Genomic DNA, 230,686 nt, shown 5'->3' with positions numbered 1-230,686 from the left:
CGCAAGTGGAGCTGACCGGCGGTTCCGCCGCCGGGGAGTCCGTGACCACCGACCTGCCCACCGGCCCCGGCCCGCACGGCTACGACCCGGGCGACCGGGTGGTGCTGATGAGCATGCCCGCCGCCCCGGGCGGTCCGGAGGCGGCCGCCGCACCGGCCTACCAGATCGTCGACCACGACCGGTCCACGCCACTGGCGGTGTGGGGGGTCGCCTTCGCGCTGGCAGTGATCGCGTTCGGGCGGTGGCGCGGGGTGATGTCCCTGATCGGCCTGGCCGTCACCTTCGTGCTGCTGCTGATGTTCATCATCCCGGCGATCCTCGCCGGGCAGCCGCCGCTGCTGGTGGCCGTGGTCGGCTCGACCGCGATCATGCTGGTGGTGCTCTACCTGACGCACGGCTTCGCGCTGTCGACGTCCATGGCCGTCATCGGCACCCTGTCCAGCCTCTGCCTGACCGGCCTGCTGTCACTGGCGGCGATCGGGATGACCGAGCTGAACGGCATCACCGACGAGAGCTCGTTCTACCTGGACATGAGCCATCAGATCAACACCCAGGGGCTGCTGCTGGCCAGCATCATCATCGGCTCCCTCGGCGTGCTCGACGACGTCACGGTCACCCAGGCCGCCACCGTCACCGAACTCGCCAGGGCCAATCCGTCCTACGGCTTCCGCCGCCTCTACCAGGCGGCGAGCCGGGTGGGACGCGCCCACATCGCCTCGGTGATCAACACGATCATCCTCGCCTACGCGGGCGCCTCGCTGCCGCTGCTGCTGCTCATCAACGTCAGCGCCCAGCCGCTCGGCGAGGTGCTGGCCAACCCCGTCTTCGGCCAGGAGATCGTGCGCGCCGTCGCGGGCACCCTGGGCCTGATCGCGGCGGTCCCCATCACCACCGCGCTGACCGCACTGGCCGTCACCCGCAGCGCGGCCGCCGCCTCCGGACGCGACCGTGCCGCCGAGGCCCCCGCCGTCGCGGCGGCCGACGCCGGGACGCCCTGAGGGCGGCGGGCCGCGCGTCAGTCCGGCAGCGGGATGAGGCCGCGCTGGTAGGCGCGGACGAGGGAGCGCGGGACGAGGGTGCGGCGGCCGGCGATCTCGATGGGGACGAGGTCGGGGCGCTGGGCTTTCCACTGGGCGCGGCGGTGGCGGGTGTTGGCGCGTGAGGTCTTGCGCTTGGGGACGGCCATCAGTGCGGTCCTTTCCGGTTCAGTCCTGGTTCGTGCGGCCGTAGCGGCGCTGGAAGCGCTCGACGCGGCCCTGGGTGTCGAGCACGCGCGAGCGGCCCGTGTAGAAGGGGTGGCTGGCCGAGGAGACGTCGACGTCGACCACCGGGTAGCTGCGGCCGTCCTCCCACTCGATCAGCCGGTCGCTGGTGGCGGTGGAGCGGGTGAGGAAGGCGAAGCCGGCGCCGCGGTCGCGGAAGACCACCGGGTGGTAGTCGGGGTGGATGTCCTTCTTCATGCTGCTCGCTTTCCTAAAGGCGGGTGCGGTGGAGGGCCGGCCGCGCCCCGGGAGCCGCGCGGCCGGGGGCCCGGGAGGATCCCCCGGCCGTGCGGCCGACGCCGGGGCGCGGCCGGTCCGGCGGGTCAGGACAGGGCGCCGACGGTGAAGCTGTAGTCGATCGGGCCGGTGGAGACCTCGGTGCCGTCGAGGAGGACGCCGCTGACCTCCAGGGTGACGGTGTAGTCGCCCTCGGCCTCGAAGGCCCAGTTGGTGTGCTCGTGGGTGCCGACGGGCACGGTCGTCACATCGCCGGTGCCGTCGCCGCTGTCGAAGCGGATGTCGGGGGTGCCGGCCGCGGTGGTGTCGAAGACGCTGAAGTCGCCCGGGCCGCTGACGTCGAGCAGTTCGAACCGGAGTTCTTCGTCCTGGAAGACGCCGGGCTCGACCGGTTCGGTGCTCCAGCCGGCGAACAGGACGCCGGGCTGCTGCGACTGGGGCAGGATCCACACCGGATCGCCGGGCTCGCCCAGGAAGGCGTAGGCCGGGTCGGCGGGGACGGCGGTCTCGGCCGCGGGGACGACGTGCAGCAGCACCTCGGACGGGTCCAGCTCTCCACTGGCGTCGTCGTGGACGTGGACGTGGAAGTGGTCGACGTGGAACTCGACCTCGACCACGTCGACGTGGCCTTCGGAGAGCACCACCTGGGCGGTGGCGGGCGCGGCGCCCAGCAGCAGGGCGGTGGCGGCGGCGCCGGTGGTGAGCAGGGCGCTTCTTCGCGGGTTCATGGTCCTCCTCAGGACGGTCGTGTCGGGCCCGGCCGGTCGAGGGCCACCGGGCAGCACGAGCCTAGCAAGAATGATTATCATTCTCAGTAGTGCGATGCCCGGGTCGGTAGGACTTGTCGCATATTGAGAACGATAATCGTTCTTGTTATGGTTCTCGCGTCCACGTCCGGGAGCGGAGGAAGCCCATGCCTGTCGGCGTTCACCGGATCTGCGCGGCCGGACTCGCCGTGCTGCTGGCGTCCGGCTGCGGCGCGGCGGCGGGCTCCGACGGCGGCAGCCTGCGCGTGGTCGCCTCCACCGAACTGGTGGCCGACCTGGTGCGCCAGGTGGGCGGCGAGCGCGTCGAGGTGACCTCGGTGGTCCCGCCGGGCGGCGACCCGCACTCCTACGAGCCCGCGCCCGACGACGCCCTGTCGGTGGTCGAGGCCGACGTCGGCTTCGGCAACGGCATGCTGCTGGAGGAGCAGTCGATCACCCGGCTGCTGGTCAACAACCTCGGCGAGGGCGTGCCCTACGTGCCGCTGGCCGAGGAGTCCGAGGCCCACGGCGCCCGCCTCATCCCGATGGAGGAGAACCTCGGGCTCGACGTGCTCTGGCTCGGCCTGGCGGTGCGCGGGGAGGTCGACGACGTCAACGCCCAGGTCCACCTGCGCGCCACCGGCCTCGACGGACCGGGCGAGCTGTTCGTCTACCTCACCGACGCCCTGGGGAACCCCGAGGTCTACATCGACTCCGCCGACGGCTTCGACGGCGACGGCACCACCCTGCCGCCCGCCGCGCACACGCACGTCAGCTGGGTGTTCACCGAACCGGGCACCTACGAGCTGACCCTGACGGCCGAACTCGACCCCGGCGACGGCGAGCGCGTCCCGGCGGGCGAGGCGGTCTTCACCTTCGCCGTGGCCGAGGAGCCGGGCGCGGGCACGGCCGTGGACTTCGGCCACGCCGACCTCGCCGTCGACCTCGACACCGGAGAGATCGTGGTCCGCCACGACGACCTGGGCGACATCGCCGCCGAGGACGCGGTCCTGGTCGCGCCGGACGACGGCGCCCGGCTGGAGGTCCCCGACGACGAGCGCTTCGCCTTCCTCGGCGAGCCCGGCACCCCCGTCTGGGAGCTGCCGCAGGCCGTGCTGGGCCGGCACGTGCACGGCGAGATCGACCCCCACCTGTGGCAGAACGTGCTCAACACGAAGTCCTACGTCAACGTCATCCGCGACACCCTGGCCGAGGTCGACCCGGACGGCGCGGACCTCTACCGCGAGAACGCGGCCGCTTACCTCGCCGAACTCGACGAGCTGCACGCCTACGTCGGCGAGCGGCTGGCCGGCATCCCCGAGGAGAACCGGCAGCTGATCACCACCCACGACGCCTTCGGCTACCTCGCCGACGCCTACGGCATGAGCGTCGCCGGCTTCGTGGTGCCGGTGCCCGGCCAGGAGCCCAGCGCCGCCCAGGTCGCCGAGCTGGCCGAGACCATCGCCGAACTCGGCGTGCCCGCGGTGTTCGTGGAGCCCAACCTGGCCGCCCGCGCCGACGTGCTGCGGCGGGTGGCCGACGACCAGGGCGTGGACGTGTGCCTGGTGTACGGCGACGCCTTCTACGGCGAGGTCGCCGACTACCAGGACATGATGCGCGCCAACGCCGATTCGCTGGCCGAGTGCCTGCGGTAGGAGAAGTGATGGAACAGATCAGGCACCGCGGCCGGCGGGTCCGCCGCGCCGCGCTCGGCGCGGCGGCCGTGCTGGCCGGCCTCGCCCTCGCCGCCGCGCCGGCCCTGGGCGTGCCCGAACCGGCCGGTCCCGCGCCCGCGGCGAGCGCGCCGCCCGCGGCGGCCGTCGACATCGCGCTGCGGCTGGACGGCGGCGACCTCGCCATCGAGGCGCACGGCTCCGCACCGGACGGCGGCGGCGCGCCGCTGACCGGCGCCGCGGCGCCCGCCGCCGTACCCGAGGACCCGGCGTACGCCTTCCTCGGCCGCGCGGGCGACCCGGTCTGGCTGCTGCCCGCGGGCGGCGGCACCGGGGCGCTGGCCTGGGACACCACCGCGATCCCGCCCGGAACCCTGGACGGCGACGCCGTCGAGCTGCGGCTGGTCGACGTGCGGGGGCCGGGCGCGTTCACCGCCTTCAGCCCGGAGCGGACGGTGGCCGAACCCGGGCCTTCGCCGGAGCCGGACGCGGCTCCGGCGGCCGAGGACGCCTCCGGCGGGCCCGCCGTGGTGCTGAGCAGCACGGCGGACGCCCACCGCGCGCACCGGCTGCCGGTCGCCGAACGCGCCCCGACCGTCTGGGCCTTCGACCGTCCCGGCGACTACCAGGTGACCCTCGCCGCCACCGGCGCCCTGGCCGACGGCGGCACCGCCGCGGCCGAGGCGACCTACGACGTGCGCATCGGCGCCCAGGCGGCGCCGGAGGACGAACCGGGACCCGGCGGAGCGGCGCCGGACCCCGGTGACGCACCCGCTCCGAGCGCGGGCGCCGATCCGCAGGCCGCGCCGGTGCGCTCGGCGCCCCGGCCCGCCGCCGCGCAGACCGAAGCCGCTACCGGCGGCACCGCGCAGACGACCAGCGAGGACACCGTCGTACTGGACCGCGGCCACGTCGACGTGGCCGCCCTGGTCGAGGGCGGCGCGCTGAGCATCCAGGTCAAGGACGGCACCCAGGGCGGCGAGATCTGGCGGCCGCTCTCGGACGTCGTCTTCCACGTCCGGCCCGAGGCCCAGATCGAGGTCCCCGACGGCGCGGACTTCGCCTTCCTCGGCGAGCCCGGGGCCGCGTCCTGGATGCTGCCGCAGACCCAGGACAGCGCGCTGCTGTGGCCCGGCTGGAACACCGAGGAGATCGGCGCCGACGCCCTGGACGGCGGCGTGAACTGGACCCTCACCGGAGTCGAGGGGCCCGGCGACTTCGCGCTGTTCATCAACGGCTCCTTCGGCGCCCCCGAAGTGCTGTTCGACAGCTCCGACGGGCTGCCCGACGCCTTCGACATCCCGCTGGGCACCCACGCCCACGGCAACTGGGCCTTCAGCGAGCAGGGCGTCTACCGGCTCAGCTTCACCATGAGCGGCACCCTCCCGTCAGGACAGCCGACCCAGAGCGAGGGGACCCTCTCCCTCGCGGTGGGCGACGTCGACCCCGGTACGGTCGACCCCGGCGCGGGCGGCGGCGCCGGTGACGGCGGTGGCGGCGACGGCGGGCAGCAGGGCGACCAGTCCGCCGGCGGCGCGGCTGACGACGGCGCGGGCGGCTCCCTGCCGCTGACCGGCACCGGCATCGCGGTGGGTCTGACCGCGCTCGGGCTCGTCCTGGCGGTGGGCGGCGCGGTCCTGCTGCTGGTGGTCCGGCGCCGCCGTTCGACCGCCGCGCACGCGGCCGGCTCCGCGCCCGCGTCCCCGAACGGACCGGCGGAATGAGCGCCGGCGCCCCGGCCGCCCTCGGCCGGCGGCTCGGCGCGGCCCTGGCCCTCGGCGGGCTCGCCCTCGCCGCCACCGCGCTCGCCCCGATGGCCGGAGCCGACGCCCAGCCGGTCCCCGACGACACCGTCGTCCTGGCCGACGGGCATGTCGACGTGGCCGCCCGCTTCGTCGACGGCGCGTTGCGGATGCAGGTCGGGGACGGCACCCGGCCCGGTGGCACCGTGTGGCGCGAGCTGGACACCGTGGTCTTCCACGCGGCGCCGGAGTCGCAGATCACCGTGCCGAACCGCGCCGACTGGAGCTTCATCGGCGAGCCGGGCGCGACGGTGTGGAACCTGCCGATGACCCAGCTCGACGGCGTGCTGTGGCCGGGCTGGAACTCCGAGGAGCTGCGCTCGGCCGAGGTGACCGGACCGGTGCGGTGGACCCTCGGCCAGGTGAGCGGACCCGGCGACTTCGCGCTGTTCACCACCAGCCCCTTCGGCGCGCCGAACATCCTGTTCTCCACCCACGACGGCGTCCCCGACACGATGTCCTTCCCGACCGGCACCCACGCGCACGGCAACTGGGTGTTCACCGAGCCCGGCGTCTACCGCCTCGGTTTCGAGATGGCCGTCACCCTCTCCAGCGGAGCCACCGCCTCCGACAGCGGCACCCTCGCCGTCGCGGTGGGCGATGTCGACCCCGGCACGGTGGTGCCCGGCGACGGCGGGCCCACCGAGGACCCGAGCCCGTCGCCGACGCCGGACCCCGGCCCGGACCCCAGCGAGCCCGGACCCGACCCTTCGGACGATCCGACCGGACCGCCAGGAGAGCCCACCGGACCGATCGTGCTGGACCAGGGGCACATCGACCTCGCCGCGGTCCCGGACGGGAACGGGATCGACATCCGGATCAAGGACGGCACCCGGTCCATCACCGACCCGGAGTGGCACCGGCCCGACGAGGTGGTCTGGCACGCGCGGCCGCGGTCGCGCACCGAGGTGCCCGACAACCCGGCCTTCGCCTTCCTCGGCTCGCCCGGTGACCCCGTCTGGCTGCTGCCGCAGATCCAGGACGCGGAGCTGCTGTGGCCGGGGTGGAACAGCGAGGAGTTCGCCCCGGGGGACCTCGCCGGCGACCTGGAGTGGGAGCTGACGGCGGCCCGCGGCCCCGGCGCCTTCGCGCTGTACCAGGACGGAGCGCTGGGCGACACCGACGTCGTCTTCGACAGCGACGACGCCCTGCCGCAGGCGCGCGCCGTCCCGCCGGGCACCCACGCGCACGGCAACTGGGCCTTCGGCGCCGAGGGCGTCTACCGGCTCACCTTCACCATGAGCGGCCGCACGCCGTCCGGCGTCGAGGTCTCCGACACCGACACCATCGCGATCGCCGTCGGCGATGTGGACCCCGGCACGGTCGTGCCCGGCGACGGCGGCGACCCACCGCCCACCCCCGACCCCACCGGCGATCCGGACCCCAGCCCCGATCCGAGCCCGTCGCAGCCCCCGGGCGGCACGCCGCCGCCGGGCGCCGCGCCGCCACCCGGCGGCGGCCCCGGCCCGCAGCCCGCGGGCGGCGGCAGCACGCTGCCGGTGACCGGCGCCGCCCTGGTCGGTGTCGCGCTGGCGGGCGCGGCGCTGGCCGCGGGCGGGGCGGGGCTGCTCGCCGCCTCCCGGCGCCGCCGCGCGTCGCCGGCGCACGGCGCGGACGACCCGCCGTCCGAGGGCGGCGCGAGCCGGGCGGCCGGCTGACCGGCCGGGTCGCGGTGGGAGCGAGGACCGGCGGTCGACGGATGGAGAGGAACGGTGGAGGACGGATGAGCGCGGTGGAGCCGAGCGCTTCGGCAGCGGCCGGCGATCGAGCCGGCGATGACGGCGTCCAGGGCGGTGCCGTCGAGCCCGGCCGCGTCGGCGCGGCCGGGTCCACCGGTCCTGGACCGGACACGTCCGAAGCCGCGGGAGGCGTCATCGCAGCCGCCCGCGGCGGCGCTCCCGTGCTGGCGGCCGAGGGCGTCCGGGTGCACCTGGGCGAGCGGCTGGCCGTGGACGACGCCACGCTGAGCGTGCGTGCCGGGGAGTTCATCGGCCTGATCGGACCCAACGGCGCCGGCAAGACCACTCTGCTGCGCGCCGTCCTCGGCCTGGTCCCGCTGAGTGCCGGCCGCGTGCTCGTGAACGGCCGTCCGCTGGACCGGGCGGCGCGCGGCGGCGCGGCGGGCGGGGTCGGCTACGTGCCGCAGCGCCACGAGTTCGCCTGGGAGTTCCCCATCTCCATCGCGGACGCCGTCATGGCCGCGCGGACCGCGCGCCTGGGCTGGCTGCGCCGTCCGCGCGCCGCGGACCGCGCCGCCGTCGACCGCGCGCTGCTGCGCGCCGGCCTGGCCGAGCTGCGGGACCGGCCGGTGGGGGAGCTGTCAGGCGGTCAGCGGCAGCGGGTGCTGGTGGCCCGGGCGCTGGCCACCGACCCGAGCGTGCTGCTGCTGGACGAACCCTTCACCGGGGTCGACCTCCCGACCCAGGAACTGCTCTCCGTGCTCTTCCAACGGCTGGTGGGCGAAGGGCTCGCCCTGGTCATGACCACGCACGACCTCGCGCATGCCCGCGCCGTGTGCACCCGGCTGTGCCTGCTGAACACCTCGGTCGTCGCACAGGGCACCCCCGAGGAGCTGCGCGACCCGGCCCTGCTGCTGCGGGCCTTCGGCGTGGCCGGCGCGGACGGCTCCGCCCGGCTGGTCGCGGCCCTGGGCGGTGCGGAGTGAGCGAGCTGCTGTCGCTGGTCACCGAGCCCTGGCTGCTGCCGTTCATGCGCCGCGCCTTCCTGGTCGCGGCGGTGTCCGGCGCCGTCTGCGGGGTGATCGGCACCTATGTGGTGCTGCGCGGGATGGCCTTCATCGGCGAGGCCGTCGCGCACTCGGTGTTCCCCGGGGTGGCGGTCGCCTACGCGCTGGCCGGGAACATGCTGCTCGGCGGCGCGGTCGCCGGCGTGGTGACCGCCACGGCCATCGCCGTCGTCTCGCAGAACCGCCGGCTGCGTGAGGACACGGTGATCGGCGTCTTCTTCGCCTTCGCCTTCGGACTGGGCATCGTGCTCGTCAGCACGCGGTCCAACTACAGCACCGACCTGGCGTCCTTCCTGTTCGGCCAGGTCCTGGCCGTCTCCGACGCCGACGTGCGCACGGTCGCGGTGACCGGCGCGGTGCTGGTGGCCGTCGCGCTGCTGCTGCGCCGCCGCCTGGTCGCCGTCAGCCTGGACCGCGAGACCGCCAGGGCCGCCGGCCTGCCGGTCTTCTGGCTGGACCTCGCCCTCTACGTGATGGTGACGATCGCGATCGTCAACTCCCTCCAGGCGGTGGGCAACATCCTGGTACTGGCCCTGCTCATCACCCCGGCCGCCACCGCCCGGATGCTCACCGACCGCCTCGGCACGATGATGGCGCTGTCCGCGCTGATCGGCTGCACCGGCGCGGTCGTCGGCCTGTACGCGTCGCTGTACGCGAACCTGGCGGCAGGCGGGCTGATGGTGTGCGTGCTGACGGCGATCTTCGCGGCGGCCTGGCTGCTCGCCCCCCGCCACGGCCTGCTCGCCCGGCTCGGCCGCTCGCTGCGCCGCCGTCCGGGCGGGGCGCCGCCCGCCGGCCGTCCGCTCGCGTCGACGCGCTGAGCCGGAGCGGCCCGCCCGCGGCACGGCGGCCGCGCGAGAGGATCGGGACCATGAAAACGCATGTGCTGCCCAACACCGGACTGACCGCCTCCGCCGTCGTGCTGGGGATGATGCGGATCGCCTCGCTGAGCGACGCCCGGATCCGGGACCTGGTCGCCGCGGCCAGGGACGCCGGGGTGAACGTCTTCGACCACGCCGACATCTACGGCGGCGAGCGCCACGCCTGCGAGCGGCGCTTCGGCGAGGCCGTCAGGCTCAGCCCGGCCGAGCGCGAGTCGGTGGTGATCCAGAGCAAGTGCGGCATCCGGCCGGGCTACTACGACTTCTCCACCGAGCACATCGTGCGCTCGGCGGAGGAGTCGCTGGCCGCGCTGCGCACCGACCACCTCGACCTGCTGCTACTGCACCGCCCCGACACCCTGGTGCGCCCGGAGGAGGTGGCCGAGGCCTTCGACCGCCTGCACCGCGCCGGCAAGGTCGCCCACTTCGGCGTCTCCAACCACACCCCCGGCCAGATCGAACTGCTCAGGCGCGTGGTGGACCGGCCGCTGGTGGTGAACCAGGTGCAGCTCAGCATCACCCACGCCCCGCTCGTCGCGGCCGGCCTCGCCGCCAACATGGCCGGCGTCGAGCAGTCCGCCGACCGCGACAACGGCCTGCTGGAGTACAGCAGGCTCAACGGGATCACCCTCCAGGCCTGGTCGCCCTTCCAGCGCGACTTCTTCCACGGCGGCTTCCTCGGCGACCGGGAGGACCACGCCGAACTGAACACCGCCATCGACGAACTCGCCGAGCACTACGGCGTCACCCCGGCGGCCATCGCCATCGCCTGGATCACCCGCCACCCCGCCGACATCCAGACCGTCATCGGCACCACCCGCCCCGAACGCGTGACCGAGGCCGCGGCCGGCGCCGACATCGTCCTCACCCGCCAGGAGTGGTACCGCCTCTTCACCGCGGCGGGCCATCTGCTGCCTTGAGCCGGGGAGCGGCGGTGTCCGGACCGACGCCCGCACGCCGCCGTTCACAGTAGACCTGGGAGGCGGGTTCGTTGGCGGAACGGGCCGGCGAGGGCGATCGGAGCGTGGTGTATGACGGCGTGGGTGCGGCATGGGATCTGGTGGCAGGTCTATCCGCTGGGCTTTCTCGGCGCGGAGCCGAGGTGTCCGGCTGACGGGGCCGGAGCGGCGCACCGGCTGGAGGGCTTGGAGCCGTGGCTCGACTACCTGGTCGAGCTGGGGTGCAACGGCCTGGCGCTCGGGCCGGTGTTCGCGTCGGAGACCCACGGCTACGACACCGTCGACCACTTCAGGATCGACCCCAGGCTCGGGACGGACGCGGACTTCGACAAGCTGGTCGGCCGGTGCCGCGAGCGCGGGGTACGGCTGCTGCTGGACGGAGTGTTCAACCATGTCGGGCGGGGTTTCCCCGCCTTCCGCGATGTGCTGGCCCACGGCCGCGACTCGCGGTTCGCCGACTGGTTCCGGCTGGACTTCTCCGCTGACGGGCCCGACGGCTTCGGGTACGCCGACTTCGAGGGGCACCGGCACCTGGTGGCGCTCAACCACGAGGAGCCGGCCGTGGCCGAGCACGTGGTGGCGGTGATGCGGCACTGGCTCGACCGGGGCGCCGACGGCTGGCGCTTGGACGCCGCCTATGCCGTTCCGCTGCCCTTCTGGCGCACGGTCTCCGACCGGGTCCGCGCCGCGCATCCCGATGTGTGGCTGGTCGGCGAGGTGATCCACGGGGACTACCCGGCCTGGACCGACCAGGGCGGGCTGGACGCGACGACCCAGTACGAACTGTGGAAGGCCGTGTGGAGCAGCCTCAACGACCGGAACTTCTTCGAACTCGCCTGGGCGCTGGAGCGGCACGCCGCCTTCTCGGCCCGGTTCGTCCCGCTCACCTTCGTGGGCAACCACGACGTCACCAGGCTGGCCAGCGTCCTGGACGAGCCGAGGCATCTGGAGCTCGCCGTGGTGGTGCTGTGCACAGTGCCCGGCGTGCCCAGCGTCTACTACGGCGACGAGCAGGGCTTCCACGGGATCAAGGAGGACCGCGAGGGCGGTGACGACGCCGTGCGCCCCGCCTTCCCCGCCGACCCGGGCGGCCTCGCCCCTTACGGATGGGGCGTCCACCGCCACCACAAGCGGCTGCTCGGCCTGCGCCGCCGGCACCCCTGGCTGGTCGACGCCCGGATCGAGGTGGTGCACCTGGCCAATGAGCAGATCGCCTACCGGGCCACCGCGCTCGACGGGTCGGACTCCTTGATCGTGCTGCTGAACACCGCCGGCGAACCGCGGCGGATGCCGGTGCCCGAGGGCACCGTCGTGCTGGCCGCCGACGGGCACGGCGGCGACCCGGCCGAGGCCCCTGGACACGGCTGGACCGTCATCCGCCCGCACTGAGCCGCGACGGCCGTACGCCTCCGGCCCGGGGCACGGGCGGCGGGCCGGACGCGCGAGGCGTCCCGCCGGCCGGAGGGTGGGATCGGCGATCCGTGGTAGCCGTCGCCGGTGACCGGTAGAAACGGAGGCGGTACCACGAGAAGAGGGAATGCCGTGATCGATCGCACCGGGCTGGCGGAGTTCCTCCGGAACCGCCGGGCAGCGCTGCAACCCGAGGACGTGGGCCTCCCGCGCGGCCTCCGCCGGAGGACCAGCGGGCTGCGCCGCGAGGAGGTCGCGGCGCTGTGCCACATGTCGACGGACTACTACTCCCGCCTGGAGCGGGAGCGCGGACCGCAGCCGTCGAGCCAGATGCTCGCCTCGATCGCGCAGGGGCTGCACCTCTCGCTGGACGAGCGCGACCACCTGTTCCGCCTCGCGGGGCACAACCCGCCCGCCCGTGGCGGCGTCGGCGACCACATCAGCCCGGGCCTGCTGCGCGTCCTCGACCGGCTGGACGACACGCCCGCCGAGATCGTCACCGAACTCGGCGAGACCCTGCGGCAGACCCCGATGGGCGTGGCGCTCACCGGCGACACGACCCACTTCACCGGCCCGGTCCGCAGCGCGGGATACCGCTGGTTCACCGACCCGGCGGCCCGCCGGATCTACGCGCCGGAGGAGCACCCGTTCCTGACCCGGATGTACGCCTCGGGCCTGCGCGAGATCGTCACCCTGCGCGGCCCCGGCTCCCGCGCCGCGCGGCTCGCCGAACTGCTCCTGGCCGAGAGCGAGGAGTTCCGGCGGGTCTGGGACGAGCACGAGATCGGGATCCGCCCCCACGAGGTCAAGCACTTCGTGCACCCGGAGGTCGGCCCGCTGGAGCTGACCTGCCAGCGGCTGGTCGACCCCGGCCAGGCCCACTCCCTGCTCGTCTACACCGCCATCCCGGGCAGCGAGAGCCACGACAAGCTGCACCTGCTGTCCGTCATCGGGGCGCAGAGCCTCGCCTGAGGGCCGACGGCTCGGGGAGCGAGTCCGTCCGGCGGCCGCCTCGGGTACCCGAGGGCCGGGCCGGTGACGACCGCGGGCCCGCGCCCTGGTGCCGCGCTCAGGCCGTGTCGCCCCGCCACAGCCACACCCCGGGCCGCTCGGGGTCGGGGGTGTAGACGCTGTGGCCGCCCGGGATGCCGCACCGGGGGTGCTTGAAGGCGATGCCTTCCGCGAGGTGCCGCTCGCTCAGCCTGCGGGTCTCCATGATCGCGCCGTCCATCGGACCGGCGATCAGCTCGATGTGCTCCATGCCACCAGGATGCCGCCGCGCGGATGGGCTACCAAGCCCGCCGCGGGCGCGGGCCGGGCAGTCGGACGTCGATGCGGAGTCCGCCCGCGGGGCGCGGGGTGATGGTGAGGTGTCCGTCGTGCGCCTGGGTGATGCTCTTGACGATCGCCAGGCCGAGGCCGACGCCCGCGTGGTCGCCGCGGATCCGCTCGGTGCCGCGCTGGAACGGTTCGGTGAGCGCCCAGACCAGGTGCGGGGGGAGTCTGTCGCCGGTGTTCTCGACGGTGAGCACCGCTGCCCCGGCGTGCACGCCGGTGGTGACCCACACGGTGCCCCGCCCGGGCAGGTTGTGCACGATGGCGTTGTGGACGAGGTTCGTCGTCACCTGAAGCAGCAGCGCCTGCGAGCCGATGGCCGGGGTGATGTCGCCGGAGGTCTCGACGGTGACGCCGCGCTTCTCGGCGAGCGGGAGCAGGGTCTCGGTCGCCTCCTCCACGAGTAGCGACAGGTCGACGACCTCCCGGGCGAAGGACCGCTGGTCGGCGCGGCTGAGCATGAGCAGCGCCTCGGTGAGGTCGATCGCCCGCGCGTTGACGGCGTGCAGGCGCTCGACGAGTTCGCCGGGGTTCTTGGCCGGATCGCTGCGAGCCACGTCGAGGAGGGTCTGCGAGATCGCGAGCGGGGTGCGCAGCTCGTGCGAGGCGTTGGCCGCGAACCTGCGCTGTTCGGCGACGTGCGCTTCGAGCCGCGCCAGCATGGTGTCGAAGGCGTCGGCGAGCTCGCGGAACTCGTCCTGGTCGCCTTCCAGGCGGATCCGGTGGGAGAGCGAGCCGTTCGTGGCCATGCGGGTGGCCTCGGTGATGCGGGTCAGCGGGGCGAGCATGCGGCCGGCGAGCACCCATCCGCCCAGGAGGCCGAAGAGCAGCAGGAACACCAGGGCCGCGGCCGCCCGCGGCGCGAAGGCGCGCAGCAGGTCGGAGCGGTTGGGCACGAAGCCGCGCGCCATGATCGCGCCGTCGGGCACGTAGCGCAGCAGGAACACCCACACCACCGCGAGCAGCAGCACGCCGGCGAGCATGAGGAAGCCGGCGTAGCTGAGGGTGAGCTTGATGCGGACGCTCAAGCCGGGCGCTCTATGCACGGTCGCCCTCCTCACCTCCGGTGTCCGGCGGAGTGTCGATGCGGTAGCCGGCGCCGGGCACCGTGGTGATGAGCCAGGGTTCGCCGAGCCGTTTGCGCAGCGCCGACACCGTGATGCGCACGGCGTTGGTGAACGGGTCGGCGCTCTCGTCCCATGCCCGCTCCAGGAGTTCCTCCGCGCTGATCACGCCGCCTTCGGCGTCGACGAGGACTTCGAGCACGGCGAACTGCTTCCTGGTCAGCGCGACGTAGCGGCCGTCGCGGTAGACCTCCCGGCGGAACGGGTCCAGCCGCAGCCCCGCGATCTCCCGCACCGGCGGCCGGTTCCGCGCCCGCCTGCGGTCGAGCGCCCTGAGCCTGAGCACGAGTTCGCGGAGCTCGAAGGGCTTGGTGAGGTAGTCGTCGGCGCCGAGCCCGAAGCCCGACGCCTTGTCGTCGAGGCGGTCGGCGGCGGTGAGCATCAGGATCGGCATGCCGCTGCCGGAGGCGACGATGTGTTCGGCGATCTCGTCACCACTGGGCCCGGGGATGTCCCGGTCGAGGACGGCGATGTCGTAGGCATTGACGCTCAGCAGCTCCAGCGCGGTGCCGCCGTCACCCGCGATGTCGGCCGCGATCGCTTCCAGGCGCAGGCCGTCGCGGATGGCCTCGGCCAGATAGGGCTCGTCTTCGACGATCAACACACGCACGCTCGCGATGCTACGAGCCCGCGCATACCGTCGGCGTATCCAAAACCGCATACGCGACGGCAACGGCGCGATGTCTTGACTGGGGGCATGCCGTACAGCGGACCAGCACGAACATCAGCCCGCCGCATCCGGCCGGTCATCCTCGCGGCCGTCGGTGCGGCGCTCCTCGGCGTCCTCGGCTGCCAGGCGCCGGCGTCCTCGGCATCCCCGGGCGCGTCACCCGTGTCGATCACGTCACCCTCGCGGACGGCACCGCTCAGCTCGGCCACGTCGCCCAGCGAGATCCATCCGCGCAGCCGGCCCCAGGTGCTCGGCGAGGCGGACGGCGCCGTCCCTGACGGCGTGACGGTCTTCGACGACGAGTTCCCGGCCGTGGCCGGGCTCGACCCCGATCTCCTCAACGCCCTGCGCCGGGCCGCGGCCGACGCCGCGGGCGACGGGGTCGGGTTCGTCGTCAACAGCGGCTGGCGCTCCCCGGAGTACCAGGAGCACCTGCTCCGTGAGGCGATCGCCGAGTACGGCTCGGCGGCGGAGGCCGCCCGGTGGGTGGCCACTCCGGAGACGTCCGTGCACGTGTCGGGGGACGCGGTCGACATCGGGCTCGCCGACGCCACGGCCTGGCTCTCGGCGCACGGCGCCGACTACGGGCTCTGCCAGATCTACCGCAACGAGCCCTGGCACTACGAACTGCGCCCCGAGGCGATCGGCCGCGGCTGCCCGGCCATGTACGCCGATCCCACCCATGACCCCAGGATGCAGCGGTGACCGGCGCGCTCGGCATGACCCGTCCCGGACCCGTCGGCCTGCTGCCGCCCGCGCTGCGGACGATCCCCGCGGCGGTGGCGGCGAACGTCGCGATCGCCCGGACACGCACCCGCGCACGGATCATGGCGGTGGTCAAGGCGGACGGATACGGGCACGGAGCCGTCACGGTCGCGCGGACCGCGGTGGCCGCCGGAGCGGAGTGGCTCGGCACGACGGACCCGGCCGAGGCCGCCCGGCTGCGCGCGGCCGGGCTCACCGTGCCGATCCTGACCTGGCTGAACCCGTCCGGAGTCGACGCCGGGGCCGCCGCGGCCGGCGGGATCGACATCGCGGTCGGATCGCCGGACGAACTGGCGGCCCTCCTGGAGCAGAGCCCGTCCACCGCCGTGCGGATCCATCTGCACATGGACACCGGCATGGCCCGGGAGGGCTGCCCGGCAGCCGAGTGGGACGCGCTGATCGCGCTCGCGCGGCAGGGGCAGGAGCGGGGGCAGGTCCGCGTCGTGGGCCTGATGGGGCATCTGCCGCTGGCCGACCAGGCCGATCCCGAGGCGAACGCTCCGGCGGTGTCCCGCCTGCGCCAGGCCGCGCGAGCGGTCGCGGCGGCCGGCTTCGACCCCCCGCTCACCCACCTGGCCGCCAGCTCGGGCACGCTGACCGACCCGGCCACCCACTTCGGGATGGTCCGCTTCGGGGCCGGGCTCGTCGGCATCGACCCGTCCGGGACCACCGAGCTGCACGGCGCGTCCCGGCTGACCGCGCCGGTCACGCACAGCGCGGCCGTCGAGGCGGGCACGCCGGTCGGCTACGGCGGCGCCTACCTGACCCCGCGGGCGACGAACCTCAGCGTCGTCCCCCTCGGGTACGCCGACGGGATCCCGCGCGAGATCTCGCCGGACGCGTCCGTGCAGATCCACGGCCGCCGCCACCGGGTGGTCGGGCGCGTCTCGATGGACCAGATCGTCATCGACACCGGCGCCGAACACATCCCGCCCGGCACGACCGCGACCGTGTTCGGGCCGCGGGACGGGGTCACCCCGACCATCCACGACTGGGCGCGCTGGGCCGGGACCATCCCGCACACGATCGTCACCGGAATCGGATCACGAGTGAAGAGGACAACCGCATGACGCAACACGTCCTGGTCATCGGCGGCGGCCGGAACGCCGAGCACGGCGTCTCGCTGAAGTCCGCCGCGGCCATCGGCGAGGCCCTGCGCTCCGGCGGGTTCGGGGTCAGCGCGGTCACCATCGGCCTCGACGGAGTATGGACGGACGGACGCGGGCCGCTCGGGAGCAGCGCCGCCGCCTCACTGGCCGCGGCCCTGCCGCTGCTCGAACAGGCGGATGCGGTCTTCCCCGCGGTGCACGGCCCCTGCGGAGAGGACGGGACCCTCGCCGCGCTGTGCGCTCTCGCGCGAAGACCCGTGGTCGGCTCCGGGCTGCGGGCCGGGGCGATCGGCATGGACAAGTGGGCGACCAAGCTCGTCGCCGAGGCCATCGGGATACGCACCGCCCCGGGGCGCCTGGTACACGCGGCCGACGTGGCAGGCGTCGATTTCAAGGCGGAGGCCGTCGTCAAACCCGTCTCCGCCGGGTCCAGCTACGGGGTCTCCCTGGCCCGGGACCCTGGCCAGTTGGGCGAAGCGCTGCGCACCGCCGCGCGCTACGACGAGCGGATCCTGGTCGAGGACGTCGTCCACGGCCGGGAGATCGACGTCGCCGTGCTGCGCGAGGCCGACGGCGGCCGCTGGGCGCCGCCGCCCCTGGAGATCCACGCCGCCGGCCTGTTCGACACGGCGACGAAGTACAACGGGACCGCCCGCTTCACCGTGCCCGCCGAGCTCGGCGGCGCGGACCTCACCCGGCTCACCGAAGCGGCGCTGGCGCTGTTCGACGCGCTCGGCTGCGCCGGAGTCGCCCGCATGGACTTCTTCCTGACCGATGACGGTCCGGTCCTCAACGAGGTCAACACGATGCCCGGCATGACGGCCGAGTCCCAGGTGCCGAGGGTGTTCGCGGCCGCCGGAGTGCCCTACGGGGAACTGGTCGCCCGCCTGGTCGCCGCCGCGTCGGTCCCGGAGACCGCGCCCCTCGTGGAGGGGCGGCCGCAGGTCTGAGGCGCGGGCAGGGCGGCGGACCTCACGAAGGGGGTCGGTCCGGCCTCGGCGGCCGGGGGTCCAGGACCCGGCCGAACCGCTGACCGCGTCCTGGACCGGCGGTGGCCTGCGCCGGTCTCTTCTCCCTGGCCCCGCAGGGCGGCCGTCATCGCTGATCAGCCACCGCAACAGCCATGCCTTCCCGATGAAGGCATGGACCGCAACGCACCCGTACGCAGGTGGCGTACGGGTCGGTTCGTCGAAAGGACCGTGAACGAACATGGACTCCAACGCCGTAGGTGGTATCGGCCGGCGGCGGCTGCTCGGTTGGGGCGGGCTGGCGGCCGCCGGGGTGGCGGCGGCCGGCGCGCAGCTGGTGGGCGCCCCGCCCGCCGCTGCGGCGGCCGAGCGGTCCGGGACCGACCGGATCCCGCCCGACGCCCGGCCCGGCGGCGCCTACGACCGGTACGTGGCGGGGCTGGCCGCCGAGGACAGGTTCTCCGGTGTGGTGCTGCTGTCGTACCAGGGCCGGACGGTGCTGTCCCGCAGCTACGGCATGGCGGACAGGGAGCGGGGCATCCGCAACCACGAGGACGTCGCGGTCAACCTCAGCTCGGCGAGCCAGCCCTTCCTGGCGGTCGCCGTCCTGCGGCTGATGCAGGAGGGCGAGCTGGCGCTGTCGGACACGGTGGGCACCCACCTCACCGGCTTCGCCGCGGACATCGCCGAGCGGGTGACCGTCCACCACCTCCTCACCAGCACCTCCGGGCTGGACGCCCCGATGCCGGACTGGGAGCGCGTCTTCCACAGCAGGGAGGAGGTGCGCGAGTACCACGAGCAGTGGACCCGGCAGGCGACGCTGGTGGTTGCGCCGGGCTCCGACGACCAGGGCCACACCGCCGGCGGCGGCGCCGGCCTGGCCATCGCCGCGCAGATCGTCGAGGCGGTCACCGGCACGACGTACTGGGACTACGTGCACGAGCACGTCTTCGGCCGCGCGGGCATGACCGGCTCGGCGTACTACACCCGGACCCAGTGGCTCACCGACGAGCACATCGCGCACTCCTACATGCGGCAGGCCGACGGCAGTCGGGTGGACGCCGTCCGCAATCTGGACAAGGGCAGCGTGAACCCGCCGATAGCGGGCCGGAACCCGGCCCGCGCCTTCATCGGCAACGCCTCGGGCGACGGCTTCGCCACCGCCCCCGACCTGGTCCGCTTCGCGCACGCGCTGCGCGACGGCACGCTGCTGGACCGGCCCTTCGCCGAACTGCTGACCGGGGCCAAGCTCCCCGGCTCCACCCGCACGTCCTTCCGCGCGTACACGGGCCCGCTGCACCTGGTCAACGGCCGCCAGTGGGAGTTCGGGCGCGGCGGCTCCACCGCCGGCAGCGCCGCCAACTGGAGCGTCTACCCGGACACCGGCTGGGTCGGTGTCGTCCTCAGCAACTACGACGACATCCCGCTGCCCGAGATCCTCCAGCAGCAGGAGCAGGCCATCACCGGGCAGGCGGTCGAACCGCCGGTCGGCGGCTGACGCGCGGACACAGTCGGCGGTACCCGGTGCCGTGCGGATCCACGGCACCGGGTACCGCCGGGGAGGTCGGCGGACGCTTAGAGATACTGACCGTTCTATCTGCTAAACTCGCGCCGATGGCGCACAACACTTCAGGCCGGGTCTCCGAAGCACGATCGAGGCTGCTCGCGACGGCCACGCGGATCTTCTACGCGGAGGGCCTGCACGCCGTGGGGATCGACCGGATCATCGCGGAGGCGAAGGTCACCCGCGCCACGCTGTACCGGCACTTCCCCAGCAAGGACGAGCTGGTCGTCGCCTACCTGCGCGGCGTCAGCCAAGCCGACCGCGACGGGGTCGGGAGGGCTCTCGCCGCCGACCTCCCGGCGGCCGAGACCCTGCGCTCCATCGCCGAGTCGATCGCCGGGGGCATCCTGTCGGACCGCTTCCGCGGCTGCGCCTTCCTCAACGCCGTCGCGGAGTACCCGGACCCCGGGCATCCCGTGCACCAGGCCGTCCTCGCCCACCGCGAATGGTTCCTGCGCACCGTCACAGACCTGTTCGCGCAGGTCGGCGCGGCGCCGCCGGAACCCGCGGGCCGGCACTTCGTGATGCTGCGCGACGGCGCGATGACCGCGGGCTGCCTGGCCGACCCGGTGCAGGTCTGCGACACCTTCCTCAAGGGCGTCGACGGGATCCTGCGGTTCCGCCTCGACGCCGCGCCGAAGTAGCGCCCACCGCCGCCCCGGCCGCCGCGCGTCCCGAAGCGGCCGGTGTCCACGTTGGTCACCTTAAGAGATAGAACGTTCTGTCTTGACAAGGTGCGGCCGGATCGCCATGCTGGCTTGAGGTAGAACGTTCGGTCTTGTCGCCGAACCGCGCACTCTCTTCTCGAAAAGGATCATCGTGACCACCGTTCACTCACCCGCCCCCGGCGGAATCGCATCGGCGCTGCGCCGGCTGTACTTCGCGCGGTTCGCGTTCGCCCTCGTCTGGGCGGCCGTGCTGTTCCTGTTCTTCACCGGCTCGCCGCTCGGGCCCCTCGGCATCGCGCTGCTCGTCCTGTACCCCCTGTTCGACGTCGCGGCGGCCGTCGTGGACGCCCGTGCGTCCCGCGCCACCGGTCCGGCCCGCGGCCTGTACGCCAACATCGCGATCAGCCTGCTGGCCGCCGTCGGCCTGGCGATCGCCGGCGCCTCCGGTGTGCCGGCGGTCCTGCTCGTGTGGGGCGCCTGGGCGATCGTCGCCGGGCTGGTCCAGCTGCTCGTGGCCGTGGGCCGCCGCAGGATGGGCGGCCAGTGGCCGATGATCCTCAGCGGCGGCATCTCCGTGCTGGCCGGCGCCTCGTTCATCGCGGCGGCCTCCGCGCCGGAGCCGGTGCTGACCAATGTGGTCGGCTACGCCGTCCTCGGCGGCGTCTTCTTCCTCGTCTCGGCGATCCGCCTCGGCCGCGCCGCCAAGGGGAACTGACCATGGACACCACCACGTACGACGTCGTCGTCATCGGCGCGGGCCCGGTGGGGGAGAACGTCGCCGACCGGGCCGTCCAGGGCGGCCTGACCGCCGCCGTCGTCGAGCGGGAACTGGTCGGCGGCGAGTGCTCCTACTGGGCGTGCATGCCGACCAAGGCCCTGCTGCGCAGCGGCGCCGCGCTGCGCGCGGCCCGGGCGGTGCCCGGGGCGCGCGAAGCGGTGACGGGCGGCCTGGACGCGGCGGCCGTGCTCCGCCGCCGCGACTCCTTCGCCGCGAACTGGCGGGACGACGGGCAGGTGTCCTGGCTCGAACGGGCGGGCATCGCGCTGTACCGCGGCCACGGCCGGATCGCCGCCGCCCGGACCGTCGAGGTGGCCGGAGAGGACGGCACCGCGACGACGCTGACCGCCCGGCACGCGGTCGTCGTCGCGACCGGGAGCGGCGCGCTGCTCCCGGACATCGAAGGACTCCGCGAGGCCGCGCCGTGGACCAGCCGGGACGCGGCCGCGGCGAGCGGGGCCCCGGGGCGGCTCGCCATCATCGGCGGCGGGGTGGTGGCCGTGGAGATGGCGACCGCGTTCACCGATCTGGGCTCGTCGGTGACGATGCTGGCCCGTGACGGCCTGCTGAGCCGCGCCGAGCCCTTCGTCGGCGAGCGCGTCGCGGCGTCCCTGCGGGACCGGGGCGTCTCGGTGCGCACCGGGACCGAGGCCGGATCGGTGAAGCGCAACGGCGACGGAACGGTCTCCATCACGCTAACCGGCGGTGAGCAGCTCGACGCCGACGAGCTCCTCGTCGCGATCGGCCGCACCCCCAACACCCAGGACATCGGCCTGGACGCCCTCGGCCTCACACCGGGCGGCTGGCTCGCGGTCGACGGCACGATGCGGGTCGTCGGAGCGGACGGCGCGCCGGTCGGCGACGGGTGGCTCTACGCCGCCGGAGACGTGAACCGGCGCGCCCTGCTGACCCACCAGGGCAAGTACCAGGCCCGCGCCGCCGGCGACGTCATCGTGGCCCGCGCGAAGGGCGAAGCGGTCGAAGCCGGGCCCTGGGGGCGGCACGCGGCGACCGCCGACGAGCGCGCGGTGCCGCAGGTGGTGTTCGCCGATCCGGAAATCGCGTCCGTGGGCCTGACCGCGGCCGCCGCCCAGGCCGCCGGGCTGCGGATCCGGGTGGTCGACTACGACCTGGCCGCCACCGCCGGATCCGCCCTCCAGGCCGAGGGCTACCAGGGCCGCGCCCGGATGGTCGTCGACGAGGACCGCAAGGTGATCGTCGGCTTCACCCTCGTCGGCCCCGACGTCGCGGAACTGCTGCACGCCGCGACGATCGCCGTGGTCGGCGAGGTCCCACTGGACCGCCTCTGGCACGCCGTCCCGGCATACCCGACCGTCAGCGAGGTGTGGCTCCGCCTGCTGGAGACCTACGGCCGCTGACCCGCCCGGCCGGTGCCCCGTCCCGCGCGACCGCGACGGAACGGGGCACCGGCACGCCGTCCCGGCTACGCGCCGTTGACCGGGGCGCGGTCCAGGATCCGCACGCCGATGGCCTCCAGGCGCTCCGGGTGGTCGAAGTCCTCGCGCTCGTCGGCCTCGCCGACCGACAGGAAGTAGTCCTGGCTGTCGGCGGGGCTCCACAGGACGGTGACGTCCCCGGCGCCGTCGAGGCTCTGGAAGGTGTGCGGCACGTCGCGCGGTCCGTAGACGACGCCCCCCGGTCCGACGTCGTGGACGGCGGCGGTCGCCAGGGACTCGCCGCCGATCCAGAACCGGAAGGTCCCGCTGTTGACGATCCAGATCTCGTCCTCGCGGGTGTGCACGTGGAAGGGCGGCGCGGCCTCCGGCGGGATCTCCCGCTGCCGGATCATGAAGTACTGGTTCCCGGTCAGCTCCGCCCGGAGGATCACGTCGAACTCGGTGTTGTAGTAGCCGTGGCGCGCCACGCCGTCGGGCAGCGACACGACGGGGCTCCCGAAGGGGCCTTCCTCGCGGATCTCGACCGCCATGCGGATCACTCCTCGCTCCGAATTATTTGTCTGCGCAGACAGATACTATTCAGGAAGAGGCTTTCCGCAAGTGCGGCCTGGAGAGCGCGATGTTGGTCGCCGAGGCGCGCCCCCGGTACCGTGCCGCCATGGCGACCGACGAGCTGGACGACCTTGAGCAGGAGGCCTGGCGGGGCTTCCTGCTCACCCACGACCGACTCTGGCGCGCACTGGAGGCCGGGCTCGCCCCGCTCAACGTGAGCATGGCCGAGTACAGCGTTCTCGCCCTGCTCCACGAGGCCGGCCCGGACGGCATGCGCATGTCGGACCTCGCCCAGCGCCGCCTGATGTCCAGCGGCGGCTTCACCCGCCTCGCCGACCGCCTGGAGCGCCGCGGGCTGATCGAGCGGCGGCGGTCGGCCGTCGACCGCCGCGGCTTCGACGCCACCCTGACTCCGGGCGGTCGGGCACTGACCCGCCGGGCGCGCCGGCAGCACCACGAGGACCTGCGCGCGCTGTTCTTCAGCCGGCTCGACGACGACCGACTCCGCGGGCTCGCCGAGGTCTGGGCCCTGCTCGACCCCGACGCCGGCCGCGGCGGCGACGCGCCGACCGGAAGCGGAACGGCGCTCTCCTGCTAGCCGGTCGACGCGCTTTGTCACCGGGCCGGGGCGGTGGGCCGGCCCGGCCGGACGCCGTCAGGCCTCGGGAATGTCGATCCAGAAGTTCCGCCGGGTGATGTCGTGGGGCTCGGGCCCGCCGCGTACGCCGGTGTCGAGGGCGTCGATGGCGGTGAGCTGCTCGGCGGTCAGCTCGAAGTCGAAGACCTCGAAGTTCTCCGCGATCCGCGAGGGTGTCACCGACTTGGGGATCACCTGCCGCCCCTGCTGGAGGTGCCAGCGCAGCATCACCTGGGCGGGCGTCCTGCCATGCGCCCGGGCGATCTCGCCGATGACGGGATCCTCCAGGGTGGAGCCCTTGCTCCCGTCGCGGTAGAAGGTGACGCCGCCGATGGGCGACCACGCCTGGTTGAGGATGCCGTGTTCGCTGTCGAAGGCGAGCAGTTCGGACTGGCGGAAGTAGGGGTGCACCTCGATCTGGTTCACCGCGGGCACGGTCCCGGTCTCGGCCAGCAGCCGGGTGAGGTGGTCGGGCATGAAGTTGCTGACCCCGATCGCCCGCACCCTGCCGTCGGCCAGCAGCGCCTCCAGCGCCCGGTAGGCGTCGAGGGTGCGCTCGAACTCGCTCGGCAGGGCCTGGTGGAGGATCAGCAGGTCGATCCGGTCGAGCCCGAGCTTGCCCGCGCTCTTGTCGAAGGCGTGCAGCGTCTCGTCGTACCCGTAGTCGCTGATCCAGACCTTCGTCTCGACGAAGACCTCCGAGCGGTCCAGGCCGGAGCGGCGGATCGCCGCCCCGACCTCTCGCTCGTTGCCGTACGCGGCCGCGGTGTCGATGTGCCGGTAGCCGGTCGACAGCGCCGTTTCGACGGCGGCGACGGTCTGCTCGGGCGGTGTCTGGTACACCCCGAAACCCAGGGCCGGCATCCGCACACCGTTGTTCAGGTTCACGTTCGGAACGGTCATGGCGTCCACGCTAGGCCGACCCGCCCTGACCAGGGAGGGAAGGCCGTTCCCCTGTTCGCCAAGACCTCCCAAAGCCCTCGCGAAGGGTCTGCGTCCGGGCGTCGGCCGCGCTCAGCGCCGCCGGGCCGAGACGGCGGGTTCGGCGGCACCGCAGCTGCTGTCGGCCGGGCCCGTTCGTCACGGCCGGATGAGCACCTTGAGCGCGCTGCGCTCGTCCATGGCCCGGTAGCCCGCCGGGGTCTCCTCCAGGGAGACGGTCCGGTCGAAGACCTTCCCCGGATCGGCGGTGCCGTCCAGGACGGCGGGCATCAGGGTATCGATGTAGGCGCGGGCCGGTGCGGGGCCGCCGGTGAGGGTGATGTTGTGCCGGAAGAGGCTGCCGAAGCCGATCGGCGCCTCCTCGTACTGCGGCACCCCGACCCTGCTGATCACGCCGCCCGGCCGCACGACCCCGAAGGCCTGCTCGTAGGCGGGCATATGGCCGACCGCCTCGAGCACGATCGGGCTGCCGTGCCCGCCGGTCAGCTCGCGCACCGCGGCGATGCCCTCCTCGCCGCGCTCGGCGACCACGTCGGTGGCGCCGAACTCCCGGCCCAGGTCGGTGCGCGTCTTGTGCCGGCCCATCAGCACGATCCGCTCGGCGCCCAGCTGCCGGGAGGCCAGCACGGCCAGCAGTCCGACCGCGCCGTCGCCGATGACGGTCACCGTGCTGCCCGCCGCCACACCGCCCTTGACCGCGGCGTGGTAGCCGGTGCCGTAGACGTCGGAGAGGGTCAGCAGCGACGGCAGCAGGCCGGAGTCCTCGGCGACCGGCGCCTTCACCAGGGTGCCCTCGGCGAAGGGCACCCGGACCGCCTCGGCCTGGCCCCCGCCGATCCCGCCGGCCGCCCAGAAGCCGCCGTGCAGGCAGGACGTCTGGAGTCCCTCCCGGCAGAACGGGCAGCTGCCGTCCGACCAGGCGAAGGGCGCGATCACCACATCGCCGGGGGCGACCGCCGACACCTCGGCGCCCACCTCCTCGACCACGCCGACGAACTCGTGGCCCATCGGGGTGCCCTCCGGCGTGGCCGGCAGGGAGCGGAACGGATGCAGGTCGCTGCCGCACACACAGGCACGCAGCACGCGGACCAGCGCGTCGGTGGGCAGCTGGATCTTCGGATCGGGGACGTCGACGACGCGCACGTCGCCGGCCCCGTACATGTAGGTGGCTCGCATGGCGCCCAGTCAACCCAGGGGCCGCGGGCCCGGGGAGAGCCTGGCGTTACAGGTACTGGCATAGCCTCCCTCGTGCCCCGGACGCGACCTACCCTGGGGATATGAGCCAGGTCGACCACCGCGCGGAGGTCCGTGAGTTCCTCAGCTCGCGGCGGGCGCGCATCACACCCCAGCAAGCCGGGCTGCCCGCCTACGGGGGCAACCGCCGCGTCAAGGGCCTGCGCCGCGAGGAGGTCGCGCTGCTGGCCGGCGTCTCCATCGACTACTACGTGCGGATGGAGCGGGGCAATCTCGCCGGTGCCTCCGAGAGCGTGCTGAACGGGCTGGCCGGCGCGCTCCAGCTGAACGAGGCCGAGCGCGCCCACCTCTTCGCCCTCGCCCGCGCCGCGGGTCCCGGCCGCACGCCGGGCCGCCGGATGCCGACGAGCGTGCGGCGGCGCCCCGCCGTCCAGCAGATGCTCGACGCCATCACCGGCGCGCCGGCGTGGGTGCGCAACGGCCGCCACGACATCGTCGCCCTGAACGACCTGGGCCGCGCCCTGTACGCGCCCGTCCTGGCCGACCCCCGCCGCCCGGCCAACTCCACCCGCTTCGTCTACCTCGACCCGGCGGCACGCGAGTTCTTCGTCGACTGGGAGCTCACCGCCAACGACGCCGCCACGATGCTCCGCCTGCAGGCGGGCCGCAACCCGCACGACCCGGCCCTGTTCGAGCTGATCGGCGAGCTGTCCACGCGCAGCGAGCTCTTCCGGCGGCGCTGGGCCTCCCACGACGTCCAGTTCCACCGCAGCGGGCACAAGCGGCTGCGCCACCCGGTGGTGGGCCGGCTCGACCTGGCCTTCGAGTCGATGGACCTCACCTCCGAGCCGGGCCTGACCCTCAACGTCTACACCGCCCCTGCCGACAGCCCGACCGCCGACGCGCTCAAACTGCTCGCCAGCTGGGCCGCCACCCAGGACCTGACCGAAGAGGCCCTGACCCGCACCGACGAGGGCTGAGCGCGCCGGTCACCCGGCCGCTTCGCGGGTGAGGAGCCGGGAGCGCAGGAGGGCGGCGGCCCTGCCCGGACCGGAGTACACCGGCACGCCGAGGGCGCGGGCCAGCGCGTCGGCGGCGGGCGCGAGGGAGTACTGCGCGAGCAGTACCGCATCAGTGCCGCCGGGCCGTGCGGCGCAGGCCCGTTCCAGTGCCGAGGCGAGTGCTTCCGCGTCCTCGTCGAGCGCGGCGCGGTAGGCGTCGGGTGCCAGTGCGCCGTCGATCTCGATCGACGCCGCGGCGGCGTGCGCGTGGGCGGTGAAGCGCCTTTGGGCGTCGTCCAGTGCGCCGGGGATCGAGGCGAGGACGAGGATCCGCCGGTGGCCGGCCGCGACGGCCGCGTCGAGCGCGGCGGTGTCGGGGGCGTGGATGGGGACGGCGCTGCGCTCGGCGCGCTCGCGGGCGACGAAGCCGTACAGCGAGCAGGTCAGCAGCACCGCGTCGGCTCCCCCGGCCGTCGCGTGGTCGATGAGGCGGTGCATCCGGTCGACGAGCGCGGGGGTCACCTCGCCGGCGTCCTGCGCGTCGTCGAGGAGGCGGTCGTCCAGCAGGTTCCACAGCCGGGCCTCGGGGAAGGCCGCGGCGAAGGCGCTGCGGGCCGGCGGTATCGAAGCGGGGGTGGCGCTGATCAGGGCGATCGTGGGCGTTGCGGCCATGCCGTGCCTTTGCTCTCGTGGCGGGCGGCGTTCGCGCGGGTCGCCGGTCGGGGCGATCGCGGTTCCGTCGGTGTGCGGGCCCGGACCGCCGGCAGAGCCCGCACGTGTGCGTCGGCCACCTCGGCCGCGGCTCCGGCCGCCCCGGCGGCCCGGCCCGCGATCCGCCGCAGGCGCGAACAGCGGATGGCGGACCCGCTCGGCCGGCATGGTCCTCCTCACCATGCCACAGGGAGTTCGGCCAGTCCGCCGGTCAGGGTGTCGGCGCGCACCCGCGTCTGCTCCAGTTCGCCGACCGGCTTCATGGCGGGGAAGCGCGCGGGCAGGCGGGAGAACACGGCCTGCAGCTCGAGGCGGGCCAGCGGCGCGCCGATGCAGTACCGGGCGCCGTGGCCGAAGCTCAGGTGTGCGGGACCCCGGCGGTCGGGGTCGAAGCGGTCGGGGTCCTCGAAGACGGACGGGTCGTGGTTGGCGGCGCCGTTGTCGCACATCACCAGGTCCCCGGCGGCGATGGTCTCACCGGCCAGCTCGATGTCGGTGCGGGCGTAGCGCGGGATGCCGCCGCCGCCCTTGCCGGCCGCGCGCAGCATCTCCTCCACCGCCGCGCCCGCGTCCTCCGGGTGCTCGGCCAGCCGCCGCCACCGGTCCGGCCGGGTGAGCAGGAGCAGGGCGCCCATGCCGATCTGGACGACGGTGGTCTCGTGCCCGGCGAACAGCAGCGCCATGGACAGCCCGGCGATCTCGCCGTCGCCGACCCCGTCGACGGCCGCCAGGGCGGAGATGACGTCCTCGCCGGGTCTGCGGCGCTTGGCGGCCACCAGGCGCATGCCGTAGTCGAAGAGCTCGGCCAGCCCCTGCTCGGAGCGCGCCTGGTCGGTGACGTCGGCGGCAGCCTCCGACCAGGCCCGGAATCGGGTCCGGTCCTCGTAGGGCACCCCCAGGAGTTCGCAGATGACCAGGATCGGCAGCGGCACCGCGAGCGCGGTGACGAGGTCGGCCGGCGGGCCGAGCCGGGCCAGCTCGTCCAGCAGGCCCTCGGTGAGCTGCGCGACGCGGGGCGCCAGGGCGCGGATGCGCCCGGGGGTGAAGTGCGGACGCAGCAGGGAGCGCATCCGGGCGTGGTCGGCGTGCTCGGTGGCGAAATCGCCCTGCGGCCCGCCGAACAGGGCGGAGGCGCCCGAACGTGCGGCGTGCGCGGGGTCGGGGTGGGCGCGGCCGAGGCGCGGGTCGGCCAGCAGCGCGCGGACCTCGGCGTATCCGGTGACCAGCCAGGCGTCGTCGCCGGTACGGGTGCGGACGCGGTGCAGCGGTCCGGCCTCCCGTAGGGTGCGCAGCGCCGGGGGAAACTGCAGAGGATGGTCCTGGGGAAACGGCAGGCCAGGGGTCATGGCGATCTCCAGCGGCAACTTGTTTACTTCAGCATAAACAAACCTAGATGTATACCCTCAAGTATACAAGTGGAGGTGGCCATGTCCGCCGCAGAATCGGGAGCCGAGCCGGGCGCGCCCGTCCGCCGGATGCCCCGCGCCCAGCGGCGCGAGCAGATCCTGGACGCCGCCACCCGCGCCTTCGCGCGCTCTGGCTTCGCTGACACGAGTCTGGACGCCATCGCCGTCGAAGCCGCCGTCAGCCGGGTTGTCCTGTACCGCCACTTCGATTCCAAGGCCGCCCTGTACCGCGCGGTCCTCGACCGCGCCTGCGCACGCCTGACCGAGCGGGTGGGCATCGACGACTTCACCGACCGCAGCATCCCCGCCATGCTGGACGCCGCCTCCGACGACCCTGACGGCTTCCGCCTGCTGTTCCGCTACGCCGCCCGCGAACCGGAGTTCCGCGAGCTGACCGACAGCCTCGCCGCGGACTCCGCGGAGATCACCTACCGCAGCCTCGCCGCGCTCATCGGCGACGAGGGCTGGACCCGCTGGGCCACCCAGGTCGTGCTGACACTGGCCACCGAAGGCGTCATCGCCTGGCTGGACGCCGGCCGCCCCGACCCCGACCAGGCCGCCCGCCGCATCAGCGCCGCCATCGACGGCGTCATCGACGCGGCCCGCCGGCGCCTCGACTGAACCGACACCCACACCGACGACCGGAGGCCGCATCCACCGGACGGCCGCCCCCAACCCCGACCGGCCCAAGCCGCAGCTCCACAAGACCTCGGTCTACGCCGCACCTACCCGCGCAAACAAAATCGTGGAGACCCGGATCGAACCGAGACTCCACGACATGTGCGAAAGGTTGGTGTCCGAGGGGCAATTCGACCTTTTCGTACATACCACTCATCCTGACCGCAGATCTTGCCCTGGGCAGGCGGTGATCTGCGGTGGGTTCTTCCCGTTTGTCCCGGTGGGTCACCATCACGGCGGTGCTGCTGCTGGCGTCGATCGCCGCGGTGGTCAGCTACAGCCACATGTACGAGTTGGCTCTGGGCCACGGCGAGCCGCCCTGGCAGGCGGCGCTGTTCCCGCTGTCGGTGGACGGGATGATCGTCGCTTCCTCGATGACCCTGCTGGACGCCGCCCGCTCGGGTCGGCGCGGCGGCTGGCTGCCGTGGACGCTGCTGATCGTCGGCAGTATCGCTTCGCTTGCCGCCAACGTCGCCGTCGCCGACCCGAACGTGTGGAGCCAGGTGATTCACGCCTGGCCGAGCTTCGCACTGGCGTGTGCGTACGAGCTGCTGATGCAGCAGTTCCGCGTGCATGCGCGTGACGTACGCAATGCGTACGCAGACTCTACGGAAACCGCGACCGCGATCATGTCGGAGAACAGCGATGAGGTCGGCTGGCCTCCGATTGAGGACGTAGGTGCCCTTCCAACAGCGCCATCCGGAACATCACAGCCAGAAATGCACGTCCTCCAAGCGTCGCCTGACAACGCCGAGACGACTGAGAGCGACCGGGAAGGCGCGGTCGACGTTCCACAAGTCCAGTTGGCAGCATGGCGCTGGGCGCTCGACAACCGTCGCCCTGACGGAACACTCCCCACGGGCAAGGAAATCGCCGCTCACTTCGACCACCAGCCGAGATGGGGCCGGTTGATCAAGCAATGGGGGCATCAAGGACGATTCGATCTGTTCATCTCGTCAGGATGAACAGGGCGACTCGGACGAGGGCGCTGGTGAATGCGGGAACGTACTGCTGTCCAAGTTGGCCATGGCGTCCCCGGAGACGTCGATCCTGCGGCGATGATCGAACGCTTGGAGATTCGGGTCTCAGTGAGGCTGGCGCAGTGACTAAAGGCGGTTCGCCGCTCACCGGCCGAGCACCACTCGCGTCGTGCTCGTCCGGTCTTCTTTGGCAGGCGTTGCGAACCCTCCAGGGATGATCAGCGACCCGAGCTGGCCAGCCAGCTGCAGGGCGCCGTGCGGTTGCGATCCCTCCAGGGATGATCAGCGACAACCCATAGTCCCCGGACGCGCTCCGGCCGGGCGGTTGCGATCCCTCCAGGGATGATCAGCGACCGGCCCATAGCGGGGGTTGCGGCGGTGGATCTGCAGTTGCGATCCCTCCAGGGATGATCAGCGACCCGGGGGAGCCCCGAGACGAGACGCAGCATCAGCCCTGTTGCGATCCCTCCAGGGATGATCAGCGACGCGGACACCGCGTCGGCGCGGGTCCAGGGCCGCCAGGGTTGCGATCCCTCCAGGGATGATCAGCGACCCGACCCGACCCACAGGAAGGCTGCCTGACCATGTCGTTGCGATCCCTCCAGGGATGATCAGCGACAAGGGTGCCACTGGCCGCATCGCCGTGCTGGAGCAGTTGCGATCCCTCCAGGGATGATCAGCGACCGGCCGGATGCGCAGCCTCCTGAGCGCCCTGCTCGGGTTGCGATCCCTCCAGGGATGATCAGCGACCCGGCGCTGACATGGACATGGCCAAGGTCACCGTCATGTTGCGATCCCTCCAGGGATGATCAGCGACCAGATCTGCTGGTACTGGCTCGCGGCGTGAGCCGGTTGCGATCCCTCCAGGGATGATCAGCGACTCTGGTTGAGTTCCTCCGCGCCCGGCTGGCCGAGGAGTTGCGATCCCTCCAGGGATGATCAGCGACCCGAACCCCCGCTTGCCGCTCGGCGCCGACAAGACGTTGCGATCCCTCCAGGTGATCAGCGACCAGGGAGCGGGCCTGAAGCAGGCGGGGATGAGATCGTTGCGATCCCTCCAGGGATGATCAGCGACCGTCGACGTCGCTGACGACCTCCGGTCGCTGTTTGAGTTGCGATCCCTCCAGGGATGATCAGCGACAGGCGTCGGACGCCCTTGCGGCGTCCGAAAGAACGTTGCGATCCCTCCAGGGATGATCAGCGACAGACCGGCCGTGGCTGAGCCGCACCACCCCACCGAGTTGCGATCCCTCCAGGGATGATCAGCGACTCCGTTGACCAATCCGAAGGATTGGTTGATGGAGCGTTGCGATCCCTCCAGGGATGATCAGCGACGGCGGCGCCGGGGTGTACCTCAACCCGCACTACACCCGTTGCGATCCCTCCAGGGATGATCAGCGACCCGAGGGTAAAGCCGCAGGTCGGAGTGCCTGTTCGGCGCTGTCGTCGGTGCAATTTTGCAGCGGTCCGCCGGTAGTGCATCAGTGCAGGTCAGCGTGTGTGGCGATCAAGGGCACTGTCGTGGTGGTCGTGTAGGTCGATGTGCTCGTGGTCGGTTGCGGTTCGTGGGTGTGCAGCGTACCGGACCGGGGATGCGCGTGGGTGTTCGTCAGTCGGGGGGTACGTCCACCATATGAATTGGTCGAGTGAATTGTCGAGTTTGGGAGAGTCGGCAATCTATGGCGTGCGCGGGGTGAATGAGTGCTTGCTGTCGGAGTGGGTGATTGCCAGTGGAAGCATCCTTGGTGCCTGTTCTGTGATCAATTGCTCGCTACCTTGATCGGCTCCTGTGGGCGGATGGGTCGCGACGCTCAGTGAGTAGTTCGTGATCAAGTAATTTGCGCGCCGGTTCGCTTCTTCGCGGTTGCTTGTTTCTGATTTTCCGGTCTAGTTTGAGTTTTCGTTAGACGTATCCGCTGTTCGGCGATGGCGTGTCGGAGCCGGTTGCTATTAATTGCCTCCTGAGATGTGAGGAGGTGTGATGCGTTTCCGGGTTGATGTCGAATCGTCGGTTGCGTGTATGGAGTGGCGGGATGTGCATGGGCCTGCGCGTTCGGTGGTTTATGACCTGATCAGGGGTCAGGATGCGCATTTGGCGGCGGAGCTGCACGATTCGGGGTGGCGGGGGTCGGTGTTGCGGCCGGTGGGGGTGGCGCCGCCGGTGTTTCCCACGGCGGCGCGTCGTAAGGGGGCGTACGCGACCACGGGTCCGGGGATGGTGCGGCTGGGCTCGCCGGTGCCGAAGATCGCGGCGTGTCTGCTGGCCGGGCTGGCCGGGCGCGGCGAGCTGCGGTGGGGCGGGGTGTCGCTGCCGGTGCGCGGGGTGCAGTTGGAGCCCACCCCCGACCACAGCGCCGGGTCGGCGGTGTTCGAGACGGTGTCGCCGGTGGTGGTCAAGCACGAGGACCGTTTCCTGGTGCCCGATGACGCCCACTTCGTGCAGCGGCTGACGCATAACCTGCGTCACAAGGCCGACCTGCTGGATCTGCCCAACGAGGTGGAGGTCACGGTCCTGAAGTCGGGGCGGCGGCGCCGCTTCGACACCGCGAAGGGGTTCCGGATCGGCGCCCCGATCACAGCACGGGTCTCGGCCGCTCCGGCGCTGCTGGACGCCCTGTACGAGTGGGGGATCGGGCTCGCCACCATTCAGGGGTTCGGGTGGGTGAAGTGACCGCCCCGGCCACCGATCTCCCGGTCGCGCGGTTGACGGAGCATCCGCTGCAGCGCAGCGGGACCCGTTCCCTCCTCTGCCTGGCCGGGCGGGACGAGGTGGGCGCGTTGACGACGGCGGACCTGGACCGGGTCGCGGCGCGGATCGTCGCCGACGTCGTGCGGGCCGCGACGGCCTCCCCGGGGTCTGGCGGCTATGACTGGTGGAAGGTGCTGTTCGCGCTCTACCCCAACGCCAAACCCACGCACGCCAAGCGGGACCGCGACCCCGATCGGCTCCACGAGCAGGTGTCTGCGCTGTTCGTCGCCGACGGCGACGCCGCGGATCTGCTGCCGTGCGCTTTCTGCGGAGCGCCGAGCGGAGCGGTGTGGGCGAAGTCGACGCTGCCGATGTTCGATTCGCCGCGGGCGCTGAACACCCTGCCGCCCGACTTGGGCGGGTGGCCGGTGTGCCGCGCGTGCCGGCTCGCGATGTGGGCGCTGCCCTACGGGGCGTGGGTGACGGCGGGTTCTGCGACGGTGCTCACCTGCGATGACGGGGAGGTGGAGCGCGCCTTCGTGGCCCGTAACGTGCTGCGGTCCGCACGCGCCCGGCAGGCGGGCTTCCAGGACCTGCCCGCCGGAGCCGGACCGGAAGCCGTCGCCGTACGGATGCTGCGGGAGCACGCGCAGGACCACCTGGCCGCCACCACCTTGTGGATGTTCAAGAACGACAACCAGGAGCCCTGGTTACGGGTGATGAGCACCCGTACCGGGGTGGCCCGGTTCCTGCAGCGGATGTCGGCCGACCGGGCCTGTGCCGACGGGTGGAACGACCTGCGCAGGGTGCTGGTGCGCCGGGACGCCTCCGGCGCGGTCACGACGAGCGGCACCACGGCGGCCGCGCGCACGCTGTTCGATTTCGAACTCGTTCCCGGCGACCGCCTGCTACGGGAGCTGCGGAACCGCTCGACCGACCCGGACAAGGTGCCCACCCGCACGCTGTGGCGGTGGCGGGCCCTGTTCTCCCTGTATATGGAGGTGATGTACGAGGTGACGACCAAGCCCCTCGAACCGGCCGCCCACCTGCTGGCGCGGTGGATCGCCGCGGAGTCCAGCCGCGGCCGCTTCAACGAGTACCGGCAGGCGGCCGGCAGCGCCTACCCGCTGCACAAACTGCTGATGACGGCCCATGCCCGTCTGCTGCTGGACGGCGCGGAGACCCCGGAGATGTCGCCGGGGGTGGCCGCCGTCCTGCCTGAACTGATCGCCGACGGCCCCAAGGGGTGGCGGCTGCGCGCTCAGCTCTACTTCGAGGTGGCGACCCAGCTGAACCGGCTCGGCGTCGCCATCGGCAAGGAATCAGCGGATGACGATCCCGCTGATGACGCCCCCACCCGGTTCGACGACCCCCTGTCCGACGACAGCGATGAGGACGCCTGATGAGCTACCTGGCCGGAAAGATCGTGCTCGCCGTGAGCGCGGGCGCCCCCAACAACGGCAAGGGCGAGACCACCACCACCCCGGTGAAGCAGGCGCGGGTGCGCGGACGCGTCTACCCCTATGTGTCGGCGCAGGCGTTCCGGCGCTGGCTGCGCGACACGATGACCGCGCGGGGCTCGGCGCCGTCGCCGACGGTGCGGGTCGGCAAGGCGCAGGGCAAGGCCCAGAAGGCCACCACGTCGGCCGACCCGGTGCGCTACGCCGATGACGACCTGTTCGGCTACATGAAGGCCGGCGCCAAGTCCAGCGACGACGCCACCACGCTGCGCGACACCCCGTTCATGGTGGGCACGTTCATGTCGGTGGAGCCGGCGCGTCCCACCGAGGACTTCGGCGTGATGTCGCGCGGGGTGGAGGAACCGGTGCTGCACTCCCACCAGTTCTACACCGCCGACCTCGCCGCGCCCTTCCTGCTCGACGTCCCCCGGGTCGGCACGTTCACCCTCCCCGGCAACAACGGCGGCAAGGCCAACTACCTCAGCGAGGACGCGGCGCGGCGGGCGGCGGCCGCCGTCGAGCTCGGCGCCGCCATGGTGACCTTCCGCGGCTCGCCGGCGTTGCGGCTGCCGCTGGAGATGCGCCGCGAGCGGGTGGCCTCGCTGCTGGAGGCGCTGGCCGACCTGGTGGGCGGGGCGAAGAAGGCCCTGCACTACGGGGACCGCACCCCGGCGCTGGTGGCGGCGGTGCCGATGGCCGGCGGGGTCAACCCGCTCGGGTTCGTCATCGACGGCGCCGAAGACGGCTCGGGCCTCCAGGTCCGGGGCGAGGTCCTGAGGCAGGAACTCGACGCCTGGGCGGGCCAGTGGGAGGCACCAGTGCGCATCGGGTGGCGGCCGGGCTTCCGCGAACAGGTCCGCAAGGAGTTCGAGGCCGAGGTCGCCGAGCTGCTGGACGGCGGCCAGGTGCGCGTCGACCACCCCCGGTCGATGCTGCGCGACCTGGCCGCGGAGATCCGCGGCGGCCGGTGCGACGGCTGGTTCGACGACCCGGCCCGGTGAACGCCATGACGCGACCGTCCGCCCCGATCGAGGCGGTCCGGATCGAGCTGTACGCTCCGGCCGCCTCGTTCCGCGATCCGATGTTCCCCGGAGTCACCCGCTGCCTGCCGGTGCCGCCGCCCTCCACCGTGCGCGGAATGCTGGCCGCCGCGACCGGCCGGGCCGGCGAGCCGGTCCCGGTCGGCATGTGCGCGCACGCCGACGGACGCGGCACGGACGCCGAGACCTACCACCCGATCGCCGCCGACGGTTCCAACCCGGCGGTGGCCGGCCGGGTCCGGGAGGGCAAGGGCGGTATGACCATCCGCGACCGGCCCTTCCTGGTCGGCGTGCACGTCACCCTGTGGATACCCGCCCCGCACGCCGACCGGGTCGCGGCCGCGCTGCGGTGCCCGGTATGGGGGCTCCGGCTGGGCCGCTCCCAAGACCTCGTCCACCTCCGGTCGGTTACGCCGGTGACCTTGTACCCGGCGGATGAGGCGGTGGTCGGGCACGCGCTGGCGCCGTTGGGCGGGCACGTCGCCGTGCAGGCAACCAGCGTGCGGCTGGCCGACACCATCAGTACCGACCGGCTGCGCACCTCCTTCACCGACTACCTGTGGTGCGCCGAGCCGGCCGGCCGCCAGCCGGTGAGCGGCGCCTACCGCGACCCCACCGACGACCAGGCCGTCTGGCTGCACACCGCCGGTACCACCGACGCTGGCGACCCGGAGTTGGCGCAGGTGTGGGCCAAGTCCGCCGAACGCTCCCCGACAGGGCGGCCGGAGCTGTTGACCGAGCACAGCACCCTGGTGCACGACGCCGCCGGTACGGTCGCCGACCGGATCGGCTCGCCCGGGCTGCTGGCCCACCGGCCGTGGTTCTGGTCGTGCGTGAAGACCGCCGCACTGCTGCACGACACCGGAAAGGTCGGCGAAGGCTTCCAGTTGCAGGTCCGGCCGGGCGGGGAGTACTGGGGCGAGCGCCACGAGGTGCTGTCGCTGGCCTACGTCGACCTACTCACCCGTGACCTGCCCGAACAGGACCGGGCGATGATCAAGGCCGGAGTGGTCTTCCACCACCGGCCGCTGGTGTCGACATCGGGTAAGGAGCTGCGTTTGGATTACCCGCCGGACGCCGACTGGCAGCGCAAGTTCGGCCGCGACCCCGACCCACCGCCGGGCCGACCCCGCATCCAGGTCCCGGCGAAGCGGCACCGGGCGCTGCTGCGCTGGCTGACAGCCCACTCCGGCCTGGTCGCCGCCGAGGAGACCCGCAAGCTGTGGGAACTCGCCCGCGACGCCTTCGCGCAGGTTAGCGCCGACTGGTTCCACCCCGTCCCCGACGAGGACGGACTGGTCGCGGTTCTGCTGCAGGGTGCCGTCACCCTCGCCGACCACGCCGGATCGGCGCACGTCCCCTTGCAGACGCACATGCCGCTGCCGCGCTCGTATCTGTCCACCCTCGCCGCGCCCTACCCCCACCAGAAGGCGGCGGCCGACACCGCCGGGCACCTGGTGCTGTGCTCGCCCACCGGCAGCGGCAAGACCGAGGCCGCGCTGGCCTGGGCGTCCAGCCAGCTGGAGACGATGCCCGGCCGGCCCCGGCTGGTGTGGGTGCTGCCCTACCGCGCCTCCATCGACGCCGCCCGCGAACGGTTCCGCGACAACCTCACACCACCCCCAGGAGCAAAGAAGCCCGACATCGGCGTGCTGCACGCGACCGCCGCCCAGACCTTGCTCAGCGACGCGGTCCAGGACGACTGCGCCTCGGAGAAGACACCCGACGGCGCCGCCGCCGACCAGGCGCGCAGCCGGGCACACGCCATGCGGACCCTGTTCGTCCAACGCGTGCGGGTCGCCACCCCGCACCAGCTGCTGCGGGCGGCGATCGCCGGGCCGCGCTACTCCAGCGTGCTACTCGAACAGGCCAACGCGCTGATGGTCCTGGACGAACTGCACGCCTACGACCCCGTCACCTTCGGCCGCATCTGCGCGGCCATGCGGCTGTGGGAACGGCTGGGCAGCCGCATCGCCGTCCTGTCGGCCACCCTGGCCCCGCCGATGCTCGACCTGGTCGCTGAGACGCTGGAACAGGACGTCACGGTGCACCGGGCTCCGCCGGGCACCGCACCCGACCGGCACCGCCTCGCCTTGGACGAGCTGCCGCTCACCCACCCCGACAGCCTGGCCCGCGTCCGCTGCTGGCTGGCCGACGGGCACAGCGTGCTGCTGGTCGCCAACACCGTGGCCACCGCCCAGCAGCTCTACACCGACCTGGCCCCCCACGCCCGGACCGTCCGCCCCGAAGACCCCGACGCGGCGGTGCTGCTGCACTCCCGGTTCCGCGGCCGGGACCGCGCCGCCATCGAACGCCGCATCAAGCGCCGCCACCCCGAACGCAAGCCCGGGGAGAGCGGGCGCCGGGGCGGACTGGTCGTGGCCACCCAGGCGCTGGAGGTCTCCCTCTGCCTGGACTTCGACCGGGGGGCCAGCGAACTGGCCCCCGTCGAAGCGCTGGCCCAGCGCGCCGGCCGGGTCAACCGGCGCGGACACCACCCCGAAGGCCCCGTGGAGTTCCGCGTCCACCGCACCGACGAGCACCGCCCGTATGACCCCGGAGCCATCACCGCCGCCTGGGAGGCACTGCAGACCGCGCCCGGCCCCGTCATCTCCGAGCAGACCATCGAGGACTGGCTGCGGCTGGCCTACGACACCGACTGGGGCCGGACCTGGCATGCCGAGGCCCGCCGCGCACGCGACGAGTTCACCGACACGTTCCTCACCTTCACCGACCCCTTCCACGACCGCAGCGAATTCGCCGAAGGGCTGGACAAGTCCTTCGACACCGTGGAGGTCCTGCACCACGACGACATCGCCGATTACCGCCGGCAGCGGGCCGAACACCCGCTCCTGGCCTCCGGCCTGCTCATCCCCGTCCGCTACACCCAGCTCAAGGTCCTGGAATCTGCAGGCCATGCCGACTTCGACTCGAAACTGCGGCTGTGGACCACCAAAGCGCCCTACAACACCGAGACCGGACTGGACCTGACTGCGGGCCGCGCCCCGGCCGCCCCCAAGGACACCATCCTGTGACCGGCGACGACGGACTCGGCGGCGTGCACATCAAGTACCTGCTGCACTGCCCCCGCCAACTGTGGCTGTACGCCCGCGGCTACCGCCCCGAACACCGCAGCGACGCCGTCGCCTTCGGTGAGACCGTCGACGCCACCACCTACACCCGTCGCCGCGACATCGACCTCGGCGAAGCCCGCATCGACTGGGTCACCACCGGCGCCGTCGTCCACGAGACCAAGTCCTCCCGCGCCCCCTCACTCCAGCACGACGCCCAGGTACGGCACTACTGCCTGCTGCTGTCGCGCCTGGGCGTGAACGTGGCGCGCGGCGTCGTGCACTACCCGCTGATCCGCCGCACCGTCGACGTTCCCTGGGACGCCTCGGCCCGCCGCCAGGCCGAAGACACCGAGCAGCAGGCCCGCGACGTCATCGGCGCCGACCGACCCGCACCCCGCCTTCCCCGCACCCAGTGCCGGGGCTGCTCCTACCGCGACTACTGCTGGGGAGACTGAGTGACCGCCGCCACCCGCACCTACTGGCTCACCGAGCCCTGCCGCATCCGCCGCGAGGACAACAGCATCCGGATCGAACGCGTCGACGAGGTCTCTCATCACCCCTGAAGGGTTCGTAACACCACGCCGACATCAACGCCTCGGCCATGTCGCTGCTGAGCCGGCACAACGTGACCGTTCACGTGCCCGACCACTACGGCAACCACGCCGGCGCGTTCACCCCCGCCGAAGACATGTCCTCGGCCCGCGCCGTACGCCGCCAGGACGCCCTGGCCAGCGACCACGAACAGCGGTCGCTGATCATCCCTGGAGGGTTCACAACCAACCTGATGACCGCCACCGCCGCCAACGTCCGCTGGGCTCTGGACACCGACCTGCTCGACAAACCCCTGCGCCGAGCCACCGAAGACGCCGCCATCGCCGACGAACTGATGGGCGTCGAAGGCAACTTCCGCCGCACCGCCTGGGGCGTCCTGGACACCCTGCTCCCGCCCTGGCTCCGCCTGGACGGACGCACCCGCCGCCTTGGTGTACAGGTCGGTGACCCGGCGTTCGGTCGCGTCGAACTGCGTCTCTGCGGCGACCTTCTCCTGATGGCGGTGCGCGACCTCCTGGTGCCACTGCCTTCGTACCGCCAGCAGCAGCGCGACGGCGCCCCCGGTGCCGGCGCCAACGGTGAGGCCGGCACGGATGGCCTCCAGTCGCTGCTCGGGGGTGGCGACGTCCAACAGCCAGGCGGTGGAGTACCAGGTGGCGATCACGACGAAGCCTGCCCCGGCGAGTACCCACCACCAGGAGATCGGCTGCGGCGACGGCGGCGCCTCCTCGGAGTCGCTGGAGGGTTTGCGGGTGAGGGTCATGCCGATGGCGGCCGCGATCAGCAGGGCGCCGGCCAGTGCGATGATGCCGGGCCACGGCAGCCCGGCCAGCCACGGCACCAGACGGTCGGCGACCAGCACGAGGGCGGCTGCCAGGCCGACCGCCCCCAGGCTGAAGGTGATCAGTGCGGGGCGGCCGGGGGCACGCCACCAGGGGGCAGGAGCGCTCATGGCGTCATCCCACCCGGTCTCGGCCACTCTTGGTGGCGAAGGCCGTAACCGGTCAGCCGAAGGCGACGCGCCTAAGCACGAGACCGGGGCGGTGTCAGGGGCTTGGACCGGTGGCATCGTGAGCAGCGGCGGGGCGGGGCGGCCCTGTGTTGCCGGTTGCTTGTGATCGTCAACATCTGCGGCAAATCCCCGTATTGGTGTCGTAGATCTTGAGAAGCGGTATGCCGGGTGGGGAGGTGGGCGCGGAAGGGGTGATCCCACAGACCGATCAGTCCGATTTCGGGGGTGTGGAGGACATGGTTGAGCGACAGACGCAGGGCCGCGCGGGAGAGGAGACGGTGCGCGAGGAGGCCGTGCCGCATGTGCCGGCGCAGCCTCGGAGTGATTGGCGGCAGTGGGGTGCTCCCTACCGGTTTACGCCGCTGCTGCAGCAAAGCGGGCGTTCGCCGATGGGTGAGGACTACTCGGACACCTCGGTGGTGCTGTACAACGACACCGGCGGTTCGCTGTACCTCGCGTCCCAGCGGGTGGACGGCGGGGAGTTCTCCTCTGGCGACGGCACACGGGGCAACAACCTCTACGGGGTTCCTCCGCTGGAGATCGGTGCGGGCGGCAGTGCCAGCGTATGGAACGTCGACACCGGGATGAGCGGCGTCGGCGGATGCCTCACCTACGCCACCCCGCCAGGGGAAAGCGACCGCTACTGCGTCGATATCCAGTGGGACAACTGGAACTTCCAGAAGAACCACTACAGCATCAAGTTCTTCCGCTTCGCCACCGCAGACGATCAGGAAACCGAGTATCGCGGTTGCCAGGGCAACATCCTCGCGGCCAAGGGGACCCCGTACCGCCTGCAGGTCAGCGGCGTCGACGTGGACGGCAGGCGGTTCTCCACCGTCGATGATGCGAACTACGACTCCGACACCTTCGGCAAACACGCGCACGCCATCGTGGGCTTCGCCATCGGCTACAACGGAGGCGACGACAGCTACATCGAGGTGGGGGAATTCACGCCCAAGTCCGACGACCAACGACCAGACTACTTCCGGAGCTACGCCCGCCAGTACAAGATCACGCGATCGGAACTGAAGCGGATGTGGGTCGACAACCGGGCCATTCAGCCCCGACCGGGTGCCTGGCTGGGCATGGTCTACGGGCTCATCGAGGATTAGCTCGTCTGTCCGGCTTCGTCGTTTCACCCCGAGGGCGGTGCTTGTCCGGTTACTGTCCGGGCATGGTCGGTTCCCGCCGTCTGCGAACCGGGCGGCCACCACGGCGGCCGCCCCGCTCGGCCTCGCGGCGCCTGATCGCCTCGGCGCGGCGGCATTCCCCCGTGCGCGCCCTCACGCTCCTCAGACGTTCGCACCACGTGCGCGGTCGGGGGTGGAACTGGAACGAGTTCATCATGTCGGTGGCCACGGTGGTGGCCGCCGTGGCCGCGTTCGCGAGCCTGCGATACGTCGATGCCACGTTCCGCATGCAGCAGGAGCAGTTCTGGATGCAGCAGGAGCAGCACGAGGAATACCGGCACGATCGCGAGCGCCGCTTCATCAACATGGTGTCGACCTCCTTCGACCTAAGGGCGTCGCCGTTTGATGACGAGGCGGTCCGTATCGACAACACCGGCTCGGTGCCGCTGACGGTCCAACTCGCCTACACCGTGTCCGACGCAGAAGTCGAAGACCGGCCGACCCACTACGGGAGATTCTGGGAAGAGTTCGAGGCCGGACGGTTGCTCAGCCCTATGAGATTCGATCTGGAAACGTCGATGGCCGGCTGTATGTCCGTCACGATGCCCTTTCCGGAGTATCCCGACCTCAACAGGATGTTCGACGTCGCCGGACGTGAGATCGAACTCGACTTCGTCGGCATCTTCGTCACCGACCCGGCTGGAATCATCTGGTTCCGCGACAACTCAGGACAGTCGTTCCAGGTCATCGGCCCCTCACCCGATCTGACCATTGTCGAGCCCGTCGACCTGTCCCATGCGGGGCGCGCGGTGGAGCAGGCCGGGATTATTCCGTCCGGCGGTGCAACAGTCACCAACCAGGACAATCGCGACAGCGTTGGCTGCTCCCCTCCATCCTGACGGGTATTGCGGACCGCTGGATTTTTGATCACCTCTTGCCTTCGAGTAGGCGAATCTCCGGGCAGCCGACGGCGTGTGAACCACCCCTGTCTGCACCGCGCCGGCGAGTACTACTTCGGGGTTGCCCCGGATGGACTCACAGGCATGCGAACGATCAATCCGGTGGTCGAGCTAGTGGAAATCTCGCTGGACCGCATAACGCCAGCGCTGTCCAGCCCGGTACGCAGCCGCCCGCAGTCGCCCCCACACCACGGGTTCGTCCAGGTCGATTACCTGTATCTCGGCGAGGAATCCCGTCAGTAGTTCGGCCTCCAGATCGGCCGCACCACCCGCGGGGGCGCCCGTGCGAAGCCGGGCGCGTGCTGAACGCAAGCCAGGCAACGCCAAGCCAGCAGCGGCCACCACCCACACGCCTTCGCCGTCGCGCACTCTGCGCACCAGCGCCCGCCACACCTCATCACGCGCCGCCGGTCCTAGTGCAGGAAGCGCCGCCAACAACTCCTCCAACGGCATACGCCGGCTACTCGGTCCTTGCATTGTGACCTCAAGACACGGCTGGCCCGGTCCACCGGCGAGCAGGTGAAATGACTGATTCCATCTCAGTGGAGACAGAAGGTCGTCTTGTGGCTGGGCTCTCTGTGCGGCGTGCTGGCCGTTGTCGCGGTGCTGCGGGCGGTGGTGGTGTGGGGGACGGCCTGGGGTCCCCCTGGTGTGCAGCCTGCTCTGCGTCGACGGTAGGCACCGTGCGCGGCTTGGTCTGGGTTGCTAGCATCGATTTTTAGGCCTAAGATCGAAGCCTAAAAAGGAGGCTTAGATGCTTGCTGGTCTGTCGGCAGGAGACAAGCTGCAGCGACGTGACGTCCATGCCCGCTTCGGGGGGCGGCAGCAAGGAGGGATCGGGCCGTCGAGCAAGGCGCCTGTGGTGCTCTTCTTCACCGACCCCGTCTCCGGGCAGCAACACGGTTACTACGACGGATGGGACACCGAAGGGCTGTTCAACTACGTCGGCGAGGGACAGCGTGGCGACCAGCAGCTGACGCAAGGCAACAAGACGATCTTGAACCACCGAGCCGACGGCCGAACCCTCGAAGGGTTCCGCGCTCAGGGATCAACCGTCACCTACCTCGGCGAGTTCGAACTGGTCGACTACTACTTCACCGACGCTCACGAGACCGGTGACCCAGACACGTTGCGTCAGGTCGTGGTCTTCAGGTTGCGTCCACTGGACACGGTCCCGGTGGAACTCCCCAACCTGCCGATCAGCCCAGAATCCAAACCGCGGGTGGACATGGTTCCCGTTGAGGCGTTGCATACCGAGCGCGCGCACGTGAGTCCCGATCGTGATGACTACGAGTTCGAGCGACGCGAGGCTTCCCTGGTGCACCGCTATCACCAGTATCTGCAACGCCAAGGCCACACGGTTGGCCGACTGCGATTGGTACCACCAAACGAGTCCCGGCCGCTTTACAGCGACCTGTGGGATGAGACGACCGGCGAACTCATCGAGGCTAAGGCCACGGTCGTGCGTGACAGCATTCGCATGGCGGTGGGACAACTACTTGACTATGGCCGGTTCGCCGACGCACGCAGCCTGGCGGTCTTGCTGCCGTCACGACCGCGCCCCGATCTCGTCACCTACCTTCACCACACCGGCATCAACGTTGTGTTCCCCCGGGGCGACGAATGGATTCGTCTCACTCCCAACGGCGACAATGCGGCCTGAGCATTGGACCTTCCTTTCTAGGCTGACCAGGCGGCATCTGTCCTCGATCCGCTGTAGGCGTCGGCAAGCGCCTGACGGCGGCGCAAGGGCAGGTTCAGGCGCCTCCCGTTAACGTCAACGCGAGGCTGTGGGCGCTGTGGTGGTCCCGATTGTTGATCTCGTTCGCTATACATAGGTGAGGCGCCCTCGATAGCCGTTGCCGACACCACTGCATGGGTCAGCTCTCTACCCGTCGTACCCATCCCCCGACTCTCAGCTTGCTCTCTCTCGGCGCAGGAGTGCAGTCGACCACGCTGCTGCTGCTTGCCTGCCAAGGCGTGATTCCACGGTTCGACTACGCGATCTTCGCCGATACCGGCTGGGAACCGCCGTCGGTGTATCGGCACCTGCAGCGGTTGGAGGCCATTGCTGCTGATGCGAGCATCCCCGTCGTCCGAGTTAGCGCCGGCAACATTCGTCGCGACGCCTTAGATGAGAACCATCGGTTCGCATCCATGCCTTTGCATGTTCGCAAATCAGACGGCAGCGCCGGCATGGCACGGAGGCAGTGCACCAACGAATACAAAGTGAGGCTGATCAAGAAGGAAGTCCGCCAACTTCTCGGCTTCCCGCATCCTCAGCGTGTCCCCGAAGATGTGCACGCCGAACAAGCCATCGGGATCTCGGTCGATGAGTTCCAAGCGGCTGCTGGCGGTTAAGGGCCGGCGAGCCGTGGTCCGGCGCCCGCGCAGCACCGGGCGCGTATACCCGCTGCGGAGTCTGCTGCACTGCTCACTGTGCGGACGGCGGATGCAGGGCAGTTGGAACAACGACCAGGCGTACTACCGCTGCACCTTCCCCAACGAGTACGCCACCGCCAACCACATCGCGCACCCGCGAACGCTCTACCTGCGGGAGAAGGACGTACTGCCACCCCTGGACGACTGGTTGGCCCGCCTGTTCGACCCCATCCACCTGGACGCGACCGTGCGCATGCTGGCCGCCAGCCAGCCTGAGAGCACGATCGACCAGCTCACCCGGCATGCAGCCGAGGAAAAGCTCGCGGAGTGCGACGCCAAGCTCGAAAAGTATCGTGCGGCACTGGAAACCGGAGCCGATCCCAGGACCGTGACCGAGTGGATCGACGAAGTCAACGCCGACCGGGCGCTGGCCGCCTCCCAACTCGACCAGCAGCAGCCCGATTCTCCCGCCAGCCTCACGGCCGAGGAGATCACCGCCCACCTCGAAGCCCTGGGAGACCTGACCACCGTGATCCGCAACGCCGACCGGGCCGACAAGGCGCAGCTCTACAAGCATCTGGACCTGCGGCTGACCTACCACCCGGCACAACGAACCGTGCGGGCCGAGGCGAACCTCAACCCGCACGAGCAGCCCATGTACAAAGGGACGTGTCCGAGGGGGAAGCCGAACCATTCCCCCATATGTCGTAGAACCTCTGATCCTCACCGCGGACCTAGCCCTGGTCAGGCGGTGACTTACGGTGAAGCCTTCCCGCTGGTCCCGCTGGGTGACCGTCACTTCGGTGCTACTGCTGGCGTCGATCGCCACGGTGGTGTCCTACGCCCACATGTACGAACTGGCGCTTCGCCACGGCGAACCGAGTTGGCGGGCTGCGCTGTTCCCGCTGTCGGTGGACGGCATGATCGTGGCGTCGTCGATGGTCCTATTGGACTCGGCCCGCTCGGGCCGGCGCGGCGGCTGGTTGCCGTGGACATTGCTGATCGTCGGCAGTATCGCTTCGCTTGCCGTCAACGTCGCGGTGGCCGAGCCGGATCTGTGGTCGCAGGTGATCCACGCCTGGCCGAGCTTCGCGTTGGCGTGTGCGTACGAGTTGCTGATGCAGCAGTTCCGCGTGCATGCGCGTGACGTACGCAGTGCGTATGCAGACCCCACAGAACTCGCGGCCACGATGAAATCGGAGAAGGGTGATGAGGCCAGTTGGCCTCCGATTGAGGACGTGGGTGCCCTTCCAACGGCGCCGCCCGGAACATCACGGCCAGAACTGCATGTCCTCCAAGCATCGAGTGACAACGCCGAGTCGACTGAGAGCGACCGGGTAGGCGCGGTCGAGGTTCCACGAGTCCAGTTGGAAGCATGGCGCTGGGCCCTCGACAACCGTCGCCCTGACGGAACACTGCCCACCGGCAAGGAAATCGCCGCTCACTTCGACCACCAGCCGAGGTGGGGCCGGTTGATCAAGCAATGGGGCCATCAAGGACGATTCGATCTGTTCATCTCGTCAGGATGAACAAGGCGACTCGGACGAGGGCGCTGGTGAATGCGGGAGCGTGCTGCTGTCCAAGTTGGCCATGGCGTCCCCGGAGACGTCGATCCTGTGGCGGTGAACGCGTGGAGAATCGGGTCTCAGTGAGCCTGGCGCGGTTACCGAAGGCCGTTTGCCTTTAGGTCTCGGGAGCGGTATCCGGCGTCAGCGCGGAGGCCGCGCTGGTGGAAGGGCTCCGCGCTTAGCGGCACCTCACCCGACATCTGCCAACGGCAGCACCTCGACACCTGGCTCGCCGAGGGCACGTCGACCCGCTACACCGACCGGGGCGTCGTCCTGTGGGCGCGGGTTCGGGGCGCCATAGTTTGCGAACCCAGCAGGGATGATCAGCGACGCTTCCGCCGTCTCGTCACCTACACGCAGGAGGGTTGCGAACCCTCCAGGGAGGATGAGCGACATGGTTACCACGTCCAGTGCGACAGCGTCCTCATCTACCGTCTCCAAACCCCCTACCTCGTACAGATCGAAACCATCGGCCAACAGCTATGAAAGCCTCATCGAACCCCTCCGCGTCTCGAATGAGGCGATCGAGCAGATGAGCGAAGACGAGGCCAAGAGGTTTGACGCAGTACGTGGCGACGGAATGTCATGGCATTCGATTGTCCATAGAACGCCTCGCCGACGGTTGGGGGACGCATCAGGGAATTAAGAGTGTCGCTGACTGGTGAAAGCAATGACCAAATCGGCCAAGAGGCATTGAGTGGAGCCTGTCTATCCTGCCAGGGCAACGTATCGCCCTAGACGACGACGTGTGTGCTCTCTGCCCGTAGGCTCCGGTTCACAGAGTCTGCTGTCCACACTCTGGGGTTGGTTCGGTGATCGCCCGACTAACCTTGAACCGCGATGACACGCGGAGCGTCCGAAGCATCGTGCCTTAGCCGGGCCGCCGCCCGAGCCGGCTTACCGATCGAAGCCCGGCTCGGTGCCCTTTGGCTCCCTGAGCACTGGACAGGGGAGGAACAAGGCTGCCCGCAGGGGTTGAGTTCCCCGGTCTTGGTGATCCTTGCTGCCGTTGGTCTCGATGTTGGTTAGGATCTCAGTGCACTCCTGGTGGAGAGGACCGCAGTAGCGACGAGACCGTCCAGGAGTGGCCCGGAGGACATATCGGTACATGGAGCAGATCATGGCGCTTGACGCAGACGGTCCGAACGCGGCGTACCTCGACTACAACGCCACTGCGCCGCTGCGTCCGGAGGCGCTCGAAGCCACTCTGAGCGCTCTGAGGAGCGTCGGCAACGCCTCCAGCGTCCACCCGGCCGGCAGGGACGCGGCCTCCCGGGTCGGCCTAGCCCGCTCGCAACTGGCTCATCTGATCAACTGCTCGCCGGGTGAGATCATCTTCACGTCTGGAGCCACGGAGGCGAACAACCTGGCTCTCCACGCGGCCTATGCGAGCGGCGGGGTGCTGGTCACCACTGCCGTTGAACATCCCGCAGTGCTGGAGGCTGCCCGCGCGATCACAGCAGACCGGCCCAACACGCTTGTCGTGCTGCCAGTCGACGGTGACGGCGTCCTCGACCTGGAGCCTTTGGTCGCAGCGTGCCACGAGCGCCGAGTCGCGATTGTTTCGGCCATGCTGGCCAACAACGAGACTGGGGTCCTGACCGATCTGGCACCCATCATCAAGATTGTCCGGGATGTCGGTGCGCTGATCCATACCGACGCGGCGCAGTTTGTCGGCCGACTCCCGCTCGACCTCACCGCGTTGGACGTCGACCTGTTGTCTCTCTCGGCCCACAAGTTCGGTGGCCCGCAAGGGATCGGTGCGCTGTTCGTGCGCCGCGGTACGGCCCTTCCGAAGCGGCCGCTGCTTGTGGGTGGGGGGCAGGAACGTGGATGGCGAGCGGGCACCCTGAACGTGGCGGGTATTGCCGGGCTCGGTGCCGCTGCCGAGGCTGCGCGACTCGGACTCGATGACGAGGCGGCCCGTTCTGCCGAGCTACGCGACAAATTGGAGGCTGGGCTGCGATCGCGTCTGCCCGAATGCCGTATCAATGGCGCCCGAGTCCCTCGACTTCCCGGCGTCGCCAGTGTCACCTTCCCTGATGTACCGGCGGATGCCGTGCTGGCCGCCATGCCAGAGGTGGCCGCTTCTGATGGCAGCGCCTGCGCCGCTGGCGCTCCAAGCCCAAGCCATGTGCTCTTGGCCATGGGTCACAACCGGGAGGAGGCAGATTCCACCGTTCGCTTCTCTCTCGGTTATGCCACTACCGAACGTGACGTCGAGTATGCGGTCGATGCCGCCGTCCGCGCGGTGAGTGAAGTCCGGTCGATCATGGCAGCCACCGCGGAGGCGTGATCGACAACCATCATCGCGTAGAAGCGTCCTCTGTCACCCCACAGCTCCACCGAAAGGGTCCGCCGTATGTCCGATGGTCGCCTCGCCGCCGCAGCCGAACCGAAGTTCGGGCGTCATGAAACTTTCGCCCCGCGCTTCGGTTGGCTTCACAAGGCGTATTCGCAGATCAAGGAAGACGGTGAAATCTTCCACCGTGCGGACGCTCCAGTCCTTCTCGGTGTCGGTAAGAACATGGTCAACGCCATGCGGTACTGGTCGCAGGCCTTCAAGCTCACTCGCGAGCATCCACATAAGGATCCGTCCTATCGGGCCTACGTTGCCTCGCCTACCTGGAGGGCGCGGTGGCTGCTCGATGAAGAGGGAGCTGATCCCTATTTGGAGGACACCGGGAGTTTGTGGTTGCTCCACTGGTGGCTGCTCTCATCCGAGCCCACGAAGTGCTTGGCGCCGAGCTGGTACGTCATGTTCCACCTCGCTCCCTTCTCGAAGGTCACTGCGGCAGGTATGGCCACTATGATCACTCGTCACGTTCACGAGAACTACGACGCAGAGGCCTTCCCGTCGCCAGAGTCGATCAACCGTGACGTGGACTGCCTGGTGAAGATGTACGCGCTCGACCAGGAATACAACCCGCTCTCGCCGGGCAGCTTCGAGGACTTGCTGATGAGTCCCTTCCGCGAGCTCGGCCTGTTGGAGGGCCAAGGGCGAGGCAAGGGACGAACTTGGCGTTTCACCAGCGGATCGCGCGCCAACCTCCCCGCACCGGTCCTGGTGTATGCGTGTCTGGACTACGCCTCGCGTACTTCGGCCGGCTCTGGCTCCATGTCGCTGGCGCGGCTCGCCAACGAGCCCGGTGCTCCCGGCCGGGCTTTCCGGATGAGAGAGCCAGAGCTGACCAAGGCCATTCAGGCCCTGGTCAGCGATCACCCTGGCCTGGATATCACCGAGAACCTCGGCCAGCGTAGTCTGCACTTCGCCAAAGCTCCGAAATCCCTCGCCTGGGACATCCTCGACCAGCACTACGGCCGGGTCCAAGAACGAGCCGGGTTCCCTTCCGAGGATGAGTGGCGTCAGCGGTATCCCGGTCTTGATGAAGACACTCACCGGCGTCCACGCAAGAAGGCGCCGCAGCAAGCGGACGCTCTAGACCTCATCAAGGAGAACGCGTGACCACGGTGACCAAACGTCCTCAAAACTCAGACGAGGACCGGGCCGTCACTCAGCTTCCTACGGGCATCAAGCTGGTCGGTTCTGAACTCCGCTCCACGAATTTGGAGCGCGACGTCCGTAACAAGCATCTGAACTCTCCGTATGTGGGCGCGCGTGCTCTGGACGTCCTCGACCGTGTCACCAACGCGGTCACCGACCTCAAACGTACGCGCGCGTGGTCCTTCACCGGCCCCTATGGCTCGGGTAAGTCCACCCTGTCCAACCTGCTGGACGCCTTCCTCGGACACGACCTGACTCGCCAGGCCGAGGCCCAGGCAGCCGTGGAGGCCACCAGCCCGGGCCTTGCCGCACGGCTGGCTCAAGCACGAGACGCTCGCACGTCCAAAGGGTTTCTGGGGGCGGTGGCCACCGCTCACCGTGAGCCTTTGGCGGCCACGGTGCACCGAGCCCTGCAGACCGCGGTGGACCGCAAGTGGAAGAACCGTGCCCCCAAAGTCATCGCCCAGGCCCTCGCCGCATGCGCCGAGCGCGCGGTACCCACGACCGAGAGCCTCCTCGATGCTGTCACCGCCCTGTGCGCGACGGGGCATCCAGTCCTGTTGATCATCGACGAATTCGGCAAATCGCTGGAGTACCTTGCCGCCGACGGCGATTCCGGTAGCGCCGAGAGCGATGTGTTCCTGCTGCAGATGCTCGCTGAGAGAGGTGCCGGGCGTTCGGGGCTGCCGCTGTTCATCTTCACCCTGCAGCACCTGGCCTTCAGCGACTACGCCGCCCGTTCCAGCGCGATCCAGACCCAGGAGTGGGCCAAGGTCCAGGGCCGGTTCGAGGACATCACCTTCGCGCCCAACCTCGGCGATGCCGTGCACCTGCTGCGACGACGCCTGGATCAGTCGGCTATGGAAGAACCCGGCCGCAGGCTCGTTGACCAGCAGGCGAAAGCCGCGGCACAAGCATGGACCCAGCACGCACTGAACGCTGTCGTGGACATCTCTCCCGAGATGTTCGCTGACCTGTACCCGCTCCATCCGCTCACAGCGATCGCGGCCCCGCTGCTGGCGGCACAGATTGGCCAGCACGACCGCAGCCTCACCGGCTTTTTGGCCAGCGACGAGCCGAACACAGTCCGGCGCACCATCGAGGCGACCTCGGTCGCAGCGCCCGAACGTGTCTCCACGATCCGCCTGCCGCAGCTATATGACTACTTCTTCGCCTCCGGCCGCACCACCATCCTGGCCTCGACCAATGCCAGCCGCTGGCTGGAGGTCGACAACCGCCTGAACGAAGCACATGGGCTGCCCGCAGAAGACCAGGACATCCTCAAAGCTATCGGCATCCTGAACCTGATCGACGCCGACGGCGTCCTGCGCGCCACACCGGCAATGATCCAGTTCGCGCTGCACGACCCGGTCGACGCCCCCGATCCGAAGCGTTTCGCTGCGTTGCAGGAGCGTCTGCAGCGACTCGTCGAGGACAGCCTTGTCGTTCATCGTGACTACAGCGACGAATACCGAGTCTGGCAAGGCAGCGACGTCGACATCGACGCCCGGTTGAAGGAGATCGCCGTCCGCATCGCCCCCAGCGATGTCGTGAGCTTCTTCAGCCAGCACCTGGGCACGGTACTTCCAGCCGCCGTGGTCGCCGGAGCCCACAGTCAACGCACCGGCATGCTGCGCTACTTCTGCACCGCCGTCAGCCACCAGACCGAAAAGCTCGACGGTCCCGAGGTCGTCCGCGACGCTGCCGACGGCATGATCGTCTACCACCTCGGGACGCTGGACACTCGACCCTTGGTCAACTCTCCGCTCCCGGTGCTGATCGGAACCACCAGCGATCCTCCAGCCATTCTGGACGCCGGCATCACCCTCGTCGCTCTCAAGGAACTCCTACAAGACGACACCCTCGACCATGTGGCCACGCGCGAGATCGAGGAACGCGTCGCCGACCTCTCCTACGACATCGGTAGCAAGCTGGACGAGGCTTTCAACCCCCGTAGTCCACAAGCCACTTGGCACCTGTGGGAGAAAGGCGCCGACACCCAAACCGCCCCGCGCACGTCCATTGAGGCGCGCAGCTACGCCAGCCTGGTCTCCAAAGCCTGCGACGAGGTGTACCCGCACACCCCTCACATCCGTAATGAGATGCTCGGGCGCCACGAGCTGACCAGCAACGGGGCTCGCGCCCGCCGCGAACTGCTCACCGCCCTGCTTACGCGCACCGGCCTACCTCTCCTCGACTTCGACAAAGACAAGTACACCCCCGAACGCGCGATGTACCACGGCGTTGTGGAATACCTCGGACTTCACCGCGCCAACGGCCAAGCCAACGGAGACATCCAGGGCGACGGCTTCACCACGCACGGCGTCTCTCACCCAGACCCGCTCAAGAACCCCAGCGTCATAGCGGTCTGGAAAGCCCTCGACGAGGCGCTTACCAACGCGACCCGCCCGACGCCGATCGGCGAGATATACCACCAGCTCATGGCCCCTCCATACGGGGTCAAGGCCGGTGTCATCCCGATCTTGCTGGTTACCGCACTCATCTTGCGTGCCGGGGACGTCGCCGTGTTCGAGGAGGGAAACTACTGCCCCAGGCTCGCCCCAGAGACTGTGGAACGGCTTCTTGCCGACACCGGCCCGGATCGCTTCACGGTCAAGGCCGCGCCCCTCGGGAAGGGGCAGCGTCGCTTGGTGGCCAGCAGGCTTGCCTCCTCCCTCGCCGTCGATGCCCCCCGCTCCCGCACCGCGCGCAACCCCCAACTGCTCGCCGTCACGCGCGCCATTCTGGAGCGGGTCATGGTCCTTCAGCCCTACGCAGCCCAGACTCAGCGTCTCAGCACCGAGGCGCTAAAGATTCGCGAAGTGATCTCCGCCGCCACCGATCCAGACGAGCTGGTCTTCAGTGCCTTGCCCAAGTCCCTCGATCTCAAGCCCATCCTGGTCAGCACCCCGAAAGACGATCAGGCGGCCAACGCCTACGTCTCTCGCTTGACCACCGCTCTGGATGAGCTCTCCAACGCCAGTGCGGCATTGCGGCAGGAGGCCGTCGCGGTGATCGGCCAGGAGTTCCGACTGTCGGCCAACCTCGAAGAACTCCGAGCTGACCTGACCGAGCGGCTTAGCGGCTTCGCCAACGCCTCGCTCGAACCTGCCTTGCAGGGCTTCGTCTCTCGCGTCCTCAACCAAAGCCTTCCCGACGAGGACTGGCTCGACCCGATCATCATTCGCTTGACCAACAAGGCCCTCGGTGACTGGACCGACCGGGACGTCGAGAGCTTCCCCCGGCAGGTAAAACAGATGGCCCGCGCGCTCGACCGCGTCAGTCACCTCTACGACACGCAAGAAAGCCCCCCCGTCGCCAAGGCACAGGCAGACGTGGAGGCAGCCAAGCCCAGGCAGATCGAGACCCGTCTACTGACGCTCACCACTCCCCAGGGAACAGAAGAACGCACGCTGATCCACGTGCCGAAGCAAACACGCACGGCCGCCGATGCTCTGGTTGTCAGAGTCATGAGGCAGGCTGAAGACGAGCTTGGCCCCGACGGCGCCCGCATTCTGCTCGCCGCCCTGGCCGAGCGGCTCGCCGCAACAGATTCCGATTACACCCCCCAGGGGAAGGAGACGCTGTGACCGACGCCAGCAGTTCCAGCGGCAGCCCACGCCACGTCCTCGGGATCTCGGGAGGTAAGGACTCCTCTGCCCTCGCCATCTACATGCGCGACCGCATCCCCGACATGGAGTACTTTTTCTGCGACACTGGCGCTGAGCTCCCTGAGACGTACGAATACCTCAACCGGCTCGAAGCCGCGCTCGGCAAGCCGATCGAACGACTCAACTCCAGTCGTGACTTCGACCACTGGCTAGAGGTCTACCAGGGCACCTTGCCCAGCCCTCAGATGCGCTGGTGCACCAAGAACCTCAAGATCAAGCCACTGGAAGCCTGGGTCGGCGACGACGAGGTAATCTCCTACGTCGCCATCAGATCTGATGAGAACCGCCTCGGGTACGTCAGCACCAAACCCAACATCACCGCCGTCTTTCCCTTCCGCGAGGACGGCATCGACCGTGCCGGTGTGGACCGCATCCTCGACGAAGCTGGCATCGGCCTGCCTGCCTACTACGAGTGGCGCACTCGCTCAGGCTGTTACTTCTGCTTCTTCCAGCGCAAACACGAATGGGTCGGCCTCAAGGACCGTCATCCAGAACTGTTCGAGAAGGCCATCGCCTACGAGGAGAAGGTCAACTACCAGCAGACCGCCATGAAAGACCGCAAGTACACCTGGTCCCAGGGCGAGTCGCTGCATGAACTGATCGAGCGACGAGGAGAGATCGAGGCCAAGCACCAGGCTGCTCTCGAACGGGCCGCCAAACGCCTCAAGCCCAACCGCCCTCTGCTGGAGATCCTCTCCGATGCACACGACGAGGACGACGATCAGGTCGGCTGCGCTGTGTGTCACCTCTGATGGCCCGCTGGGCAGCCGCGGTGACAGACCCGGCGCCCAGCTGCTCTCAGGCAGTCAGTTGACATTGGTGATCATAAGGCAGTCCTCTAGCTTGCCCTTGGTGAGACACGGCATGCTCTTGGGTTCGCGCTATCGTGGAGCTCCCAACGGGCACGTGCGCTGGGTGGTCACAGGATGGCTTGGGGAGAACGTGGGGCATGGGAACCGAGCGGATCCCCTACCTCCTCGGCCATGCCGAGATTGCTCGTCTATTCGGCGTTGCCGCTGACACACCGCAGCTTTGGCGCAAGAGATCTCTCCTTGGAGAGCCGGATCTGGTGATCTCTGGCAAGCCCTACTGGCTGCTCCCCACTGTGCTGGCCTTGGCCAGGCCCGGTGGCAGGGAAGTGGACCCGGATCGACTTGCCGAGTACAAAGCTGACATTCCCAACGGCTACCTTGTTCAGGCCTTGGACGGCCCGCCTTCCTTGATCGGCATCAAGGAAGTCTCGTGGATCTTCGGCAAGAAACCCTCCGACATCGGGCAGTGGCGAAACCGAGGCACTCTGGCCAGGCAGGACCTCCTCCTGTCAGGATCTCCTCTCTGGTTCCTGCACACAATCATCGAGGATGCTGAGCGTCGAGGCCGCGCTGTCTCTGCAGAGGCAGTTGAGCGGATTCAGGCCGGGGAGAGAGAGCAGCCGCTGCCTCGGCGCCAGCGCGGAGTTCCTCCTGCAAGCATGGGGCGGGCATTCCCTGCTGCGCAGGTCTTCACCAGCGGTGAGAGCGTTGCTGCGGTCGCCTTCCTCCGCCGCATCCTGAACGCCGGTTATGCGGTGGAGGTGCGACCGCGTCCTGCTGGTGAACGCTCCAAGCATGATCGCTCCACCAACACGGACCCTCCAAGCGGACCGCGGGCGTAGATCGCTGCGTCCTACTCGGCAGCGCTCACTCTGTCACTCTCGAACGTTTGGCCGCTTGGTGCCCACGCCGCCTTGACAATGTGACCATAAAATCTTATGGTCACTCGAAAAGGAGAAAATCCATGTCCAGAGACAAGGGTGACAGACGGGAGACCGCCGCTGCCGAGGCCAACGGCCTGAGGGTGATCTCGTACGGCGGCGGTGTCCAGTCCACTGCGCTCCTAGTGCTGGCCGCGCAGCGCAAGATCGACTTTCCAGTGTTCCTGTTCGCCAACGTCGGGGATGACAGTGAGCATCCAGCGACACTCCATCATGTGCGCGATATTGCTGCCCGGTACGCAAACCGGAACGGCATCGATCTACATGAGATACAGCGCCTCCGCCGCGACGGGAGCACCGAAACGCTCTGGGAGCGCCTCCACAGGCCTGGCGTACGGTCGATCCCGATTCCCATCCGGATGGCTAACGGTGCCCCGGGGCGCAGATCGTGCACGTCCGACTTCAAGATCAAGGTCGTGGGTCGGTGGCTGCGGGAGCACGGGGCGACAGCGGATCGACCTGCCATTGTTGGCATAGGGATCTCTGTCGATGAGATCCACAGAGCCAACAAGCGCCGAGGGGAGCCATACGAGCGCATCGAGTATCCGCTCCTCGATCTTGGACTCCGTCGCGACGACTGTGTCCGGATCATCACTGAGGCTGGCCTTCCGGTGCCGCCCAAGAGCGCGTGCTTCTTCTGTCCATTCCATACGTTGGGAGCATGGCGGCAGCAGCGGCGCGATGAGCCTGAACTGTTCGCGAAATCGGTGCAGCTCGAAGCCGTGGTGAACGAGCGGCGCGCAATGTTGGGCAGGGACACTGCCTATCTCACGCGCTACGGGCTTCCGCTGGCTGACGCAATTCACCAAACCTCCCCAGTAGCCGACCACCACGACCAAGAGCCCGGTTGTGACTCAGGATGGTGTATGACCTGAACTCGGGCCATCGGCATCAGGCCGAGCAGCAGGCCAACGTTCAGCGAGGCAGCCGTACCGAGCGTCACGGTTGGTCGTTGCGCCCCGTATGAGAAGGCGGTGGCTTGCTGTGTCGGCTTGTTCGGTGCTGGTGGAAGGTGTGGCGGGCCTAGATTGGTCGGTAGTCGTCCTTGGTGGTGTGGGTGAGGAGCGGTTGTGGCTCAGCGTCCGTCCCCGGTGCGGGGTATGCGTGATGTGCTGCCGGATGCCGCGGAGCGGCGTTTGTGGCTGGAGTCGGCCATTCATCAGGTGTTCGCCCGGTTCGGTTACCGTCCGATCGAGACGCCCGCGCTTGAGGATCTGCGGTTCTTGGAGTCGGGGCAGGGCGGGGACAACGAGAAACTGATCTTCAAGACGTTGCGGCGCGGGTTGGACCTGGCGCAGGTGCGTGAGGTCGGTGAGTTGGCGGATGCGGGGCTGCGGTTCGATCTGACGGTGCCGCTGGCGCGGTTTTATGCGACGAACGCGCCGGAGTCGCCGGCGCCGTTTCGGGCGGTGCAGATCGGTGCGGTGTGGCGGGCCGAGCGGCCGCAGCGGGGGCGGTGGCGGCAGTTCACCCAGTGCGATATCGACATCCTGGGGGAGCCGTCGCTGCTGGCCGAGGTGGAGTTGCTGACGGCGGGTGGTCAGGCGTTGGCGGCGGTGGGGTTGGAGGAGTTCACGATCCGGCTCAACCACCGTGGGCTGCTGACCGCGCTGCTGGGGGTGTGCGGGTTCGCGGCGCAGGCGTCTCCGCAGGTGCTGATCGTGGTGGACAAGCTCGACAAGATCGGCGCTGAGGGGGTGGAACGCGAGCTGCGCGAGGCCGGCCACCCGGAACAGGCGGTGGGGGCGCTGGCGCAGGTGCTGGCGAAGGCGGATGCGGCGACCACGCCCGATGAGCTGGCGAGGCTGCTGCCGTCGGGCATCGATGAGCGGCTGCTGGAGGAGCTGCGCACGATCACCGACGCCGTGGCCCTCCCAGTGGGTGCGCCGAAGGCTCGGGTGGTGCTGGATGTGTCGCTGGTGCGGGGGATGGGCTATTACACCGGTCCGATCTTCGAGGTGGCTGCCCCGGGCTTGGGTTCTTCGATCGCGGGCGGTGGCCGCTATGACGAGATGATCGGCCGGATCGGCGGGCAGCCGGCGGCGTGCGGGTTCAGCATCGGCTTCGAGCGCCTCGCCGAAGTCCTCACCCCCGCCGCGGCCGACCAGAGCGGTCGGGTGGCGCTGCTGTGGCGTGAGGACCAGGACTGGCCGCGGTGAGCGCGCACGCCGCCCAGTTGCGCGACCAAGGCCACACCGTGGAGACCATCCGGATCTCGGGCAAGGGCAAGGGCCCGGGAGCTGGCGCCCTGACCGAACGACCGCAGTGGGGCGACGAGCCATGGTTCGACCCGCGCATGACGCCGCCCATCCTTAACTCACCACCGATAACTACTTTGTCTGGGACGAACCCCTACAAAAACTACCTCTATACCGATGTCTGGGTGAGCAATTCGTCGCTATCTACCCACGTCCGAGATTTCGAGCGCGTTACTGGTAGCGTCCGTTCACCTTTGTCCGAGCAGAACGTCACCGCAGCCGGCATCGGAGCCAGGGCATCGCGTTCGTGATCTGACCGAAGGCCCGTTAGCCCTTCGGGTATCAAAACTGGTGCAACGATCAATCCGAAAGGCGACCGCGAAATGACGCTTCCGGTGCACTACTTGCACAGGGTAAGAGCGATATCTGGACTGAATGTAGTGGCCAGCTCGAGCTGTGCCGGAATTAGGGCTGCACTAGGACCAGGTGTGATGAGGGGCCAGCGCGCAGGCTACGACGGTCAACTAGCATAAGATTACTTGGGTCGACTGCTTATAGCCAACTGCTCCACCACCTCAGTATACCTACTTCAATTCCCGACCCTGGCGGAGCTCCCAGCGATCATAAGCACGATAAAATCGTTCGAAGTGTGCAAGCCAGGCTGCGAGTGTATCGGTCATGACTCGTACTTCTTCGTCGCTTTTACCGCGCCCAGCAATAACTTGTCTCAGGTCTTCGGGGGACAAGCGCGGCTGACCTAGAAGCTCTAGAAGGCCGGGAATATCTCGCAGTCTCGTCTGAACTGCATCATTGAATCTCTCCTCTGAGAGGCCTGCGGGTAGATCAAGGTATGCGAGGTCGGACAAAACGCCCTTGCGGATTGAAGCAGGCATCCCCCGGCTCCCTCGATAAAACTGATACAAGCGAGCCGGTTCGCGAGTGCTCGGCGTCCATAGATCAGCCGTGACTTGGACACCGAGTATGCTGCTAGCTGTAGTCGGTAGGACCATTTCTGCCTGCTCACGCATAAATTCCGCCAAGCTGGCTGTGGCGGGGCTTGTCATGCCTTCGAGTGTCGACAGCAGGCGCTGTACCCCAGGATGTGATGTGCTTGCTTCTATCAGTATTTCGAGATTCGAGTCTGATGTCTTTCCGAGCGCCTTGGCTGTGAGGTTGGCCGACCCAACAAGACACAATTCGTCTGCAATGTACAGCTTTGCGTGCAGAGCATGGCAGAGGTGGATTTGGATACGAGGGTCATTCGCTGCCAGTTGAATAATCTCCGGGTCTGACACGCCCGCGGCAATCTCCGATGGAACCCATCGCGTGATGCATCGAATCTCCGCGACATCCGTTGACACGCAGTGGAGGGCGGCTTCGAAGATGCTGCGTTTGATGAAGGGGGCTACAAGGACGACGCGTCCTTTTGCGTGACTGAGAAGTATCTCAAGTTGTTCCCATACGTGCGCCCTATCCTGCATACTTAAAAGTCCCCATCCTCGATGAAGTCGCGAGCATAGCTGCCCCAGTCGCGACGAGCGTCCTTGACTATCTTGAGACGCTCGGGATCTGACGTCTCCTTCTCCATACGCGCCCAGGAGAAGAGGAGGAGCTGGAAGGTGGTGGCGACTTGGGCGAGGCGTTCTCGCAGGTCCTCGGAAGAGGAATCGCTTGGGACCTCCTCCATGACGGCCATCAGCCGGCCATGAAGAACATGATCCGAATTGAATGCGACCTGAAGGATACTGGTCATTGGGTCGATCGTGAAGAACGCTTCGGTGTCCTGAGATGAAGTAATCCAGTTCGCCAACAGACCCAACTTGAGCGAATGGTCAACTATCTTCGTGGCGGCCGCTGGGTCAACGTGGTGGCGCGCTACCAGGTTGTCGACCTGTTCCTTTCGCTTCTCGTCTTCGCTCTGGCCGCGACTGGCGAGGTCCTCCTTGGTGGTGTGTCCGTCTTCCTGTCGCTTCCTGATAGCGTTGGTGGCTTGGCGTGCTGCTCTGTCTGGGTGACGTTCCCCAGAATCTCCACGGATTCCTTTTGTCTGCGCCTTTATCTTTGCGCGCATCGGACGCAGCAATGAAGTTCTGATGTGATTGGCGAGGTCGATGAGTGGCAGCCTCGGGTCTCCCAGCTCCTTCAGGCGGTCTTTGTACGCCTTGTATGTTTCACCTTCATCAAGCTCCGCTTCCCAGTTGAGACGTGCAAGCGACTCGAAAACGGTAGCGCTCTGCTTGTTGTTGGTCACGCCGAAGATGTCATCCAGCGCTTTAGGGAAGGATACCTCTACCCCCCACCAGCGTTCCCTGACATCGCTTTCTGCCCAGGCGCTGTCGAGGAGAAGTTCCCGGTCCTCACGTATAAGGGAGATTCCGACGTTCCGTTCTGCGTGCTTGCCCCATTTCTGGTGGCCTGCGTCCTTGTTAGACTTGGCATCTTGGGGCCACGGGTGGCCCGGAATATCGCGTATGCGTGCTTCGGGGCGCGCCATTGCCGCTCGGACCGTAACCGTGTGCCGAATACCGTCCTTGTCCGCAATCTGGAAGGACTGGAACCCTGGCCGTTCCGGGTCACCGAGTTCAAAAGCCTGGAACATCGGCTTGCTGTTGAAGGGGGGCGGTGTGCAGGTTTCCTTCATCAGGTACAGCGGGTCATTGGGGGCCGCGTAGTACTCGCCGCCTTCGATGACCTGCCCGTCCCGGACAGGTGCCATGCGGATCTGGACCCGTCCCGTGTCGAGAAACTTTCGGTAGATGCGGCCGATCAGTTCCTCAGTGTGACGAAGGGTGGCGGCAGCCCCGTACCAGTTCACTCGATCTAGGTCGGTCCACAACACGAGCGTCCCGGACCTGTCGAGTCCGTTGCTGAGCCTGCGCCAATACTCTGGAACAGGCTTGTGTTCCGGGTCGGGTACGTTCTCTTGGCCCTTCCTGATCTGGTCGAGGTTCAGGAAGGTGTATAGGGCGTTGCCGGGGCCGTTGGTCCAGGACCAGACCTCGACCTGTGTGCATTGCGACAGACTAGAGTTCGGCAAACCCATGCCGAACTTGCCGATGCGGGGTTCTCCGTCATTACCGTTGCCACTCCCGTCACCATACTTGAGTGACCTTCGAAGCGTCTCGGCGTTCATCCCGTGGCCGTTGTCGAGGACCGCGATTTCTTCAACGCGATAGGACACTCGAGTTTTTAGTTGGACAGGAGCTTCGCACGCGAACACTTCCACCAGGTCGGCCTTGGCATCGATGCTGTTGTCGATGAGCTCGGCGAGCGCGTGGGCGGTGTCTTTGTAACCACTATCGCGCATCGCTTTGACCGTCAGCTCAGGGCTGACGATCCTGTATTTGTCAGAATGCACGCTCATGCGGTCTCCCATACATCTTCCCAGTTAGTGAATGCAGCAGCGAGATCCCCGAAGCCAGGAAGGCTCGGATCGATGACGGTGACGATTTCGCAGTTCGGGGTGCCACCAGCTCTTGGACCTCTGATCACCCGGCCGACCATCTGGCTGTAGAGCACCAGGGACTTCGTCGGGCGGGCAATGACTGCCGCGCTTGTCTCTGGCGCGTCGAAACCAGTCGTGAGGACGCCATAATTGCAGAGGACCATGGTGCGGCGGGACTTACTTTTGAACCGTGTTATCGCCCTGCTGCGATGTGCTGCTGTGGATTCGCTGGTCACGTAGTCGGCGTCCATGCCCATAGATTTCAATACTGCTGCCAGGAGACGGCAGTGTTCGACTGAGGCGGCGAAAACCAGGATTCTCAGGTGCCGTTCGGCGAGATCTTGAATCGTGTGCACGACCTGAAGGCTCCACTGCTCTGAGGCGGTGAGCCGCTGCACAACATCGCCTGGGATATCGAAAGATCGCGCGATGCGATTGAGATCTTCTTCGGACAGCTCAAGACCTGCGTCTGCGCCAACGGTGTGCATGGTCGGCTTGGAAAGGAATCCGTCGTCGATAAGTGCGGTTACTGGATTGGAGTACCCTTCGATCTTTAGCATCACCTTCTGCCGGTGAAAGAAGTCTGACAGCTCCTCGTCTTTGGCGATGTTCGACCAGGTTCGGCCCGGGGTTGCGGTTAGCCCGAGCAGTGAGCATTCGGGCCGCACTGTCAGGGCGTAGACCACGTGTTGGTAAGTGGGAGCGATGATTTGATGGGCCTCGTCGAAGACCACCAGGCTGCTGCGCGAGGCGAGCTTGTCCAGGTACTGCGGGTCCTGCTTGACAGCCGCGACCGCCTTTTCCAGACCGAGGATAACGACCCCGTCGCTGACATCGCTGACATCGGCCAAGGCGGAGCTCCAGGCGTGGGCCACAGTCACAGGCCGGTCGCCGAGCCGGCTCCAGGCTCGTTCGAACTCTGCGGCGGCCTGTTCGAGGAGTTCTTGGCCGTGTGCGAGCCACACGACGACCGTGGGGCCGTGCTGCCGAAGATGGTCAGCGATGATGTTCATCGCCGAGCGCGTCTTGCCGACTCCGGTCGGCAGATGCAGCACGACGCGGCGGTAGCCGTCGTAGAGTAGGACTTTCGTGCGTTCGATCGCGTCGCGTTGATGCGCGAACAATCCGTATTCGGGTTCCACCGTGGTCCGACTCTGCGGACCCGGAGCCGGGACACTCTCCATGGTCCGGCCAAGGAACTCCAGCAGTTCTGCCCGTTTGTCGGCTGTCCAACGCAGAGAGTTCAACACCGCAAGGGGCGGGGCTCCGTCGATGTCCTGTTGCAGGCGTTGCAGCAGCTCGACCTGCTTAAATTTGGGAATGAGGCGGAGAAGTTCTTCCCGCTCGGTAGCGTCAGTGATGAGGTGGTCGAGGTCGATGGCGTCGCCCGCGACGGTACGGACCCATGCCTCATTTGCCTCACCGCCTTCGAGTAGATCAAGGAGCCGGCAGAAGTCGTCACCGAGGAGGCGCCGAACGTAGGTGTAAGGGGCGTCTTCGAGGACGGTTTCGAAGGCGATACCCGGCGTCCATGTCGTCACGCGGGCTCCGCGCTATCTCGCGTGCGTGCCTGCGATGAACGTGCTGTTCGTGGTCTTTGCACAGAGCTCGCGGAGCGGATGAGTTGGTCGGTGGTGTGTGATGCAGTCGTGCCGGTGCGTAGCTCCACGTGCCTATAAGCTCCTTGTACTAAGCCATTCTTAGTCGCCTGTGCAACGTGCGTTGGGGTGTTGTGGACCACAGTGCGACCCACCATAGACCGCGGTACCGACAGGGTGTGCGGACTTGTGTCAGCCTCCGCTGCTCCGGCCGTTCATGGCCGCCGTTGCGGTTCGTCCCGGCGAGAGGGGAAGGGGAGAGTACCGTTGTTGAGCCGCGCGCACCATCCCAGACTTGTGGTCCACAGGGGCGGCGAGCTCACGTGTGTTGCCTATGAGGTCAGCCAGGATGGTCTTGCACTCCTGGAGTTGGGCCAGTCTGGACGGATGGATGCGAGCCCGGAGGGGCTCGTTGTGAGTATCACGCCAGCATACCGAACGGCTATCTTGCTCGCGCGTTGGAACGGACGAACCGTTCGGCGAGCTTTTCTCCTGTTGGTCGACCTTGACACCGACGCTGGTCCCGTCAGAAGGACCTCACCCCATTCTCCAGTAGACGTCTGGAGGCTCGCATGGCCAATTCCGTACCAGCAGTCTGGTTGGTTCGAGGAGGGCGCACCGGTAAGGGAAAAACCTGGCGCTGAAGGAAGGCTTGGCGATCATCTGTTGGGAGGAGCTCGATGATATCGGTGACGTCCAGTCAAGGGAAGAGTTTTTGGTGCGGACTGTGGTGGACTTCCTCGCCCACAACATCGCCCAGCTCGGATTGCACGTGTTCCGGTGGGTGTCGGATACTGCCATGGGTCGAGAACACCTGGCCGATTGCCAACCCCGCCCTGGGTGACTTCCTCGGCCTGGAGAAGTTCCGCCAAGTCGCCAACGACGCCCGCAACGCACCCGAGAAGGAGAATGCGTTCCGCCAGTTCCACCTCAACCAGTGGGTGCGCCAAGCCACCCGGTGGATGCCCATGCACCTTTACGACGCGTCCGCCGGCACGGTGTGGCAGCACCCGGACCAGGAGCGAGGCTGACTGGTCGGCCGGGAGGCGTGGGGCGGGATGGACCTGTCGGCGAAGTTCGACCTCACCGCCTGGTGCGTCCTGCTGCCACCCGAGGAGCTGAGCGGACCGGTTGAGGTGCTGTGGCGGTTCTGGCTCCCCGAAGACGCCCTACCTCGGTTGGACCTCCAACCGCCATAAGACATGGAGGTCCTCTAGAACCCTCGACCTTCGAAGCGCTCCACTCCCGTTGAGTGCTGGCCACGCTTTGTTCGAGCCGATGCACGATCCAAAGTCGAGATCGCTCGCATGTTCGGTGTTTACCGTCAAGTCGTCCAACAATGGCACAACGTCTCCAGGTCGTTCGGCGCTGTCAACTGTGGCGGCCTGAGACCTGACCACACTAAAATTGTGCTACCAAAGTACCGATATGGCAACAGCAGGCCGAGCAAGCCTGTGCTGGAATAGATTCAACAGATGCCTTTCGTGCTGGTGGCCGCCTGAACGGCATGCGGTGACGTTGTCGACATTACGACGATGCAAGGTTGCCCGAGCAGACCCGCTAGATAGCCTTGGGCTTGATAAACGCGTCTCACCGCCGGAGCTAACTTCTCTCCGAATTTGTTACCGCCGTGGGGCCAGCGCCATCGCGTCGTAAATGGGGGATTCGGGGGCATGTTTGATCTGCCCCATGATCCGGTAGCCCCACCGTAGGTAGGCGCTGTGGGCGGGCTCGTTGTCCACCATGCACGTCAGCGTTGTCCACGGCTCGGTCCGTCCGTCGATCGTGGTGTCGTGCAGCATTCGGCCGATGCCCTGGCTCTGCACCTCGGGTAGCACCATCAGCTCCCGTAGCCAGAACACGTTCCCCTGCTCAGCGGCGGCCACCAACTCCTTCGGGCGGGCGTCAGCCAGGGAGGTGAACCAGAGTTTGTCCGCGGGCAGAGTGGCGCCGTGGACGTAGCCGATGATCCGGCCGTCGAGGCGGCCGACGACCGTCTCGAAGCCGGCTGAGGGGAAGGCGGCGGTGAGCCGGTCGGTGAAGGCGGCGGTGGAGAAGAACGGGTCGCCGATGTACGGAGGGGTGTCGTAGACCTTCGTGTACACGTCGATCAGTTCGTCCGCGATGGCTTTGGCGTGGTCGGCGTTGTACCGCGTGATCTCGATGTCCGCCACAAAGCGGCTCCTTTCGCGGTGGTGGGGTTAGTGGTTCATGCCGGGACGGTGATGTAACCGCTCAACTTCTCCGAAAGTCGCTTGGCGGCCGGATCGGGGAGGCGGGTGAGCCCGTCGCGGACGGTGCCGAGCTGCTTGAGGTTGCGGGTGGAGGTCATGCCGCCGTCGATGAGGCGGAAGGACTCCTCGGCGGCGTACGCGGTGTGGTCGAAGTCCCTGCTTTTCAGCGCGGCGCCGGCCAGGCGGGCCAGGCACATGCCGCGGTTGCGGGAGTGCTCGATGTCCTGCATCCGGGCCGAAGTGGTCAGCAGCTTCACGGCCCGTCGGTGCTGGCCCAGATCGGAGCGGCACATGCCCTCCAGGCAGGTCAGCTCGGCCTCGTTGAGAAATCCGGTCCAGTCCGGGTCGCGGTCGGTGGTGCCCTTGTTGAACAGCGTCCAAGAGCGCTTGATGGCGTTCTCGAAGCCGAGTTCATCTCCGCCGCGGGCATGCCCTTGCGCCTCGCGGATCGCCAACAGGGCCCGCACCCGAGGTGGGGCCTCCCATTCAAAGGCGTGGGCCTCGGCGATGCGGCAGAAGCGCACTGCCTCACGGGGCTTGCCCAGGTCGACGGACTGGCGGGCCATGTTCGACAGGGTGCGCGTTGCCAGCGGGTCGTCACCGCTGAGCATCGCGGTGTTCAGCGCTTCGGAGAAGTACACGCGTGCTTCGGCCTGCTCCTCGGCGTCGTAGCAGAACCAGCCCAGGGAGGTGGTCAGCTGTCCGGAGATGCCGTGCAGCTCGCGGCCGACCTGCTCGGTGTAGGTGCCGTGCTCGATGAGGTGGTGCACCCAGTACAGGTGGGCGCGGGCGGATCTCCACAACCGGCCGCCGCCGAAGCGTTGGTCGATGGCATCGAGATCGTAGGCGGCCTGCCGCAGCAGGCTGACCTCGTCCCCGCCGATCTTCAGTTCGGCGTGTCCCGAGGCGGATGCGGTGGGGGTGAGCCAGGGCAAGTTGTGTCCGGCGGCAGCAAGTCCCAGGGCGGAGGCGCCGCCAAGGGCATGACGGCGTTTCGCGGGGTCTTGGTGCTCGGCTTCCTCGTCAGGTCCGGGTTCGAGGAGAACGGCCCCAGTGGGCACAAGGTCCTCGGTCCAGGGCGGGGTGAATCCCAGTTGGGCGATCTTCCGGTGGAAGAACGTCTCCAGCAGGACGCGGTGGTCCGCATGCGGCCACGGCGGAACTGCGCTCTCCCACCGGCGGTACTGGCGCACGCTCACCGAGGTGCGGCGCGTGAGCCTTCCGGCGCTGGTGAGTTCGTCCGCCAGTTTGGTCAGCTTCTCTGCGCACCGCTCCTGGGTGAGGTTGGCGCTCTCGCGCGCCTGTCGCAGTAGCTGGTTGCGTGGTCTGGTTCCGGCCATGGGCCTGCCCTCGGATGGTCTGAGCGCCTGCCCACTCACCGTAGCGGCGCCTCCGGCCACTGTGAGGTCAGCGCCGAATGGGTGTGCACTTCGCACCTTAAAACGTCCGGTAAAAGGCCGATGCACGGCCGCTCCAGGATCGAGCCGCGCAGCGTGGGACCGGAAGAGGTCCGGTGCGCGGACGGATGGCGGCCTGGGATTCGATCCGGCTTGGCGGTGTCCTGGATACGGCCCCGGCCACCCGCTCACTCAGTGATGCCGACACCAAGCACGACCGACCAGTAGGAGGAACCGCCATGCACATCACCACCATCGAGCAAACGCAGGCCGCCGACACCGTCGACCTGGACCTGAACGTCAGCATCGTCACCGCCGGCCCGGTGGCGGCGGCCCTGCTGTCATCCACCGACGACGGCTGCGACACCGTCCGCGGCAGCGACTGCTGACCCGGGTCTGACGTCCAGGGTGCCCGCGCGGCGAGACGCCCTCGCCGCGCGGGCACCCCCGGGCCCACATCCGAACGTCACAGGCCGCAGCGGTGGAAGGCATGAAGAGATGACAGCGATCGACTCCGCGCCGTACTACCGACCGTTAACGGCGGCGACGTGGCGGGCGAGTGTTGCCGGAGATGGCCGAGGGCTGCCGCCGTGGCCCGGGGAGGCGGCCGAAGCCGCTTCGTGGCGGGCCTGGCTCGCCCAGATGTGGGCGACGCGGCGCCTCGCCGAAGCAGTCACGCAGGCGAGCCCGCCCTTGGCCCAGAAAATCGAACAGGTTTTTGGCGGACGCGAATACCCGGTGCCTCGGCTGCGGCGCATGGGAACCTCCCTGGCCAGATACCTGATTCGCGCACGCGGCCGTGCCACGCCGTTCGGCACCTTCGCCGGAGTCGGCCCGGTCCACTTCGGCGCCCGCGCCCAATTGTCGTGGAGCGGGGACCACCGGCTACGTACGAGGGTTGACGCGGTCTGGCTCGCTGATGTAATCGCTCGGCTGGAAGCGTGTCGGCCTCTGCGCGAGCGGCTGCCGGTCGTCCTCAACGACCTCCTCGCCGAGCGCGGTGAAACGCTCGTGGTGCCCTGGCAACCGCATCTCGCCTCCGCCATCCGTAGCGGGGGCGAGGTCGTGGCAGAGGTGACCGTCCGTTCGATCCCTGTCCTGCGGACCATCCGCCAGGCGGCCCGCACTCCCGTTCCAGTCCACGCCTTGGTCGACAAGATCATGGCCGGGTATCCCGGTGCCGCTCGCGATGCCCTGGCGGACGTGGTGGGTCGGCTGGTGACCTCCGGCGTGCTGATCAGCAGCCTGCGGGCTCCGGGAACCTGCGCTGATCCTCTTGGGCACCTGCTGTGTGAACTGGACGAGATGGGCGCAGACGCCGTGGCGGAGGTCAAGACGCTGCACGCCGAACTGCGCGCCCTCCACCACCAGCTGAGCGGTCTCGGTCGAGCCGGAGCACGGGCCGGCGAGGAGGGTCGGCGCCTGGTCTCCAGCCGGATGCGGGCCCTCTCTCCGGTCACCGACCAGCCCGTGGCCGTGGACCTCCACCTTGGCGCCACGCTCGTGCTGCCCCGTGTGGTGGCCGTTGAGGCCGCCGCTGCGGCGAAGGCCCTCATCCGCCTCACCCCGCAGCCGTCGGCGAGCGCGTCCTGGCGCGAGTTTCACCAGGACTTCCTCGCCCGGTACGGGCCTGGCACCCTCGTACCAGTCGCTGAACTGACCGATCCGGCCCGTGGCCTCGGCTACCCCCGCCACTTCATCCAACCTGCCGGACGGGAGGTGACACGGCGGGACGACGCCCTGCTCGCGCTCGCCCACCAGGCCGCCCTCGACCGCAGACACGAGATCGTCCTGGACGACGCCGACCTCGACGGGATCGCCCTCACCGGTGACGGCGCTCGACCGGTGTCGGCTGCGGACCTTTCGGCCGACCTTCGTGCAGCGTCCCAAGCCGCTCTCGACGAAGGCGAGTTCGCCTTGGCCGTGAGCGGGTTCGGTCGCTTCGGCGCCACCACCGGCCGGTTCCTCGATCTCCTGGAGACCAGCGACCGGAACAAGACCACCGCCGTGTACGCGGCCTTCCCGACCGGCGTACATGGGGCGCTCGCCGCCCAGTTGTCCTTCCCACCCCGGCACCTTGGCAGCGAGAACGTCCTGCGGGTGATGCCGGTGCTGCCGCACGTGATCTCGCTGGCCGAGCACCGCCACGGCGGCGCCGGACACATCCCGGTGACGGATCTGGCCGTGGCGGCGGACTCGACGCGTCTGTACCTCGTCTCGCGCTCACAGCGGCGGGTGATCGAGCCGATGCTGCCGCACGCCGGGGCCCGGCACACCATGCCGGACTTGGCCCGGTTGCTGTTCGAGATCCCCCGCTCGACCCAGCCGGCGGTCACCACGTTCGACTGGGGCATCGCTGCCTGCCTTCCCGACCTGCCTCGTGTGCGCTACGGCCGAAGCATCCTCACCCCCGCCCAGTGGCGCATCGACCCGGCCGGCCTGCCGGGCCTGAAGGCGTCGGAAGGCCAATGGGTGGCGGCTTGGGAGAAGCTCCGTGAGGTTCGGCGCCTACCCGCCACCGTGTCGGTCGGCGACGGCGACCGTCGCCTGCGGCTCGACTTGGACCAGGCCATGGACCTGGCGGTGCTGCGCTCCCACCTTGACGTCGCCGACGGGCCGGTCACCGTGGCCGAGGCGTCCACCGGTGCTGATCACGGCTGGTGCGGTGGCCGGGTCCACGAGATCGTCATCCCGCTGGTCCCGACAGCGCCGCCGTGGCCGGCGCCGTCCTTCCTCACCACCAACCCGCTGCCGGTGGCCGACCGGCAGGACGGAGCCGGGGTGGTGTTCGCGAAACTGTACGGCCCAGGCCAAGCGGTGAACGCCATCCTTGCCCGGCACCTGCCGTCCCTGCTGGAGCAGTGGGAGAAACTGCCGCGGTGGTGGTTCGTCCGTTACGGCCATCCGCGACCTCATCTGCGGCTCAGGTTGCGCGACGCCGACATCCAGCGGGCCGCCGGGCGGGTGGCGGCCTGGGCGGAACGGCTGCGGCAGGCGGGCCTGGCCGGTGAGGTCACTTTCGACGCCTACCATCCTGAGACCGGCCGCTACGGGACCGGTGCGGCCCTCGATGCCGCGGAGGCGTTGTTCGCGGCCGACTCGACGGCCGTGCTCGCCCAACTCGCCTTCCTGGCCACCCACCAGGAGATCCCGCCGCAAGCTCTGACGGCCGTAAGCATGATCGACCTGACGGGCGCCGCCTTGGGCAGCCGTCCGGCGGGACTTGGCTGGCTGCTCGACCACCCTCGGTACGCCGACGGCGCCCCGTCCCAGGACCGCCGGATGCGCAGCCACACACTTAACCTCGCCCGACAAAGCGCGCTTCAGGCCCTGGCGGGTGGGTCGGACCTCGCCGCCGCCTGGGCGGCACGGGCCGAGGCGGCGGCCGACTACACCAACCGCCTCGCCACCTCCGGCCAGGCTCCCGAGAAGGTGCTCGGCTCACTACTGCACCTGCACCACGTCCGCGCCCACGCCCCCGACGAGGCCGACGAGGCGACGACGTACAAACTGGCCCGGGCTGTCGCTCTGGCCGATGCCGCACGCCGCGCCGATCGACGACACCAGGTAGGCGACTGGTGAACGGCCTGGGGACCACGATGAACAAGGCGGCCCTGCGAGGGCACGCCGCGGCCGTCGCCACCGAACTCACCGACGCGCTGGCCGTCCCGCCGCCGACCGACTACGGCGACGACGTCCGACCCGACAGCCCGCGCTGGCGCGACCAGTCGCTGTCCAAAGGAGCCGCAGGCGTCGCCGTCCTGCACGGTCTACGCGCCCAGCAGGGGCTCGGTAGCGCGGCAACGACGCACGCCTGGCTCGCCCGCGCCACCCGCGACGCTCTGACCGCTGGCGACGGGGCCGGACTGTGGTTCGGCGCCCCCGCCCTCGCCTTCGCCGTCCACATCGGAGCCCCCGGCCGGTACCAGGGCGTTCTGGCTCGGCTGGACGCTGCTGTCGACCAACTGGTGCACACCCGGCTGAAGGCGGCCACCGAGCGAATGGACGCGGCCCGACGGCCCTCGCAGTACGAGTTCGACCTCACCCGCGGACTCACCGGACTCGGCGCCTACCTCCTCAGGCGTGACCCTGGCGGCGACCGGCTCCGCCGCATCCTCGCCTACCTGGTCCGGCTCGCCCAGCCCATCCCGGCCGACGATCCGGCCGGCGACAACGCCCCCGGCTGGTGGACGTCCGACATACCCGCGCGGCAGCACGAGGCGGCCTACGCCGACGGACACGCCAACTTGGGCATGGCCCACGGCATCACCGGCCCGCTGGCGCTACTCGCCCTCGCGATGCGCGAAGCCATTACCGTCGACGGCCACCACGAGGCCATCGAGACCATCTGCCGCCACCTGGACGCCTGGCGGCAGCCCTCCTCCGCCGGACCCTGGTGGCCCGAGCACATCACCTTGGGCGAACTGCTCGACCAACGGCTCCACCGGGACGGACCTGCCCGCCCTTCATGGTGCTACGGCACTCCTGGTATCGCCCGTGCCCAGCAGCTTGCCGCCATCGCCCTGGGGGACACCGGCCGCCAGCAGTCCGCCGAGGACGCCCTCGCCCGCTGCCTCGCCGACCCCGTCCAACTCGCCCGCATCAGCGACCCCGCCCTGTGCCACGGCTGGGCCGGAGTCCTGGCCACCGCCTGGCACGCCGCCGTCGACGCCACCACGCCGAATATCGCCCACCGCCTGGACCGCCTGCTGATCCGCCTACTCGACCACGCCCGCGACACCGCCCCCGGTCAGGCACCCGGCCTGATCGAGGGCAGCGCGGGCGTCGCCCTGACCCTGCACAGTATCGCCACCGGCACCACCGGCGGCTGGCCCACCTGCCTCCTGATCGACTGATGACGAACGGACGCCCCCGGATGAGCGACGAGCCCAGCACCTGGCAACAGATCAATCTGTGGAGCGACACCTGGCGCACAGCCGAACTCACAGCCGCCTACCACTTGCTTCCGCTGCTGGCCCAGGCCGAGGACAGCGGAGCGATCACCGCATGGTGGTTCGTCCGCAAGCGCGAATCCTGGCGCCTGCGGATCAAGCCCACACGCGGACACACCGAGAACGTCGCCGACCTGGTCACTCAGATCACCAGGATTCCGGAACTGCGCGCCCACGCCGACAGCGTGGTGTACGAACCGGAGATACACCGCTTCGGCGGCACCGACGCCATCCAGATCGCCCACCACCTCTTCCACGCCGACAGCCGCCACATCCTTACCCACCTCGCCCGCACCCAAGTCACTCCCGACCACCGGCGCGAGATCGGCATCCGGCTGGCAACCCGTTTGATGCACGCTGCCGGCCAGGACTTCTACGAACAGGGCGACATCTGGACCCGCGTCGCCGAGCACCGCACCGCCGCCGACACCCCACAGCCGTCCGCATCGACCCTGGCCGCGGTACAGATGCTGATCACGGCCGCCGACGACAGCCTCGACAGCCCCCTCAGCCGGTCTCCCACGTGGCCCGCGGCCTATGAGGACGCCGGACGAGGGCTCGCCGGCCTCGCCCAGCGCGGCCGGCTCACCCGTGGCGTACGTGCCATCCTCACCGACCACCTGCTGTTCGGCTTCAACCGCCTCGGCATCCCCGCCGAACACCAGGCCGCACTCGCCTCCGCCGCGAACCGGATCATCTTCCACCGCCCGAACGGGGTCGATACGGCTCCGCGCACCAGCCCTACCCAACTCACTACAGTCAGGCCAGTGACCATGGACACCACCGCCTCTGAGAGCACCGACCCGCAGACCCTGCGCGACGCACTCGTCGCCAAGATCGGGAGCCTCGGCACCTTCCGCTCCGAAGCGGTCGCCAACGCTTTCCGCGCCGTACCGAGGCACCTGTTCCTGCCCGGGGTGGACCTCGCCACGGCGTATGCGCCCAGGCAGGTGGTCACCAAGCGCGCGGCCGACGGGACCGCGCTGTCCTCGGCCTCCAGCCCCAACATCGTCGCCACGATGCTCGAACAACTCGACGTCGACCCCGGGCACAGGGTCCTGGAGATCGGTGCGGCCACCGGCATCAACGCCGCTCTGCTGGCCGAACTCGTCGGAAGCGGCGGCAGCGTGGTGACCATCGAACTCGACGAGGACCTTGCCGAGGGCGCCCGCGCCCACCTCGCCGACGCCGGGTACGAGCAGGTCACGGTGGTGTGCGGGGACGGCGCCCTGGGGGATCCCGACCGCGCTCCGTTCGACAGGATCATCGTCACCGCCGGAGCCTGGGACATCCCCGCTGCTTGGTGGACGCAGCTCGACCTTGCGGGGCGCCTCGTCGTCCCCCTGCGGCTGCACGGCAGTGGCCTGACCCGCTCCATCGCCTTCACCCGAACCCAAGCAGACCGCATGGTCAGCACCGACGCGGCCGTGTGCGGATTCGTCCCCCTGCGCGGTGCCGCCGAAATGGGCGAGATCCACGTCCGCCTCGCTGATGACGCCATCCTCAAGATCGACGCTGATGACCACCCGGACCAAGGCGCTCTGGCCAAGGTCCTCACTCACCACGCCCACCAGCGGTGGACCGGCATCCGAGTACGCCACGATGAGCAGGCGGCCCACCTCGACCTCTGGCTCGCCACCATCGACTCCGGTCTGAGCTTCGGCAAGCTGTCCATCGGCTCCGCCGCCCGGAGCCTCGGCCTGGCCGACCCCGCCCTGCGCTGGTCCGGCGCCGCCCTGTACGACGGCGGTACCTTCGCCTATCTCACCGCCCGGCCCGTCGGCGACGACGCCGACGAACTGGGCATCACCGCCCACGGCCCGGACGCCGACAGGATCGCCGAGCAGATCAACGACCTCCTGCACCGCTGGGGCCAGGAACGACCCGCCCAGCCGGTCATCACCGCCTATCCGGCCGCCACCCAAGACGGCCGGCTCGAAGCCGGTGCCCGGGTCGACCGACCCGACACCCGCCTGACCATCAACTGGTGACCGTGAAGCGCCGCGGACGACCGCAGCGGCGCTGAAAACCCAGAGTCCTGGAGACCGACCTCACCGTCTGATCTCCGGGGCTCCGGCCTTCAGTCCGACACCTCACCCGATCAGAAGAAGCACTGCCTGGCGGAAGCCAGTGGTTCATTCGAGTGTCTCGGTTTGACAACAGGGTTCCTGTACGCCGACGCAAGGAGACCAGCCCGGCGGATTCTGGGAGGTGATTACAGCATTCTCCCAGGTCAGAGGGGATTATGGTTCGGTTTGCGTTCGTAGGCCGCGTGTCGACGGAGGATCTACAGGATCCGGCTTCATCCCGGCAGTGGCAGCTGGCCAGAGCCGGGGATCTGGTGGAGAAGGCCGGCGGGGAGATCGTCGCGGAGTTCTTCGACGTGGGGCAGTCGCGGGCGGTGGCGTGGCCGCAGCGGTTGGAGGGCGGGCGGTTGCTTGCGGCGCTGGAGGATCCCCGGCGGGGATTCGAAGCGGTGGTGGTCGGTGAGCCGCAGCGGGTGTTCTATGACAACCAGTACGCGTTGACGTTCCCGTTGTTCGTTCACTTCGGGGTTCAGCTGTGGGTCCCCGAGATCGGTGGAGCGGTCGATCCGGATTCCGAGGCGCACAACCTGATCATGTCGATGTACGCCGGGATGTCGAAGGCCGAGCGGCGCCGGATCCAACTGCGCGTGCGTACGGCCATGGCGGCGCAGGCGGAGCTGGAGGGGCGGTTCCTGGGCGGGCGCCCGCCGTACGGATACCGCCTGGTGGATGCCGGACCGCATCCGCGGCCGGACCTCGCCGCACTGGGGGCGCGGCTGCATCGACTGGACCTCGATTCCGAGACGGCCCCGGTGGTGCGGCGCATATTCGCACTGCGCCTGGCCGGCTATGGCGCGCGGCGGATCGTCAACAAGCTCAACAGCGAGGGTGTGCTGTGCCCTTCCGCCTATGACCGGGCCCGCAACCGGCACCGGTCGGCCGACGGGTGGAGCGTGGGAACGGTCCTGGCGATCCTGGCGAACCCGCGCTACACCGGCCATCAGGTGTGGAACAAGCAGTCCAAGGCCGAGACGCTGCTCGACGTGCGCAACGTGGGTCTCGGCACGCGCACGGTGTCGCGGTGGAACCCCGGCGAGAAGTGGGTCTACTCCCGGGAGGCGGTCCATCCGGCGATCGTGAGCACCGCGGACTTCCGCCGCGCGCAGACGACTCCCGCCACGCGCGGGCCGCAGCGCACCTATCTGCTGCGCGGACTGCTGCGCTGCGGACTGTGCGGGCGCGGGTTGGAGGGGGCGTGGAACAACGGGCGGGCGAACTACCGCTGCCAGGCCGTACGCGCCGCCGAGCATGTCGTGGCGGACAAGAGGCGCAACGTCTTCGTCCGGGAGGACACGGTGCTCGCACGCCTCGGCGGGCTGCTGATCCGTGCTCTGACCCCACCAGGTGACCGATTCGAGGAGATCACGATTCCGCGCGACCTCCCCGAACAGGCGGACCTGTGCCGCGAACTCGCCCTGACGCTTATCTACGATCCGGTCGCTCAGACCCTGAGGGCCGATAGGGGAGACAACGAGAGGATCATCGCCTACTTGCGTTAGCCGGTCCGCTCCACGCCCACGACCTCTTGTGCGCAGTGTCGCTGTATGAACACGGGTGCATAAAGATGCAGAGTTGGGTGGTGAGGGGATCGAGTGGAACGAGAAAACCCCAGGCCGTGAGTGACGCTGGGGTTCTCAATGCTGCATAAATTTTCAGTTCTATGTATAATAATGTGTCCGAGGGGGGACTTGAACCCCCATGCCCTTAACGGGCACTAGCACCTCAAGCTAGCGCGTCTGCCTATTCCGCCACCCGGACGTGAGTGGGACGCGGTGTGGCCGCGTCGGCGTGCCAACGATACCAAACCGCGGGTGGTGCACGTTACCGAGATTCGGGGGTGCGGGGGAGTGGGGGTGGGGGCGAGGATGGGGCGGTGGGTGTCGTCTAGTGGGGAGTCCGTGCCGTGGCTGAGGTGAGTGGGGAAGGTGTCGAGGGCGGGCGGGCCGAGGTGGAGGTCGTGGACCTGTGCCGGGAGCTGATCCGGATCGATACGTCCAATCCGGGGGATCATTCGGGGCCCGGGGAGCGGGTGGCGGCGGAGTACGTGGCGGCGAAGCTGGACGAGGTGGGGCTGGCCACGCAGATCTTCGAGTCGCATCCGAGGCGGACCAGTGTGGTGGCGCGGATGGAGGGGGAGGATCCGAGCCGGCCGCCGCTGCTGCTGCACGGGCATCTGGACGTGGTGCCGGCGGACGCGGCGGACTGGTCGCGCGATCCCTTCGGCGGGGAGATCGCCGACGGGTGCGTGTGGGGGCGCGGCGCCGTCGACATGAAGGACATGGACGCCATGATCCTGGCGATGGTGCGCGAGCGGATGCGCACCGGGCGGCGGCCGCCGCGCGACATCGTGCTGGCCTTCCTGGCCGACGAGGAGGCGGGCGGGTACTTCGGGGCGAAGTGGCTGGTGGACCACCATCCCGAGCTGTTCGCCGACTGCACCGAGGCGGTCGGCGAGGTGGGCGGCTTCAGCTTCACGGTCCGCGACGACCTGCGGCTGTACCTGATCGAGACGGCCGAGAAGGGCATCGCCTGGATGCGGCTGACGGCCACGGGCACCGCCGGGCACGGGTCGATGGTGAACGACGACAACGCGGTCACCGAGCTGGCCGAGGCGGTTGCGCGGCTGGGGCGGCACCGCTTCCCGCTGCGGCTCACCAAGACGGTGCGCGCCTTCCTGGAGGAGGTGTGCGACGCCTTCGGCATCGAGTTCGACCCCGACGACGAGGAGGCGGTGGCCGAGACGGTCGCCCGGCTCGGGCCGATCGCGACGATGATCGGCGCCACTCTGCGCAATTCCGTCAATCCGACCATGCTGCGCGCCGGGTACAAGACGAACGTCATTCCGCAGACCGCCACCGCCGAGGTCGACGGGCGCTTCCTGCCGGGCTTGGAAGACGAATACTTTGCCACGATCGACGAATTGCTCGGCCCCAAGGTGACCCGCGACTCCGAACGGCAGCTGCCCGCGGTGGAAACGGACTTTTCCGGTGCGTTGGTGGCAGCCATGGCCGATGCGCTGAAAGCGGAGGATCCCGCCGCACGTGCGGTTCCGTACTGCTTGTCGGGCGGAACGGACGCCAAGGCCTTCGCCGAACTGGGGATCAAGGGCTACGGCTTCGCGCCGCTGAAACTGCCGCCGGAGCTGAACTTCGCGGGCATGTTCCACGGGATCGACGAGCGGGTCCCGGTGGACGGCCTGCAGTTCGGCGTGCGCGTACTAAACCGTTTCGTAGACAACTGCTGAGGCGTCGGCGGCCCGTTCCGGCATCGCGCGGAAAACTTTTCGCGGGAACCCGCGGAATTGGCCGCCGTCCCCGCCGGGCGCTGCTAACGTAACTTCCCGTACGGAGACCACTGCTCTCCGTAGTCGAAGTGGCATCGTCCTGTGAGGGGTCCCGGCATGGCACGCAGCGAACGGCAGACGCGGGTGGGTCCCGCGCCGCGTTCGCGCCGCGCGCTGCCCGGGCTCCTCGCCCGCCGTCTGCTCACCCTGGGCGGGCTCGCGCTCGCCGGCTGGGTGCTCGGCACCGGCGCGGCCGCGGCCGACTCCGCTCCCGCCGACCTCGCCCAGCGCGATTCTGGCGTGGTGTCGTCGATCGCGAGCGGCCTCGACGCGGCCACCACCGGAGGGGACGGGACGCGGCAGCGGCCCGCCACCCTGCCGGAGACCGTCGAGCGGATCGGCGACTCCGCCGGCACCGTGGTCGGCGGGATCACCACGCCCCCCGGGCAGCAGCCCGAGGCGTCGGCGGGCGGCCTCGACGTCGAGGGCGCGGTCGGCCATGTCACCGAGACGGTGGCCACCCTTCCGGGCGCCGAGCAGGCCGGCCAGGGCATCGGCACCTCGCCCGGCCAGGACGGCGGGCTGCTGCCCGCACTCGGCGCCACCGCCGACACACCGGAGAACGACGGCGAAGCCGCCGAGCACGACGAGCGCGACCGCGACCGGTCCGAAGGCGACGCCTCGGACCCCGCTGACCGCACCGGCGCCCACTCCGCCGCCACCGCCCCCGCCCCGGCCTACGCCGCCGGCGCGGACACCGGCACGGACGGCACCGTCTCCACCGCCAAGTCCGAACGGACCGCGTCGCCCGACGAGCGCTCCTTCGGCTCCTCCGCCCAGAGCTCCGACTCCGGCGGACTCGTCCCCACCTCGTCCTGGGCGCCCAGCCCCATGGTGGCGGGCTACCTCGCGCACCCCGCCGACGCCCGGCGGCAGCCGACGCTGTCCGCCGCGCTGTCCCGCGCGCTCCTGCCGGTCGTCCGCAATGTCGTGGACGAGCCGTCGACCTCTCCTGACTAGCCCGAGCGCACGCATCCGGCCCGCCGCCGCGCGCTGATTCCCAGCTGACGCCGCGCCGGAGCCGGAAAGGCCTGGTCGTCACGTGCCGGCACCGGTCCGCGGCGTGGCCCCGCCAGTCCGATGCGGAAACCGCGCGTTCAGCGGCCGCACTCCCCGAAACCGCGCCCGTCCCGTCTGAAATGAGGCATCACCATGCGTAGGAAGCTGTACACCGCAGCCTCTGCGGCCGTCCTCGCGGCCGGCCTGGCCGGCGCCCTGGCGCCCGGCGCCCACGCCGACGAGCTGGAGACCGACGGGCGGGGCGGCGTGATCAGCGGCAACCAGGTGAGCGTGCCCGTGGACGTCGACGGGACCGTGTGCAGCGCCTCCGTCGCCGTGGGCGGCTCCGCCGCCGCCACCTGCGAGGCGGCCGACGACGACGCCGGACGCGGCGGCGGGACGGACGGCGCCGGGGACCCCGAGCTGGAGACCGACGGGCGGGGCGGCGTCGGCAGCGGCAACCAGATCTACGTTCCCGTCGACATCGAGGCGCTGATCTGCGGGAACTCCCTGGCGGCGATCGGCATCTCCGCCGCGGAGTGCCAGGCGGTCACCGAGGTCCTGGTCGCCGAGCAGCGGGAGATGGTGACCGACGGCCAGGGCGGAATCGCCAGCGGCAACCAGATCAGCATCCCGATCGAGGCGGCCGCCACCGTCTGCGGCAACGCCGTCGCGGTCCTCGGCATCTCCGCGGCGGCCTGCGAGGACGCGCTGTCCTCCTCGGCGCCCCCGGCCTACCCGGAAGAGAACCCCGACCCGTCCCCCTCGCCGACGCCGTACCCGTCGACGCCCGAGGAGGAGCCGGAGCCCGAATCCCCGTCCCCGACCCCGTCGAACGGCCCCGGCGAGCCCCCGCCGGCGGACGGCCCGCAGCGGCCCGCCGAACCCGGCACCCTGCCGGTGACCGGCGCCCAGGTGGGCCTGCTGGCCGCCGCGGCGGCGGCCGCGACCGCCGCGGGCGGCGCGCTGCTGCTGCTCGCACGCCGGCGCCGACGCGCCGCCCAGGACTGAAGCACCATCCGAAACCCCGTCCGCTTCCCGGCCGCTCGGCCGGTCGGGAGGCTGACGTGAGCCACGCTGCGCGGTAGCGGGGTTCACGTCAGCCGGGTCACGCCATGACCGCGGCTGCATTCGCGGGCCACCGCGCACCCACCAGGTGCGCACCACGCGCCCGCACCCCCGGCCAGCCCCCGCGTCGTCCAGACGCGCCGCGGCCGGTCGGGATCCATCGACGCGGTGCGACCGCGCCGCTCCAACCGGGAGCGGCGCGGGGCCGCCGCAGCTCGCCTGCACCCATCCATGCAGGTCAACCCATCCGAATGTCCGAAAGGAACACCCACATGAACAAGTGGGCCAAGAGCTCCGCCAAGTTGGCGCTGCTCACCGCCGGATTCGTCGCCCTGGGCGCCGGGATCTCCAGCGCCGACCTGGAGGCGGAGACCGACGGCCGCGGCTCGATCCTGGGCGGCAACCAGGTCGTCGCGCCGATCGACGCGGCCGCCAACATCAGCGGCAACGCCGTCGGCCTGGTCGGCGGCTCGGCGGGCGCGACCGCCGACGAGACCGGCGCGGCCGTGTTCGACGACGACGAGGTCGACCTGGAGACCGATGGCCGCGGCTCGATCCTCGGCGGCAACCAGGTGGCCGCGCCGATCGACGTCGCCGCCAATGTGACGGGCAACGCCGTGTCCGGTGTGCTGTCCAACGCGGCGGCCACCGCCGACGAGTCCGGCGCGGCCGTCGTGCACGACAGCGGCGACCGGTACGAGGACGACGCGGACCTGGAGCTCGACACCGACGGCCGCGGCTCCATCATCGGCGGCAACCAGATCGCGGCTCCCGTCAACGCCGCCGCCAACATCGCCGGCAACGCCGTGGCGCTCGTCGGCGGCTCGGCGGCGGCCACCGCCGACGACACCGGCGCGGCCGTGCTGCACGACAGCGGCGGCTGGGGCGGCGAGGAGGACGTCGACCTGGACACCGACGGCAGCGGCTCGATCATCGGCGGCAACCAGATCGCGGCGCCGATCGACGTCGCCGCCAACATCAGCGGCAACGCGGTCTCGGCCGTGCTGTCCAACGCCGCCGCCACCGCCGACGAGACCGCCGCCGTCGTGGTCGACGAGTCCGGCACCTGGCACCGGGTGGCCGCTCCCGTCCACGACTCGGCCGGCGTGCTGCCGGAGCCCGCGCAGGGCGCGGTCGGCACCGTGAGCGGCCTGGTGTCGGGCACCGGCCTGTCGGAGACCCTGCCGATGAGCTCGCCGGTGGACCTGCACCCCGGCCAGAACGCCGTGCAGACCCCGCTGGGCGGCCTGGACGACCTGACGACCGGGCTCGGCCAGGTGGCGGAGACGGCGGAGGTCAGCGACGTCGCCGTGACGCCGCAGCTCCAGCAGGAGGAGCCCGTCACCCAGCTGCCCACCACGGACGACCTGCTGGGCCTGCTGTCGCTGTTCGGCCTGGGCGGCGTGTAGCGGCGACCGGGCTCCGCCGCTGACGGCTCACCGTTCCGCCGCCCGCCGCTGAGAGCGCGGCTCGACGGCGCGCACGGGGCACGGAGCCGTGGCGGCCGGCGCCCGGCCGTACCACCGAATCAAGGAATCACATCCAAGTCAGACCACCAGGTCCGCGGGTCCCGGGCCGCCACAGGCCCGGACCCCCGCCACGCCGCACTCCTCCGGCACCGTGACCCCGTGTCGGCGGGAGGGCGCACCGACCGGACCGGGGCCGACGCGGGCCCCGCGACACCTCGCGCGGCCGGCGCCGGCCGCCGGTCCCCGAATCCCCGTCCCGATCTTCCGGCGCGTGCGCGGCGCGCCGCGAATCACAACCCGTCTACACCGTCCACGCAAGTCAGTGAAGGGAAGAATCCGATGAACAACTGGGTGAAGAAGTCCGCGGTGGCCACCGTGGTGGCCGCCGGCCTGCTGGTGTTCGGCGCCGGAGCGGCCGGCGCCGACACGCTGAGCGCCGCCGACACCGTCGAGGGCGTCGCGGGCAACGCGCTCGTCGCCGACGTGGTCCGCGTCCTGCCCGCCCCGGCGCACATGGTGCTCGGCGAGACCGCGTCAGCGGTGTACGAGAACGCCGTGGTGCTGGACGAGCAGCTCCAGGGAGCGACCGGGACCACCGGGTCGAGCCCGGACCGGAGCCTGGGCGACGCCGTCGGCGTCGAGCTGCCCGAGGTGGAGGGGCTGAACCTGCGCGAGGGCCTCCAGGCCGACCACGTGCGCTTCGACGGGGTCACCACCGACCTCTCGGAGCTGCCAGCCGGCGAGTCCGTGTCCCGCGCCGTCGGGGCGCTGGGCGGACTCGGCGCGGTCCTGGGCGGGCGCTAGCCGCAGACCGCGCCGCCGGCCCGGAGCGCGGCCAGGCCGGCGGACAGGGAAGAAGCGCACACCGTTCCGGAGCGCGGCCGGAGCGGCGCACTGGGAGAACACACCGCCGGCCCGGAGCGCGGCCGGACCGGCGGACCGAGACAGAGACAGAGACGACCCTCCGTCGGCCCGGAGCGCGGCCGGACCGGCGGACCGAGAGAACACACCGCCGATTCCGGAGCGCGGCCGGAGCGGCGGACCGAGACAAGGCACCGTCGGCCCGGAGCGCGGCCGGGCCGGCGGGGCGGCAGGGCCCACCGGCACGCCGGTGGGCCCGTTCGCGTGCCGCGACGCGCCGAGGAACACGCGGTGCGCGGTTTCACATGGTGCGGACCTGTCTGATGATCCTGCGACGGAGTGTCACCCGGCGGCTTCCATCGGGATACAGTCGGAGCCGGTCCAACTCCCAGTCGCCGATCTCGGCATGACGGGTCAGGACCTGCCGCGCCAGATCGCGCGACATGCCGCGCGGCAGATGGAGTGACTGGTACTCATATTCCAGCATTGCGCTTATTCTGCGTCTGCTCGAGGTGTGAGTTGGACCGCAGGTGCATCCGGCGGTCGCGGGGCGGGTTAACGTCAAAGGGGCGCCGGGGCGCCGGGGAATCCGGAACGGCCGCGGATGGCTGTAGCGGATGACGACATAGCCGGACGTTAGTAGAGGGTGGAACAGCGTGCCAGCCAGGACAGGCAGCGCAGGGGACGCGGGCGGGGGGACACGCCTGGTCATCGTGGAGTCGTCGACCAAGGCGAAGACCATCGCCGGATATCTCGGCCGTGGTTACGTTGTCGAGTCCAGTATCGGCCATATCCGTGACCTGCCCACCAAGGCCGCCGAGATCCCGGTGAAGTACAAGAAAGAGCCCTGGTCGCGGCTGGGTGTGAACGTCGAGCACGAGTTCGAGCCGCTCTACGTCGTCAACGCCGACAAGAAGAGTCAGGTCAAGAAGCTCAAGGATCTGCTGGCCGACGCCTCCGAGCTGTACCTGGCCACGGACGAGGACCGCGAGGGCGAGGCCATCGCCTGGCACCTGCTCGAAGTGCTCAAGCCCAAGGTGCCGGTGCGCCGCATGGTCTTCAACGAGATCACCAAGGACGCCATCCGCCGCGCCGCCGACAACACCCGCGAGCTGAACCTCCGGCTGGTCGACGCCCAGGAGACCCGCCGTATCCTCGACCGCCTCTACGGCTACGAGGTCTCGCCGGTGCTGTGGAAGAAGGTCATGCCGAGGCTGTCGGCGGGCCGCGTGCAGTCGGTGGCCACCCGGCTGGTGGTGGAGCGCGAGCGCGAGCGGATCGCCTTCCGCTCGGCCGACTACTGGGACATCAAGGGCCAGTTCGACACCGGCGTGGCCGAGCACGACCCCTCGGTCTTCGGCGCCGCGCTGGTCTCCGTCGACGGCCGCCGCGTCGCGCAGGGGCGCGACTTCAGCTCCGTCGGGCAGCTGCGCGACCAGGCCGTGCTGCACCTGGACGAGGAGGCGGCGCGCGCGCTGGCCGGGCGGCTGGAGGGCGCGAACTACACGGTGCGCTCGGTGGAGCGCAAGCCGTACCGCCGCTCGCCGTACCCGCCGTTCCGCACCACCACCCTCCAGCAGGAGGCGTCGCGCAAGCTCGGCTTCTCGGCCAAGTACACGATGCAGGTGGCGCAGCGGCTGTACGAGAACGGCCACATCACCTATATGCGTACCGACAGCATCACCCTGTCGGAGGGCGCCATCGCCGCCGCCCGCGGGCAGGCCGTGCAGCTGTACGGCTCCAGCTACGTGCCGGACAAGCCGCGGGCCTACCAGAGCAAGGTGAAGAACGCCCAGGAGGCGCACGAGGCGATCCGCCCGGCGGGCGACACCTTCCGCACCCCGGCCGAGGCGGGGCTGCGCAGCGACGAGTTCCGGCTGTACGAGCTGATCTGGAAGCGCACCGTCGCCTCGCAGATGAAGGACGCCGTCGGCGAGTCGGTGTCGGTGCGGATGGTCGGGGCCTCCAACGCGGGCGAGCAGGCCGAGTTCAGCGCCACCGGCAAGGTCATCAGCTTCCACGGCTTCCTCAAGGCCTACGTGGAGGGCTCCGACGACCCCGACGCCGAGCTGGACGACCGCGAGCGCAGGCTGCCGCCGCTGGCCGAGGGCGACGCCGTCACCGCCGTGGAGCTGGCGGCCGAGGGCCACAGCACCCGCCCGCCGGCCCGCTACACCGAGGCGTCGCTGGTCAAGGAGCTGGAGGAGCGCGGGATCGGGCGGCCGTCGACCTACGCGTCGATCATCGGCACCATCCTGGACCGCGGCTACGTGTTCAAGAAGGGCTCCGCGCTGGTGCCCTCCTTCCTGGCCTTCGCCGTCGTCACCCTGCTGGAGAAGCACTTCGACAACCTGGTCGACTACGACTTCACCGCCCGGATGGAGGACATCCTCGACGACATCGCCCGCGGCGACGCGCAGCGGGTGCCGTGGCTGCGGCGGTTCTACTACGGCGAGGACGGCGACGAGGGGCTCAAGGAGCTGGTCACCGACCTCGGCGACATCGACGCCAAGGAGGTCAGCTCCTTCCCGCTGGCCGACAGCGACATCATCATCCGGGTGGGGCGCTACGGCCCCTACCTGGAGCGCGACGAGCAGCGGGTGAACGTCCCCGAGGACCTCGCGCCCGACGAGCTGACGGTGGAGCGCGCCGAGGAGCTGTTCGCGCAGCCCAGCGGCGAGCGCGAACTGGGCGTCGACCCCGACACCGGCCGGATGCTGGTGGCGAAGAGCGGCCGCTTCGGCCCGTACGTCACCGAGGTGCTGGAGGAGGACGCGCCGAAGTCGGCCAAGCCGCGCACCGGCTCGCTGCTGAAGTCGATGACCCTCGACACGGTCACCTTCGACGACGCCAAGAAGCTGCTCTCGCTGCCCCGGGTGGTCGGCGAGATCGACGGCGAGCAGGTCACCGCGCAGAACGGCCGCTACGGCCCGTACCTGCGCAAGGGCGCCGAGGGCAAGGGCTCCGACAGTCGCTCGCTGGAGACCGAGGAGCAGCTGTTCACGGTCACCATCGAGCAGGCCAAGGAGCTGTTCGCGCAGCCCAAGGCCCGCGGCCGCGCCCGCGCCGCCGCGGCGCCGCCCCTGCGCGAGCTGGGCAAGGACCCCGAGAGCGGCCAGGACGTCGTGGTCAAGGAGGGGCGCTTCGGCCCCTACGTCACCGACGGCGCCACCAACGCCTCGCTGCGCAAGGGCGACGACGTGGCGACGGTGACGATCGAGCGCGCCGCCGAACTGCTGGCCGAGCGCCGCGCCAAGGCTCCGGCCAAGCCGAAGGCCAAGTCCAAGAACGGCACCACCACCCGCAAGCGGGCGTCGGCGAAGTCGAAGTAGCCGGACGGAGTCGGGCGGCGGTCAGCCGCCCGTTTCGTCGTCCGGGGGGTTCGGGGCTTCGCCGGCGGTGTCGTGCGCTGCGGCGACAGGCCGTAGAGGGCCCGCCGGGCAGTGTTATGACATCGTGCCCCGGGCGCGTACGGGCCCAGTAGGCTGCGCTTCGTGTGTGCGCGCCGATATTCGCGGGGTACTACATCATCGAACCCCGCTAAACACGCCGTTCTACTCGATACGCTGACGCAATGACCAGATCTGGACGATCCGAGGCGCGTGGCGAGCCTCGCACCGTACTGGCGATCAAGCCCTTCCGCCGGTTCTGGCTGGTGCTGTCGCTGTCGAGCCTCGGCGACTGGCTGAGCCTCCTCGCCCTGATGTCGATGGCGGCCATGCTCACCGCCGACCAGGCGGCCTGGCTGCAGGGCACCGCGGTCAGCGCCGTGGTCGTCGTCCAGCTGCTGCCCACCCTGGTCCTCGGCCCGATCGCCGGCGCGCTCGCCGACCGCTTCGACCGGCGGCTGAACATGGTCGTCGGCGACATCCTCCGAGCCCTCCTCTACATCTCGATGCCGCTCGTCGGCGAGCTGTGGTGGCTGCTGATCGCCAACTTCCTGGCGCAGACCGTCTCCCTCTTCTGGGCCCCCGCCAAGGAGGCGACGGTCCCCAACCTGGTGCCCCGCCAGCGCCTGGAGGAGGCCAACCGGCTCTTCCTGGTCACCACCTACGGCAGCATGCCGATCGCGGCCGGCCTCTACACGCTGCTGGCCACCGTCGGCACGGTCTCCGTCCGGCTCTTCCCCGACTTCGCGCTGAACCAGAACGACATCGCGCTGTTCCTCAACGGGGCCACGTACCTGGTCGCCGCCCTGGTCGTCTTCCGACTGCCGATCCCGCCGATGCAGCCCACCGAGGGCGAGCGGCAGCCATCGGTGTGGCGGCAGATCGTCGACGGCTGGCGCTTCGCCGCCAGCACCCCCGTGGTGCGCGGCCTGCTGGTGGGCATGCTCGGCGCCTTCGCGGCGGGCGGCCTGGTGGTGGGCGTCGCCCGCCTCTACGTCACCCTGCTGCAGGCCGGCGACGCCGGCTTCGGCATCCTGGTCGGCTCCGTCTTCACCGGCATGGCGCTGGGCATGTTCGTGGCGCCCCGGGTGGTGCGCGACTTCAGCCGCTACCGCCTGTTCGGCCTCGCCATCGCCGCCTCGGGCGTCGCGCTGCTGCTGATGGCGCTGATCCCCAACATGGTCATCGCCGCCTTCCTCACCGGCACCGTCGGCGCGGGCGCCGGCATCGCGTGGATGATCGGGCTCACCCTGCTCGGCACCGAGGTCTCCGACGAGATCCGCGGCCGCACCTTCGCCTTCCTGCAGGCCATGGCGAAGGTCGTGCTGATGGTCGCCGTCGCCGCCGGGCCGATCCTGGGCGGCCTGATCCCCAACCGCACCCAGCGCCTCGGCGCCGACATCGCGCTCACCTTCGGCGGCTCCAACGTGGTGCTGCTGGTCGGCGCCGCGATCGCCCTGCTGGTCGGCTGGTACTCCTACACCCAGATGGACGACCGCCGCGGCACCTCCCTGATCGCCGACGTCGTCACCGCCGTGCGCGGCGCGCCGCCCGACGTCGCCGCCAAGCGCACCTCGGGAACCCTCATCGCACTGGAGGGCGGCGAGGGCGCGGGCAAGTCCACCCAGGCCCGGCTGCTCGCCATCTGGCTGCGCGAGCAGGGCTACGACGTCGTCGCCACCCACGAGCCCGGCGCCACCAAGGTCGGCATGCGGCTGCGGGCCATCCTGCTCGACCGCAACCACGTGGGCCTGTCGCCGCGCGCCGAAGCGCTGCTGTACTGCGCCGACCGCGCCGAGCACGTCGAGTCCGTCATCCGGCCCGCGCTGGAGCGCGGCGCCGTGGTCGTCACCGACCGCTACATCGACTCGATGGTCGCCTACCAGGGCGCCGGCCGCCAGCTGCCTGAGGACGAGATCGTCTGGCTGAACCGCTGGGCCACCGACAACCTGCTGCCCGACCTCACGATCGTGCTCGACCTGCCCCCGTCGGAGGGCTCCGCCCGGCGCGGCGCGCCCGCCGACCGGCTGGAGGCGGAGTCCGAGGACTTCCACGAGCGCGTCCGCTCCGGCTTCCAGGCCCGCGCCCGCAGCGAGCCCGACCGCTACTTCGTGGTCGACGCGAGCGAGCCGGCCGAGGCGGTCTCCCGCGCCATCCAGGACGAGGTGCGCCGCATCCTGCCCGACCCGGTGCCCGACAGCTCCGAGGAGGCGACGACCACCTTCCCGGCGATCAAGATCGAATAGTCGGGAGACGGGGCGCGGAGGGGCGGGCGCGTGGCGTCCGCTCCGGCCGGGGGTGCGCCTCGGCGTCGTGTTTCGTCTGGTGTGGGGTTGTTCGCTGGTCGAATTCTGATGGGGCGGCCGGTGGTTCCGCTGCTGGCGGCGGTCAGGTGCTCGTTGCCTGTTTGAGGCAAGGGACTCGCCGTGCACCCTGGCCGGTCCGCGCGGTTCGCTCGCCGTCCGGCGTCGTCGGCCGTCCCGGACAAGGCGGGCGCGTCCCCTCGGCTCGCTGCGTACGATCGAGGGCATGACCGCAGCCGGAGTGTTCGCCGACCTGGTCGACCAGGACGCCGTCGTCGCCGACCTGCGCGCCGCCGCACTGGCCGCGGCCGACCAGCTGCGCGGCGGCCCCGGCACCGGCATGACGCACGCGTGGCTGTTCACCGGCCCGCCCGGCTCGGGCCGGTCCAGTGCCGCCCGCGCCTTCGCCGCCGCGCTCCAGTGCCCGGACGCCGGGTGCGGCCACTGCGACGCCTGCCACCAGGTGCTGGCCGGCACCCACGCCGACGTGCGGGTGGTGCGTCCGGCCGGACTCTCCTACGGTGTGAAGGAGACGCGCTCGCTGGTGCTGCGCGCGTCGTCGTCGCCGACGAGTGGGCGCTTCCAGGTGGTGCTGTTCGAGGACGCCGACCGCGCCACGGAGGCGGCGGCGAACGCGCTGCTCAAGGCGGTCGAGGAGCCGCCGCCCCGGACCGTGTGGCTGCTGTGCACCCCGGCGCCCGAGGACCTGCTGGTGACGATCCGTTCACGCTGCCGACTGGTGCGGATGCGCACGCCGTCGAACCGCGCTGTAGCCGAACTGTTGGTGCGGCGCGAGGGGGTGGACCAGCGGACCGCCGCCGAGGCCGCGCGTGCCGCCCAAGGGCACATCGGCCGCGCCCGGCGCCTGGCCGTCGACGACGAGGCGCGCACCCGCCGCCTGGCCGTCCTGGACATCCCCGGGCAGGTCGACACGCTCGGCTCGGCCATGCTGGCCGCGGCCGACCTGGTGCAGGCGGCCGAGCGCGACGCGGCGTCCACCAGCGGCGAACTGGACGAGGCCGAACGCACCGCCCTGCGGCAGGCCTTCGGCGAGGGCGCCACCGGCAAAGGCGTGCAGAAGGCGGTGCGCGGCGCGGCCGGAGCCCTCAAGGAACTGGAGGACCGCCAGAAGTCGCGCGCCACCCGCATCAAGCGCGACTCCCTCGACCTGGCCCTGCTCGACCTCGCCGCCTTTTACCGCGACGTGCTCGCCGTGCAGTTCGGCGCCGACGTGGAGCTGTCGGCCGACCCCGCCCGGGTCCGCGCCGTCGCCGGCGCATCATCCCCGGAGACGACCCTGCGCCGCCTGGACGCCGTCATGCGCTGCCGCCGCCGCATCGCCGCCAACGTCCACCCCCAGATCGCCGCCGAGGCGATGACGACGGCGCTGTTCACGGGGTAGGTCGGGGCGTGGGGGGGCGCCGTTTCGGGCTTGGGCGGGATTCGGGTCCGCGTTGTCCCTCCCCCGGCGGACGCGATGCGTCGGCCATTGGCGTGCGGCCTGCGCCGCTGTCGCCCAGGGGGCGGTATCGACCGCTGTTATGGGGGTGTGGTTCCGCACTGTCGCACGGAGACGCCGTCGCGCTGTCGGCCCCCGGGGCGCAGCCCCCTCCCGCCCTGGGGAGGCACCCCTGTAACCATTCTCGCGCGACACCGTGCGCACCGTCAGCGGTTACCCGTGGGTTGTGGACAAGTGGGCACGCGGTCCCCAACCTGTGGACGGCTGCCGGAGGTGGTGGGGCGGAATGGTGTAGAAGGCGCGATCGGCGGTGCCGTGCTGTGGGCTTGCGTCCCATCAGCGCGCTCGGAGTCGCGCTTCTCGGCACGAAGGTGACGGCGTCGATGCCGCTGAACCGGGCCGCCCGGTGCCCCCTGCCCTGACGGCCGCCGGGTGAGGCGGTCGGCGCGCAGGGTGAGCGGCGAAGCTCCGACCGCGTCGTTCCGCGAGGCTGTTTTGTCCCGGTTTTCCGGCCAATGACCGTTCCTGGCCGTCCTCGCGTTCGTGTCTGGCGGCTGTCGGTGGGCCGACCTAATCTTGGGCGGCCAACTGAATGTGGAGGTTAGGTATGCCGTCCTCTCACTCCAGATCCGCCGCCCGACGGGCTCTCGCCGCAGTCGCGGCCGCGATCTTCGGGCTGAGCCTGCTTCTCGCCCCGTCCACCGCCCACGCCGCCCCCGCGGGGCTGCCCGATCCCGAGGTCGAGCGCGAGGTCGCCCGCGACCTGCGCATCCCCTGGGGCGTCGCCTTCCTGCCCTCGGGAGACGCGCTGGTCAGCGAGCGCGACACCGCGCAGGTGCTGCGCGTCTCGCCGTCCGGCACCGTCGACGTGGTCGGCACGGTGCCCGGAGTGGCGCCGGGCGGCCAGGGCGGGCTCATGGGCCTCGCGCTCTCGCCCGACTTCGCCACCGACCGCTACGTCTACGCCTTCCTGACCTCCGCCACCGACAACCGGATCGTCCGGATGGAGTACCGCTTCGGTAGGCTCGGCCCGCCTGAGGTGATCTTCTTCGGAATCGAGCGCGGCCCCGGCCACAACGGCGGCGGAATCGCCTTCGGCCCCGACGGCATGCTCTACGCGGGCACCGGCGACGCCGGGCAGCCGGCCATCGCCCAGGACCCGGACAACCCGGCCGGCAAGATCCTGCGCATGACGCCCGACGGGGAGCCCGCCCCGGGCAACCCCGACCCCTCGTCCGTCATCTACACCATCGGCCACCGCAATGTGCAGGGCCTCGGCTGGGACTCCAGGAACCGCTTCTGGGTGTCGGAGTTCGGCCAGGACACCTGGGACGAGCTGAACCTGGTGCGGGCCGGCGGCAACTACGGCTGGCCCGAGGTCGAGGGCGCGGCCGGCGACCCCCGCTTCATCGACCCGCTCTGGCAGCGCTCCCCGGCCGAGGCCACCCCCAGCGGCCTGGCCATCGTGGACGACGTCATCTACATCGCCGGCCTGCGCGGCCAGCGGCTGTGGCGCATCCCCATCAACCGCCACGGCGTGGGCGCCGGCGAGGACTTCTTCGTCGGTGAGTACGGCCGGCTGCGCACCGTCGTCCCGGCCCCTGGCGGCGGCCTGTGGCTCACCACCAGCAACCACGACCAGCTCGGCACCCCCAGGCCGGGCGACGACCGCATCCTCCACATCGGCCTGTAGCGCCGTGGCCGGGCCGCTCCCCGCGCGGGAGCGGCCCGCGCCCGCGGCGGCCGACGCACGGATCAGCCATCCCACGCCACCGGTCGCGAGGACCCGTCCGCCGCGGAAGCGCTGGAAGGCCCCGCGCAGCTCCGCGACGGCCTTCGCGACTCCGGGCGGGACAAGGACCGCGATGCCACCTGGCCCTCTCATCTGCTCGTCCCTTTCGGTACGGCATATCGCGCCACTACTATCCTAATAGCGTGAGAAATATCGTGAAGGCGGTGCTGATCGTCGTCCTGGGGCTGGCCTTCGGCGCGGTGTCGTCGCTGAGCAACGCGGTGTCCAGCCCGTACAACGACCTCGGCGCGCCGCTGACGGGCACCCTGTGGGCGTCGGCCGCGCTGGTCGTGAGCCTGGTGCTGAACGCCGGCTGGGCGTGGGCCGGGCTGGCGGTCGTCGCCGGGCGCCTGACCGGAGCGCTCGGACGCGGAGCGGCCGCCGGAATGTCGGCCCTGCTGGCCGCGTCGGTGGCCTACTACGCCTCGGACGCCGTCCTGCGGCCGGAGCCCTTCGGCCTGTTCGATCAGGGCCGGCCCTGGCTGGCCGTGAGCCTGGTCCTCGGCCCTGGCCTCGGTGCCGTGGGCGCCCTCGCCGCACGTTCCGGCTGGGTGGGCCTGCTCGCCGGGCTGACGGTTCCGGTCGGCGCGGTGACGGAGACCGTCCTCCTCCCGCGCGGCAACGGTGTCCTGGCCGCCGCCCCGCTCATGGCGGGGATCCAGATCTGTGTCGTGGCGGCGGCCGTGGCCGCCGCCGCGCTGCTGTCGGCGCGCTTCGCCGCCACCCGTCGGCGCACGGCCTGACCCGGCTACGAAGGCCGACACCACCAGCCTGCTCGCCATCCGCCACTGCCAGCCGTGATTCGCGAACCGGTCGGTCCGTTCCGGTGCTCCTCACCCGCCACCAGCCCGGTCACCGGTGTTCAAGGAACTCCGCACAGCCATGACCAGGGCCGATACCCGCCGGTCCGGTATCGGGTCACCGCTCGAAGCCGTGAACCCGCCGGACGCGCCGCACCGTAACGACCGGCACCGGCAGCCGACGCGGCTCGGCTCTGACGCGGCGTCCGACGTCGGAGTCCGGGCGCGGCCGCCGTACCCGAAGTGCCCGGCACTACACGATCGGTGGCCGCCAGTGGCCGTGGTCGATGCGGTGGCGGGGCAGGCGGCCGTAGGGTCGGCTCGACGCCCGATCGCGCCCGTGGGGCGCCCGAATCCGCGAGGTGTCCGATGACGATGGTCCGTGTGCTGGGCGGCGCGATCGCGGTCACCGCCCTTTCGGCGGCGGTCGCGTGCGGCGGAGCGCAGCCGGACGCGGCCGGGCCCTCCCCGACGCCGCAGTCGCCGTCGCCATCGATGTCCTCGGTCCCGCCGTCGCCCAGCCCGTCGGCGTCGCCCTCGGAGAGCCCGGCAGAGGTCGACCCGGACTCGGCGGAGAACATCTGCACCCGCGCCCGCGAGGCGGAGGGGGCGCCGGAGGGCGGCGGCATCGCCGGTGCCGACTCCATGATGCTGCAGATGGAGGTCATGTCCGCCGCGCTGGCCGAGGACGCCGAGCCCGCCCTGCGCGAGATCGCCGAAGAGCACTTCCGTGCCGACTCCGGCGGCGACGCCGAGGAGGGCTTCCGCCTGCTGCACGAGTGGTGCGACGAGAACGTGCCCGAGTAGCCGCCGCGGGGCGACGGCGGCGCGGAGAAACGGCGCCCGGCACTGTCAGGGCGGGCGGCCCCGTGGCGCGCCACCCGCCCGGACCCGTGCCCCTCACAGCACGCTCGCGCGCTCCCGGTCGACCACGTGCAGCGGCACCTGTTCGGCGACGCGCGCCAGCACCTCCAGGGCCTTGCCGCCACGGGCGGCGGCGTACTCGGCCTCGGTCAGCGCCGCGACCTGGAGGAAGGCGACGGCGCCGTTGGGCGTGTCCACCACGCCCAGCTCGGGGTCGATGTCGAAGGCCAGCGCGGCGAGCAGGGTGGGCGCCGGGCCCTCCTGCCCGGGTCCCTGGCCGAAGGTGCCGCGGGCCACGTGGATGGTGTGCCCGGGGGCGAAGGGGCGCTCGGCGAAGACGTACTTGGCCAGCTGCTGCAGCAGTATGACCGGCCACCCGGGCGGGGCGGACTCGTCCGGGCCGCGTGCGACCCGGATGCTGAACTCGATCCCGAAGCCCGACAACTCCGGGTCGGAGCCGGTCTTCTCGTACAGCTCCGACAGCCCGAAGCCGACCAGGTGCCAGTGCGGCACGGGGTCGCTCGTGGCGTAGACGCGTACCGCGTCCAGCGGCTCCTTGCCGCCCAGCATGTAGGGCACCTCCGGGGCGAAGTCGCCCAAGGGCTCGGCGCCGCCGTACAACTCGCTGAGCGCGGCGCCGAGCGCGTCCCATCCGGGCGCTGCGGCGTCCTGCTCGTGATCATCCTGAGGCATCCGGCGACGCTAGCAGCGCCCCCGCACGGACCACCGGACATGGCCGCAAGGGGTCAACGGGAACCGTGAACAGGAGTGGACTTCAGTACTCTGTGCTACTTTATAGCGGTACTCGGTGTTACAAAGTACTGAGGAGGGGGCGCGATGGACGACCTGACGGAGATGCTGAAGGGCACACTCGAGGGCTGCGTGCTGGAGATCATCGGCGGCGAGGAGACCTACGGCTACGCCATCACGCGCCGGCTGAACGACCTCGGCTTCGCCGATGTCGTCGAGGGGACGGTCTACACCATCCTGCTGAGGCTGGAGAGGAACGGTCTCGTCCGGGTGACGAAACGACCGTCCGGGATGGGGCCGCCGCGCAAGTTCTACGCGCTCAACGACGCGGGACGCGCGGAACTCGCGCGGTTCTGGACGAAATGGGAGTACCTCTCATCACGAATCGACAAGCTCAGGGAGGGCGGAGGATGAATCTCTGGGAGACCATGTCGGGCGGCGACATCACCCGGGAATGGACGGCCTTCGAATCCCGGGCCGAGGCACTGCCGGCCGGCCACCGGGCGGCGTGGGAAGAGATCAAGAGCCACCTTTCCCCCTACTCCGACTTCACCGGCCGCAAGCTGATCCCCGCTCTCGACGGCGCCCTCGGGCTGCTCGAAGAGACGGCGGCCGACGGCCAGAGCGTCAACGAAGTGCTGGACGACGACATCGCCGACTTCTGCGCCGCCCTGGCCGGCAGGGAAGGCGTCCGGACCCATCGCGACCGGTGGCGCGAACAACTGAACCGCAAGGTCGCGAGAAAACTGGGCCGGCTAGGAGGCTGACGTGGGCGTCCAGGACATCATCCAGGGCAAGAAGCAGTGGCGTGCGCACCTGGCGCGGGTTAAGGCGCTCCCGCCCGACTACCAGATCGTCTACCAGGAGATCCAGCGGTACCTCTTCAAGGTCGGACCGGTCGACCTGGCCGACGGAAACCTGCTCTCAGGACTCGTCGACTTCTTCGAGGAAGGCGCCGCGACCGACAGAGGAGTCCTCGACCTCATCGGCACCGACGTCGCCGCCTTCGCCGACGAGCTGATCAAGGACTCACCCACCTACGCGGACCTCTACCAGGCGTCCATCCGCGCGGAACACGGCACAGCCGAGAAGTGACCCGTCGCCGAGCCGGCGGACGCGCGCCCGGGCCGCTCCTGGGCGACGGCATAGCACCGCACCCCGGAAACACACCAGGGCGCTCCCCACGAGGGAAGCGCCTGGTCACGTGTGTGTCCGCTGGAGCCGCCTAAGGGAATCGAACCCTTGACCTACGCATTACGAGTGCGTCGCTCTGGCCGACTGAGCTAAGGCGGCGGGTGCTCGGCTCCTCACCCCGTTCACGCGGACCGGCTGATCAGCGACGCGCTGGAACTCACCGCCCAGGCAGGCGGTGGCCTGGCCAAGCGATCTTCAAGGACGACCACAAGATCGGTGTACCACCGCTCCTCGTCCAGCCCCGCGAGCAAGGCGAAGAACTCCTCGCGGTTCATCCGGTCTGCACGCACGGCCGACGACGTATAGCACCGTCTCGGTGGGCGGCGGAGCCGGCAGGCCGTGGGCCGGCGCCAGCGAAACGCTTGGCGTCAGCGCACTCCCGGCCGGTAGGCTCGATGCTCCCTCCACCGCACCCGGAACAACCCAGGCACGTCACTTCGTACAGCACCCCAGGAAGAGCGGTACCCCTCCAATGAGCGCAGGTGACGCGGCACAGACACCGGCCCCCAGACTCGTCGAGCTCGCCCGGACGTCACGCAACTTCGGTTTCCTGTACGACCATCTGCCGCTGCTCGTCGCTTACGGCTCGGGCGCCGAGGCCAACGTCTTCACCGATCCGAACACCTCGCTCATCAAGTCCCGGCAGTTCGGTGAGGCCCTCGCCTCCGATCTGGTGCGCAGGGGGCGTGTCCACTTCACCGGGACCAAGCAGGTCGAGCGCCTGGCAGCCCTTGACAGGGAAGGTTACCTGCACGGCAACGTGGGGCCCGCCTTCCATGAGGTCCGCGTCCTCGGCAACAAGGCCAACCACGACGGCTACGACGACGCGGACGACGCCTTCCGTGCCCTGCGGACCTGTCACCGGCTCGGTGTCTGGTACCACCGCCTGATCACCGGCTCCCGCGAACAGCGCACGTTCGTGCCACCGGACCCGGCACGCACGCCGGCCGCGCAGAACGCGGCCCTGCGCGCACAGGTGGAGGAGACTCGGCGTGCGCTGGAGGAGGCCCGGCTCACCTACGAGGGCCAGGCGTCCCAGGCACAGGCCGAGCAGGCCGCACGCCTCGCGGCGGAGAAGGAACTCGCCGACGCTGCGGCGGAGCGCGAGGAGCTGGCCCGTCAAGTGGCCGCCATGCATTATCAGCTCGCGGCGCTCCAGCAGGCCCAGTCCGCGGCCGACGCCAGACTGCTGCGCGAGCAGTTGACGAGCTCCGCCGCCGCGTCTGCGGCGGTGGCCGAGCGTGCCCGTCTCCTGGAGAACGCCGAGCAGGCAGCTCGTGAGCCTCTCACCGAGGCGCAGGTGCGCACCCGTATCGACGAGATGCTCACCGAGGCGGGCTGGAGCGTCCAGGACGCGGGCGGCAGCCTCAACCTGTATGTGCAGGGCGACCGCCGTGGCAGTGGTGTCGCCGTCCGCGAGATGACCACCGCCGCGGGCCGCGCCGACTACGCCCTGTACGTGGAGCGCAAACTCGTCGGCGTGATCGAGGCCAAGCGAGAGGGCGCCGACCTGACGGCCGCTGAAGCCCAGGCCGACCGGTACGCCGACAATCCCACCGAGGCGCAGCAGCGCCTGATCGCCTGGCGCACCCCACTCCCGTTCCGCTATGTGTCGGACGGCGGCGAGACCCGCTTCCGCAACACCCTCGATCCCGACTCGCGGAGTCGGCGGATTTTCTCCTTCCACCAGCCCCGCACCCTGTCCCGCTGGATCCGCCAGGCCGAACAGGACCCTCAGGCGCCCTCCTATCGCGCCAGGCTACGCCTGCGCATGCCCGATCTGGATGAGCGTCCCCTGCGCCCGGCTCAGATCAAGGCCGTGCGCGGCGTGGAGCGGTCCGTGGCCCTGAGCCAGGGCCAGCAGGGCACGGGCCAGTCCCGCTCGCTCGTCCAGATGGCGACCGGCGCCGGCAAGACGTACACAGCGGTCACGTTCTCGTACCGGATGCTCAAGTACGCGCAGGCCGAGCGGGTTCTGTTCCTGGTGGACCGGAACAACCTGGGCGCCCAGGCGCAGAACGAGTTCGAGAACTTCACGACGCCCGACACCAACCGCACCTTCGCCGACCTGTTCAATGTGCAGCGCCTGGGCGCCGAGGGCATGAACCCGTCCGCGAAGGTCGTCGTCTCCACGGTGCAGCGCCTGTACATGGAGCTGACGGGGGCGACCGTCCCCGCCACGCAGGGCGAGGACGGCGAGGAGGAGTACGCGTACGACGTGGCGGGTGACATCCGCGTCGGCTACAACCCCGGCATCCCACCCGAGTCCTTCGACTTGATCGTCGTCGACGAGTGCCACCGCTCCATCTACGGCAAGTGGCGCTCGGTACTGGAGTACTTCGACGCACCCGTGGTCGGCCTCACCGCGACCCCCGTCGCGCAGACCTTCGGCTACTTCAACGGCAATCTGGTCAGCGAGTACACCTACCCGGAGGCGGTCGCCGACGGCGTCAACGTCGACTTCCAGGTGTACGAGATCCTGACGCGGATCACGGGCGAAGGCGGCGTCATCGCACGCGGCACCATCCCCGTCCGCGACCGCCGGACCCGCCGCCAGCGCTACGAGGACTTCGACGAGGACGTCTCCTACGGCGCGACGGAAGTCGGCGCTGGCGTGATCAGCAAGGACCAGCTGCGCACGGTCATCCATACCTTCCGCGAGCGCTTGTTCACCGAGATCTTCCCCGATCGCGCCAAGCGCGACAAAGAGACCGGCGAGCTGCTGTGGGACGAGATGTACGTCCCCAAGACCCTCGTGTTCGCCAAGAACGACAACCACGCCGAGGAGATCGTCGAGGTAATCCGGGATGTCTTCGGCAAGGGCAACGACTTCTGCGCGAAGATCACACACGCGGCGAGGAACCCGGCGGAACTGCTCTCCGACTTCCGCAACCTCCCGCAATTGCGCATCGCCGTCACCGTGGACATGATCGCCACCGGCACCGACGTCAAGCCGCTCGAATGCCTGCTCTTCCTGCGGGACGTCAAGAGCTGGGCCTACTTCGAGCAGATGAAGGGCCGCGGCGCCCGTACCCTCTCGCTGACCGAGTTCGAGCGTGTCACGCCGGGTGTCGGGCCCAAGACGCGCTTTGTGATCGTCGACGCGGTGGGCGTGACCCGGAAGCCGAAGGTGGACGCCGGTCCGCTGGAGCAGCACACGGAGAAGGACCTCAATCTTGAGAGGCTCCTCCGCCTCACCGCCCGGGGTGTCGCGGAGGACAGCCATATCTCCACCCTGGCATCTCGTCTGGCCAAGCTGGACATCCAGATGACCGATGAGGAGCGCGCCGAGATCGAAGGGCTCACCGGCGGCGTACCGCTGAAGCACATCGTGCACAATATGGTCGACGCCGTCTCAATCGACGAGCAGGCCAAGACCCGCGAGGCCGCCGAACTCGTCGGCCTCGATCCCGACCAGGCCGTACGGGACGCGACGGAACGAGCGCTGCGCCCGCTGGCCTCCAACCCTGAACTGCGCAGCCGACTGCTGGAGATGCGCCGCGCGAAGGACATCCTGTACGACGAGACGAGCCGTGACGCCCTCGTGTCGGCCGGTGCTGTCCCGGAGGACGAGTCGACGGCGCGCGAGACCCTCCGCGATTGGCAGGCGTACGTCAAGGAGCACCGCGAAGAGATAGCGGAACTCGCCGCCGCCTTTTCGCCCGACTCGCCGGTACCGCCCCGCGAGGCCCTGCAGCGCCTCAAGGACCTGGAGCGGGCCGTGGCGCGTCCGCCGCGTGCCTGGACAGCAGAGAGGCTGTGGCGCTGCTATGAGCAGGTGGGCGAGGCCGTGACGGCTGACCGTTCCGCCGCCCGCACCGTGGCCGATCTGCTGGTCCTGGTGCGCTACGAGCTGGCAGGCGGCGCAAACGAGGGCGCCACACCGCCGCGCCCGCACGAGGAGGCGGTACGGGAGCGGTACGCTGCCTGGCGCACCAGGCAGGTACAAGCGGGCGTGACCTTCACCGACACCGAACTCTGGTGGCTCGACCACATCGTCGGCGCCACGATCGAGCGTGTACGCTTCGACACCGCCGACCTCGACTACGCTCCGTTCACGAAGAGGAACGGCACGGACGGGTTCCTCGCCGATTTCGGCGAGACGCGGGCGGAAAAGATCCTCGACGAACTTGACAGGGAGCTGGGGGCGTGACGCTGGGGCTGGGTGCGGAGTCCGGTGACGGCCAGGAGGAACTTCCTGGCGGTGGCACTGGGGAGCTGCCTCGCGGGTGGGCTCGGGTGACGCTGGCGGAACTGTGCGATATCAACCCGCGCTACTTCGATGAAGAGCCCGGAGACGATGATTTCATCTCACAAGTTCCCATGGCCGCAGTCGAGGCCGAGACAGGACGTATGGACGCGTCCAGTCAAGTGCGGTACGGCGACTTCAAACAGAAGTCGCTGACTCGCTTCCAGGAGAACGATGTTCTCTTTGCCAAGATTACACCCTGCATGGAGAACGGAAAGATTGCGGTAGCCCGAGGGCTACTAGACGGACGCGCTCTCGGTAGCACCGAATTCCATGTGCTACGCAGCTTCGGTGCAATTCTCCCCGAGTATCTGATGCACTATTTGTTGCAGCGTGATGTGCGCGCCAATGCAGAGCAGAACATGTCCGGCGCAGTCGGCCAACGTCGCGTGCCGCGACCTTATTTGGAATCCATTGAAATTCCGGTGCCGCCGCTTGCGGAGCAACACCGCATCGTTACCGAGATCGAGCGGCAGATCAGCCATATCGAGGCGGGTGAAGATGCGGTAAACATAGCAAGCAAGCGGATGGCAAATTTGGTTCAGGCGATCCGAACCGATGCGCTTTGGCCGGTAGGTACCGTGCTGCCAACAGATTGGTCGTGGGGTACTGTTGGCGATGTTCTAGACGACATTGAAGCGGGAAAGTCATTCACCTGTCTCCCGCGCCCCGCAAATCGCGACGAGTGGGGCATTATAAAGGTCAGCGCAATGACTTGGGGCGAGTTTCGACCGGAGGAGAACAAGGCGATTCCCCCGGAAAGAGAGCCGAATCCTGCTCATGAAATTCGCAGCGGCGACATATTGGTCAGTCGAGCAAACACTGTTGACTACGTGGGTGCTCCTGTGCTGGTCGGGGCGACGCGTGGAAGGCTGCTGTTGAGTGATAAAAGTCTACGTCTCGTTCCTAAGCGAGATGTAGATGTCAACTGGCTTGTTCATATGCTCGCTTCGCCAGCCGTTCGGGCACAGTATTCAGAAGCTGCCACCGGCACAAGCGACTCAATGCGTAACATCTCGCAGAAGGTCGTCCGTGAAGCCAGGATTCCCATTCCAGAATGCGATTCGACGCGCAAAGAGATCGCCGAGACGATAAATTCCCGTATCGAACTGGTTGAAGAGTTCCGAACGCCACTAATGGAACAGGTCGGCCATGCTCGGGACCTTCGTGCCGCCCTCCTGAACGCCGCCTTCACCGGCATCCTCGTCCCTCAGGATCCCGCCAACGAGCACGCCTCCGTCCTGCTCGACCGCATCCGCGCCGAGCGCGCGACCGCCCGGAAGGTGCCTCGCAAGCGTGCGGCCCGTAAGCCGCGCTCCACCCCGCCCGGTCAGGAAGAACTGCCTCAGTGAGCACCACCGCCGCCCTCATGAACAGCGCCACCGCCCCAGGCTTCCGCCGCTCCGCCGGGGAGACGACATCGACGCTCGTCAACCGGCTCTGGTCGTACTGCGAGTTGCTGCGCCACTCGGGCGTCTCCACCCTCGACTACGTCGAGCAGTTGACGTACCTCCTCTTCCTGAAAATGGCGGACGAGCGTGCCAACCGGCCGGCCAGGTTCCGCCGGAATATGCCGGAGGAGCCGCTGGTACCGCCGGGCCTGGACTGGCCGAGTCTCACCAGTCGGTCGGCCGAGGAGCTTGTGGTCCACTACGAGCACGTCCTGCGCCAGTTGGGCCGCAAGGGCGGGACGATGCTCGGCGAGGTGTTCACCAAGGCGCAGAACAAGATCCACGAGCCCGCCGTCCTGGAACGCCTCATCAAGGATCTGATCGACCCCTACACCTGGACCCGCGAGAACCTGGACCTCAAGGGCGACGCCTATGAAGGCCTGCTCCAGCGTGGTGCCGAGGATCGCAAGACAGGCGCCGGCCAGTACTTCACACCGCGCCCGCTCATCGACGCCATGGTCGACTGCGTGCAGCCGCGTCCCGGCGAATCGATCACCGACCCCGCCTGCGGCACCGGCGGCTTCCTCATCGCCGCGTATGCCCACATCGTCGAGCGCTACGAAGAGCAACTCTACGGCGACGAGGCACGCAAGCTCCAGACAGGTGCCATCACCGGCTACGAACTGGTCCGGGAGACAGCCCGGCTGGCGCTGATGAACATGCTGTTGCACGGCATCGGCACATCCGAGGCCCGCCCGCTGATCACCATCCAAGATTCTCTCGCGAAGTCGCCGCACAAGTTCTACGACATCGTGCTCGCCAATCCGCCCTTCGGCGTGGGCTCGGTCACCGGCGAGGCGTACACCTCCCGCAAGGACTTCTGGACGCAGACTACGAATAAACAGCTCAACTTCGTCCAGCACATCTACACCCTGCTGAAGACGAACGGCCGCGCCGCCCTGGTCCTGCCCGACAATGTGCTGTTCGAGGGCGGTGCGGGTGCGGAGATCCGCCGTCGCCTGCTGGACCTCACCGACGTCCATACCCTGCTGCGTCTGCCCACCGGCATCTTCTACGCCAATGGCGTCAAGGCGAACGTTCTTTTCTTCGACAAGCGTCCGCCCCGCCCCGGCGGCAAGCCCGCGACCAAACGGCTCTGGGTCTACGACTTCCGCACCGATCAGCGCTTCACGCTCAAGCAGCGCGCCCTGCGCCGCGAGCACCTCGACGAGTTCGTCGCCGCGTTCCACTCCGGCGGCACGGACTACTCGGCCCGAAAGCCAAGTGAGCGTTTCCGATCGTACGAGTACGATGAACTGATCGCCCGTGACAAGGTCAACCTCGACCTGACCGTGCTTCAGTCGGCCTCCGCCTCCTCCGCGACGCTCGCGCCCCCAGACGTGATCGCGCAGCAGATCGTGGAGGATTTGGAGACGGCCCTGGCGGAGTTCACCGCAGTGGCACAGGCCTTGAAGAAGGCCGCGAGCAGCAGGACGACCGACGGCTTCACTGCTACCACCAGCACTTCCCACGACGGTACAACGGACGACGGCACAACTCAGGAGCAATAGCCCTCCGGTCCCTCTCGCTCCCCGCCAAGCCACGCACGGGCTTCCCGGTGGCGTGAGGGCTTACCGGGGTCCGCTCCCTGGAACGGAAAGGCATGGTCCCCTTGCGTTCGTACCGGCAGCACGGACGCGGGCGGCCCGCCAGGGACTGAACACAAGGATGAGTGGCACATGGCCAACGGGTTCGGCCGAGGCGACAGCGCGGCAGCGGCAAGCGTAAGACCAGAGGCGTCCTGGACCGGTGACGTGATAGCGGACCGCTTCTGGAAGTTCTACCGCGAGGAAACGAGCACTCGAGCCATCACCCGCCTCCAGTTCGTGGAGCACGTCGGCTATCTGCTGTTCCTCAAGCTGGACCACGAGCGCGCTCAGAGAGCAGGCCGCTTCGCGCAGCAGCCCGTAGCGCCCGTTGGCGCCTGGCCGGATCTGGCTCTGCTCAGCGGTGACGCCCTGCACACCGGGTTCACCAAGCTCTTGAACGATCTTGGTGACCAGCAACTCTCCGGCCATCCCGACCGCGAGACCGCGAGCGTCGTCTTCCGTGACGCCCAGCCCTGGGACCTCGACCGCATGGCCGAGCTCAACAAACTGATCGTCGAGCGGATCGACCCCTACCGATGGCTGGCCGTTCCCCAGACCGAGTTGGGCCGTGCCTTCTCACGGATGCTCCGGGACTGCCGCGACGACATCGACCTCAAGATCGAGACCGGTCAGACCCTCACACCCCTCCCGGTCCTGAACGCCATCACCAAGGTGCTCGGCGTGGGCCCCGAGGACATCGTGATCGATCCTGCGTGCGGTACGGGCACGACGCTCATCGCCGCGTACTATGCAATGCTCGCCGCGAACCGTCAGCTGCCGCCGACCGCCCTCGCGGGCGCCGACCTCGACGCGCAGATGTGCCGGCTCGCCATGCTGAACATCCTCCTGCACACCGGCCGTCCGTTCGCCGATCCTGCCCCCGTTCGGCTCGCGGACACCCTCAAGCGCAAGACCCCGGTGGCCCGCGCCGAGTCTTCTGCGCCCACCGTGGCGATCTGCAACCCGCCGTTCAAGAGCAACGGCGTCCAGCCCGACGCCACCATGCGCGATGACTTCTGGGCGTACGGGGACTTTCCCACCAACTTCCTCCAGCACCTGGCTATCACCCTGCCGCAGGGTGCGCGGGCGGCGGTGTTCGTGCCGGACGGAGTCCTCTTCGGCGGCGGTGCGGCGGTCACCGTACGTCAGAACCTGCTGAGGAACTGCGATGTCCACACCCTTCTTCGACTTCCGACCGGGCTGTTCCACCGCAAGGGCGTGAAGTCGAACATCCTCTTCTTCACGAAGTCCGCGCCCAAGCCGAGCGGTGAACCCGCAACCCAGCACCTGTGGGTGTACGACGCCCGGACGGGCAACCACCACACCGACACCGGCAATCCGGTCGCCGAGGCCGACTTCGACGACTTCGTCGCCTCTTGCCTTCCGGAGAAGGGCTTCACCGCACGGACCGAGTCGAGACGTTTCCGCCGCTACCCGGTGGCGGAACTCCTCGCTCGCCCGAAGACGAGCCTCGACCTCAAGGCCCATCTGGCTCCGGAACTGGACGACTTCGGCTCCCCCAAGGAAATCGCCTTGGAAGTGGCGGATCGGCTCGAGGAGGCAGCCGCCCACTTCCGCCAGGTCGCAGAGGCGCTGCCCGAACAGTGAACGCAACGATCGGGCGCTTCCGGTACAAGTCCGGCGGCCCCGGTCGTCGCCACCCCTTCCTGCGTCATTACCGGTCTGCCCCGTTCCACCTGAGCGTCGTGGCGCCGGGGGTGCGATTCGAAGCGGAGCAGCCGGATCTCTCGGCGCTCAGAGCCGTGCCCGCTTACTACGCCGAGTTCTCTTCCCCCGCCTCTCCTTCGTCCGTGATTCGCTGCCAGACCCCCTCAGCGATCTCCACCAAGGTGCCCTCGCCCGGAACTTTCCACTGCTTGGGGCCCTGAACCGCGCTCCACTGCTCCTTCCAGTCGGCCGCGTTCCACATCTGGGCGACCAGTCCCGTCGGCGAGTACCGCTTGCCGTCGGCCTCCCAGAGGATGGGGGTCCTTCGGTCGTTCACCCAACTCGCCCGGCGACGGCGGGGGTCCTCGTCGAGCCATGCGCCGATGGCCAGCTCCTCCACGGTGGTGGGGGCGTATACGAGGGGCGTGCCGTCGCTGATGGCCTCGTGGTCGACGAGTATGCGGACCGTCTGGGGCCGCCGTTGCCGCCTCCGCTTCGTGCCCGCCATGAGGGCCTTGAGGTTCATGGGGGAATCCGGACCGGTGCCGCGTTCGAGAACCCCCAGAACCGCGGCGACCAGTCGCGCGCAGCGCTCCTCGTTGGCGAAGGTGCTCGTGACGTAACTCTTGTTCGTGAAAAGGGTGTCCACCATGGTGATGAGGCAGGGAAGCACGGCGCGTACCTGATCGGGTACGTCGGCGAGCACTGCGGCCCACTCGTCATCCGGCTCGTCGAACCGCTCTCTGCCGATCCGCTGGAAAACCAAATGGGCCACCAGCAGTGCTCCACTGTCCACGATGGCGGCCGGGCGTCCGCTGAATTTTGCTCGTAGTTCTGTCAGTCGGTCTCGCACCAGCCTGAAGACCTGCACCGCACGCCAAATCTGCTGGGCGGCTGGCTGCTGGCCGAAGAGCATGGTGTAGGCGCCTCCCGGGCCTTCCGCCCACAGCGCGTTCGTGGAGCCCTTGACCCGCACGGCGAGCGACGGGTCCCGGTGCATGCACGCCAGGGCCGTGGCCGCCTCTGTTACCGAGCAGCCCGACTCGGGGGCAGGGTCCAGTTCGCCCCGCCGGAAGACGTACTCCTTGTCGAGGGAGAGACGGAAGTCCTTCTGGATCTCACTCTGGACGGCGTCGATGGCGATGAAGTCCCGGCGCTCCATGTGGTTCTGCGTGTTGGTGGCATTAGTGATGGAGTTTCCGAAGCCCTCCGGTGCTCCCTCCAGGGAGATGATTCGTACCAGGACATACGCCTCCACGACGGCGTCGGGGTTTCTCTCGTACGCCCGGAAGGCGGAGGTCACCGTCTGAGCACCGTTGACCACGCTGGCGTTGTGCAGGGTGAGGGTGGTGGGATGGCCGACCGCTCTCTTGGCGTAATACCCCTGCTCGATCTTGTCGCACTGTACCGTGATGCCATTGTGGCGGTAGAGGAATCCTTCCGGGTCCTCCAGCATCGACTCCACCATGGTCTGGTTGACCCCGGTGAGCCCCAGTGACTTTCGGACATTGCGGTGGTAGAGGCGTTCGCCGTGTCCCTCGTTATTGCCCTTGCCGCCGTACCAGCGCGCGAGCTGATCAGCGCTGATCTCACCAATCACTGCCTTGTACGGATTTTCGCGGCTGTACCATTCGCGGTCCATGGTCGCCTCGAGAGTGATCGGCTGCGGCTCCAGGTCCTCCCGGATCGCTCGGTGGAAGTCACTCTGGTCCAGCACCCGGTACTCCACGGTGCGTCCGCGTCCGCCGAACTCCTCGGCCGCCTCGTTCAGGATCTTGCGGGTCTCCCGGGAGAGATGACCGTCCCCCATGAGTGCGACGACCAGGTTCACCTTGCACGTAGGCAGCCTGAGGACGCCGTGCACGCGATCCGCGAGCAACTGCAAGCGCTCGTTGAAGTGGTCGAGATCACGGTTGTCGAGCTTCTTCAGCCCATGGACCAACTTGAGCGCCGCTCCCGTGTCGAATCCGGCCGTACCCTTGTCCTTCCACTTGGCCTGGATCAGCCAGAGTTCGGACCCTGAGGCGGAGAACGCGACGCAGTCGATACCGAAGTCGTCCCGGCCGTCGATCACCCACGCCGCCGCTTCGTCTGAGGTGCAGTCAGCGAGGATTCGGGCGGCCTTCGCGGACATGGCCCTTGACAGCAATGCCGTCTCGCGCTCCTTGGGATCCTTCTTTTCGAAATCGTCCATGGAGATCCGGCCTTCGAACTCGCGCAGCAGAGCCCTCCTGATGTGCTGCACCTCGAGGGGCATCCCTGGCGCGCCGTTACCCATCCGCTCTCCCAACGACCGCTCCCGACAGAACTGCTCAGACTATCGAAACAGAGCGTGCCAGCCTCGTATGAGGATTGCAGCCCTATAAAGCCTTCCGCTACATGGTTTTGGCGATAGGTGCTGGAAGACGCTTCACGAAGACGAGCGCACGATCAAGTGCACCTCCGCTCACGCCTCGCTCCCACACGTGGCTTCACAAGGTCGCACCTGCTGAGCCTGCAAGGCGTAGGTACATCAAAGCCCCGGGTCAGATGCCATCTGACCCGGGGCTTTGCGGAGCCGCCTAAGGGAATCGAACCCTTGACCTACGCATTACGAGTGCGTCGCTCTGGCCGACTGAGCTAAGGCGGCGGGTGCTCGCGGACGGGCCGCGAGGCTCTATGAGTCTAGCGCAGCGGGCATACGCTCGGACCCTAGTGGATCGGGGGTTCGGGCGCATCCGGATTGCGGGGCGGGCGGGTCGGCCGCCCTGGTGGCCGGCGGGTCAGCCGCCCCAGCAGACGGTGCTCTCGGAGGGGACCTCCAGGTCGATGAGGTAGGTGTCGACGACCTGGTCGATGCAGCTGTCGCCCATCATGTAGCCGGTGTGGCCGTCGCCGTCGCGGGTGAGGAGGACGCCGGACTCCAGCTGCTCGGCGAGGGCCTCGGCCCAGACGTAGGGGGTGGCGGAGTCGCGGGTGGTGCCGACGACGAGGATGGGGGCGGCGCCCGCGCCGGTGAGGACGGGGGGCTCGGCCGGGCCCTCGACGGGCCAGTAGGCGCAGGGCAGCGAGCCCCACACCACGTCGGCGCCGAACAGGGGGGCCGCCTCCTCGGCCTCCTCGGCGGCCTCCTCGAAGGCGTCGGTCTCGCGCGGGGTGGGGTAGTCCAGGCAGTTCACGGCGTAGAGCATCGAGGTGGAGTTGGTGTACGCCTCCTCGTCCTCGCGCTCGTACAGGGCGTCGACCAGGGCCTGCATGCGGGTGCCGTTGCCCTCCTCGGCGACGTCGGTCAGGCCCTGGTTGAGCTGGGTCCAGCTGTCGGGGCTGTAGAGGGCGGCGAGCACGCCCTCCAGGACGACCTCGGAGTCGATGGGCTCGCCGCCGGCCTTGTTGTTCTCCAGGTCCTCGCCCTCGACGCTCTCGACCAGCTCGGTGAGGTTGGCGCGCGCCTCCTCCACCGTGACGCCGGTGCCCAGCGGGCAGTCGTCCTTGACGACGCAGGTGGCGGCGTAGGCGTCGAAGGCCGTCTCGAAGCCCTCGGCCTGCTCGATGGCGACCTCCAGCGCGTCCAGCTGGGGGTCGACGGCGCCGTCCAGCACCAGCGCGCGGGCGCGGTCGGGGAAGAGTTCGGCGTAGTAGGCGCCGATGTAGGTGCCGTAGGAGGCGCCCATGTAGCTCAGCTGCTCGTCGCCGAGCAGGGCGCGCAGCACGTCGAGGTCGCGGGCGACGTCGTCGGTGCCGACGTGGCCGAGCAGCGGGCCGGCGTTGGCCTCGCAGGCCTCGGCGAAGGCGCGGCTGTCGGCCTCCAGCTCCGCCATCTCGTCGCCGCCGTCGGACTCGAAGAAGACCTCGTCCATCTCATCGGCGGACATGCACGACAGCGGGGTGCTCTGGCCGACGCCGCGGGGGTCGAAGCCGACGATGTCGAAGCGCTGCTGCAGCCCGGCCGAGGTGACCAGCCGGGCGGCCGCGGCGTACTCGATGCCGGAGCCACCGGGGCCGCCGGGGTTGAGGACCAGCGAGCCGATGCGCTCTGAGGGCTCCGCGGCCGGCAGCCGGTTCACCGCGATCTCGACGCGGTCGCCGTCGGGCGCCTCGTAGTCCATCGGCACCTCGAAGGTGGCGCACTGGAAGCCGTCGCCGCAGTCCTCCCAGGCCAGCTCCTGGCCGTAGAACTCGGCCAGCTCGGGGGTGCCGCCCAGCAGGTCGGAGGCCGACGCCTCCGGCTCGGAGCCGTTGGCGGAGCTGCAGGCCGCGAGCATGGCAAGCGCGAGCAGAGCGGCGGCGGGAGCGGCTGGGCGCATCGGAATCCTTCGTACGACGTGCGGACGACCTCGGCCATCATCCCGCATCATCGCATTAGCGCAGGAAGCGACACGAAGCAGCGGGACGGGACGGGGCCGGCCGGAGCGGGACGGCCGAAGATTGGACGCGGCGGAGCGTCATTCCGTGCCGCCGTCACCGCCCGGATCCCGGTGGGCCTTCTCATAGGACTGCCGGGGGCCGCACACCTCGGCCCTGGAGCACACGCAGCGGCGCCCTCCGTCGTTGAGGCGCACCACCAGCGAGTCGGACGGGACCTTGTGGCCGACCACGGTGCCCTCGCCCTCGGGGGTCGAGACCCGGCTGCCGGTGCGCGGCGCCGTGGCCTTGAACTCCTGGTAGAGCGGGTGCTCGTACTTCAGGCAGCACATCAGCCGCCCGCACGCGCCCGCGATGCGCATGGGGTTGACGGGAAGGTCCTGGTCCTTGGCCATCCGCACCGAGACGGGCTCGAAGTCGCGCAGGAAGGTGGCGCAGCACAGGTCGCGGCCGCACGGCCCGATGCCGCCCTGCAGCCGCGCCTCGTCGCGCGGGCCCACCTGGCGCAGTTCGACGCGGGCGTGCAGCGCGCGGGCCAGTTCGCGGACCAGGGCGCGGAAGTCGACCCGGTCGGGCGCGGAGAAGAAGACGGTGAAGCTGCCGGCGCGGTCGAGGTAGTCGACGCCGACCACCTTCATGGGCAGGCCGTGGCGCCGGATGAGCCGCTTGGACACGGACCTGGCCTCGGCCCGGCGGGCGCGGTTGCGTTCGTCGCGGGCGAGGTCGCCGTCGCCGGCGAGCCCGGCGCAGACGGGTAAGCCGTCGACGTCGTCGCTCACCCACTGCGGCGCCCAGACGCACTCGGCCACCTCGGGCCCGGACTCGGTGGGCACCAGCACCTTGTCGCCGACGCGGGGGGCGGTCGAGCCGGGGTCGAGGTAGTACAGCCGGCCGTAGCGTTCGAAGCTGACCGCCATCATCATGCCCATCGGGACAGCGTAACCGCCGGCGCCGTGAGAAACGGGACAGGACGGACGCGCCCTTCCTCCTTCAGGGCACGACCGGCCTGACATCGTTGTCAAGGCGACGCGCGGAGCGCGACGGCTACGGTTTCACAACGGTCCGTCACGCCCATGGTCGAAGCCGACACCCTCTGTGCACGATGCCAGCGGGAGCCCGCGCGCCAGCGGCTCCCGCCACAGAAAGGGGCTTGCGGTGATCCTTCGACCCCGTTCCTACTTCGGCTGGGGCCCGTCCGGCGCCGACTACGCGAACCCGCGCTCCGGCCTCGTCGTCCACTACAACGGACCCGCCACCGACCTCGACGGCCACGACGAGTGCGTCGCCTACTGGAAGCGCATCCGCTCCGACCACATCAACGGCAACGGGTGGGCGGACGTGGGGTACTGCGTCGACGAGGAGACCGAGATCCTCACCGCCGCCGGGTGGCGTACGTTCCGGCAGATCGAGCCGGGGGACCCCGTCCTCACCCTCGACCACGAGACGGGCATGTCGGAGTGGCAGCCCCTGCTGGCGGTGAACGTCTTCCCCGCGATGCCGCGCGAACTGGTCCTGATGGAGGGCTCCGGCCACTCCTCCCTGACGACCCCGAACCACCGCTGGCCGGTGGAGCGCTTCTACCGGAAGACCGGAACCGAACGCCGGCACGAGGCGGACGGCACCGGGGCGGCCACCGGAGCCGCACCGCTCAGCGTCCAGGGCAGGGAACGCCGATGGGCCACCACCGGGACCCTCACGTACCGGGACAGGGTGCCGCTGGCCGCCCCCCGCGCCGATCTCCCGACCGAGCAGAAGTGGTCGGACGCGCTGGTCGAACTGGTGGCCTGGTTCTGGACCGAGGGGCACATCGAGCCGCAGAGCGGGAGCCGCGAGGCGAGCACAGGGGTGACGATCTACCAGCCCCTCGTGCGGAACCCGGCCGACACCGACCGCATCCGGGCCGCCCTGCACGTCCTCTTCGGCCCGCCATCCGACCGCTTCCCCCGTACGGGTTCCGGCACGGACGGCGCGCCGCGGTGGCGTGAGGCGCACAACCGCCACTCGGCCGAGTTCCACCTGTCCGTCGACGCCGGCCGGGTCCTGCTGGAACACGCGCCGGGCCGGGTGCCGAGCCATGCGTTCCTGTTGTCCCTCACGAAGGCGCAGCTCGAACTGTTCATCGCGGTCTCACTGCTGGGCGGCGGGCACAACCACCGCACGAACGACTCCCGGGCGCTCAGCCGGAAGGACCGGTCGGCCGCGGAGGCGTTCCAGTTCGCCGCCACGGTCGCCGGCTACGCGACATCACTGCGCCGCAGGCCGCCCACCGCGTCGACCGCCTACGACATGTGGAAGGTGGAGCTGAGGCGCAAGTCCTACTTCGCTCCGAAGCCGGCGGCCGCCGCCCCGAGGTCGGCGTTCTCCATCGGTACGCGGACCTACGCCGGGCACATCTGGTGCCCGACCACCCCGAACGCCACTTGGCTGGCCCGGCGCAAGGGGACGGTCTACTTCACCGGCAACAGCTTCTCCGCCTGCCGCCACGGCGAGGTCTTCACCGGCCGCGGACTCAACCGGTACCAGGCGGCGCAGGGGACGACCTCGGGGAACGCGAACTGGTACTCCGTCACGCTGATGCTCGGCGGCAGCGAGCGGCCGACGGACGAGCAGGTGCGGGGGGTGCGCGACCTGCGGGCCTATCTGATGGACCGCGGGGTGGCGGGGGCGGTGCGCGGGCACCGCGACTTCATCGCCACCGAGTGCCCGGGCGACGTGCTGTACGCGCTGGTCGAGAACGGCGGCTTCCGAGGCGAGGGGGACGGCTCGGTGGGCGGCGGGGAGGACCCGGGTGAGCCGGGCGGTGACGGCATCCCCGCCTGGCCCGGTGTGTACCTGTCGCAGCCGCCGGTGCGCGAGTCCGACGCGGCCCGCACCTGGCAGCGGCGGATGCGCGACCGGGGTTGGACCATCGTCGCCGACGGGCGGTACGGGCCCGATTCCGAGCGGGTCTGCCGCGCGTTCCAGGCGGAGAAGGGGCTCGCGGTCGACGGGGTGGTCGGACCGGAGACCTGGCGGGCCGCCTGGACGGCGCCCGTCACCTGAGCGGTCCGGCCCGGGCGCCGCGGCTACCGGCCGTTGCGGCGGGCGATGGCGGGCTGGACGAACCAGGCCCAGGCGGCGAACAGGGCGATGACTCCGGCGGTGGCGACGGCCAGCCAGTTGTGGAACAGGAAGTCGGTGACCAGCAGGGTGGCGGCGGTCATCGAGACGGCGAGGGCGGCCCCTCCGGCGATGGCGTAGTGGTTGGAGCGGCGGACCAGCTGGTCCTTGAGGCCCTGGCGGAACAGGATGCGGTGCTGGGCGGCGGGGGTGATGTAGCAGACCGAGGCGATGGCGGCGCCGACGAGCGAGACGTAGAACAGCCAGTGGCTGGTGCTGGTGACGTCCTCGAAGCGCTCGGAGAAGGGCACGGTGAGCAGGAAGGCGAACAGGACCTGGACGCCGGTGACGGCCACCCTCGCGGCCTGGAGGAGTTCGGCGAAGTTGCGGTCGACGCGCTGCTTCTCGCTCTCCTCGCCGTTCGTGCCGGACTGCGACGGCGTCTCGGCCATCTGTCTCCTCCTGGGTCGGGTACTCCACGGGTTACCGAACCTGGACGGGACGAAACGCCGATACCGGGCGCTGCCGGCGGCGGAAGCGGCCGGACGCGGGTCCGCCCGGGCCCACCGGGCCCGGGCGGACGGCCGCGGCTCAGGGCCGCTCGGGCCCGGGCGGCGGAGAGTCCGCGCCGCCGTCGGCGGGCGGCGGCCCGTCGGGCAGCGAGCCGGCGCCCGAACCGGGGTCGGCGTCGTCCGCGACGGGGGAGACCTCCAGCTGGAAGTCGGTGCCGTAGGTGGTGGCGCCGCTGATCACCGCCGCCTCGACCACCTCCGAGCCCTTCGCGCCGCGCAGCACCACGGGGTCGCTGCGCAGGTCGCGGTAGAGTGCGACGCACAGCAGCACCATCACCACGGTGAACGGCGCCGCGACGATGATCGTGATCTGCTGGAGGCCGCTGAGCGCGGTATCGCCGCCGACCAGCAGCATGACCGCGGCGACCGCGCCGATCAGCACACCCCAGGTGATGACGAAGGGGCGCTGCGGCGAGATGCTGCCGCGCTGCGAGAGGGTGCCCATCACGATCGAGGCGGAGTCGGCGCCGGTGACGAAGAAGATGGCGACCAGCACGATGACCAGCACGCTCACCGCGACGTCCCACGGGAAGGCCTGGAGCATGGTGAACAGCTGCGCCTCGGGGCTGTCGGCCAGGGCGCCCAGGTTCGCCCCGCCCTGCTCCAGCCTGATGCCGGTGCCGCCGAAGATGACGAACCAGATCAGGCTGACCAGGCTGGGCACCAGCAGCAAACCCGCGACGAACTGCCGGATGGTGCGGCCGCGGCTGATGCGGGCGATGAACATGCCGACGAAGGGCGTCCAGGAGATCCACCAGGCCCAGTAGAAGACGGTCCAGGTGGCGAGCCATTCGGCCGTCTCCTGCCCGCCGAAGGCCTCGGTGCGCCCCGCCATCGGCACCAGCTCGTTGAGGTAGCTGGCGATCGTGGTTGGCACCAGGTTCAGCAGGAAGATCGAGGGGCCGACCACGAAGATGAAGATCAGGAAGACCACCATCAGCACCATGTTGATGTTGGACAGCCACTGGATGCCGCGGGCGATCCCCGACACCGCCGAGGCGACGAAGGCGAGCGTGAGCACGGCGATGACGGTCACCAGCACGGGGATGCTCACCTCGGGCACCCAGCCCAGCTGCTCGAAGCCGCCGACGATCTGCAGCGCGCCCAGGCCGAGCGAGGTGGCCGAGCCGAACAGGGTGGCGAAGATCGCCATCACGTCGATGGCCTTCCCGGCCGTGCCGCGCACGTTCTTCGCGCCGAACAGCGGCGCGAAGGCCGAGCTGATCAGCTGGCGCCGGCCGCGCCGGAAGGTGCCGTAGGCGATGGCCAGGCCCACCACCGCGTAGATCGCCCAGGGGTGCAGCGCCCAGTGGAACAGGGTGGTGCCCAGCGCCGTCTCCACGCGCAGCGCCTCGGTGGAGACGTCGGAGCCGGGCGGCGGGGAGGTGTAGTGCGCGATCGGCTCGTTGACGCCGTAGAACATCAGGCCGATGCCCATGCCGGTGGCGAACATCATCGCGATCCACGAGAAGGTGCGGAACTCCGGCTCCTCGTCGTCGCGGCCCAACCGGATCTTGCCGAAGCGGCTGAAGGCGATCCACAGCGCGAAGACCACGAAGCCCGACGCGGCCAGCACGAAGGCCCAGCCGCCGTTGTGCACCAGCCAGCCGAGGATGGCCGAGGAGACGGCCGCCAGGCTTTCGGCGCTGGACATGCCCCAGACCACGAAGGCGAGGGCCGCGGCGGCCGCGGTGCCGAAGACGGCCCAGTCCGTGCGCGGCCTGCGCTCGGCCGTCTGCGCCGGCGGCTCGTAGAGCATGTCGGCCACGTCGTCGTCGGCGGCGGGCGGGGGAGCGGCCGACGCGGGCAGCCGGCCTTCGTCGTCGGGGAGCGAGCCGTTGGCGGGCGTCAGGTGGACGGGACCGGGGTCTTTGTCTGGCACGGGTCGTCGACGCCGTCGGCGTCTTCCCCCTTTCGTCGGCGCGCACCGGCCGCGCGGCCGGTGCCGGGGATGATCGAATTGCAGCGGCTTACCCGGCTTCGGGTACTTGGAACGTCCCGCCCGCGGCTGTTATCGAATCAATACTGACAGTCATCCGCTGTGCCGTCCGGCAGCGCCGCGTCGCCAGGGGCCGGCGCGGCCGGCTCCGCGCGTCCGCCCCGGTGGTTAGCCCGCAGACAGTGGGTATCTGAGTCAGGTGAAAAGTAACGATCTTGAGGGCCGACGCGCCCTGCGAAGGAGTCGCCGGACATGAGCCTGAACCTGGACGAGGCGGCACGCCAGCTGGAGCTCGCCATCCACGACGCGCGGGTGTCGTTCGACTGCATCGCGCTGGACGAGCTGGAGCGCGCGCACACCAACGCGATCACGGCGCGCGCCGCGGTGGACGCCGCGGAGAACGCCATCAGGGTGGCGCTTGAGGAGCAGCAGGCCGAGAGCGGCGCGGGCGCGTCGGGGAGGCCCGCCGCGGAGTGAGGCGCGCCGCCGGGCGCCGGGCGCGACGAGGCCGGGAACAGAATCGAACATCCGTTCGATTCTGTTCTATTCTTGGGGCATGCCCGAGCAGCTTCCGCCCGAATGGCCCGAAGGGGTGCATCCCCCCGGTTCCGAGACCTTCGAACGCAGCGCCGTGCAGTGGCTGCTCGACCGGCTCCCGGCCGACTACCGCGTGCACGGCCTGCTGCGGCGCCATCCCGTCATCCTGGCCCGGATCGCCCGCGACCACACCGCGGCCGCGCTCGAAGCGGCCCGCGCGGGATACCGCACCGCCCGGGTCGACCTGCGCGACGCCGTCCCGGTGCACGCCGTGGAGCAGCTGATGCGGCTCTACGCCGAGGAGGGCGAGCGGATGGCGGCGGTGCTGCGCGGCATCGAGCTGATCCGGCGGGGGCTGGCCGGGCGGCCCCTGGCCCCGTCGGGTCAGCGCGAGCGGGCGTAGACCGCCACCGCCGGCTCGGCGCCGGCGTTCAGCAGTTCGTGCCGCCGCCCGGAGCCGAGCACCCGGGTGCGGCCGCGCGCCGCCGCCCTGATGTCCAGCAGGCGCCCGTCCAGGGAGCTCGCGATCAGGTGGCCGCGCCCCGACACGATGCGCAGCGCCCCGGGCGGCACCGCGACCACCTGGTCGGAGGGCACCACCAGCGCGCGCACCTCCCAGCCGTCGCCGCGCAGCACGACCGGATGGCCGGTTCCGAGCTCGCCGGCGCCGGACAGGGCGGCGGCCGCCCGCTCGGCGGCCTCGGCGAGCAGCCCGTAGGTCGGCCGGGCGGCGGCCGGGCACGGGCAGAGCCGTTCGTAGCCGCTGGGCCGGCCGGCCAGCACGATGTCGCCGATGGTGGCGAGGTCGTCGGAGCGGACGGCTGCGGTGGTCACGTCGGTGGCCAAGGTGGGGTCCTTCACTGGGCGGCGCCCGCCGGGCCGGAGCGTGCGGCGCGGCGGTGGGCCGGAAGATGGCGGAGCGGCGGCCGGCGCAGGGCCGGCCGGAGAGCGTCCGGGAACGCGGGAACGACCGGCGCGAAGGCGCCGGAGCGAAGACGGGAGGGCGGCGGCTCCGCCGTGGAGAAGGGGCGGGCCGGCTCAGCGGTGCGTCAGCGCACGCGACAACAACACAGGGCGCCGGCCACGGGGCGGCTGCCGAAGTGTGCCTTCCAGGTGGGGAAGGGGTGCGCGTGCATGGCAGCAAGCACACCAACCCCGGTCGGCCGTGTCAAGCCGAACGCCGACTCCGGTGCCCCGCGTGTCCGCGGGACCCGCCCGCGGCGGCCCCGTCGCGACCGGCTCGGCCGGAATCCGGTGTTCGGCCGTTATCCGGTATAGCGTCTGCTTCATGGCGACGCGTGCTCCCCTGACCGTGGTGCTGGTCCACGGCAACTTCCTCGGCCCCTGGTCCTGGGAGCCGGTGGCCGCGATCCTGGCCGGCCGAGGCATGCGCGCGGTGAGCGTCCCGCTGCCCAGCTCCACCGCCTCGGCGGCCGGACCCGGCGGCGACCTCCACGACGACGCCGCGGCGGTGCGCGCGGCGGTCGCCGGGCAGGACGGCCCCGTGGTGCTGTGCGGCCACTCCTACGGCGGAGCCGTCGTCACCGAGGCCGCCGCGGAGGCGGACGGCGCGGTGGCGCACCTGGTCTACTTGGCCGGCGCGGTGCCCGACGCCGGCGAGAGCATGGCCGACCTGGCCCGCGCCGCCTCCCCGCCGGCGGCCGGCGGCGGGGAGGCGGGCGAGTCCGTGCGCGTCCGCGGCGACGGCATGATCGAGCTGCTGCCCGACTCCGCCCGGCACAGGCTCTTCCACGACTGCGACGAGGAGCGGACGCGGGCCGCGCTGGACCGGCTGGTCCCGTCCAATCCGGTCGTCGGCACCCAGCCGCTGCGCGGCGCCGGCTGACGGAGCGTGCCGGCCACCTTCGTGCGCGGCACCCGCGACCGGATGCCGGAGCTGGTCTCGGCCGCATTCCCGATGGCCGAGGCGCGCGTGCTCGAACTGCCCACCGGGCACTGCCCGAATCTGAGCCGTCCCGAGTGGGTGGCCGAGCTGCTGGCCGTACGGGCCGACGAGGCCGCCACGCCGCCGCGCTGACGGCCGCTTCGGCGCCTCGGCAGCGCATACGCGCGATGATCAGCGCCAAAGGCGTTGCGGAGGTTCCGATTCGGTGATGGCATGGCAGGCGGTGGCGCCCGGGTGCGATGTGCGGGCCGCCCGCGCCGCCGCACGGCCTCCGGCCCCCGCCGACGCTCTCGCCGGGGGGCCCGGACGAGCTGACGGGGGTGAGATGAGCGGGCCTACCGGCGCCGACAGCCGGCCCGCCGACGCAGGGGGAGATCCGGTGCGCCCGGGTCCGCGAGGCGAGTGGGGGGCCCGCACGGCGCGGGCGGTGGTGCGGCTGCTGGTGGCGGCCGCCGTCGGCGTGATGGCGGCCGGCTTCCTGGACTGGCGCGCGGGGCTGCTGGTGGGCGGCCTGACCGCGCTCGGATACCTGCTGGTGGCGGTGCTCGGGCCGCGGCTGCCCGCCTCGCCGGGCCAGGCGCGGCTGGTGCGCGCGCTGCGCGCCGCCGGGTACCGCGAGCTGCCGGAGGGGGCCGCGCACCTGCTGCTGGTGGGCCCGGGCGGGGTGTACCACCTGGATCCGCGCTCGTGGCTGCACCAGGTGTCGCGGCGCGGCGGCGAGCTGTGGATCGGCAGCCGGCCCGCCTCGGCCGCGATCGAGCGCGCCGAGCGGCGCGCGGCGCGGCTCACCGCGGCGCTGCGGGCCCGGCTGCCGGAGCTGTGGGAGGCCGGCGTGCCGGAGCGCGGGGCGGACGGGGAGCCGGTGGCCGGCGGGGAGCCCGTGGACGGCGGCGGGCCGGCGGCCGCGGTGGTCGCGGTCATCACGGTCAGCGGGCGGCTGAGCGAGCCGGTGACGCGGGCCGGCGGCGCGGTGGTGGCGAGCCCGCGCGGGGCGGTGCGGTATCTGGCGGAGCGCCCTGAAACGCTCAGCGCCGCTCAGGCCGATCTGATAGCCCGCACCCTGCGGCGGATCGTGCGCCGCCGGCGCTGACGTTCTCCGGCCGTATTCCGGCGACGCCCCCTACTAAACCGAATAGTAATAGGCGCATGTCCGCGCATGTGTCCGCAGAAATGACGGAGAATGCCGTCAATGTCGATTCGGACATTCGTCGAAGTGGCGGTTGAGAAGGCTCTGAACTGCGAAGATGCTTCGTAGTGACCCGCGTTGACCCCGGCGAAATATGGTGCACGGGACGACAAAGCACACGGGTCGCACATCCATTCGGCGGAATGGGTAGTGGCTCGACCCTTAAAAGCTTTAATGTCGTCCGTCATGGACGACCGACTCGTGGTGGGGGCGCTGCGCGGCCAGGATCCCGACGCGTTCACCGTGCTCTATGACGACTATGCCGAGCGCGTGTTCCAGTACTGCTGGTTCCACCTGCGCGACCAGGACGCCGCCCAGGTCGCGGTGCGCGACACCTTCATCGTGGCCCAGGCCCACATCGGCAAGCTGCGCGATCCCAGCCTGTTCCGGCCCTGGCTGTACGCGATCGCCCGCGCCGAGAGCCTGCGCCACCGCGCCCCCGTCGGGGAGCCCGGCGACATCCCCGTCGCCTCCCCCGACCAGGACGACGTCGACCTGCGCGTACTGGCCTGGAACACCGCCGACACGCTCACCGCGCCGGAGCGCGAGGCGATCGAGCTGACCACCCGGCACGCGCTGGAGCCGATCGGGGTCGCCGCCGTGCTCGGGATCCCCGCCCGCGAGGCGCAGGCCCTGCTCCGCCGGGCCAGGGAGAACCTGGAGCGCGCGCTGACCGCGGAGATCCTGGCGCGCAAGGGCGACGACGGCTGCGCCGAACGCGCCGGCCTGCTCGCCGACTGGGACGGCCGGATGGACCGCGCGCTGCGGGAGCGGCTGGCCAGGCACGCCGCCGAATGCGAACCCTGCCGCCGGCACCGCCCGCGCAATGTCTCCGCCACCAAGGTCTTCAGCCTGCTGCCGGTCGCGAGCCGACCCACCGGGCTGCGGGTGCGGGTGATCGGCTGCCTCACCGACCGGCAGCTGAAGGGCTACCGGGGGCACGTCGCCGCGCGGGCGCACTTCGGCCCCGACGGCTTCCCCGCCCAGCGCGCCGCCGAGCGCGGCGTCACCCCGGTGTGGGCGGGACTGCTCGCCGCCGTCAGCGCGGTGGCCGCCGTCGCCCTGGTCTTCCACCAGTTCGGCGGCGGCATCGCCGAGACGGCGACCAGCATCGCGGCCGGCACCTGGTCGGGAGCCCAGCGCACCGACTGGTTCGACGGCGGCGGGCAGGAGGCGGCGGGGAGCGCCGTCCCCGGCTCGGCGGGGGCGTCGGAACGCGGCGCGGACGGACGGCTGTCCGCCGATCCGAGCGCGTCGACGTCCGCACGCGGCCCGGGCGAGCCCTCGGCGCCGCCGCGCGGCGACGGCGCGGGGCCGCCGACGCGCGACCACCAGAGCGACCCGGCGCCGACGAGCGCGTCCGCCACCGGCCCGGGTCCGACCGCGCCCGCTCCCGGACAACTCCGGCTCTCGACCGCTACTCTCTCCCTCGGTACCTCCCAGTCGAGCGGGCGGCTCATCCTCACCGCCGTCGGCGGCCCGGTCGAGTGGACGGTGGGCGGCGCCGGGCCGGCCGTCACGGTGGCCCCGGCCGGCGGCAGCCTCGCCGAGGACCAGCAGGTGACCCTGACCGTCGACGTGGACCGGAACGTGCAGCCGGAGGGCGAAGCCACCCTGAGCTTCGGCCCGGGCGAACACACGGTGCGCCTGACCTGGAGTAGTGAACCGAGCCCTGACCCCACCCACAGCTCCTCCGCAGGCTGAGCCCGAACCCGCCTACACGGTGCTCGGCAACGGCCGGCTGCGGCCCAAGCCGGTCGGCGCGGGGCTGGCCGCCGTGGTGGCGCGCTCGCAGCGGGTGCCGTGGCCGCTGTGGTCGGAGCCGTACCGGCTGGTGGCGCGAGACCTCGGGGAGCTGTGCCGCCTGCAGACCGCACGCGGGCTGACCGCTCTGTCGTGGCTGGCCGCGGGCGCGGCGCCCGACGACACCGAGTGGCTGTACCCCAACCAGCGGCTGAGCGGCGCCCGGCAGGAGTACATGTACGGTGCCGCGGCCGGGCTGGCCGAGCCCGTGCACGGGCTGGTCGCCGCCAACTGGAGGTGGGCGGTGAGCGCCGGCCACGGCGGCCGCGTGGTCGCCCCGTACCTGGCCGGGCAGGCCTACCCCGATGACGGCTACGCCGCCGCTCACGCCGCGATCGCCCTGGCGCAGCTGTGGGAGCGCAACGTCGAACTGCGCCCCGCCCTGGCCGCCGCCTGGGCGGCCACCTGGACCTCCGCCGCCTGGTGCACCGCGGCCGAACCCCACGGCGCCCAGGGCACTCCGATCTCGGTCTTCGCCTACCCGTCGGTGCCCGACCCCCGCCCGCCCGGCCTGCGCCCGTGGATCGCCCGGCTGCTGCGGCTGCGGGCGCGCGACGCCCCGGCCGGCTGAACCGGACGATCAGTGACGAACAGTGACGACGAGGTCGATGGCGGCCCTCGGGGTCCGGAAGGTGGCGGCAGGGTGAAAGCCCAGGTCCCGCAGGGTGTCTTCCCGGTAAGACTCCTATAGCGGGCCTGTCCCGATCCGGCCATCGCATGGCGTGATCGTGACAGTGCGTGCCTATTGTGTGCCCACCCACCCCCTCACCTCGGGAGGACTCATGGCAGGGAAGCACGCGGGCCCCTCGCGCGACACGGAGCCGGCGCCGCCGCCGAAGAAGGAGGGCGGCGGAAAGCACGAGAAGAAGTAGTGACCCTGGAGAGACCGGGCGACGAGCCCGCCGCGATGGCGCCACCGGAGTGGCGGGCGCCGTCGCGGGGGCCGAGCCCTCAGGCGGCGGAGGCGAGGACGCGGTCGAGCGCGCTTCGCCCGGCAGGGCCCCAGCTGGGCTTGCCGCCGGGCAGGCCCTTGTCGCCGGCCTCGCCGATGGCGATGAGGGCGAGGGCGCAGCGCACGGCCCAGCCCCGTGCGCGGCGGATCATCGCCTCGTCGGCCGCGGCGTAGGAGTCGAAGAAGCGCCGGTCCGCGCCCGCCGGCAGCAGCAGCCAGGCGGCGGCGAGATCGGTCGCCGGGTCGCCGGCGCACAGCTCACCGAAGTCGATCACGCCGGACAGCGTGCCGTCGGTGACGACGGCGTTCGCGGGGTGCAGGTCGCCGTGCAGCCACACCGGCGGGCCCGTCCAGGCGGGCGCGGCCAGGGCGTCCTCCCAGACATCGCGGACCCGCGCGGGGAGCGGCCTGCCGGCGAATTCGGGCGCGATGGCGCTGAGCGGGACGCCGCGATCCGAACCGGCGGGCGCGTCGGCGGGCGCGCTGATGTGCAGCGCGCGGAGGAAGGCGGCCAGTGCGTCGGCCGCGTGGGCGCCGCGTGCGACCGGGGCCAGGTCCGCCGGTTCGCCGGGCACCCAGCGCACGACCGTCCAGTTCCGCGGGAAGCGCGCCGAGGGCTCCCCGAGCCGCAGCGGCACCGGGACCGGCAGCGGCAGGCGCCGCGCCAGCGGCGGCAGCCGATGGAACTCCTTGCGCAGCAGCGCCGGGCCGCGCTCCGTGCACGGCATCCGCACCGCCAGGTCGTCGCCGAGCCGCCACAGCAGGTTGTCCCAGCCGCCCGCCACCGGCCGCAGGTCCCGGCCGGCCAGGTCGGGGTGCTGCTCGCGCAGCAGGGCACGCACCAGCTCGGCGTCGATCCCGTCGCGCATGTCGACGACGTCCTGCATGTCCGGGGCTCCGTTCCCGTCCCGCGGCCGATGGGCCGGCCCGCGACGCCCTTAGGGTTCTCGGCATGAGCCTGCCAGTCTGCTACCTCGTCGTTTCGGCGGCCTCCGCTCCGGAGCCGATCACCGATCTGGTGCGGCTGCTCCAGGCCGACGGGTGGCGGGTGGCGGCGCTGTCGACCCCCTTGGGCACCCGCTTCCACGACCCCGGCGAGCTGGAGTCGCTGACCGGGGAGCCGGTGCGGGTCCGGTTCAGGCTGCCGGGCACCGGCGAGAGCCTGCCGCCGCCCGACGCCGTCCTGGCCTGCCCGCTGAGCTTCAACAGCGTCAACAAGTTCGCGCTCGGCCTCGCCGACAACTTCGCCGTCGGTGTGCTGTGCGAGATGGCCGGCTACGGCGTGCCCACGGTCGTCGTGCCGCAGTGCAAGCCGCAGCTCGCCGCCCACCCCGCCTTCCGGCGCAGCCTGGAGACCCTGCGCGCCATGCCGCCGGTCACCGTCCTGCACGACCCCGGGGCCTCCGGCGAACACCGGGCGCCGTCCTGGCGCGAGGTCGTGGCGGCGGTGCGGGCCGCACACGGCGATCGGCCCGCGGGCGGGAGCTGAGTACGCCGCCGCGACGGGTGACAGTGCCGTCGCGGGCGGCGTCGCTGCTGGCCAGAAGCCCGGTGTCAGGAGCGCGGTGGCGCGCCGGTCAGTGCGGCAGCTCGCCGCCGCGGTCGGCCAGGCGCTTGCGGGAGCGGGCGATCTCGGCCTCGGCCTCGGTGCGGCCGACCCAGGTGGCGCCCTCGACCGACTTGCCGGGCTCCAGGTCCTTGTAGACGGTGAAGAAGTGCTGGATCTCCAGCCGGTCGAACTCGGAGATGTGATGAATGTCTCGCATGTGCTCCATGCGGGGGTCGGTCGCCGGTACGCAGAGCACCTTGTCGTCGCCGCCGGCCTCGTCCTTCATCCGGAACATCCCCACGGCCCGGCAGGTGATCAGGCAGCCGGGGAAGGTGGGCTCGTCCAGGATCACCAGCGCGTCGAGCGGGTCGCCGTCGTCACCCAGAGTGTGATCGATGAACCCGTAGTCGTGCGGGTAGCGGGTCGACGTGAACAGCATCCGATCGAGCTTGATCCGACCGGTCTCATGGTCCATCTCGTACTTGTTGCGCTGCCCCTTGGGGATCTCGATGATCACGTCGAATTCCATGGCTTCCTCCACTGGCCCTGCGGCTAGGCTCCTGTAATCAACGGCGCGTCCGACGGCGGTGCAACCGCGCGACGGCGCCAATCCTCCGCAGACACACCGCGCGCGGCGCGGCGGGCAACGCACCTGTCGGCACCACAAGGGTGCCGCACGGCGACACGGAAGGCTGGTGCCGGGTGAGACGAGAACGGGCGCTGGCCCTGGCGGCACTCGCGCTCCTGAACGTGTTCACGATCACCGTCGCGCTGGCGGTGGTGGTCTTCACGCTCACCGACGACACCGCGCCGGTGTGGGAACCGAGTCTGGTCCAGGCCGAACCCGCGCCGGTGTCGGCCGGCTCGGTGTCCGAAGTCGACGCCGGTAGCGTGGCCGACCGCCTCGCCGGGCCGCTCCAGGCCGACGCGCTGGGAACGAGCGTAGCGGCCGTCGTCACCGACACCGCAACCGGATCGGAGCTGTTCGACCACAACGGCGACGCCCAGACGGTGCCCGCGTCCACCACCAAGATCGCCACGGGCGTCGCCGCGCTGAACGCCGTCGGCACCGAGTTCCGGCTGACGACCCGGGTGGTGCAGGGCGCCGGTCCCGAGGAGGTCGTCCTCGTCGGCGGCGGCGACCCCACCCTGAGCCGGTCCACCCACGACGACGGCTACCCGCAGGCCGCCACCCTGGACGACCTCGCCACCGCCACGGCGGCGGCGCTGGAGGCGGCCGGGGTCGGCGCGGTGCGGGTGCGCTACGACACCTCGCTGTACGAGGGGCCCGAGACGGCGCCGGGCTGGCGCGAGGGCTACGTCACCGAGGGCAGCGTGGCGCCCGTCACCGCGCTGATGGTCGACGGCGGCCGCACCGACCCGGCGATCATGTACTCCCCGCGCTACGACGACCCCGCGTCGTCGGCGGCGGAGACCTTCGCCGAACTGCTGCGCGAGGCCGGCCTGGAGGTGGAGGGCGGGGTGGACTCCACCACCGCCCCGGCCGGGGCGCCCGAGCTGGCGGCGGTGCAGTCCGCGCCGGTGGCCAGCCTGGTCGAGGACATGATGACCTCCAGCGACAACAACATCGCCGAGGCGCTGGCCCGCCAGGTGGCGATCGCGCTGGGCGAGCCCGCCTCCTTCGAGGGCGGTGCCGCCGCCATGACGCGGACGCTGGCCGAACTGGGCGTCGGCGAGATGCGGCTGGAGGACGCCAGCGGCCTGTCCAGGAACAACGCGATCAGCGCCCAGACCATGGTGAACACCCTGATGGTCGCCGCCGACCCCGAGCGGCCCGAGCTGAGCTACGCGCTCAGCGGCCTGCCCATCGGTGGCTTCACCGGCACGCTGGACCAGCGGTACGTGGAGGCGCTGGGCGGCCCGGCCGAGGGCGCCGGGGTGGTGCGCGCCAAGACCGGCACCCTGTCGGGCGTGTCGACCCTGGCCGGGCTGGTGCAGACCGACGACGGCCAGTTGCTCGCCTTCGCGTTCATGGCCGACGACACCGCCGGATACGCCCCGCTCGCCCTGGACCAGCTCGCCGCGGCGCTCGCGGAGTGCGGCTGCTCGGCCGGGGGGCCGGCGCCCGAGGGCGGCGCTGAGGAGGAGACGGGGGAGGACCCCAGCTAGGCGTCCGGGGGCGTCTTCCGGAGGGGCGCTCGGCACGGGGCGCCGGAGCGGTTAGCGGAGTTCGGCGGCGGGTGTTGCTCGGTCCGACTTCTGCTGCTCATTCCCCCGCCCACCCAGGGGGCCACCCTCCCCACCATTCTCCCGCGCCGGACGTGCGCCGCGTGAGGGGGCGGGCGGGATCTGTGGACGGAGGCGGCCGGGGCCGCTGCCTGTGGACGGGGGTTTTGACGCGGGGCGTGCCGGTCCGCTGAGCGCGGCTCCGCCCGTTCGGGCCCGTCCGTCCAGGTGGGGCTCCGTCCGTTCGGCCCGTCCGTCGACGGTGGCCCGGCGTTCGGAGCGCACCGTCGCGCGGGCGAGAACTATCCGCAGGGCCCGCGCGTTAGCCATAACGCACGGGGTAAGGAATCCCCGGATCAGCTCCGGCGCGGCCGGGTCACCGAGGGGGCGCCGGCGCGCGGGCCCGGCCCGTCCTTGCGGGCGGTGCCGCCGGAGCGGGCCGTGGCGGCGTCCGGTCCCTTAGGGGCGGAGCCAGGGACGGCCACGCGGGCAGTCGGACCCAGAAGGGCATACGGTGAGGGCGTGAGTGACATGCAGACCATCGACTGGGATCTCGCCGTTGCCACCGGAGTGCGGCTGGCGCGGCCCGGACCCCAGGTCAGTCTCGCCGACGCACGCCAGGCAGTGCGCGAGCTGCGCGAACTGTCCGTCACCGCCCAGCGCCACGTCCGGGAGTTCACCCGGATGGAGAGCCTGGAGGAGGCCGGCTCCGCCGAGATCGTCGACCGGCCGGGCTGGATCAGGGCCAATGTCGAGGGCTTCCGCGTCGTGCTCGAACCGCTGCTCAAGCGGATGCAGGGAAACCGCGGCGACTCCGCGCCCAACGCGCTGACCTCCTTCGCCGCCTCCGTCGGCTCGCGCGTCACCGGCGTGCAGCTGGGCGGGGTGCTCGCCTACCTGTCGGGCCGCGTGCTCGGCCAGTACGAGCTGTTCCTGCCGCCCGACCCCGACGGCAAGGCGCCGACCGGCCGCCTCACCCTGGTGGCGCCCAACATCGTCATGGTGGAGCGCGACCTCAAGGTCGACCCGCACGACTTCCGGCTCTGGGTCTGCCTGCACGAGGAGACCCACCGCACCCAGTTCACCGCCGTCCCGTGGCTGCGCCCCTACGTCCAGGAGCAGATGGGCGAGTTCATCCTCGCCTCCGACCTGGACCCGGCCGCCTTCATGGACCGCCTCCGCGACATCACCGACACGGTCGCCGACGCCGTCCGCGGCGAGGGCGACTCCGGCTCCAACCTGATCACGGCCATCCAGTCGCCGGCCCAGCGCGAGATCCTCGACCGGCTCACCGCGGTGATGTCCCTGGTCGAGGGGCACGGCGACTACGTCATGGACGCCGTCGGCCCCGGCGTGGTCCCCACCGTCGCCACCATCAGGGCCCGCTTCCAGCAGCGCCGCCAGGCCACCACCCGCTTCGACCGGGCCATCCGCCAGCTGCTCGGCGTCGACCTCAAGATGAAGCAGTACGCCGAGGGCGCCGCCTTCGTCCGCCACGTCGTCGCGGCCGCGGGCATGGACGGCTTCAACCAGGTCTGGTCGTCGCCCGCCACCCTGCCCAGCCGCGAGGAGATCCAGCAGCCGCACCGGTGGGTGGCCCGCGTCATCGGCCCGGCCGGAGAGCTGCCCGCCGCCAACGCCTGAGGGCGCGGGCACCCGCGTGGGACCGCCCGTCGACGTCGCCATGGTGCGCCGAGAGCTGCGGCGGTGGCTGCAGGAGCCGCCCCTCGGCCCGCCGGGCACCCTCGTGCTGGCCGCGTGCAGCGGCGGCGCCGACTCGCTGGCCCTGGCCGGGGCGCTCGCCTTCACGGCGCCCCGGCTCGGCCTGCGCGCCGGAGGCGTCACCGTCGACCACGGCCTGCAGGCCGGCTCGGCCGAGCGGGCCGCGACCGTCGCCGACACGCTCCGCGCGCTCGGCCTGGCGCCGGTGGAGGTGCTGACGGTCGCCGTCGGCACCGAGGGCGGCCCTGAGGCGGCCGCCCGCACCGCCCGCTACGCCGCCCTGGACGCCGCCGCCCAGCGGCACGGCGCCGCCGCCGTCCTGCTCGGGCACACCCGCGACGACCAGGCCGAGACGGTGCTGCTCGGGCTGGCCAGGGGGTCGGGAGCGCGCTCCCTGGCCGGGATGGCGCCGGTGGCGGGCCGCTACCGCAGGCCGCTGCTGGACCTGGAGCGCGCCGCCGTGCGCCGGGCCTGCGCCCAGATGGGCCTCACCCCCTGGGAGGACCCCCACAACACCGACCCCGGCTATACCAGGGTCCGGGTCCGGCACGAACTGCTGCCCGCGATGGAGCGCGCCCTGGGCCCCGGGATCGCGGCCGCGCTGGCCCGCACCGCCCGCCGGCTGCGCGACGACGCCGACGCGCTGGACGCCCTCGCCCGCGACGCCCTGGCCGAGGCGTCGGCCGGCGGCCCCGGCCTGGACACCGCCCGCCTCGCCGCGCTGCCGCGTGCGGTGCGCACCCGCGTGCTGCGGGCCGCCGCGATCCAGGCGGGCAGCCCGGCCGGCACGCTGGCCGCCGTGCACGTCGACGCGCTCGACGCCCTGGTCACCGCCTGGCGCGGCCAGGCCGGCGCCGACCTGCCCGGCGGGCTGTCCGGCCGCCGGACCGGCGGACGCCTGGTGTTCGGCCCCACCACCGCGCCGCCGGGCCGGTGATCGCGGCGCCCGACCCACCGACACGCCCCGGCCGGGCTTGTGCCAAGCTGATGTATCGGCTGGTTGATCCGCTACCGACGGTGCCGTCAGAGAACCGGTGCCGGCAGAGAACAGAGCAAGGGGACCCGTGGACGCAGGCGATCTCGGTCGTGATCTGGACCGTGTACTGATCTCAGAAGAGCAGTTGCGGGAGAAGACCAAGGAGCTGGCCAAGGCCGTCGACGCCGACTACGCGGGCAAGGAGCTGCTGCTGGTCGGCGTGCTCAAGGGCGCGATCATGGTGATGGCCGACCTCGCCCGGGCCCTGCACACCCCCGCCGAGATGGACTGGATGGCCATCTCCTCCTACGGCTCCGGCACGAAGTCCTCGGGCGTGGTGCGCATCCTCAAGGACCTCGACACCGACCTCGAGGGCCGCCACGTCCTGGTGGTCGAGGACATCGTCGACTCCGGGCTGACCCTGTCGTGGCTGCTGGGCAACCTGAAGTCCCGCGGCCCGGCCAGCGTGGAGGTCTGCGCGATGCTGCGCAAGCCCGCGGCGCAGCGCATCGAGCTGGACGTGCGCTACGTCGGCTTCGACATCCCCAACGAGTTCGTCGTCGGCTACGGCCTGGACTACGCCGAGAAGTACCGGAACCTGCCCTTCGTCGGCACCCTCGCCCCGCACGTCTACAGCAGCTAGCGCCCGGAGGGTGAGACCCCTCACAGGCGCGGCAGGTACGATCGGAGCGCGGCGCCGCTCCGGCTGAGCGGCGGCGGCGCCCCGGCCCGCCACGAGCGGCGGACCGGCGCCTTCCAGCGGCGGCGACACGCCGTGCGGGCGGCCGCGCCGCCCGCCGGGAACAAGGCCCCGGGCGCCGACCGTTGACGCTACGGCGGGCTTCGCGCCCGGCCGTCGGGCTCCCAGTGGGGAAAACGGCTGCCGCGGTGTACCGTCGATTATCCCGGCACCCGTGCCGGCAAGACGTATCCGATAGGTCCCGCTCCGCAGCTCCGTCAGGATCGCGGCGGGCGGACCGCTGGTCAGGAGGGGACGGGCCCTACCGGGGTTCCGCATCGATGGACTTCAAGCGCATTTATCGTGGTCCGTTTCTATGGATCGTCGCGATCGGTCTGCTGATCATCGTCGCGATGAACCTCGTCGGCGGCCAGGATTCCCACCAGCCGGCGGACATCTCCGAGATCAACGCGATGATCGCCGACGGCGAGGTCCGCGACGCCCGGATCACGGACAGGGACCAGCGGATCGAGATCACCACCGACGACGGCGAGAGCTACCAGGCGTCGTGGGTGTCCGGGCAGGGCCTGCAGCTGGCCGACCAGCTCCAGGAGCAGGTCGACGCCGGCACCGTCGACAACTACACCGTCGAGGTGCCGCAGGAGAGCGTCTTCCTGCAGTTCCTGTTCGGCCTGCTGCCGATCGTCATCCTCGTGCTGATCTTCCTGTTCATCCTGAACCAGATGCAGGGTGGCGGCTCCCGGGTGATGAACTTCGGCAAGTCCAAGGCCAAGCTCATCAGCAAGGACACCCCGAAGACCACCTTCGCCGACGTGGCCGGCTCCCAGGAGGCCATCGAGGAGCTGCACGAGATCAAGGAGTTCCTGGAGACCCCCGCCAAGTTCCAGGCCATCGGCGCCAAGATCCCCAAGGGCGTGCTGCTGTACGGCCCGCCGGGAACCGGCAAGACCCTGCTGGCCCGTGCGGTGGCCGGTGAGGCGGGCGTGCCCTTCTACTCCATCTCCGGCTCCGACTTCGTGGAGATGTTCGTCGGCGTCGGCGCCTCCCGGGTGCGCGACCTCTTCGAGCAGGCCAAGGCGAACGCGCCCGCGATCATCTTCGTCGACGAGATCGACGCCGTCGGCCGGCACCGCGGCGCGGGCCTCGGCGGCGGCCACGACGAGCGCGAGCAGACGCTGAACCAGCTGCTGGTCGAGATGGACGGCTTCGACGTCAAGGGCGGCGTCATCCTGATCGCGGCCACCAACCGGCCCGACATCCTCGACCCCGCGCTGCTGCGTCCGGGCCGCTTCGACCGCCAGATCGTGGTCGACCGCCCCGACCTGGAGGGCCGCAAGGGCATCCTCGGGGTGCACGCGCGCGGCAAGCCGATGGAGGAGGGCGTCGACCTCGACGTCATCGCCCGCCGCACCCCCGGCTTCACCGGCGCCGACCTCGCCAACGTCATCAACGAGGCGGCCCTGCTCACCGCACGCGGCGACCGCAAGCTGATCGACATGGCCACCCTGGAGGAGGCCATCGACCGGGTGATGGCCGGACCCGAGCGCAAGACCCGCGCCATGTCGGAGCGGGAAAAGAAGCGGATCGCCTACCACGAGGGCGGCCACGCCCTCGTCGCGCACGCGCTGCCCAATTCCGACCCCGTGCACAAGGTCACCATCCTGCCGCGCGGCCGGGCGCTGGGGTACACGATGACCCTCCCGATGGAGGACAAGTTCCTCACCACCCGCTCGGAGATGACCGACCAGCTGGCCATGCTGCTGGGCGGCCGGGCCGCCGAGGAACTGGTCTTCCACGAGCCGACCACCGGCGCCGCCAACGACATCGAGAAGGCGACCGCGCTCGCCCGCAGCATGATCACCGAGCACGGCATGAGCGAGCGGCTGGGCGCGCGCAAGTTCGGCGACGGCGGCGGCGAGCCCTTCCTCGGCCGGGAGATGTCGCACAGCCGCGACTACTCCGAGGAGATCGCCTCCGTCATCGACGGCGAGGTCCGCCGGCTGATCGAGGCCGCGCACGACCAGGCGTGGGAGGTGCTGGTCGAGTACCGCGACGTGCTGGACGACCTGGTGCTGCGGCTGCTCGACAAGGAGACCCTCTCCAAGGACGAGGTCCTGGAGGTCTTCGCCCCCGTGCGCAAGCGCACCTCCCTGGGCGGCTACACCGGCTACGGCAAGCGGATCCCGTCCGACCGCCCGCCGGTGCTCTCCCCCAAGGAGTTGGCGCTGATGGGCCCGAAGGACGTCGAGGAGCTGACCCGCGGCTCCACCAACGGCAGCGGCCCGTCCACCCCGCCGCCGAGTGAGGCCCGCCGCGACGCGGCCGACCCCGACCCCGAGGACGGTGCGTGACGGAGTTCTCGCGGCCGCTCGACGTCGACCACCCGCGAATCGAGCGCGCGATCCGGGAGATCCTGCTCGCCATCGGCGAGGACCCGGATCGCGACGGTCTGCGCGACACCCCGGCCCGGGTCGCCCGCGCCTACGCCGAGCAGTTCGCCGGCCTCGGCCAGGACCCCGCCGAAGTGCTCAGCACCGTCTTCGACATCGACCACCAGGAGATGGTGCTCGTCAAGGACATCGAAATGGTGTCCAGCTGCGAGCACCACCTGGTGCCCTTCTACGGCTCCGCCCACGTCGGCTACATCCCCAACGAGAAGGGCCAGGTCACCGGCCTGTCCAAGCTCGCCCGCCTGGTCGACGTCTTCGCCCGCCGCCCCCAGGTCCAAGAACGCCTCACCAGCCAGATCGCCGACGCCCTGATGGCCCACATCCAGCCCGCCGGCGTCATCGTCGTCATCGAGGCCGAACACCTCTGCATGACCATGCGCGGCGTCCGCAAGCCGGGCGCCAAGACCGTCACCTCGGCCGTCCGCGGCAGCTTCCGCGACCACGAACCCACCCGCCACGAGGCGATGAGCCTCATCCTGGGACCGCGGTAGCCTCCCCCTCCCGCCCGGAGGCCGCCCATGGGTGCGTACGACCGGCCGCCGTCGGACGGCGGTGAGCGGCCTCACCCGCTGTCACGCGGTCCGGGTGACTCGGTCGAGAACGATTGGGCGTAGGTTCCGCACAGGTCTTCCGCTGTTCATGGGAGGTGGAGAGGATCTGAGTCTCACCTGACGTGGGAGGAACGTGTGAGGCTCTTGTCCCGGTGCCGGCGGTGGGTCGGCGCGTGTGCGGCGGTGGCGGTCTCGGCCGGGCTGGTCGCGGTGCCGGCGGTGCCGGCGCAGGCGGTGTCGGAGACCGTGGTGGTGTCCGAGGTGTACGGCGGGGGCGGCAACGCCGGGGCCGAGCTGACGCAGGACTTCGTCGAGCTGGCCAATCTCGGTGACGCGCCGGTTGAGTTGGACGGGTGGTCGGTGCAGTACGCGTCGGCGGGCGGGGCGGCCTGGTCGGGGCGTACGCAGCTGACCGGGACGATCGAGCCGGGCGGCTTCTACCTGGTGGCGCAGGCGCGGGGGAGCGGCGGCACCACGGCGCTGCCGGAGCCGGACGCGTCGGGGACCGTCGCGATGTCGGCGAGCCAGGGCTCGGTGGCGCTGGTGAACAGCGCCGAGGCGCTGACCTGCGGTGATCCGACGAGCTGTGCGGCCGACGGCCGGGTGGTCGACCTGGTCGGCTACGGGGCGGCGCGCCGCTACGAGGGGACGCCGGCGCCGGAGCTGAGCAATACGCGTTCGGCGGCGCGCGGTGCCGACCTGGCGTCCGTCGCCGATACCGACGACAACGCGGCCGACTTCGCCGCCGGGGCGCCGACGCCGGTGAACGCGGCGGGCGAGGGACCCGGGGGCGGGGAGCCGGGCGGTCCTGAGGAGCCCGGCGAGCACCGCGTGCACGACGTGACCGGCACCACCAGGGTGTCGCCGCTGCTCGGGGAGCGCGTCGAGGGCGTGCCCGGGGTGGTCACGGCGGTGAACAGGTTCGGGTCCGGGCGCGGCTTCTGGTTCCAGGACGTCCGGGGCGATGGCGACGAGCGGACCAGCGAGGGGCTGTTCGTGTTCACCGGCGAGTCGACGCCGCAGGTGGCGGTGGGTGACGAGGTGCTGGTGTCCGGGCAGGTCAGCGCGTACCGGCCGGGTGCGGCCAACGGGCCGAACCAGGCGATCACGCAGCTGGGCGGTGCGGTGTGGACGGTGCTGTCGTCGGGCAACGCGCTGCCGGAGGCCGAGGCGATCGGGCCGGACGAGGTGCCCGCCGAGTTGGCCCCCGAGGCGGGCGGCGACATCTCGGCGCTGCCGCTGGAGCCCGACCGCTACGCGCTGGACTACTGGGCGTCCCGGCTGGGCATGCGGGTGAGCGTCGCCGACGTGCCACTGGTCGGGCCGAGCACCGAGTTCAACGAGCTGTGGGTCACCACCCGTCCCGAGGAGGTGGCCACCCCGGCGGGCGGGGTGCACTACGGCTCCTACGACCGGCCCAACACCGGGCGCTTGAAGATCGAATCGCTGATCCCGTTCGGGGAGCGGCCGTTCCCGCAGGCCGACACGGGCGACCGGCTGACCGGCACCACGGCGGGGCCGCTGTACTACGACAGCTTCGGCGGCTACACCCTGATGGCCACCGAGCTGGGCCAGGTCGCCGACGGCGGGCTGACCCGCGACGTGGCTTCCGCGCAGCCGGAATGGGCCCTCTCGGTGGCCACGTACAACGTCGAGAACCTGTCCGTGAACGACGACGCGGCGAAGTTCGAGCGGCTGGCCGAGGGCCTGGTCACCCATCTGGCCGCGCCCGACATCGTGGCGCTGGAGGAGATCCAGGACGACACCGGGCCCACCGACGACGGCGTGGTCGGCTCCGAGCGCACCGTGGCGCGGTTCCTCGACGCGATCGAGGCGGCCGGAGGGCCGCGCTACGCATCGGCGTGGATCGACCCGCAGGACGGCCAGGACGGCGGCCAGCCGGGCGGCAACATCCGCAACGTCTTCCTGTACGACCCCGCGCAGGTCGACCTGGTGTCGGCGCCCGGGGGCGACGCGACCACGCCCGTGGAGGTGGTGGCCGGGCGGCGCGGGGCGGCGCTCAGCGTCTCGCCGGGCCGGATCGCACCGGCCGACGCGGCCTGGGACTCCAGCCGCAAGCCGCTGGTGGCGCAGTTCCGCTATCGGGGGCGGGACGTGTTCGTGGTGGCCAACCACTTCGCGTCCAAGGGCGGCGACGAGCCGCTGCACGGCCGCTTCCAGCCGCCGGAGCGCTCCTCGGAGGTGCAGCGGCTCGCCCAGGCGGAGCTGGTGCGCGGCTTCGTGGACGAGCTGCTGGCCGCCGACCCGGACGCGAACGTGCTGGTGGTCGGCGATCTGAACGACTTCCCGTTCTCGCCGGTGCTCCAGACCTTCACCGGTGACGGCGCCATGGTGAACTCGGCGGACACGCTGCCGGTCGAAGAGCGCTACAACTACGTTTTCGACGGCAACTCGCAGCAGCTCGACCACATCCTGGTGGGCGGCGCGCTCGCGCACCGGGTCGACTTCGACGTGGTGCACCTCAACGCCGACTTCCACGACCAGGTCAGCGACCACGATCCGCTGCTGCTGCGCTTCCGCCCGCTCAGCGGGCACCCCGGGCTCGACCGCACCGAGGACCGGCGCTACTACGGCTGCGAGGGCGGCGCCGCCGCGGCGCCCTGCCCGGCCGGGTAGCGGGCGGCGCGGAGTCGAGGCGGACGGCGTCGGACTGCCGGTCCGGCTAGCGTCGTGGCATGAACGACGATCCGGACCGCCTGCTCGCCGACGCCGTCCGCGAGGGGGTCGAGACCTTCGCCGTCGGTGCCGTCGTGCATGACGGGGACCGGGTGCTGCTGCTGCGCCGCCGTGCGGACGACAGCTCCTATCCCGGGTTCGAGGAGTTCCCCTCCGGCGGGGTGGAGCCGGGTGAGACGCTGCCGGCCGCGCTGGCGCGGGAGCTGGCGGAGGAGGTCGGCTGGCACCGGCCGCTGGTCCGCGACGCCGGCTTCGCCACCTGGTTCGACTACCTGTCCAGGCGCGGGCGGCGGAGGTCGCGCCAGTTCACCTTCTCCGTCGGCTACGACGGGGAGCCGATCGTGCTGTCCGACGAGCACACCGGGTACCGGTGGCTGCCCTTCGGCGAGCTGGCGGCGGCGCGGCTGACGCCGGAGGTGCGCGGGAGCGTCCAGCGCTGGGCGGAGGCCATCGGGCCGCTGAGCGGGCGGGGCGGCGGACCGGCGTCCGCCCGTCGGTGACGGCGGCGGGAGAACATAAGCTGACGGGCATGATCGAGAGCACCACACCGCGCGGGTCCGTGCCCGGGCTGCCCGACCCGGGGCGCTGCCTGGTGATGGGCGTGGTGAACGTAACGCCCGACTCCTTCTCCGACGGGGGTGCGTGGTTCGACGCCACGGCGGCGATCCGGCACGGCGTGCGGATGGCCGAGGAGGGCGCCGACATCATCGACGTCGGCGGCGAGTCCACCCGGCCGGGCGCGCAGCGGGTGCCGCTGGAGGAGGAGCTGCGCCGGGTCAAGCCCGTCGTGCACGCGCTGGTCGCCGAGGGGCTGGTGGTGAGCGTCGACACGATGCGCGCCGAGGTGGCCCAGTTCGCGATCGACGCCGGTGCGCGGCTGGTGAACGACGTCAGCGGCGGCCTGTCCGACCCGGCCATGCCACGGCTGGTGGCGAGGGCGCGCGTCCCGTACGTGCTGATGCACTGGCGCGGGCACAGCCACGACATGCAGTCGCGGGCGGTGTACGGCGATGTGGTCGGGGAGGTCCGCGACGAGCTGGCGCAGCGGATGGCGGCCGCCGTCGACGAAGGGCTGGACCCCGAGCTGATCGTGCTGGACCCCGGCCTCGGCTTCGCGAAGCGGCCCGACGTGCCCGAGCACAACTGGACCCTGCTCGCCCACCTCGCCGAGCTCCGTTCGCTGGGCCGACCGCTGCTGATCGGCGGCTCCCGCAAGCGCTTCCTCGGCCGCCTGCTGGCCGACGCCGCCGGGGAGCCGCGCCCCTTCGCCGAGTCCGACGACGCCACCGTCGCCGTCACCGCGCTGGCCGCGGCCGCGGGTGCCTGGTGCGTACGCGTGCACGAGGTGCGGCCCAATGCCGACGCGGTCCGAGTGGCCGAAGCCTGGCGCGCGGGCATTGAGGGACGCGGCGGCGCCCGCTGAGAGGCGACGGCCGGTGCGGCCGGTGTCGCGCAGGCGTCCGCCTTGGACCCGGTACGCGGGTCGGCGGAGCACGTCCGGAACGCGGCGGGGCCACGCACGCCCGAGCACGTGTGGCCGTGGCGGAGCCGCCACGGGGCCGTTGTGCGGATCGGCGGTGCGGGTGGCGGCCGGGTCAGGTGAACAGCCCGATCAGGTTCAGTGAATACACGGCGACGAACGCGATCGCGACGAGGGCGGTCACGCCTGTGGCCGCGGTCGCGGAGCGGAGGTCGGGGAAGCGCCGGGCGATCGCCCACACGAGCAGGGCGGTGCCCGCGGCGATGGAGCACCACCAGTACGCGGGCGGTGTGGTGGCGGCGATGAAGCTGAGGCCGTAGCCGCCCTCGCCGATGAGCACGCCGCTCATCGCGCCGACCGCCGCGGGGGTGAGTCTGGACCTGGTGCGCAGGGCATGTCCGCCGAGGCCCAGAGGCGGGCCGGCCACTACTGCGGCGGCCAGCCAGAAGAGCGTCATGCCCATGGCGGGCTGGTAACCGCGCAGGATGGAGCCGATGTCGTAGCCGACGACCATGGCCGCCAGCGACAGCACGCCGATCAGCGCGCAGACCCACGCGTGCCGGGAGAGGGTCCCGAGCAGGAAGGCGATCGCGCTCCACGACCCGGCGGAGTTGGCCAGCGGGGCGAGGCCGTCGGGCAGCAGACCCTGGGCGTAGGAGGTCAGGCAGCCGATCGCGGCACCGGCGCCGAGGGCGATGGCCAGCGGTGCAGGCCAGGTGCGGTGCGAGCCGGGTGGTCGGGAATCTGCGCGCATGGCGGTCCGATCGGTCGCGGTGGCGGGGAAAGGGCTGCTCTTCGGGCGCCGCTTCAGCGGCATGGAACATGATCGGTCATGAGACCCAGGATGCCGCCGCCGTGCGCACCGGAGTCGGCGGTGGCCGGTCGCGCGGTCAGGCGTGGAAGGCGGGGCCGGGGGCTGTGCGCATGGCGGTCCGATCCGTCACGGGACGGGCGCATGCCGTCCGTCAGGTACCGCCTCAGCGCCATCGGACCCGCTCCGCCCAGGTCACGGCTTGCCGCCGCCCGGTGGGCGGTGCGGCGGTGAAGCGGGCCGGGCCGTTGGGGTGGAAGGGTGGGCCGCCGGGTACCAGAGTGGGATCCCGCGATGGCCGCGAAGGGGGCGGCGGTCGCGGCGGCTTCGTTGGCCCGGTGTGATGCGCCGGGGCGGATGAGTGGAGGATGGATGCCGGTACTGCCGGAGTCGGGCGCGCCGGGCGCGCCGAGCGTGCGTCAGGCCGAGGGGGCGCCGCTCGCGGGCGCCCGAGCGCGGGGGGAGGCGGCATGAACGACCGAGCCGAGCCGGGCGGCTGGACGCCCGGCGGCGACAAGGGGCAGGGCAGAGCGCTGGGCGACCCCGACGACGTGGCGGCGGTGCGGCGGGCCAATGCCGACCTGTACGAGGCGATCGAGCGCGGCGACCTGGACCTGATGGAGCGGGTGTGGGCGCAGCCCGACGAGGCGGCCGACATCATCTGCGTGCACCCGGGCTGGATGCCGCTGCGCGGCCGCGCCGACGTCCTGCGCTCGTGGGCGCTGATCATGGCGAACACCACCTACATCCAGTTCGTGCTGACCGAGGACAACATCGGTGTGCGGGGCGATGTCGCCGTGCTCAGCTGCGAGGAGAACATCCTCACCGGAGCCGAGGACTCCAACGCATTCGTGGCGACGGGAAGGATCGCCGCCACCAATGCGTTCGTGCGCACAGAGAGCGGCTGGCGGCTGTGGCTGCACCACTCCTCACCGATCATTTCCGACGACGAAGACGAGGACGTAGAGGAACCGTGAGCGAAGACCGGCCATCGGGCCACGGCACCGGTTCCGACCGGATCGCCCTGCGCGGCCTGCGCTGCCGCGGACGCCACGGGGTGTACGAGTTCGAACGCCGGGACGGCCAGGACTTCGTGGTGGACGTGGTGCTCAGCGTCGACACCCGCCCGGCGGCCGAGAAGGACGACCTCGGCCGCACGGTGCACTACGGCGAGCTGGCCGACCGGCTGGTGGCGGTGGTCGGCGGCGAGCCGGTCCGGCTCATCGAGACGCTCGCGCAGCGGCTGGCGGATGTCTGCCTGATAGAGCCGCTGGTCAGCGAGGTAGAGGTCACGGTGCACAAACCGCAGGCGCCCATCTCGTACCCGTTCGACGACGTGACCGTCACGATCCAACGGAGGCGCCCATGACCACCCCGACCCCTTCGGGATCGCACCGCAGCACACGGCGCGCCGTGCTCTCGCTGGGCAGCAACCTCGGCGACCGCTTCGACAACATCCAGGGCGCGCTGGACGCGCTGGTCGACGCCCCGGAGATCGACGTGGTGGCCATCTCGCCGATCTACGAGACGGAACCGGTGGGCGGCCCGCGGCAGCAGAACTTCCTGAACGTCGTCGTGCTCGCCGACACGGGGCTGTCCTCGCTGACACTGCTCGAACGGGTGCAGGGGGTGGAGGACGCCTTCCACCGCACCCGCGAGGTGCGCTGGGGGCCGCGCACGCTGGACATCGACGTGATCGCCGTCGGCACCGAGCGGCGCGACGACGAGGTGCTGACCCTCCCGCATCCCCGCGCGCACGAGCGCGCCTTCGTGCTGCGGCCGTGGCTGGACGTCGAGCCCGACGCCGAGCTGCCCGGTCGCGGCGCCGTCACCGAGTTGCTGGCCGGGCTGGGCGACCAGTGGATGCAGCTCCGGGTCGACCTGGCGCTGCAGCCGCCCGATTAGGCTGTACCGCGCCCGGCGCCTGGTACGCACGGGTCTTCGAGCCGGGCCGGGGAGCGGCCGCGGCGAGGTGACGAAAGGGACGGCTCCTGTGGTGAAGCCCCAGCCCACCCGCTGGCGGGTCCTGCTGCTGGCCGCCCTGGTGGCGGCGGTCGCGGGCTGGGCGGTGTCGGTGTCGTACTCCTCCGTGCTGCCGGTGCTGCCGTGGACGATGGTGCCGACGCTGCTGCTGCTCGGGGCCGCGGAGCTGGCCGGGGCGCGCAATCTGCGCGCACGCATCCAGCGCAAGCCGGGCGCGGAGCCCGTCGACCCGATCAGCGCCGCCCGCTACCTGGCGCTGGCCAAGGCGAGCGCGCTGCTGGGCGCCGTGCTGGCCGGAGGTTTCGCGGGCTACACCCTGCCGATGCTGGAACGGCTGCACGCCGAGAGCATGCGCAATGACGCCGTCGTGGGCGGCGCCACCGCCCTGTCGGCGGCGGCGCTGGTGGTCTGCGCCATCGTGCTGGAGTACGCGTGCCGGGTGCCCGAGGACCCCGACGAGAAGAACGGGCCCGGCCGCAGCCGCGCCTGAGGGACGTCGAGGGGCTGCTGGTGCGTGTCCGGGCCGGCGTTCTCGCGAGGGCCAATCTGGTCAAGCGGCCGGACGCCGGAGCCGCGGCGTGCTGGGCGGCAGCGGCGACAACCGCTGAGACAGCGGCGGTTCGGTGTGCGGAGTTCGCGGCGACGCCCCCGTGGCGCATGCCCGCGACGGCGTTCGGCGCGCGTGCACCCGGGCGACGGCGCGGCCGGACATGCCGTGCTGACGGCACGCTGCGTGGGCGGCACGGCACATGGTTGACTGGGCACGTGGGGAACATGGACATTTCGGCGGGTAACGAGCGGGAGCCGGAGAGCGGCGCCACGCAGGGCGGCCCCTCCGGTCCGGCGCGTCCGAACTTCGTCCCCGACGACCGCCCCCTGGCCCAGCGCGAGGCCGAACGGGCCGCCCAGGAGGCGGCCGCCCGGCGGCGGTCGGAGCCCGAGAGCGCCGGATCCGTGCGGCAGCACCCCTTCGACGTCGCCTTCGGCCCGCCCGAGGGCCTGCCATGGCGGCGGCCGGTGCCCGAGCTGGTCACCTACCGTCGGGTGGTGCTGCTGGTGATCGCGGCAGTGGCCGGGCTGGCGGCCGGGGCGGGTGCCGTGCTGCTCACCGGCAGCTGGCCGCTGGGGGCGGTACCGCCGCTGCTGGCCGTCGCCGCCTGCGCCTACGGCTGGTTCGCCGTACGGCGCGACTACCTGACCTGGGGCTTCGCCGAGGGCGAAGGCGACCTCTACATCACCCACGGCCTGTACGTCCGCCAGCTGGTCGCCATCCCGTACGGGCGCGTCCAGTTCGTCGACGTCATCACCAACCCGCTCGAACAGGCGATGGGCCTGGCCACCGTCCGGCTGTTCACCGCCGCCGCCACCACCGACGCCGGCATCCCCGGCCTGCCGCTCGACGAGGCCGTGCTGCTGCGCGACCGGCTGACCGCCCGCAGCGAGACCTTCTCGACGGGCCTGTGACCATGTCCGACGCCCACCGCCCGCACGACGGCGAGCCTGAGCCGGACGGTCCCGACACAGGGCCGGGGCACGGCCCGGACTCCGGCGGGCGGGCCCCGGCGGAGGGCGGCCCGTCGCGTCCGGACGACGTGGACGTGCCGCGACCGGAGCAGCGCGGTCCAGGGTGGTTCGGCGAGAGCGCGCGTCCGGCCATCGTGCCGCCGACCGGAGTGCCGGTGATCGCGGACGGAACCGGTCCGCCGCAGGGCGCGGCACCGGGACCCCTCGCGGGCGCGTCCGAACCGGGCGGCAGCGGGCGGCCGGTCTTCGTGCCGCCCGCCGGAGCGCCGCCGATCGGGCCGGACGCGTCCGGTGGCGACCCGCGCACACCGTACGGCGGCGGAGCGCCGCCGCGCGGCCCCGACGACACCGCACCGTACCCGTCGAGCCGCGGCGAGCGTCCGTGGCGCGGCCCCGACATGCTGCCGCCCGAAGGCGTGCCGCTCGCCACCGCGACCGGACGGGCCCGCCGCCCGGACCCGTGGCAGGGGCGGTATCCCGCCCCCTACGCGGGCGGTCCGCCGCCCGGCCCGTACCCGCAGCCCGGCCCGTACGGCCGGGACCCGCGCTTCGCGCCGACCCCGGGCGCCGAGGGCGCCCCACCGGCCGCGCCCGGGCCGTGGCACCCGGCGCAGCCGCCCGGTTCTGGGCCGTACGACGCTCACCAGGCGCCGCCCCCTGGGCCCAACGGCGCGGGAGAGCACTGGAGCGGGCCGTACGCCGCGCCGGGACCGCAGGCTCCGGTGCCGGGCCGGGACGTGCCTTCCGAGGGGGCACCGGTCGGAGGCGCGGACGGCCGCCCGGTCGGGCCGGGCGACGCCTCGGGCGCCGCGGAACGTGCGGATGAACGGCGGGATGCGGCCGGGCCGGATGGGACGGCCGCTGGTCGGGGCGGCGCGTCCGGTCCGCAGGGGCCGGTTCCGGGTGGCTCTGCGGGGCCGCGCCAGGACGGCGCCGGACCGGAAGAAAGCGGATCCGGACGAGGGCTGCCTGCTGTACGCGAGCTCTCTGGTGCGGGCGACCGTCCGGACGACACATCCGGCGCGGGGGCGGGCGCCGCCCGGAGCGCCGTGTCCGGTCCGCGAGGGGCGGTGGGCGGCGAGCGCGATCCGTCGACGCCGGAGTCGGAGCCGGGCGCCGCGACACCGGGCGGAGCGTCGGACGGTGGCCCGGCCGCGGATTCAGACCCGGTCCGGTCGTGGGCCGAGGCGTCGGCGCCTGGGCTGGGGGACGCGGGCTCTGGCGAGTCGGACGGGGGCGCGTCGGCCGGTCCGGCGGAGTCCGCGGCGGGCGGATCCGTGCGCGCGGACGGTGATCCGGGCGGGCCGTCGGACGCCGGCGATGTGCCCTGGCGCGGCCCGTCAGCTCTGAGCGGTCATGGCGGGCCGCTCGACACCGGGTACGCCGACGGGATGACGCCGGGCGCGTCGGCCGACGTGGCCCGCGCGGGGGCGATGCGTCCAGGGCGGCCGCCTGATGTCTCCGGCGGCGGGGCGCGTCCGGTCGGCGGGACGCCTGCCGGGGGGCCGCCGGGCGGGCCCGGGTACCCCGGGATGGGCGCGGCGCCCTACGGGCCGGGGGCGACGGCGCGGTATCCCGCGCCGGGGCGGCCGGTGCACGGGGCGCCGTACGGGTACGCCTATCCGCCCTTCGCGCGGCCGGGGTACGCGCCCGTGGTTCCGGCGCCGCAGCCCGTGGTCGACTTCTCCACCGGGGTGCACCGGCTGCACTGGGCGACCATGCCGCTGAGGGTGCTGGTGGTCGTCGGGGTGTTCCTGGCGGTGGCCGGGGTGACGCTGCTGGACTTCGGGCTGCCCTTCGTCGCGCTGCTGACGATGGCGGTGACCGGGGTCGCGGTGCTGGGCGCGTTCGGCGGCTGGTGGGGGCTGCGCTTCCGCGTCTTCAACGACGCGCTGGTGCTGGAGCGCGGCGTGCTGCGGCGGCACGCGCAGCAGGTGCCGCTGAGTCGGTTGCAGGCCGTGGACATCGTCAGGCCGCCGCTGATGTACCTGCTCGACCTGTCGGAGCTGCGGCTCCAGCTGGCCGGGGGCGACGACAGCGAGATCCGCTTCCGCTACCTCAACCGGAAGGCCGCCGAGCAGCTGCGCGCGTCGCTGCTGGCCAGCGCCGCCGGGCTGTCGGGGCGCACCCCGGCCGCGCCCGAGCGCGACTACTACCAGATGCCCTTCGGCCTGCTCATCGGCGCGATGGCGCTGCGGGTGCCGGTGCTGGCCGCGTTCGCGCTGCTCATCGCGCTCGGCGTGGCCGGGATCTGGGTGGGTGAGCCCGGCGTCCTCGGCGGCATGCTGCCGCTGCTGCTCGGGCTGATCCGCGGCTTCCTGTCGCCGCTGCTGCTGTACATGACCTTCCGCGCCGCGATCTCCCCCGACGGCCTGCGGCTGCGGTACGGGCTGGTGCGCAGCCGGATGCAGACGGTGCCGCCCGGCCGAGTGCAGGCCGTCCGCATCGTGGAGCCGCTGCTGTGGCGGGCCATGGGGGTCGCGCGGGTGGAGGCGAACGTGGCCGGGTACGTCGGCGACCGGCAGATGGAGTCGTCGGTGCTGCTCCCGGTGGCGCCCCGCTGGCTCGCGCTCAGCCTGGTGAACCAGCTCTTCCCCGGCACCGAGGTGTCGCAGGTGCGGCTGCACCGCGCGGCGCGCCCGTCCGGCGCGGTGGACGCCGCGGGCATCGACGACACGGTGTTCGTCACCCGGCGCGGCGTGTTCTGCCACACCACCGAGGTCATCGCGCACGCCCGCGCCCAGTTGGTGCGGCTCAGCGTCGGCCCGTGGCAGCGGCTGCGCGGCACTGCGACGGTGTACGTCGACAGCCCGCCGGGCCCCGTGCAGGTCCGAGCGTCCGGCCGTGACCCGGTGGAGGCGCGCGGCATCGTCAACGCGGTCGTCACCCGCGCCGGACGCGCCCGCCGTGAGACCGTCGGCCCCGAACGCTGGGCGACCCGCATCCGGGGTTAGCCGGCGGACGGTGGGGGGCGGATGGCCCCTGTTCCGTCAGGACCACGGCGGTTCCGCGGCCCGGACGCCGCTGCGGACCCGGTTCTCGGCCCGCGCGTGCGACCGCGGGCCGAGGCGAGGCGGCGGGGCCGTTCGGTCCGCTGCCGCCGCGGTGGGCGGCTACGACCCTGCGCGTACGCGGGTTCAGCCCGCGGGCTGACCCGCGGGCGGGGTGGCGAACCTAGGCTGACTTCGTGTTCGGCAGACTGCGGCGGTGGGGGCGGCGGCACGGGGTCGTGCTCGACGTGGTGTGGGTGCTGCCGCTGTGGTTCGGCCTGGCCGCGGCGACCGGCGTGCTGGTGCTGGCGGGGGAGTCGCGGGCGCCGGCGGTGGCGCTGGTGGGGCTGGCGCTGGCGTGCCTGCCGCTGGTGTGGCGCCGGCGGTATCCGGTGTGGACCTTTGTGCTGATCACGATGGCGACCGGTCTGGTGTTCGTGGACGTCGCCGCGTTCAGCCCGCTGGTCAGCCAGTTCGTGGCGCTGTTCGCGGTGGCGAAGTACCGCCGCTGGCCGTGGGCGGTGGGGGCGACGGCGGTCGCGGTGGGCAGGGCCGTGCCGCAGCTGTTCCTGCTGGGCGCCCCGTGGCTGGCGGAGATGCTGCTCAACACGGCGGTGTGCCTGCTCGTGCTGCTCGGCGGGCTCTACGCGAATATGCGCCGGGCGTACTACGACAGCCTGGAGGAGCGTGCCGAGCGCCTGGAGTCGGAGCGCGACCAGCAGGCGCGGATCGCGGTGGCCGAGGAGCGGTCCAGGATCGCGCGGGAGCTGCACGACGTGGTCGCGCACAACGTGAGCGTGATGGTGGTGCAGGCCGACGGCGCCGGCTACATGATCGACTCGGCGCCTGAACGCGCCAAGCAGGCGGTGGAGACCATCGCGGCCACCGGGCGGCAGGCGCTGGTGGAGATGCGGCGGCTGCTCGGCGTGCTGCGCGACTCCGACGCGGCCGTCGTACTGGCCCCGCAGCCGGGACTGGACCAGCTCGACGAGCTGCTCGAGCAGTTCCGCGCGGCCGGGCTGCCGGTGGAGTCCGGGAGCACCGGCCGGCCGGTGCCGATCCCGCAGGGCCGCCAGATCGTGGTGTACCGGGTGGTGCAGGAGGCGCTGACCAACACGCTCAAGCACGGCGGCCCGGGCGCGCACGCGCTGGTCCGGCTGGAGTACGGCGACGGCGCGGTCCGCGTCCGGGTGGTCGACGACGGCATGGGCGCGGCGGCCGCGGCCGACGGGCGCGGCCACGGCCTGATCGGGATGCGCGAGCGCGTCGCGGTGTACGGCGGCGAGCTGCGCACGGGCCCGCTGCCCGGCGGCGGCTTCGAGGTGTGCGCGACCCTGCCCCTCGCCGAGGCGCCGGGGTGAGCCCCGGCGGGCAGGAGAGGGCGCCGGGCGGCGCGGCAGCGCCGGAGTGCGCCCGGGCGGGAGCGCGATGCGCGGCGCGGGCCGTCCGCCCGGGCCGGGATGCGAAAGCATGGCCGTGGGGCCAAGGTGCCGGGTCGCGGATGGTGTGGACGTCGATCGGTGAGGGAGCGGGAGCATGGCGGAGGCGGGGGCGCGGGGTGCCGAGCGGCCGATCAGGGTGGTGCTCGTGGACGACCAGGAGTTGGTCAGGACCGGGTTCACCATGGTGCTGGACGCGCAGCCCGATATCGATGTGGTGGGGGAGGCCGGTGACGGTGGGGCGGCCTTGGCGCTGCTGGATGTGACGCGGGCCGATGTGGTGCTGATGGATGTGCGGATGCCGCGGATGGACGGGGTGGCGGCGACGCGGCGGATCTGCCAGGGCGGTGACTCCGGGCGCCCGGTTCCGAAGGTGATCATCTTGACCACCTTCGATCTGGACGAGTACGCCTTCGCGGCGCTGCGGGCCGGGGCGAGCGGTTTCCTGCTGAAGGACGTGCCGCCGGCCGAGCTGGTCACCGCGATCCACGCGGTGCACTCGGGCGACGCCGTTGTCGCGCCGAGCACGACCAAGCGGCTGCTGGACCGCTTCGTACCGCACCTCGACGCGCCGGAGCCGGAGGGGGCGGAACGGCTGGCCGAGTTGACGGCGCGCGAGCGCGAGGTGCTGGTACTGGTGGCGCGGGGGCTGTCCAATGGCGAGATCGCGGCGGAGCTGGTGGTGTCGGAGGCGACGGTCAAGACCCACGTGGGCCGGATCCTGGCCAAACTGGGGCTGCGCGACCGGGTGCAGGCGGTGGTGCTGGCCTATGAGACAGGTCTGGTGAAGTCCGGACATCGATAGTTACGTTCCGTGTCACTTTACTATCTCTTTGTAATTATCGCTGGTGGGGCGGGTTCGCCGTAGATTTCGCAGGGGTATCCAGCTTGTCGGGTGCACCCGGTGCACCCGAACTGTTCCGAGAAGCAGCAGAGATCCACTTCTGCCACACCGCCGCCGGCCCCCCAGCCGGCGGTGCGAAAGGGGAACCAGTGCTCAAGAAGGCCCTCGCCACCAGTGCTGTCGTGTTCGCCACCCTCGGATTCACCGTCGTCGGCGCCGGTGCCGCCAGCGCCGACCTTGAGACCACCGGACACGGTGGCATCCTCAGCGGCAACAACATCTCCATCCCGACCAACACCGCCGTGAACGTCTCCTGCAACTCCCTCGGCCTGTTCGGCGCGGCCGGCGCCTACTGCTCGGACTCCGACAGCAGCGCCACCGCCGTCCAGGTCATCGACTGACGCCGGTAGCCGGCGGCATATTCGCGCGGCGCCGGTCCCCTCGGGGGCCGGCGCCGCCCGCGTGTGCGGCCGGAGCCGCCGATGGCAGGATCCGAGGGGTGGCCGTCATTGCCGCCATCGCCGGCGCACCCGGATACTTGCGGCATGGAGGCGAAGGCCGCACCGCGCGACGTGGTCATCGTGGTGTACGACGGCATGCAGCTGCTCGACCTGGCCGGGCCGGTCGAGGTGCTGGACGGGGCCACGAACATGACCGGCGGCTACCGCGTCCGGATCGTCTCCCTCGGCGGACGCGAGGTCACCTCATCGTCGGGGGTCCGGGTCGGCGTGGACGGGGACCTCGCCGCGGTCGCCGAGCCGCCGCACACCCTGCTGGTGGTCGGCGGCCGGCGCTACACCGACGGCATCGGCGACGAGGAGCTGCTGGCGCAGCTGCGGCGGCTGGCCGCCGGGGCGCGTCGGGTGGCGTCGGTGTGCACCGGGGCCTTCCTGCTCGCCGCCGCCGGGCTGCTCGACGGGCGGCGCGCCACAACCCACTGGGCGTCCTGCGCGGACCTGGCCGCGCGCTATCCGAAGGTGACCGTGGAACCCGACGCGATCTTCGTCCGCGACGGTCCGACCGTCACCGCCGCCGGGGTCACCTCGGGCACCGACCTGGCCCTCGCCCTGGTCGAGGAGGACCACGGCGCCGAGGTGGCGCGCACGATCGGCCGCTGGCTGGTCGTCTACCTGCGCCGTCCCGGCGGCCAGTCCCAGTTCAGCGCGTGGACCCAGGTGCGCAGGACCGATGACGCCACCCTCGGCGCGCTGCTCGACCACATCGCCGCCAACCCCTCGGCCGACCTCTCGGTGCCCGCCATGGCGCGGCGCACCGCGCTCAGCGAGCGGCACTTCGCCCGCAAGTTCACCCGCGCGGTCGGCACCACGCCCGGCCGCTACGTCGAGCGCGCCCGGGTGGAGGCGGCCCGCGCGCTGCTGGAGTCCGGCGCGGACAGCGTCGAGGCGGTGGCGCGGCACTGCGGTTTCGGCGCCGCCGAGACGATGCGCCGCGCCTTCCTGCGCGAACTCGGCATCCCGCCCGGCGCCTACCGCGAACGCTTCCGCTCTGCGGAACAGCAGCACAGCCGCTCCGCGGAACAGCAGCACGGCCGCTCCGCGGAACAGCAGCCCCGCACCGCGGTGCCGTCGCACTGACGCCCCATCCCGCACGCCCCCGCAGCAGCGGCGGCCCGGCACCGCGCCGGCCCGCCGGCCATCCGACGCACGAGAGGACCACCGGCATGGACATCGCCTTCGCGCTCTACCGCGGAATGACCACCCTGGACTTCGCCGGGCCGCACGAGATGCTGGCCCACCACCCCGAGGTCACCGCGCACTACCTCGCGGCCGCCGCCGGACCGGTGCGCACGGACACCGGCCTGGAGGTCACCGCCACCGCCGCCTTCGGCGAGCTGCCCAGGCCGGACGTGATCGTGGTGCCCGGCTCCGGGGAGTACGAGCGGGTGCTGGACGACGAGAAGGAGCTGGTGGACTGGCTGGCCGCCGCGTACCCCTCGGCGACCTGGACCACCTCGGTGTGCACCGGCTCGACGCTGCTGGCCAAGGCGGGGATCCTGGCCGGCCGCCCGGCCACCACGCACTGGGCGGCCCGCGGCCTGCTCGAAGGGCTCGGCGCGCGGGTCAGCACCGAGCGGGTGGTGATCGACGGGGACGTCATCACGGCGGCCGGGGTGTCGGCCGGGCTGGACATGGGGCTCACCCTGGCGGCGCGGCTGTGGGGCGAGCGCACCGCCCGCGCCGTCCAGCTGCTGGTGGAGTACGCGCCGGAACCGCCGTACGACTCCGGCAGCCTGGAGGGCGTCGACCCGGAGGTGCTGGCGGAGCTGGGCCGGCTGACCGCGCGCTCCTGACCGCACCGCCGGCGGGCCGCCCTTAGTCGGTACCGGACTGCGACCACAGGCGGAGGCGGGCTCCCGCCGCCTCCGCCCATCGCCGCGCCGAGGACCGGCTCGCAGGGCGACGCCCCCGGCCGCCCCGCTCCCTAGCGTTTCCGGGTACCGGCGCAGATCCGGGCCGACCGGCCCGCCGCGCCCACGCACCGAGACCCTGGGAGAACCGTGGTGGACCTGCCGACCCGCACCGGACCGGACCCTGCCCCCGTCCGGCCGGCGCCCGACCCCGGGCCGAGCGCGGCGCCCGCCGTGTCGGCCCGCCGCCTGGTCAAGACCTACGGCAGCGGCGAAGCCGCCGTCCGGGCCCTGGACGGGGTGGACGTCGACTTCGCCGCCGGCGCCTTCACCGCCATCATGGGCCCGTCCGGCTCGGGCAAGAGCACGCTGATGCACTGCCTGGCCGGCCTGGACACCGTGACCTCCGGCTCGGTGCTGCTGGGCGGCACCGAACTGACCGGGCTGAGCGACAAGCGGCTGACCCGGCTGCGCCGCGACCGCGTCGGCTTCGTGTTCCAGTCCTTCAACCTGCTGCCGACCCTCACCGCCGAGCAGAACATCCTGCTGCCGCTGGACATCGCCGGGCGCCGGGTGGACCGCGCCCGCTTCGAGGGGGTCGTGGCGACCGTCGGTCTCGCCGACCGGCTGAGCCACCGGCCCGCGCAGCTGTCCGGCGGCCAGCAGCAGCGGGTGGCGGTGGCCCGGGCGCTGGTCGCCCGGCCCGAGGTGGTCTTCGCCGACGAGCCGACCGGCAACCTGGACTCGCGGTCGGGCGCCGAGGTGCTCGGCTTCCTGCGCGAGTCGGTGCGCACGCTCGGCCAGACCATCGTGATGGTGACGCACGATCCGGTGGCCGCCTCCTACGCCGACCGGGTGGTGTTCCTGCGCGACGGCGCCTTCGTGGACGAGCTGAGCGGCCCGACGGCGGAGTCCGTGCTGGACCGGCTGAAGCGGCTGGAGTCCTGACGATGCTGCGCACCACACTGGCCGGGCTGCGCGCGCACCGGCTGCGCCTGCTGCTGACCGGCCTGGCCATCACCCTCGGCGTCGCGTTCGTGTCCGGCACCTTCGTGCTGACCGACATGATGGGCGCCTCCGTCAGCCGGCAGCTGGCCGGCTCCGCCGACCGCTTCGACGTGATCGTGCTGCCCGGGGAGAGCGAGGAGGGCGCCGAGCGGACCGAGGACCCGGCCATCCCCGCCGATGTGCTGGCCGAGGTCGGCGCGGTGCCCGGGGTGGCGGCCGCCGCCGGGGAGATCGTCGCCCAGACGCCGCTGCTCGACGCCGACGGGCGCGCCATCGGCTTCATGCCGACCTACGGGGTCTCGCTGCCCGCCGACCCGGAGCTGCTGCGCTACCCGGTCGTGGAGGGCACGGTGCCCACCGCGGACGACGAGGTCGCCCTGGACACCGGCACCGCCGAGGACACCGGCTTCGCCGTCGGCGACCGGGTCGAGGTGCTGGACGCCGACCAGGAGCGGCACGGCTTCACCGTCACCGGCCTGATCGACCTCGGCGCCAACGCCATGGCCGCCATCGGCGGCGGCGTCGGCTTCGCGCCCGCGACCGCCGAGCGGATGGCGGGCGGCGGCGACTTCGCCGAGATCCACGTGCTGGGCGCCGGCGGCGACCCGGCCGAGCTGCGCGACGCCGTCGCGGCCGCGCTGGGCGGCGGCTACGAGGTGGTCACCGGGGCCGAGCGCGCCGCGGCGCTGGTGGAGGCGAGCGGCGGCGACAACCAGGTGCTCGCCATCGGGCTGCTGCTGTTCGCGCTGGTCGCGCTCTTCGTGGCCGGGCTGGTCATCTACAACACCTTCACCATCCTGGTCGCGCAGCGCACCCGCGAGCTGGCGCTGCTGCGCTGCGTCGGCGCGGAACGCGCCCAGGTCTTCGGCGCGGTGCTGCTGGAGGCGGCGGTGGTCGGCCTGCTCGCCTCGGCCGTGGGCGTGGCGGCCGGGATCGGGCTGGGTGCGGGCGGCTACGCCGCCCTGTCGGCCGTCCAGGGCGACACCCCGATCGCGCCGGTGATCGGCTGGCACACCGTGCTGGTCGGGCTGGTCGCGGGCACCGTCGTCACAGTGGTCGCCGCGCTGCTGCCCGCGCGCCGGGCCACCACGATCGCGCCGGTGGCGGCGCTGCGCTCGCAGCCGGAGACCGACGAGGGCCGCCGGGCCGGGGCGGTCCGGATCGGCCTGGCGGCGCTGTTCGCGGCGGGCGGCACCGCCCTCACCTGGTACGGGATCGTGCTGGGCACCGGCGGGACGCTGGAGCCGGGCATGCTGCTGGTGGCGGCGGGCGGGATCGTGTCCTTCCTCGGCGTGCTGGCCATCGGTCCGAACCTGGTGGCCGGACTGGTCCGGCTGCTCGGCTGGGCGCCCGCCCGGCTGCTGGGCGTGCCGACCCGGCTGGCGGTGGCCAACACCCGCCGCAACCCGCGCCGGGCCGCGACCACGACGGTGGCGCTGACCGTGGGCGTCACCCTGATCACCCTGTTCGCGGTGGTGACCGCTTCGCTGCGCGCCAGCTACGACCAGGCGCTGGAGGACCGGTACCCCGTCGACGTGCTGGCCCAGCCGCAGATGTCGGCCGAGGGGGCCATCCCGCGCGAGGTGGCGGCCGGGCTGCGCGCCGATCCTGCGGTGCGCTCGGTGGTCGAGGTGCGCAGCGCCGAGGCGCGGCTGGACGGCACCGAGCAGCGGGTCGCGGCGCTCGACGGGGCGGAGCTGGCCGATATCGCCACCGGGGCGGTCGCCGGCGATCCGGCCGGCCTGGGCCCCGGCACGGTGGCCGTGGCCGAGGACGTCGCGGCCGCCGAAGGGCTGTCCGTGGGCGACACCGTCGCCCTGGACGGCGGCGGCGGCACGGGCGAGCTGACCGTGGTGGCCGTGCTGGAGCCGATGGACCTGCCGGTGCCCGGCGTGGTGCTGGCCGGCACCGACTTCGACCGGTACTTCGGCGCCGACCACCCCGCCGAGAGGCTGCTGGTGTCGTCGGCCGACCGCGAGGACAGCTCCGCCGCCGAGGCGGCGGTGAGCGGCGCCCTGGCCGAGCTGCCCGCCATCCAGGTGCAGACCGTCGACGTGATGCGGCAGGAGATGACGGCCGCGCTCGACCAGCTGCTGCTGGTGATGGCGGGGCTGGTCGGGCTGGCGGTGGTGATCGCGCTGTTCGGTATCGCCAACACGCTGACCCTGTCGGTGGTGGAGCGCACCCGCGAGTCGGCCATGCTGCGGGCGCTCGGCCTCACCCGGGGGCAGCTGCGCCGGATGCTGCTGGTCGAGGCGGTGCTGATCTCGGTGATCGGCGCGCTGATCGGCGTGGTGCTGGGGGTCGTCTTCGGCTGGGCCGCCGTGGTGACCGCCTTCACCTCGACCATGAGCGGCGAGGTGCTGACGACGGTGCCCGCCGGGCAGATCGGCGTCTTCCTGGCGGTGGCGGCGCTGGCCGGGGTGCTCGCCTCGGTGCTGCCGGCCCGGCGGGCGGCCCGCGACTCGGTGGTGGCGGCGCTCGCCGGAGAGTGAGCACCGGTCGCGGCCCGGGCGGTCCCCGTCGTCATGCGGGGGCCGCCCGGGCCGAGCGACCTTTGGTGACAAATGGTGGCCTAACGGTGACTGTGTGTTTCTGTCGCCGGTGAACGGGGGATCCTCGTTGCGGCGCACTGGTCACAGCGCGCTCCCCGAGCGGCGGGACGGGTCCCCGCCGCGTCCACCACGAGCAGCTGGGGATCGCCTGATGGACACCCTGTCGACCGGCGGCGCCGGCGCCGTGCGGCGGCCGGCCGCCGCCGTGCGCACGGCCTTCGCGGTGACGGTGCGGCACAACTTCGAGACCGCGCACCGGCTGCCGCACCTGGCGGGCAAGTGCGTCAACCTGCACGGCCATTCCTGGTGGGCGGAGGTGACGGTCACCGCGCCCGGCCTGCTGGACGGCACGGTGGTGCGCTTCAGCGCCTTCAAGGCCGAACTGCGCGAGTGGATCGACCGCCACCTCGACCACGGCGCCATGCTCGGCGCGGCCGACCCGCTGGCCAAGCTGCTGCCCGACTGCGGCAGCAGGGTGTTCCGCTTCGGCGCCGCCGACCCCCTCCCGCACGAGCGGCCCGCCGCCGACCTGCCGTACCCCACCGTCGAGGCGGTGGCCGAGCTGCTGGCCCGCGTCTCCACCGGCCTGGTCGCCCGCCTCGACCGGGCGCCCGGCGCCCGGGTGACCCGGGTGCACATCACCGAGACGCACGTCAACGCGGCGGAGTGGCGCGAGGCGGGCGCGTGACCCTCGCGCACGAGGCCGCGCCCGCGGCGGTGCGGGCCCTGGCGCCGGGCGGCGGTGCCGAGCCGCCGGCCGAGGCGGTCGCGCACGCCGAGGCGATGCTCTCCCTGCTGGGGATCGCCTGCGACACCGAGTCGACCCGGGACACGCCGCGGCGCTTCGTGCGGGCGCTGGCCGAGCTGACCCGGGGGACGCGGCTGGACCCCGGCCGGCACCTGCGGGTGCGCTTCCCGCCGGAGTCGGCCTGCCAGGGCGTCATCGCCGCCGTCGACGTGCCCTTCGTGGCGGTCTGCGAACACCACCTGCTGCCCTTCCCCGGCCGCGCCGCCGTCGCCTACCTGCCCGCGCCGGGGGCGCGGATCGTGGGCCTGTCCAAGCTGGCGCGGCTGCTCCAGGAGTACGCGGCCAGGCCGCAGGTGCAGGAGCGGCTGGGCGAGCAGGTCGTGGCGGCGCTCACCGCGGAGCTGGACACCCGGGGCGCCGCCTGCCTGATCCGGGCCGAGCACGCCTGCATGACGCTGCGCGGCGCGCAGGCGCACGGTGCGGCGATGGTCACCACGCACCTGGCGGGGGAGTTCGGCACCGACGCCGCGCTGCGCGCACAGGTGCTGGCGCTCGCCCCGAGGCCCCCGGCGCGCTGACCCCCGTCCGCCGTCCGGGCGGGGGAAAGGCGGTTGGCGAATAAAGTACGGCCATTCTCCAGGCGATCAAGAGAGTCCGGCCGGCGCACGCCTCGGCGGGCGTTTTCCTGTTCCGTGCGGATCGTGCGCTAAACGTGTGCCGCATACCATTTTGGATTCCGCCGCTAATGGACCGGGGTCGTCGTGGTCCGCTCAGTGGATCCGCAGGTGGGAAGCTGTTTCGCGGTGTGCGTCCGGGGTGTCTGCGATGTCCGGCTCCGGACACCCGGCATAAAGTGCCATGGCGTATAATAAGGACGTATTGACCCCCTGGCGCGCCGTTGAACGAACCGATCGCCGTCCGTGAAATTCGGCTGGCACGCCGCACATTTTTTGGAGGGTCCGCTATGGCCATTCCGAGGTGCGCCGCGGGCCCGTCCGGCCATCGCGGAACCGGCCGCCGCCGTGGACCGGGCCGCGGCGCGTTCGCGTATCCGGCGGCCGCGCCCCGCCCGTGCCCACCACCCGCGTCCGCGCAGGAAGGACCGCATATGGCCGCTGCCCGCACCGAGACGACGAGCGTCCACCCCGATCTGCCCGACCTCTCGCGCCACTCGCTGCGCGAGCTCGCCGAACTGCCCGACGAGACCCTGCTCGGCTCGCTGGTCCGGCTGCTCGACCCCGACGGCGGCACCGCAAACCGGCGCTGGGCGGCCGACCGGGAGCCGGCGTGCCGATGAACGGCCTCCCCGGCCCGGCCCGGCCGGTCACCCTGGTCCGCAACGACCTCCTCGCCCTCGGCCGGGGCGTCCCCGCGCGCCGCACGCTGCGTGTGCTGCGCACCGGCGCGCTCAGCAGGCAGCTGGCAATGCTCGAACTGCTGCGCCGCGGCGCGGCCGACCCGGAGGCGGCCGCCGCCTGGCGCGCCGTCGCCGACGCCCAGGAGCGCGAGCCGGTCCGGCTGGCCCAACTGCTCGCCTCGGCCCGCACCGGCGCCTGGGCCGCCGACACCATCGCCGCCCTGCGCGCCGGCGGCGACCGCGTCGACCTCTCCCACCTGCACGACCTCGGCCGAGGCCGCGAGCACGGCACCGTCCTGCGGCTCGCCGCCGCAGGGCTGCGCTGGGAGCCCGCCCTGGACCCCGGCGAGCCGCTGCGCCGCCACCTCGGCGCCCACCACCGCCCCGACGACGGCGAGCCCTCCCGCTGGGAGCGGCCGCTGGCCGCGGCCTGGCGGCTGCTGGCCGCCCGCCACCGCGACGCCGCCCGCACCCTGGCCGGGCTGCCGATCGTGCTGGTCCCCGTCGCCGCCCCCGCGCACGGCCCGGAGCCGACCGCCACGTCGAGCTGGGCCTTCGGCGCCGTCGCGCTCTCGCCCCCCGACCCCGACCGCCCGGCCGCGGCCGCCCTCGCCCTGGTCCGCGCCGTCCAGCACGTCCTGCTCGGCGCCGCCGAGGACGTCACCGCGCTCGTGTCGCCCGGCGCCCCGCCCGCGCCCGCCGCCGACGCGCTGCGCCACGGCTACGCCGACGCCGCCGTCGCCGGCTTCTGGCGCATCGAGCGCCTGTACGGCCCGCCCGACCAGCGCGCGGCCGCCGCCGACGCCTTCGCCCGGCACCGCGCCTCGGCGGCGGCCGCCCTGTCCGCCGCCCTGTCCGGCGACGCCCTCACCCCCGCGGGCCGCCTCGTCGCCGAGACGGCCCGCGCCCGGATCGCCCCGTGGCTGGCCGAAGCGCCGGGGCCGCCCGGCCCCCGGGCCTCCGGCCGCTGCGACGCGCAGGCCCGGTAAGGCGGCGCCGCCGCCGACCCTGGCCGCCGGTTCCGTCAGGCGTGCAGGGTGCCCTCGGTGACGGTGACCGCGGTACCGCCGATCAGGACGCGGCCGGGGGAGTCGGCCGGCAGGCGCAGGGCAAGGTGGCCGCCGCGCCGTGAGCACTGGTGGGCGGCGAAGGCGTCGGCGCCCAGGCGCGGCGCCCAGTACGGGGCGAGCGCCGTCTGGGCGCTCCCGGTGACGGGATCCTCGGGGATGCCGACATTGGGTGCGAAGACGCGGCACACGTAGGCGTAGGGGCGGCCGGGGTCGGCGGCGGCGGTGACGATCACGCCCCGGTCCGGCAGCGCCGCGAGCCGCGCCATGTCGGGGGCGAGGGCGCGCACTTCCGCCTCGGTGCGGTACTCGACCAGGAAGTCGCCGACGGCGCTGTGGCCGGTCCAGACGGGGGCGCCGCCCAGCGCCGCGGCCAGCGCGGGCTCCTCGACCGGCCTGGGCGGGTTGGCCGGGAAGTCCAGCCACAGCCGCCCGTCCTCGGCCGCGACGGTCAGCACGCCGCTGCGGGTGCGGAAGCGCACCGGGCCCGGCACGCCGTCCTCGGCCAGGGCGTGCGCGGTGGCGAGGGTGGCGTGGCCGCACAGGTCGACCTCGGCGGCCGGGGTGAACCAGCGCAGGCTGTAGTCGGCGCCGGGATCGCCGTCCAGCGGCACCGCGAAGGCGGTCTCGGAGAGGTTGAACTCCGCGGCGACCCGCTGCGCCCAGCCGTCGTCGCAGGGCTCGGCCAGGACGAGCACGGCGGCGGGGTTGCCCTGGAAGGGGCGGTCGGTGAAGGCGTCGATCACACGGAAGCGCGGCATGGCGGCCAGCCTAGCCACGGGCTCCGCACCGGCCGCCACCGGCCGCCGCGGCCCGGCCGGGCCCGCGTCCACCGGTACGGATTGGCCGGATCCGGCCGCGCCGCGGTCCGCTGCGCACCTCGGGCAGGTCGTCGCGCACCAGGCGGTGGCCGTTGTCCGGCCGAGTGCCGAGATGTCCGGAGAGGCCGTGGAGAACTTCCGTCACTCTGGTTCACTTGTGCCGTGAATTCGCGCGCCGACATGCCGATCTGACGAGGGCTTCGCATGCACAAGATCATTTTCCCTGCCGCCGGGAATGCGGCCCGCCCGACCGGCGGAAAGGGCGGAGCGTCCGATGAGCGATAACGCCGCATGCCCGTTCCCGCACGGCGGCGAGGCGGTCCGCCCGGTGCCCTTCAAGGAGCCGCTGCCGCTGCACGACCCCTTCTTCCAGTTCGCCACCCCGGAGCTGTGGCAGCGGCTGCGCGATGAGTTCGGCAATGTGGTGCGGGTGGAGCTCGAACCCGCCGCCGAGCCGGGCCAGGAGCCCATCACCGCCTGGCTGCTGCTGGGCTACCAGGAGAATCTCCGAGCCCTGTCCGATCCGGTGAACTACACCAAGGACTCGCGGCTGTGGCCGGTTCTCAGCTCCGGACGGCTGAAGCCGGACTCGCCGCTCTACCCCTTCGCACAATGGCAGTCGAACGCATTCTTCGTCGACGGTGCGGAACACGAGCGTTTCCGGGCGCCGATCGTGGAGGCCATCGCCCGATTCCGTTCTGATCAGCTGGCGCGAGATGTGCGTTCGGTCGCCGACCGCCTGATCGACGAATTCATCGAACAGGGAAGCGCGGACCTGGTCACCGAATACGCGCAATGGGTACCGTTGGTCTCGCTGGCGCGCATGTTCGGACTGGACGACGCCGATACCGTCGAGCTCTGCGAGGCGATGAACGACCTGTGGCAGATGAACGAGAAGTCGGTCCCCGCGCAGCGGTGGCTGTTCGAACGCCTGCTCGCGCTCGCCCGGCTCAAGCGGGTGAACCCGGGCCCCGACTTCCCGTCGTGGATGTGCGCCCATCCCGCCGGGCTGACCGACGAAGAGGTGCGCGACCAGCTGATGCTGCTGATCGCCGCGGGCCACGAGTCCTCCAAGAACGTCATCGCCAACACCGTGCACATGCTGCTCACCCGGGCCGAGTTCCGGCACGCGCTCGCCTCCTCGGCCACCCTGGTCGCCGACACCCTCGACCGCAGCCTGTGGGTGAGCCCGCCGCTGAACGTGCTGCTGTCGCGGTACGCCACCGGTGACGTCCTGCTCGGCGGCCGCCAGGTCAGGAGGGGCGACGCCATCCTGATCGGCTTCACCCCGGCCCACTCCGACCCCGTCCTCTTCGACGGCGAGGGCGGCAGCCCCTACACCGCCACCGAGGTCAGCCGGGCGCACCTGCTGTTCGGCGTCGGCCCGCACAAGTGCCCGGCCGTCGACATCGCCAGGCACATGGCCACCACCGCCGTCTCCCGGCTGGTGGAGCGGGTGCACGACCTGCGGCTGGCCGTCCCCGACGACGAACTGCCGCGCCAGACCTCGCCGTGGCTGGCCGGGTTCACCGCGCTGCCGGTCGAGTTCACCCCGATGAGCCGCCTCGGCGAGCCCGAGCCCCGCGCCGCCGTCCCCGACGACACGCCCCCGCCCACCTCCACCGGGTCCTTCCGCCGCCCGACCGCGTCCGAACTCGACCCGTCCCAGGCCCTGCTTCCCACGTCCCTGTCCCCTGCACCGAACGGAGCTCCATGGAGCCGATCGTCATCGACCCCACCGCCCGCAGCATCCACGCCCAAGCAGCCCGGCTCCGCGAGGCCGGGCCTGTGGTCCCGGTTGAGCTCCCTGGGTCGCTGGTTGTCACGGCGGTGACCCGCGACGCGGAGCTGCGCCGGATCCTGACCGACCCCCGCTTCTCCCACGACGCGCACAACTGGCCCGGGCTGGAGGAGCTGCCCGCCGACCACCCGGTCCGCGGCTTCGTCGACTACTACGAGAACATGCTGTACAAGGACGGCCTGGACCACCGCAGGCTGCGCGGCCTCGTCTCCCAGGCGTTCACCCCGCGCCGGGTCGAGCGGCTGCGCCCCCGGGTCCAGCAGGTCACCGCCGAACTGCTCGACGGCCTCGACGCCCTGGGCGGCCGGGCCGACCTCAAGGAGCACTACGCCTTCGCGCTCACCATCCGGGTGATCTGCGACCTGCTCGGTGTGCCCGAGGCGGCCCAGCCCGGTGTGCAGCACCTCGTCCACCAGGCGTTCTCGGCGCAGCCCGAGGACGTCGACACGCTGCGCGAGCGCACCATGCAGGCCTTCTCCGACCTGGTCACCGCCAAGCGCGCCCAGCCGGGCGACGACCTCACCACCGCGCTGATCGAGGCGAGCGACCACGGCGACCGCCTCAGCCAGGCCGAGCTGACCGACACCGTGGCGCTGTTCGTCTCCGCCGGCTTCGAGACGACGATGGGCGCCATCCTCAACGGCGTCCGCGCCCTGCTGGACCATCCCGACCAGCTGGCGCTGGCCGTCTCCGGCGAGGTCGCCTGGGAGGCCGTCACCGAGGAGGTGCTGCGGTACGACACCTCCGTGCCGTACTTCGGCTTCCGCTGGCCGACGGAGCCGGTGGAGCTGGCCGGGCACACCATCCCGGCCGGGGAGCCGGTGCTGCTCGCCTTCGCCGCCGCCAACCACGACCCCGCGCAGCACGGCGAGCGCGCCGACGTCTTCGACATCACCCGCACCCAGTCCCGGCACATGGCCTTCGGCCACGGCCCGCACATGTGCCTGGGCGCCCCGCTGGCGCGGCTGGAGCTGAACACGGCGCTGCCCGCGCTGTTCGAGCGCTTCCCCGACATCGCGCTCAGCGGTGAGCCGATCGTGCCCACCCCGTCCATCATCACCAGCAACCCGCAGCGGCTGACCGTCACCTACACCCCACGCGCGGGCGCCGAGCCCGCCGCGGAGACCGCCCCGGCGGGCTGACGCGCACCTCCGACGGCGGCCGGCCCCCGCCCCGCACGGGGAAGGGGCCGGCCGCCGCCGCGCGTCCGCCGGCTACCCGGCGGCGGTCGCGTTGGCGGCCGCGCGACGGGCCGGGCCGCGCCGGCCGCGGCTCCGCTGGATCCACAGCTCGACCACGATCAGGACGGTCACCCAGCTCAGCCAGGAGCTGGCGGAGGCGGCCTGCTGGATCATCAGCGCCTCCTGGCCGCCGAAGGTGGTCTCCAGCTGCGGCATCAGCACCATGACGCAGACGAAGGCCCACGGCCGGTTCAGCACGATCGCCCACAGCAGCGCGAAGCTGCGCAGCATCCACTCGCGGTGGTCGGCGTAGCGGCGCGCCCGCGCCATCCGGTAGCCGGCGACGGTGGTGCCCAGCCAGAGCAGCGCCCACAGCGTGTTGCTGACCTGCGTGCTGAAGCCGGTGTGGCTGAGCGGCGCGATGACCAGGCCGGGCAGGCCCATCAACGGCACCCCGGCGAACACGTAGACCCGCCCGCTCCAGCGGTGCACCGCCGGGTGGTGCCGCCGCACCCACGGCGAGACCTGCGCGCAGGTGATCAGCAGCATGACGGCGCCCGCCATGATGTGGGCGACCATGAGCGGATAGTGCGGCGGGAAGTCCTCCCGGATCGGGAAACGCGCCTGCTCGGGGTCGAAGGTGGCGTACGGCGGCAGCGTGAACGCCAGGAACGCGACGCAGACCATGGCCAGCGGGACCAGCCACACCAGCTGCCTGCGCGCCTGCCGCCTGGCGCGGTCCGCGCGGCCGCCGCCCGGCCGCTCCGCCGGCGCCCCCGCGTCCGGCGGTGCCGCGGACCCGGGCTCGGGTCCTCCGATGGTCGTGGTCACGGTGCTCCCCCGTCTGTTCCGTACTCGCGACGCCGTCGCAGCGGGAGGCCCCGTGCTTCCCGCGCCGCCAGTCTCCGGCGCGGCCGCGGTGCCGCGCTTAGGTAGAACCGACTGCATCCGCGGCGGCGTGCGCCGTAATGTCGGGCCTGTGATGTTCGGGCGCGCCGCCGAGACGCGGGCCGTGGGCGAGCTGCTGGCCGCCGCGTGCGAGGGCGCCGGCGGTGTGCTGGTGCTGCGCGGCGAGGCCGGCATCGGCAAGAGCGCGCTGCTGCGCCACGCGGCCGGACTCGCCGCCGAGCCGGGCCGCGACGGCGCGCCGATGCGGGTGCTGTCGTGCGCCGGAGTGGAGTCGGAGGTCGAGTACGCCTTCAGCGGCCTGCTCCAGCTGCTGCGCCCGGTGCTCGGCCACCTCGGCGAGCTGCCCGCTGTGCAGGCCGAGGCGCTGCGCGGCGCGCTGGGGCTCGGCCCCGGCACCGCCTCGGACTTCCTGGTGGCCGCCGCGGTGCTCGGCCTGCTCGGCGCGGCCGCCGCCGAGCGGCCGCTGCTGGTGCTGGTCGACGACCTCCAGTGGCTGGACCGGGCGTCGGCCGCCGCGCTGCTCTTCGCGGCCCGGCGGCTGCCCACCGAGCCCGTCGCGGTGCTGCTGGCCGTGCGCGAGCCGGCCGCGGCGGCCGTGGACACCTCCGACCTGCCCGCCCGCCGCCTGGAGGGGCTGGACGCCGCGGACGCGGCGCGGCTCCTCGCCGAGGCGGGCTGGACCGCGGCGCCGCCGCTGCGCGAGGCCGTGCTGGCCGCGAGCGGCGGCAACCCGCTCGCCCTGATCGAGCTGGCCGGGCTCGGCGGCTCCGGCGGCCTCGCCGAACTGCCGCTCACCGGCACCCTGCCGGTCGGCGACCGGGTGCGCACCGCCTTCGCCCGGCGGGCCCGCGCCCTGCCGCCCGACAGCCGCGAGCTGCTGCTGGTGGCGGCGGCCGAGGAGACCGGCCGCACCGCCACCGTGACCGGCGCGGCCGCGCGGCTCGGGCTGCCGCCCGGCGCCCTGGAACCGGCCGAGCGGTCCGGGCTGGTGGAGCTGGCAGGCCCGGAGCTGCGCTTCCGGCACCCGCTGGTGCGCTCCGCCGTCTACGCCGACGCGCCCGCCGACCGGCGCAGGGCCGCGCACCTGGCGGTGGCCGGGCAGCTGGCCGCGGACGGAGCGGGCGACCGCGCCGCCTGGCACCGGGCGCTCGCCGCCACCGCCCCGGACGAGGCGCTGGCCGAGGAGCTGGAGCGCGGCGCGGAGACGGCCAGGCGCCGGGGCGGGGAGGCGGCCGCCGCCTCGGTGCTGCGGCGGGCCGCCGCGCTGAGCACCACCGCCGAGGGGCGGCGGCGCCGCACCGTGGCGGCCGCCTTCGTCGCGCTGGAATCCGGCCAGCCCGACCTGGCCAGGACCCTGGTCGGGGAGGTGATGGCCGAGCCGGTCCCGGCCGTGACGCTGGCGCAGCTCACCGGCACGGTCGAGATGTACAGCGGCGATCCTGCGGTCGCGGCCGCCTCCCTGATCCGCTGCGGCGAGCTGATGGCCGACGACGACCCCGAAGAGGCGGCGTGGACCTTCATGCTGGCGGCGGGCGCGGCCTTCCAATCCGGCGACCTGCGGCGCACCGACTGGGCGGTGCGCCGCATCGCCGGACTCGACTGCTCGCCGGCCACCCGCACGGCCGGCCTGGGCATGGCGGGAGCGCTCGAAGGGCGGGTGAGCGGCGCCGAGCTGTGGGAGCTGCCCGCGGCGCTGGCAGCCAGCCAGACCGAGACCGGCGGGCGCCCGTGGATGTGGGCGGCGATCATCGGCTGGCTCGGCCCGGACCAGCGGCTGGCGGCGCGGCTGGCCGAGGCGGCCGGGCAGGTGCTGCGCGCCACCGGGGCGCGGGCCTCCCTCACCGAGCTGCTGTACTACCAGGCCGACATCGAGTTCCGGCTCGGCCGCTGGCCCGAGGGGCTCAGGCACGCCGAGGAGGGGCTGCACTTCTCCCGGGAGACCGGCCAGCGGGGCTGGACCGCGTCACTGCTGGCCCTGCTGGCCAGGTACGCCGCCGTGCGCGGCGCGGCAGCGCAGTGCAGGGCGTGCGCCGACGACGCCCTGGCGCTGGCCGTGCCGATGCGGCACCGGCTCGCCGCCGCGGTCGCCGCCTCGTCCCTGGGCCTGCTCGCGCTCGGCGAGGGCGACCCGGAGGCGGCCTTCGCCGCGCTGACCGGTCCGCACTTCGGCGGCGCCCCGCTCGGCCTGGCGCACGTCCCCACCGGGATGGTGCCCGACCTGGTCGAGGCGGCCATGCGCACCGGGCGCGCCGACACCGCCCGCGAGGTGGTGGACGACTACGCCGCCTGGGTCGAGGCGGGCACGGGGCCGCTGCAGCGCGCCCTGCTCGACCAGTGCCGCGCGCTGGCGGCCGACGACGGCAGCGCGGAGGAGTTCCACCGGGCCGCCGTGGCCGGGGCCGATGCCCAGCAGCGCCCGTTCGCCGCGGCGCGGGCGGCGCTGCGCTACGGGGAGTGGCTGCGCCGCGCCCGGCGCCCCGCCGAGGCGCGCGAGCCGCTGCGCAGCGCCTTCACGGTCCTCGACCGGCTCGGCGCCGAGCCCTGGGCCCGCCGGGCCCGGCTCGAACTGGCGGCGGCGGGCGGCACGGCGCACCGGCTCGACCCGGCCGCGCGGCTCAGCCCGCAGGAGCGGGCGGTGGCCCGGCTGGCCGCCGCCGGATACAGCAATCGCGAGATCGCCGAACGGCTCTACCTGAGCCCGAGGACGGTCGGCTCGCACCTGTACCGGATGTTTCCGAAGCTCGGCATCGGCACCCGCTCGCAGCTGCGCGAGCTTGATCTGGACTGACGCGCCCGGGGCGGGTCCGGCCGTCGATTCGGTGGGCGCGGGCGACGCAGGGGAAACAATGAATGCAATTCGCTCGGGAAGTTCAATTCCGCCTCACCCGCATCTTCCGCCCCGATAGTATTCCGGGGATATGTGCGTTTCCTCCGGGAATACGTCGGGAATTAAACGGGTGGGTAACCGCAGAGAAGTTGCTGGTGCTCAAGCAGTTGGTGAACATTTTCAACCTACTGCTGAGACTACCAGTAAATAACGTCGCCGGCGCGCCCAAAAAAACTGAACCGATATCCCGTCATTTCAGCATGCCCGCGGACAGGTCCCTCCCGAAGCGGTGCGTGACGACCGCGAAGGGGGACATATGGACGAAAGCGGGCTCAGTGGCAGGATCGCCCTGGTCACCGGCGCCGCCCAGGGCATCGGCCGTGCCGTCGCCCTGGCGCTGGCGGCCGAGGGCGCCGCGGTGGCGGCGCTCGACCGGGACCACCGAGGGCTGGCCTCGACCGTCGCCCAGCTGCGCGCCTCGGGCCGCGACGCCCGCGCCTTCCCCGCCGACGTGACCGACCGGGCCGCGGTCGACGCGGCCGTCGACCGGATCGAGGACGAGCTGGGCCCGGTCCGGCTGGCCGTCAACGTCGCCGGAGTGTTACGCACCGGGCCGGTGGTGGACTGCTCCGACGACGACTGGGCCGCCGTCTTCGGCGTCAACGCGACCGGGGTCTTCCACGTGAGCCGCGCGGTGGCGCGGCGGATGGTGGGCCGGCGCAGCGGCTCGATCATCACGGTCGCCTCCAACGCCGCCGGCATCCCGCGCGCCGGCATGGCCGCCTACAGCGCCTCCAAGGCGGCGGCGGTGCTGTTCACCAAGTCCCTCGGTCTGGAGCTCGCCGGGTACGGCATCCGCTGCAACGTCGTCTCGCCCGGTTCCACCGACACCCCGATGCAGCGCGCCATGTGGGCCACCTCCGGCGGCGGTGCCGCCGCCGCGGTGGCCGGCGACCCCCGGCGGTTCCGCACCGGGATCCCGCTCGGGCGGCTCGCCGGTCCCGGCGATGTCGCCGCCGCCGTCGTCTTCCTCGCCTCCGACGCCGCCCGGCACATCACCATGCACGACCTGTACGTGGACGGGGGCGCCACCATGCGCTGACCCCGGCGCCGGCGCCTCCGCCCGGCAGTACCCAGGCAAGGACCGTCCATCTGTTCCGGCCGCCCGACCACGGGCGGCGCCATGGCAACGCAGCACCAGAAAGGCCGATCGGTGTCATATCAGCGTGTCGCAGCCGCCGCGCGGACGGCTGTCGAGCTTCTCGACGCCTACCGCCCCGGCGACGCCCTCCTCGCCACCGCCGCCGGCACCCTGCACACCAGAGGCGCCCTCACCGTCCTGGACCGTGCCGAGGACCTGCCCGGCGCCCTGCGCGCCACGACCGCCGACGGCGGTGCCCCCGCCCTCGCCGTCGGGGCGCTGCCCTTCGACCCCGACCGCCCGGCGCACCTCGTCGTCCCCGAGACGGTGCGGCGCGGACCCGGACCGGTCGCCGCCGCGGGCCCGGCGGCCCGCCCGGCCGCCCCGCCGGGCGGCTGGCGGATCGAGCCGGTGCCCGACACCGCGGCCTACGTCCGCGGCGTGGAGCGGGCGCTGAAGCTGATGGCCGATGCCGAACCCGATCCGGCGACGGGCCTGCGCAAGGTGGTGCTGGCCCGCTCGGTCCGGCTCACCGGGCCGGGCCCGGTGGACCTGCCCGCGCTGCTGCGCGTCCTGGCCGGGCGCGACCCCTCCGGCCACACCTTCGCGGTGGGCCTGCCGGAGCGCGACGGGCGGCCGCGGACACTGGTGGGCGCCAGCCCGGAGCTGCTGGTGTCCAGGCGCGGCCGCGAGGCGGTGTCGTACCCGCTGGCCGGCTCGGCGCCGCGCGGCCGCGACGCCGCCGAGGACCGGCGCAACTCCGCCGCGCTGCTGGCCTCGGCCAAGGACCGCTACGAGCACGCGCTGGTGGTGGACGCGGTCGCCGAGACGCTGCGCCCCTACTGCGCCCGGCTGGACGTGCCGGCCGAGCCGCACCTGGTGCGCACCGCCGCCATGTGGCACCTGGGCACCCTGGTGCGTGGGGAGCTGGCCGACCCGGGCGTCTCGGCGCTCGACCTGGCCCGCGCCCTGCACCCCACCCCGGCCGTGTGCGGCTGGCCGGTGGGCCCGGCCAGGACCGCGATCGGCGCCATCGAGCCCTTCGACCGGCGCTTCTACACCGGAGCGGTCGGCCACGTCGACGCGGCGGGGGACGGCGCGTGGGTGGTGTCCATCCGCTGCGCGGAGGTGTCCGGGGCGAGCCTGGACCTGTTCGCGGGCGGCGGCATCGTCCCCGAGTCCGATCCCGACGCCGAACTGGCCGAGACCTCGGCGAAGATGCGCACGCTCCAGGCGGCGCTCGGCGTCGACCAGCCGCTGTAACCCCCTCCCGCCCCCGGGCCCGCCAGCACCGGCGGCGCGCACCCGTCGCGCCGCCGGCCGTTCCCGACCGCTCCGAGCAGACAGGAAGCCCCATGCTCCGCACGTCCGCCCTGCCCTCGATCGCCCCGTACGCCGTCCCCGCCTTCACCGAACCGACGACCGGCCCCTCCGGTTGGCGGCCCGAACCCGGCCGCGCCGCCCTGCTCATCCACGACATGCAGCGGTACTTCCTGCGCCCGTACCCGCCGGCGGCCGAGCCGCTGGCCACAGCGCTGGCCAATATCGCCGCGCTGCGCGCCGCCTGCCGCGCGGCGGGCGTGCCGGTGCTCTACACCGCGAAGCCGGGCGGGATGCCGCCCGAGCAGCGCGGGCTCGAACGCGACTTCTGGGGCGCCGGGATGCGCGAGGTGGACGAGCACACCGCCATCACCCCCGAGCTGGCGCCCGCGGGGACCGATGTGGTGATCATCAAGCGCCGCTACAGCGCCTTCGTCGGCACCGGCCTTGAGCAGCTGCTGCGGTCCCGCGGCCGCGACCAGCTGATCGTCACCGGCGTGTACACCCACATCGGCTGCCTGCTCACGGCGGCCGACGCCTTCATGCGCGACATCCAGCCCTTCCTGGTCGCCGACGCCACCGCCGACTTCACCGCCGAGGACCACCGCTCGGCGCTGCGCTACGCCGCCGGGCGCTGCGCCAAGGTGCTGCCGACGGCCGGTGTGCTCGGCGCGCTGGCCTCGGGCGCGGTGCCACCGCCCGTCCCGGCGCCGCCCGGGGCGGTGGGCACGCCGGGAGCGATGCGGGCGGCGCCGGCCTGATCCGCGTCCCGCCCGTCCGACGCTCCGTCCCCGCCTGACCGCCCCGCCGCCTGACGGCTCCGCCCCCGCGCCCGCCCGCGCGGGGACGGAGCCGTGTTTAGCCGGGCCCCGCGCAGGCCAGTGGAGGGCCGGGGTCAGGATCGAAGGGGTCGCTATGAGGTGGACGGGCAGGCTCGTCATGGCCGGTGCGCTGGTGGCGGGGGCGGTGGTGGGCGCCCGGATGCGCGCCGCCCGCGATCTGACCGGGAAGACGGCCCTGGTCACCGGCGGCTCGCGCGGCCTGGGCCTGCTGCTGGCCCGTGAGTTCGGCCGGGCCGGCTGCCGGGTGCTGATCTGCGCCCGCGACGGCGAGGAGCTGGACCGGGCGGTGTCGCTGCTGCGCGAGCAGGGCGTCGACGCGCACGCCCGCGCCTGCGACCTGCGCGACCCGGACCAGACCGCCGGGCTGGTGCGGCGGGTGCGCGCCGAGGGCGGACTGGACCTGCTGGTCAACAATGCCGGGATCATCCAGGTCGGCCCGGTGGAGGCCATGACCGACGACGACTTCGCCGACGCGATGGACACCATGTTCTGGGCGCCCTACCGGCTGACCCGCGCCCTGCTGCCCGAACTGGCCCTGCGCCGCGGCCACCTGGTCACCATCTCCTCCGTCGGCGGCCGGATCAGCGTCCCGCACCTGCTGCCGTACTCCTGCGCCAAGTTCGCCGAGGCCGCCCTCTCCCAGGGGCTGGACGCCGAGTCGGCCGGGACCGGGGTGAAGGTGACCACCGTGGTGCCGGGCCTGATGCGCACCGGCTCGCACCAGAGGGTCGAGCTGTCCGGGCGGCCGCGGGCCGAGTACGGCTGGTTCTCCCTCGGCGCCTCGCTGCCGCTGGTCTCGATGGACGCCGAGCGCGCCGCCGCGCAGATCGTGCAGGCGGTGCGGAAGGGCCGCCGCCATGTGGTGCTGACCCCGCTGGCCCGGCTGGCCGTGCTCGCCGACGGCGCCAGCCCGGGCCTGACCCAGTGGGCGCTGCGCGCCACCGGCCGGCTGATGCCCGCCGCGCCGGCCCGGCGCCCCGGCCGCCAGGGCGGCGCCGCCGCCCGGGAGCGCACCGGCAAGGTGATGCGCGCGCTGACCGGGCTGAACGACGCGGCGGCCCGCCGCTTCAACCAGCGGCGCGAGGCGGCCGAGGGCGCCGGTCGCGCGGAGCGCGCCGAGCGGGTGCCCGGCCGCTGACCGGGGGCGCGGCCGCGTCCGTCCGGCTCAGCGGCCCGGCTCGGGCGGCCGGTACTCCTGCCCCAGCGCGGCGGCCAGCTCGCGCAGGCACTCCTCGTAGACCGGCTCCAGGTCGGTGAAGGCGAAGTCGAGCTGGTGCAGCACCTCCATGCACAGCAGGCCGTAGAGCCGGATCCAGCAGGTCAGGAAGGTGTGCGCCGCCTCGGGCGGCAGCCGTCCGCCCAGTCCGGCGGAGTAGGCGCGCAGCTGCTCGCGCAGCGAGGGGTCGAGCGCGTCCAGTTCGGGCACCGGGAACGGGCTGGTCTCCCACAGCTCCACGAAGGGCTCCAGGACGACCTGCTCGAACTCCAGCCCGGCCTGGTGGCGCGGGGAGTCGGCGGAGCGCTCGGCGCGGGGCGGGCCGGGGCTGGCGAAGATCCAGCCGAACTCGGCGGGGTGGCCGACCGCCCAGGCGCGCATCGCGCGGCAGGCGGCGAGCAGCCGGACGGCGGGCGGCTCGCCGGCGCGGGCGTCGCGCGCCGCCGCCATGGCCTGGGCCAGCTCGCGGTAGAAGTCGGCGACCAGCGCTCCGACCAGCTCCTCGTGGCCGGCGTAGTAGTGGTACAGCGCCGGGCCGCTCAGCCCCATCTCCCTGGCCACCGCGTTGACGGTGACCGCCGCGGACCCGTGCTCGACCAGCAGCCGCCGCGCCGTCGCGCGGATCTCGGCCAGGGTGGCCTGCCGCATCCGCTCCTTGCGCTGGGTGGTCCGCGCGGCCATGGCCCCTCCGGTGCTCGGCGACGTTGACAGCATAGAGGGTCTATGTTTGTTTAGAGGCTATAAATAGATCTAGAACTTCAAGAAAAAGACGGTCGGACGGGCGCGCTGACGCGTCCGCTCCCGTGCCGTCCGGAGGACTCCCGTGAACGACGACCGCACCCCCGTCCGGCGCTCCCGCAACCCGCTGGCCCGCGCCTTCGCCGAGCACTACGCGCACGGCACCGTCACCGAGGTGGAGCCGGTGACGCCCACCCTGGTCCGGATCCGGATCCACTCCCCGGCCGCGGCCGGCCCGCCGTGGACGCCGGGCCGGCACGTGCGGGTGCAGATCAACGACCCGCTGTCGCTGTCCGGCCTGCTGCGGCCGGGCGAGACCCTGCGCACGTACACGGTCTGGGAGCACCGGCCCGCCGAGAGCTGCTTCGACATCCGGGCGCACCTGTACGGCGGCGAGGGCATCGGGCTGCGGTGGGTGCGTGGCGTACGGGCCGGCGACCCCGTCACCTACTGGGGGCCGCAGGGCGACCTCGCCCTGCGCGAGGCCACGTACCACCTGTTCGCCGGCGAGGAGACGGCCGCCTGCGCCTTCGGCCCGATGCTGCGGGCACTGGGCCCCGGCGCCCGGGTGTTCGGCGTAGTGGAGAGCGAGACGCCCGAGGACGCGCCGCCGCTGCCCGGCCCGCCGCTGCGCCGCGTCTACCGGCACGGCGCCCCGGCGGTCTCCTCGGCCGTCCTGCCGGCGGCCGTCGCCGGACTGGAGCTGCCGGAGCCCGGCGGCGGCGCGGCGTACGTGGCGGGGGAGGCGCAGACCTGCCGGCAGATCCGCGACCACCTGGTCCGCGAGCGCGGCTGGCCGCGCCGGGACATCGTGGTCAAGCCCTTCTGGACGCCGGGGAAGCGCGGGCTGCACCACTGAGCGGGGCGGGCCGCGTCGGCCGGGACTTCACGGCCCTGCCATCCGGCCGCCACCTCTGCGATACTGCGACCGCCCACCATCGGTCTGGCCCGCCGCGGCGGGCCGCGACCCGTTGACCGCACCCCCCGGGAGACGACCATGAGCGGCGATCGGCAGCCGGCCAGACCCCAGCGCTCCGAGCTCGACCGGCGCGGATTCCTCCGCGCCGCAAGCATCACCGCCGCCGTGGGCGGCTCCGTCATGCTCGACCCCGTCGGCTTCGCCTTCGCCGACGACGCCGACGAGCAGACCCGGGTGGTCGAGGGCCGGATCGAAGCGGCCGCGCCCGACTGGGTGTACGTGCCGGTGCAGGTGCCGACGGGCACCACCGAGATCGAGGTGCACTACTCCTACGACCGGCCGACCCCGCCGCAGGGCCTGCCGGGCAACGCCCTCGACATCGGGATCTTCGACGTCGACGGCCACGAACTGGGCGACTCCCGCGGCTTCCGCGGCTGGTCCGGCGGCGCGCGCACCAGTTTCACCATCAGCCGCAGCCAGGCGACGCCCGGCTACGTGCCCGGCCCGATCGTCCGCGGCACCTGGCACATCATCCTCGGCCCCTACACCGTCGCGCCGCAGGGCCTGAACTACCGGCTGGAGATCACCCTGCGCCGCGGCCGGCCCGGACGCGACTTCGTGCCCTCGCCCGCCCCCGAGCGCGCCGCCGGGCGCGGCCGCGCCTGGTACCGGGGCGACATCCACCTGCACACCGTCCACTCCGACGGGCGCTGGGAGCCGGCCGCCCTGGCGGCGGCGGTCCGCGCCGCCGGGCTCGACTTCATGTTCTCCACCGAGCACAACACCCACACCGCCAGCGGCGTGTGGGGCCATCACGCCGGCGACGACCTGCTGATCGTGGACGGCGAGGAGATCACCACCCGCAACGGCCACTACCTGGCCGCCGGGCTGCCGGCCGGCACCTGGATCGACTGGCGCTACCGGGCCGCCGACGCCGTGTTCCCCCGCTTCCTGGACGAGATCCACGGCCACGGCGGGCTGGCCATCGCGGCGCACCCCTTCTGCCCCTACGTCGGCTGCTCGTGGAAGTTCGGCTTCGCCGGGATCGACGCGGTCGAGGTGTGGAACGGACCCTGGACGCCCGACGACGAGATCTCGCTCAGCCAGTGGGACGCCACCCTGGTCGAGCGGGTGGCCGACGGCGGCCGCTGGCTGCCGGCCGTCGGCAGCAGCGACTCCCACAACGACACCCAGACCGTCGGCAACGGCCAGACCGTGGTGCTCGCCGACGACCTCACCCGTGCCGCCGTCCTGGACGCGATCCGGGCGGGCCGCGCCTATATCGCCGAGTCCGCGCAGGTCGGGCTGGAGTTCGGCGCCACCGCCGGCTCCGCCACCGCCGGGATCGGCGAGCGCCTGGACGCCGCCCCCGGTGCCGAGGTCACCGTCGACCTGCGCGTCACCGGCGCCCCCGGCACCACCGCCGCCTTCGTCACCGACCAGGGCACCATCGCCACCCTCCCCGTCCCGGAGTCCGGCGAGCTGAGCTGGACCACCCGGCCCCAGGTCTCCGGCTACGTCCGCGCCGAGGTGCGCCGCCCCGCCACCACCCCCGGCCTGCCCGGCCGGATGGTCGCCTTCACCAACCCCGTCTTCCTCGGCTCCCTGGACTGACCCGGACGCCGGAGGGCGCTGGCCCTAGGGGCGGGCGGCAACCGGAATCAGGGTCGGGTGCGGGCTTCGCCCGATGCGGCGTGAGCGCGCGGCTTCCTAGAGTTGCCGGGCCCGCAGGGCGCGGGCCTGGTGACGGAAGGAAGCCTTGATGACGCAGGTCGGCTTGCGGCGCGGTGCCGTGGGGGCGGTGGTGCTCGCGGCGGCGGTGCTGGCGGCGGGCGCCGGGACGGCGGGTGCCGAGGTGGCGCCGGGCGGCGGCGACAGCGGCGAGGTCTCGGTGCGGCTGCCGGAGCCGACCGGGGCGCACCCGGTCGGCAGCACGGGCCTGCACCTGGTGGACGAGGGGCGCGCCGACATCTGGAACCCCGACGCCGAAGCGCGCGAGCTGCTGGTCACCCTCTGGTACCCGGCGCGGGCCGCGGTCGGCGAGCGGGCGCCGTACGTGACGGAGGCCGAGTCGGCGGCGACCATCGCCGCAGTCGGCCTCGACCTGCCCGCCGACACCCTCGCCCGGGTCGGCACCCACTCCTACACCGACGCGCCGGTGCGCCGCACGCCGGGCGGCAGCCCGCTGGTGGTGCTCTCGCCCGGCGCCGGCTTCAGCCGCACCACCCTCACCGTGCTCGCCGAGGACCTGGCGTCGCGGGGCTTCGTCGTCGCCGGAGTGGACCACGCCTACGAGGCGGGGCCGGTGGAGTTCCCGGGCGGCCGGATGCTGGACTGCGCGGCCTGCGCGCAAGACCGCTGGGCCGAGGGGACCCTGAACCGCGCCGCCGACATCGGCTTCGTCATCGACGAGCTGACCGGCCCCGGCTCGGCCTGGCACGGCTCCCGCGCGATCGACGCCGACCGGATCGGGGTGGCCGGCCACTCCGCGGGCGGCTCGGCCGCCGCGGAGCTGCTCCGCTCCGACGAGCGGGTGGACGCGGCCGTCAACCTGGACGGCCCGTACTACTCACCGGCGCTGGACGAGGGGACGGACCGGCCGCTCGCGCTGCTCAGCAGCGACCTGGCGCCGCCGCCCTTCCACGATTCGCAGGCCGGCATGTGGCCCCGGCTGACCGGCTGGCGGGAGTGGCTGCGCCCGGCGGGATCGGGCCACTCCAACGCCATCGACCGCGGCGTGCTGATCGACCGCCTCGGCGTGCGCGAGCAGGTGGACCCGGCCTATATGCGCAACCAGTTCGGCAGCCTGCCCACCGAGTACGGCCAGGCCATGGTCCGCGACTACGTGACCGGATTCTTCACTCAGCACCTGCGGGGTGTGCCGCAGCCGATCATCGAGGACCCGGCGTCGGTCTACCCGGAACTCGTCCGGGTCGAGCAGCCGTAGCGGGCGGACCGCAAGCACCTCGGGCGGCCGGGAGGGGGTCCCGGCCGCCCGAGGGCGGTGGCCGCGGCCGGGGTCAGCCGGCGCGCTGGCCGATGTGCAGGGCGAGAGCGGTGTCGGTGGGCACCGTCGCGGTAAAACCGCCGTCGGCTCCCACGGTGTACGCGGCGCCGGTGCAGCCGCCGCTGCCGTCGACACGTGAGCCCGACGCCACGTCGCAGTAGGTGCCGGCCGGCAGCGAGCTGTCGAAGGTGCGGGTCAGCGCGGCGCCGGTGTTGAAGACCGCGTAGCCGGCCCCGCCCCGCCCGAAGGCGATCTGCCCGTGGGCGCCGCTCCACCAGTCGGTGACGCCGGTGCCGGCCGTCGCGTTGCGGAAGCCGACCAGTCCGGCCACGGTCGTCCTGCGGTGCTCGCAGACCCAGGTGGCGCCGCAGTCGACCGGGGTGGTGGTGCCGTCGGCCTGGGCGGGCGGGCCCTGGTCGGTGTCGCTGAAGTCGTAGCTGGACATGACGGTCGGGGTGCCGAAGGGATAGGCCAGCATGAAACCGGTGGCCAGGTCGTAGCGGGCGCCGTCGCGGAAGGTGAGGGTGGGGGAGCTGCGCTGGGTGTCGTGGTTGTCCACGAAGACCTGCGCCTGCTCGCTGGAGACGGCCATGCCGCCGGGCAGGTCGCGCAGCCGCGCGATGTCGCCGTCGCGGAAGGCGTCGCTGACGGTGTGGTGGAAGCGGAAGTCGGAGACGTCGCCGCTGCCGGTGTACTCGCGCGGGCTGATGGCGGCGTCCTCGATCACCTCCTGGTAGACGTAGGGCGCACCGCCGAAGCCCGGCACCTGGCCGAGGCCGCCCAGGATGGCGGCGAGGTCGGCGGGGTGCATGTGCTTGGCCGCGTCGACCCGGAAGCCCGCGACGCCCATGCCGACCAGCCCGCTGAGGTACTGGTTGAGCCGCCCGCGCACGTAGCCGCTCCCGGTGGCCAAGTCGGAGAGGCCGACCAGCTCGCAGGTGCGCACCTCGTTCGGGTCGTTCCAGTTGGAGATGTCCCGGCGGCAGTAGTGGAAGTCCTGGTCGCCGTAGATCCCGGGATAGGTGTACTTGGTGAAGCTCGACCCGCCGCTGCCCGGCCCGCTGTTGACGGACCCGCTGCCGGTCATGTGGTTGACCACCGCGTCGACGTAGATCCGCACCCCGGACTCGCGGCAGCTCGCGATCATGTCGGCGAAGTCCTGCGCGTCGCCGCGCCGCGACTCCAGCCCGTAGCTCACCGGCTGGTAGTCCTGCCACCAGGGGTGCCCCTCGCCCGGCAGCACGACGTGCTCCTGCGGCGGCGACACCTGCACCGCGCCGTAGCCCTGCGGCCCGAGCACGTTCTCGCACTCGGCCGCGACGGAGTCCCACGGCCACTGGAACAGGTGCACGATGACCTCGCCATTGGCCGTGGCGGCGGGCGCGACCGCGTCGGCCGCGGCAGGAGCCGGCGCGGCCGCCGCCGGAACGGCGGCCACCGCCCCGATCAGCAGCGCCGAGACGGCGGCGCCGAGACGTGAGGGTCTGGCGCGAAGACGGGCTCGTAGTGACATGGGGTCCTCCTGATCGCGGGGGGTGGGCGGGACGCCCACGCGGGGAGACACCGTGCGACCGAGCCGAACCGACCGGCCCTTCTTGCAAGAAGTTGCACGGTGAGAAAAAGCTAACAGCGCTTTGCGAGCTTGTGAAGGGGGTGTTTCGGGCGTGCCCAGAACGCGCGTGGAAATGTGGAAAGCCCTGGTAGGAGCCGATTCCTGGCCTCAGGGCATCCAGATCTCATTCGATCTTGTCGGTCGACGGCACCCGCTGACCTGTAAGAATCGTGGTCGGATCGCCGAACGCGTGATCGACTCGCTGAAAGAAATTTCAACCGTGGTTCAGTGCTGCCGCCGCACCGCCCCCTACTGCTCCCGTGGCCGCCCCGAGCTGGAGCGGACGACGAGTTCGGGGCGGAACAGGAACTCGCCGTGGGGGGTCTCGAAGCCGTTCATCTCGTCCAGGAGGGCGGTGACGGCGGCCATGCTGAGTTCGCGGACGGGTTGGCGGATGGTGGTGAGGGGCGGGTCGATGTAGGCCATCAGGGAGGAGTCGTCGGAGCCGATGACGGAGACGTCGTCGGGGACGGACAGGCCGCGTTCGCGGACGGCGCGGATGGCGCCGATGGCCATGGGGTCGCCGCCGCAGCAGATGGCGGTGCAGCCGCGGTCCAGCAGGCGGGCGGCGGCGGTGCGGCCGCCCTCGACGGTGTACATGGTGTGCTCGACGGCGGCGCGGCCGCCCTCGACGCCGTCCATCGCGCGCAGGAAGCCGCGCTTCTTGCGGATGGAGGTGACGAAGCGCTCCTGGCCGAGGGCGAGGCCGATCCGGCGGTGGCCGAGGGCCGACAGGTGCGCGACGGCGAGTTCCAGGCCGAGTTCGTCGTCGGCGGAGAAGAAGGAGGCGTCGACCTCGCGGGCCGGGCCGTTGATCATCACGATCGGCAGGCCCTGGGCCACCAGCTTCTGGTAGCGGGCGGGGTCGGAGCGGCTGTCGGCGTGCAGGCCGTTGACGAAGATGATGCCCGAGACGGCGCGCTCCAGCAGCAGCTCGGTGTACTCGTCCTCGGTGGTGCCGCCCGGCTCCTGGGTGCACAGCACGCTGACGTAGCCGCGGGTGACCAGCGCCGTCTCGATGACCTGCGCGTAGGTGGGGAAGATGGGGTTGGACAGCTCGGGCACGATCAGCCCGATCAGCCCCGCGCGTCTGCTGCGCAGCAGCTTGGGCCGTTCGTACCCGAGCACGTCCAGGGCCGTGAGCACCGCCTGCTTGGTGGCCGGCGACACGCCGGGCCTGCCGTTGAGCACCCGGCTGACGGTGGCGGCGCTGACCTTTGCCTGCGCCGCGATCTCGGCGAGATTAGCGGCCATGGAACGAATCTACCGATCGGGGCGGCGCCGACGTGCGGCCCCGCGCGGTGCGGCACCTCACGCCTTGTTCGCTCCCGCCGTCAGCCCGGTGACCAGATTGCGCTGCACGACCAGGAAGACCAGCGCCGCGGGCACCGCGATCAGCACCGACGCCGCCGTGAGCAGGCCCCACTCCGCCATGTGCTGGCCGACGAAGAGCTGCAGGCCCCTGGCCAGCGTGTAGTTGTCATTGGAGATCATGAAGGCGCTGGCGTAGGCGACCTCGCCCCAGGCGGTGACGAAGGAGTAGAAGGCGGTCACCGCCAGTCCGGGCCGGGCCAGCGGCACGATCAGCCGCCAGAAGGTGCCGAAGGGGCTCAGCCCGTCGACCCGGCCCGCCTCGTCGATCTCCACCGGGATGGTGTTGAAGTAGCCGCGCATCATCCAGGCGCAGAACGGCACCGCGACGGTCAGGTAGGCCAGCATCAGCCCGCCGTGGTTGTTGATCAGCCCGAGCGAGGCGAGCACGTTGTACAGCGGCACGATCAGGATGGCCACCGGGAACATCTGGGTGACCAGCAGCGACCACAGCAGCGGCCGCATGCCGGGGAAGCGGAAGCGGCTGAGCGCGTAGCCCGTGGTGGCCGAGACGAACACCCCGAAGACCATGGTGCCGGTGGCGACGATGACGGAGTTGGCGAACCAGCGCAGGAAGTCGGTGGTGGTCAGCAGCTGCACGTAGTTGTCGAGGCTCGGGTCGCTGAACAGCTGGACGGTGCTGGTCCGCCAGGCGTCGCGCGGCTTGAGCGAGGTGAGCACGATCCACATGATCGGGAAGAGCGCGATGGCGGTGGCGCTCAGCAGCAGCGCGTGCAGGCCGATGGACGCGGCGCGGCTGCGCTCGCGCCGTACGGCCGGCGGCCCGGCCGTCCGGGTCGTCGTCACCATGCCTCTCCTCCCCGCCGCAGCGCCCGCTGGTAGACGACGGCCAGCACGATCAGCAGCACCAGGATCAGCAGGCCGTAGGCCGAGGAGGCGCTGTAGTTGCGGATGCCCTCGAAGGCGAGCCGGAAGGCGTAGGTGACCAGCAGTTCGCTGGAGTCGCCCGGCCCGCCCTCGGTGACCAGGTAGATCACCGGGAACATGTTGAAGCTCCAGATGGTGCCGAGCAGCACGATGGTGCTGCTGATCTGGCGCAGCCCCGGGATGGTGATGTACCGAAACTGCTGCCAGGGCGAGGCGCCGTCCACCCGGGACGCCTCGTACAGCTCCTTCGGTATCGCCTGGAGGCCGCCGAGCAGCGCGAGCATCATGAAGGGCACGCCCAGCCAGACGTTGACCGCGATCACCGCGATCTTGGCGGTGAGCGCGTCGTTGAGCCAGCCGACCGTGGGCAGCCCGGCCGTGCGCAGCATCGCGTTGAAGACGCCGAAGTCGTTGTTGTACAGGTAGCGCCAGATGAAGATCGAGACGAAGGGCGGCACCGCCCAGGGCAGCACCAGCAGCATCCGGTACACGGCGCGAAAGCGCAGCCGCCGGTTCAGCGCCACGGCCAGCCCGAGCCCGATCCCGTAGTGCAGCGCGGTGCAGGCGACCGTCCACACCAGCGTCCAGGTGAGCCGGGGCCAGAAGCTGCCCAGCTCGCCGGAGAGGATCGCCAGGAAGTTGTCGGCGCCGACGAACTCGTAGGTGGCCGGGATCTCGTTCATCCCGATCGTGCGGCCGACGTTGGACTCGTTGGCGTTGGTGAAGGACAGGTACAGGCCGCGCGACAGCGGGATGCCGATCAGCACGGCCAGCACGATCACGACCGGCGCGATCATCGCCCACGCGTACCAGTGCGTCCGCCACAGCCGGGCCAGCGGCCCGTTCCTCTCGCGGCGCGGCGCCCGGCCGCCGGACACGCGTCCGGCGGCCGGGGTACGGCGTCGGGCGGCCGCCGGGGAGGCGGCGGCCATCACTCCCAGTCCTGGAGGAAGGTCCGGTACTCGTCGGCGACGGCGTCCAGCGCCTCCTGCGGGCTCGCCTGCCCGGCGACGGCCTCGGCGTACTGGAGGTCGAGCGGGGTGAACAGCTGGCCGCCCTCGGGGATCCAGGCGCGGGGCCGCGCGCCCTCCACCACGGGCAGGAAGTCGGCCACCACCGGGTTCTCGGCCACCTCGGGCAGCTCGTAGGCCGAGGCGCGGGTGGGCAGCAGGCCCAGCTCAGCGGCGATGCGCGCCTGGCTCTCGGCACTCGCCATGTACTGCACGAACAGGTAGGACGCGTCCAGGTTCTGCGATCCGGCGTAGACGGCGTAGTTGTGGCCGCCGACGGGACTGCCCTGGCCTGCGGGCCCGGCGGGCACCGGCGCGACGCCCAGGTTCTCGGGGTCCTCGAACTCCGGCCCGGTGAAGTTGTCGGCCATCGCCCACGGCCCGTTGATGACCATGGCGACCAGGCCCTCCTTGAAGGCCGTCTGCATGTTGTCGTAGGTGTCGGGGCCCAGCTCGGGCTCTGCCGCGGCGCCCGACTCGATGAGGTCGAGCACCTCCTCAAGGCCGGCCACGGCCTCGGGGGAGTTGACGGTGATGCGCTGCCCCTCCACGTCCAGCAGGTCGCCGCCCTGGCCGTAGATGTGCGGCAGCAGGTAGTACCCGGCGCCGACGTTGAGGTACAGGCCCTCGGCGTCGGTCTCCTCGCTGACGGCGAGGGCGACCTCGCGCAGCTGCTCCATCGTCTGCGGCGGCTCGTCGTAGCCGGCCTCGGCCAGCAGCTCGCGGTTGTACAGCAGGGCGAGCCCGTCGGTGACCTGCGGTACCGCGTAGGTGGCGCCCTCGTACCGAGTGCTGCTGAACGGGGTCTCCAGGAAGTCGTCGGGGTCCTGGAGCGCGGGGGTGCCGTCCAGCGGCGCCAGGTAGCCCAGCGAGGCGAACTCCGGCACCCACGCCACCTCGGCGCGCAGCACGTCGGGGGCGTCCCCGGCCTGGGCGGCGGTGCGGTAGGTGTCCTGGGCGCCGTCGAAGGGGACGGTCTCGTAGTTCACGGTGATGTTGGGGTACTCGGCCTGGAAGTCCTCGACCAGCGCCTGGAAGGCCGGCGCCTCGTTGGTCGCGTCGGAGGTGTCCCAGAAGGTGATCTCGCCGCTGACGTCCTCGGGGTCGACGGCGCCGCCGGACGCGCCGGACTGGTCGGCGCCGCCGCACGCGCTGATCGCGAGGGCCGTGGCGGCGAGCGCGCCGCCCAACCGGATGAACCGCATCGTCGCTCCTTCGTACGAACCGACCCGCGGCGCGCCTGGCCCCGAAAGCACCGCAGAGTGCCCAGAAGTTAGCAACGAATTTCAGGAACTGGAAGAGCTTGCAATCATCTCGCAACCTACCGGGCCGCCGGGCTCGCCGGACGCGAGCACACGACCGGTGGGGTCGCCCGCCACGTTCCCCACAGGTCACCCGCCGGGCGCCGACCGGACGCCCGCGCGTCGACGGCGCCCTCTAGCCTGGGCGGCCATGAGCCGTCTGCCGAAGGTTTTCAGCCCCCTCGCCGTCCTGCCGCTGACCGCCGCGCTGGTGCTGTCCGCGGTCCTGCCCGCCGCCGCCGAGCAGCTGCCGGCCGGCGACGCCGAACCGCTCGACCAGGCGCACGCCCACAACGACTACGAGCACGACCGGCCGCTGCTGGACGCCCTCGACCACGGCTTCACCAGTGTGGAGGCCGACGTCTGGCTGGTCGACGGCGAGCTGCTGGTCGCGCACGACCGCGAGGACGTGCGGCCGGGCCGCACCCTCCAGTCGCTCTACCTGGACCCGTTGCGGGCCATCACCCGCGCCAACGGCGGCTCCGTCTACCCCGGCTGGGACGGCTCCCTCCAGCTGCTGATCGACATCAAGAACGAGGGCGCCGCCTCCTACACCGAGATCGACCGGGTGCTGCGCCGCTACGCCGGCATGATGACCCGCTTCACCGACGACCGGGTGCACGAGGGCGCCGTCACCGCCGTCATCAGCGGCGAGCGCCCCCGGGCCCTGATGGAGTCGCAGCGGCTCCGCTTCGCCGGCTACGACGGCCGGCTCCCCGACCTCGCCACCGGCACCCCGGCCGCCTTCATGCCGCTGGTCAGCGACAACTGGACCAACCACTTCGACTGGACCGGCGAGGGCCCCATGCCCGCCGACGAGCGCGAGCGCCTGCACGCCCTGGTCGCCGACGCCCACGCCGCCGGTTACCGCCTCCGCTTCTGGGCCACCCCCGACACCCCCGGCCCCGCCCGCGACGCCCTGTGGACCGAACTCGCCGCCGCCGGCGTCGACCACCTCAACACCGACGACCTGGCGGGGCTGCGCGACTTCCTGCTCGCGCGGAGGTAGGGCGGCGCCGCTCCCCGCGCGCCGCCGTCCATGGCCGTGCGGGCCGCGCCAGGATGGCGGTGCAGCCCGCACGGCAGCGCGCCGCCGGCGGCCAGGCGATGAGTTCCGGTGCCGCCGCGGGTCCATATCCCGACGGGCCCGTACGGGTGCCGCGGTACTGGGAGGAACCGAGCGATGCGCAAGCTGGTGTACGCCATGTCGACCACGCTGGACGGGTACGTCAAGGGGCGCGGGGACGACATCTCGTGGTCGGGGCCCGATGACGAGTTGATGGACTTCCACAACCAGCAGACGGAGCGGTACGACACCTCGCTGTACGGGCGGGGGCTGTACGAGAACATGGCGTCGTACTGGCCGCATGTGCCCGACGACCCGGCGGCCGATCCGCGTGAGCTCGAGTTCGCCCGGGCCTGGCTGAAGCTGCGGAAGGTGGTCTTCTCCACCACCCTGGAGTCGGTCGAGTGGAACAGCACCCTGGTGCGCGGCGACATCGTGGCCGAGGTGGCGCGGCTCAAGGCCATGCCCGGCCGCGACATGGACCTCGGCGGGGCCACTCTGGCCGCGAGTTTCATCAGGCTGGGGCTGGTGGACGAGTTCCAGACCTGGGTGCACCCGGTCGTGCTGGGCGGTGGCACTCCGTTCCTGCCGCCGCTGGACTCCTCCTTCAAGATGCGGCTGATCGAGTCGCGCACCTTCCGCTCCGGTGTGGTCTACCTGCGCTACGAGCCCGTCCGCGCGGAGCCGTCCGGCTCGTAGAATTCGGGGTATGCGCCGGCCGAACAGCACCCTGATCGTCGTCGCGGGCGAGGCCGCCGAGCGGGTCGTCGCCGGGCTCGGCGAGCTGCCCAACGTCCGCGCCGTCACCGGCGAGCGCACCCGCGACGAGCTGCCGCGCGCCATCGCGTCGGCCGCCTCCACCTACGTGGTGCACGCCGCCGACCCGCTGGCCGGTGTCCGCGACGCCTGGGTCGGCTTCTTCGACGGCACCGGCGCCCACGGGCGGCTGGAGGCCGAGATCGAGCTGGCCGCCGGCTCGCTCGGCTCCGGAGCCGAGCTGCTGCCCGACTACTACGTGGTGCTCGACCCCGAGGCGCTGCCGGCCACCCCGAAGCACTGGTGGCTGGGGGTGCTGGCCGGCGCCGCACCGGCGCGGGTGGTGCCGGCCGCCGCCTCGGCGGGCGCGGTCCGCGACGCGCTGGCCCGGCTGCCCGCCGGGCGCTGGTGGCCGGCCGACCCGGCGGCGTGGCTGCGCGAGCTGCCGCGCACCGTGCCCGACCAGGCCGGGCTGGCGCTGCGGTGAGCCTGCGCCGATGCCGTGCGCGGGTCCGCCCGCGCTGACCGACCGGCACCGCGGCGAGGCGGCCGCGTACCGTGCCCGACCAGGCCCGGCCGGCACTGCGTTGAACTCGCACTCTTTGTGCGCGAGCCCCCTCCGCGCCGCCTAGTACGCGTACCGCAGGATCCGGCCCACGTCGCGCATGCCGGGCAGCAGCCCGAGCACCCGGAGCTGGATCCGGCCCGCCCGGGGCATCTTGTCCCGGCCGACCTCGATGCTGCGCAGTGCGTCCAGGCAGCGCAGGCCGGGGTGCCAAGCCTCCAGCTCGTGCGGATCGTCGATGCCCCAGTGCAGGGTGGCGCCGGCGTTGCGCACGGCGGGCACCAGCTTCTGCAGCCGGATGCCCACGGTGCCGTAGCAGTCGAAGAGCAGCCGGCCGTGCTCGAAGCGGCCGGTGATCCGCTGGATCAGCCGCCTGCCCTCGTCCTTGGTCAGGTACATGGTCAGGCCCTCGAAGACGGCGACCGTCGGACGGTCGGCGGGCACCTCCTCCAGCCAGCCCTCGTCCGTCACCGACGCCGCCACCATCCGGTAGTCGCCGGCGGGCTCGGGCAGCAGGCGGCGGCGCAGGTCGAGCACGCCGGGGTAGTCCACGTCGATCCAGCGGACGGTGTCCGGCGGGTCCATGCGCTGCGCCCGGGTGTCCAGGCCGCAGGCCAGGTGCAGCACGGTCGCGGTGGGGTGCTCGGCCAGGAACTCCCGGGTCCAGTCGTCCAGCTGCTTCCCGCGTGCGGCCACGCCCGCCGCCGTGGTGGGCTTGATGCGGGTCCTGGCGAAGTCGTAGTCGATCCGCTCGACCGCGTCGGCGGCCGCGCGGTCGGCGAGCACCGGGTCGGGTGCGCGGTAGTCCAGCGCACGGGCGTACAGCGTGGCCAGCATGGTCTCCTGCGCCCCGGTGAGGGTGATCTTCTCGCGTTCCATACCGCCCCGCCCTTCCGCGCCCGGACCCGCCTCCGGGCTGCCCGCACCGGGACACGCTACTCCGGCGCCCGGCCGCCGCCCGTCAGGGACGCGTATGGATTCGGCGGCACGGACGGGACCGGCGCCTCAGTCCGCCGCCCGGACCTCCAGCAGCAGCGCCTGCTGGGGGGCGAGCCGGGGCAGCGGCAGGCCGAGCGCGCCGAGCGCCCGGCCGGTGAGGACCGGCTCCGGCGCGCCCGGCCGCAGCCAGGCCGGGTCGGCGGTGCCGAAGCGGACGGGCTCGCCCAGCTCGGTCCGGGCGCGCACCCGGTACCGGCGGTCCGGGTCCAGTCCGGGCAGCGGGGTGCGGCCGGGCTGGGCGGCGCCGCTGGTGTCGAGCTGGGCCAGGCAGAACAGGGCGTGGCCGCCGTCGCGGGCGACCACGCCGTGCAGGGCGGCCGACGGGTCGGTCTCGTCGGCCCGCACGGTGCGGCCGCCGTGCAGCAGCGGGCGCAGCTCCCGGTACAGCGCCGTCCACGCGGTGAGCGCGGCCAGCTCGGTCTCGTCGCAGCCGGTGATGTCCCACTCGATGCCCGGGTGGCCGAACAGGGCGGTGGCCAGCCGGAAGGAGAGGTCGGCGGCGCGGCCGGTGCTGTGCGCGACCGGCGGGCCGACGTGCGCGCCGACCAGTTCGGGCGGCAGCAGCAGCCCGGTCCAGCGCTGAATGGTCTGCCGCTCCAGCGGGTCGTTGCAGTCCGACGCCCACACCCGCTGCGTGTGCCGGAGGATCCCGAGGTCCACCCGGGCGCCGCCGCTGGCACAGGACTCGATCTCCACCCCGGGGTGGCGGGCGCGCACCGCGCCGAGCAGCGCGTACAGCGCCTCGGTCTGCCGGCGCACCCCCGGCACCGGGCCCGAGGGCGACGCATGGACGGCCTCGTGCAGGTCGCGGTTGTGGTCCCACTTCAGGTAGCTGATCGGGTAGGCGTCCAGCAGCGCGGTGAGCGCGTCGTGCACGTACCGCCAGGCGTCCTCGCGGCCCAGGTCGAGCACGTACTGGTGCCGCCAGGCGCGGCCGGGCGCGCCGGGCGGGTGCAGCAGCCAGTCCGGGTGCGCGCGGGCGAGGTCGGAGTCGGGGTTCACCATCTCCGGCTCCACCCAGAGCCCGAACTCCATGCCGAGGCCGGTCACGTGCTCGGCCAGCGGGCCGAGCCCGTCCGGCCAGGTGACGGGGTCCACCCGCCAGTCGCCCAGCCCGGCGGTGGCGTCGCGCCGGCCCCGGAACCAGCCGTCGTCCAGCACGAAGCGGCCCACGCCCACCCGCGCCGCCCGGTCGGCCAGTGCCCGCAGCCGGTCGATGTCGTGGTCGAAGTAGACGGCCTCCCAGGTGTTGAGCACCACCGGGCGCGGCGAGGCCGGGTGCTCGGGCCGGGCGCGCAGGCTGCCGTGCAGCCGCTCCGACAGGCCGTCCAGGCCCGCCTCGGAATGGCAGAACACCAGGTCGGGGCTGTCGTAGCGCTCGCCGGGGGCCAGCCGGACCTCTCCGGGCGCCACCGCCTCCGCACCGCCCAGCACGGCGGCGTGCGCGCCGGCCCGCTCGGGCAGCCGCTCGACCAGGTACTCGGCGCCGCCGCTCCAGGCGACGTGCACGCCCCACACCTCGCCGGAGCGGAAGCCGAAGCCATGGGTGCCGGCCACCAGCAGCAGCGGGCTGTCGTGGCCGGGCCGGCCGCGCAGCGAGCGGCGGAGCAGGGTGCCGTCGAGCAGTTCGCGGCGCTGCGGTGCGCGCTCGCGCGCCCAGGCGCCGGTCAGGTCCAGCACCTCGGCCGCGCGGGCGGGCAGCGGCAGCAGCAGCCGCAGCGCGGCGAGGTCGTAGCGCGCGCCGGTGCCCTCGGGCGGTGCGATCACGCTGGCCGAGGCGCGCAGCACGCCGTGCGGGTCCAGCGCGTAGCGCAGCTCCACGTCCAGGCCGCCGCCGGGTTCGCGCAGGTCGAGCAGGAGGACGTGCGCCGCGCCCGCGGTGTCCAGGCTGTAGCCGTGCAGGGCGAGCCGCGGTGTGGTGGCGGTGCCGGCCAGGTGGCCGCTCAGCCCAAGGGTGCCCGACCAGCCGTCGGCCTGGGTGGGCAGCACGGTGAACGGGCGGGGCGCGTCGAAGGAGCTCCTGGGCACGCCGGTCGCGGCCGTAGCGCGCAGCTGGGCGCCGAGGTCCGCGTCGATCTCGCCCAGGTCGGCGCCCCAGTGCAGCACCTCGGGCAGGCCGCCTCCGGACGGCGCGAGATCGACCAGCAGGCTGCTGCCGGCCCGGCGGAGCACGGCGATCGGCTCGGCCTGGGGCTGCGGGCTCGTCACGGTGGGTCCTCCCGGTCGGGCTCGGTGCGGCGCGCCTCCGTGTCGGACCGGACACCGACCGCTTCCGTTCGATGCGGATCGCCGGTGATCGCGGAGCGTCGCCGGACGACCGCTTCGGGTCAGGATCCTAACCGGCCGCCCCGGTCCGCCGGGGCCGGGCGGGCCCGGCGGGCCGGAGCGGCCGCGCCGCTGCCACCACGGCCGTTCCGGTGGAGGGCCCCCACGCAGGCCGGCGCCGCCGCCCGGTATGCGGCCCGGATATGCGAAAAGCGCGGATCAATTCCGATCAGATCGGGAATGCGCCGGTAAAAGCGTTATCCGTAACCGGCACTCCATTTCCCGCGTCCTTTCCGTTATCGTCCTGGCAGGCCCCGCTCAGGCACGGCCCGCACTTCGTCCCGGAGTCGCGGGCGCGGCCGCGCGCACCCGAGGCGTGCGCGGCGGTGACCGGGGCCCACGCCTCCGCGCTGCCGCTCGGCGTGCTGGCCGGCACTCGTCGCCGGACGGCAGCGGGGGGCCGGAGCCGGCCCGTGTCCCGGTCCCGCCCCCACCCTCCCGGCAACCGTCGAGTTCGGCAGAAGGGACAGCCCCCCATGTCCACACGGAGATCATTCCTGGCCGGCAGCGCAGGGCTGCTCGGCGCGGCAGCGCTGGGCGGCGCCGCCTTCCTGCGGCCCGCACCGGCCCTCGGCGACGCGGTCCGCCCCGCCGCCCCGCTCTCCCGCAACGTCCACGCCTTCTACTACTCCTGGTACGCCAACCCGCAGGTCACCGGCGAGTGGCTGCACTGGCAGCAGGGCGGCTTCACCCCGCCGGCCGACATCGGCTCCGACTTCTACCCCGTCCTGGGCGCCTACGACTCCGGCGACTTCGCCGGCGCCGTCGCCCGGCACATGGCCTGGCTGAGCCAGGCCGGCATCGGCGTCATCTGCTACAGCTGGTGGGGCCGCGGCGACCACACCGACCGGGTGGCGCCCGGCGTGCTCGACGCGGCGCAGGCCCACGGCATCCAGGTGAACTGGCACCTCGAGCCGCACGCCGGGCGCACCTCGGCGCGGGCCGTCATCGAGGACATCGCCTACATCGAGGAGACCTACGGCTCGCACCCCGCCTTCTACCGGGCCGCCGACCTCGGGAACCGGGGCGCCTACTACGTGTTCCAGAGTCTGTTCATCGCAGACTGGAGCCCGATCGCCGCGCTCAGGGACGAAGTGATCATCATGTCCCAGACCACGGACGTGTCCCGCTCGCAGGACTTCGGCGGCATGTACACCTACGACGCCATCGCCGCCGCGGCCGGGAACCCGGAGTGGGAGGGCGCGGGCGAGTGGTGCGCCGCCAACGGCCGCGTCTGGGCGCCCTCGGTGGGCCCCGGCTACATCGACGACCGCGCCGTGCCGGGCAACACCACCCCCACCGTCGACCGCGAGAACGGCGCCGTCTACGACCGCTGCTGGGAGTACGCGCTGCGCGAGGACATGGGCGGCCCGCCCACCTGGGTGAGCGTCACGTCCTTCAACGAGTGGCACGAGGGCAGCCAGCTCGAACCCGCCACCGCCTCGCCGCCGGGCTCGGCGCCGTACCTGGACTACGAGGGCGCCTACGGCCGCACCGGCACCGGCGCCGAGACCGCCTACCTGGACCGCACCGCGTACTGGGTGGAGCGCTACGAGGCGGTCCGGGCCGCGCGGCGCTAACCGCCGCACGCCCTTGGTCGGCGCGCACATGACAGAACGCTCCCGGCCGGGCGAAAGACCCGGCCGGGAGCGTTCGGCAGCCGGTGCGACCGGGCCGGCGGCGCCGTCGTCAGCGGGCCGTGCTGCGGCCGGTGGCGCCGCGGCCGAGCAGCAGACCGAGCGCGATCATCGACACGGCCAGCAGGAAGTGCAACCAGTTGTCGGCGGTGTTCAGCGGGACGAAGTTGGCGGGGCTCTCGTGGTCGATCACGAGCCCGTAGAGCCACAGCAGTGCGTAGACGACACCGCCGCCGATCAGGAAGGACTTTGCCAGCGCCGCGGTCCGGGCCATGAGCAGCCCGGCGATACCGAACAGCAGGTGCACGATGTTGTGCAGGATGGACACCTGGAAGACGCCCATCAGCAGCGCCTCGGAATGGTGCCCGGCGAACTGCATCGTGTCGTAGCCGGTGGTGATGCCCGGCACGAAGCCCAGCACACCGATGAGCAGGAACACGATTCCGTATACGAGGGCGGCAAGCCGCACCGGCTCCTGACGCAGACCCGTGCTCGCCGCTGCTGGGTTACTCATCCCGTCCTCCTTGAGATAGACGAGGGGCCGCTACCCCTGACGGGGCCGGGATATGGGCGGATCGCGAAATTCCGCGGTCGCCCGGATGGACGGCCGCGTCGGCCGCGCACCGGAGCGCGGGATCCAGGGCCGCAGGACCGGACCCGCCGGCCGTCCGCCCCGTACGGCGGCCGTGCCGCGGCCGGTCAGGCGTCGCGGCCGACGGGGAGCCCGTCGGCCGGCGGCCCGATGTTCTCGCGCACCACCCACGCGTTCAGCCGGGCGTCCCAGTAGATCTCGGTCCACCCGCGGCGCGGCCTGCGCAGCCGCAGTTCGGCGATGGCGCTCAGCCGCTCGCCCGACAGGTCGGCCGGGATGCGCAGCACGGTGCGGGCGTCGAGGTCGTAGAGGGTGATCTGCCCGGAGTCGCGCAGCTGCTCCTCGGCGCGCGGACGCGTGGCGGCCGGAAAGAGTTCGCGGATGCGCTGGTAGGCGTCCTCGCCGTCCTCGGTGGCGATGGCGTTCGCGAAGGGATAGAGATCGGACGCCGTCAGCGCGGCCAGCAGCAGATCGGTGTAGGCGCGCGTGTGGTCGTCGAAGGGAGTTTCCGGATCAGTTTCGCCGTTGTCGGACACCGGCCCGCCTCTGATATGACCGCACCCACCAGAATGGGGAATCCGTATTCTATTTCGAGTGCTTTGTCGAGGCAATGCGAAATGGCGCGGAGCGGAACACGGGCCGGCGGCCTTCGGCCCGTGGCGCGCGCCAGGGCGCCGGCGCCGCCGCGGACCCCCGGCCGGGGCCCCGCACCGGCCGCCGTTTCCGCGCCGGGGCGGCGGGCAGCGGCGGGGCCATGCGCGAGGACGGCGAGGCCGAGGTGGTGGTGACGCCCTGCGAGAACGGGCCGCTGCTGGTACGCGGGGCGGTGCGGATCACCACGCAGGACGGGGAGTCGATCGAGGCGGGTCGGCGGACGATCGCGCTGTGCCGCTGCGGCGCCTCAGCCGTGAAGCCCTTCTGCGACGGAAGCCACAAGGCGGTCGGCTTCACCGCCGGCAGCGGTCCCGACCGGCCGAGGGACTAGCGGCGGGCGCGGATGGCGCGCCAGCCACCCGAGCGGATGCGCCGCCAGGCGCAGCCTGCGGCCCCGGTAGCGCACCCCCGCGCCGCCGAGGTGCCGGGCCAGCGCCACCCAGCCGAGCAGCCCCCGCTCGGCCAGCCACAGCGGCGCGAACAGTGAGCAGCGGAACGGGAAGTACCGGGCGCCCCCGGCCCGGCGCCGGCCGGCCTCGGCCACCGCCACCGCCGCCAGCGCGCCGAGCGCGAGCAGGTCGGCGCGGCCCCGGGCGGCGGCGGTCACCGCCGCGGGCAGCACGGCGAGCGCCCCGGCCAGCCGCAGCGGCTGCGCCGTGTCGTCGTAGGCCTGGCGGAGCCGCTGGGAGCAGAAGTGCGCGGTGTCCGGCGGCAGCCGCCGGACGTACAGGTCGCGGCGGCGCGACTCGGCGCCGCCGTGCGCGAGCACGGTGCGGACCAGCTCCAGGTTCTCGAACATCACGTCGCCGTCGTAGCCGCCCATCGCGAGGAAGGTGGAGCGGCGCACCCCGAAGGTGCCGGGGTAATCGTGGCCGAGCGCGCGGTTGAGCAGGATCCGGCCGCTGTCCCACAGGGCGTGCCAGGGCAGCGGGTCGAAGTGGTTCTGCGGGCGCACCAGGTCGGCCTCTGCCAGCCCGGCGGCGACGGCGGTCAGGCCGGCGTCGTCGTAGCGCACGTCGTCGTCGGCGATGACGACCCGCTCGGTGCGGGCGGCCAGGACGCCGGTGGTCACCCCGTCGACCTTGCCGTTGGCGAAGCGCGTCCCCGGGTCGGGCGGCAGGTGCCTGACGTGGCCGTACCAGGCGTCGGCGTGCCGCTGGAACAGCTCGGGCGGCGAGCCGTCGACCACGACGACCTGCGCCCGGCGGGCCAGCCACTCCAGGTAGCCGGTCAGCTCGGGCAGCCGGCCGCCGTCGTCGGTCCAGCGCAGCGGGAGCACGTAGCTCAACTGGGGGGCGCTCATGCGGTGGCCGTCGCGATCGTCTCGGGGCGCAGCGAGCTCTCGCCGCTCCGCCAGCGGCCGAGCAGGTGCTCGCCGAAGACGCGCTCCAGCTCCAGGCAGGCGGCGGCGCCGAAGAGCAGGTCGGGGACCTGCTCGGGGTGCTCGCTCGCGTAGGTCCCGCACAGGTCGTGCGCGGCGATCTGCTCGTGCACGGCGTCGGCCTCCACGTGCTCGTCGTAGAAGCGGCGGGCGTCGGGGCCGCCGCCGAGCCGGCGCAGGCCGGCCGAGTAGTCGCGGTTGGGCAGCGACGAGGTCAGCTCGAAGGCGGCGAGGTGGCCGAGCAGCGCGGCGAGCCGGGCGCGGTGCAGGCCGAACAGCGACATGGCGTTGTTCACGGCCAGCGTGATCGCGGGCACCCGGTCCAGCTGTGCGCCGGGGCGGTCGTCGACGCCCAGGGCGCGCATGGTGGTGCGGAAGAGTTCGGCGTGCATCCGCTCGGGCCGCCCGCCGCCGTACTCGTCGGCCTGCACCTCCACCAGGGCCGCCTTGGCGCGGCCGCTCAGCCGGGGGATGCCCCAGGAGTGCGGGTCGGCCTCCTTCAGGTGGTAGACGGAGCGGTGCGCGACGAACTCGCGGAACTGGGCGGCCGTGGCCGAGCGGCGGACGAAGGCGGACAGGCCGGAGCCGGGGTCCTCGGCCGCCATCCGGGCCAGCGCGGCCGGCACGGCCGGCGGGGGGACCGGCTCGGGTTCGGGCACGGCGGCGCGCAGCGCCCGGTCCAGGGCCCGCTCCAGCGGGCGGCGGAAGGCGATCAGCGACGGCTCCCACTCCCACTCGGGGTCAACGCCGTCGAGCCCGGAGTAGTGCGACTCGTAGCACAGGTAGAGCGCCAGTTGGAGATCCTCGTCGGCCAGGGCGTCAGTCCCGTCGTACTCCGGCGCGGACGGGGCGGGCAGCGGCCCGCCGCCGCGTCCGGGCGGCGGGCCGGTCAGCGTGTCCAGCAGCAGGGCGCTCAGCGGTCCGCGCGGAGCGGGTGCGATCATCGTTCAGCCTCCCAGGCGGCCGGGCGCGGCCGGGTGGCGCCGTCGGCCACCGGCCATCTGCCCGGTCCGCACATGGGCTAACGCCCTCCCGGTGTGGTGCTTCGACGGCGTGCGGGACACCGCGCGGCTCCGTCGGCGATTACTTTCCCAACCATCGTGATTGCGGAAAGTGACACGGGGGCATCGGCGCCTCCATGATCCAGAAACTGAGCGATCTGGGAATCCGGTCCGAGCACGCCTACGCGGCGGGCTTCGCGTCCATCGGCGCCAGCGTGGCCGCGTGGCTGGCGTCCAAGAAGGCCGAGTCCGCCGGGATCGACCGCGCCGACCGCTGGGGCCTGTTCGTCGGCGAGTGGGCGCCCACCTTCTTCGCGCTGGGCGTCGCGCTGCGCATGGAGGAGGTGGCCCGCGCCAAGGGCAAGACCTAGCCGTACACGCGGACAGGGGCGGGGACGGCGTCCTCGCCCCTTGGGCGTGTCCGGGCCGCCGGCTCGGTTAGGGTACCCACGTGCGACCGAGTGCCAAGGAGCCCGCCGAGGGGGCGCGGATCAGGGACGTCGGCCCCGGCGACCTCGGCGCCGTCGCGGCGATCCTCGCCCACTACGTGCTGCACACCGCCGTCACCTTCGACGAGGTCCCGCCCACCCCCGAGGAGTGGCGCGAGCGCGTCGCGCACTACACCGGCCTCGGCCTGCCCTTCCTGGTGGCCGAGGTCGGCGGCCGGGTCGTCGGCTACGCCTACGCCAGCCCGTGGCGCCCCAAGGCCGCCTACCGCCTGACGGTGGAGGAGACCATCTACCTGGACCCGGCCTGGACCGGGCGCGGACTCGGCCGCCCGCTGCTGCGCGCGCTGCTGGACCGCTGCGCCGCCGCCGGCCTGCGCCAGGCCGTCGCCGTCATCGTCGACTCCGAGGCGCCCGCCTCGGTGGCCCTGCACCGCTCCGTCGGCTTCCGCCCGGTCGGCCGCCTCACCGGGGTCGGGTACAAGCACGGGCGCCCGCTGGACACCCTGCTGCTCCAGTGCGAGCTGGCGGCGGACTAGCGGCCCGCCCGGTCACCCCGGCCGCGGGCCGCCGCTCCCGGGGCCCGGCTCCGGCGGCAGCGCGACCGTCACCGCCAGGCCGCCCTCGGGCCGCCCGGCCAGCCGCAGGCTGCCGCCGTGCGCCGCGACGATGCTCTGCACCAGGGCCAGGCCGAGTCCGTGGCCGCGGCCGCCGGGCGCCGAGGCACGGCCGCCGGCGCGGAAGAAGGGCTCGGCCAGCAGGGCGAGCTTCTCCGGCGGCACCACCGGCCCGGTGTTGACGACGGTGAGCACCGCGCCGCCCGCCTCCGCGGGGCCGCAGGACAGCTCCACCCGGCCGCCGGGACGGTTGTGGCGGACGGCGTTGAGCAGCAGGTTGGTGGCCATCCGCCTGAGCAGCACGGCCTCGCCCGCGACCAGCGCGGTGCCCGCGGCGGACTCGATCCGCACCTTCGCCTCCGCCGCCTCGGGCCCGACCTCGGCCAGCGCCTCGCGGACCGGACCGGCCAGGTCGACGGGGCCGGGGTCCAGCGGACTCTGCCCGATCTCGGCGAGGTCGAGCAGCGCGTCGACGGTCTCGATACTGCGCTGGTTGGTCTCCAGCAGCCGCTCGGTCAGCGCGGCCACGTCCTGGCCGCCGGGGTCGGCCCGCGCCACGTCCAGCATCGCCTTGGTGGTGGCCAGCGGGGTGCGCAGCTCGTGCGAGGCGTTGGCGGCGAAGCGCTGGTGGGCGTGGAGCGAGCCGCTCAGCCGGTCGAGCATGGTGTCGAAGGAGGCGGCCAGCTGCGCGAACTCGTCATCGGGGCCGCGCAGCCGCACCCGCTGGTCGAGCCGGCCCGCCCCGGCCAGCACGGCGGTCTCGTGGATGCGGCGCAGCGGCCGCAGCATCCGGCCCGCCGCGACCCAGCTGATCCAGGCACCCAGCGCCCCGATCAGGACCAGGGCGAGAGCCGAGAACAGCAGCAGGGTGTTCAACACGTCGTCGGCGCTGGCGATCTGCAGAGAGAGGGCCGGCACGGTCTCCGTCGGCTGGAACGGCCGGGCCGAGCCGGACGGGGCCGGCAGCGGCGAGGCGGGCGCCCGCTGGAATTCGGCCGTGCCGGTCGCGCCCACCGACGCCTCGATGGCGTAGGTCGGCACGTAGCGCATGAACACGTAGACGGCGGCGAGCATCGCCAGCCCGGTCAGCACCGTCAGGCTGGCATAGGTGAGGGTCAGCCGGGCGCGGACGCCGAGCGCGGGCCGGCGCCGCGCCCGCTCAGCCACCGGACGCCTCGATCCGGTAGCCGACCCCGGGCTCGGTCCTGATCACCCACGGCTCGCCGAGCCGTTTGCGCAGGGTGGAGACGGTCACCCGGATCACGTTGGTGAACGGGTCGGCGTGCGCGTCCCACGCCTTCTCCAGCAGGGTCTCGGCACTCACCACGCCGCCGCGTGCGGACATCAGGATCTCCAGCACGGCGAACTCCTTGCGGCTCAGCCGGACGAACCGCCCCTCGCGGACCACCTCGCGGCGGAACGGGTCCAGCCGCACCCCGGCGTACTCCAGCACCGGCGGGGCGGCGGGACCCGCCCGCCGGTTCAGCGAGCGCAGCCGCGCCACCAGTTCGGCGAACTCGAAGGGTTTGGCCAGGTAGTCGTCGGCGCCCAGCTCGAAGCCGGACACCTTGTCGTGCAGCCGCCGGGCCGCCGTGAGCATTAGCACCCGGCAGGTGGAGCCGGAGGCGGCGACCTGCCGGCACACCTCGTCGCCGTGGGTGCCCGGGATGTCGCGGTCGAGCACCAGCACGTCGTAGTCGTGCACGGCCAGGTGCTCAAGCGCCGCGTCGCCGTCGTGCACCACGTCCGCGGCGATCGCCTCCCGGCGCAGACCCGTGCGCAGCGCGTCGGCGAGGTAGACCTCGTCCTCCACGATGAGCACCCGCATAGGACTCCTCCGTCCGTGTCTCGCGCAGGGCGTCCGTACGGGGCCCGCAGCCTAGTCCACCAGCGGATCCCTAAGGAGAACGTAAGCGCTTTCGCTGACGCCGCCCGAACGCCCGATCCGGTCGACTTGGCCCCGGCCGCGCCCCCGCCGTCCGGCGCGCGGGCGGCGGGGCGGCGGCCGCCACGGCACCGAGAGACCAGGAGGAAGCGGATGCGGACCACGACGAGGGATCGGCGGAGGCGGCGCGCGGCCGCGCGCGGTATGGCGCTCGCGCTGCCGTGCGCGGCGCTGGCGCTGCTGGCGGCCTGCGGGGCGCCGGCGGATTCCGGGGAGCCGGAGGCGGCCCCGTCCGACTCCGAGCAGGCGTTCATGGACTGGCAGCTCGCCTATGCCCAGTGCATGCGCGAGAACGGCGTCGACATGGCGGACCCCGTCCAGGGCGAAGGCGGCGTCTCGCAGGGCTTCGACCTGTCCGGCACGGACCCGGAGGTCGTCGAGCAGGCCGGCACCGCGTGCCGGGAGGAGCTGGGCGAGCCACCGGTGTCGGGGATGGACCGGGACCCCGAAGCGGTGCGCGAGGAGCAGCTGGAGCTGGCGGAGTGCCTGCGCGAGCAGGGCTACGACGTGGCCGACCCGGTGCCCGGCGAGGCGATGGGCCTGCCGAGCGACATCGGCGATGACGCGGCGAGCGCCTGCGGCCTGGAGGGCGGCTTCGCCCCGGCGGCGCCGCGGTGAGCCGGCGACGCTGGATTGCGGGCGGCGCGATCGGAGCGGTGATCCTGGTCGCCGCGGGGGCGGCCGGGACGGCCCTGGTCGGCGGGGCCGCGGCCGACGACACCGAGGCGCCGTCCGACGACACCGCTACGGCGCAGGTGCGGCGCGGCGACCTGACCGGCACCGCGACCGCCGCGGGCACCCTGGAGTACGCGGACCCCTTCGGCGTCGACGCGGGCGTCGACGGCACGGTCACCGCGCTGCCCGGCCCCGGCGAGCGCGTCGAGACCGGCGGGGAGCTGTTCCGGGTGGACGACGAGCCGGTGGTGCTCTTCCCCGGGAGCACGCCCGCCTGGCGCGAGTTCGCCTGGGGGATGTCCGACGGGCCCGACGTCAGGCAGCTGGAGCGCGGCCTGGCCGAGCTGGACCTCTTCGACGAGGAGCCCGACCAGGAGTTCACCTGGGCGACGGCCGCCGCCGTGGAGGAGTGGCAGCGCGAAGAGGGCCTGGAGGTCACCGGGCGGATCGAGCCGGGCCGGATCGTGTTCGCCCCCGGCGATCTGAGGATCGCCTCCGCCGAGGTCGACCCGGGCGACCGGGTCGGCCCGGGCACCCAGGTCCTGACCGCGACCGGGCTCGGCCAGGTCGTCACGGCCGAGGTGGACCTGGCCGACCAGGAGTCGGCCGAGGCCGGCGCCGAAGTCACCGTGAACCTGCCCGGCAACCGGCGGGCGGCCGGGACGGTGACCGAGGTCGGTGTGCCGACCGCGGTGGAGGACGACCTGGGGGAGACCGTCCGCATCCCGGTCACCGTCGAGCTGGACGACCCCGAGGCGGCCGGAGCGCTGCAGCAGGCCGGGGTCACGGTGGAGCTCGCGAGCGAGACACGTGAAAACGTCCTGTACGTGCCCGTGGGCGCCCTGCTCGCCCTGCCGGGCGGCGGTGTCGGCGTGGAACTGGCGCCCGAGGGCGGGGACGGCGGGGGCGGCCGCGTCGTGCCCGTGGAGACCGGGCTGTTCACCGACGGCTTCGTCGAGGTCAGCGGCGACGGTCTCGCCGAAGGGCAGCGGATCGTGGTGCCGTCCCGGTGAGCGCGTCCACGACCGAGCGGCCGGGTGCCGCGGCCGCCGCGCCGGAGCCCGACGGCGGCGCGATCATCGAGTTGGCGGAGGTCTCGCGCCGGTTCGGGCGTCCACCGGTGCGGGCGCTGCACCGGGTCTCCCTCACCGTGGGCCGGGGCGAACTGCTCGCGGTCGTCGGGCCGAGCGGTTCGGGCAAGTCGACCCTGCTCAACATCCTCGGCACGCTCGACCGGCCCAGCGAGGGCAGCGCGCGCGTCGACGGCCGGGACCTCGCCCGGCTGCCGGACGCCGAGCTGTCGGCGCTGCGCGCCCACCGCATCGGCTTCGTCTTCCAGCGCTTCCACCTCGCCGACGGGGTGAGCGCGCTGGACAACGTGGCCGACGGTCTGCTCTACACCGGTGTACCGCTGCGGCGCCGCCGGGAGCGGGCCGCGGCGGCCCTGGAGCGGGTGGGCCTGGCCGGGCGGGCCGGGCACCGGCCGCACCAGCTGTCCGGCGGCGAGCGCCAGCGCGTCGCCGTGGCCCGCGCAGTGGTGGGCGACCCGCCGCTGCTGCTCGCCGACGAGCCCACCGGCAACCTGGACTCCGCCTCGGGCGCGGCCGTGGTGGCGCTGCTGCGCGAACTGAACGCGGCCGGCACCACCGTCGTGGTGATCACGCACGACACCGCCCTGGCGGAGCGGATGCCCCGACGGATCGCGCTGCGCGACGGCGAGCTGGTGCACGACTCGGGGGCGGACGCGTGAGCGCGCCGGCCTCGCGGCTCACCGGGCGCGACGTGCTGCGGCTGGGCACGGCCGGGCCGAGGGCCAGGCCGGTCCGGGCCGGCTTGGCCGCGCTCGGCATCGCCATCGGCATCGCGGCGATGATCGCCGTCCTGGGGGTGTCCGCGTCGAGCCGGGCGCGGCTGGAGGCGCAGCTGGACGCGCTGGGCACCAACCTGCTCACCGCCGCCCCCGGCCAGACCGCCTTCGGCGAGGACGCCGTGCTGCCGCCCGAGGCGGTCGGCCGGATCGGCCGGATCGACGGAGTGCTCGCCGTCAGCTCCATCGGGCTGATCGACGGCGCCGGGGTGTACCGCAGCCACCTGTCCGACGAGCGCGGCACCGGAGGGCTCGGCGTCTACGCCGCCCACCCGGACCTGCTCGACGTGACGGCGGCGACGGTGCGCGCGGGGGCCTGGCTGAACGGGGCGACCGGGCGCTTCCCGGCCGTCGTGCTGGGCGACACCGCCGCCCGGCGGCTCGGCGTCGCCACGCCGGGCACCCAGGTCTGGCTCGGCGGGCGCTACTTCACGGTGACCGGCATCCTGGCGCCCGCCCCGCTCGCCCCGGAGCTGGACACCGCCGCGCTGGTCGGCCAGGAGGCGGCGGCCGGCCTGCTCGGGTACGACGGCAGCCCGACCACCGTCTACGAGCGCTCCGCCGACGAGGACGTGGCCGCCGTGCGCGAGCTGCTGGCGCGGGCGGCCGATCCCGAGGCGCCCGACAACGTGGAGGTGAGCCGGCCTTCGGACGCGCTGGCCGCCCGGGACGCCGCCGATCAGGCGTTCACCGGGCTGCTGCTCGGCGTCGGCTCGGTGGCGCTGCTGGTGGGCGGGATCGGCGTCGCCAACACCATGGTGGTGTCGGTGCTGGAGCGCCGCCGCGAGATCGGCCTGCGCCGCGCGCTGGGCGCGACGCGGGGCCACATCAGGGTCCAGTTCCTGGCCGAGGCGCTGGTGCTGTCGGCGGCGGGCGGGGCCGCCGGGGTGTTGCTGGGCGTCGGCGTGACGGGGGTGCTCGCGGCGCTCAACGGCTGGCCGCTCGCGGTTCCGCCCGAGGCACTGGCCGGCGGGCTGGCGGCGACGGTGCTGATCGGCGGGGTGGCCGGGTTGTACCCGGCGGTGCGGGCGGCGCGGACGCCGCCCACCTCGGCCCTCGACAGCGGCTAGCCGGGCGTGAGTCCGCGGCGGCGGGGGCCGCCGCGGACCCGCCGCGCGCCCCGCGCCTCACAGCAGCGGGCGCAGCGGGCTCAGGATCAGCTCGCTCAGCTTGGCCAGCAGCGGGCGGGACCGCCACTCGGCCGCCGTCAGCGGGCGGGCGTTGCCGATGTCGTTGGCGAAGACCTTCTCCAGGTGCGCCGCGACGCCCTCGTCGAAGATCTCCACGTTGATCTCGTAGTTGCCGGTGAGGCTGAGCCGGTCGACATTGGCGGTGCCGATCGTGCTCCAGCGGCCGTCGATGGTGGCCGTCTTGGCGTGCACCATGGCGTTCTGGTACAGCCAGAGGTTGACGCCGCCGCGCAGCAGGGTGGAGTAGAAGCCGCGCGACAGCCAGTCGGCGATGACGTGGTTGGAGACCTCCGGCAGCAGGATGTGCACCGCGACCCCGCGGCGGGCCGCGCTGACCAGGGCGCGGCGGATCTCGCGGTCGGGGATGAAGTACGCCTGCGTGATGTAGATGTGCTCCCTGGCCCGGTCGATCGCCTCCAGGTACATGGCGCGGATCGGGTAGATCAGCAGCTCGGGCACGTTGCGGTGGGTGCGGATCTCCGCGGTCCAGGTGGTGGCGCCCGCGTCGGCCAGCCTCGGCTGGTGCTCGGCCCGGTTGGAGTTCCAGAAGTCGTTGAAGGCGTTCTCCAGCTCCCACACCGAGGGGCCGGTCAGCCGCAGGTGGGTGTCGCGCCACTCGGTGGCGTAGGCCGAGCCGACGTTGAAGCCGCCGACGAAGCCCACCTCGCCGTCGACCACCAGGATCTTGCGGTGGTCGCGGCCGGACTTGCGCACGTTCAGCAGCAGCACGCCGGGGCGGAAGGTGGGGTACTCGATGACGTGCACCGAGGGCGGGAAGCGGAAGAACGAGCGGGGCACGACCAGGTTGGCGAAGCCGTCGTAGATGACGAAGACCTCGACGCCGCGCTCGGCCGCCTCAATCAGCGCCCGCTTGAAGGCGCGGCCGGTCTGGTCGCCCTTGAAGATGTAGGACTCGAACAGCACCCGCTCGCGTGCGTTGCGGATGGCGTCGAGCATGTCGGCGAAGAGGTCCTCGCCGTAGGTGTAGACCTTGCCGGTCGTCGCGCCGATCGGCAGGTCCTCGGGCTCGGTGCGGGGGAAGGCGGTCTGCTCGGGGCGCTTGCGCTTGCGCCAGGCGTCGATGCCGATGAGCGCCAGGATCACCACGAGCTGGGCGCCGAGCACGCCGAGCAGGATCCGCTTGAGCACGGTCGTCAGGGTTCTTCGTGGCCGCATCGCGTCGTCTCCGGGTGCCGCCGCTCCCGGGGCGGTTCGTCGGCGGTTCGGCTCCGCCCGGGGCGGGCCGCGCGTCCGAATCACGCGGACGCCGGCTGCCCCCAAGGTACCGCCTCGCCGGCCGGGACCGGCGGACCCCGTGGCGGCGCGGTGCGTGAGTCGTCAGGTCGGCGCGGCGGGTCCGCCCGCTAGTGTGGCCGCGTGTCCGGCCCGGCGCGGTGGCCGGCCGGGTCCCTCGCCGACCGTCCGTCACCCGAAAGGCGCCCCGGTATGAGGTTCCGCACCGTCGTCGTGCTCAGCGGCAGGACCGCGACCGGCCTGGAGGTTCCGGCCGAGGTCGTGTCGGCGCTCGGCCCGACCAAACGTCCGCCGGTGGTCGTCACCATCGGCGGCCACTCCTACCGCAGCACGGTCGCGCCGATGGGCGGCGGCTTCTGGATCCCGCTGAGCGCGGAGAAGCGCGCCGGGGCGGGAGTGGCCGCCGGAGACGAGGTCGAGGTGGAACTGCGGCCCGACACCGCGCCGCGCGAGGTGGAGGTGCCCGCCGACTTCGCCGCCGCCCTGGACGCCGAGCCGGCGGCCGGCGCCTTCTTCGACGGCCTGTCCTACAGCAAGCGCCGCCGCCACGTGCTGTCCGTCGAGGGCGCCAAGACGGACGAGACGCGGCGGCGGCGCATCGCCAAGTCGGTGGCCGGCTTCCTGGAGGGGCGCGCCTAGCGGCGCGGCGCAGGCCGTCAGCGCGCGGTGGCGAAGGCGTCGAGGCCGGTCAGCTCCGCTGAGAGCGCCCACAGGCGCGCCGCCTCGTCGGGGTCGGTGGCGTGGGCGCGCACCCCGTGGGCCGACGCCTCGGTGGTGATCTCCGCGATGTCGCAGTCCTCGCAGTACACGCCGCCCATCCCCTCCAGCCGCGGCGAGGTGGCGGCCCACACCTGGGTGGCCGCGCCCTGCTCCGGGGTCTTGAAGACGCTCGGGTCGACCGGCTCGCCGGCCTCGTCGATCCAGCCGAGGGCGACCATCTCCTCCACGGGCAGGTGCCGCTGGAGCGGGGTGAGGATGCCGCCGGGGTGCAGTGAGAAGGCCCGCACGCCCGCGTCGCGGCCGAGCGCGTCCAGGTGCACCGCGAAGAGCACATTGGCCGTCTTGGCCTGGCTGTAGGCGAGCCACTTGTCGTAGCCGCGCTCGAACTGCACGTCGTCCCAGCGGATGCCGCTGCCGCGGTGCGCCGCCGACGACACCGCGACGACGCGCGCCCCGGGCCGCAGCGCCGGCCGCAGCCGGTTGACCAGCGCGTAGTGGCCGAGGTGGTTGGTGGCGAACTGCCGCTCCCAGCCGGGGCCGACCCGCTCCTCGGGGCAGGCCATCACACCGGCGCTGTTGATCATGATGTCGATGCCGCGCCCGGAGGCGAGGAAGCGGTCGGCGAAGCGGCGGATGTCCTCCTGGTCGGCCAGGTCGAGCCGGTCGACCTCGGCGCCGTCGATCCCGTCGACGGCCGCGGCCGCGCTGCCGGGCCGCCGCGCCGGCACCACCACGCGCGCGCCCGCGTCGGCGAGCGCGCGGGTGGTCTCCAGGCCGATGCCGGAGTAGCCCCCGGTGACGATGGCGAGCCTGCCGGACAGGTCGATGCCGTCCAGCACCTCCGCCGCGGTGCTGCGGGCGCCGAAGCCCGATCCGATCCTGTGCTGAGGCGTTGTCATGGGACGGAGGCTATGAACTGGAGTGCGCTCCAGGGCAAACGCGCGGCCGGGCGGCGTGTCCCCGCGGCCCGCGTCCTCGCCGGGGCGGGATCGCGGGCGGACGGGGGAACCGATGAAGATCGCCGCGTATTATCGGGCGAATTCATATTCGGCGACCGATTCGCGCGTTCTGCTGTTCGGTGAAATCGCTCTAAGCTCTGACTGTGGGCGGACATACGAAATGGACCATTCGGGGTGAAAGGCTCGTCGACGACGGCCCCTATTTCCGGCTGTCGACCGTCGACGTCGAACTCCCCGACGCGAAGACGTTCACCCAGTACGTCGTCAGGATGCCGCCGGCCGCCATGACCCTCGTACTCGACGCCGACCACCGCGTCCTGCTGATGTACCGCCACCGCTTCATCGTCGACCGCTGGATCTGGGAGCTGCCCGGCGGCTACGTCGACGGCGCAGAGGACTGCGCCGCGGCCGCCGCCCGCGAGGTCGAGGAGGAGACCGGCTGGCGCCCCCGCTCAATGGAGCACCTGGTCACCTTCCAGCCCGCCATCGGCTCCATGGACCACCCCCAGATGGTCTACCTCGCCCGCGGCGCCGACCCCACCGGCACCACCCCCGACGTCAACGAGGCCGAACTCGTCCGCTGGTTCCCCCTTACCGAGGCCGCCGCCATGATCGACCGCGGCGAACTCGTCGGTGCCGCCTCCGTCGTGGCGGTCTACCGGGCGCTCAACATGGTGGACGCTCAGCGGCCGGCGGGACCGGGCGGGCGGGGGTCAGCGGACCGGGACCGCGCCGGCCGGTGACATCGCGTCCCCTCGGTCCGGCGGGGGCTCGACCGGTTCGACCCTGTTCTCCGTGGTCGTGGGGGTGAGCAGCGCGAGGACCAGGAGCGCCGCGGTGATCAGGACCAGCAGCGGGACCAGGATGAAAAGCATCCGGCGGTTCATTCTTCTCTCCCGGTGTATGCCTCCGCGCTTTCCGCGGCCGGCATTTTTCGAAACGAATGTGTCGGATCTTGACGTGGTCGATCGCGCGGCCGGAATCCGATCCGCTCCCATTCAGATGGAAAGGGCCATGGTAGTGCGTTGGAGCGGAAGATCGCATTTTCGACCACGGTCGTCCGCCCGGAAACCCGCGGCCCGTGGTCGCCGGTCCCGGTGACGTAATGCTGCCGGGCGGCGGTGGCGTCCGCTTTGTTCTCGCGGCGCGCCGCCGGTCGGCACCGATTCGCTGCGTCGAGCGGCTTTCCAGTACGCCGCGAGGGCTCTCTAGATAACATCCGGTCACCCTGGTCGTGAGGGTCGAGTACTCGCCGCCGACCGACGCCCCCGAGCGGCGGCGGGCCCCGGATGACGACTCCCCTCACGACCGGGGCCACCATGGCGGCCGGGCGGGTGAGCGGCGCGGACGGGCACGTGAGAGTCTGCGTCGGTCGGATCTGCGTACTGAGAGGAGCCAGCCATGGGCGTCCGCCGCGTCGTGCCCAACATCCGGGCCTCGGCCGTGCCGGAGAGCCGGGAGTTCTACGGCCTGCTCGGCTTCGAGGAGGCGATGGACCTCGGCTGGATCGTGACGCTGGTGTCGCCCTCGGAGCGCGCGGCCCAGCTGAGCCTGTTCACCGGAGAGCGCACCGGGCCCGTCGTCCCCGACATGAGCGTGGAGGTGGACGATGTCGACGCCGTCCACGCCGCCGTGCGCACTGCCGGTGCGGAGATCGTGTACCCGCTCAGCGACGAGGAGTGGGGCGTGCGCCGCTTCTTCGTCCGCGACCCGGACGGCCGCGTGGTCAACGTGCTGAGCCACCGGTAGCGCCATGGGAGCGGGCACGGACGGGCTGATGACCCCGGCGCTGCTGGTGGACCGGGGCAGGCTGGCGGCCAATGTCGCCGAGATGGCGGAGCGGACCGCCGCCCGGGGCGTGGCGCTGCGGCCGCACGTCAAGACCTCGAAATCGCTGGACGTGGCCCGGGCGCAGCTGGCGGCCGGGGCGATCGGCTTCACCTGCTCCACCCCGGCCGAGGTGCGGCTGCTGCAGGACGCGGGCATCGGCGGCCTGGTCTGGGCGCACCAGCCGGTGGGCCCGGCCAAGCTCGCCTTCGCGGTGGCGGCCGCCCGCCGGGGCGGCCTGACCGTCACGGTGGACTCCGTCGAGGTGGCGGCGCCGCTTGGGGAGGCGCTGGCCGAGGCGGGCACCTCGCTGCCGGTGCTGATCGAGGTGGACACCGGGCTCGGCCGCACCGGCGCCGACCCCGGCGACGTGCTCGCGCTGGCCGAGGCGCTGACCCGGTGGCCGGCGCTGCGGCTGTGCGGCGTGCTCACCCACGAGGGGCAGCTGTACGCCCACGCCGGCGACCGGGCGGGGCTGGAGCGGGCCGGTCGGCGGGCCGGGGAGGTGATGGCCGGGCTGGGCGAGCGGCTGCGCGCCGCCGGGCACCCGGCCGGCATCGTCTCGGTGGGCTCCACCCCCGGCGCCACCTCGACTCCGTTCGTGCCGGGCGTCACCGAGACGCGCGCCGGCACCTACGTGTACTACGACGCCAACCAGGTCGCGCTCGGCAGCGTCCCGCTGGAGCGGTGCGCGCTGACCGTGCTGGCCACCGTGGTCAGCACCCGCAGGCGCGGTACGGCGATCATCGACGCGGGCCTGAAGGCGATGAGCTCGGACCGCTCCGTCACCGGTGAGGGCTTCGGCGCCGTGCTGGCGCCCACTCCCGGCGGCGGCCCACTGGACGGCGTCGCCTTCACCGCCGCCAACGAGGAACACGGCTTCCTCACCGGCCCCGGCACCGCCCGCCTCACCGTCGGCGACCGCGTCAGGATCGTGCCCAACCACGCCTGCACCACCGTCAACATGTGGAGCGAAGCCCAGGTCCTCGACGGCGCCGAGGTGGTCGCGCGCTGGCGGATCAGCGCGCGGCACTGAGGCGCGGCGGCGTTCGGCACGGGGGCGTCCAGGTGCGCGTGCGCGGCGGCCGCCGCCGCGCCCGTCGTGCGGCCCGGCCGGGTCAGGCGCCGCGCCGCCTGGCCAGGTACCAGGTGCCCGCGCCGCCGCCGAGCAGCGCCGCCGCGGCCGCGAGCAGGCCCGCCACCCCGGCGCCGGTGACCGGCAGGGAGCCGGAGTCCGATGGCGTGGGCGACGGGGTGGGCGCGCTGCCGTTCGGCAGCGTCTCGCAGGCTTCGCCGTCGTCGTCGGCGTCGAGACCGTGCGGGTCGCCGGGCTCGTCGTCGTAGGCGTCCTGGGCGTCGGCCCGGCTGTCGAAGTCGGAGCAGTCCAGGTCGGGGCCGGGAGGGGTGGCGCTGGGACTCGGCGACGGGTCGGGCGACGGGCTGGGATCGGGGTCCGGCGACGGGCTCGGGGAGGGAGAGGCGGACGCGCTCGGCTCCGGGGAGGGGGCCGGCTCGGGGGCGTCGGCGGGAGCGGGCTCCGCCGCAGGGGCGGGATCGCAGTCGGTATCGACCGGGACCTGCGTGCCGGGGGCGCCCGTCGCCGGAGCGTCGGCGGGCACCACCCGGTAGGTGACGGTGTGGACGCCGCTGCCGGGGGCGAACTCCACCGTGACGGTCTCGGCGGCGCCGCCGTCGACGGCGGCGCTCTGCCACTCGGGCGCGGGCCGCGCCGCAGGCGGCGCCGGTGCGCCGGACGGTCCGGCCGAGGGCGCGGCCGCCTCGGGCGCGGCGTCGACCAGGTATTCGAGCAGGTACGGCCCTGCCGTCGCGTTCGCAGCGCGCAGGGTGATCCGGCCGCACTCGACCTCGACCGCGATCTCGGGCTCCGCCCCGTCTGCGGCGAGCGCCCCGACCGCGCCTCCTCCGGCGAGCGCACCACTCAGTCCGGCCACTGCCAGGGTCTTCGCGAACACGGGCCACCTCCGTCGTCGGTGCGGCCCCGAACCGCGTCGATGTCCTCCCACGGTAGCCCCGCCGCACCGGCCGCGCCTCCGCCGCACGCGGCCGGAGTCGGCCGCGCGGCGGCGGCCGTGCGGCGCGTGGTCGGGATGGAACGCGTGTGTCGCGTGGTTCTACCGGCCGGACGTGCCAGGGTGCTGGGTGCGGCCGGTCGGACGGTGCCGGCGGGCCGGGGGGTCTGCCGGATGAGAAGGGGGCTGACGGATGCGCTTGGACCTGTCGGGTAGGACGGCGCTGGTCACGGGGTCGACGCAGGGGATCGGCCGGGCGATCGCGCTCGGGCTGGCCCGCTCCGGGGCGCGGGTCGGGGTGAACGGGCGCACGGCGGCCACCGTCGAGAAGACGGTCGGGGAGCTGCGGGCCGAGGCGGGCGCGGGCGAGCTGGTGCCGGTGGCCGCCGACGTCGCGAGCGACGAGGGGGCGGCGCGGGCGGTCGAGCTGCTGCCCGACGCGGACATCCTGGTGAACAACCTCGGCATCTTCGGAGCCACGCCCGCGCTGGACATCACCGACGCCGAGTGGCGGCGGTACTTCGAGGTGAACGTGCTCGCCGCCGTGCGGCTGACCCGGGCCTACCTGCCGGGGATGATGGCGCGCGGCTTCGGCCGGGTCCAGTACATCGCCAGCGACTCCGCCGTGGCCGTCCCGGCCGAGATGATCCACTACGGCATGACCAAGACCGCGCTGCTCGCCGTCTCGCGCGGCTTCGCCAAGGAGGCGGCGGGCACCGGGGTGACGGTGAACTCCGTCATCGCCGGACCCACGCACACCGGCGGCGTCGAGGACTTCGTGTACTCGCTGGTCGACCGCGCGCTGCCCTGGGACGAGGCGCAGCGCGCCTTCATGCGCGAGCACCGGCCGCAGTCGCTGCTGCAGCGCCTCATCGAGCCGGAGGAGATCGCCAACATGGTCGTCTACCTCAGCTCCCCGCAGGCGTCGGCGACCACGGGCGGCGCCGTCCGCGTCGACGGCGGCTACGTCGACGCGATCCTGCCGTAGCGGCCGCCCCCGGCGCGGGTCGGGCAGGTCGGTGCGTCGGCCCGGAACCGGCGCCGAGCCGACCGCCCGCCACGGCGGCGCCCGTGCGGAGGCGGCGGGCTCAGGCGCCGATCACGACGAAGGCGGCCCAGTGGTACGGGTGCGCGAAGGGGCGGCGCCCGGGGTCGCGGACGGCGGCCAGGGTGGCGCCCGCGTCGGCGAAGGGCGTCAGGGCGGGGTCGCCGGGGGAGAGGGCGGCCAGTGCGGCGCACCACTCGGCCAGCTCGCGGGCGGTGGCGGCTCGCAGCCACAGCTGGGCGGCGCGGAGCGCGCCGGCGGGAGCACGGGCCCGCGGTCCGCGCAGTTCGGCGTAGCAGCGGGTGACGAGCAGGGCGGTGGACACGTCGCCGACCTGCCACAGCGACGCGACCACGCACCCGGCGCCCGCGTGCAGCAGCCCGGTGGCCAGGCTCAGCGCCTCGTCGGGGAGGACGGTCTCCGTCGCCCCGGTCTGGCAGCCCGACGCGACCACCAGCCGCACACCGCGCAGCGCCCGCCGGTCGAGCAGATCGCCGAGGCTGAGCCGGGCCCCTCCGGCCAGGACGAGCGCGGATCGGAGCGGGTCGTCGTAGCGGTGGTCGGTGTGGCAGGCCAGGTGCAGGTACCCGGCCCCGGCCGCCGCGGCCAGCAGCCGCTCCGGCGTCGCGTCCGCCCCCATGAGCAGGGGCCCGGCCCTCGCGCCCATCAGCCGGGCCGCGGCGGCGAGCTCCGCCCGGGCGTAGCGCAGGTCGCCGGTGGGATCGCCCGCGCCGACCAGGATGGGGGGACCGCCGTCCGCGTCGTCCTTGTCCACACCCTGTGGACGGTGCGCGCCGTGCCTGCGGCGTGCGGCCGCCAGGGAGGCGGCGTGGGCTCGGGCCGACGGGGCGAAGGCGACGTCGTAGTCGGTGAGCAGGCAGCGGTCCGGGGCGTGGTCGTAGGGGACGGTGTGCAGCGGGAACAGGCCGAGCAGGCCGTAGGGGACCAGGACGACGCCGCCGAGGCCGTCCGGGAGGCGGCGGCGGAGGGGGCCGATGAGGCGGGCGCCGAGGACGGCCGACCAGTGGTCCAGGCCGGCCCGGAACTCGCGTGGCGACCGGGCCTGGGCGGCGAGGAAGCCGGGGGCGGCCGCCGTGCCGTCGTCGCCGTCCGGCGCCCCGTTGGCCAGGGCGGCGACCGTGTGGGCGGTGAGGGCGGGCGCGGTCCACACGTCGATGGAGGCGGGCCCGGCGGGGGTGCGGGCGACGAGGACGATGGCGGTGCCGCCGTCGGCGGGCATCAGGTAGACCAGGGGCGCGCCGCCGGCCAGGGCGGCTTCGATGGTGTCCCAGTCGGGCGGGCGGAGGAAGTTCGCGAAGCCGGGCACCGCTCTGACGCGTTCGAGTGCGGCGCGCATCAGCTCGCGGGCCTGACCGGCGCGCTCCAGCCGCTCGATGCCGTCCCCCTCCCAGCCTCCGGCGCGCTCCGACGCCTGGGCGGCGTCCAGGGCGGCCGCCGCGGTGGTGAAGGCGGTGCGGGCGGCCGGGTCGGTGGCGGCGAGGCGGTCGAGGTCGGCGCGGTCGCGGTCCAGGGCGTCGCCGAGTTCGCGGGCGCGGGCGCGCTCCAGGACGAGGACGGCGTCGCGCTCGCGGCCCACCGCGAAGAGGGCGGTCATCGTGGTGGCGGCCAGCTCCGAGGCGTCGGCCAGTTCGGCGCGGCGGCCGGGGCGCAGCAGCGCCGCCTGGCGGCCGAGGTCGGCGAGGGCGAGGCCGCGCAGGCCCGCCTCGGCCGCCTCCTCGACGCGGCCGAGCCCGGCCAGCAGCCGGGCCAGCAGGTCGGCGTGCCGGGGCGAGTCGGTGACGATGCCGTGCTCGGCCAGGGCGTCCAGCACGGACAGGCCCAGCTCGGCGACGGGTGCGCGCTCGGACGGCGGCGCGCTCCTCGTGCGCGACAGGCGCATCCGGAACAGCCGCATCCCCGTCCGCGCCCACTCGGTGTGCCGGCCGAGCGCGCGGAAGGCGTCCATGGCGGTGCCGAGCTTGTGCTCGGCCGTGTCCAGCACCTGGTCCAGCGCCCCCGGCGGCAGAGGCTCCGGCGGCGCGTCCGGTGACCGGTCCAGCGCCGCCTTCTCGGCCAGGTACGAATCCGCCATCAGCTCGATCGCGGCGCCGGAGCCGGCCAGGCACCAGGCCGTCAGGTACAGGTCATCGTCGCCGCAGGCCGCCAGCGCCGTGTCGAAGTACGTACGGGCCCGCACCGGGTCGCGGGCCCGGTCCAGGAAGAGGGAGCCCAGATCGGCCTGGACCGACGCCCAGGCGCGGCGGTCGCCGAGCCGGTCGAAGACCTCGGCGGCGGCCGCGTACGCCTCGACGGCCTCGTGCGGCGGCTCGTCGCCGTCGACCGGCGGGAGCTGGCTGAGCGCGTTGGCCAGCGCGTGCCGGCTGACGGCCCAGTCGTGCGGCCGCTGCTCGCGCAGGTGCCCGGTCAGGCAGCGCCGGAAGTGGTGCGCGGCCCGGCGCAGGTTCTCCTCGCGCCCGCCGTGCACCTGCCGCGAGGCGTAGCCGGCGCCCAGGTTGTGCTGGATCGACGCCCAGGTGACGGGGTCGTCGGCCGGGTCCAGCGCCGCCTCGGCGGCGTGCAGCTCCGCGAGGGCGCGCTCGGTGTTGGCGGCCCGGCCGCCGCCCGCGGAGCCGCGCAGCAGCGAGCCGAGCACCAGGTGCGCCCGGCCCAGCGCGGCCGTGTCGCCGAGCGAGCGGTAGACCGCGATCGCCTCGGCCAGTTCGGCGCGCACCCGCTCCTCGCCCTCGGCCACGGTGCCGCCCTCGCCCTCGCGTGCGGTCAGCCCCTGCCGCACCAGGGTGTGCGCGGACTCCACCGCCTGGTCGGCCCGCGCCCGGGGGTCGTCGGCCGTGCCGGAGAGCCGCGCGGCCCGCGCCCGGTGCGCGTCGGCGCGGGCGGCGTTCTCGCCGGGCCGCCCGCCGGAGTGGCCGGTGTACATGGCGGCCAGCAGGGTGTGCGCCACCAGTGCCTCCTCGGCGGCCGCGCGCTCGTCCAGCCCGGCCAGCACCGACTCCACCAGCCGGATCGGCTCCGAGGCGTCGGCCCTCGTCGTGGTGGCGGTGGCGTTGTACAGCTCCTCGGCCATGCTCAGCAGCCACAGCCGCACCGCCTCAGGCGCGCTCCCCTCGACCTCGGCGCCGCGCAGCAGCCGGCGGACCCGTTCGGCCCGGCCGGGCCGGTCGGGGGCGGCGTGGATCCAGGCGACCGCCTCGTCCAGCGTCAGCGACCCCGGTGGCGCGGCCGCCTCCGCCGCGGCGGCGGCGATCCGGTCGGCGATCGCGCCGAGCCGGCCGGCGGCGTCGGCGTCCCCGAGCCGGACGGCCAGGCGGCGCGCCTCCCGGTACGCGGCCTCGGCCGCGGCGAGATCCGCCGGAGTACGGTCCGCGCCGAGGTCCAGGTGGGCGCGGCCGAGGTGCTGGTAGAGCTCGGCGCGGGCCCGCGGCGGCATCCGGCCGGGCTCGGTGGTCTCGGCGAGCAGTTCGGTGATCGCCTTGATCCGGCGCCGGGGCGCGTCCTCGGGCGTCCAGGACGTCTGCATGGTCAGCAGCCACACCACCTCGGCCAGCGCCATGTCGCGCTTTTGCGTGCCCCGCGCGGTCGCGGCGACGGCCGCGTCCAGCCGGCGCGCCGCCTCCGCCAGGTCGGCCGGGTCCCCGTCGCGCCGGTGCCGCGCCACCAGCGCGTGGCGGAGGTTGCAGGCCGCCGCCAGCTCGTCGCCTCCGGTCCCGGCGAGGGCGGCCAGCGCCGCCTCGAGGTGGCCGACGGCCGCCTCGAGCGCGCCCGAGGCGGCGTACTCGGTGTGGCAGCGGAGCCAGGAGAGTCCGGCCACGGTCAGCCAGACGCCGCGCTCGCGGTCGGGAGCGGACGCGAAGCCGCGGTCCGTCACCACCCGCTCCCAGGCCGCCGCCACCGCCTCGGCGCCGGCCCGGTCGGGGGCGGCCACGTAGGACCGCTCGACGTCGAGGGCCGCTTCGCGCAGCGCGGCCGTCCCGGCGGGGAGCCCGGCGGGTTCAGCCATCCGACGGCCGGGGCCCGGCCTCGGGGGCGCCCGCCCGGTCGGCCGCGCCGCGCCCGGCGGGGCCGCCGGGCGGCCGGTCGGGCTCGGGCACGGCGTCGGTCGGCTGGTAGCCGCGCCGGTGCAGCTCCCAGCCGTCGATCAGGCTGTCGGGGTCGTCCGGCTCGCGCGGGTCCGGCTCAGGCGTCGGCATGGGCGGTCTCCTCCTCGGCCGGGGCCGGGCGCGGTGCCGTCGCGGGCGAGGGCCGCGGCACGGCGGGCGCCTCGATGATCTCCAGGTACTCCACCGAGTCGCCCGGAACGTAGACGCCGCCGGTGTCCGGCATCCGCTCGCCGAAGCGGCCGTCGCCGTCCATCGCGTACTGCGCCTCGATGAACAGGTCGCGGCCGTGCGGATAGGCCGAGGTCAGCGAGTTGTGGCCGTACCAGCCGCCCACCCAGCCGCCGTCCTTGGTGCGCACCCGCACGAAGCAGGAGCCGCGCCCGCCGAACAGGTGGTCCCAGGCCGTGGGCGCGGAGCGGTGCCGGGCGCGGGCGCGGCGGCGACGCACCAGCAGCTCGACCCACGCGGCCAGCGCCGGGACGGCGACGAGCAGCAGCAGCGCGGCCGCCCCTGCCTCCCTGGGGCGTTCGAGCAGCCCCGACAGCGGGTCGCCGCCGGTGCCGGTCACCAGCTCGACCAGCCACGGCCCGGCCGCGAGGGCGTACGCCCCGTCCAGCAGCACGCTCGCGGTGATCGCCCGCAGCAGCCGGCTCTCGGCCTGGGCGTTGGCCGGGCGCGGCCCGCGCAGCACCTCGCCGACGGCCTGGTAGACGGCGCCGGGCAGCACCAGGACCAGCAGGATCGCGAGCTGCTGCACCGTGCTCGGGACCATGGCTCCCTCACGCCTCGCCGACCGCCGCGCCCGTGGCCGTCAGGCGCGCCGGGCTCGATGATACGGCGCCGCCCGCCTCAGCCCACTGGCGCGTAGTCGCGGATTTCGGCGGAGGCGAGCACCTTCGAGGCGCGGGAGTCGGAGCTGAGGATCGCCCGCCGCACCGGCGCCGGCAGGCGGGGCAGCAGGCGCAGGAAGGCGGCCCTGAGGTCGGATCCGGCCCTGTTCGCGGGCACGAGGGTCTTCATCACCGCCGGCCCCACCTCGCGGGTGCGCAGCACGTAGGGCCGCAGTTCCTCCTGGTAGGCGGGGAAGGCGGCGGTGTGGTCGCCGTCCGCGGCGGCCAGCCGGCCGGCCAGCGTGTAGGCGCCGACGACCGCGACGGTGGTGCCGCCGCCGATCGCAGGGCCGGGGGAGTAGCCGGCGTCGCCGACCAGGGCGAAGCGGCCGCGGGTCCAGTCGTCCATCAGGATCTGGCTGATGGAGTCCAGGTAGAAGTCCTCGGCGCCGTCCAGCTCGGCCAGCAGCCGGGGCACCTCCCAGCCCTCGCCGGCGAAGGCGCCGCGCAGCAGCTCCTTCTGCCGCGCCAGGTCGCGGTGGTGGTAGTCGAACTCCTCGGCGCGCCTGAGCATGAAGACGGCGCGCGCCTCGCCGGTCTGCCAGACCGGGTAGAAGCCGATCAGCTTGTCGACGGCGCTGTACATCATCAGGCGGCCGTCCAGACCCAGGTGGTTCGGGAGCGAGAAGGCGGCGAGGTAGCCGCCGAGGAAGCGGCGGTAGTCCGACTCGGGGCCGAAGGCCAGCCGCCGGACCGTGGAGTGCAGGCCGTCGGCGCCGATGACCAGGTCGAAGCGGCGCGGCGCGCCCTTGTCGAAGGTCACGTCGACGCCGCCGGCGTCCTCCGACATGCCGCTGATGGAGTCGCCGAACACGTATTCGACGTCGTCGCGGGTCGCTTCGTGCAGGATGGCGGCCAGCTCGCCGCGCATCACCTCCACGTGCCGGTCGTCGGAGACGCCGGCCGCCAGCCGCTCCAGGTCGACGTCGACCTGCCGCCGCCCGGGCCGCACCATCGTCAGCACGGCGGTGCGGGTGCGTGCCGCGCGCACCCGGTCGAGCACGCCCATCCGCGCGGCCACCTCCACGGCGGGCTCGAACAGGTCGACGGCGTGGCCGCCGGTGCCCAGCCGGAGCTCGGGGGTGCGCTCGACCACGACCGGGGTGAAGCCGTAGCGGCGCAGCCAGTACGCCAGGACCGGTCCGGCGACGCTCGCGCCGGAGATGAGGATGTCGGTGCCGGAACGTGTCATCGCGCCCGCCCAGGTTCGTTTACTTAACGGAAGGTAAGTCAACGATAGGCGGCGGAGAGTACGGCCGTCAACGCTGACCTTCCGGTAAGTCAACGGTAGGCTCGGCCCGTCCGGCCCGACGGCGGCCGACCGTGAGGAGACCCACCGGATGCCCCGAGCCCGATCCAGCGAGACCCGCGAGCGCATCCAGGCCGCCGCCCTGGAGCTGTTCGCGGCCAAGGGCGTGCAGCAGACCAGCCTGCGCGAGATCGCCGAGCGGCTGGGCGTCACCAAGCCGGCGCTGTACTACCACTTCGCCTCGCGCGAGGAGCTGGTCCGCAGCCTGGTGCGGCCGCTGGTCGACGAGGTCGAGGCGCTGCTGGCCGCCGACGAGGCCCGCGAGAGCGTCGACCCGCGCGCCCTGCTGGCCGGGTACTTCGACGCCACCTACCGGCACCGCCGGATCACCCTGATGATCGTCAGGGAGCTGGTCACCCTCAGCTACCTCGACCTGGGCGAACGGATCGCCGACTGGCGGTGGCGGCTGATCGCCCTGCTCACCGGCCCCGACGCCCCGCTCGACGCGCAGGCCCGCGCGATCGTCGCGGTCGGCGGCATGGGCGACTGCATGGTCTTCTTCGCCGACCGGCCGGTCGAGGAGCTGCGCCCGGCCACCCTGAACGCCGCCTACGCCGCCCTCGGCCTGCCGCTGATCGGCGACTGAGCGCGCGGCCGGATCCGGCCGCGCCGCCCCGCCGCCCCCGCACGCGCGCCCGCGTCGCCGCCGGTCGGGCGCACCGGCCGCGCGCCGGCTACGTCGGGCCGCGTACGGCCGCTTACGCTCCCCACGGGACGCCGGGAGTATGCCGCCGCGGTGACGATGGCCCGAGTTTCCGACGCTCGGGAGGGCAGCCCATGTTCGAGATCAACCGCAGGACCGCGCTGGGCGGGATGGCGGGGGCGGCGGCGCTGAGCGCGCTGGCCGCCGGCGCCGCCCGCGCCGACACCGCGGGACCGCTCCGCCCGGTCGGCCTCACCACCGAGCACCGCGCCGACCCGCTCGGCATCGACGCCGCCGCGCCCCGCTTCGGCTGGCGGCTGCGCGCCGGCGGCACCGGCCGCGCCCAGCGCGCCTATCGGATCACCGTCGCCTCCAGCCGCGAACTGCTGATGGCGGACCGGCCCGACGTGTGGGACTCCGGCCGGGTGGAGTCCGCCGAGCAGACCGCGCGCCGCTACGGCGGCCCCGCGCTGCGCTCGCGCACCCGCTACCACTGGGCGGTGCGGGTGTGGGACGAGGCGGGCGCGCAGGGGCCCGTCAGCGAGCCCGCCTGGTTCGAGACGGCCCTGCTCGGCCAGGACGAGTGGACGGCCGACTGGATCGGCACCGGCGCCGACGTGCCCTCGGCCGTGCGGGTGGTCGGGCCGCAGCAGACCGAGCGCGTCCCGCTGCCCCCGGGCGGCACCCTGGGCCAGAGCCTGGTGGCGCACGGCCCGCTCGCCACCCTGGCCGTGCTGCTCGGCGTCCCGGAGGGCGAGCGCGGCGGCTGCGTGATGACCCTGCGCGCGGACGGCCCCGGCGGCGCCGAACTCGCCCGCACCGCCGTCACCGATCTGGTCGGCGACCGCTACGCCAACGCCCAGGGCCGCCTGGACCTGGCCGAGCCGGTCGGCCCCGGCACCCTGTACCTGGAGCTGTCCGAGCCGCAGGGCGAGCTGAGCTGGATCACCGCCGACTACGGCGATCCGGTGGACGGGGAGTACCCGAACGACGGCTACCCGGAGGGCACCGCCTTCGCCGACGGCACCGCCGACCCGGGCGCCGACCGCTGGGTCTACGGCATCCCGCCCGCGCCGCCCGCCGACCCGCTGCTGCGGCACGCCTTCGAGCTGCCGGCCGCCCCCGTCTCCGCCCGGCTCTACCTGGCCGGGCTCGGGCACGCCGTCGCCTGGGTGAACGGCGAGCGGGTGGGCGACGCCGAGCTGAGCCCGCCGGGCACCGACTTCGACCTGCGCTCGCTGTACACCACCCACGACGTGACCGGCCTGCTCCGCCGGGGCGGCAACGCCGTCGGCATCGCGCTCGGCCGCGGCTACTACGGCACCCGGGCGCCCGACACCGACGGCACCAACCTGGCGAGGTGGATCGCCGAGCCGCGGGCGCGGGCGATGCTGGCGGTCACCCTGGACGACGGACGGCGGCTCACCATCGGCACCGGCCCCGACTGGCAGGTCACCGAGGGGCCCACCACCTACGACGGCGTCTTCTCCGGCGAGTCCTACGACGCCCGGCGCGCCGCCGAGCTGTCCGGCTGGTCCACACCCGGCCACAGCGCCGAGGGCTGGCGGCCCGCCGCCGTGGTGCCCGCGCCCGGCGGACGGCTGGAGGCCGACCCCACCGAGCCGATCCGGGTCCTGGGCGCCGTCGAGCCGGTCTCGGTGACGCGTCCGGCCGACGGCGTGTACCTGTACGACTTCGGCGCGGTGCGCGCGGGCTGGGTCCGGCTGCGCGGCCGGCTGGCGGCGGGCACCACCGTGCGCGTCCAGTACCACGAGAAGCTGGGCGAGAGCGGCCGGATCGAGCTGGGCACCCCGGGCGGCCTGGAGAACAATGCCGTCGACGGGCGCTTCCTGCGCGACGAGTACACCGCGTCGGGCTCGGGCACCGAGAGCTGGCAGCCGTCGTGGGGCTACAAGAGCTTCCGCTACGTCGAGGTCACCGGCGCACCGCGCCGGCTCGACCTGGTGGCCTCCACCGTCGCCAACGACCTGCCGGCCACCCTGGGCCTGGAGGTGGACGAACCGGTGCTGCGGTGGATCGCCGACGCCACCGAGCGGACGCTCCGCAACGGCCTGCACGGCATGCCCGACGCCGCCTCCAGCAGGTTCGCCTGGACCACCTCGACCATCCACTCCGGCGGGCCGCTGCTGCACCAGTTCGCGGCGGCGTCGATCCTCGGCAAGTGGCTGGACGACATCCGGCTGCTCCAGGCGCCCGACGGGGAGCTGCCGATGATCATCCCGATGGGCACCATGGCGGGCACCGCCCGGCCGACTCCCAGCGCGACCTCGGTATATCCGTTCCTGGTCCGCCGCTACTGGCTCACCTACGGCGACCCGACCGTGCCCGAGCGGCACTACGAGCCGGTGCGCCGGTGCGTGGAGTGGATGCTGGCCCGCTCCGACGGCGGCGTCTTCCACGACTGGTTCGCCGACTGGTACCCGCCGCAGCCGCCCGGCAGCCAGTTCCCCAACCCCTTCCCGCCCGAGGGCGGCGACCTGGTCGGCACCGCGTACGTCATCCAGGCGCTGCGCGACGCGGCGGCCCTGGCCGAGCTGGTGGGCGAGGCCGGGCAGGCGGGTGCCTGGCGGACCCGGGCCGAGGAGCTGACCACCGGCTTCAACACGATGTTCCTGGATACCTCGGCCGGGATCTACCGCACCGGCCAGGGCGAGGGCTACCGGCAGACCAGCAACGCCCTGCCGCTGTTCTTCGGGCTGGTGCCGCGGCCGCACGCGGCGGCGGTGGCGGCCAATCTGATCGCCGACGTCGAGGAGCGCGGCCACCTGGACACCGGCGCGGCCGGCACCCCGGCGCTGGCCTTCGCGCTGACCGACAACGGGCGCCCCGACCTGGCGTACCGGGTCTTCCAGCGCCGCGCCCATCCGGGCTACGGGTTCTGGCGCGAACTGGGCGCCACCACCCTGTGGGAGAACTGGGAGGAGGACGCACGCGGCCGCAACGACCCCACGCTCAGCGGGATCCTGCGCTGGCTGGTGGAGCGGGTGGCCGGGGTGGAGCCGCTGGCACCGGGCTGGGCGCGCTTCCGGGTGGCGCCCCGGCCGCACGGCGGCCCGCCGTCGGCGAGCGCGGCGCTGGACACCGTGCGCGGCCGGGTGGCGGTGGCCTGGCGGCGGCGCGGCGAGGAGATCGCGCTGGAGCTGACGGTGCCGGTGAACGCGGTGGCCGAGCTGGACCTGCCCGGCGGTGAGCGGCGCGAGCTGGGCTCGGGACGGCACCGGATGACGGCCCCGGTCCGGTGAGCGGGCGGCGCCGGTCCGGGCAGGAGTCCCGGACCGGCGCCGCGATCCGCTCAGATCCGGCGGGCCCTGGCCAGCCAGGCGGGCAGCTCGCCCAGTCCGCCGTCGGGGCCGAGCACGCCCTGGTAGGTGGTGCGGCCGAGCTCCTCCAGCCGCCAGCCCGCCTCTTCGGTGAACGCGGTGCGGATCGCGTCCTCGCCGATCACCGGCCCGTAGCCGGGCCCCTCGTCGGACAGGGCCAGCACGTGCACCACGGCGCCCGGGCGGCAGGCGCGGTGCAGGCTGCGCAGGTAGGCCGCCTGATGCTCGGCGTCGAAGACGTGGAACAGGGCGCTGTCCACGACGGTGTCGAAGCGGGTCTCGCCGCCCAGGTCCAGCGCGTCGCCGACCTCGAACCGGGCCGCCACCCCCTGCTCGGCGGCCTTCGCCCTGGCCTGCTCGATCCCGACCTCGGAGAAGTCCAGGCCGAGCACGTCGTAGCCGAGCCGGGCCAGGTGGACGGTGTTCTCCCCGGTGCCGCAGCCCGGGTCGAGCACCGATCCGCTGATCAGGCCGGCCCGCTCCAGGGCGACGACGGCGGGCTGCGGGGCGCCGGTCACCCACGGGGCGGCATGGGCGCGGTAGGCGTTGTCGAACATGTCCCTGGACAGCTCGGGCAGCCCGGCGCGCGGCGCGGGCGGGGCGGAGGCGGCGGCCTCGGCGGCGGCGACGCGCTCGCGCGCCTCGGCCAGGTCGTCCTCGGTCGGCGCGTCGTCCTGGCTGAGCCGCAGCCGCCAGTGGCCGGTGAACTCGATCGAGGCGCGGTCCAGGCCGCGCTCGCCGATGAGGTGGCGGCGCAGCGTCCGGACCGTGCCCGCCTCCCCCGCCAGCCAGGCGAAGGGCCGCCCCGGCGGGAACTCGGCGGCGCGCACCGCCTCGGGGAGCAGATCGGCGCGGCCCGGAGGGACGGAGCCCCGGTGCAGCCAGCGCACCTCCGCCGTCCCCTTCGCGGCCGGCGGCAGCTCGTCCTCGGGCCCGGCCACCTCGATGAAGGCGAGGGCGGGGGTGGCGGGATCGCGCTGTTCGAGGATGGCCGCGATGGCCGGCAGCGCGGTCTCGTCGCCGGCGATCAGCAGCCAGTCGGCCGCCCTGACGGAGGCGAGCAGCCGGACCGGGCGGGCGAAGTAGGGCGAGGGGCCGAACATGCCCAGGGTGTCGCCGGGGCGGGCCGCCAGCGCCCAGCGGGTGGCCGGACCGGCGTCGGGGTGCAGCACGAAGTCGATGACGGCCTCGCCGCGCACGGGGTCGGTGGAGCGGAGGGTGTAGCTGCGCATCCAGGGCCGCTCGTCCTCGGGGATGGCGGTGAACGCCTGGTACCAGCGGGTGAAGTCGCCGGACGGCTCCGGCAGCCGGGGCTCGGCCTGGCCGGGGCGGGGGAAGTAGAGCTTCACTTCCTGGTCCGGGTCGAGGGGGGTGACTCCGGCGAGGCCGTCGCCGCTGAAGGTGACGCGTGCCAGGTGCGGCGTGATCCGTTCGGTGCCGACCACCCGGATGAGCCGGACTGGCAACGACTGCTCCATCGCAACCTTCCAAAGATAGTTGAGCTGATCGGGTCGGTTCAAGACCCGAATCAGAGGTCTAACAAATGAGGCCGCGAAAAAGTCAAGGCTCAATTCATGATCGCTTTAGTGATCTGGACCACAGTCAACGGCTGGGCGGAAGGCGGCCGGGCAGGACGGCCGGAGGTACACCGCCGGACGTCAGCGCAGGTGCTCGCCGAAGAAGGACTCGATCCGGCGCCAGGCGTCGGCCGCCGCCTCGGGCTCGGGCCCCGCGCCGGTCACCCGCAGCAAGCGGCGGATCGGGGCGGGCCCCACCTCGGCGTCGTTGAGGAAGGAGTGGCCCGCGGTGGGGTACTCCTTCACGTCGCTGACCACCCCGGCCCGGGTCAGCGCCGCCTCCAGCCGCGCCGACGCGTTGCGCAGCGAGCCGTCGCGCCCGCCGTAGCTGCCGACGACCGGGCAGGCGCCGGCCAGCGCGGTGTCGGGGTCGCGCGGCAGCTGCCCGTAGTTCACCGAGGCGGCGTCGAAGCCGGTGTTCGCGGTGAGCAGCGCGAAACCGCCGCCCAGGCAGAAGCCGATCACGCCGACCTTCCCGGTGCAGTCGGGCGAGGCGGTCAGCCAGTCGCGTGCGGCGGCGATGTCGGCGAAGGCGCGGCCGCGCCCCGACACCATCGCGCGCATCGTCGCGACCAGGCAGCGCACCGCGCCGCCCGCGCTGAACAGGTCGACGGCGAGGGTGAGGTAGCCGGCCCGGGCGAGGCGGTCGGCCTGGCGGCGGATGACGTCGTTGAGCCCGAAGGCCTCGTGCAGCATCACCGCGCCGGGCCAGGGGCCCGCGCCCTCGGGCCGGGCGAGGTAGCCGCCGAGCGGCCGGGAGCCGCCGCGTTCCGCGGCCTGCGGGGTGAGGTCGACGTCCGCCATGTCCGATCGCCTTCCTGATGCCCGCGGCCGACGGGGATGCTGCGGCCGCGCACGAAACTCTAGGGGATCACCCGCACGGCCTGCCACGGAGCGGGAAGCCGGTGCGGGCGGCCGGAACCGGCATAGCGGGAGGGGCGGGAGGGGGGCGCCGGCGCCGCGGCGGGCGGGGTAGTCTCCGAGCGGGTGTGCCGGGAAGTCTGGTCGGCGGACGCGTCGCCCTGCCATGCGAACAGGAGAGCCACCAGCCCGTGAACGCCCCCCGCCGCAGCCCCGCCTTCCGCCCCGTCTACCGCGACGCCGAGGGCGAGGCCCGCGTCCGCGAGTGGTGCCAGGCCAGGATCTCCGCCTGGCCCGAACTGCGCCCGCTGCCCACCCTCGACACCACCCTCGGCCGCACCCAGCTGTTCCGCGCGGGCGGCGGGCCGGCCACCCCGGTGCTGCTGCTCCCCGGCACCAACTTCAACGCCGCCACCACGGTCGCCGTCGCGCGCCGGCTGGCCGGCGACCGGCCGGTGATCATGGTGGACCTCCCCGGCCAGCCCGGGCTCAGCTCCGCCACCCGGCCGGTCGGCGGGCCGCCGCGCTACGCCGGCTGGCTGCGCGAGGTGCTGGCCGCCACCGCCGAGCGGCGCCTGATCGTGCTCGGCCACTCCCTCGGCGCCGCCGTCGCGCTCGCCGCCGAACCCTCGCCGCGCGTGGCCGGCCTGCTGCTGGTCAACCCCGGCGGGCTGTGCCACGCCCGGCTCAGTCCGGCGCTGCTGGGGCGCACCCTGCCATGGCTGCTGGCGCCCAGCCCCGAGCGGAGCCGCCGCCTGATCGACTTCATGAGCGGCCCCGGCGAGGTGCCCGAGGCGCAGGCCGCCGCCGAGTGGATGCAGTTGGTGGCCCGGCACTGCCGCACCACCCTGGCGCCCGCGCCGCTGCCCGACGCGTCCGTACGGGCCTGGGACGGCACCCCGCGTGCGGTGGCGACCGGCGACCACGACGGCTTCTTCCCGCCCGAACGGCTGATCGGCCCGGCCCGCAGGCTGCTCGGCGTGGGCGTGCGCACCCTGCCGGCCGCCGGGCACCTGGCACTGTACGAGCGCCCCGGCGCGGTGGCCGCGCTGCTGGCCGAACTCGACCACGGCGACACGCCGGCCGCGGACTGAGCGGGCGGCGGCGCGCTCAGCCGGCGCCGTGGAAGCGGCGGTGCAGGCGGTGCATCCGCTCGGCCAGCTCCGGTGCCGGCCCCGCCACGGCGACCCCCGGCGCGACCTGCTGGACCGGCAGCGGCCGTACCGGCCCCGGCGGGACGCCGAGCGCGGCCAGCCAGCCGGACAGCTGCTCGGAGGAGACCGCGTAGACGATGCGGCCCAGGCCGACCCAGGCGTGCGCGGCCGAGCACATCGGGCAGTGCTCGCCCGAGGTGTAGACGGTGGCGGCCGCGCGGTCTCCGGGCGCCATATTGGCCGCCGCCCAGCGGGCCAGCGCGAACTCGGGGTGGCGGGTCTGATCGCCGGAGGCGACCCGGTTGTGGTCCTCGCCCAGCAGGACGCCGTCGCCCCCGACCAGCACGGAGCCGAAGGGCTCGTCGCCCTTTGCCAGCGCCTCCTCGGCCAGGTCCGCGCAGCGGTTCAGCCAGCGCAGGTCGGTCTCGTCCAGCACGTCGCCCTCCTCGTTCCGGTCGGTCCGCGGCGTGATCACCTTACGGCGGGGCGGCCCGGCCGGAAGCGGCCGAAAAGGGTTCGACGGCTCCGCGGAGTTTTGACACAGTTCGCCCCATGACGAACGTCGACGTGGTGTCCGAGGCCGACCTGCGGCTGATGCAGGGCCTGGCGCAGCGCGTCACCGCCACCCGCCTCGACCTGGTGAACAGCGACGCCGCCTACGGGGAGCTCGCCTGGAACTGGGGCAAGGGGCACGCCGCCCGCGGCGCGACCTGGCCGCGCCGGCTGTGGTTCTCCGGCGGCGAGCTGGTGGCGTGGGCCTGGGTCGAGCTTCCGCACCAGGTGCGGCGCGGCGACGGCTCGGTGAAGGACATCACCGGCGCCTACCTGGCCTACCAGGTGCACCCCGACCACGCCGGACTGGTCGACGAGGTGATCGACTGGTACGACGCCACGGCGAAGGACCTCGAGCGCACCGTGCTGCCGAGCGCCGCCGACGCCTACGCCCTGGAGCGCTGGGCCGCCCACGGCTACCGCACCGACCCCGCCTCACTGGGCGACAACGGCTTCTGGACCCAGCTCAACCAGCGTGGGCTCGGCGAGATCGAGCGGCCGGTGCTGCCGGACGGCTTCCGCTTCCGCACCGCCGACGAGGCCGGGCCGCAGGCCGCGGTCCAGGCCCATGTGGACGCCTGGGCCCCCTCGTCGTACACGGCCGAAGCCTACGAGGGCGTACGCCGGACGGCGGCCTACCGCGGCGACCTGCACGTCCTGGTCGAGGCGCCGGACGGCACGATGGCGTCCTCCACGATCATGTGGCTGGACGAGGCGAACACGACCGCCGCCTTCGAGCCGGTCGGCACGCACCCCGGCTACCGCCGCCTGGGGCTGGCCCGGGCGATGCTGCTGCACGGCATGCGGCTGGCGCGGGCGGCCGGGGCCGAGCACATGACGGTCGTCTGCGTCGGCACGCCGGGGCGCCCCGCGGCGCGCGAGCTGTACTACGGCGTCGGGTTCACGATGGTCTCGCGCGACGCGCCGCTGATCAAGGCCGCGGCCGCGGGCTGAGGACCGGCCGTCCGGGCCGCAACGGAGCGCGTCCGGGAGCTACCCGCCCGGGGCACCCGGCAGATGGCGTTCCAGCGCCGTGCGCACGGCGGCGCGCAGCAGCCCTTCGAGGTCGTCGGGGCGGGCGGTCATGGCGGTGAACAGGATGCCGATCGTGGTCATCTCCAGCAGCAGGGCGTCCTGCCCGGAGAGGTCCACCCCGGCCGCCCGGCACTGGCGGAGGACCATGCCGGCGCGGGCGGCGGTGGCCTCGGCCAGCGGCCCGCGCAGCGCTGGTTCGCGCCGGCTCTCCAGGTGCAGTTCGAGCAGGGCGGCCGGCAGGGAGTCGTCCACGGTGAGCAGGCGGTGCAGCTCCGCGGTCAGGACCTCCTCAAGCCGGTCGGGGCCGACCGGCCGGACCATCATCCCGTCGACCTCGGCGACGACGCGGGCGGTGACCCGCTCGACGACGCCGCGCACCAGCGCCTCGCGGGTGCGGAAGTAGCGCGAGGCGGTGCCCGGAGGCGCGCCGGCGGCGGCGTCGACCGCGCGGTGGGTCAGCCCGCGGGCGCCCTCCCCGGCCAGTACCTCGATGGCGGCGTCGGCGAGCTGCTCGCGGCGTTGCGTGTTAGGCGGCGGCACGGTGCGGCGGATCCTCCTCGGCGGCTCCCTCGGCCGGTCCGCACCATTCCAGCAGAGCCGCGCGGATCGCGCCCGCGTCGACCCGGTCGGCCGCCCACGCGACGTACCCGTCCGGGCGGACGAGGGTCGCCGCCGGCCAGGCGGCCGCCTCGGCCCGCGCCGCCCGCACCCGGCCGCCCCACCCGCCCGGCGCGGTGCCGTCCCGGGTGATCAGCGCGAACCGGCCGTCGCGCAGCAGTTCGTACAGCCGGCCCCGGTCCGTGCGGCCGTCGGGGGCGCGGCGGCCGGCGGAGCGGTGGGCGCCGTCGGTGAGCGGGGGGTAGGCGAGGCCCAGCCCGCTCAGCCGGCCGAGAAGGCGCCGGCGCGCCGGGGGCGTGCGCAGCAGCGCGCCCATCAGCCCGCGGCGGACGGCCAGCCGCAGCCGTGAACCGCTCAGCGCGACGCGGGTCAGCCCGTCGGTCAGCTCCAGCACCGCCGCGCCGACAGGGCGGCGCTCGGCGTGGTAGCTGTCCAGCAGCCCGGGGCGCGCCCGGCCGTGGACGGCGGCGGCCAGCTTCCAGCCGAGGTTGACCGCGTCCTGTACGCCGGTGTTCATGCCCTGGCCGCCCATCGGCGAGCTGAGGTGCGCGGCGTCGCCGACGAGGAAGACGCGGCCGGTGCGGTACTGCCGAGCCAGCCGGCGCTGGCAGGTGAAGCGCGAGATCCAGCGCGGCTCGCCCATGCCGTAGTCGGTGCCGGCGATGCGCCGGAAGGACGCGCGCAGCTCGCGGATGTCCGGCGGGGCGCCGGTGTCGGCGCGGGTCAGCCAGGCGCCGACGCGGTACCAGCCGTCGCCGAAGGGCAGCGCCACGACCACGCCCTCGGGACCGAAGGAGTCCATGGGCGGTTCGGGCGCGTCCGGCGCGAGCCGGACGTCGGCCAGCACCATGCGCGAGGGGTAGGTCTCGCCGTCGAACTCCGTGCCGACCAGCCGGCGCACCGCGCTGTGCGCGCCGTCGGCGCCGATCACGTAGCGGGCGGGCAGCACGGCGCCGGAGTCCAGCTCCAGCCCGACCCCGCCGGCGTCCTGCTCCAGCCCGACGACGGCCGCGCCCCGGTCGACCGGCACGCCGAGTTCGCGGGCGCGCCGCTCCAGCACCTGCTCGGTGCCGTTCTGCGGTACGAACAGCAGCAGCGGGTACCGGGTGTCGAGCTCACCGAAGTCCAGTTCGGACACGTAGGCGGGCCGGACGGTGCGGAGGGCGTTCCCCACGGCCAGCAGCTCGTCGGCGAGCCCGCGTGCGTCGAGCAGTTCGAGCGCGCGGGCGTGCAGCGCGAAGGCGCGGGTGACATTGCCCCCGGCCGCCCTGCGCTCGACGATCCGGCAGCGCACCCCGGCCAGCGCCAGCTCGCAGGCGGCCATCAGGCCGCTGGGACCCGCGCCGACGATGACGACGTCGTCCATCGGGACTCCTTCTCTTCTTGCGTCGCAGCTGTGCGCTACATTCGTAGCGCTACGTTTGTAGCGTATCTGCTGCGCGGGACGGCGCCAAGGGGGTGGTGCCAGGGGGCGGAACGGGCTCGGCGCGAGTGCGTGCCGGACCCGTCCGGGAACGGCGGACGGCTCGGGGCGGAGCGCGTCATCAGCGCGACCGCGCTGGTCCACGCCGAGGAGAAGGCGAGCCGCGCGGCGTACACCCAGGTGGGAATGGGTGCGCCTTCTGACTCCTCATCGGAAGGCCCGTCTCTTTCGACGAGTGGACCGCTTTTCCGACGACTCCCCGAACACCGCGCGGTCGGCGGGTGCGGGGCGCCGGTCCGGCGGGTACCACCTCATGCGACGCGTTCGTCGCGGCGGGTGGGCGCCCCGGCGGCGGTCGCGGGTGCTCGTCCCGAGCGGTTCGCGGCCCGGTGCTGCACGTGGCTAATGGGAACGGTTATCATTCTAAATCGAGTCAAGCCCACCCGAAAAGGCGTCCGCGTCCCCGCCGGGCCCTGAGCAGAGGAAACGGTGCCCCCATGCCGCCTGCGCGAGCTGTACCGGTCATTGCCGCCGTCGCGGCGAGTCTGAGCCTGGCGGCCGCCTGCGGCACCGCCGCCGAGGACGGCGCCGAGGCGGCGGCGCCATCGAGCATCGCACCGGTGGCCGAGGCGACGCCCGTCGAACCGTCCCTGTCCATCACCGACCACGCCGGAACCGAGATCACCCTGGCGGCCGTCCCCGAGCGGATCGTCTGCCTGACCGGCCTGTGCGACGACATCCTGCTCGAACTCGGCCTGCGCCCGGTCGCGTCCACCTCCGCCGACCTGCTCGCCCTGGACGGCTACCTCGGCGAGCAGGCCGGCGAGGTCGAGACCATCGGCGGCGGCTTCGGCACCGAACGCCCCGAGGACATCGTCCGGCAGGACCCCGACCTCGTCATCGGCCTCGCCGGAGTGCACGAGCAGCTGGCGCCCGCGCTGGAAGCGCACGCCCCGCTGTGGAACCTCGACGCCTCCACCTACACCGACTCCATCGCCTACCTGCGCGACCTCGCCCGGCTCACCGGTCGCGGCGAACAGCAGGCCGCCGCCGAGCAGCGCTTCGCCACCGCCCTCACCGACGCCCGGCAGCGCGCCGAGCAGCGCGGCGCCGGAGAACTGACCGTCCTGTCCATGTACGGCGGCGTCGGCACCATCGGCGTCGACACCGACGAGGTCCTCCCCGGAAACCTGCTGGCCCAGGTCTTCCACTACCCCTGGCCGAGCCTCGGCGGCGGCTTCGAGACCGCCCAGGCCTACAGCGTCGAGCAGATCCTCGCCGAAGACCCCGACGTCATCTTCATCCAGAGCTTCGGCGACGCCTCCGTCGCCGAGGAGTACGCCGACGACCCCGTCTGGAACCAGATCACCGCCGTCCGCGACGACCGCGTCTACGAGGTCGACCCCGCCCTATGGGGCACCGGCCGCGGCACCCGCGCCATGACCCTCATCCTCGACCAGGCCATCGACCAGGCCCTGCAGTGAACAACGGCTTTGGACCGGTCGACGGCCGCCCGGCGGCAGGGTCCCGGCGCGGCGGGGCCGCCAGTTCGCTCCGGCGCGGATCCGGCGGCGCGGCGGCGCGGGTCGGCCCGGCCGATGCGGCCCTCCGACACCCGCCGTGCGCGGGCCCGTCATTGCGGCGCCTCCGGGTGAACGGTCGCTCAGGTGCTGTGGACGCTCGTGGCCGCAGGCCGGCCGGGCGCGAGCATGCGGCGGACACGGTGGCGCCGCCTCGGCGGTGCCCCTGATGCCGCCTCGGCGCGCGGCAGGGCGACGGTCCCCCGAGCCGAAGCCGCCCGCCGGGTCCGTAAGCCGTGGACGCTTCGTGCTGAGCGCGGGCGTACGCACCTGCGACCCGCCCTCGGTGCGCGGCCGCGACCATCCGAGGCCCGGGCGGCACGAGAGCGGAACCGACGCGGCCATACGGCCAGGGGAACGGCGCTCGCTGCTGTGCGCCGGGACGCTGAGCGGCCGATGCGTCCGCAGCGGCGGCGCGCGAACAGCGCGGTCCGCAACGGCCGTGCGGATGTGCGGGCTGGTGCGTCCGCCGACCGACCGCCGCTGCCGATGCGAGGGCGGAGCAGTGCGGTGAACAGGCGCAGGCGGGTGCGGTCGTGTTCGTGGTCATGAGGGTGTGGTGTTCGTGAACGGGGGACGCGTCCTCGGCGGCGGTCGGCTCCGCGGTGCGCTGAGCGGCGGAGGGCGCGGCCGCGCTGCGCCGCACGACGGCCTTGGGCGTTGGTGCGGTGGAGCGGGCGCGGATGCGCGGTTCGGCGCGGTCCTCCGGTCGGCCGGTGAACGCCCTTGCCGGGTGGGTCGGGTGGGCGAGCGGTGCGTCCTGCGGGAGACCGGTCGGCGTCGCCGGGCGGAGCGGTGTGAGCGCAGGTAGGTGGGTGTGGTCGATGGCCGGTCGTGTGGGCGTGGGTGTGAGGGGTGCGGATTGCCGTGAACGGACGATGCGTCCTCGGTCGTGGTCCGTGCCGCCGGGCGCCGCGCGGGGTCGCCGGAGCGCGGTCGCAATGGCCGGGCGGCCCGGGAGGGCGGCTCTGGGGCTTCGCGCGGGGGAGCGGGCGCGCACGCGCGGGGTCGCTGCGGCCCGTGGTCGGTGTGCGAGCGCGGCTGCCCGCTGGGGCGGTGCGGTGAGCAAGCGCAGGCGGGTGCCGTCGGTGGCCGGTCGTGTGGGCGTGAGGGGGTGGTGTTCGTGAGTGGACGATGCGTCCTCAACGGCGGTCTGTGCCGCCGTGCGCCGCGTGGTGCCGACAGGGCGCGGTCGCGCGGCCGAGCGGCGCGGTATGGCGGTTCCGGGCGCTCGTGCCGGGGAGGCAGGGAGACGTGGAGTGGCCGGTCGGCCACCGATCGCCGCTGCCGGATCGGGCGGCGTGAGGGCGGGGCGGTGGGGTGAGCGGGCGCACGTTGACCGGCCGGGCGGACGAGGCCGTCGCGGGGGCGGCCCGGTCGCGCGGCGAGGTGCCCACCCTGCTCGCCGCCGGGGGGATGTTCGCGCTGCTGCTGGGGCTCGGCGCGGTGGCGCTGTCGCTGGGCGAGCCCGTGATCGGCGTGCACCGGCTCCCGGCGGTGCTGGCCGAGGGAGACGGGCTGGCGTACGTGGTGCTGTGGGAGCTGCGGCTGCCGCGGCTGATCGTGGCGGTGCTGGCGGGCGCGGCCGTCGCGGTGGCCGGGCTGCTGATGCAGGAGGCGCTGCGCAACCCGCTGGCCGTGCCCGAACTGCTCGGAGTGTCCGGCGGCGCCTCGCTGGTGATGGCGATGATCGTGGTGTGGGGGCTGCCGGTGCCGCTCGGCCTGCACCCGGCGGCCGCGCTCGGCGGTGCGCTGGCGGGCGGGGCGGTCTGCCTGGCGGCGGCCCGGCTCGGGCGCGGCGCGGAGTCCGTGCTGCTGATCGGCGCGGCCGCGTCGACGGCCGTGCAGGCGCTCACCCTGGCGGTGCTCTCCACCGCGAGCCGGCTGCAGTACGACAGCCTCTTCCGCTACCTGGTCGGCAGCCTGACCCGGATGACCTGGGAGCACGTCGCCCAGCTGCTGCCGTGGACCCTGCTGGCCGTCCCGCTCACGCTGCTGGCCATGCCCGTGCTCGGGCTGCTGCGGCTCGGCGACGACGCCGCCGCGTCGCTGGGCGTGCGGGTGGGCTGGGCCAGGCTCGGGCTGATCGCGCTGGCGGCGCTGCTGGTGGCCGGGGTGGTCGGGCCGTGCGGGCCGATCGCCTGGGTCGGCTTCCTGGCGCCGCTGCTGGCCCGTCGGCTGCGTCCGTCCGCCGACGCTCGCGGCTGGCTGCCGTGGACGGCGCTGATCGGCGCGCTCGTCACCCTCGGCGCCGACCAGGCGGCCCGCCTGGTCTTCGCCCCCGTCGAGACGCCGCTCGGGGCGTGGACCGCCGTGGTCGGCATCGGGACCGGGCTGGTGCTGCTGCGCCGGTCGGCGCGCCCGGCCCCGGCCGCGGCCGAGGAGGTGGCGCGGTGAGGCGGCGCGTACGGGGACCGGTGGTGGCCGCCGCGCTCGCGGCGGCCGCGGCGCTGTGCGCGCTGGCGAATGTGCTCGCCTACGGCGACATCCCGGCCGGGGTGGTCGCCGACGTGCTCGCGGGCGAGCGCTCCGGACAGCAGGCGCAGATCATGTGGACCCTGCGCTTCCCGCAGGCCGCCACCGCCCTGCTCGTCGGCGCGGCGCTGGGCGTGGCCGGGCTGGTGCTCCAGCTCGTGCTGCGCAACCCGCTGGCCGCGCCCGAACTGACCGGGGTGAACCCCGGGGCCGTCCTCGGGCTGCTGCTCGCGCTGGTGCTCGGCCTGACCGACGCCGCGTCGGCCGCGGGCGCGCTGACCGCCGCCCTCGTCGGCGGGCTGGCGGGCGGTGCGCTGACCTGGCTGCTGGCGCGCGAGCACGACTCCGCCCAGCTCGTCGTGTACGGGCTGCTGTGCTCGGCACTGCTCACCGGCCTGACCACCATGCTGCTCGCCTACCAGCCGAGCCGCTTCGGCAACGCGCTCCGGTGGCTGGTCGGCTCGGTCGAGGGCCGCACCTGGGACCACCTCGCGGTCGCCGGGCCGTGGATCGCGGTGGCGCTCGGCTGCGTGTGGTTGGGATCGGCGGCGCTCGGCGTCCTGGGCGCCGGGGACGACCACGCCGCCGCCCTCGGCCTGCCCGCCGCCCGCGCACGGGGCGTCGCCCTCGCGGGCGCCGTGGCCCTGGCGGCCGGGGCCGTCGCCCTGGCGGGCGCGGTGGCCTTCGTCGGCCTGGTCGTCCCGCACCTGGCCAGGGCCGCCGCGGGCTCCGACCCGAGGTTCGGCGTACCCGCCGCCGCCGCGCTGGGCGCCGCCGCGGTGACGGGCGCGGACGCCCTCGCCCAGCTGGGCAGCCGCTGGCTCGCCGCCGAGGTGGACGGCCAGCGCCTCGGCCTGCCTACGGGCGTCGTCACCGCCGTCCTCGGCGCGGCCGCCCTGGTCCTGGTGGTCCGCCGAGGCGGCCGCGGAGCCGCCATGGAAAGGACGGCCACATGACCTCCGACCACCGGACGGGCCGACCGCCCGGCCAGGTGATGGCCAGGACCGCCCGTGACCTCATCCTGTCCCGGTCCGGCCCGTCGACCGAGGCGGCCGACACCGCTGACCCTCACGCGCCGGACGGAACGGACGCGGGCGCGGACGCGGCGGCGCGGCGCGGGACCGACCGCGCACCGGCACCGTACCCTGCGGCGGCCGGTGGGCCGAGGGCCGACGTGCCAGGGTCCACGAATGGCCCGGTGACCTCTGGACCCACGCCATTGCACGCCGAACAGCGTGGTGACGGCCGTACCCGGTCGAGCGTGTCGGCGCCGTCGCCGGGCTCCGGCGCTCCCGTGGCCGCACGCGTGTCGTCCGTCGAAGCGACGGCCGGGTCCGGAGAGAGCCGTCCCGGATCCGCGCCGCCCGGACCCGATGCGGTTGGGCCGGCGGACGGAGTGGACGCGGGGGCGGCGAGCCCCCGGTCGGCCACGGGCGCCTTGCTCGTGGTGCGGAACGGGAGTGGACCGGGCGGACCACCGGCCGCCCCGGTGGCCGGTGAGTCGGCGGCGGATGCGCCGGTGCCCTCGACCGGGCCGCCGACTTCTGGAAGCCCGCGCTCCGGCGGCGAGGAAGCCGGTGGCCGCCGCACCCGATCGGGTCCTCGCGCTTCCTTGAGCGGGTGCGTGCCGTCCGCTGGGGCGGCCGCCGCGCTGGACGAGGGACGCGGGACGGCCGCGCCGATCGAGGTGTCTGACGCGGGCGCCTGCTTCGATTTGAGCGCGAGCTTGCAGAGCGCTCGGCCGGTCATACCGGCGGGCCCGGCGATCCGGAGCGGGACCGGTCCGGGAGCGCCGTCGGTGCCCCCCGAAGTCGCGCCCTCCGGCGCGAAGTATGGCGGCGATCGAGCTTCGTCCGACCCCGGTGGTGATCTGACCGAGGGGACTTCGGGCTCCGAGGCGGGGCCGATCGGTGCGGAGCGGCAAGGGGATGCCGTGCTGCTCGGCGCCGGTGACGCCCATGCGCCGGATCGAGCGAATATCGGTATGGAAGGGAATGAGTTCGGCGCGGGAGTGCGCCAGGCGGCGCGGAGCAGCACCGACCCGACCGGACCGGCGGCGGACTCGTCGAGGTCCACGAACGCTTCGCCGCCCTCCGAACGCTCGCCGCTCACCGCGAAGCAGCGTGGCGGCCTCGGCGCCCGGTCGAGTGCGTCGGCGCTGTCCGCGGGTGCCGGTGGTGGCCTGAGCGGTCGCACGGCGTCCACGCCGATGGCCGCCGTGCCGGGAAAGGGGCGGGGAGCCGCGTCGAGCGGGGCCATCGAACTCCAGGTCTCGGACGGAGTGGACGCGGGTGCGGTCAGAACCCGGCTGAACCCGGGTGCGGGTCTCGCGACGCGGAACGGGGTCGTCTGCGGAGGGCCGCCGACGACCTCCGGAGTCGCGGCCGCCGGCGCGGAGGAGTGCCGTGGCGCCCGGGTGCGGTCGGGGGCGGCGGCGCTGTCGGTAGGTGCCGGTGACGCTCGGAGCGGGCGCGCGTCGTCCGCCGGGGGCGGCCGACGCGGAGAGCGGCGGCGGGGAGCCGCGCCGCGCTCGACCGTCGGTATCCCGGCGCCGGATGGAGCGGACCATCTCGCGGAGAGGGCGCGGTCGGACCGGGGCTTGGCGGCGTGGAGCGGGACCGCTCCTGCGGGGCCGTCGACGGCTCTGCCGACGTGTCCGAACCGTCCACCGGCCATCGAACGCACGCGGTCCGGCGGGGTGCGGTGGGCTGGCGACCCTGCTCGGCCGGGCATGTCGACGCCGCCGGTGCACCGGTTGATCGCCCGGTCGGGTGCGTGTGCCGCGTCGCGGCGGTGGCCGGGCACGAAAGGGCGGAGCGAAGCGGGCGGGATCCGGTGGCCGGAGGCTTCCGGTGCGGAGGGAGTCGTCTCAGGGGCGGCGCGGCTTCGTGCCGTCGCGGCGGCGCCGTCCGGTGGCGAACGGCGTGGGGAGGATGTGCGTGATGGCGGATGAGACGCTCGTCGGCGCGGACGGCCGACGAACGGACGCCGGTGTGCCGGTCCGTGATTCGAACAGGTCGCCCTCGCCGGTCACGGCTGGGGCGCACGGGCCGGGCGGCCCGCGTGAGCCGGTGTTCGAGGTGGCCGACGTCGCGTTCGGGTACGCGGGGCGGCCGGTGCTGGACGGGGTGGATCTGACGATCCGCGCGGGCGAGACGGTGGCGCTCGTCGGGACGAACGGGTGCGGCAAGAGCACCCTGCTGCGGCTGCTGGCCGGACTGCTCAGCCCCGACCGGGGCGCCATCGAGCTGCAGGGTCGGCCGCTGCGCCGGTTGTCGCGGCGCGAGATCGCGCGGCGGGTGGCGGTGCTGCACCAGTCGCTGCCACCGGTGCCCGGCCTGACCGTGCGGCAGCTGGTCCGGCAGAGCGCCTACCCGCACCGGGGGCCGTTCGGGATGCTGGTGCAGGGGGAGTCGGCCGAGATCGACGCCGCCCTCGACGCCGCGGGCGTGACCGGGCTGGCCGACCGGGTGCTCGACACTCTGTCGGGCGGTGAGCGGCAGCGCGTCCGCGTCGCTCTGGCGATCGCGCAGCGCACCCCCGTACTGCTGCTCGACGAGCCGACCGCCCACCTCGACGTGCGCCATCAACTGGAAGTGCTGACCCTCGTCCGCCGCCTCCGCGCCGAACGCGACCTCACCGTCGTGTACGTCCTCCACGAACTCGACCACGCCGCCCGCTTCACCGACCGCATCGTCGCCCTCGCCGACGGCCGCGTGGCCGCCGACGGCCCGCCCACCGACGTCATCACCCCGGACCTGCTGGCGCGGGTCTTCGGCGTCTCCGGCCGCGTCGTCCACGATGACCTGCACGGCACACCCCGCTGCCTCCTGGACGAACCGCTGTGAGGTGAAGGCCCGCGCGGGTGCGGGCGGATCGCGTTTGCAGGTGGGCATGCCGACGGGCGGCGGTGCCCGCGCTGAGGGCTCCACTCGGGAGTCGGCGGCGGGCGTCTTGGGTCGTCGCACGTCATTTCGTCCGTGATGGTCTGCACGGCGCGCCCCGCTGCCCTCTGGACGGGCGTTCTGCCGTGTGGCCGCTGCCGTCTGCCGTTGGGGGCTCACGCGGGAGGCGTCGGTGGGCGTCTTCGGTTTCTTCGATCGCGTTGTCCGCGATGGTCAGAGCGGCACCCCGCCGCCTTCTGCGCGAATCGCTGTGAGGTGAAGGCCCTCGGGTGCGGGGGAGCGCGTCTGCAGGTGAGCATGTCAAGGGCGGCGGTGTCCGCGTGGCGGCATTCGGTGGGTGTGCTCGGTGGCTCCGCTCGCCTCCGCTGTGCTGAACCGGAGGGCACGTCCCGCTGACCGCCGGCCGAATCACTGTGGGATCGGTCTTGGACGGCCATCGTGAGCGGGAGTCGTGACGAGGCGGCATGGGACTCGGCACCCGTCGGAATCTGCGCGGACGGGTCGGGGGTGTGCTTCGACGCGTGGGTCGGCGGTGCTGCTCATGGGGCCCGTCGGCGGAACCGGGAGCGAGGACCGGCGCCGGGCGGGACCGGCGCCCGGTCGCCGCTCGGCCTCGGCGGACGGGAGCGGGCCGGGCGGGCATGGTCTCAGCCATCGCCCAGGGCCAGGGCGTGGACCAGGCGTGCGGGTGTGCCGTTGTCCGGGTGGGGGATGGCGCCCGCGTCGATCCAGCAGCCGATGGGGCGGGCGGCGCGGCCCGCCTCGGTCGCGGTGAGCCAGGCGGCGTGGACGGCGCGTGCGGCGGTGGTGTACGTGTGCAGGGTGTGCTGGATGCACGCTTCGGGGGCGGCGAAGACGAGGAGGAGCGCGTCGGCGGCGGCGCAGACCGGCTGACCGCAGGAGCGGTCCGCCAGCGCGCGGGCCGCGGCCGGGTGCGCGCGGGGGCGCAGCAGAGCGGCGCGGGCGCCGACGTGGGCGCGGGCCGCCGCCAGTACGTCGGTCCAGTCGGATTCGGCGGCCGTGGCGATCCGTTGCCAGGGGGCGCTGCTGCGGGCGAGCAGCGCCGCGGCGGTGAAGGCGGGCCCGGTGGCCGAGGACCAGCTGTGCGCACCGGGCGGTGCCGTCGCGGCCATTCGGGGCGGATCGGGGGCGGCCAGCCGCGACAGTGCCGCCGCGACCATCCGGTGCGCCGACTGGGCGGCCGCGATGACCGAGCGCGGTTCCGCCTCGGGGCGGACGCCCGAGTCGGCGCGGCGGGGCCCGGTGAGGTCGACGGGGCCGCCGAGGTGCACCGCCGCGAGTGGGAACTCGGGTGCGGTGCCCGGCCAGCGGACCGCGCCGTCGTGCCACGGCAGTGCGGCCGGCGCCGCCAATCGCTCGCCCGGTACGCCGAACTCCGCGACCGCGTGCATGCCGAGCGCACGTGCCGCGGCCAGAAGGGACGCGACGGCGTGCCCGAGGTCGAGCAGCAGCACCGGGAGTGAGCGCGGCCCGTACCGCCAAGTCGTGCGGGCCGGGAGCAGTGACAGCACCAGGGTGGTGCCTCCTGCGGCCGTGGTTCGAGCCGGTGCGCCTTCCTCGGCGGGCTCTCCTTCCGTATCGATCGGTGCGGTGCTCGGCGGCGGGCCGGGTACCGCTCGGGGCGGTGTGTGCGCGTATGTGTCGGCGGCCGGGGCGTCCGCTCGGGTCGGATGGGACGCGCACGGGGCGGCGCCCGAGACCCCGGGGCGGGTCACGGCTTCCGTCGCGCCCGCGCCGCCCGGATCGGATGTGGTGCCGGCCGCACCGGGTGAGGCGGCGCGACTGAGGACCTGAGGCTCCTCTTCCGCGTGTGGGGGGCCAGGGCACGCCGTCGGGGCGGGGTGCGTGCTCGGAGGCGGGAGCTGTGCGCATCCGTGGGGCGGCGCGGGGACCGGGGCGGTGAGCGCGTGTGCGACGGGGTCGTAGCGCCAGGCCGTGCCCGCGCACACGACGTGTGCCTCGACCGGGTACCTGGCACCCGCCGACGGTACGCGCCGCAGGCGCACTCCGGTGACCTTGCGCGCGGGGTCGCCCGCGAGCGCGAGGTCGAGCAGGCCGCCGAGGCCGGGGTCGGGCAGCCGCGGCAGCGGCACCGCGGTGGCGGACCAGCGGCGGCGCGCGGCCGGACGGCGTTCGGGGACGGGCGGGCCGGGATCGGCTCCGGACCAGGCGGCGTGCAGTGCGTGCGCGACGGGGTCGTCGGTGGTGAGGGCGGCGCGGCCGCTGGGCGGTGGACCGGCCGTGGGGACGGGTCCGCGCGGGCGGCCGGTCACAGGAACGGCGGGGGTTCGAGGAGCAGGCCGGACGGGCCGTGCAGCGGGTCGGCGCCGAGTGTCCAGCCGCGCGCCGTGATGGCCTGCCGCCAGCGGGGCAGGCCCAGGTAGCGGAAGGCGGCGGGGGCGTTGGGCACCAGACCCGTGGCGCAGACGCGCACCACGCGCAGCGGGGTGTGCGCGACGTCGGGCGTGGTGAGGTCGACTTCGGCGATCCGGCATCCGGCCGCCGTCAGGGCGGCGCGGAGGTCGGAGGTGCGCTGCGCGTCGTCGGTTCCGGCGGCGCCGCCCGCGAGGTCGGCGGCGGCGAGGGTCGTGTCGGGTTCGGTGAAGCGGTGCAGCAGGCCCTCGCGCAGGCGGGGGTCGAGCCAGACCTGGACCTGGGCGCCGAGGTCGCGTACGCGTCCGAAGTGGGTGCCGGTGTCGTCGAGGTAGCGCCGGTCGGCGCGGAACGGCAGGTACAGGCCCTCGGCGAGCACACCGCTGTCGACGGCCTGGAAGACCCAGCCGTCGGGGTCGAGCAGGCCGAGGGTGAACACCCAGGTGTGCACCGCTTCGAGTACAGCCTTGGCGCACGCCTCGGCCGGGTCGAAGCGCGCGGCGGCGCCGCCGCCGACGATGCCGGTGTCGGGGTCGACCACGACCGCGGCCACGCAGGTGACCGGATACTCGGTGGGCAGCTCCACCAGGTGGGTGCGCAGCCGGGTACCGGCCAGGTCGGCGGCGAGGCCGGGGACGGAGTCGAGGGCGATACCGGTGGTCGGACCGTCGAGGTGCCACCAGAGTTCGAGCGCGTCGCGCTCCAGCAGTTCGAGCAGGGCCCGGCGGGCGGCGTCGGCGCGGTCGGTGCCGGTGGCGATGCCCGCGTAGTTGAGGTGGTGCAGCCGGGGCAGTCGACGGCGGCAGCCGGTGGCGTGGTTGAGGTACACCCAGGACGCGGGCAGCCAGCACGGTTCGCCGTCCTCCTCACCGCGGACCCACGGCAGCCCGACGTCGTCGCTGAACGGCTGGTACGGGAATCCGGGCTGCTCGTGCTGCCACGGTGCGAAGAACGGGAGGTCGGCGGGGCCGAAGTGGCGGACGCCTTCGCGGGCGAGGCTTGCCGCGCTGCGGATGGGCAGGTCGGGTGGGACGCGGTTGCCGCAGTAGCGCTCGACGGCCTCGCCGAGCGCGGCGGTGCGCGCTCCGTCGGCGTCGCCGAAGGTGGTGCCCAGGCTGACGCGGTCGGCCGGCCAGGCCCCCAGGCGCCGCGCGTCGGAGACCTCGGCGGTGACGCCTCGGTAGCGGGGGGGCTGCCCCTCGACGGGCGCGACGTCGACAAGGCGGCGCACGATCCCGGTGAGCGGGTCGATGAGGGTGCTGGGGGCGAGGGGTGAGGTGCTGGGGGACATCGTGCCGGTGGGCATCGGGGTCTCCTTGGCTCCAGGCGGCCGTGGCCGCGATCTCCGCGCCCGTGGGCGCCTGCGCTGCAACCATGCCCGAACCGGCGCCGCGGTGCTTTCGGCTGTCCACAGGCCGGCCGGCCGCAGCGAGTTATCCACAGATTCGCCGCGCCGGCCGCGGTGCGCACGTTCGGGACGAAAGGATTGGTGCAGGGGTCGTCCCCCCAGGGAGGGCGGGGGACTGCGTGGGGCGGGGTGGCGAGGGTGTGCACGAATCGACGGGGGTGCGGTGGATGCGCTTGTGGGCTTGTGGCGGGTCGTTTGGGCGGGTCACGGGCCATGCGGACGGGTGCGGGGTGTGCGGGCCGGTCCCCGACGCGTCGGGGATTGGCCACGTGAGCGGCTGCGGAGCTGGCGGTGGGGTCGGTGCTCGGGGACGTGGGGATTCGGGAGGGCGTGGAGGGCCGTGTCCCCGGACCGGCGCGCGGCCTTGCCGACCGTCTGGGTCCGGTGGCCTGGGGACGGGTGCCGAGCAGGCGTCTGCGGCCGTGCGCGGAATGTCCTGGTCGAGCCCTTGAAACGGTCCGTCGCGGCTGGTGCTCCGCACGGCGACGGGACGGGCATCGGTGGGCCGACCGCGCGCCGAGGCGCGGTACGTTCGGAGGCTTCGGCGCGCGGAATCAGCATGGGAACGCCTTCACCAGCTCGTCGGCGGTGAGTACGTCGGTGTCCGGCCGGTACCACGGGAGTTCCAGCGTGCCGTCGAGTACCTCTCGGCGGCCGGGCAGCAGTTCCCGGGCGTGCGCGGCGTCGACGCCGGTGTGCGGATTGCGCGCGTGGTAGGGCCAGTGGTGCCCGGCGACCGTCACGGCCAGGCGGGCGCCCTCCGGTACACCGGCGCCGATCGGCGCGGTCGTCACGGTGAGCTCTTCGGCCCGGCCCGGCCGGTGCGTCCGGCGGACGATGCCCCGGCCGAGCGGCCGCGATCCGGCGGCGGTCAGCAGCGACAGCAGGGCGAACCAGTCCGCGTCCACCGTGTCGGCGCGCACCCGCAGCCGCACCGCCGCCGCACCGCGCAGCTCCCCTGCGGGCAGCGGCCCGGTGACCAGTACGACGTGGTCGCCGGAGCCGCGCCGCGCCAGGCCGTCCGCGTCGGACCGGAACGGGCGGCGCGGATCGGCGACGAAGTGCACCCCCGCGGACTCGTCCGACCGGGCGGCATGCGGCCGGCCGCCGACCGCGCCGGCGGCTGCCGGCGATCCGTCGACCGGGGGCCGCAGTGGGAGGACCGGATCGGCGCGTGTGTCGACCGACGGCTGGTGCGCGGAGCCGGCCGGTTCGCCATCGGGAAGGACCTGAGGCGCCGGGACGTCGTGGACAGGTCTGTCCACATCCGCCTTGTTCGCGGCATCGGCCGGGCGGGTGGCCGGGGCGCCGACGTTCGGGTGGGTCGTGGAAGCCGGTGGGAACGTGCGCTCGTCCGGATCGCGCTCCGGGACTCCGTGGAGCGGGGCAGGGCCTGCCGAGACGTCGTGGGCTTGTATGTCCTCCGACATCTGGTGT

At 72.6% G+C, this 230,686-nt stretch carries 194 protein-coding genes, 3 tRNA genes, 1 pseudogene and 2 CRISPR repeat arrays (2 of these 200 running past the window's edge); of the genes and pseudogenes, 134 read left to right on the top strand and 64 right to left on the bottom strand.

Annotated features, from left to right (window positions below):
- Positions 1-998 carry the 3' portion of a YibE/F family protein gene (locus CLV72_RS18420; protein ID WP_106247787.1) on the top strand. Its footprint begins 274 nt before the window's first position, so only the last 998 of its 1,272 coding nucleotides appear in the window; its start codon lies beyond the left edge, outside the window; the stop codon is at positions 996-998.
- Between the two features lie 17 nt (positions 999-1,015).
- On the opposite strand, the gene rpmF is transcribed toward CLV72_RS18420, so the two are convergent.
- The 3 genes from rpmF to CLV72_RS18405 all read right to left on the bottom strand — a co-directional run bounded on the left by rpmF (position 1,016) and on the right by CLV72_RS18405 (position 2,227).
- The gene (gene rpmF, locus CLV72_RS18415; protein WP_106247784.1) at positions 1,016-1,186 is read right to left on the bottom strand and encodes a 50S ribosomal protein L32; all 171 of its coding nucleotides are present in this window, start codon (positions 1,184-1,186) and stop codon (positions 1,016-1,018) included.
- A 19-nt stretch (positions 1,187-1,205) separates the two neighbouring features.
- Complete coding sequence (locus tag CLV72_RS18410) at positions 1,206-1,460, bottom strand: type B 50S ribosomal protein L31 (protein ID WP_106247782.1); 255 nt, start codon at positions 1,458-1,460, stop codon at positions 1,206-1,208.
- A 125-nt stretch (positions 1,461-1,585) separates the two neighbouring features.
- The gene (locus CLV72_RS18405) at positions 1,586-2,227 is read right to left on the bottom strand and encodes a choice-of-anchor M domain-containing protein (RefSeq protein ID WP_170141023.1); all 642 of its coding nucleotides are present in this window, start codon (positions 2,225-2,227) and stop codon (positions 1,586-1,588) included.
- A gap of 185 nt (positions 2,228-2,412) precedes the next feature.
- On the opposite strand from CLV72_RS18405, the gene CLV72_RS18400 reads away from it, so the two are divergent.
- The 8 genes from CLV72_RS18400 (at position 2,413) to CLV72_RS18365 (ending at position 12,688) form a co-directional block, all read left to right on the top strand.
- Positions 2,413-3,900, top strand: coding sequence for an anchored repeat ABC transporter, substrate-binding protein (locus CLV72_RS18400; protein ID WP_106247775.1), 1,488 nt, complete (start codon positions 2,413-2,415; stop codon positions 3,898-3,900).
- Between the two features lie 8 nt (positions 3,901-3,908).
- Entirely contained in the window at positions 3,909-5,642 is a 1,734-nt protein-coding gene (locus CLV72_RS18395) for a TIGR03773 family transporter-associated surface protein (RefSeq protein WP_106247772.1), read from the top strand.
- Complete coding sequence (locus CLV72_RS18390; protein WP_106247769.1) at positions 5,639-7,378, top strand: choice-of-anchor M domain-containing protein; 1,740 nt, start codon at positions 5,639-5,641, stop codon at positions 7,376-7,378. The genes CLV72_RS18395 and CLV72_RS18390 overlap by 4 nt, the downstream gene beginning before the upstream one ends.
- A gap of 65 nt (positions 7,379-7,443) precedes the next feature.
- Positions 7,444-8,385 (top strand): anchored repeat-type ABC transporter ATP-binding subunit, encoded by a 942-nt coding sequence (locus CLV72_RS18385; RefSeq protein ID WP_106247766.1) that lies wholly within the window; start codon positions 7,444-7,446, stop codon positions 8,383-8,385.
- Positions 8,382-9,287 carry an anchored repeat-type ABC transporter permease subunit gene (locus CLV72_RS18380; RefSeq protein WP_245930295.1) on the top strand — a complete coding sequence of 302 codons (906 nt, stop codon included), beginning with the start codon at positions 8,382-8,384 and terminating at the stop codon, positions 9,285-9,287. The genes CLV72_RS18385 and CLV72_RS18380 overlap by 4 nt, the downstream gene beginning before the upstream one ends.
- Positions 9,288-9,337: 50 nt before the next feature.
- Complete coding sequence (locus CLV72_RS18375; RefSeq protein ID WP_106247764.1) at positions 9,338-10,267, top strand: aldo/keto reductase; 930 nt, start codon at positions 9,338-9,340, stop codon at positions 10,265-10,267.
- Positions 10,268-10,378: 111 nt separating this feature from the next.
- The gene (locus CLV72_RS18370; protein ID WP_106247761.1) at positions 10,379-11,695 is read left to right on the top strand and encodes an alpha-amylase family protein; all 1,317 of its coding nucleotides are present in this window, start codon (positions 10,379-10,381) and stop codon (positions 11,693-11,695) included.
- A gap of 153 nt (positions 11,696-11,848) precedes the next feature.
- Complete coding sequence (locus CLV72_RS18365) at positions 11,849-12,688, top strand: helix-turn-helix transcriptional regulator (RefSeq protein WP_106247759.1); 840 nt, start codon at positions 11,849-11,851, stop codon at positions 12,686-12,688.
- Between the two features lie 97 nt (positions 12,689-12,785).
- Here CLV72_RS18365 and CLV72_RS18360 read toward each other — a convergent pair whose 3' ends face one another.
- From CLV72_RS18360 to CLV72_RS18350, 3 genes are read right to left on the bottom strand one after another with little or no spacing between them, the layout of a single operon-like run.
- On the bottom strand, positions 12,786-12,977 hold the full coding sequence (locus CLV72_RS18360; RefSeq protein WP_106247756.1) for a hypothetical protein: 192 nt from the start codon (positions 12,975-12,977) through the stop codon (positions 12,786-12,788).
- Positions 12,978-13,005: 28 nt separating this feature from the next.
- The gene (locus tag CLV72_RS18355) at positions 13,006-14,097 is read right to left on the bottom strand and encodes a sensor histidine kinase (protein ID WP_106247753.1); all 1,092 of its coding nucleotides are present in this window, start codon (positions 14,095-14,097) and stop codon (positions 13,006-13,008) included.
- Entirely contained in the window at positions 14,090-14,785 is a 696-nt protein-coding gene (locus CLV72_RS18350; protein WP_106247750.1) for a response regulator transcription factor, read from the bottom strand. Before CLV72_RS18350 ends, CLV72_RS18355 begins: the two co-directional genes overlap by 8 nt.
- A 222-nt stretch (positions 14,786-15,007) precedes the next feature.
- Between CLV72_RS18350 and CLV72_RS18345 the strand changes: the two genes are divergently transcribed.
- From CLV72_RS18345 to CLV72_RS18315, 7 genes are all read left to right on the top strand, one after another.
- On the top strand, positions 15,008-15,550 hold the full coding sequence (locus CLV72_RS18345) for a M15 family metallopeptidase (protein WP_245930294.1): 543 nt from the start codon (positions 15,008-15,010) through the stop codon (positions 15,548-15,550).
- The gene (alr, locus tag CLV72_RS18340; RefSeq protein WP_211302941.1) at positions 15,547-16,680 is read left to right on the top strand and encodes an alanine racemase; all 1,134 of its coding nucleotides are present in this window, start codon (positions 15,547-15,549) and stop codon (positions 16,678-16,680) included. The genes CLV72_RS18345 and alr overlap by 4 nt, the downstream gene beginning before the upstream one ends.
- A complete protein-coding gene (locus CLV72_RS18335) occupies positions 16,677-17,669 on the top strand; it encodes a D-alanine--D-alanine ligase family protein (protein ID WP_106247746.1) in 993 nt (330 codons plus the stop codon). The genes alr and CLV72_RS18335 overlap by 4 nt, the downstream gene beginning before the upstream one ends.
- 259 nt (positions 17,670-17,928) lie before the next feature.
- On the top strand, positions 17,929-19,185 hold the full coding sequence (locus CLV72_RS18330) for a serine hydrolase domain-containing protein (protein ID WP_106247743.1): 1,257 nt from the start codon (positions 17,929-17,931) through the stop codon (positions 19,183-19,185).
- 116 nt (positions 19,186-19,301) lie between these two features.
- Positions 19,302-19,895: a TetR/AcrR family transcriptional regulator gene (locus CLV72_RS18325; protein ID WP_106247741.1), complete on the top strand. Its 594-nt coding sequence runs from the start codon at positions 19,302-19,304 to the stop codon at positions 19,893-19,895.
- A 175-nt stretch (positions 19,896-20,070) separates the two neighbouring features.
- The gene (locus CLV72_RS18320; protein ID WP_106247738.1) at positions 20,071-20,634 is read left to right on the top strand and encodes a hypothetical protein; all 564 of its coding nucleotides are present in this window, start codon (positions 20,071-20,073) and stop codon (positions 20,632-20,634) included.
- Positions 20,635-20,636: 2 nt separating this feature from the next.
- The gene (locus tag CLV72_RS18315; RefSeq protein WP_106247735.1) at positions 20,637-22,076 is read left to right on the top strand and encodes a dihydrolipoyl dehydrogenase family protein; all 1,440 of its coding nucleotides are present in this window, start codon (positions 20,637-20,639) and stop codon (positions 22,074-22,076) included.
- A gap of 65 nt (positions 22,077-22,141) precedes the next feature.
- Here CLV72_RS18315 and CLV72_RS18310 read toward each other — a convergent pair whose 3' ends face one another.
- Positions 22,142-22,645: a cupin domain-containing protein gene (locus CLV72_RS18310; RefSeq protein ID WP_106247732.1), complete on the bottom strand. Its 504-nt coding sequence runs from the start codon at positions 22,643-22,645 to the stop codon at positions 22,142-22,144.
- Positions 22,646-22,773: 128 nt separating this feature from the next.
- Between CLV72_RS18310 and CLV72_RS18305 the strand changes: the two genes are divergently transcribed.
- Positions 22,774-23,265 carry a MarR family winged helix-turn-helix transcriptional regulator gene (locus tag CLV72_RS18305; protein ID WP_170141022.1) on the top strand — a complete coding sequence of 164 codons (492 nt, stop codon included), beginning with the start codon at positions 22,774-22,776 and terminating at the stop codon, positions 23,263-23,265.
- A 57-nt stretch (positions 23,266-23,322) separates the two neighbouring features.
- Here the strand turns inward: CLV72_RS18305 and CLV72_RS18300 are convergent, their stop codons facing one another.
- On the bottom strand, positions 23,323-24,207 hold the full coding sequence (locus CLV72_RS18300) for an aldo/keto reductase (RefSeq protein ID WP_106247728.1): 885 nt from the start codon (positions 24,205-24,207) through the stop codon (positions 23,323-23,325).
- Positions 24,208-24,384: 177 nt separating this feature from the next.
- Positions 24,385-25,422: an alcohol dehydrogenase catalytic domain-containing protein gene (locus tag CLV72_RS18295; protein WP_106247726.1), complete on the bottom strand. Its 1,038-nt coding sequence runs from the start codon at positions 25,420-25,422 to the stop codon at positions 24,385-24,387.
- Positions 25,423-25,523: 101 nt separating this feature from the next.
- On the opposite strand from CLV72_RS18295, the gene CLV72_RS18290 reads away from it, so the two are divergent.
- Complete coding sequence (locus tag CLV72_RS18290; RefSeq protein ID WP_106247724.1) at positions 25,524-26,420, top strand: helix-turn-helix domain-containing protein; 897 nt, start codon at positions 25,524-25,526, stop codon at positions 26,418-26,420.
- Positions 26,421-26,429: 9 nt separating this feature from the next.
- Here the strand turns inward: CLV72_RS18290 and CLV72_RS18285 are convergent, their stop codons facing one another.
- The gene (locus tag CLV72_RS18285) at positions 26,430-27,113 is read right to left on the bottom strand and encodes an aspartate/glutamate racemase family protein (protein WP_106247721.1); all 684 of its coding nucleotides are present in this window, start codon (positions 27,111-27,113) and stop codon (positions 26,430-26,432) included.
- Positions 27,114-27,328: 215 nt separating this feature from the next.
- A complete protein-coding gene (locus CLV72_RS18280; RefSeq protein ID WP_106248448.1) occupies positions 27,329-28,498 on the bottom strand; it encodes a cytochrome P450 in 1,170 nt (389 codons plus the stop codon).
- Between the two features lie 81 nt (positions 28,499-28,579).
- On the opposite strand from CLV72_RS18280, the gene CLV72_RS18275 reads away from it, so the two are divergent.
- The 14 genes and pseudogenes from CLV72_RS18275 to CLV72_RS33955 all read left to right on the top strand — a co-directional run.
- Positions 28,580-29,179 (top strand): TetR/AcrR family transcriptional regulator, encoded by a 600-nt coding sequence (locus CLV72_RS18275; protein WP_106247719.1) that lies wholly within the window; start codon positions 28,580-28,582, stop codon positions 29,177-29,179.
- A gap of 296 nt (positions 29,180-29,475) precedes the next feature.
- Positions 29,476-30,201, top strand: coding sequence for a DUF2637 domain-containing protein (locus CLV72_RS18270; protein WP_245930293.1), 726 nt, complete (start codon positions 29,476-29,478; stop codon positions 30,199-30,201).
- A gap of 211 nt (positions 30,202-30,412) precedes the next feature.
- Positions 30,413-31,163: direct repeats of the CRISPR family, unit length 30 nt; unit sequence GTTGCGATCCCTCCAGGGATGATCAGCGAC.
- A 97-nt stretch (positions 31,164-31,260) separates the two neighbouring features.
- Positions 31,261-31,618: a CRISPR direct-repeat array (repeat unit 30 nt; unit sequence GTTGCGATCCCTCCAGGGATGATCAGCGAC).
- A gap of 579 nt (positions 31,619-32,197) precedes the next feature.
- The gene (gene cas6 / locus CLV72_RS18265; protein WP_106247714.1) at positions 32,198-32,887 is read left to right on the top strand and encodes a CRISPR-associated endoribonuclease Cas6; all 690 of its coding nucleotides are present in this window, start codon (positions 32,198-32,200) and stop codon (positions 32,885-32,887) included.
- Positions 32,888-32,994: 107 nt separating this feature from the next.
- Positions 32,995-34,308, top strand: a complete 1,314-nt coding sequence (locus CLV72_RS18260; RefSeq protein ID WP_146159483.1) for a hypothetical protein — start codon at positions 32,995-32,997, stop codon at positions 34,306-34,308.
- The gene (cas7i, locus tag CLV72_RS18255; RefSeq protein ID WP_106247709.1) at positions 34,308-35,366 is read left to right on the top strand and encodes a type I-B CRISPR-associated protein Cas7/Cst2/DevR; all 1,059 of its coding nucleotides are present in this window, start codon (positions 34,308-34,310) and stop codon (positions 35,364-35,366) included. Before CLV72_RS18260 ends, cas7i begins: the two co-directional genes overlap by 1 nt.
- 5 nt (positions 35,367-35,371) lie before the next feature.
- On the top strand, positions 35,372-38,440 hold the full coding sequence (locus tag CLV72_RS18250) for a CRISPR-associated helicase/endonuclease Cas3 (protein ID WP_106248445.1): 3,069 nt from the start codon (positions 35,372-35,374) through the stop codon (positions 38,438-38,440).
- Positions 38,437-38,934: a CRISPR-associated protein Cas4 gene (locus CLV72_RS18245; RefSeq protein WP_106247707.1), complete on the top strand. Its 498-nt coding sequence runs from the start codon at positions 38,437-38,439 to the stop codon at positions 38,932-38,934. The genes CLV72_RS18250 and CLV72_RS18245 overlap by 4 nt, the downstream gene beginning before the upstream one ends.
- A gap of 146 nt (positions 38,935-39,080) precedes the next feature.
- Positions 39,081-40,031: a CRISPR-associated endonuclease Cas1 gene (locus CLV72_RS33960; protein ID WP_211302940.1), complete on the top strand. Its 951-nt coding sequence runs from the start codon at positions 39,081-39,083 to the stop codon at positions 40,029-40,031.
- Between the two features lie 203 nt (positions 40,032-40,234).
- The gene (locus CLV72_RS18235; protein WP_146159482.1) at positions 40,235-41,155 is read left to right on the top strand and encodes a hypothetical protein; all 921 of its coding nucleotides are present in this window, start codon (positions 40,235-40,237) and stop codon (positions 41,153-41,155) included.
- 161 nt (positions 41,156-41,316) lie between these two features.
- Positions 41,317-42,072 (top strand): hypothetical protein, encoded by a 756-nt coding sequence (locus CLV72_RS18230; RefSeq protein ID WP_146159481.1) that lies wholly within the window; start codon positions 41,317-41,319, stop codon positions 42,070-42,072.
- Between the two features lie 144 nt (positions 42,073-42,216).
- A complete protein-coding gene (locus CLV72_RS32300; protein WP_170141021.1) occupies positions 42,217-42,375 on the top strand; it encodes a hypothetical protein in 159 nt (52 codons plus the stop codon).
- A 511-nt stretch (positions 42,376-42,886) separates the two neighbouring features.
- Positions 42,887-43,795, top strand: coding sequence for an SRA domain-containing endonuclease (locus CLV72_RS18225; RefSeq protein ID WP_146159480.1), 909 nt, complete (start codon positions 42,887-42,889; stop codon positions 43,793-43,795).
- Positions 43,796-44,073: 278 nt separating this feature from the next.
- Positions 44,074-44,493 carry an adenine nucleotide alpha hydrolase family protein gene (locus CLV72_RS18220; protein ID WP_245930291.1) on the top strand — a complete coding sequence of 140 codons (420 nt, stop codon included), beginning with the start codon at positions 44,074-44,076 and terminating at the stop codon, positions 44,491-44,493.
- Positions 44,429-44,635, top strand: a pseudogene (locus tag CLV72_RS33955) (recombinase zinc ribbon domain-containing protein); the annotation flags it as partial. The gene CLV72_RS18220 and the pseudogene CLV72_RS33955, both read left to right, overlap by 65 nt.
- Here CLV72_RS33955 and CLV72_RS18215 read toward each other — a convergent pair.
- Positions 44,567-45,091: a hypothetical protein gene (locus CLV72_RS18215; protein WP_146159479.1), complete on the bottom strand. Its 525-nt coding sequence runs from the start codon at positions 45,089-45,091 to the stop codon at positions 44,567-44,569. The pseudogene CLV72_RS33955 and the gene CLV72_RS18215 overlap by 69 nt on opposite strands.
- A 226-nt stretch (positions 45,092-45,317) precedes the next feature.
- Here CLV72_RS18215 and CLV72_RS18210 point away from each other — a divergent pair, with 226 nt between their 5' ends.
- From CLV72_RS18210 to CLV72_RS31805, 9 genes are all read left to right on the top strand, one after another.
- Entirely contained in the window at positions 45,318-46,043 is a 726-nt protein-coding gene (locus CLV72_RS18210; protein ID WP_245930290.1) for a DUF2637 domain-containing protein, read from the top strand.
- A gap of 1,147 nt (positions 46,044-47,190) precedes the next feature.
- Complete coding sequence (locus CLV72_RS18205) at positions 47,191-48,378, top strand: cysteine desulfurase family protein (RefSeq protein WP_106247692.1); 1,188 nt, start codon at positions 47,191-47,193, stop codon at positions 48,376-48,378.
- A gap of 66 nt (positions 48,379-48,444) precedes the next feature.
- Positions 48,445-49,548: a DUF4007 family protein gene (locus tag CLV72_RS18200; protein WP_106247689.1), complete on the top strand. Its 1,104-nt coding sequence runs from the start codon at positions 48,445-48,447 to the stop codon at positions 49,546-49,548.
- Positions 49,545-53,177, top strand: coding sequence for a hypothetical protein (locus CLV72_RS18195; protein WP_106247686.1), 3,633 nt, complete (start codon positions 49,545-49,547; stop codon positions 53,175-53,177). The genes CLV72_RS18200 and CLV72_RS18195 overlap by 4 nt, the downstream gene beginning before the upstream one ends.
- Positions 53,174-54,010, top strand: a complete 837-nt coding sequence (locus tag CLV72_RS18190; RefSeq protein WP_106247683.1) for a phosphoadenosine phosphosulfate reductase family protein — start codon at positions 53,174-53,176, stop codon at positions 54,008-54,010. Before CLV72_RS18195 ends, CLV72_RS18190 begins: the two co-directional genes overlap by 4 nt.
- Positions 54,011-54,207: 197 nt before the next feature.
- Complete coding sequence (locus CLV72_RS32875) at positions 54,208-54,912, top strand: hypothetical protein (RefSeq protein ID WP_211302939.1); 705 nt, start codon at positions 54,208-54,210, stop codon at positions 54,910-54,912.
- Positions 54,913-55,034: 122 nt separating this feature from the next.
- Positions 55,035-55,886: a phosphoadenosine phosphosulfate reductase gene (locus CLV72_RS18180; protein WP_211302938.1), complete on the top strand. Its 852-nt coding sequence runs from the start codon at positions 55,035-55,037 to the stop codon at positions 55,884-55,886.
- A 225-nt stretch (positions 55,887-56,111) separates the two neighbouring features.
- A complete protein-coding gene (locus tag CLV72_RS18175; RefSeq protein WP_146159478.1) occupies positions 56,112-57,170 on the top strand; it encodes a histidine--tRNA ligase in 1,059 nt (352 codons plus the stop codon).
- On the top strand, positions 57,167-57,520 hold the full coding sequence (locus CLV72_RS31805; protein WP_146159477.1) for a hypothetical protein: 354 nt from the start codon (positions 57,167-57,169) through the stop codon (positions 57,518-57,520). Before CLV72_RS18175 ends, CLV72_RS31805 begins: the two co-directional genes overlap by 4 nt.
- A gap of 273 nt (positions 57,521-57,793) precedes the next feature.
- Here the strand turns inward: CLV72_RS31805 and CLV72_RS33950 are convergent, their stop codons facing one another.
- The 3 genes from CLV72_RS33950 to CLV72_RS18165 are packed head-to-tail and all read right to left on the bottom strand — an operon-like array spanning position 57,794 to position 62,195.
- The gene (locus tag CLV72_RS33950; RefSeq protein ID WP_146159476.1) at positions 57,794-58,690 is read right to left on the bottom strand and encodes a phospholipase D family protein; all 897 of its coding nucleotides are present in this window, start codon (positions 58,688-58,690) and stop codon (positions 57,794-57,796) included.
- 2 nt (positions 58,691-58,692) lie between these two features.
- Complete coding sequence (locus CLV72_RS18170) at positions 58,693-60,573, bottom strand: ATP-binding protein (RefSeq protein ID WP_245930289.1); 1,881 nt, start codon at positions 60,571-60,573, stop codon at positions 58,693-58,695.
- On the bottom strand, positions 60,570-62,195 hold the full coding sequence (locus tag CLV72_RS18165; RefSeq protein ID WP_245930288.1) for a DEAD/DEAH box helicase: 1,626 nt from the start codon (positions 62,193-62,195) through the stop codon (positions 60,570-60,572). The genes CLV72_RS18170 and CLV72_RS18165 overlap by 4 nt, the downstream gene beginning before the upstream one ends.
- Before the next feature lie 1,115 nt (positions 62,196-63,310).
- Here CLV72_RS18165 and CLV72_RS32295 point away from each other — a divergent pair.
- Positions 63,311-63,451 carry a hypothetical protein gene (locus CLV72_RS32295; RefSeq protein ID WP_170141020.1) on the top strand — a complete coding sequence of 47 codons (141 nt, stop codon included), beginning with the start codon at positions 63,311-63,313 and terminating at the stop codon, positions 63,449-63,451.
- 423 nt (positions 63,452-63,874) lie between these two features.
- Here the strand turns inward: CLV72_RS32295 and CLV72_RS18155 are convergent, their stop codons facing one another.
- Both CLV72_RS18155 and CLV72_RS18150 read right to left on the bottom strand, forming a co-directional pair.
- Positions 63,875-64,426, bottom strand: coding sequence for a GNAT family N-acetyltransferase (locus CLV72_RS18155; RefSeq protein WP_106247672.1), 552 nt, complete (start codon positions 64,424-64,426; stop codon positions 63,875-63,877).
- A gap of 35 nt (positions 64,427-64,461) precedes the next feature.
- The gene (locus CLV72_RS18150; RefSeq protein WP_146159475.1) at positions 64,462-65,826 is read right to left on the bottom strand and encodes an NsdA family TPR-like regulatory protein; all 1,365 of its coding nucleotides are present in this window, start codon (positions 65,824-65,826) and stop codon (positions 64,462-64,464) included.
- Positions 65,827-66,122: 296 nt separating this feature from the next.
- Between CLV72_RS18150 and fxlA the strand changes: the two genes are divergently transcribed.
- The 5 genes from fxlA to CLV72_RS18120 all read left to right on the top strand — a co-directional run bounded on the left by fxlA (position 66,123) and on the right by CLV72_RS18120 (position 74,421).
- A complete protein-coding gene (fxlA, locus tag CLV72_RS18140) occupies positions 66,123-66,272 on the top strand; it encodes an FxLD family lanthipeptide (RefSeq protein ID WP_106247665.1) in 150 nt (49 codons plus the stop codon).
- A 109-nt stretch (positions 66,273-66,381) separates the two neighbouring features.
- The gene (locus CLV72_RS18135; protein ID WP_106247663.1) at positions 66,382-69,465 is read left to right on the top strand and encodes a lantibiotic dehydratase; all 3,084 of its coding nucleotides are present in this window, start codon (positions 66,382-66,384) and stop codon (positions 69,463-69,465) included.
- Positions 69,462-70,739 (top strand): lanthionine synthetase C family protein, encoded by a 1,278-nt coding sequence (locus CLV72_RS18130; RefSeq protein WP_245930287.1) that lies wholly within the window; start codon positions 69,462-69,464, stop codon positions 70,737-70,739. Before CLV72_RS18135 ends, CLV72_RS18130 begins: the two co-directional genes overlap by 4 nt.
- On the top strand, positions 70,739-72,826 hold the full coding sequence (fxlM, locus tag CLV72_RS18125) for a methyltransferase, FxLD system (RefSeq protein ID WP_106247660.1): 2,088 nt from the start codon (positions 70,739-70,741) through the stop codon (positions 72,824-72,826). The genes CLV72_RS18130 and fxlM overlap by 1 nt, the downstream gene beginning before the upstream one ends.
- 281 nt (positions 72,827-73,107) lie before the next feature.
- Positions 73,108-74,421, top strand: a complete 1,314-nt coding sequence (locus tag CLV72_RS18120; protein ID WP_211302937.1) for a recombinase family protein — start codon at positions 73,108-73,110, stop codon at positions 74,419-74,421.
- Between the two features lie 174 nt (positions 74,422-74,595).
- Here the strand turns inward: CLV72_RS18120 and CLV72_RS18115 are convergent.
- A tRNA-Leu gene (locus tag CLV72_RS18115) sits at positions 74,596-74,680 on the bottom strand.
- 154 nt (positions 74,681-74,834) lie between these two features.
- Here CLV72_RS18115 and CLV72_RS18110 point away from each other — a divergent pair.
- The 5 genes from CLV72_RS18110 (at position 74,835) to CLV72_RS18090 (ending at position 80,605) form a co-directional block, all read left to right on the top strand.
- Positions 74,835-76,166 (top strand): M20/M25/M40 family metallo-hydrolase, encoded by a 1,332-nt coding sequence (locus tag CLV72_RS18110; RefSeq protein WP_106248434.1) that lies wholly within the window; start codon positions 74,835-74,837, stop codon positions 76,164-76,166.
- Between the two features lie 156 nt (positions 76,167-76,322).
- Positions 76,323-77,225, top strand: coding sequence for a hypothetical protein (locus CLV72_RS18105; protein ID WP_106247656.1), 903 nt, complete (start codon positions 76,323-76,325; stop codon positions 77,223-77,225).
- Positions 77,226-77,417: 192 nt separating this feature from the next.
- Complete coding sequence (locus CLV72_RS18100; RefSeq protein ID WP_106247654.1) at positions 77,418-78,275, top strand: chaplin family protein; 858 nt, start codon at positions 77,418-77,420, stop codon at positions 78,273-78,275.
- 329 nt (positions 78,276-78,604) lie between these two features.
- Entirely contained in the window at positions 78,605-79,741 is a 1,137-nt protein-coding gene (locus CLV72_RS18095; RefSeq protein WP_106247652.1) for a chaplin family protein, read from the top strand.
- Between the two features lie 399 nt (positions 79,742-80,140).
- Positions 80,141-80,605, top strand: a complete 465-nt coding sequence (locus CLV72_RS18090) for a hypothetical protein (RefSeq protein ID WP_106247650.1) — start codon at positions 80,141-80,143, stop codon at positions 80,603-80,605.
- Between the two features lie 358 nt (positions 80,606-80,963).
- Here the strand turns inward: CLV72_RS18090 and CLV72_RS18085 are convergent, their stop codons facing one another.
- On the bottom strand, positions 80,964-81,149 hold the full coding sequence (locus tag CLV72_RS18085) for a DUF5703 family protein (protein WP_106247647.1): 186 nt from the start codon (positions 81,147-81,149) through the stop codon (positions 80,964-80,966).
- Between the two features lie 169 nt (positions 81,150-81,318).
- Here CLV72_RS18085 and topA point away from each other — a divergent pair, with 169 nt between their 5' ends.
- The 6 genes from topA (at position 81,319) to CLV72_RS18055 (ending at position 91,212) form a co-directional block, all read left to right on the top strand.
- Positions 81,319-83,994 carry a type I DNA topoisomerase gene (topA, locus tag CLV72_RS18080; RefSeq protein ID WP_106247645.1) on the top strand — a complete coding sequence of 892 codons (2,676 nt, stop codon included), beginning with the start codon at positions 81,319-81,321 and terminating at the stop codon, positions 83,992-83,994.
- A 242-nt stretch (positions 83,995-84,236) separates the two neighbouring features.
- Positions 84,237-86,297, top strand: a complete 2,061-nt coding sequence (gene tmk / locus CLV72_RS18075) for a dTMP kinase (protein ID WP_106247642.1) — start codon at positions 84,237-84,239, stop codon at positions 86,295-86,297.
- A 283-nt stretch (positions 86,298-86,580) separates the two neighbouring features.
- Positions 86,581-87,756: a DNA polymerase III subunit delta' gene (locus tag CLV72_RS18070; protein WP_106247640.1), complete on the top strand. Its 1,176-nt coding sequence runs from the start codon at positions 86,581-86,583 to the stop codon at positions 87,754-87,756.
- Positions 87,757-88,420: 664 nt separating this feature from the next.
- Complete coding sequence (locus CLV72_RS18065) at positions 88,421-89,506, top strand: PQQ-dependent sugar dehydrogenase (protein ID WP_106247637.1); 1,086 nt, start codon at positions 88,421-88,423, stop codon at positions 89,504-89,506.
- A 242-nt stretch (positions 89,507-89,748) separates the two neighbouring features.
- Complete coding sequence (locus CLV72_RS18060) at positions 89,749-90,348, top strand: hypothetical protein (protein WP_146159474.1); 600 nt, start codon at positions 89,749-89,751, stop codon at positions 90,346-90,348.
- A gap of 426 nt (positions 90,349-90,774) precedes the next feature.
- Positions 90,775-91,212 (top strand): hypothetical protein, encoded by a 438-nt coding sequence (locus tag CLV72_RS18055; protein WP_106247632.1) that lies wholly within the window; start codon positions 90,775-90,777, stop codon positions 91,210-91,212.
- Positions 91,213-91,305: 93 nt separating this feature from the next.
- On the opposite strand, the gene CLV72_RS18050 is transcribed toward CLV72_RS18055, so the two are convergent.
- Positions 91,306-91,962 (bottom strand): suppressor of fused domain protein, encoded by a 657-nt coding sequence (locus CLV72_RS18050; RefSeq protein WP_106247630.1) that lies wholly within the window; start codon positions 91,960-91,962, stop codon positions 91,306-91,308.
- A gap of 144 nt (positions 91,963-92,106) precedes the next feature.
- Between CLV72_RS18050 and CLV72_RS18045 the strand changes: the two genes are divergently transcribed.
- From CLV72_RS18045 to CLV72_RS18035, 3 genes are read left to right on the top strand one after another with little or no spacing between them, the layout of a single operon-like run.
- The gene (locus tag CLV72_RS18045) at positions 92,107-92,433 is read left to right on the top strand and encodes a PadR family transcriptional regulator (RefSeq protein ID WP_106247628.1); all 327 of its coding nucleotides are present in this window, start codon (positions 92,107-92,109) and stop codon (positions 92,431-92,433) included.
- Complete coding sequence (locus CLV72_RS18040) at positions 92,430-92,786, top strand: DUF1048 domain-containing protein (protein ID WP_106247625.1); 357 nt, start codon at positions 92,430-92,432, stop codon at positions 92,784-92,786. Before CLV72_RS18045 ends, CLV72_RS18040 begins: the two co-directional genes overlap by 4 nt.
- A 1-nt stretch (position 92,787) precedes the next feature.
- Entirely contained in the window at positions 92,788-93,114 is a 327-nt protein-coding gene (locus CLV72_RS18035) for a DUF1048 domain-containing protein (RefSeq protein WP_106247622.1), read from the top strand.
- 121 nt (positions 93,115-93,235) lie between these two features.
- On the opposite strand, the gene CLV72_RS18030 is transcribed toward CLV72_RS18035, so the two are convergent.
- Together CLV72_RS18030 and CLV72_RS32290 are read right to left on the bottom strand one after the other, a co-directional pair.
- Positions 93,236-93,312 (bottom strand) — tRNA-Thr (locus CLV72_RS18030).
- A 23-nt stretch (positions 93,313-93,335) separates the two neighbouring features.
- Positions 93,336-93,488 carry a hypothetical protein gene (locus CLV72_RS32290; protein ID WP_170141019.1) on the bottom strand — a complete coding sequence of 51 codons (153 nt, stop codon included), beginning with the start codon at positions 93,486-93,488 and terminating at the stop codon, positions 93,336-93,338.
- Positions 93,489-93,685: 197 nt separating this feature from the next.
- Here CLV72_RS32290 and CLV72_RS18025 point away from each other — a divergent pair, with 197 nt between their 5' ends.
- From CLV72_RS18025 to CLV72_RS18010, 4 genes are all read left to right on the top strand, one after another.
- Positions 93,686-97,366, top strand: a complete 3,681-nt coding sequence (locus tag CLV72_RS18025) for a type I restriction endonuclease subunit R (RefSeq protein WP_211302936.1) — start codon at positions 93,686-93,688, stop codon at positions 97,364-97,366.
- The gene (locus CLV72_RS18020; protein ID WP_106247619.1) at positions 97,363-98,814 is read left to right on the top strand and encodes a restriction endonuclease subunit S; all 1,452 of its coding nucleotides are present in this window, start codon (positions 97,363-97,365) and stop codon (positions 98,812-98,814) included. Before CLV72_RS18025 ends, CLV72_RS18020 begins: the two co-directional genes overlap by 4 nt.
- The gene (locus CLV72_RS18015) at positions 98,811-100,424 is read left to right on the top strand and encodes a class I SAM-dependent DNA methyltransferase (protein WP_211302935.1); all 1,614 of its coding nucleotides are present in this window, start codon (positions 98,811-98,813) and stop codon (positions 100,422-100,424) included. Before CLV72_RS18020 ends, CLV72_RS18015 begins: the two co-directional genes overlap by 4 nt.
- Before the next feature lie 168 nt (positions 100,425-100,592).
- Complete coding sequence (locus CLV72_RS18010; RefSeq protein WP_106247616.1) at positions 100,593-102,110, top strand: HsdM family class I SAM-dependent methyltransferase; 1,518 nt, start codon at positions 100,593-100,595, stop codon at positions 102,108-102,110.
- A gap of 166 nt (positions 102,111-102,276) precedes the next feature.
- Here the strand turns inward: CLV72_RS18010 and CLV72_RS18005 are convergent, their stop codons facing one another.
- From CLV72_RS18005 to CLV72_RS17990, 4 genes are all read right to left on the bottom strand, one after another.
- A complete protein-coding gene (locus tag CLV72_RS18005; RefSeq protein ID WP_106247614.1) occupies positions 102,277-104,448 on the bottom strand; it encodes an AIPR family protein in 2,172 nt (723 codons plus the stop codon).
- Positions 104,449-104,725: 277 nt separating this feature from the next.
- A tRNA-Thr gene (locus CLV72_RS18000) sits at positions 104,726-104,799 on the bottom strand.
- 133 nt (positions 104,800-104,932) lie between these two features.
- Entirely contained in the window at positions 104,933-106,453 is a 1,521-nt protein-coding gene (locus tag CLV72_RS17995; protein WP_245930286.1) for an alpha/beta hydrolase, read from the bottom strand.
- Between the two features lie 138 nt (positions 106,454-106,591).
- Positions 106,592-107,440: a PSP1 domain-containing protein gene (locus CLV72_RS17990; protein WP_106247611.1), complete on the bottom strand. Its 849-nt coding sequence runs from the start codon at positions 107,438-107,440 to the stop codon at positions 106,592-106,594.
- A 226-nt stretch (positions 107,441-107,666) separates the two neighbouring features.
- Between CLV72_RS17990 and CLV72_RS17985 the strand changes: the two genes are divergently transcribed.
- On the top strand, positions 107,667-109,553 hold the full coding sequence (locus tag CLV72_RS17985) for a peptidoglycan-binding protein (RefSeq protein ID WP_106247609.1): 1,887 nt from the start codon (positions 107,667-107,669) through the stop codon (positions 109,551-109,553).
- A 23-nt stretch (positions 109,554-109,576) separates the two neighbouring features.
- Here CLV72_RS17985 and CLV72_RS17980 read toward each other — a convergent pair whose 3' ends face one another.
- Positions 109,577-110,062, bottom strand: coding sequence for a DUF6328 family protein (locus CLV72_RS17980; RefSeq protein ID WP_106247607.1), 486 nt, complete (start codon positions 110,060-110,062; stop codon positions 109,577-109,579).
- Positions 110,063-110,201: 139 nt separating this feature from the next.
- Positions 110,202-112,064 (bottom strand): BCCT family transporter, encoded by a 1,863-nt coding sequence (locus CLV72_RS17975; RefSeq protein WP_342755672.1) that lies wholly within the window; start codon positions 112,062-112,064, stop codon positions 110,202-110,204.
- A 315-nt stretch (positions 112,065-112,379) separates the two neighbouring features.
- Here CLV72_RS17975 and CLV72_RS17970 point away from each other — a divergent pair, with 315 nt between their 5' ends.
- Together CLV72_RS17970 and CLV72_RS17965 are read left to right on the top strand one after the other, a co-directional pair.
- Complete coding sequence (locus tag CLV72_RS17970) at positions 112,380-112,598, top strand: hypothetical protein (protein WP_106248421.1); 219 nt, start codon at positions 112,380-112,382, stop codon at positions 112,596-112,598.
- Between the two features lie 79 nt (positions 112,599-112,677).
- Complete coding sequence (locus CLV72_RS17965) at positions 112,678-113,061, top strand: hypothetical protein (RefSeq protein WP_106247604.1); 384 nt, start codon at positions 112,678-112,680, stop codon at positions 113,059-113,061.
- Here CLV72_RS17965 and CLV72_RS17960 read toward each other — a convergent pair.
- Positions 113,043-113,504 (bottom strand): hypothetical protein, encoded by a 462-nt coding sequence (locus CLV72_RS17960; protein ID WP_106247601.1) that lies wholly within the window; start codon positions 113,502-113,504, stop codon positions 113,043-113,045. The two genes, CLV72_RS17965 and CLV72_RS17960, sit on opposite strands and share 19 nt — an antisense overlap.
- 442 nt (positions 113,505-113,946) lie before the next feature.
- Between CLV72_RS17960 and CLV72_RS32285 the strand changes: the two genes are divergently transcribed.
- The 5 genes from CLV72_RS32285 to CLV72_RS31795 all read left to right on the top strand — a co-directional run bounded on the left by CLV72_RS32285 (position 113,947) and on the right by CLV72_RS31795 (position 118,124).
- Positions 113,947-114,504, top strand: a complete 558-nt coding sequence (locus CLV72_RS32285) for an alpha/beta fold hydrolase (RefSeq protein ID WP_170141018.1) — start codon at positions 113,947-113,949, stop codon at positions 114,502-114,504.
- Positions 114,505-114,510: 6 nt separating this feature from the next.
- A complete protein-coding gene (locus tag CLV72_RS17950) occupies positions 114,511-114,696 on the top strand; it encodes an alpha/beta fold hydrolase family protein (RefSeq protein WP_106247595.1) in 186 nt (61 codons plus the stop codon).
- 247 nt (positions 114,697-114,943) lie between these two features.
- Positions 114,944-115,654 (top strand): hypothetical protein, encoded by a 711-nt coding sequence (locus CLV72_RS32870; RefSeq protein ID WP_106247593.1) that lies wholly within the window; start codon positions 114,944-114,946, stop codon positions 115,652-115,654.
- A gap of 282 nt (positions 115,655-115,936) precedes the next feature.
- A complete protein-coding gene (locus CLV72_RS17940; RefSeq protein ID WP_146159472.1) occupies positions 115,937-117,454 on the top strand; it encodes a hypothetical protein in 1,518 nt (505 codons plus the stop codon).
- Positions 117,411-118,124, top strand: a complete 714-nt coding sequence (locus tag CLV72_RS31795; protein WP_146159471.1) for a hypothetical protein — start codon at positions 117,411-117,413, stop codon at positions 118,122-118,124. The genes CLV72_RS17940 and CLV72_RS31795 overlap by 44 nt, the downstream gene beginning before the upstream one ends.
- Before the next feature lie 380 nt (positions 118,125-118,504).
- Here the strand turns inward: CLV72_RS31795 and CLV72_RS17935 are convergent, their stop codons facing one another.
- Complete coding sequence (locus tag CLV72_RS17935) at positions 118,505-119,392, bottom strand: phosphotransferase (RefSeq protein ID WP_245930285.1); 888 nt, start codon at positions 119,390-119,392, stop codon at positions 118,505-118,507.
- Positions 119,393-119,457: 65 nt separating this feature from the next.
- Here CLV72_RS17935 and CLV72_RS17930 point away from each other — a divergent pair, with 65 nt between their 5' ends.
- The gene (locus CLV72_RS17930) at positions 119,458-119,994 is read left to right on the top strand and encodes a flavoprotein (RefSeq protein ID WP_106247588.1); all 537 of its coding nucleotides are present in this window, start codon (positions 119,458-119,460) and stop codon (positions 119,992-119,994) included.
- 88 nt (positions 119,995-120,082) lie between these two features.
- Here CLV72_RS17930 and CLV72_RS17925 read toward each other — a convergent pair whose 3' ends face one another.
- Positions 120,083-120,583, bottom strand: a complete 501-nt coding sequence (locus CLV72_RS17925) for an inorganic diphosphatase (protein ID WP_106247586.1) — start codon at positions 120,581-120,583, stop codon at positions 120,083-120,085.
- A gap of 173 nt (positions 120,584-120,756) precedes the next feature.
- Here CLV72_RS17925 and dacB point away from each other — a divergent pair, with 173 nt between their 5' ends.
- The 9 genes from dacB (at position 120,757) to folP (ending at position 132,760) form a co-directional block, all read left to right on the top strand.
- Positions 120,757-122,184 (top strand): D-alanyl-D-alanine carboxypeptidase/D-alanyl-D-alanine endopeptidase, encoded by a 1,428-nt coding sequence (gene dacB / locus CLV72_RS17920; protein WP_106247583.1) that lies wholly within the window; start codon positions 120,757-120,759, stop codon positions 122,182-122,184.
- A 588-nt stretch (positions 122,185-122,772) separates the two neighbouring features.
- On the top strand, positions 122,773-123,885 hold the full coding sequence (locus CLV72_RS17915) for a zinc-dependent metalloprotease (RefSeq protein WP_106247581.1): 1,113 nt from the start codon (positions 122,773-122,775) through the stop codon (positions 123,883-123,885).
- A 40-nt stretch (positions 123,886-123,925) separates the two neighbouring features.
- Positions 123,926-124,900 carry a tRNA lysidine(34) synthetase TilS gene (tilS, locus tag CLV72_RS17910; protein ID WP_106248416.1) on the top strand — a complete coding sequence of 325 codons (975 nt, stop codon included), beginning with the start codon at positions 123,926-123,928 and terminating at the stop codon, positions 124,898-124,900.
- A gap of 127 nt (positions 124,901-125,027) precedes the next feature.
- The gene (gene hpt, locus CLV72_RS17905; protein ID WP_106247579.1) at positions 125,028-125,582 is read left to right on the top strand and encodes a hypoxanthine phosphoribosyltransferase; all 555 of its coding nucleotides are present in this window, start codon (positions 125,028-125,030) and stop codon (positions 125,580-125,582) included.
- A gap of 377 nt (positions 125,583-125,959) precedes the next feature.
- Complete coding sequence (ftsH, locus tag CLV72_RS17900) at positions 125,960-127,990, top strand: ATP-dependent zinc metalloprotease FtsH (protein WP_106247577.1); 2,031 nt, start codon at positions 125,960-125,962, stop codon at positions 127,988-127,990.
- The gene (gene folE, locus CLV72_RS17895) at positions 127,987-128,580 is read left to right on the top strand and encodes a GTP cyclohydrolase I FolE (protein ID WP_106247574.1); all 594 of its coding nucleotides are present in this window, start codon (positions 127,987-127,989) and stop codon (positions 128,578-128,580) included. The genes ftsH and folE (CLV72_RS17895) overlap by 4 nt, the downstream gene beginning before the upstream one ends.
- Positions 128,581-128,775: 195 nt before the next feature.
- The gene (locus CLV72_RS17890; RefSeq protein WP_281262426.1) at positions 128,776-131,277 is read left to right on the top strand and encodes a lamin tail domain-containing protein; all 2,502 of its coding nucleotides are present in this window, start codon (positions 128,776-128,778) and stop codon (positions 131,275-131,277) included.
- A gap of 59 nt (positions 131,278-131,336) precedes the next feature.
- Complete coding sequence (locus tag CLV72_RS17885; RefSeq protein ID WP_106247569.1) at positions 131,337-131,837, top strand: NUDIX domain-containing protein; 501 nt, start codon at positions 131,337-131,339, stop codon at positions 131,835-131,837.
- A 29-nt stretch (positions 131,838-131,866) separates the two neighbouring features.
- On the top strand, positions 131,867-132,760 hold the full coding sequence (gene folP, locus CLV72_RS17880) for a dihydropteroate synthase (protein WP_245930284.1): 894 nt from the start codon (positions 131,867-131,869) through the stop codon (positions 132,758-132,760).
- A gap of 172 nt (positions 132,761-132,932) precedes the next feature.
- Here the strand turns inward: folP and CLV72_RS17875 are convergent, their stop codons facing one another.
- Positions 132,933-133,571: a DUF6518 family protein gene (locus tag CLV72_RS17875; RefSeq protein WP_106248410.1), complete on the bottom strand. Its 639-nt coding sequence runs from the start codon at positions 133,569-133,571 to the stop codon at positions 132,933-132,935.
- Positions 133,572-134,098: 527 nt separating this feature from the next.
- Between CLV72_RS17875 and CLV72_RS17870 the strand changes: the two genes are divergently transcribed.
- From CLV72_RS17870 to CLV72_RS17790, 17 genes are all read left to right on the top strand, one after another.
- Positions 134,099-134,605 carry a nuclear transport factor 2 family protein gene (locus CLV72_RS17870; protein ID WP_106247566.1) on the top strand — a complete coding sequence of 169 codons (507 nt, stop codon included), beginning with the start codon at positions 134,099-134,101 and terminating at the stop codon, positions 134,603-134,605.
- Positions 134,602-134,997 carry a dihydroneopterin aldolase gene (gene folB, locus CLV72_RS17865; protein ID WP_106247564.1) on the top strand — a complete coding sequence of 132 codons (396 nt, stop codon included), beginning with the start codon at positions 134,602-134,604 and terminating at the stop codon, positions 134,995-134,997. The genes CLV72_RS17870 and folB overlap by 4 nt, the downstream gene beginning before the upstream one ends.
- Positions 134,994-135,533 carry a 2-amino-4-hydroxy-6-hydroxymethyldihydropteridine diphosphokinase gene (gene folK / locus CLV72_RS17860; RefSeq protein WP_106247561.1) on the top strand — a complete coding sequence of 180 codons (540 nt, stop codon included), beginning with the start codon at positions 134,994-134,996 and terminating at the stop codon, positions 135,531-135,533. Before folB ends, folK begins: the two co-directional genes overlap by 4 nt.
- Positions 135,534-135,621: 88 nt before the next feature.
- Entirely contained in the window at positions 135,622-136,101 is a 480-nt protein-coding gene (locus CLV72_RS17855; protein WP_106247559.1) for a DUF3180 domain-containing protein, read from the top strand.
- A gap of 284 nt (positions 136,102-136,385) precedes the next feature.
- Positions 136,386-137,075 carry a PH domain-containing protein gene (locus CLV72_RS17850; protein ID WP_106247557.1) on the top strand — a complete coding sequence of 230 codons (690 nt, stop codon included), beginning with the start codon at positions 136,386-136,388 and terminating at the stop codon, positions 137,073-137,075.
- Between the two features lie 1,712 nt (positions 137,076-138,787).
- Positions 138,788-140,089: a PH domain-containing protein gene (locus tag CLV72_RS17845; protein ID WP_170141017.1), complete on the top strand. Its 1,302-nt coding sequence runs from the start codon at positions 138,788-138,790 to the stop codon at positions 140,087-140,089.
- A 233-nt stretch (positions 140,090-140,322) separates the two neighbouring features.
- Positions 140,323-141,486: a sensor histidine kinase gene (locus tag CLV72_RS33680; protein ID WP_106247541.1), complete on the top strand. Its 1,164-nt coding sequence runs from the start codon at positions 140,323-140,325 to the stop codon at positions 141,484-141,486.
- A gap of 175 nt (positions 141,487-141,661) precedes the next feature.
- A complete protein-coding gene (locus tag CLV72_RS17835; RefSeq protein WP_106247538.1) occupies positions 141,662-142,369 on the top strand; it encodes a response regulator in 708 nt (235 codons plus the stop codon).
- A 188-nt stretch (positions 142,370-142,557) separates the two neighbouring features.
- On the top strand, positions 142,558-142,809 hold the full coding sequence (locus tag CLV72_RS32275; protein ID WP_170141016.1) for a chaplin family protein: 252 nt from the start codon (positions 142,558-142,560) through the stop codon (positions 142,807-142,809).
- A gap of 144 nt (positions 142,810-142,953) precedes the next feature.
- Positions 142,954-144,003, top strand: a complete 1,050-nt coding sequence (locus tag CLV72_RS17825) for a GlxA family transcriptional regulator (RefSeq protein WP_106247533.1) — start codon at positions 142,954-142,956, stop codon at positions 144,001-144,003.
- Positions 144,004-144,089: 86 nt separating this feature from the next.
- Complete coding sequence (locus tag CLV72_RS17820) at positions 144,090-144,719, top strand: DJ-1/PfpI family protein (RefSeq protein ID WP_106247530.1); 630 nt, start codon at positions 144,090-144,092, stop codon at positions 144,717-144,719.
- Positions 144,720-144,935: 216 nt separating this feature from the next.
- Positions 144,936-145,724 carry an ABC transporter ATP-binding protein gene (locus CLV72_RS17815; protein WP_106248408.1) on the top strand — a complete coding sequence of 263 codons (789 nt, stop codon included), beginning with the start codon at positions 144,936-144,938 and terminating at the stop codon, positions 145,722-145,724.
- A 2-nt stretch (positions 145,725-145,726) separates the two neighbouring features.
- Positions 145,727-148,279: an ABC transporter permease gene (locus tag CLV72_RS17810; RefSeq protein WP_106247527.1), complete on the top strand. Its 2,553-nt coding sequence runs from the start codon at positions 145,727-145,729 to the stop codon at positions 148,277-148,279.
- A gap of 211 nt (positions 148,280-148,490) precedes the next feature.
- Positions 148,491-149,027 (top strand): 6-pyruvoyl trahydropterin synthase family protein, encoded by a 537-nt coding sequence (locus CLV72_RS17805; protein ID WP_106247525.1) that lies wholly within the window; start codon positions 148,491-148,493, stop codon positions 149,025-149,027.
- Entirely contained in the window at positions 149,024-149,665 is a 642-nt protein-coding gene (folE, locus tag CLV72_RS17800; protein ID WP_245930283.1) for a GTP cyclohydrolase I, read from the top strand. Before CLV72_RS17805 ends, folE (CLV72_RS17800) begins: the two co-directional genes overlap by 4 nt.
- Positions 149,666-150,195: 530 nt before the next feature.
- Positions 150,196-150,384 carry a hypothetical protein gene (locus tag CLV72_RS17795; protein WP_106247523.1) on the top strand — a complete coding sequence of 63 codons (189 nt, stop codon included), beginning with the start codon at positions 150,196-150,198 and terminating at the stop codon, positions 150,382-150,384.
- A complete protein-coding gene (locus CLV72_RS17790) occupies positions 150,381-151,433 on the top strand; it encodes an aKG-HExxH-type peptide beta-hydroxylase (protein WP_106247521.1) in 1,053 nt (350 codons plus the stop codon). The genes CLV72_RS17795 and CLV72_RS17790 overlap by 4 nt, the downstream gene beginning before the upstream one ends.
- A gap of 35 nt (positions 151,434-151,468) precedes the next feature.
- On the opposite strand, the gene CLV72_RS17785 is transcribed toward CLV72_RS17790, so the two are convergent.
- Positions 151,469-152,272, bottom strand: coding sequence for a PhzF family phenazine biosynthesis protein (locus CLV72_RS17785; RefSeq protein ID WP_106248406.1), 804 nt, complete (start codon positions 152,270-152,272; stop codon positions 151,469-151,471).
- A gap of 334 nt (positions 152,273-152,606) precedes the next feature.
- Here CLV72_RS17785 and CLV72_RS17780 point away from each other — a divergent pair, with 334 nt between their 5' ends.
- Both CLV72_RS17780 and CLV72_RS17775 read left to right on the top strand, forming a co-directional pair.
- A complete protein-coding gene (locus CLV72_RS17780; RefSeq protein WP_106247519.1) occupies positions 152,607-154,166 on the top strand; it encodes a cytochrome P450 family protein in 1,560 nt (519 codons plus the stop codon).
- Entirely contained in the window at positions 154,163-155,275 is a 1,113-nt protein-coding gene (locus tag CLV72_RS17775) for a cytochrome P450 family protein (RefSeq protein WP_106247516.1), read from the top strand. The genes CLV72_RS17780 and CLV72_RS17775 overlap by 4 nt, the downstream gene beginning before the upstream one ends.
- Positions 155,276-155,347: 72 nt before the next feature.
- Here CLV72_RS17775 and CLV72_RS17770 read toward each other — a convergent pair whose 3' ends face one another.
- On the bottom strand, positions 155,348-156,145 hold the full coding sequence (locus CLV72_RS17770; RefSeq protein ID WP_245930282.1) for a DUF2306 domain-containing protein: 798 nt from the start codon (positions 156,143-156,145) through the stop codon (positions 155,348-155,350).
- Positions 156,146-156,296: 151 nt separating this feature from the next.
- On the opposite strand from CLV72_RS17770, the gene CLV72_RS17765 reads away from it, so the two are divergent.
- From CLV72_RS17765 to CLV72_RS17745, 5 genes are all read left to right on the top strand, one after another.
- The gene (locus tag CLV72_RS17765; protein WP_245930314.1) at positions 156,297-159,011 is read left to right on the top strand and encodes a helix-turn-helix transcriptional regulator; all 2,715 of its coding nucleotides are present in this window, start codon (positions 156,297-156,299) and stop codon (positions 159,009-159,011) included.
- A 355-nt stretch (positions 159,012-159,366) separates the two neighbouring features.
- Complete coding sequence (locus CLV72_RS17760; RefSeq protein WP_106247510.1) at positions 159,367-160,152, top strand: 2,3-dihydro-2,3-dihydroxybenzoate dehydrogenase; 786 nt, start codon at positions 159,367-159,369, stop codon at positions 160,150-160,152.
- Positions 160,153-160,263: 111 nt separating this feature from the next.
- On the top strand, positions 160,264-161,454 hold the full coding sequence (locus CLV72_RS17755) for an isochorismate synthase (protein WP_245930281.1): 1,191 nt from the start codon (positions 160,264-160,266) through the stop codon (positions 161,452-161,454).
- Positions 161,455-161,546: 92 nt separating this feature from the next.
- Positions 161,547-162,272 carry an isochorismatase family protein gene (locus CLV72_RS17750; protein ID WP_106247505.1) on the top strand — a complete coding sequence of 242 codons (726 nt, stop codon included), beginning with the start codon at positions 161,547-161,549 and terminating at the stop codon, positions 162,270-162,272.
- A gap of 154 nt (positions 162,273-162,426) precedes the next feature.
- Positions 162,427-163,491 carry an SDR family NAD(P)-dependent oxidoreductase gene (locus tag CLV72_RS17745; protein WP_106247502.1) on the top strand — a complete coding sequence of 355 codons (1,065 nt, stop codon included), beginning with the start codon at positions 162,427-162,429 and terminating at the stop codon, positions 163,489-163,491.
- A gap of 27 nt (positions 163,492-163,518) precedes the next feature.
- Here CLV72_RS17745 and CLV72_RS17740 read toward each other — a convergent pair whose 3' ends face one another.
- Positions 163,519-164,250, bottom strand: a complete 732-nt coding sequence (locus CLV72_RS17740; protein WP_106247499.1) for a TetR/AcrR family transcriptional regulator — start codon at positions 164,248-164,250, stop codon at positions 163,519-163,521.
- A 142-nt stretch (positions 164,251-164,392) separates the two neighbouring features.
- Between CLV72_RS17740 and CLV72_RS17735 the strand changes: the two genes are divergently transcribed.
- The 3 genes from CLV72_RS17735 to CLV72_RS17725 all read left to right on the top strand — a co-directional run bounded on the left by CLV72_RS17735 (position 164,393) and on the right by CLV72_RS17725 (position 168,173).
- On the top strand, positions 164,393-165,166 hold the full coding sequence (locus tag CLV72_RS17735) for a siderophore-interacting protein (protein WP_106247497.1): 774 nt from the start codon (positions 164,393-164,395) through the stop codon (positions 165,164-165,166).
- Positions 165,167-165,304: 138 nt separating this feature from the next.
- Positions 165,305-166,840 carry a CehA/McbA family metallohydrolase gene (locus CLV72_RS17730; RefSeq protein WP_106247494.1) on the top strand — a complete coding sequence of 512 codons (1,536 nt, stop codon included), beginning with the start codon at positions 165,305-165,307 and terminating at the stop codon, positions 166,838-166,840.
- A 148-nt stretch (positions 166,841-166,988) separates the two neighbouring features.
- Positions 166,989-168,173, top strand: a complete 1,185-nt coding sequence (locus CLV72_RS17725) for an alpha/beta hydrolase family protein (RefSeq protein ID WP_106247491.1) — start codon at positions 166,989-166,991, stop codon at positions 168,171-168,173.
- A gap of 73 nt (positions 168,174-168,246) precedes the next feature.
- Here the strand turns inward: CLV72_RS17725 and CLV72_RS17720 are convergent, their stop codons facing one another.
- From CLV72_RS17720 to CLV72_RS17700, 5 genes are all read right to left on the bottom strand, one after another.
- Positions 168,247-169,746 carry an alpha-amylase gene (locus CLV72_RS17720; protein WP_106247488.1) on the bottom strand — a complete coding sequence of 500 codons (1,500 nt, stop codon included), beginning with the start codon at positions 169,744-169,746 and terminating at the stop codon, positions 168,247-168,249.
- A 348-nt stretch (positions 169,747-170,094) separates the two neighbouring features.
- Positions 170,095-171,099, bottom strand: coding sequence for a LacI family DNA-binding transcriptional regulator (locus tag CLV72_RS17715; RefSeq protein WP_106247486.1), 1,005 nt, complete (start codon positions 171,097-171,099; stop codon positions 170,095-170,097).
- Between the two features lie 57 nt (positions 171,100-171,156).
- Entirely contained in the window at positions 171,157-172,026 is an 870-nt protein-coding gene (locus CLV72_RS17710) for a sugar ABC transporter permease (protein WP_106247484.1), read from the bottom strand.
- Positions 172,020-173,036 carry a carbohydrate ABC transporter permease gene (locus CLV72_RS17705; protein ID WP_106247481.1) on the bottom strand — a complete coding sequence of 339 codons (1,017 nt, stop codon included), beginning with the start codon at positions 173,034-173,036 and terminating at the stop codon, positions 172,020-172,022. The genes CLV72_RS17710 and CLV72_RS17705 overlap by 7 nt, the downstream gene beginning before the upstream one ends.
- Positions 173,036-174,319 (bottom strand): extracellular solute-binding protein, encoded by a 1,284-nt coding sequence (locus CLV72_RS17700; protein ID WP_106247478.1) that lies wholly within the window; start codon positions 174,317-174,319, stop codon positions 173,036-173,038. The genes CLV72_RS17705 and CLV72_RS17700 overlap by 1 nt, the downstream gene beginning before the upstream one ends.
- Positions 174,320-174,566: 247 nt before the next feature.
- Here CLV72_RS17700 and CLV72_RS17695 point away from each other — a divergent pair, with 247 nt between their 5' ends.
- From CLV72_RS17695 to CLV72_RS17685, 3 genes are all read left to right on the top strand, one after another.
- Positions 174,567-175,424 carry a phosphatidylinositol-specific phospholipase C/glycerophosphodiester phosphodiesterase family protein gene (locus CLV72_RS17695; protein ID WP_106247475.1) on the top strand — a complete coding sequence of 286 codons (858 nt, stop codon included), beginning with the start codon at positions 174,567-174,569 and terminating at the stop codon, positions 175,422-175,424.
- Between the two features lie 174 nt (positions 175,425-175,598).
- Complete coding sequence (locus CLV72_RS17690; protein ID WP_106247473.1) at positions 175,599-176,180, top strand: dihydrofolate reductase family protein; 582 nt, start codon at positions 175,599-175,601, stop codon at positions 176,178-176,180.
- A gap of 10 nt (positions 176,181-176,190) precedes the next feature.
- Positions 176,191-176,724 carry a hypothetical protein gene (locus CLV72_RS17685; RefSeq protein WP_106247470.1) on the top strand — a complete coding sequence of 178 codons (534 nt, stop codon included), beginning with the start codon at positions 176,191-176,193 and terminating at the stop codon, positions 176,722-176,724.
- Positions 176,725-176,865: 141 nt separating this feature from the next.
- On the opposite strand, the gene CLV72_RS17680 is transcribed toward CLV72_RS17685, so the two are convergent.
- Entirely contained in the window at positions 176,866-177,681 is an 816-nt protein-coding gene (locus CLV72_RS17680; RefSeq protein ID WP_106247467.1) for a class I SAM-dependent methyltransferase, read from the bottom strand.
- A 126-nt stretch (positions 177,682-177,807) separates the two neighbouring features.
- A complete protein-coding gene (locus CLV72_RS17675) occupies positions 177,808-180,009 on the bottom strand; it encodes an alpha-galactosidase (protein ID WP_245930280.1) in 2,202 nt (733 codons plus the stop codon).
- A gap of 593 nt (positions 180,010-180,602) precedes the next feature.
- On the opposite strand from CLV72_RS17675, the gene CLV72_RS17670 reads away from it, so the two are divergent.
- Positions 180,603-181,706 (top strand): glycoside hydrolase family 99 protein, encoded by a 1,104-nt coding sequence (locus tag CLV72_RS17670; RefSeq protein WP_106247464.1) that lies wholly within the window; start codon positions 180,603-180,605, stop codon positions 181,704-181,706.
- 109 nt (positions 181,707-181,815) lie between these two features.
- Here the strand turns inward: CLV72_RS17670 and CLV72_RS17665 are convergent, their stop codons facing one another.
- Together CLV72_RS17665 and CLV72_RS17660 are read right to left on the bottom strand one after the other, a co-directional pair.
- Entirely contained in the window at positions 181,816-182,277 is a 462-nt protein-coding gene (locus tag CLV72_RS17665; protein WP_106247461.1) for a DUF4383 domain-containing protein, read from the bottom strand.
- Between the two features lie 185 nt (positions 182,278-182,462).
- The gene (locus CLV72_RS17660; protein ID WP_106247459.1) at positions 182,463-182,891 is read right to left on the bottom strand and encodes a hypothetical protein; all 429 of its coding nucleotides are present in this window, start codon (positions 182,889-182,891) and stop codon (positions 182,463-182,465) included.
- Between the two features lie 74 nt (positions 182,892-182,965).
- On the opposite strand from CLV72_RS17660, the gene CLV72_RS33815 reads away from it, so the two are divergent.
- On the top strand, positions 182,966-183,340 hold the full coding sequence (locus tag CLV72_RS33815) for a CDGSH iron-sulfur domain-containing protein (protein WP_342755671.1): 375 nt from the start codon (positions 182,966-182,968) through the stop codon (positions 183,338-183,340).
- Here CLV72_RS33815 and CLV72_RS17650 read toward each other — a convergent pair.
- Together CLV72_RS17650 and CLV72_RS17645 are read right to left on the bottom strand one after the other, a co-directional pair.
- Positions 183,257-184,312, bottom strand: a complete 1,056-nt coding sequence (locus CLV72_RS17650; RefSeq protein WP_106247457.1) for a glycosyltransferase family 2 protein — start codon at positions 184,310-184,312, stop codon at positions 183,257-183,259. The two genes, CLV72_RS33815 and CLV72_RS17650, sit on opposite strands and share 84 nt — an antisense overlap.
- The gene (locus tag CLV72_RS17645; RefSeq protein WP_106247455.1) at positions 184,309-185,334 is read right to left on the bottom strand and encodes an iron-containing redox enzyme family protein; all 1,026 of its coding nucleotides are present in this window, start codon (positions 185,332-185,334) and stop codon (positions 184,309-184,311) included. The genes CLV72_RS17650 and CLV72_RS17645 overlap by 4 nt, the downstream gene beginning before the upstream one ends.
- Positions 185,335-185,528: 194 nt before the next feature.
- Here CLV72_RS17645 and CLV72_RS17640 point away from each other — a divergent pair, with 194 nt between their 5' ends.
- On the top strand, positions 185,529-185,762 hold the full coding sequence (locus CLV72_RS17640; RefSeq protein WP_106247452.1) for a hypothetical protein: 234 nt from the start codon (positions 185,529-185,531) through the stop codon (positions 185,760-185,762).
- A gap of 80 nt (positions 185,763-185,842) precedes the next feature.
- Positions 185,843-186,376, top strand: a complete 534-nt coding sequence (locus tag CLV72_RS17635) for a GNAT family N-acetyltransferase (RefSeq protein ID WP_211302934.1) — start codon at positions 185,843-185,845, stop codon at positions 186,374-186,376.
- 12 nt (positions 186,377-186,388) lie between these two features.
- Here the strand turns inward: CLV72_RS17635 and CLV72_RS17630 are convergent, their stop codons facing one another.
- Positions 186,389-187,621 (bottom strand): sensor histidine kinase, encoded by a 1,233-nt coding sequence (locus CLV72_RS17630; protein ID WP_211302933.1) that lies wholly within the window; start codon positions 187,619-187,621, stop codon positions 186,389-186,391.
- Positions 187,614-188,282, bottom strand: a complete 669-nt coding sequence (locus tag CLV72_RS17625) for a response regulator transcription factor (protein ID WP_106247449.1) — start codon at positions 188,280-188,282, stop codon at positions 187,614-187,616. Before CLV72_RS17625 ends, CLV72_RS17630 begins: the two co-directional genes overlap by 8 nt.
- Before the next feature lie 210 nt (positions 188,283-188,492).
- On the opposite strand from CLV72_RS17625, the gene CLV72_RS17620 reads away from it, so the two are divergent.
- From CLV72_RS17620 to CLV72_RS17605, 4 genes are all read left to right on the top strand, one after another.
- A complete protein-coding gene (locus CLV72_RS17620; RefSeq protein WP_146159468.1) occupies positions 188,493-189,017 on the top strand; it encodes a hypothetical protein in 525 nt (174 codons plus the stop codon).
- On the top strand, positions 189,014-190,087 hold the full coding sequence (locus CLV72_RS17615; RefSeq protein WP_211302932.1) for an efflux RND transporter periplasmic adaptor subunit: 1,074 nt from the start codon (positions 189,014-189,016) through the stop codon (positions 190,085-190,087). Before CLV72_RS17620 ends, CLV72_RS17615 begins: the two co-directional genes overlap by 4 nt.
- A gap of 62 nt (positions 190,088-190,149) precedes the next feature.
- Positions 190,150-190,824 (top strand): ABC transporter ATP-binding protein, encoded by a 675-nt coding sequence (locus CLV72_RS17610; RefSeq protein WP_106248392.1) that lies wholly within the window; start codon positions 190,150-190,152, stop codon positions 190,822-190,824.
- Positions 190,821-192,011, top strand: coding sequence for an ABC transporter permease (locus tag CLV72_RS17605; RefSeq protein ID WP_211302931.1), 1,191 nt, complete (start codon positions 190,821-190,823; stop codon positions 192,009-192,011). The genes CLV72_RS17610 and CLV72_RS17605 overlap by 4 nt, the downstream gene beginning before the upstream one ends.
- A 57-nt stretch (positions 192,012-192,068) precedes the next feature.
- On the opposite strand, the gene CLV72_RS17600 is transcribed toward CLV72_RS17605, so the two are convergent.
- Positions 192,069-193,307 carry a phospholipase D-like domain-containing protein gene (locus CLV72_RS17600; protein ID WP_106247441.1) on the bottom strand — a complete coding sequence of 413 codons (1,239 nt, stop codon included), beginning with the start codon at positions 193,305-193,307 and terminating at the stop codon, positions 192,069-192,071.
- Positions 193,308-193,577: 270 nt separating this feature from the next.
- Between CLV72_RS17600 and CLV72_RS17595 the strand changes: the two genes are divergently transcribed.
- Complete coding sequence (locus tag CLV72_RS17595) at positions 193,578-194,024, top strand: YdeI/OmpD-associated family protein (RefSeq protein ID WP_106247438.1); 447 nt, start codon at positions 193,578-193,580, stop codon at positions 194,022-194,024.
- 17 nt (positions 194,025-194,041) lie between these two features.
- On the opposite strand, the gene CLV72_RS17590 is transcribed toward CLV72_RS17595, so the two are convergent.
- Positions 194,042-195,004 (bottom strand): SDR family NAD(P)-dependent oxidoreductase, encoded by a 963-nt coding sequence (locus CLV72_RS17590; RefSeq protein ID WP_106247435.1) that lies wholly within the window; start codon positions 195,002-195,004, stop codon positions 194,042-194,044.
- A gap of 203 nt (positions 195,005-195,207) precedes the next feature.
- On the opposite strand from CLV72_RS17590, the gene CLV72_RS17585 reads away from it, so the two are divergent.
- On the top strand, positions 195,208-195,807 hold the full coding sequence (locus CLV72_RS17585; RefSeq protein WP_106247432.1) for an NUDIX domain-containing protein: 600 nt from the start codon (positions 195,208-195,210) through the stop codon (positions 195,805-195,807).
- Here CLV72_RS17585 and CLV72_RS32270 read toward each other — a convergent pair.
- Positions 195,778-195,939 (bottom strand): hypothetical protein, encoded by a 162-nt coding sequence (locus tag CLV72_RS32270; RefSeq protein WP_170141014.1) that lies wholly within the window; start codon positions 195,937-195,939, stop codon positions 195,778-195,780. The genes CLV72_RS17585 and CLV72_RS32270 overlap by 30 nt on opposite strands.
- Before the next feature lie 526 nt (positions 195,940-196,465).
- On the opposite strand from CLV72_RS32270, the gene CLV72_RS17580 reads away from it, so the two are divergent.
- Positions 196,466-196,813 (top strand): VOC family protein, encoded by a 348-nt coding sequence (locus CLV72_RS17580; protein ID WP_106247430.1) that lies wholly within the window; start codon positions 196,466-196,468, stop codon positions 196,811-196,813.
- A 4-nt stretch (positions 196,814-196,817) separates the two neighbouring features.
- Entirely contained in the window at positions 196,818-197,927 is a 1,110-nt protein-coding gene (locus tag CLV72_RS17575) for an alanine racemase (protein WP_106247427.1), read from the top strand.
- Between the two features lie 82 nt (positions 197,928-198,009).
- On the opposite strand, the gene CLV72_RS17570 is transcribed toward CLV72_RS17575, so the two are convergent.
- Positions 198,010-198,864, bottom strand: a complete 855-nt coding sequence (locus CLV72_RS17570; protein ID WP_106247424.1) for a hypothetical protein — start codon at positions 198,862-198,864, stop codon at positions 198,010-198,012.
- A 250-nt stretch (positions 198,865-199,114) separates the two neighbouring features.
- On the opposite strand from CLV72_RS17570, the gene CLV72_RS17565 reads away from it, so the two are divergent.
- A complete protein-coding gene (locus CLV72_RS17565; RefSeq protein ID WP_106247422.1) occupies positions 199,115-199,909 on the top strand; it encodes an SDR family NAD(P)-dependent oxidoreductase in 795 nt (264 codons plus the stop codon).
- A gap of 100 nt (positions 199,910-200,009) precedes the next feature.
- Here CLV72_RS17565 and CLV72_RS17560 read toward each other — a convergent pair whose 3' ends face one another.
- From CLV72_RS17560 to CLV72_RS17545, 4 genes are all read right to left on the bottom strand, one after another.
- Positions 200,010-203,984 (bottom strand): CHAT domain-containing protein, encoded by a 3,975-nt coding sequence (locus CLV72_RS17560; protein ID WP_106247420.1) that lies wholly within the window; start codon positions 203,982-203,984, stop codon positions 200,010-200,012.
- Positions 203,977-204,174 carry a hypothetical protein gene (locus CLV72_RS17555; protein WP_106247417.1) on the bottom strand — a complete coding sequence of 66 codons (198 nt, stop codon included), beginning with the start codon at positions 204,172-204,174 and terminating at the stop codon, positions 203,977-203,979. Before CLV72_RS17555 ends, CLV72_RS17560 begins: the two co-directional genes overlap by 8 nt.
- Positions 204,161-204,856 carry a DUF6338 family protein gene (locus CLV72_RS17550; protein ID WP_211302930.1) on the bottom strand — a complete coding sequence of 232 codons (696 nt, stop codon included), beginning with the start codon at positions 204,854-204,856 and terminating at the stop codon, positions 204,161-204,163. Before CLV72_RS17550 ends, CLV72_RS17555 begins: the two co-directional genes overlap by 14 nt.
- A gap of 77 nt (positions 204,857-204,933) precedes the next feature.
- Complete coding sequence (locus tag CLV72_RS17545) at positions 204,934-206,166, bottom strand: FAD-dependent monooxygenase (RefSeq protein ID WP_106247414.1); 1,233 nt, start codon at positions 206,164-206,166, stop codon at positions 204,934-204,936.
- A gap of 148 nt (positions 206,167-206,314) precedes the next feature.
- Between CLV72_RS17545 and CLV72_RS17540 the strand changes: the two genes are divergently transcribed.
- Positions 206,315-206,869: a TetR/AcrR family transcriptional regulator gene (locus tag CLV72_RS17540; RefSeq protein ID WP_106247411.1), complete on the top strand. Its 555-nt coding sequence runs from the start codon at positions 206,315-206,317 to the stop codon at positions 206,867-206,869.
- Positions 206,870-207,060: 191 nt separating this feature from the next.
- The gene (locus CLV72_RS17535) at positions 207,061-210,189 is read left to right on the top strand and encodes an alpha-L-rhamnosidase (RefSeq protein WP_170141013.1); all 3,129 of its coding nucleotides are present in this window, start codon (positions 207,061-207,063) and stop codon (positions 210,187-210,189) included.
- A gap of 50 nt (positions 210,190-210,239) precedes the next feature.
- Here CLV72_RS17535 and CLV72_RS17530 read toward each other — a convergent pair whose 3' ends face one another.
- Positions 210,240-211,733, bottom strand: coding sequence for an SIP domain-containing protein (locus tag CLV72_RS17530; RefSeq protein WP_245930279.1), 1,494 nt, complete (start codon positions 211,731-211,733; stop codon positions 210,240-210,242).
- Positions 211,734-211,925: 192 nt separating this feature from the next.
- The gene (locus CLV72_RS17525) at positions 211,926-212,648 is read right to left on the bottom strand and encodes a dienelactone hydrolase family protein (RefSeq protein ID WP_106247406.1); all 723 of its coding nucleotides are present in this window, start codon (positions 212,646-212,648) and stop codon (positions 211,926-211,928) included.
- A 248-nt stretch (positions 212,649-212,896) separates the two neighbouring features.
- On the opposite strand from CLV72_RS17525, the gene CLV72_RS17520 reads away from it, so the two are divergent.
- Positions 212,897-213,799 carry an alpha/beta fold hydrolase gene (locus tag CLV72_RS17520; RefSeq protein ID WP_106247404.1) on the top strand — a complete coding sequence of 301 codons (903 nt, stop codon included), beginning with the start codon at positions 212,897-212,899 and terminating at the stop codon, positions 213,797-213,799.
- A 16-nt stretch (positions 213,800-213,815) separates the two neighbouring features.
- Here CLV72_RS17520 and CLV72_RS17515 read toward each other — a convergent pair whose 3' ends face one another.
- Positions 213,816-214,295 (bottom strand): nucleoside deaminase, encoded by a 480-nt coding sequence (locus CLV72_RS17515; RefSeq protein ID WP_211302928.1) that lies wholly within the window; start codon positions 214,293-214,295, stop codon positions 213,816-213,818.
- A gap of 116 nt (positions 214,296-214,411) precedes the next feature.
- Here CLV72_RS17515 and CLV72_RS17510 point away from each other — a divergent pair, with 116 nt between their 5' ends.
- The gene (locus CLV72_RS17510; protein WP_106247403.1) at positions 214,412-215,365 is read left to right on the top strand and encodes a GNAT family N-acetyltransferase; all 954 of its coding nucleotides are present in this window, start codon (positions 214,412-214,414) and stop codon (positions 215,363-215,365) included.
- 39 nt (positions 215,366-215,404) lie between these two features.
- On the opposite strand, the gene CLV72_RS17505 is transcribed toward CLV72_RS17510, so the two are convergent.
- Entirely contained in the window at positions 215,405-215,986 is a 582-nt protein-coding gene (locus tag CLV72_RS17505) for a TetR/AcrR family transcriptional regulator (protein ID WP_106247400.1), read from the bottom strand.
- Positions 215,973-217,430 carry an FAD-dependent monooxygenase gene (locus CLV72_RS17500; RefSeq protein ID WP_106247397.1) on the bottom strand — a complete coding sequence of 486 codons (1,458 nt, stop codon included), beginning with the start codon at positions 217,428-217,430 and terminating at the stop codon, positions 215,973-215,975. The genes CLV72_RS17505 and CLV72_RS17500 overlap by 14 nt, the downstream gene beginning before the upstream one ends.
- A 554-nt stretch (positions 217,431-217,984) precedes the next feature.
- Between CLV72_RS17500 and CLV72_RS17495 the strand changes: the two genes are divergently transcribed.
- The 4 genes from CLV72_RS17495 to CLV72_RS17480 all read left to right on the top strand — a co-directional run bounded on the left by CLV72_RS17495 (position 217,985) and on the right by CLV72_RS17480 (position 225,390).
- On the top strand, positions 217,985-218,971 hold the full coding sequence (locus CLV72_RS17495; protein ID WP_106247394.1) for an ABC transporter substrate-binding protein: 987 nt from the start codon (positions 217,985-217,987) through the stop codon (positions 218,969-218,971).
- Positions 218,972-220,387: 1,416 nt separating this feature from the next.
- Entirely contained in the window at positions 220,388-221,464 is a 1,077-nt protein-coding gene (locus tag CLV72_RS17490; RefSeq protein ID WP_211302927.1) for a FecCD family ABC transporter permease, read from the top strand.
- The gene (locus CLV72_RS17485) at positions 221,461-222,498 is read left to right on the top strand and encodes a FecCD family ABC transporter permease (RefSeq protein ID WP_211302926.1); all 1,038 of its coding nucleotides are present in this window, start codon (positions 221,461-221,463) and stop codon (positions 222,496-222,498) included. The genes CLV72_RS17490 and CLV72_RS17485 overlap by 4 nt, the downstream gene beginning before the upstream one ends.
- Positions 222,499-224,484: 1,986 nt before the next feature.
- Complete coding sequence (locus CLV72_RS17480; RefSeq protein WP_106247388.1) at positions 224,485-225,390, top strand: ABC transporter ATP-binding protein; 906 nt, start codon at positions 224,485-224,487, stop codon at positions 225,388-225,390.
- A 704-nt stretch (positions 225,391-226,094) separates the two neighbouring features.
- Here the strand turns inward: CLV72_RS17480 and CLV72_RS17475 are convergent.
- The 3 genes from CLV72_RS17475 to CLV72_RS17465 form a co-directional block, all read right to left on the bottom strand.
- The gene (locus CLV72_RS17475; RefSeq protein ID WP_106247385.1) at positions 226,095-226,979 is read right to left on the bottom strand and encodes a hypothetical protein; all 885 of its coding nucleotides are present in this window, start codon (positions 226,977-226,979) and stop codon (positions 226,095-226,097) included.
- Positions 226,980-227,737: 758 nt separating this feature from the next.
- Positions 227,738-229,147, bottom strand: a complete 1,410-nt coding sequence (locus tag CLV72_RS17470; protein WP_211302925.1) for a YcaO-like family protein — start codon at positions 229,145-229,147, stop codon at positions 227,738-227,740.
- 656 nt (positions 229,148-229,803) lie between these two features.
- Positions 229,804-230,686: the end of a CocE/NonD family hydrolase gene (locus CLV72_RS17465; RefSeq protein ID WP_245930313.1), read on the bottom strand. 1,280 nt of this gene lie beyond the right edge of the window; 883 of the gene's 2,163 nt are visible here — the last part of the coding sequence; the start codon falls outside the window, past its right edge — the gene reads right to left on this strand; the stop codon is at positions 229,804-229,806.

The sequence above is a fragment of the Allonocardiopsis opalescens genome, assembly GCF_003002095.1.
Taxonomy (GTDB): Bacteria; Actinomycetota; Actinomycetes; order Streptosporangiales; family Streptosporangiaceae; genus Allonocardiopsis; species Allonocardiopsis opalescens.
Note: the sequence above shows the minus strand (reverse complement) of the source record. Positions and strands in the feature narration are given on the sequence as shown.

Bases quoted from the DNA above. Each gene is read 5' to 3' on its own strand.
- CLV72_RS18040 (WP_106247625.1), top strand. From the start codon at position 92,430: ATGAATCTCTGGGAGACCATGTCGGGCGGCGACATCACCCGGGAATGG.
- CLV72_RS17550 (WP_211302930.1), bottom strand. From the start codon at position 204,856: ATGGTCCCGAGCACGGTGCAGCAGCTCGCGATCCTGCTGGTCCTGGTG.
- CLV72_RS17885 (WP_106247569.1), top strand. From the start codon at position 131,337: ATGAACGACGATCCGGACCGCCTGCTCGCCGACGCCGTCCGCGAGGGG.
- CLV72_RS18135 (WP_106247663.1), top strand. From the start codon at position 66,382: ATGACAGCGATCGACTCCGCGCCGTACTACCGACCGTTAACGGCGGCG.
- CLV72_RS18005 (WP_106247614.1), bottom strand. From the start codon at position 104,448: ATGGGTAACGGCGCGCCAGGGATGCCCCTCGAGGTGCAGCACATCAGG.
- CLV72_RS18170 (WP_245930289.1), bottom strand. From the start codon at position 60,573: ATGAGCGTGCATTCTGACAAATACAGGATCGTCAGCCCTGAGCTGACG.
- CLV72_RS18065 (WP_106247637.1), top strand. From the start codon at position 88,421: ATGCCGTCCTCTCACTCCAGATCCGCCGCCCGACGGGCTCTCGCCGCA.
- CLV72_RS33950 (WP_146159476.1), bottom strand. From the start codon at position 58,690: ATGCAGGATAGGGCGCACGTATGGGAACAACTTGAGATACTTCTCAGT.
- CLV72_RS32290 (WP_170141019.1), bottom strand. From the start codon at position 93,488: ATGAACCGCGAGGAGTTCTTCGCCTTGCTCGCGGGGCTGGACGAGGAG.
- cas6 (WP_106247714.1), top strand. From the start codon at position 32,198: ATGCGTTTCCGGGTTGATGTCGAATCGTCGGTTGCGTGTATGGAGTGG.
- CLV72_RS17870 (WP_106247566.1), top strand. From the start codon at position 134,099: ATGAACGACCGAGCCGAGCCGGGCGGCTGGACGCCCGGCGGCGACAAG.
- CLV72_RS17875 (WP_106248410.1), bottom strand. From the start codon at position 133,571: ATGCGCGCAGATTCCCGACCACCCGGCTCGCACCGCACCTGGCCTGCA.
- CLV72_RS17750 (WP_106247505.1), top strand. From the start codon at position 161,547: ATGCTCCGCACGTCCGCCCTGCCCTCGATCGCCCCGTACGCCGTCCCC.
- CLV72_RS17645 (WP_106247455.1), bottom strand. From the start codon at position 185,334: ATGATCGCACCCGCTCCGCGCGGACCGCTGAGCGCCCTGCTGCTGGAC.
- CLV72_RS17470 (WP_211302925.1), bottom strand. From the start codon at position 229,147: ATGCCCACCGGCACGATGTCCCCCAGCACCTCACCCCTCGCCCCCAGC.
- CLV72_RS17535 (WP_170141013.1), top strand. From the start codon at position 207,061: ATGTTCGAGATCAACCGCAGGACCGCGCTGGGCGGGATGGCGGGGGCG.
- CLV72_RS18010 (WP_106247616.1), top strand. From the start codon at position 100,593: ATGGCCAACGGGTTCGGCCGAGGCGACAGCGCGGCAGCGGCAAGCGTA.
- CLV72_RS18295 (WP_106247726.1), bottom strand. From the start codon at position 25,422: ATGCGAGCCACCTACATGTACGGGGCCGGCGACGTGCGCGTCGTCGAC.
- CLV72_RS18290 (WP_106247724.1), top strand. From the start codon at position 25,524: ATGAGCCAGGTCGACCACCGCGCGGAGGTCCGTGAGTTCCTCAGCTCG.
- CLV72_RS17760 (WP_106247510.1), top strand. From the start codon at position 159,367: ATGGACGAAAGCGGGCTCAGTGGCAGGATCGCCCTGGTCACCGGCGCC.
- CLV72_RS18280 (WP_106248448.1), bottom strand. From the start codon at position 28,498: ATGACCCCTGGCCTGCCGTTTCCCCAGGACCATCCTCTGCAGTTTCCC.
- CLV72_RS18370 (WP_106247761.1), top strand. From the start codon at position 10,379: ATGACGGCGTGGGTGCGGCATGGGATCTGGTGGCAGGTCTATCCGCTG.
- CLV72_RS18275 (WP_106247719.1), top strand. From the start codon at position 28,580: ATGTCCGCCGCAGAATCGGGAGCCGAGCCGGGCGCGCCCGTCCGCCGG.
- CLV72_RS17930 (WP_106247588.1), top strand. From the start codon at position 119,458: ATGAGCCTGCCAGTCTGCTACCTCGTCGTTTCGGCGGCCTCCGCTCCG.
- CLV72_RS32300 (WP_170141021.1), top strand. From the start codon at position 42,217: ATGCGAACGATCAATCCGGTGGTCGAGCTAGTGGAAATCTCGCTGGAC.
- CLV72_RS17525 (WP_106247406.1), bottom strand. From the start codon at position 212,648: ATGGCGGACGTCGACCTCACCCCGCAGGCCGCGGAACGCGGCGGCTCC.
- CLV72_RS17595 (WP_106247438.1), top strand. From the start codon at position 193,578: ATGAGGTTCCGCACCGTCGTCGTGCTCAGCGGCAGGACCGCGACCGGC.
- CLV72_RS17780 (WP_106247519.1), top strand. From the start codon at position 152,607: ATGAGCGATAACGCCGCATGCCCGTTCCCGCACGGCGGCGAGGCGGTC.
- CLV72_RS17820 (WP_106247530.1), top strand. From the start codon at position 144,090: ATGGACATCGCCTTCGCGCTCTACCGCGGAATGACCACCCTGGACTTC.
- CLV72_RS17510 (WP_106247403.1), top strand. From the start codon at position 214,412: ATGACGAACGTCGACGTGGTGTCCGAGGCCGACCTGCGGCTGATGCAG.
- CLV72_RS18250 (WP_106248445.1), top strand. From the start codon at position 35,372: ATGACGCGACCGTCCGCCCCGATCGAGGCGGTCCGGATCGAGCTGTAC.
- rpmF (WP_106247784.1), bottom strand. From the start codon at position 1,186: ATGGCCGTCCCCAAGCGCAAGACCTCACGCGCCAACACCCGCCACCGC.
- CLV72_RS18390 (WP_106247769.1), top strand. From the start codon at position 5,639: ATGAGCGCCGGCGCCCCGGCCGCCCTCGGCCGGCGGCTCGGCGCGGCC.
- CLV72_RS18360 (WP_106247756.1), bottom strand. From the start codon at position 12,977: ATGGAGCACATCGAGCTGATCGCCGGTCCGATGGACGGCGCGATCATG.
- CLV72_RS18310 (WP_106247732.1), bottom strand. From the start codon at position 22,645: ATGGCGGTCGAGATCCGCGAGGAAGGCCCCTTCGGGAGCCCCGTCGTG.
- CLV72_RS17825 (WP_106247533.1), top strand. From the start codon at position 142,954: ATGGAGGCGAAGGCCGCACCGCGCGACGTGGTCATCGTGGTGTACGAC.
- CLV72_RS17480 (WP_106247388.1), top strand. From the start codon at position 224,485: ATGGCGGATGAGACGCTCGTCGGCGCGGACGGCCGACGAACGGACGCC.
- CLV72_RS18395 (WP_106247772.1), top strand. From the start codon at position 3,909: ATGGAACAGATCAGGCACCGCGGCCGGCGGGTCCGCCGCGCCGCGCTC.
- CLV72_RS18050 (WP_106247630.1), bottom strand. From the start codon at position 91,962: ATGCCTCAGGATGATCACGAGCAGGACGCCGCAGCGCCCGGATGGGAC.
- fxlA (WP_106247665.1), top strand. From the start codon at position 66,123: ATGCACATCACCACCATCGAGCAAACGCAGGCCGCCGACACCGTCGAC.
- CLV72_RS17495 (WP_106247394.1), top strand. From the start codon at position 217,985: ATGCCGCCTGCGCGAGCTGTACCGGTCATTGCCGCCGTCGCGGCGAGT.
- CLV72_RS17575 (WP_106247427.1), top strand. From the start codon at position 196,818: ATGGGAGCGGGCACGGACGGGCTGATGACCCCGGCGCTGCTGGTGGAC.
- CLV72_RS18055 (WP_106247632.1), top strand. From the start codon at position 90,775: ATGACGATGGTCCGTGTGCTGGGCGGCGCGATCGCGGTCACCGCCCTT.
- CLV72_RS17965 (WP_106247604.1), top strand. From the start codon at position 112,678: ATGCCCGAGCAGCTTCCGCCCGAATGGCCCGAAGGGGTGCATCCCCCC.
- CLV72_RS17670 (WP_106247464.1), top strand. From the start codon at position 180,603: ATGTCCACACGGAGATCATTCCTGGCCGGCAGCGCAGGGCTGCTCGGC.
- CLV72_RS17545 (WP_106247414.1), bottom strand. From the start codon at position 206,166: ATGACACGTTCCGGCACCGACATCCTCATCTCCGGCGCGAGCGTCGCC.
- CLV72_RS18305 (WP_170141022.1), top strand. From the start codon at position 22,774: ATGGCGACCGACGAGCTGGACGACCTTGAGCAGGAGGCCTGGCGGGGC.
- CLV72_RS32875 (WP_211302939.1), top strand. From the start codon at position 54,208: ATGGGAACCGAGCGGATCCCCTACCTCCTCGGCCATGCCGAGATTGCT.
- CLV72_RS17720 (WP_106247488.1), bottom strand. From the start codon at position 169,746: ATGTCACTACGAGCCCGTCTTCGCGCCAGACCCTCACGTCTCGGCGCC.
- CLV72_RS17990 (WP_106247611.1), bottom strand. From the start codon at position 107,440: ATGGGCATGATGATGGCGGTCAGCTTCGAACGCTACGGCCGGCTGTAC.
- CLV72_RS17685 (WP_106247470.1), top strand. From the start codon at position 176,191: ATGCGCCGGCCGAACAGCACCCTGATCGTCGTCGCGGGCGAGGCCGCC.
- fxlM (WP_106247660.1), top strand. From the start codon at position 70,739: ATGACGAACGGACGCCCCCGGATGAGCGACGAGCCCAGCACCTGGCAA.
- CLV72_RS17795 (WP_106247523.1), top strand. From the start codon at position 150,196: ATGGCCGCTGCCCGCACCGAGACGACGAGCGTCCACCCCGATCTGCCC.
- CLV72_RS32285 (WP_170141018.1), top strand. From the start codon at position 113,947: ATGGCGACGCGTGCTCCCCTGACCGTGGTGCTGGTCCACGGCAACTTC.
- CLV72_RS18330 (WP_106247743.1), top strand. From the start codon at position 17,929: ATGGACTCCAACGCCGTAGGTGGTATCGGCCGGCGGCGGCTGCTCGGT.
- CLV72_RS18085 (WP_106247647.1), bottom strand. From the start codon at position 81,149: ATGCTGGAATATGAGTACCAGTCACTCCATCTGCCGCGCGGCATGTCG.
- CLV72_RS18385 (WP_106247766.1), top strand. From the start codon at position 7,444: ATGAGCGCGGTGGAGCCGAGCGCTTCGGCAGCGGCCGGCGATCGAGCC.
- CLV72_RS18175 (WP_146159478.1), top strand. From the start codon at position 56,112: ATGCGTGATGTGCTGCCGGATGCCGCGGAGCGGCGTTTGTGGCTGGAG.
- CLV72_RS18285 (WP_106247721.1), bottom strand. From the start codon at position 27,113: ATGGCCGCAACGCCCACGATCGCCCTGATCAGCGCCACCCCCGCTTCG.
- CLV72_RS18205 (WP_106247692.1), top strand. From the start codon at position 47,191: ATGGAGCAGATCATGGCGCTTGACGCAGACGGTCCGAACGCGGCGTAC.
- CLV72_RS18335 (WP_106247746.1), top strand. From the start codon at position 16,677: ATGACGCAACACGTCCTGGTCATCGGCGGCGGCCGGAACGCCGAGCAC.
- CLV72_RS18100 (WP_106247654.1), top strand. From the start codon at position 77,418: ATGCGTAGGAAGCTGTACACCGCAGCCTCTGCGGCCGTCCTCGCGGCC.
- CLV72_RS17665 (WP_106247461.1), bottom strand. From the start codon at position 182,277: ATGAGTAACCCAGCAGCGGCGAGCACGGGTCTGCGTCAGGAGCCGGTG.
- CLV72_RS18375 (WP_106247764.1), top strand. From the start codon at position 9,338: ATGAAAACGCATGTGCTGCCCAACACCGGACTGACCGCCTCCGCCGTC.
- CLV72_RS17725 (WP_106247491.1), top strand. From the start codon at position 166,989: ATGACGCAGGTCGGCTTGCGGCGCGGTGCCGTGGGGGCGGTGGTGCTC.
- CLV72_RS18325 (WP_106247741.1), top strand. From the start codon at position 19,302: ATGGCGCACAACACTTCAGGCCGGGTCTCCGAAGCACGATCGAGGCTG.
- CLV72_RS18105 (WP_106247656.1), top strand. From the start codon at position 76,323: ATGGCACGCAGCGAACGGCAGACGCGGGTGGGTCCCGCGCCGCGTTCG.
- CLV72_RS17730 (WP_106247494.1), top strand. From the start codon at position 165,305: ATGAGCGGCGATCGGCAGCCGGCCAGACCCCAGCGCTCCGAGCTCGAC.
- CLV72_RS17700 (WP_106247478.1), bottom strand. From the start codon at position 174,319: ATGCGGTTCATCCGGTTGGGCGGCGCGCTCGCCGCCACGGCCCTCGCG.
- tilS (WP_106248416.1), top strand. From the start codon at position 123,926: ATGGTGCGCCGAGAGCTGCGGCGGTGGCTGCAGGAGCCGCCCCTCGGC.
- CLV72_RS17935 (WP_245930285.1), bottom strand. From the start codon at position 119,392: ATGCAGGACGTCGTCGACATGCGCGACGGGATCGACGCCGAGCTGGTG.
- CLV72_RS17680 (WP_106247467.1), bottom strand. From the start codon at position 177,681: ATGGAACGCGAGAAGATCACCCTCACCGGGGCGCAGGAGACCATGCTG.
- CLV72_RS17740 (WP_106247499.1), bottom strand. From the start codon at position 164,250: ATGGCCGCGCGGACCACCCAGCGCAAGGAGCGGATGCGGCAGGCCACC.
- CLV72_RS17915 (WP_106247581.1), top strand. From the start codon at position 122,773: ATGCAGACCATCGACTGGGATCTCGCCGTTGCCACCGGAGTGCGGCTG.
- CLV72_RS17590 (WP_106247435.1), bottom strand. From the start codon at position 195,004: ATGACAACGCCTCAGCACAGGATCGGATCGGGCTTCGGCGCCCGCAGC.
- CLV72_RS18180 (WP_211302938.1), top strand. From the start codon at position 55,035: ATGTCCAGAGACAAGGGTGACAGACGGGAGACCGCCGCTGCCGAGGCC.
- CLV72_RS18225 (WP_146159480.1), top strand. From the start codon at position 42,887: ATGCTTGCTGGTCTGTCGGCAGGAGACAAGCTGCAGCGACGTGACGTC.
- folK (WP_106247561.1), top strand. From the start codon at position 134,994: ATGACCACCCCGACCCCTTCGGGATCGCACCGCAGCACACGGCGCGCC.
- CLV72_RS17705 (WP_106247481.1), bottom strand. From the start codon at position 173,036: ATGGCCGCCGCCTCCCCGGCGGCCGCCCGACGCCGTACCCCGGCCGCC.
- CLV72_RS17995 (WP_245930286.1), bottom strand. From the start codon at position 106,453: ATGCGCCCAGCCGCTCCCGCCGCCGCTCTGCTCGCGCTTGCCATGCTC.
- CLV72_RS18215 (WP_146159479.1), bottom strand. From the start codon at position 45,091: ATGCTTGTAGAGCTGCGCCTTGTCGGCCCGGTCGGCGTTGCGGATCAC.
- CLV72_RS18025 (WP_211302936.1), top strand. From the start codon at position 93,686: ATGAGCGCAGGTGACGCGGCACAGACACCGGCCCCCAGACTCGTCGAG.
- CLV72_RS32270 (WP_170141014.1), bottom strand. From the start codon at position 195,939: ATGCTTTTCATCCTGGTCCCGCTGCTGGTCCTGATCACCGCGGCGCTC.
- CLV72_RS17790 (WP_106247521.1), top strand. From the start codon at position 150,381: ATGAACGGCCTCCCCGGCCCGGCCCGGCCGGTCACCCTGGTCCGCAAC.
- CLV72_RS17690 (WP_106247473.1), top strand. From the start codon at position 175,599: ATGCGCAAGCTGGTGTACGCCATGTCGACCACGCTGGACGGGTACGTC.
- CLV72_RS18400 (WP_106247775.1), top strand. From the start codon at position 2,413: ATGCCTGTCGGCGTTCACCGGATCTGCGCGGCCGGACTCGCCGTGCTG.
- CLV72_RS18405 (WP_170141023.1), bottom strand. From the start codon at position 2,227: ATGAACCCGCGAAGAAGCGCCCTGCTCACCACCGGCGCCGCCGCCACC.
- CLV72_RS18095 (WP_106247652.1), top strand. From the start codon at position 78,605: ATGAACAAGTGGGCCAAGAGCTCCGCCAAGTTGGCGCTGCTCACCGCC.
- CLV72_RS17640 (WP_106247452.1), top strand. From the start codon at position 185,529: ATGATCCAGAAACTGAGCGATCTGGGAATCCGGTCCGAGCACGCCTAC.
- CLV72_RS18410 (WP_106247782.1), bottom strand. From the start codon at position 1,460: ATGAAGAAGGACATCCACCCCGACTACCACCCGGTGGTCTTCCGCGAC.
- CLV72_RS17765 (WP_245930314.1), top strand. From the start codon at position 156,297: ATGTTCGGGCGCGCCGCCGAGACGCGGGCCGTGGGCGAGCTGCTGGCC.
- CLV72_RS17555 (WP_106247417.1), bottom strand. From the start codon at position 204,174: ATGCCGACGCCTGAGCCGGACCCGCGCGAGCCGGACGACCCCGACAGC.
- CLV72_RS17785 (WP_106248406.1), bottom strand. From the start codon at position 152,272: ATGCCGCGCTTCCGTGTGATCGACGCCTTCACCGACCGCCCCTTCCAG.
- CLV72_RS17625 (WP_106247449.1), bottom strand. From the start codon at position 188,282: ATGCGGGTGCTCATCGTGGAGGACGAGGTCTACCTCGCCGACGCGCTG.
- CLV72_RS17850 (WP_106247557.1), top strand. From the start codon at position 136,386: ATGGACATTTCGGCGGGTAACGAGCGGGAGCCGGAGAGCGGCGCCACG.
- CLV72_RS17835 (WP_106247538.1), top strand. From the start codon at position 141,662: ATGGCGGAGGCGGGGGCGCGGGGTGCCGAGCGGCCGATCAGGGTGGTG.
- CLV72_RS18090 (WP_106247650.1), top strand. From the start codon at position 80,141: ATGAACAACTGGGTGAAGAAGTCCGCGGTGGCCACCGTGGTGGCCGCC.
- cas7i (WP_106247709.1), top strand. From the start codon at position 34,308: ATGAGCTACCTGGCCGGAAAGATCGTGCTCGCCGTGAGCGCGGGCGCC.
- CLV72_RS18150 (WP_146159475.1), bottom strand. From the start codon at position 65,826: ATGGCCGGAACCAGACCACGCAACCAGCTACTGCGACAGGCGCGCGAG.
- CLV72_RS17600 (WP_106247441.1), bottom strand. From the start codon at position 193,307: ATGCGGCCACGAAGAACCCTGACGACCGTGCTCAAGCGGATCCTGCTC.
- tmk (WP_106247642.1), top strand. From the start codon at position 84,237: ATGACCAGATCTGGACGATCCGAGGCGCGTGGCGAGCCTCGCACCGTA.
- CLV72_RS17940 (WP_146159472.1), top strand. From the start codon at position 115,937: ATGGACGACCGACTCGTGGTGGGGGCGCTGCGCGGCCAGGATCCCGAC.
- CLV72_RS17560 (WP_106247420.1), bottom strand. From the start codon at position 203,984: ATGGCTGAACCCGCCGGGCTCCCCGCCGGGACGGCCGCGCTGCGCGAA.
- CLV72_RS17925 (WP_106247586.1), bottom strand. From the start codon at position 120,583: ATGGAATTCGACGTGATCATCGAGATCCCCAAGGGGCAGCGCAACAAG.
- CLV72_RS17810 (WP_106247527.1), top strand. From the start codon at position 145,727: ATGCTGCGCACCACACTGGCCGGGCTGCGCGCGCACCGGCTGCGCCTG.
- folP (WP_245930284.1), top strand. From the start codon at position 131,867: ATGATCGAGAGCACCACACCGCGCGGGTCCGTGCCCGGGCTGCCCGAC.
- CLV72_RS18045 (WP_106247628.1), top strand. From the start codon at position 92,107: ATGGACGACCTGACGGAGATGCTGAAGGGCACACTCGAGGGCTGCGTG.
- CLV72_RS17650 (WP_106247457.1), bottom strand. From the start codon at position 184,312: ATGAGCGCCCCCCAGTTGAGCTACGTGCTCCCGCTGCGCTGGACCGAC.
- CLV72_RS17500 (WP_106247397.1), bottom strand. From the start codon at position 217,430: ATGGACGACGTCGTCATCGTCGGCGCGGGTCCCAGCGGCCTGATGGCC.
- CLV72_RS17580 (WP_106247430.1), top strand. From the start codon at position 196,466: ATGGGCGTCCGCCGCGTCGTGCCCAACATCCGGGCCTCGGCCGTGCCG.
- ftsH (WP_106247577.1), top strand. From the start codon at position 125,960: ATGGACTTCAAGCGCATTTATCGTGGTCCGTTTCTATGGATCGTCGCG.
- CLV72_RS18070 (WP_106247640.1), top strand. From the start codon at position 86,581: ATGACCGCAGCCGGAGTGTTCGCCGACCTGGTCGACCAGGACGCCGTC.
- CLV72_RS18315 (WP_106247735.1), top strand. From the start codon at position 20,637: ATGGACACCACCACGTACGACGTCGTCGTCATCGGCGCGGGCCCGGTG.
- CLV72_RS18300 (WP_106247728.1), bottom strand. From the start codon at position 24,207: ATGACCGTTCCGAACGTGAACCTGAACAACGGTGTGCGGATGCCGGCC.
- CLV72_RS33960 (WP_211302940.1), top strand. From the start codon at position 39,081: ATGTCGCTGCTGAGCCGGCACAACGTGACCGTTCACGTGCCCGACCAC.
- CLV72_RS17710 (WP_106247484.1), bottom strand. From the start codon at position 172,026: ATGGTGACGACGACCCGGACGGCCGGGCCGCCGGCCGTACGGCGCGAG.
- CLV72_RS17695 (WP_106247475.1), top strand. From the start codon at position 174,567: ATGAGCCGTCTGCCGAAGGTTTTCAGCCCCCTCGCCGTCCTGCCGCTG.
- CLV72_RS33815 (WP_342755671.1), top strand. From the start codon at position 182,966: ATGCGAAATGGCGCGGAGCGGAACACGGGCCGGCGGCCTTCGGCCCGT.
- CLV72_RS32295 (WP_170141020.1), top strand. From the start codon at position 63,311: ATGGACCTGTCGGCGAAGTTCGACCTCACCGCCTGGTGCGTCCTGCTG.
- CLV72_RS17745 (WP_106247502.1), top strand. From the start codon at position 162,427: ATGAGGTGGACGGGCAGGCTCGTCATGGCCGGTGCGCTGGTGGCGGGG.
- CLV72_RS17805 (WP_106247525.1), top strand. From the start codon at position 148,491: ATGGACACCCTGTCGACCGGCGGCGCCGGCGCCGTGCGGCGGCCGGCC.
- CLV72_RS17620 (WP_146159468.1), top strand. From the start codon at position 188,493: ATGCGGACCACGACGAGGGATCGGCGGAGGCGGCGCGCGGCCGCGCGC.
- CLV72_RS17715 (WP_106247486.1), bottom strand. From the start codon at position 171,099: ATGGCCGCTAATCTCGCCGAGATCGCGGCGCAGGCAAAGGTCAGCGCC.
- CLV72_RS17980 (WP_106247607.1), bottom strand. From the start codon at position 110,062: ATGGCCGAGACGCCGTCGCAGTCCGGCACGAACGGCGAGGAGAGCGAG.
- CLV72_RS18200 (WP_106247689.1), top strand. From the start codon at position 48,445: ATGTCCGATGGTCGCCTCGCCGCCGCAGCCGAACCGAAGTTCGGGCGT.
- CLV72_RS17565 (WP_106247422.1), top strand. From the start codon at position 199,115: ATGCGCTTGGACCTGTCGGGTAGGACGGCGCTGGTCACGGGGTCGACG.
- CLV72_RS17540 (WP_106247411.1), top strand. From the start codon at position 206,315: ATGCCCCGAGCCCGATCCAGCGAGACCCGCGAGCGCATCCAGGCCGCC.